Source organism: Acinetobacter sp. ANC 4173 (assembly GCF_004331255.1).
In the GTDB taxonomy this organism is placed as follows: Bacteria; Pseudomonadota; Gammaproteobacteria; order Pseudomonadales; family Moraxellaceae; genus Acinetobacter.
On record NZ_SJOF01000004.1, the window covers coordinates 115,343 to 285,032 of the forward strand.

At 40.4% G+C, this 169,690-nt stretch carries 154 protein-coding genes, 1 tRNA gene and 2 pseudogenes (1 of these 157 only partly in view); 83 read left to right on the forward strand and 74 right to left on the reverse strand.

What is annotated here, in order from left to right; translation table 11 throughout:
- Positions 1–196: the 3' end of a hydroxyisourate hydrolase gene (uraH, locus tag E0H94_RS06880; protein ID WP_131325721.1), read on the forward strand. It extends 203 nt beyond the left edge of the window; only the last 196 of its 399 coding nucleotides appear in the window; the start codon falls outside the window, past its left edge; its stop codon occupies positions 194–196.
- Positions 197–280: 84 nt separating this feature from the next.
- Here uraH and E0H94_RS06885 read toward each other — a convergent pair whose 3' ends face one another.
- On the reverse strand, positions 281–1,984 hold the full coding sequence (locus tag E0H94_RS06885; protein WP_131325722.1) for a M61 family metallopeptidase: 1,704 nt from the start codon (positions 1,982–1,984) through the stop codon (positions 281–283).
- Between the two features lie 178 nt (positions 1,985–2,162).
- Here E0H94_RS06885 and E0H94_RS06890 point away from each other — a divergent pair, with 178 nt between their 5' ends.
- From E0H94_RS06890 to E0H94_RS18895, 5 genes and pseudogenes are all read left to right on the forward strand, one after another.
- Entirely contained in the window at positions 2,163–3,473 is a 1,311-nt protein-coding gene (locus E0H94_RS06890) for a D-alanyl-D-alanine carboxypeptidase family protein (protein WP_131325723.1), read from the forward strand.
- A gap of 127 nt (positions 3,474–3,600) precedes the next feature.
- Positions 3,601–4,485 (forward strand): annotated as a pseudogene (locus E0H94_RS06895) (NAD(P)/FAD-dependent oxidoreductase).
- A gap of 135 nt (positions 4,486–4,620) precedes the next feature.
- On the forward strand, positions 4,621–5,103 hold the full coding sequence (slyD, locus tag E0H94_RS06900; protein WP_116761623.1) for a peptidylprolyl isomerase: 483 nt from the start codon (positions 4,621–4,623) through the stop codon (positions 5,101–5,103).
- 138 nt (positions 5,104–5,241) lie between these two features.
- Positions 5,242–6,657: a cryptochrome/photolyase family protein gene (locus tag E0H94_RS06905; RefSeq protein ID WP_131325724.1), complete on the forward strand. Its 1,416-nt coding sequence runs from the start codon at positions 5,242–5,244 to the stop codon at positions 6,655–6,657.
- 585 nt (positions 6,658–7,242) lie between these two features.
- Positions 7,243–7,368, forward strand: coding sequence for a hypothetical protein (locus tag E0H94_RS18895; protein WP_264757391.1), 126 nt, complete (start codon positions 7,243–7,245; stop codon positions 7,366–7,368).
- Between the two features lie 91 nt (positions 7,369–7,459).
- On the opposite strand, the gene yaaA is transcribed toward E0H94_RS18895, so the two are convergent.
- Positions 7,460–8,239 (reverse strand): peroxide stress protein YaaA, encoded by a 780-nt coding sequence (yaaA, locus tag E0H94_RS06910; protein WP_131325725.1) that lies wholly within the window; start codon positions 8,237–8,239, stop codon positions 7,460–7,462.
- A 125-nt stretch (positions 8,240–8,364) separates the two neighbouring features.
- Between yaaA and E0H94_RS06915 the strand changes: the two genes are divergently transcribed.
- Complete coding sequence (locus E0H94_RS06915) at positions 8,365–8,994, forward strand: alpha/beta hydrolase (RefSeq protein ID WP_131325726.1); 630 nt, start codon at positions 8,365–8,367, stop codon at positions 8,992–8,994.
- Between the two features lie 249 nt (positions 8,995–9,243).
- The gene (locus tag E0H94_RS06920) at positions 9,244–9,684 is read left to right on the forward strand and encodes a DUF2147 domain-containing protein (protein WP_131325727.1); all 441 of its coding nucleotides are present in this window, start codon (positions 9,244–9,246) and stop codon (positions 9,682–9,684) included.
- A 156-nt stretch (positions 9,685–9,840) separates the two neighbouring features.
- On the opposite strand, the pseudogene E0H94_RS06925 reads toward E0H94_RS06920, so the two are convergent.
- The 4 genes and pseudogenes from E0H94_RS06925 to pheA form a co-directional block, all read right to left on the reverse strand.
- Positions 9,841–10,116, reverse strand: a pseudogene (locus E0H94_RS06925) (GNAT family N-acetyltransferase); the annotation flags it as partial.
- A 243-nt stretch (positions 10,117–10,359) separates the two neighbouring features.
- Positions 10,360–10,734 carry a hypothetical protein gene (locus E0H94_RS06930; RefSeq protein WP_131325729.1) on the reverse strand — a complete coding sequence of 125 codons (375 nt, stop codon included), beginning with the start codon at positions 10,732–10,734 and terminating at the stop codon, positions 10,360–10,362.
- A gap of 116 nt (positions 10,735–10,850) precedes the next feature.
- On the reverse strand, positions 10,851–13,097 hold the full coding sequence (locus tag E0H94_RS06935) for a bifunctional prephenate dehydrogenase/3-phosphoshikimate 1-carboxyvinyltransferase (RefSeq protein WP_131325730.1): 2,247 nt from the start codon (positions 13,095–13,097) through the stop codon (positions 10,851–10,853).
- Positions 13,098–13,268: 171 nt separating this feature from the next.
- Entirely contained in the window at positions 13,269–14,378 is a 1,110-nt protein-coding gene (gene pheA, locus E0H94_RS06940) for a prephenate dehydratase (protein ID WP_131325731.1), read from the reverse strand.
- Between the two features lie 439 nt (positions 14,379–14,817).
- Between pheA and E0H94_RS06945 the strand changes: the two genes are divergently transcribed.
- A complete protein-coding gene (locus E0H94_RS06945; protein ID WP_131325732.1) occupies positions 14,818–15,336 on the forward strand; it encodes a type 1 glutamine amidotransferase domain-containing protein in 519 nt (172 codons plus the stop codon).
- Positions 15,337–15,367: 31 nt separating this feature from the next.
- On the opposite strand, the gene E0H94_RS06950 is transcribed toward E0H94_RS06945, so the two are convergent.
- Both E0H94_RS06950 and E0H94_RS06955 read right to left on the reverse strand, forming a co-directional pair.
- Positions 15,368–16,513 carry an acyl-CoA dehydrogenase family protein gene (locus tag E0H94_RS06950; protein WP_131325733.1) on the reverse strand — a complete coding sequence of 382 codons (1,146 nt, stop codon included), beginning with the start codon at positions 16,511–16,513 and terminating at the stop codon, positions 15,368–15,370.
- A gap of 152 nt (positions 16,514–16,665) precedes the next feature.
- The gene (locus E0H94_RS06955; RefSeq protein ID WP_131325734.1) at positions 16,666–18,012 is read right to left on the reverse strand and encodes a dicarboxylate/amino acid:cation symporter; all 1,347 of its coding nucleotides are present in this window, start codon (positions 18,010–18,012) and stop codon (positions 16,666–16,668) included.
- Between the two features lie 445 nt (positions 18,013–18,457).
- On the opposite strand from E0H94_RS06955, the gene E0H94_RS06960 reads away from it, so the two are divergent.
- Complete coding sequence (locus tag E0H94_RS06960) at positions 18,458–19,453, forward strand: glycosyl transferase family protein (protein WP_131325735.1); 996 nt, start codon at positions 18,458–18,460, stop codon at positions 19,451–19,453.
- Positions 19,454–19,554: 101 nt separating this feature from the next.
- Here the strand turns inward: E0H94_RS06960 and E0H94_RS06965 are convergent, their stop codons facing one another.
- The gene (locus tag E0H94_RS06965; protein ID WP_016167472.1) at positions 19,555–19,827 is read right to left on the reverse strand and encodes a YeaC family protein; all 273 of its coding nucleotides are present in this window, start codon (positions 19,825–19,827) and stop codon (positions 19,555–19,557) included.
- A gap of 2 nt (positions 19,828–19,829) precedes the next feature.
- Positions 19,830–20,735, reverse strand: a complete 906-nt coding sequence (locus tag E0H94_RS06970) for an NAD(+) kinase (RefSeq protein ID WP_131325736.1) — start codon at positions 20,733–20,735, stop codon at positions 19,830–19,832.
- A 189-nt stretch (positions 20,736–20,924) separates the two neighbouring features.
- Between E0H94_RS06970 and mrcB the strand changes: the two genes are divergently transcribed.
- Together mrcB and E0H94_RS06980 are read left to right on the forward strand one after the other, a co-directional pair.
- Entirely contained in the window at positions 20,925–23,324 is a 2,400-nt protein-coding gene (mrcB, locus tag E0H94_RS06975) for a penicillin-binding protein 1B (RefSeq protein ID WP_131325737.1), read from the forward strand.
- 16 nt (positions 23,325–23,340) lie between these two features.
- Complete coding sequence (locus E0H94_RS06980; protein ID WP_131325850.1) at positions 23,341–23,889, forward strand: tetratricopeptide repeat protein; 549 nt, start codon at positions 23,341–23,343, stop codon at positions 23,887–23,889.
- 43 nt (positions 23,890–23,932) lie between these two features.
- Here E0H94_RS06980 and E0H94_RS06985 read toward each other — a convergent pair whose 3' ends face one another.
- Positions 23,933–24,832 (reverse strand): thiamine phosphate synthase, encoded by a 900-nt coding sequence (locus tag E0H94_RS06985; RefSeq protein WP_131325738.1) that lies wholly within the window; start codon positions 24,830–24,832, stop codon positions 23,933–23,935.
- A 141-nt stretch (positions 24,833–24,973) separates the two neighbouring features.
- On the opposite strand from E0H94_RS06985, the gene hemP reads away from it, so the two are divergent.
- Positions 24,974–25,144 carry a hemin uptake protein HemP gene (gene hemP, locus E0H94_RS06990; protein WP_044739433.1) on the forward strand — a complete coding sequence of 57 codons (171 nt, stop codon included), beginning with the start codon at positions 24,974–24,976 and terminating at the stop codon, positions 25,142–25,144.
- 91 nt (positions 25,145–25,235) lie between these two features.
- Here hemP and E0H94_RS06995 read toward each other — a convergent pair whose 3' ends face one another.
- From E0H94_RS06995 to E0H94_RS07010, 4 genes are all read right to left on the reverse strand, one after another.
- On the reverse strand, positions 25,236–26,591 hold the full coding sequence (locus E0H94_RS06995; protein ID WP_131325739.1) for a sensor histidine kinase: 1,356 nt from the start codon (positions 26,589–26,591) through the stop codon (positions 25,236–25,238).
- A complete protein-coding gene (locus tag E0H94_RS07000; RefSeq protein ID WP_131325740.1) occupies positions 26,592–27,254 on the reverse strand; it encodes a response regulator transcription factor in 663 nt (220 codons plus the stop codon).
- Positions 27,255–27,355: 101 nt separating this feature from the next.
- Complete coding sequence (locus tag E0H94_RS07005; protein ID WP_131325741.1) at positions 27,356–27,721, reverse strand: NirD/YgiW/YdeI family stress tolerance protein; 366 nt, start codon at positions 27,719–27,721, stop codon at positions 27,356–27,358.
- A 173-nt stretch (positions 27,722–27,894) separates the two neighbouring features.
- Positions 27,895–29,652, reverse strand: a complete 1,758-nt coding sequence (locus E0H94_RS07010) for a GspE/PulE family protein (RefSeq protein WP_131325742.1) — start codon at positions 29,650–29,652, stop codon at positions 27,895–27,897.
- A gap of 252 nt (positions 29,653–29,904) precedes the next feature.
- Between E0H94_RS07010 and E0H94_RS07015 the strand changes: the two genes are divergently transcribed.
- Complete coding sequence (locus E0H94_RS07015) at positions 29,905–31,164, forward strand: MgtC/SapB family protein (protein ID WP_131325743.1); 1,260 nt, start codon at positions 29,905–29,907, stop codon at positions 31,162–31,164.
- 241 nt (positions 31,165–31,405) lie between these two features.
- Entirely contained in the window at positions 31,406–32,338 is a 933-nt protein-coding gene (locus tag E0H94_RS07020; protein WP_131325744.1) for a sensor domain-containing diguanylate cyclase, read from the forward strand.
- 5 nt (positions 32,339–32,343) lie between these two features.
- Here the strand turns inward: E0H94_RS07020 and tsaA are convergent, their stop codons facing one another.
- Positions 32,344–33,060: a tRNA (N6-threonylcarbamoyladenosine(37)-N6)-methyltransferase TrmO gene (gene tsaA / locus E0H94_RS07025; protein ID WP_131325745.1), complete on the reverse strand. Its 717-nt coding sequence runs from the start codon at positions 33,058–33,060 to the stop codon at positions 32,344–32,346.
- 105 nt (positions 33,061–33,165) lie between these two features.
- Here tsaA and E0H94_RS07030 point away from each other — a divergent pair, with 105 nt between their 5' ends.
- Complete coding sequence (locus tag E0H94_RS07030; protein ID WP_116761667.1) at positions 33,166–33,945, forward strand: ferredoxin--NADP reductase; 780 nt, start codon at positions 33,166–33,168, stop codon at positions 33,943–33,945.
- Positions 33,946–34,402: 457 nt separating this feature from the next.
- Here E0H94_RS07030 and E0H94_RS07035 read toward each other — a convergent pair whose 3' ends face one another.
- On the reverse strand, positions 34,403–34,969 hold the full coding sequence (locus E0H94_RS07035) for a TetR/AcrR family transcriptional regulator (protein WP_131325746.1): 567 nt from the start codon (positions 34,967–34,969) through the stop codon (positions 34,403–34,405).
- Between the two features lie 260 nt (positions 34,970–35,229).
- On the opposite strand from E0H94_RS07035, the gene E0H94_RS07040 reads away from it, so the two are divergent.
- Together E0H94_RS07040 and E0H94_RS07045 are read left to right on the forward strand one after the other, a co-directional pair.
- A complete protein-coding gene (locus E0H94_RS07040; RefSeq protein ID WP_131325747.1) occupies positions 35,230–36,069 on the forward strand; it encodes a hypothetical protein in 840 nt (279 codons plus the stop codon).
- A gap of 107 nt (positions 36,070–36,176) precedes the next feature.
- Positions 36,177–36,965 carry a DUF2071 domain-containing protein gene (locus E0H94_RS07045; RefSeq protein ID WP_131325748.1) on the forward strand — a complete coding sequence of 263 codons (789 nt, stop codon included), beginning with the start codon at positions 36,177–36,179 and terminating at the stop codon, positions 36,963–36,965.
- A 33-nt stretch (positions 36,966–36,998) separates the two neighbouring features.
- Here the strand turns inward: E0H94_RS07045 and E0H94_RS07050 are convergent, their stop codons facing one another.
- Entirely contained in the window at positions 36,999–37,637 is a 639-nt protein-coding gene (locus tag E0H94_RS07050; RefSeq protein ID WP_131325749.1) for a cation transporter, read from the reverse strand.
- A gap of 63 nt (positions 37,638–37,700) precedes the next feature.
- Between E0H94_RS07050 and E0H94_RS07055 the strand changes: the two genes are divergently transcribed.
- The 3 genes from E0H94_RS07055 (at position 37,701) to E0H94_RS07065 (ending at position 39,832) form a co-directional block, all read left to right on the forward strand.
- Entirely contained in the window at positions 37,701–38,105 is a 405-nt protein-coding gene (locus E0H94_RS07055; RefSeq protein ID WP_131325750.1) for a MerR family transcriptional regulator, read from the forward strand.
- Between the two features lie 80 nt (positions 38,106–38,185).
- Positions 38,186–39,580 (forward strand): tRNA 5-hydroxyuridine modification protein YegQ, encoded by a 1,395-nt coding sequence (gene yegQ, locus E0H94_RS07060; RefSeq protein ID WP_131325751.1) that lies wholly within the window; start codon positions 38,186–38,188, stop codon positions 39,578–39,580.
- 3 nt (positions 39,581–39,583) lie between these two features.
- Positions 39,584–39,832 (forward strand): YfhL family 4Fe-4S dicluster ferredoxin, encoded by a 249-nt coding sequence (locus E0H94_RS07065; RefSeq protein ID WP_131325752.1) that lies wholly within the window; start codon positions 39,584–39,586, stop codon positions 39,830–39,832.
- Between the two features lie 145 nt (positions 39,833–39,977).
- Here E0H94_RS07065 and ahpF read toward each other — a convergent pair whose 3' ends face one another.
- From ahpF to E0H94_RS07085, 4 genes are all read right to left on the reverse strand, one after another.
- Entirely contained in the window at positions 39,978–41,543 is a 1,566-nt protein-coding gene (ahpF, locus tag E0H94_RS07070; RefSeq protein ID WP_131325753.1) for an alkyl hydroperoxide reductase subunit F, read from the reverse strand.
- Between the two features lie 140 nt (positions 41,544–41,683).
- Positions 41,684–42,613 (reverse strand): hypothetical protein, encoded by a 930-nt coding sequence (locus tag E0H94_RS07075; RefSeq protein WP_131325754.1) that lies wholly within the window; start codon positions 42,611–42,613, stop codon positions 41,684–41,686.
- A 31-nt stretch (positions 42,614–42,644) separates the two neighbouring features.
- Positions 42,645–43,763: a toxic anion resistance protein gene (locus E0H94_RS07080; RefSeq protein WP_131325755.1), complete on the reverse strand. Its 1,119-nt coding sequence runs from the start codon at positions 43,761–43,763 to the stop codon at positions 42,645–42,647.
- Positions 43,764–43,776: 13 nt separating this feature from the next.
- Positions 43,777–44,571, reverse strand: a complete 795-nt coding sequence (locus E0H94_RS07085) for a tellurium resistance protein (protein ID WP_131325756.1) — start codon at positions 44,569–44,571, stop codon at positions 43,777–43,779.
- Positions 44,572–44,849: 278 nt separating this feature from the next.
- On the opposite strand from E0H94_RS07085, the gene E0H94_RS07090 reads away from it, so the two are divergent.
- Entirely contained in the window at positions 44,850–46,904 is a 2,055-nt protein-coding gene (locus E0H94_RS07090; protein WP_131325757.1) for a TonB-dependent receptor plug domain-containing protein, read from the forward strand.
- Positions 46,905–47,129: 225 nt separating this feature from the next.
- Here E0H94_RS07090 and E0H94_RS07095 read toward each other — a convergent pair whose 3' ends face one another.
- Both E0H94_RS07095 and hrpA read right to left on the reverse strand, forming a co-directional pair.
- The gene (locus tag E0H94_RS07095) at positions 47,130–48,245 is read right to left on the reverse strand and encodes a beta-ketoacyl-ACP synthase III (RefSeq protein WP_131325758.1); all 1,116 of its coding nucleotides are present in this window, start codon (positions 48,243–48,245) and stop codon (positions 47,130–47,132) included.
- 30 nt (positions 48,246–48,275) lie between these two features.
- The gene (gene hrpA / locus E0H94_RS07100; protein ID WP_131325851.1) at positions 48,276–52,202 is read right to left on the reverse strand and encodes an ATP-dependent RNA helicase HrpA; all 3,927 of its coding nucleotides are present in this window, start codon (positions 52,200–52,202) and stop codon (positions 48,276–48,278) included.
- 504 nt (positions 52,203–52,706) lie between these two features.
- Here hrpA and ahpC point away from each other — a divergent pair.
- Both ahpC and E0H94_RS07110 read left to right on the forward strand, forming a co-directional pair.
- Positions 52,707–53,270: an alkyl hydroperoxide reductase subunit C gene (ahpC, locus tag E0H94_RS07105; RefSeq protein WP_116761693.1), complete on the forward strand. Its 564-nt coding sequence runs from the start codon at positions 52,707–52,709 to the stop codon at positions 53,268–53,270.
- 198 nt (positions 53,271–53,468) lie between these two features.
- Positions 53,469–53,675 carry a KTSC domain-containing protein gene (locus E0H94_RS07110; protein ID WP_016167443.1) on the forward strand — a complete coding sequence of 69 codons (207 nt, stop codon included), beginning with the start codon at positions 53,469–53,471 and terminating at the stop codon, positions 53,673–53,675.
- 58 nt (positions 53,676–53,733) lie between these two features.
- On the opposite strand, the gene E0H94_RS07115 is transcribed toward E0H94_RS07110, so the two are convergent.
- The 4 genes from E0H94_RS07115 to E0H94_RS07130 form a co-directional block, all read right to left on the reverse strand.
- Entirely contained in the window at positions 53,734–54,336 is a 603-nt protein-coding gene (locus tag E0H94_RS07115; RefSeq protein ID WP_131325759.1) for an O-methyltransferase, read from the reverse strand.
- Between the two features lie 63 nt (positions 54,337–54,399).
- On the reverse strand, positions 54,400–54,621 hold the full coding sequence (locus E0H94_RS07120) for a DUF1653 domain-containing protein (RefSeq protein ID WP_131325760.1): 222 nt from the start codon (positions 54,619–54,621) through the stop codon (positions 54,400–54,402).
- A gap of 178 nt (positions 54,622–54,799) precedes the next feature.
- The gene (locus tag E0H94_RS07125; RefSeq protein ID WP_116761701.1) at positions 54,800–55,894 is read right to left on the reverse strand and encodes a fatty acid desaturase family protein; all 1,095 of its coding nucleotides are present in this window, start codon (positions 55,892–55,894) and stop codon (positions 54,800–54,802) included.
- Between the two features lie 14 nt (positions 55,895–55,908).
- Entirely contained in the window at positions 55,909–56,976 is a 1,068-nt protein-coding gene (locus E0H94_RS07130) for a ferredoxin reductase (protein WP_131325761.1), read from the reverse strand.
- Positions 56,977–57,114: 138 nt separating this feature from the next.
- Between E0H94_RS07130 and fabR the strand changes: the two genes are divergently transcribed.
- The gene (fabR, locus tag E0H94_RS07135) at positions 57,115–57,810 is read left to right on the forward strand and encodes an HTH-type transcriptional repressor FabR (protein ID WP_131325762.1); all 696 of its coding nucleotides are present in this window, start codon (positions 57,115–57,117) and stop codon (positions 57,808–57,810) included.
- A 75-nt stretch (positions 57,811–57,885) separates the two neighbouring features.
- Here fabR and rapA read toward each other — a convergent pair whose 3' ends face one another.
- The 8 genes from rapA to E0H94_RS07175 all read right to left on the reverse strand — a co-directional run bounded on the left by rapA (position 57,886) and on the right by E0H94_RS07175 (position 67,880).
- Complete coding sequence (rapA, locus tag E0H94_RS07140) at positions 57,886–60,723, reverse strand: RNA polymerase-associated protein RapA (protein ID WP_131325763.1); 2,838 nt, start codon at positions 60,721–60,723, stop codon at positions 57,886–57,888.
- Positions 60,724–60,867: 144 nt separating this feature from the next.
- Positions 60,868–61,509, reverse strand: coding sequence for an RluA family pseudouridine synthase (locus E0H94_RS07145; protein ID WP_116761709.1), 642 nt, complete (start codon positions 61,507–61,509; stop codon positions 60,868–60,870).
- Positions 61,510–62,091: 582 nt separating this feature from the next.
- A complete protein-coding gene (locus tag E0H94_RS07150) occupies positions 62,092–62,511 on the reverse strand; it encodes a GlcG/HbpS family heme-binding protein (RefSeq protein ID WP_131325764.1) in 420 nt (139 codons plus the stop codon).
- A 63-nt stretch (positions 62,512–62,574) separates the two neighbouring features.
- The gene (hemL, locus tag E0H94_RS07155; protein WP_131325765.1) at positions 62,575–63,876 is read right to left on the reverse strand and encodes a glutamate-1-semialdehyde 2,1-aminomutase; all 1,302 of its coding nucleotides are present in this window, start codon (positions 63,874–63,876) and stop codon (positions 62,575–62,577) included.
- A 41-nt stretch (positions 63,877–63,917) separates the two neighbouring features.
- Complete coding sequence (gene thiE, locus E0H94_RS07160) at positions 63,918–64,538, reverse strand: thiamine phosphate synthase (protein ID WP_131325766.1); 621 nt, start codon at positions 64,536–64,538, stop codon at positions 63,918–63,920.
- 136 nt (positions 64,539–64,674) lie between these two features.
- The gene (gene rnk / locus E0H94_RS07165; RefSeq protein ID WP_131325767.1) at positions 64,675–65,079 is read right to left on the reverse strand and encodes a nucleoside diphosphate kinase regulator; all 405 of its coding nucleotides are present in this window, start codon (positions 65,077–65,079) and stop codon (positions 64,675–64,677) included.
- 167 nt (positions 65,080–65,246) lie between these two features.
- Positions 65,247–66,500, reverse strand: a complete 1,254-nt coding sequence (gene glyA, locus E0H94_RS07170) for a serine hydroxymethyltransferase (RefSeq protein ID WP_131325768.1) — start codon at positions 66,498–66,500, stop codon at positions 65,247–65,249.
- Between the two features lie 156 nt (positions 66,501–66,656).
- Entirely contained in the window at positions 66,657–67,880 is a 1,224-nt protein-coding gene (locus E0H94_RS07175) for an alpha/beta hydrolase (RefSeq protein WP_131325769.1), read from the reverse strand.
- Between the two features lie 230 nt (positions 67,881–68,110).
- On the opposite strand from E0H94_RS07175, the gene E0H94_RS07180 reads away from it, so the two are divergent.
- The 3 genes from E0H94_RS07180 (at position 68,111) to E0H94_RS07190 (ending at position 70,114) form a co-directional block, all read left to right on the forward strand.
- Positions 68,111–68,809 carry a DUF3820 family protein gene (locus E0H94_RS07180; RefSeq protein WP_131325770.1) on the forward strand — a complete coding sequence of 233 codons (699 nt, stop codon included), beginning with the start codon at positions 68,111–68,113 and terminating at the stop codon, positions 68,807–68,809.
- 87 nt (positions 68,810–68,896) lie between these two features.
- On the forward strand, positions 68,897–69,556 hold the full coding sequence (locus tag E0H94_RS07185; protein ID WP_131325771.1) for a hypothetical protein: 660 nt from the start codon (positions 68,897–68,899) through the stop codon (positions 69,554–69,556).
- 213 nt (positions 69,557–69,769) lie between these two features.
- On the forward strand, positions 69,770–70,114 hold the full coding sequence (locus E0H94_RS07190; RefSeq protein WP_131325772.1) for a hypothetical protein: 345 nt from the start codon (positions 69,770–69,772) through the stop codon (positions 70,112–70,114).
- Positions 70,115–70,457: 343 nt separating this feature from the next.
- Here the strand turns inward: E0H94_RS07190 and E0H94_RS07195 are convergent.
- Positions 70,458–70,534, reverse strand: a tRNA-Arg gene (locus E0H94_RS07195).
- A 178-nt stretch (positions 70,535–70,712) separates the two neighbouring features.
- On the opposite strand from E0H94_RS07195, the gene E0H94_RS07200 reads away from it, so the two are divergent.
- From E0H94_RS07200 to E0H94_RS07240, 9 genes are all read left to right on the forward strand, one after another.
- Positions 70,713–71,648: an ABC transporter ATP-binding protein gene (locus E0H94_RS07200; protein ID WP_131325773.1), complete on the forward strand. Its 936-nt coding sequence runs from the start codon at positions 70,713–70,715 to the stop codon at positions 71,646–71,648.
- Positions 71,645–72,418 (forward strand): ABC transporter permease, encoded by a 774-nt coding sequence (locus tag E0H94_RS07205; protein ID WP_131263772.1) that lies wholly within the window; start codon positions 71,645–71,647, stop codon positions 72,416–72,418. Before E0H94_RS07200 ends, E0H94_RS07205 begins: the two co-directional genes overlap by 4 nt.
- Positions 72,418–73,233 carry an NADPH-dependent 7-cyano-7-deazaguanine reductase QueF gene (gene queF, locus E0H94_RS07210; protein WP_131325774.1) on the forward strand — a complete coding sequence of 272 codons (816 nt, stop codon included), beginning with the start codon at positions 72,418–72,420 and terminating at the stop codon, positions 73,231–73,233. The genes E0H94_RS07205 and queF overlap by 1 nt, the downstream gene beginning before the upstream one ends.
- A 27-nt stretch (positions 73,234–73,260) precedes the next feature.
- Positions 73,261–73,911, forward strand: coding sequence for a hypothetical protein (locus E0H94_RS07215; RefSeq protein WP_131325775.1), 651 nt, complete (start codon positions 73,261–73,263; stop codon positions 73,909–73,911).
- Between the two features lie 136 nt (positions 73,912–74,047).
- Positions 74,048–75,190 carry a rod shape-determining protein RodA gene (gene rodA, locus E0H94_RS07220; RefSeq protein WP_131325776.1) on the forward strand — a complete coding sequence of 381 codons (1,143 nt, stop codon included), beginning with the start codon at positions 74,048–74,050 and terminating at the stop codon, positions 75,188–75,190.
- A 19-nt stretch (positions 75,191–75,209) separates the two neighbouring features.
- The gene (mltB, locus tag E0H94_RS07225; protein ID WP_131325777.1) at positions 75,210–76,211 is read left to right on the forward strand and encodes a lytic murein transglycosylase B; all 1,002 of its coding nucleotides are present in this window, start codon (positions 75,210–75,212) and stop codon (positions 76,209–76,211) included.
- Between the two features lie 293 nt (positions 76,212–76,504).
- The gene (locus E0H94_RS07230) at positions 76,505–77,116 is read left to right on the forward strand and encodes a septal ring lytic transglycosylase RlpA family protein (protein WP_131263777.1); all 612 of its coding nucleotides are present in this window, start codon (positions 76,505–76,507) and stop codon (positions 77,114–77,116) included.
- Between the two features lie 126 nt (positions 77,117–77,242).
- Positions 77,243–79,021, forward strand: coding sequence for an amidohydrolase (locus E0H94_RS07235; RefSeq protein ID WP_171462054.1), 1,779 nt, complete (start codon positions 77,243–77,245; stop codon positions 79,019–79,021).
- A 180-nt stretch (positions 79,022–79,201) separates the two neighbouring features.
- Positions 79,202–79,699 (forward strand): DUF962 domain-containing protein, encoded by a 498-nt coding sequence (locus E0H94_RS07240; protein WP_131325778.1) that lies wholly within the window; start codon positions 79,202–79,204, stop codon positions 79,697–79,699.
- Between the two features lie 21 nt (positions 79,700–79,720).
- Here E0H94_RS07240 and E0H94_RS07245 read toward each other — a convergent pair whose 3' ends face one another.
- From E0H94_RS07245 to rpsB, 6 genes are all read right to left on the reverse strand, one after another.
- Positions 79,721–80,035, reverse strand: coding sequence for an AzlD domain-containing protein (locus tag E0H94_RS07245; protein WP_131325779.1), 315 nt, complete (start codon positions 80,033–80,035; stop codon positions 79,721–79,723).
- Complete coding sequence (locus E0H94_RS07250; protein ID WP_131325780.1) at positions 80,032–80,745, reverse strand: AzlC family ABC transporter permease; 714 nt, start codon at positions 80,743–80,745, stop codon at positions 80,032–80,034. The genes E0H94_RS07245 and E0H94_RS07250 overlap by 4 nt, the downstream gene beginning before the upstream one ends.
- Before the next feature lie 176 nt (positions 80,746–80,921).
- Positions 80,922–81,752, reverse strand: coding sequence for a helix-turn-helix transcriptional regulator (locus E0H94_RS07255; protein WP_131325781.1), 831 nt, complete (start codon positions 81,750–81,752; stop codon positions 80,922–80,924).
- A gap of 95 nt (positions 81,753–81,847) precedes the next feature.
- Positions 81,848–82,324 (reverse strand): DUF3465 domain-containing protein, encoded by a 477-nt coding sequence (locus E0H94_RS07260; RefSeq protein ID WP_131325853.1) that lies wholly within the window; start codon positions 82,322–82,324, stop codon positions 81,848–81,850.
- A 64-nt stretch (positions 82,325–82,388) separates the two neighbouring features.
- The gene (gene tsf / locus E0H94_RS07265; protein WP_131325782.1) at positions 82,389–83,264 is read right to left on the reverse strand and encodes a translation elongation factor Ts; all 876 of its coding nucleotides are present in this window, start codon (positions 83,262–83,264) and stop codon (positions 82,389–82,391) included.
- A gap of 144 nt (positions 83,265–83,408) precedes the next feature.
- Positions 83,409–84,161 carry a 30S ribosomal protein S2 gene (rpsB, locus tag E0H94_RS07270; RefSeq protein ID WP_116759304.1) on the reverse strand — a complete coding sequence of 251 codons (753 nt, stop codon included), beginning with the start codon at positions 84,159–84,161 and terminating at the stop codon, positions 83,409–83,411.
- 209 nt (positions 84,162–84,370) lie between these two features.
- On the opposite strand from rpsB, the gene map reads away from it, so the two are divergent.
- The 6 genes from map (at position 84,371) to E0H94_RS07295 (ending at position 91,160) form a co-directional block, all read left to right on the forward strand.
- Positions 84,371–85,216: a type I methionyl aminopeptidase gene (gene map, locus E0H94_RS07275; protein ID WP_131325783.1), complete on the forward strand. Its 846-nt coding sequence runs from the start codon at positions 84,371–84,373 to the stop codon at positions 85,214–85,216.
- 305 nt (positions 85,217–85,521) lie between these two features.
- Positions 85,522–86,592, forward strand: coding sequence for an OmpW/AlkL family protein (locus tag E0H94_RS07280; protein ID WP_131325784.1), 1,071 nt, complete (start codon positions 85,522–85,524; stop codon positions 86,590–86,592).
- 427 nt (positions 86,593–87,019) lie between these two features.
- A complete protein-coding gene (locus E0H94_RS07285; protein WP_131325785.1) occupies positions 87,020–88,366 on the forward strand; it encodes an MFS transporter in 1,347 nt (448 codons plus the stop codon).
- 385 nt (positions 88,367–88,751) lie between these two features.
- Positions 88,752–89,966 carry an MFS transporter gene (locus E0H94_RS07290; RefSeq protein WP_131325786.1) on the forward strand — a complete coding sequence of 405 codons (1,215 nt, stop codon included), beginning with the start codon at positions 88,752–88,754 and terminating at the stop codon, positions 89,964–89,966.
- Positions 89,959–90,096, forward strand: a complete 138-nt coding sequence (locus tag E0H94_RS18460) for a hypothetical protein (protein ID WP_016167390.1) — start codon at positions 89,959–89,961, stop codon at positions 90,094–90,096. The genes E0H94_RS07290 and E0H94_RS18460 overlap by 8 nt, the downstream gene beginning before the upstream one ends.
- A 107-nt stretch (positions 90,097–90,203) precedes the next feature.
- The gene (locus E0H94_RS07295; protein ID WP_131325787.1) at positions 90,204–91,160 is read left to right on the forward strand and encodes a TauD/TfdA dioxygenase family protein; all 957 of its coding nucleotides are present in this window, start codon (positions 90,204–90,206) and stop codon (positions 91,158–91,160) included.
- 75 nt (positions 91,161–91,235) lie between these two features.
- Here E0H94_RS07295 and sthA read toward each other — a convergent pair whose 3' ends face one another.
- A complete protein-coding gene (gene sthA / locus E0H94_RS07300) occupies positions 91,236–92,651 on the reverse strand; it encodes a Si-specific NAD(P)(+) transhydrogenase (protein WP_131325788.1) in 1,416 nt (471 codons plus the stop codon).
- A gap of 195 nt (positions 92,652–92,846) precedes the next feature.
- Between sthA and lipA the strand changes: the two genes are divergently transcribed.
- On the forward strand, positions 92,847–93,860 hold the full coding sequence (lipA, locus tag E0H94_RS07305; protein WP_116759311.1) for a lipoyl synthase: 1,014 nt from the start codon (positions 92,847–92,849) through the stop codon (positions 93,858–93,860).
- 83 nt (positions 93,861–93,943) lie between these two features.
- Here lipA and E0H94_RS07310 read toward each other — a convergent pair whose 3' ends face one another.
- Complete coding sequence (locus E0H94_RS07310; RefSeq protein WP_044739361.1) at positions 93,944–94,201, reverse strand: hypothetical protein; 258 nt, start codon at positions 94,199–94,201, stop codon at positions 93,944–93,946.
- A 361-nt stretch (positions 94,202–94,562) separates the two neighbouring features.
- Here E0H94_RS07310 and E0H94_RS07315 point away from each other — a divergent pair, with 361 nt between their 5' ends.
- The 7 genes from E0H94_RS07315 to E0H94_RS07345 all read left to right on the forward strand — a co-directional run bounded on the left by E0H94_RS07315 (position 94,563) and on the right by E0H94_RS07345 (position 101,005).
- Entirely contained in the window at positions 94,563–95,795 is a 1,233-nt protein-coding gene (locus E0H94_RS07315; RefSeq protein ID WP_131325789.1) for an acetamidase/formamidase family protein, read from the forward strand.
- Positions 95,796–96,245: 450 nt separating this feature from the next.
- A complete protein-coding gene (locus tag E0H94_RS07320) occupies positions 96,246–96,533 on the forward strand; it encodes a hypothetical protein (RefSeq protein ID WP_131325790.1) in 288 nt (95 codons plus the stop codon).
- 267 nt (positions 96,534–96,800) lie between these two features.
- The gene (locus E0H94_RS07325; protein WP_131325791.1) at positions 96,801–97,694 is read left to right on the forward strand and encodes a LysR family transcriptional regulator; all 894 of its coding nucleotides are present in this window, start codon (positions 96,801–96,803) and stop codon (positions 97,692–97,694) included.
- Between the two features lie 210 nt (positions 97,695–97,904).
- Positions 97,905–98,606, forward strand: a complete 702-nt coding sequence (locus tag E0H94_RS07330; RefSeq protein ID WP_131325792.1) for a CoA transferase subunit A — start codon at positions 97,905–97,907, stop codon at positions 98,604–98,606.
- Between the two features lie 2 nt (positions 98,607–98,608).
- Positions 98,609–99,265 (forward strand): CoA transferase subunit B, encoded by a 657-nt coding sequence (locus E0H94_RS07335; RefSeq protein ID WP_131325793.1) that lies wholly within the window; start codon positions 98,609–98,611, stop codon positions 99,263–99,265.
- A gap of 83 nt (positions 99,266–99,348) precedes the next feature.
- Positions 99,349–100,530, forward strand: a complete 1,182-nt coding sequence (locus E0H94_RS07340; RefSeq protein WP_131325794.1) for a thiolase family protein — start codon at positions 99,349–99,351, stop codon at positions 100,528–100,530.
- 85 nt (positions 100,531–100,615) lie between these two features.
- A complete protein-coding gene (locus E0H94_RS07345) occupies positions 100,616–101,005 on the forward strand; it encodes a carboxymuconolactone decarboxylase family protein (RefSeq protein WP_016167377.1) in 390 nt (129 codons plus the stop codon).
- A gap of 54 nt (positions 101,006–101,059) precedes the next feature.
- Here the strand turns inward: E0H94_RS07345 and E0H94_RS18900 are convergent, their stop codons facing one another.
- Positions 101,060–101,185, reverse strand: coding sequence for a KGW motif small protein (locus E0H94_RS18900; protein ID WP_264757548.1), 126 nt, complete (start codon positions 101,183–101,185; stop codon positions 101,060–101,062).
- A 197-nt stretch (positions 101,186–101,382) separates the two neighbouring features.
- Between E0H94_RS18900 and E0H94_RS07350 the strand changes: the two genes are divergently transcribed.
- The gene (locus E0H94_RS07350; protein WP_131325795.1) at positions 101,383–102,258 is read left to right on the forward strand and encodes an alpha/beta hydrolase; all 876 of its coding nucleotides are present in this window, start codon (positions 101,383–101,385) and stop codon (positions 102,256–102,258) included.
- A gap of 88 nt (positions 102,259–102,346) precedes the next feature.
- Here the strand turns inward: E0H94_RS07350 and purL are convergent, their stop codons facing one another.
- Positions 102,347–106,180 (reverse strand): phosphoribosylformylglycinamidine synthase, encoded by a 3,834-nt coding sequence (gene purL / locus E0H94_RS07355; protein WP_131325796.1) that lies wholly within the window; start codon positions 106,178–106,180, stop codon positions 102,347–102,349.
- 413 nt (positions 106,181–106,593) lie between these two features.
- On the opposite strand from purL, the gene E0H94_RS07360 reads away from it, so the two are divergent.
- From E0H94_RS07360 to E0H94_RS07375, 4 genes are all read left to right on the forward strand, one after another.
- Positions 106,594–107,931, forward strand: coding sequence for a deoxyguanosinetriphosphate triphosphohydrolase (locus E0H94_RS07360; protein WP_016167372.1), 1,338 nt, complete (start codon positions 106,594–106,596; stop codon positions 107,929–107,931).
- 112 nt (positions 107,932–108,043) lie between these two features.
- Positions 108,044–108,646 carry a Holliday junction branch migration protein RuvA gene (gene ruvA / locus E0H94_RS07365; RefSeq protein WP_131263802.1) on the forward strand — a complete coding sequence of 201 codons (603 nt, stop codon included), beginning with the start codon at positions 108,044–108,046 and terminating at the stop codon, positions 108,644–108,646.
- Between the two features lie 273 nt (positions 108,647–108,919).
- The gene (gene ruvB, locus E0H94_RS07370) at positions 108,920–109,927 is read left to right on the forward strand and encodes a Holliday junction branch migration DNA helicase RuvB (protein WP_131325797.1); all 1,008 of its coding nucleotides are present in this window, start codon (positions 108,920–108,922) and stop codon (positions 109,925–109,927) included.
- Between the two features lie 223 nt (positions 109,928–110,150).
- Positions 110,151–111,503 carry an amidohydrolase gene (locus E0H94_RS07375; RefSeq protein ID WP_131325798.1) on the forward strand — a complete coding sequence of 451 codons (1,353 nt, stop codon included), beginning with the start codon at positions 110,151–110,153 and terminating at the stop codon, positions 111,501–111,503.
- A 110-nt stretch (positions 111,504–111,613) separates the two neighbouring features.
- Here the strand turns inward: E0H94_RS07375 and E0H94_RS07380 are convergent, their stop codons facing one another.
- The 10 genes from E0H94_RS07380 to E0H94_RS07425 all read right to left on the reverse strand — a co-directional run bounded on the left by E0H94_RS07380 (position 111,614) and on the right by E0H94_RS07425 (position 121,763).
- Positions 111,614–112,186 carry a hypothetical protein gene (locus E0H94_RS07380; protein ID WP_131325799.1) on the reverse strand — a complete coding sequence of 191 codons (573 nt, stop codon included), beginning with the start codon at positions 112,184–112,186 and terminating at the stop codon, positions 111,614–111,616.
- 495 nt (positions 112,187–112,681) lie between these two features.
- Entirely contained in the window at positions 112,682–113,857 is a 1,176-nt protein-coding gene (locus E0H94_RS07385; RefSeq protein WP_131325800.1) for a cysteine desulfurase family protein, read from the reverse strand.
- 183 nt (positions 113,858–114,040) lie between these two features.
- The gene (locus tag E0H94_RS07390; protein WP_131325801.1) at positions 114,041–114,829 is read right to left on the reverse strand and encodes an amino acid ABC transporter ATP-binding protein; all 789 of its coding nucleotides are present in this window, start codon (positions 114,827–114,829) and stop codon (positions 114,041–114,043) included.
- Entirely contained in the window at positions 114,819–115,736 is a 918-nt protein-coding gene (locus E0H94_RS07395) for an amino acid ABC transporter permease (protein ID WP_131325802.1), read from the reverse strand. Before E0H94_RS07395 ends, E0H94_RS07390 begins: the two co-directional genes overlap by 11 nt.
- A complete protein-coding gene (locus E0H94_RS07400; protein WP_131325803.1) occupies positions 115,733–116,281 on the reverse strand; it encodes a GNAT family N-acetyltransferase in 549 nt (182 codons plus the stop codon). The genes E0H94_RS07395 and E0H94_RS07400 overlap by 4 nt, the downstream gene beginning before the upstream one ends.
- Positions 116,282–116,290: 9 nt before the next feature.
- Positions 116,291–117,259: an ABC transporter substrate-binding protein gene (locus E0H94_RS07405; RefSeq protein WP_205679292.1), complete on the reverse strand. Its 969-nt coding sequence runs from the start codon at positions 117,257–117,259 to the stop codon at positions 116,291–116,293.
- A gap of 1 nt (position 117,260) precedes the next feature.
- Positions 117,261–118,262 carry an ABC transporter substrate-binding protein gene (locus tag E0H94_RS07410; RefSeq protein ID WP_131325804.1) on the reverse strand — a complete coding sequence of 334 codons (1,002 nt, stop codon included), beginning with the start codon at positions 118,260–118,262 and terminating at the stop codon, positions 117,261–117,263.
- Entirely contained in the window at positions 118,249–119,592 is a 1,344-nt protein-coding gene (locus E0H94_RS07415) for an LLM class flavin-dependent oxidoreductase (RefSeq protein ID WP_131325805.1), read from the reverse strand. Before E0H94_RS07415 ends, E0H94_RS07410 begins: the two co-directional genes overlap by 14 nt.
- 1 nt (position 119,593) lies before the next feature.
- Positions 119,594–120,745 (reverse strand): amidohydrolase, encoded by a 1,152-nt coding sequence (locus E0H94_RS07420; RefSeq protein WP_131325806.1) that lies wholly within the window; start codon positions 120,743–120,745, stop codon positions 119,594–119,596.
- A gap of 13 nt (positions 120,746–120,758) precedes the next feature.
- The gene (locus E0H94_RS07425) at positions 120,759–121,763 is read right to left on the reverse strand and encodes an MsnO8 family LLM class oxidoreductase (protein ID WP_131325807.1); all 1,005 of its coding nucleotides are present in this window, start codon (positions 121,761–121,763) and stop codon (positions 120,759–120,761) included.
- A 318-nt stretch (positions 121,764–122,081) separates the two neighbouring features.
- Here E0H94_RS07425 and E0H94_RS07430 point away from each other — a divergent pair, with 318 nt between their 5' ends.
- The 11 genes from E0H94_RS07430 (at position 122,082) to pal (ending at position 133,248) form a co-directional block, all read left to right on the forward strand.
- Positions 122,082–124,619, forward strand: a complete 2,538-nt coding sequence (locus E0H94_RS07430; RefSeq protein WP_131325808.1) for a TonB-dependent receptor plug domain-containing protein — start codon at positions 122,082–122,084, stop codon at positions 124,617–124,619.
- A 137-nt stretch (positions 124,620–124,756) separates the two neighbouring features.
- Positions 124,757–125,377, forward strand: a complete 621-nt coding sequence (locus E0H94_RS07435; RefSeq protein ID WP_131325809.1) for a glutathione S-transferase family protein — start codon at positions 124,757–124,759, stop codon at positions 125,375–125,377.
- A gap of 451 nt (positions 125,378–125,828) precedes the next feature.
- A complete protein-coding gene (locus E0H94_RS07440; protein WP_131325810.1) occupies positions 125,829–126,662 on the forward strand; it encodes an energy transducer TonB in 834 nt (277 codons plus the stop codon).
- A 31-nt stretch (positions 126,663–126,693) separates the two neighbouring features.
- The gene (locus E0H94_RS07445) at positions 126,694–127,428 is read left to right on the forward strand and encodes a MotA/TolQ/ExbB proton channel family protein (protein ID WP_131325811.1); all 735 of its coding nucleotides are present in this window, start codon (positions 126,694–126,696) and stop codon (positions 127,426–127,428) included.
- Positions 127,429–127,833, forward strand: a complete 405-nt coding sequence (locus E0H94_RS07450) for an ExbD/TolR family protein (protein WP_131325812.1) — start codon at positions 127,429–127,431, stop codon at positions 127,831–127,833.
- Positions 127,834–128,265: 432 nt separating this feature from the next.
- Positions 128,266–128,673: a tol-pal system-associated acyl-CoA thioesterase gene (gene ybgC / locus E0H94_RS07455; protein ID WP_131325813.1), complete on the forward strand. Its 408-nt coding sequence runs from the start codon at positions 128,266–128,268 to the stop codon at positions 128,671–128,673.
- 23 nt (positions 128,674–128,696) lie between these two features.
- The gene (gene tolQ, locus E0H94_RS07460) at positions 128,697–129,395 is read left to right on the forward strand and encodes a protein TolQ (protein WP_131325814.1); all 699 of its coding nucleotides are present in this window, start codon (positions 128,697–128,699) and stop codon (positions 129,393–129,395) included.
- Positions 129,395–129,844: a protein TolR gene (gene tolR / locus E0H94_RS07465; RefSeq protein WP_131325815.1), complete on the forward strand. Its 450-nt coding sequence runs from the start codon at positions 129,395–129,397 to the stop codon at positions 129,842–129,844. Before tolQ ends, tolR begins: the two co-directional genes overlap by 1 nt.
- A 1-nt stretch (position 129,845) precedes the next feature.
- The gene (locus E0H94_RS07470; RefSeq protein ID WP_131325816.1) at positions 129,846–131,204 is read left to right on the forward strand and encodes a cell envelope integrity protein TolA; all 1,359 of its coding nucleotides are present in this window, start codon (positions 129,846–129,848) and stop codon (positions 131,202–131,204) included.
- A gap of 159 nt (positions 131,205–131,363) precedes the next feature.
- Positions 131,364–132,644 (forward strand): Tol-Pal system beta propeller repeat protein TolB, encoded by a 1,281-nt coding sequence (gene tolB, locus E0H94_RS07475; RefSeq protein WP_165495595.1) that lies wholly within the window; start codon positions 131,364–131,366, stop codon positions 132,642–132,644.
- A gap of 31 nt (positions 132,645–132,675) precedes the next feature.
- Entirely contained in the window at positions 132,676–133,248 is a 573-nt protein-coding gene (gene pal / locus E0H94_RS07480) for a peptidoglycan-associated lipoprotein Pal (RefSeq protein ID WP_131325818.1), read from the forward strand.
- 54 nt (positions 133,249–133,302) lie between these two features.
- Here the strand turns inward: pal and E0H94_RS07485 are convergent, their stop codons facing one another.
- On the reverse strand, positions 133,303–133,494 hold the full coding sequence (locus E0H94_RS07485; protein ID WP_131325819.1) for an NF038105 family protein: 192 nt from the start codon (positions 133,492–133,494) through the stop codon (positions 133,303–133,305).
- A 182-nt stretch (positions 133,495–133,676) separates the two neighbouring features.
- On the opposite strand from E0H94_RS07485, the gene E0H94_RS07490 reads away from it, so the two are divergent.
- The 5 genes from E0H94_RS07490 to E0H94_RS07510 all read left to right on the forward strand — a co-directional run bounded on the left by E0H94_RS07490 (position 133,677) and on the right by E0H94_RS07510 (position 136,964).
- Positions 133,677–134,651 (forward strand): class 1 fructose-bisphosphatase, encoded by a 975-nt coding sequence (locus E0H94_RS07490; protein WP_131325820.1) that lies wholly within the window; start codon positions 133,677–133,679, stop codon positions 134,649–134,651.
- A 53-nt stretch (positions 134,652–134,704) separates the two neighbouring features.
- Positions 134,705–135,481, forward strand: a complete 777-nt coding sequence (locus E0H94_RS07495) for a TrmH family RNA methyltransferase (protein WP_116759334.1) — start codon at positions 134,705–134,707, stop codon at positions 135,479–135,481.
- A gap of 157 nt (positions 135,482–135,638) precedes the next feature.
- Positions 135,639–136,253 carry an RNA polymerase sigma factor gene (locus E0H94_RS07500; RefSeq protein WP_131325855.1) on the forward strand — a complete coding sequence of 205 codons (615 nt, stop codon included), beginning with the start codon at positions 135,639–135,641 and terminating at the stop codon, positions 136,251–136,253.
- Positions 136,250–136,570 carry a hypothetical protein gene (locus tag E0H94_RS07505; protein WP_131263828.1) on the forward strand — a complete coding sequence of 107 codons (321 nt, stop codon included), beginning with the start codon at positions 136,250–136,252 and terminating at the stop codon, positions 136,568–136,570. The genes E0H94_RS07500 and E0H94_RS07505 overlap by 4 nt, the downstream gene beginning before the upstream one ends.
- Positions 136,560–136,964 (forward strand): DUF3106 domain-containing protein, encoded by a 405-nt coding sequence (locus tag E0H94_RS07510; protein WP_131325821.1) that lies wholly within the window; start codon positions 136,560–136,562, stop codon positions 136,962–136,964. Before E0H94_RS07505 ends, E0H94_RS07510 begins: the two co-directional genes overlap by 11 nt.
- Positions 136,965–137,098: 134 nt before the next feature.
- Here E0H94_RS07510 and E0H94_RS07515 read toward each other — a convergent pair whose 3' ends face one another.
- From E0H94_RS07515 to cxpE, 4 genes are all read right to left on the reverse strand, one after another.
- The gene (locus E0H94_RS07515; protein WP_131325822.1) at positions 137,099–139,510 is read right to left on the reverse strand and encodes a CSLREA domain-containing protein; all 2,412 of its coding nucleotides are present in this window, start codon (positions 139,508–139,510) and stop codon (positions 137,099–137,101) included.
- A 15-nt stretch (positions 139,511–139,525) separates the two neighbouring features.
- Complete coding sequence (rbtA, locus tag E0H94_RS07520) at positions 139,526–141,346, reverse strand: rhombotarget A (RefSeq protein WP_131325823.1); 1,821 nt, start codon at positions 141,344–141,346, stop codon at positions 139,526–139,528.
- A 358-nt stretch (positions 141,347–141,704) separates the two neighbouring features.
- Complete coding sequence (gene hda / locus E0H94_RS07525; protein WP_131325824.1) at positions 141,705–142,409, reverse strand: DnaA regulatory inactivator Hda; 705 nt, start codon at positions 142,407–142,409, stop codon at positions 141,705–141,707.
- Positions 142,410–142,433: 24 nt separating this feature from the next.
- Positions 142,434–143,642 (reverse strand): chloramphenicol efflux transporter CxpE, encoded by a 1,209-nt coding sequence (cxpE, locus tag E0H94_RS07530; protein WP_131325825.1) that lies wholly within the window; start codon positions 143,640–143,642, stop codon positions 142,434–142,436.
- Between the two features lie 134 nt (positions 143,643–143,776).
- Here cxpE and purM point away from each other — a divergent pair, with 134 nt between their 5' ends.
- Together purM and purN are read left to right on the forward strand one after the other, a co-directional pair.
- Positions 143,777–144,847, forward strand: coding sequence for a phosphoribosylformylglycinamidine cyclo-ligase (gene purM / locus E0H94_RS07535; RefSeq protein ID WP_131325826.1), 1,071 nt, complete (start codon positions 143,777–143,779; stop codon positions 144,845–144,847).
- Positions 144,844–145,476 carry a phosphoribosylglycinamide formyltransferase gene (gene purN / locus E0H94_RS07540; RefSeq protein ID WP_131325827.1) on the forward strand — a complete coding sequence of 211 codons (633 nt, stop codon included), beginning with the start codon at positions 144,844–144,846 and terminating at the stop codon, positions 145,474–145,476. Before purM ends, purN begins: the two co-directional genes overlap by 4 nt.
- Positions 145,477–145,533: 57 nt before the next feature.
- Here purN and E0H94_RS07545 read toward each other — a convergent pair whose 3' ends face one another.
- The gene (locus tag E0H94_RS07545) at positions 145,534–146,328 is read right to left on the reverse strand and encodes an alpha/beta fold hydrolase (protein ID WP_131325828.1); all 795 of its coding nucleotides are present in this window, start codon (positions 146,326–146,328) and stop codon (positions 145,534–145,536) included.
- Positions 146,325–147,350 (reverse strand): signal peptide peptidase SppA, encoded by a 1,026-nt coding sequence (sppA, locus tag E0H94_RS07550; protein WP_131325829.1) that lies wholly within the window; start codon positions 147,348–147,350, stop codon positions 146,325–146,327. The genes E0H94_RS07545 and sppA overlap by 4 nt, the downstream gene beginning before the upstream one ends.
- A 130-nt stretch (positions 147,351–147,480) precedes the next feature.
- Between sppA and E0H94_RS07555 the strand changes: the two genes are divergently transcribed.
- Positions 147,481–148,428: a lysophospholipid acyltransferase family protein gene (locus E0H94_RS07555; protein WP_131325830.1), complete on the forward strand. Its 948-nt coding sequence runs from the start codon at positions 147,481–147,483 to the stop codon at positions 148,426–148,428.
- Here the strand turns inward: E0H94_RS07555 and E0H94_RS07560 are convergent.
- The 3 genes from E0H94_RS07560 to E0H94_RS07570 all read right to left on the reverse strand — a co-directional run bounded on the left by E0H94_RS07560 (position 148,418) and on the right by E0H94_RS07570 (position 152,824).
- Positions 148,418–150,826 (reverse strand): DNA internalization-related competence protein ComEC/Rec2, encoded by a 2,409-nt coding sequence (locus E0H94_RS07560; RefSeq protein WP_131325831.1) that lies wholly within the window; start codon positions 150,824–150,826, stop codon positions 148,418–148,420. The genes E0H94_RS07555 and E0H94_RS07560 overlap by 11 nt on opposite strands.
- 83 nt (positions 150,827–150,909) lie before the next feature.
- Complete coding sequence (lolD, locus tag E0H94_RS07565) at positions 150,910–151,596, reverse strand: lipoprotein-releasing ABC transporter ATP-binding protein LolD (RefSeq protein ID WP_131325832.1); 687 nt, start codon at positions 151,594–151,596, stop codon at positions 150,910–150,912.
- Positions 151,589–152,824 carry a lipoprotein-releasing ABC transporter permease subunit gene (locus E0H94_RS07570; RefSeq protein ID WP_116759462.1) on the reverse strand — a complete coding sequence of 412 codons (1,236 nt, stop codon included), beginning with the start codon at positions 152,822–152,824 and terminating at the stop codon, positions 151,589–151,591. The genes lolD and E0H94_RS07570 overlap by 8 nt, the downstream gene beginning before the upstream one ends.
- Before the next feature lie 25 nt (positions 152,825–152,849).
- Here E0H94_RS07570 and E0H94_RS07575 point away from each other — a divergent pair, with 25 nt between their 5' ends.
- Complete coding sequence (locus E0H94_RS07575; protein WP_116759358.1) at positions 152,850–153,419, forward strand: PilZ domain-containing protein; 570 nt, start codon at positions 152,850–152,852, stop codon at positions 153,417–153,419.
- A gap of 9 nt (positions 153,420–153,428) precedes the next feature.
- Here E0H94_RS07575 and E0H94_RS07580 read toward each other — a convergent pair whose 3' ends face one another.
- Positions 153,429–154,340: a DMT family transporter gene (locus E0H94_RS07580; RefSeq protein WP_131325833.1), complete on the reverse strand. Its 912-nt coding sequence runs from the start codon at positions 154,338–154,340 to the stop codon at positions 153,429–153,431.
- A gap of 12 nt (positions 154,341–154,352) precedes the next feature.
- Positions 154,353–154,829, reverse strand: coding sequence for a YaiI/YqxD family protein (locus tag E0H94_RS07585; protein ID WP_171304933.1), 477 nt, complete (start codon positions 154,827–154,829; stop codon positions 154,353–154,355).
- Positions 154,830–155,113: 284 nt separating this feature from the next.
- Between E0H94_RS07585 and E0H94_RS07590 the strand changes: the two genes are divergently transcribed.
- Positions 155,114–156,043 (forward strand): hypothetical protein, encoded by a 930-nt coding sequence (locus tag E0H94_RS07590; protein WP_131325834.1) that lies wholly within the window; start codon positions 155,114–155,116, stop codon positions 156,041–156,043.
- Between the two features lie 421 nt (positions 156,044–156,464).
- Complete coding sequence (locus tag E0H94_RS18465; RefSeq protein WP_165492926.1) at positions 156,465–156,605, forward strand: hypothetical protein; 141 nt, start codon at positions 156,465–156,467, stop codon at positions 156,603–156,605.
- Between the two features lie 56 nt (positions 156,606–156,661).
- Here the strand turns inward: E0H94_RS18465 and serC are convergent, their stop codons facing one another.
- Positions 156,662–157,741 carry a 3-phosphoserine/phosphohydroxythreonine transaminase gene (serC, locus tag E0H94_RS07595; RefSeq protein ID WP_131325835.1) on the reverse strand — a complete coding sequence of 360 codons (1,080 nt, stop codon included), beginning with the start codon at positions 157,739–157,741 and terminating at the stop codon, positions 156,662–156,664.
- 120 nt (positions 157,742–157,861) lie between these two features.
- Positions 157,862–158,536 (reverse strand): hypothetical protein, encoded by a 675-nt coding sequence (locus tag E0H94_RS07600; RefSeq protein WP_131325836.1) that lies wholly within the window; start codon positions 158,534–158,536, stop codon positions 157,862–157,864.
- 210 nt (positions 158,537–158,746) lie between these two features.
- On the opposite strand from E0H94_RS07600, the gene E0H94_RS07605 reads away from it, so the two are divergent.
- The 5 genes from E0H94_RS07605 to gltP all read left to right on the forward strand — a co-directional run bounded on the left by E0H94_RS07605 (position 158,747) and on the right by gltP (position 165,172).
- Entirely contained in the window at positions 158,747–160,207 is a 1,461-nt protein-coding gene (locus E0H94_RS07605; RefSeq protein ID WP_227548565.1) for a TolC family protein, read from the forward strand.
- 18 nt (positions 160,208–160,225) lie between these two features.
- Positions 160,226–161,389 (forward strand): HlyD family secretion protein, encoded by a 1,164-nt coding sequence (locus E0H94_RS07610; RefSeq protein ID WP_131325838.1) that lies wholly within the window; start codon positions 160,226–160,228, stop codon positions 161,387–161,389.
- Positions 161,389–162,519 carry an ABC transporter permease gene (locus tag E0H94_RS07615; protein WP_131325839.1) on the forward strand — a complete coding sequence of 377 codons (1,131 nt, stop codon included), beginning with the start codon at positions 161,389–161,391 and terminating at the stop codon, positions 162,517–162,519. The genes E0H94_RS07610 and E0H94_RS07615 overlap by 1 nt, the downstream gene beginning before the upstream one ends.
- Positions 162,516–163,622, forward strand: a complete 1,107-nt coding sequence (locus E0H94_RS07620; protein WP_413773007.1) for an ABC transporter permease — start codon at positions 162,516–162,518, stop codon at positions 163,620–163,622. The genes E0H94_RS07615 and E0H94_RS07620 overlap by 4 nt, the downstream gene beginning before the upstream one ends.
- A gap of 254 nt (positions 163,623–163,876) precedes the next feature.
- Positions 163,877–165,172 carry a glutamate/aspartate:proton symporter GltP gene (gene gltP / locus E0H94_RS07625; protein ID WP_131325840.1) on the forward strand — a complete coding sequence of 432 codons (1,296 nt, stop codon included), beginning with the start codon at positions 163,877–163,879 and terminating at the stop codon, positions 165,170–165,172.
- 59 nt (positions 165,173–165,231) lie between these two features.
- Here gltP and E0H94_RS07630 read toward each other — a convergent pair whose 3' ends face one another.
- The 3 genes from E0H94_RS07630 to E0H94_RS07640 all read right to left on the reverse strand — a co-directional run.
- Positions 165,232–165,669: a DUF3887 domain-containing protein gene (locus E0H94_RS07630; RefSeq protein ID WP_227548564.1), complete on the reverse strand. Its 438-nt coding sequence runs from the start codon at positions 165,667–165,669 to the stop codon at positions 165,232–165,234.
- Positions 165,670–165,743: 74 nt separating this feature from the next.
- Positions 165,744–168,716, reverse strand: a complete 2,973-nt coding sequence (gyrA, locus tag E0H94_RS07635; RefSeq protein WP_131325841.1) for a DNA gyrase subunit A — start codon at positions 168,714–168,716, stop codon at positions 165,744–165,746.
- A gap of 495 nt (positions 168,717–169,211) precedes the next feature.
- A partial coding sequence (locus E0H94_RS07640; RefSeq protein ID WP_205679293.1) for an FAD-binding protein occupies positions 169,212–169,690 on the reverse strand: 479 nt, incomplete at its 5' end.

Consider the following 169,690-nt stretch of genomic DNA (forward strand, 5'->3'; position numbering starts at 1 on the left):
TTATCCCAAGGACATAGCTTTACAGAAAGGTATCTATAAAGTTACCTTCAAAACAGGTGACTGGTTCCGTCAAAAGAACCAACGCTCATTCTTTCCCGAGGTTCCCGTGGTATTTGTGATTGATGGCTCACTTGAGCATTACCACATTCCACTGCTGATTAGCCCTTATGGCTATTCAACCTATCGTGGCAACTGATGCTTCGAAATAGGTTTGCTGAATTCAATATAAAAAACGATGCAGTAAAGCATCGTTTTTATAACTCGATTTAAACCCGACAGCTTAAGCTTTTAGCCAAGTATCTACTTTTGCCTGATCTTCCACTTTAAATTCCACAGTGGTTAAGCCAATTTCGCCACCTTGAACTTCAAATTGCATCAACTCATCACGACGGAATGCAAAGATAGTGAACGTCTCTTTACGTTTCGCATATTGCGCTAAAAGCTTTTCACTGGCTTTTAAGCCATCAATTGCAAGAATAACATCATTGGCAGAAAGACCTGCTTTCGCAGCAGCACCATCACGGCGAGTTTGCTGAATCAATACACCCTCTGGCTTGTCTACAACTTTCATGCCAAATGGCAAAGACTTGTCATTTTTTAAACTGTAGCTTAAGCCAAACTCTGGGAATAATTGATCAAGCGGCAATTCATCGACGGTATTGATTAAATGGTTAATCTGTTCAATCCAATTGTCACCTGTCAGCTCATTACACAGTTCAACAATCGTACGCTCGTGTACCTGTACACCCTTTTGCGCATTTTCATATAGTTTGCGCATCAAGGCATCCAAGCTTGAACCACGTAAACGCAGACCTAAATCCAAACACAATGCGACTAAACAACCTTTGTTGTAATAGCTGGTACCTGCGTTATTCGAGTTTTCATCCTGACGATAGAATTTCACCCACGCATCAAAACTGGATTCCGCGACACTTTGCACGTTACGACCTGGGTTCTGTAAATAACGATCAATCTGGGTTTTTAATAACTTTAAGTAAGATTCTTGTGATACCACGCCACTGCGTAGCAAAATCAAATCATCATAATATGAAGTAAAGCCTTCAAACACCCAAAGTAAAGTGGTGTAGCTTTCTTTGTTCAGGTCATAATTAACCAAATTTTCAGGACGAATAAACTTGACCAACCACGAATGGAAATATTCATGGCTGCATAAGCCTAAAAAGCGCTGATAATCTTCCGAAGGTTCTACAGGCTCATCAACTTTCGGCAAATCACTGCGTGGTGTAATTAAACTGGTGCTGTTTGGATGTTCTAATCCACCATAGCTATTGCCCGTTGCCATAGTCATAAAGGTATAGTTGGCAAACGGCGCCGAACCAAACATTTTAATTTCAGTGGCACAGATTTTTTCGATGTCTTGCTGCATACGCTCGGCATTCATGGCATGTTGCCCTGAAACCACAAATTCATGCGCTATGCCTTCAGCATTGAAACTAAAACGAGTTTGTTCAGCCAATTCAAACGGCGCATCAATCAGTTCTGCATAGTTTTTGGCTTTTAAGGTATAACGACCTTTGACCAAGCTTTTAGATACCAAACCTGTTGCCAATTGGAAATGTTTTAATTCATCAGGCAAGAACAGTTCAACTTCAATTTCTTTTTCTTCCTGACCATCTAAACCTAAACAGGCGCATGCAGGATTGACATATAAACGGTTCTGATCGACATATGCACCACGTACGGACAAGTCATAGGCATACACATCATATTCAACTGTAATAAATTCGTGATCCGTGTTAAACAAGCGCCATTTATTCTTTTCAAATTTCTGAATGTTTAGAATGCGCCCCGATTCATCATACGCGCGCACAGATTCAATGTGTTTAGAAAACTCACGAATCAAGTAGCTACCAGGAATCCATGTTGGGAGAGAAAGGATTTGAGTTGGGTTTGCCAAAAAACGCAGTGTGACATGTACAAGATGCTGACGATAATCGTCAAATTCGATTTGATAATGCAACATAATAGGCAGTTCAAAATAAAATAATTAATCTTAGCAGCTAGCTTAGCATTTTTTTCTAAACCGATGCAGAACTGTGTTATTTGTCTGCAACTCAGACTAGCCATCAAGTTAAAAAAGGCATAGCATTCCCCTTGTTTTGTCAGTTTCTTGCTGATGGATTAGCTTGATAGGAATACCTTTGAAACGTTTCACTTACCTCCTCGCTTTATTTGCTTTGCTCTGCACTTCTTTTGCACATGCAACGCTCCTTAACTTAGTTCCCGAAAGTGTTCAAGCCGAATCATGGACGATTTTAGACACTCAATCTGGACAAGTGATTGCTGAGCATAATAGTCATGCGCAACGCGCACCTGCTTCATTAACCAAAATGATGGTCGGTTATATTACGCTGAAAGAAATTCAAGCAGGACATTTACGTAAAGATGAAGTACTCACCGCTACGCCTGTCGTGAAAACAGTCATGTGGGACGAATCACAAATGTACCTAAAGGAAGGCGAAAAAATTTCGGTAGATCAACTTCTGTCAGGTTTAGTTGTGATGTCGGCAAATGATGCAGCAGTGACACTTGCCGAGCGTATTTCAGGCAGTATCCCAAAGTTTGTTGAACGTATGAATCAGGAAGCAAAAGCACTCGGTATGAAAGACACGCACTTTCAAAACCCAGCAGGCATTACCATGCCAGAGCACTATTCCTCTGCAAATGATTTAGCGCAATTAGGACAAGCGATTAGTAAGCAAACGCCAGACTATTTTTATTATTCCAAGCAACAAAGCTTTAGCTATAACCAACGCTATCACCATGCGACCAATTTAGTCTTGAAAATGGATCCTACCGTTGATGGCTTAAAGACAGGCTACACCAAAGCCGCAGGTTATAATCTGGCCCTCACGGCAAATCGCCCAAGCATGAATCCTGATGCGCCAAATCGTCGCTTAGTCGTTGTAGTCATGGGCACCAAAAGTGCAGCAAAACGTGCGGAAGTTGCCTATGACCTGATGAATTTGGCATATACCTACACACGTAATGAAATTGCCATTAAAGACAAGCAACTGATTGCAGAACTCCCCGTGGTGAAATCCACACTGAAAATGTTCAAAGTCCAAACCCAAGCACCTGAACTGATTACAACGTCTTTGTACGACCAACCTTATGCAATTGATTTAAGCACTTACGATAAAATCAATCAGCGTATTATGCTCAATACAGGTGATGGCAGCTTACATTCTGTTAACCCTTTGGCAGAAACAAAAACACATTTAAATATTGAAATGAATGAACATGCTTTGACTGCTCCACTGGCAAAAGTCATGCAGTTGGCGACCGTGCATGTTTATCAGAACAATCAACTGATTCGTACGATTGCAATTGAAGATGATGTTCAAATTGAAGAAGCAAATATATTCGAGCGTTTTCTGCTCTGGATCAAACACATTCTTCCCTTTTTAGGTTCAGATGATTTTAAAGTGAAAATTTATCCACTCCATTAAAGTTAAATGCTTTAGTTTGGTTTGTGTAAGTTATTGTAATTTATAAAATAATCCCAACACGCCGAATAAAAGAAGATGGCATGTTAAGCCATCTTCTTTTTTTTAATAATAAAATAGATCGGTCAAAATGAACGAACTACATAACATTGTGATTGTGGGTGGTGGCATTGGAGGATTAGAACTCGCCACTTTATTGGGGGGGAACATTTCGGCAAACATGCAAAAGCTAAAATTACTTTGGTTGACCAAAACCTAACGCATATTTGGAAACTGTTATTACATGAAATTGCAGTTGGTGCACTGAATGCACACAGCGAAGAACTGAATTATTATGCTCATGTAACACAACATGATTACAAATTTGTCTTAGGTCGCTTTAGCCAATTAGATCATGTACATAAAAGTATTTTATTAGAGCATCCATTTTCTGGTACGAACGAAGATCAGCATCACTATTCCCTTAGCTATGACACCCTTATTTTTGCTATTGGTTCAACCTCGAATGACTTCAATACAGAAGGTGTAGGTGAGCATTGCCATTTTCTAGACAGTCGCGTACAAGCCGAACAATTGCAGCAATTGATGGAATTTGAAAAAGATCATTTAAATCGTTTAAAGGTCTACGCGACCCTACAAACAAAAACAGACCCGAATATTTTTGCCTTTGGCGATTGCGCACATTGCCAACCGATTGTCGATGAACCTGTACTTGGACCTCGCGCACAAGTGGCCAGTCAACAAGCACATTTCTTGGTCAGTGCAATGTCCCCACGAATTAAAAACAAAGCACAACCGATGTTTAAATTTGCAGATAAGGGCTCCCTAGTGTTATTAAGTCATCATAAAGCTGTAAGAGAATTACTTGGGCAAATGAATGTGCAAGCTTGGGTGGCGAAATCACTCTTTATATCGTATGCATCAAGCAAGCTTACATGGATAGACTCGCACCGCTTATTTTATGGCAAAAGATGCAATGAACAAAAAACTGGCACCTAATATTAAATTGCATTGAATTTTTTTAAACTGCCCTTATTAACTTTAAAATGTCGTAAAAAAGTACAAATTGCAGAATTTTTGATGAAATACAGTCAACAAATTCTGCTTTTCACTTTATGATGTACCCTTAAAAATTGAATGGATCAATAACATGACTGCTATTGCAAATAACCACGTGGTTTCTTTCCACTACACATTGACTAACGCAGAGGGTGAAACTCTCGACCAATCTCAAGGTGAACCACTTGCATATTTGCACGGTGCGGGCAACATTATCCCAGGTTTAGAAAAAGCGCTTGAAGGCAAAACAGTAGGCGAAAAATTCACTGTTAACGTTCCTGCTGCTGAAGGCTATGGCGAATACAACCCAGACCTAGTACAAGAAGTTCCAGCGCAAATGTTCCAAGGCGTTGACAACATTCAAGCAGGTATGCAATTCCAAGCTCAAACTGATGATGGCGTTCAAATCGTTACTGTTAAAGCAGTTGAAGGCGACAACGTAATCGTTGATGCAAACTTCCCACTTGCTGGTCAAGACTTAACTTTCGCAGTTGAAATCGTAGAAATCCGTGAAGCTTCTCAAGAAGAATTAGATCACGGTCACGTACACGGTGCGGGTGGTCATCACCACTAAGATCGACCGATCAAAAAAGGGCAAATTTAACTTTGCCCTTTTTTACACCTAGTGTTTTATTTTTATACATCTCATCCTACTGAATTCGACCAAATCGTTTTAGAATCAAGCTAAGTTGTTTATTCAAGTACTAAGCTCATGCAATTGATTTGGTTCCGACAAGATTTACGTATACAAGACCATGCTGCACTTTGGTATGCCATGCAAACCGACTCCTGTATTGCAGTGGTCATCTTGTCTCCCGAACAATCGGCGATTCACCATGATGCTCCTGTTAAAATAGGGTTTTATCTCCGTCAATTACAGGTGCTAAAACAACAACTCCAGCAACTCAATATCCCTCTCATCATTCATCAAGTTCCCCTATGGAAAGATATTCCTCAAGCTCTACTAAATTTAAGCACAGCACATGCAGTAGAAACGGTTCATGCCAATATTGAGTTGGGTGTGAATGAATTAAAGCGTGATAGCGAAGTTCAAAATCTACTCCAGCAACATGAGAAATCATTAGAACTTTATCAAGATCGTACGCTTTTCCCAATTGGTTCCATTCGGAATAAATCACAACATCCCTATCAAGTCTTTGGTGCATTTAAAAAATATTGTTATGAACAATTCAGTTTGAGTCTGCCGCAATGTTACCCGACACCTACGGCACAAGCTCCTGTCAACCTTGTGGTAGAGAGCAGGGTTCCTAAACTCGCTGAATTATGGAGCAATACACTTGATGATGATTTTGAAACTCAATGGCCTGTTGGTGAAGACTATGCCTTACAACGCTTAGATGATTTCATTAAAAATAAAGTTAACTGCTATCATAATGAAAGAGACTTTCCTAATTTACAGAGCACCAGTCAAATCTCGGCTTATTTAAACATTGGCATGCTTTCCATTCGCCAATGTATTCAAGCCCTATTCAGAGCGCAACAAGGGCATTTCCTCCCTGAAAATTTAGGACAGCAAACTTGGTTAGATGAACTGCTATGGCGTGAGTTTTATCAACATATCTTGTATGACTTTCCGCAAGTCTCTAAGCACTTACCGTTCAAAACAAACACACAATATATTCAATGGCGTGATGCACCTGAAGACTTAGCAGCATGGCAACAAGGACGGACTGGCATCCCGATTGTTGATGCAGGAATGCGACAATTGCTTGCCACGGGTTGGATGCACAATCGTGTCCGCATGATCACTGCAATGTTTTTATGTAAAAACTTACTGATTGACTGGCGTCTGGGTGAGCAATGGTTTATGCAACATTTAATTGATGGCGACTTAGCTGCAAATAATGGCGGTTGGCAATGGTGTGCTTCCACAGGTACAGATGCTGTGCCCTATTTTCGTATCTTTAACCCGATTAGCCAATCACAAAAATTTGACGCCAATGGTGACTATATTCGCAAATGGGTTCCTGAATTGGCCCATCTCGATGCCAAAAGTATTCATGAACCATTTGCCAAGAATGCAAACTTAAAACTGAACTACCCTCACCCAATTGTAGATTTAAAATCCAGTCGTCAGCGGGCAATTGAAGCCTTTAAAGGTATTTAATGCAATTGAACCTTTACCATACATAAAATTTCTTTTTCAGCACTTTCAATATGTTGCCCATCAAAGGCAAAAGAATATGAAAGTGCTCTAATAATAAACGATTAATACATGAATTTTCATGTTATACTTCATTCATTAATCTACCCAGCTACATTTCTTTTCGAATCTGGTCTTTCTATAACCAGATTCTTGCTGACTTAATTCCTAGATTAAACAACTTGATATCTCCTCGGACTAAAATGCTGTCCTGATCAAGTTTGCTTTACTTACATTGAGCAAATCTATCTATAAAGTATGATCTTGCCCAAAGATTCTGATTGGCGATATTCTGCTCCTCCAAAAAGTCAGATCTTCACATGAAGAATGCTGTTTTGTTGACTTGCGCTATGCTTGGGTCAGCTTTGATGAATTTGAGTGAGCTATAAGTCATTCATCAGATCTTATTTGACTGAATCATGAGTCTGATATGCACTTAACTGTGCATAGACAGCTTCGTCAATCGGTGTAACTGTATATAAAGCATCTAGCGAACTAGGCAATCCCGATGGTAGATGAAATCTATTTTTTTCATTAAATGAGGTGCTTATGCGTACGTTTCTAGTGGTCTTACTTACATCATATTACTTGGTTGGTTGCCAAGGGGCCGTAACACCTCCTCCACCGTCTACACAACCGCTTATTCAAGATACACCAAGTGGTTGGGTGGGTTAAATGAAAAAGCCCCTTTGTTTAAGGGGCTTATTTTTGAACAGTGATTTATAAAAAATCCATCAATAATCACTCAAGCGTAATCCTCAGATTTTCAAGCTACTTGTTCATCGCGCTTAAAGACCAGCTCACCTTGAATTGAACTGGCCGCATCAAAATAATAACCATCGGTATTAAATGATTTTAAATCTTCTACACGATTCAATCGATTTTCAATCATATAACGAGCCATTAAGCCACGTGCTTTCTTCGCATAAAAACTAATGACCTTGTATTTACCATTTTTCTGATCTAAGAATACTGGTTTAATAATTTCCGCTTGTACTTTGCTTTGTTTTACAGACTTATAATATTCATCCGAAGCCAAATTCACCAATACGTCGGAATTCGCCTGCGCTAAGTCAGCATTAACCAATTGTGTCATCTGATCCCCCCAAAACTCATATAAATTATGACCTCGTGCATTGGCTAATTTGGTGCCCATTTCTAATCGATACGGCATCATTAAGTCCAAGGGACGCAATAAACCATAAAGACCAGACAACATGCGTAAATGGGTTTGTGCGAATTCCAAGTCTTGCAAAGTTAAATCATAAGCATCTAAGCCCGTGTAGACATCGCCTTTAAAAGCAAAAATAGCCTGACGCGCATTGGAAAAATTAAACTCAGGTTGCCAGTCACGAAAGCGTGCTACGTTTAATTGTGCAATTTTTTCACTGACACTCATTAAACTGGCGATTTCTGAAGCAGACAGCTTACGACTTACGTCTATAAGTTGTTGTGAATGCTCTAGCAGTCTTGGTAAAGTGTGTTGGTCAGTTGGAAGTGCAGATTCATAATCTAAAGTCTTAGCAGGAGAAATTAAGGCGAGCATATACAATTTGATTAAAAAATAATTAAACAGACTATAACAGTAGACTAATTTTTTTTCCAATCTGTGTTTTTACTGATCATAATCGGTAAAATAACGGATTCTCCTGCTATTAATCCATTTATCTTATGTCCGAGCAAATTTTCGTTCCCGGTCCAGTGGGTCAAATTGAAGTTTTCGTTGATTACCCACAAGGCGAAGTGAAAGGATTCGCGGTAATTTGCCACCCTCATCCATTGCAAGGCGGCACACCACAACATAAAGTTCCAGCACTTTTGGCTCAAATTTTAGCTGAAAATGGCTGTGTGGTTTATCGTCCAAGCTTCCGTGGCTCAGGTCAGAGTGAAGGTGTTCATGATGAAGGGCATGGTGAAACTGACGATGTATTAAAAGTGATTCATCATGCGCGTTTACAGCATGCTGGCTTACCTTTTTATGCGGGCGGCTTTAGCTTTGGTGCACATGTCATGGCAAAATGCTACGATGCTTTACCAAGTGAACTCAGATCTATTCAAACTATTTTGTGTGGTTTGCCAACAGCGACTGTTGCAGGTGTTCGTCACTATCAAACGCCTGATCTTAAAGGTGATATTCTGTTTATTCACGGTGAAGCGGATGAAGTCACGTTACTTTCAGATATGATTGCGTGGGCAAAACCTCAGCGTCATTTGGTCACAGTTTTACCGGGTGCGAATCACTTCTTTACTGGGTACTTAAAACAGTTACGTATTGCGATTTCACGCTTCCTACTGGTTTAATCTGCAAATATCGGGAAAGAAATCATTCTCTGATGTCATGTGATTTCTTTCTTGAACACCCCACTTTGAATAAATAATTTTAATCTCATACCAATAAATCCTTGGCAACCACTTATATAAAAATATTTATTTCGGTGGATGTTTTGGCATTTTATGCACATCATTATTTAAATAATTAATTATACAATCAATGTCTTAGCTCACTATAGCTTTCCACTTTTAAATTTCAAAACTGCGGTCAACGACTCTATGAAAACATTTTTTGGGGCAATTTTACTTGCTTTAGCCACGACATCAAGTTTTGCACAGGACATTACAGGCACTTGGCATTATATCGATGATAAAACAGGTGAACCTAAAGGTTGGGTTAAAATTGAGAAACAAGCTAATGGCACTTATGCAGGAAAAGTCATCAAACTCACACCTAGAGTCGGTTATACCCCGAAAGAATTCTGCACAAATTGTCCACCACCGTTTACCAACAAACCTATTGTGGGTATGCAGGTCATCTCAGGTTTAAAAACTACAGATGCTATCAATTACAACAACGGTAAAATTCTAGATCCTGTTTCTGGAAAGATTTATAGCTTAAAGGGTAAGGTTAGTGCGAATAGTAAAAAACTCTTTTTACGTGGCTATTTTGGGGTTTCCGCTGTAGGCCGTAGTCAGACTTGGTTACGTGTGGAATAAACATCTGATTTTCTATTTTTATTGAATATCAAATCTTTAGTACTAAAGTGATATTCAATGTATCAATTAAAATGCTGAATTGTAAATAATTCAGCATTTTCTATAGTGTAGGATTAAGTAGCCCCTCTAAAACCAACAGAAATTTAATATCAATTTTTAGCTATATATTTTCTTGGTATTACTCACTTTACGATCTAAAGCTTCTGCAATTTTTTGATTTGCCCAGTTTTTTTCGGCTACAGAATAATAAAGCTGTCGTAACCCTAGCTCTTCAAACGCGAATTTAATCAGAGTTTCAACAGCATCTCTTCCAAATTTATGTCCATACCGTTGCTCTTTCACTCCTAGTCTAACAGTTGGTGCTTCATTCTTTAAACCATGTAGACCACATAAACCAATAAAAATCTGGAGCTCATTATCTTTTAATACAAAGACGAATTCCTCCTGATTTTACCTACCAATCGGCCATTTAGGCCACACCACTCTGAAACCGTTCTCAGACTATGACACAATCCATGTCTTAGCGAGCTAAACTGGGTGTGATTAAGATATAAGCTTCCAAGGCATCTTGGATTGAAAACAGCAAAATACTATCTCTTGCAACTTAATTGGGTAAGCCTTGTATATCTTGGGTTTAGCTGATCTATGATTGCGTTCGGGTTCTACTTTGCTCTCTCACCGCCATTCAAACTCACTAAAGGTAGTGTCTTGCTTCAAACTATTCTCAACCGCTTGTGCCAATTGATTCAATAAGCTTTGCTCAGCAATACGCTCCAACCAGTCCTGATCTTCGGTTGGATATGAAGTAATTTCACAGACTAAATGACCATCCTGATCTGAACTTTGACAGGTAATGGATAAAGGTAAAGCATGATTATCTACAGTTACAGCAACATGATCACCACTTTGCGGCAAGGTATGAAATCCATATTGATTCAGCTTACCTACCAATAAATCTGCCACATATTCTTGGGTTATATGGCATTGGTTATTTGCTTCCACGACATGTTGATGCTGCTCGCAATTGGCAGTGAATTGTAATTTTCGCATAGCTCTACCTAAAGGCATTTTTGTTTTATGGGTTTAGCATAAGCAATAAAAACAAAACAGCCAAGCATTTGCTTGGCTGTTCAATCATAAATAACTGACTTGTTGAGTCACAATGCTTATTCAGTCGCCTGAATGGCTAAACCTGCTTGATTGCTCAGTTCAGTAAATGTTGGGAAACTGGTTGCAACCGTTTCTGTACCCAGAATTTTAATCTCACCTGAACTACGTAAACCCGCCATACTAAAGCTCATAGCAATACGGTGGTCATGATGGGATTCAATTTCACCGCCTGCAAAGATTGCAGACCAATCTCCAGATTGACCTTTACCTTCAATGATGATGCCATCTTCTGTCGGGGTGCAGTCAATGCCCATGGTTTTCAGACCATCTGCCATCACTTGAATACGGTCAGATTCTTTCACACGTAATTCTGCTGCACCAGTCAATACAGTTTGCCCTTCGGCACAAGCTGCAGCAATAAACAATGCAGGAAATTCATCAATCGCTAGTGGTACTTGGTCTTCAGGCATATGAATGCCTTTTAAAGTACGACTACCACGAATACGAATATCTGCAATTGGTTCACCACCTGCAATACGTTCATTTTCAACAGTGAGGTCAGCACCCATTTGTTTCAAAATTTCAATTACACCCGTACGCGTTGGGTTAATGCCCACAGCTTCAAGCGTCACGTCTGAACCTTCAGTAATTGCAGCACCGACCATAAAGAAAGCAGCGGAAGAAATATCCGATGGTACCTGAATATCCGTACCGACTAACTTACCACCACCTTGCAGTGAAATATGATTACCTTCAGTTTTCACCTCATAACCAAAAGCACGTAACATACGCTCAGTATGATCCCGTGTTGGCTCTGGCTCAGTCACAGAAGTTTCACCTGCTGCCCATAAACCTGCCAATAGAATGCCTGATTTCACCTGAGCAGAAGCCATTGGTAAATCATAGTGAATGCCTTTTAAAGGTTGACTACCTGTTATCGAAACTGGCGGTGTGCCACGCTCACCTGTGGTTTGAATTTGAGCACCCATTTCACGTAAGGGTTTGGCAATACGCTCCATTGGACGTTTTGACAACGAAGCATCGCCCGTCATCACTGAATCAAATTTTTGCGCAGAAAGCATTCCCGACAAAAGACGCATAGATGTGCCTGAGTTACCCATATACAAGGCGCCCGCTGGTGCTTTTAGACCATGCATGCCAACGCCATGAATGGTCACTTCACCATTTTTAGGACCTTCAATACTCACGCCCATATCACGGAAGGCTTGTAACGTCGCTAAAGCATCTTCACCTTCAAGAAAACCTGTTACATGGGTTGTGCCTTCTGCAATCGCACCAAACATGATAGAGCGGTGAGACACAGACTTGTCTCCAGGCACGGTGAATTTACCTTGGAATGTTTTAGGGCCTGGCAAAATGGTAAATTGTTGTGTCACCTTATTTTTCTCCATCAGGGGTTTCTTGGCTAACATATGATTAAAATGTTGTCGCGCAGCTTGAGCATTACCGAGTAATCCCATTAAGGCTGGCGAATCTTCATCTTCAATCAGTTTTCTGAGTACAGCAAGTTGTTGTTCAAAACCATCTACAGCATTCAAAATGGCTTTTTTATTGGCAAAAAAGATGTCATGCCACATTTGTGGATCACTGGCAGCAATACGTGAGAAATCACGGAATCCACCCGCAGCATAACGGAATATATCCAAATTATCTGCTCGATTGGCCAACTGTTCGACCAAGTTAAATGCCATCAAATGCGGTAAATGACTGGTATGCGCCAACACTTCATCATGCTTTTCCACATCCATGCAAATGACTTCGGCTTTTGCCGCTTGCCAAAGGGTAATCAGTTTTTCAACCGCCCAAGGCGCACTGCTTGGAAGTGGTGTCAGAATGACTTTATGATGCGCAAATAAATCGACTTTACCTGCATGTACGCCCGTATGTTCCGCGCCCGCAATTGGATGTCCTGGCACAAAACCAGCAGGAAGGGTTTCGCCAAAGACAGCTTTGGCTGCATCGACAACATTTCCTTTGGTGCTTCCCACATCGGTAATGATACAATTTTCAGATAAATAAGGCTTAATTGTCGCTAAAGCTTTTTCAGTTGCTCGTACAGGCAAAGCAAGTACCACCAAATCAGCACCCTGAACAGCATCGACAGGATTACTAAAGCCATCGGTAATTAAGCCTAAAGCTTTTGCATCTTCCAAGGTCTTAGTTGAACGTGTTGATGCGACAATTTGTTTCGCCAATTTTTCAGCAACTATTACACGAGCCAGACTTGAACCAATCAGGCCAAGTCCAATAAATGCAACTTTTTCAAATAATGGCTGTGTCATCTTTTATGCTTTCGCCTCTAAACTCCACACTTTGGCAAGTGCATTTCAACGATATTGTCATGTCTAAGTTTGTTTCACTTAAAGATTTTTGCAAGCCGTCTCGACATTATTGATCTAATCAAAATTAAGCTTCAATCATGCGAGACGGCAAACCATCTTTTATAGCGAATGTTATAGCACAGCGATTGGATAGGAACCCAATACACGTACTTCTTTCACCAAAGGACGAATTTCTTCAATTGCCGCTTTCACATTTTCTTGTTCAATATGACCTTCAAGGTCAATGAAGAACACATAAGCCCATTTTTCTGGTAAAGCTGGGCGCGTTTCAATACTGGTCAAACTAATTTGGTGTTTTGCAAAAGGTGCTAAGATTTCAAGTAATGCACCCGCACGATCATGTGCCGAAATCAACAAAGAGGTTTTGTCATTGCCACTTTGTGGCACTTTTTCACGACCAATTACCAAGAAACGTGTGGTATTTTCTGGATTATCTTCAATATTACTGTGCAGAATTTCTAGCTCATAAATACTTGCAGCAACATCCGATGCAATTGCAGCCGAATGCCATTCATTACGAATACGGCGCGCCGCTTCTGCATTTGAATTGAGTGCAACACGTTCTACACCTGGGTAATGTGCATCCAACCATTTACGGCACTGTGCCAAGGTTTGTTGATGCGCATAAATCTGCTTAATACTGTCTTTACGGGTATTTTCAGAAACTAAGAATTGATGGTGAATACGCAGTTCCACTTCACCAATCACATTTAGGGTCGATGATTTAAAACAGTCTAAAGTATGGTTCACGACCCCTTCAGATGAGTTTTCGACTGGTACTAGACCATAGTGTGCACTGCCCGCTTCAACTTCGCGGAATACTTCATCAATCGTTGGTAAAGGGCGAACCACCGCATCCTGACCAAAATGTTTAAGTACTGCAGAATGTGTAAATGTTCCCACTGGCCCCAAGAAAGCAATACTTTGTGGAGCTTCTAATGCCAAGCATGCTGACATAATTTCACGGAATAAACGTGCCATTGTTACATCAGACAAAGGACCTTCGTTACGCTCCATCACATTACGTAGAACTTGTGCTTCACGTTCAGGACGGTAAAACATTGGATTCTCTTCAGAGGCAAACTTTGCTTTTGCTACTGCTTCGGCCAAGCGTGCGCGACGATTAATCAGTTGTTGAATCTGCTGATCGACAGAATCAATATCTTCGCGAATCTTGGTCAAGTCCAGAGAAGTCGTAGTGTTTTGATCGTCGTTGATCATTGTTATTTCGCCCTTCGAAAACGTGAATGCCGACAGTATATCAAGAGTTCAATTAAATGGTAGGCAATAAAATCTGGATTCATCCTGATTTCAACGCTATCGCCTGTAATATTTGCCAAAATCCAACTAAAGTTTTGAATTATAGATTAGATATAGCATCTGGCTTAGCCATCTTGGGAATAAGATGATCTAAATACATAGACTCATAGGATTGAAACTCTCCATGAAATGTCATCATCAAGACCACACAACCTTGAAAATTGATGAATCACGTTATCTTTATTATTTTTATTTAAAACATAGCACTAGAAAATTTCATTAAGAATATGACATGATCAAGGCATGTTACTTTAGGTCACAATTTAACCACAATTAAATATGACGTATTTCACAATTTGTCTGTTATTTTAAATTTAAAAATGCTATTCGGAGAATAAAAATGTCAAAAAGAATTGCAGTTTTAGTCACGCATGACTTTGAAGACATGGAATATGTCGAACCCGTCGAAGCCTTTCGTGCTGCGAGCCATAGTGTAATTAACATTGAAAACAAAGCTGGCAATATTGTTTACGGAAAAAAGCGCCGATATTCAGTCACTATTGATCAAGGCATTGATGATGTTACTGTGCATGAATTTGATGCTTTGCTTATTCCTGGTGGCTATTCACCAGATCACTTAAGAGCAGATGAACGCTATGTCGATTTTGTCCGTCGCTTTGCCAATGCACAAAAACCGATTATGAGTAGTTGTCATGGTCCACAATTATTGATTAATGCAGGCGTTGTAAAAGGTCGGCGTATGACCACCATGAAATCCGTTATTGTTGATTTACTTAATGCAGGTGCAGTGTTTTATGACGAAGCCGTGGTGAATGACAATAATTTGTATATTTCTTCGCGCTCTCCAGAAGATCTACCTGCCTTTATTCGCGAAAGTTTGACTGTACTCAAACTCTAAATCAAAAAAAGAGCCTTTCGGCTCTTTTATATTATGAGCGTCCAATCATGCCACGCGCGACAATTTCTTTCATAATTTCGTTGGTTCCACCATAAATCCGCTGAATTCGAGCATCGACAAAAAAACGAGAAATTGGATATTCCGTCATGTAACCATAGCCACCAAACAATTGTAGTAATTGATCTGCAACTTTCATTTGCATGTCTGTTGAAAAACTTTTAAGTGCTGCAGCCGTTTCTACATCAAATTTACCTTGCATATAAAGTTCTACATTTTGGTTATAAAAGGCTGCTGTCGCCAGTTCATCAATTTTTGCCTGTGCCAGTACAAAACGCGTGTTTTGAAATTGACCAATTTTTTGTCCAAAGGCCTGACGTTCTTGTACATATTGCGTGGTCACATCCAATGCCCCACGAATAGCTCCTAAAGCTGTCGCAGCAATCGCTGTTCTTTCACGCGGCAACTCTTGCATAAGATAGTTAAATCCATGCCCTGCTTGTCCCAATAACTGATCCCTAGGCACTTGCACATTATCAAAAAATAATTCTGAAGTATCCTGAGAATGTAAACCGATCTTGTCTAAATTGGTTCCTTTCTTAAATCCATCTAAATGGGTATCTAATAAAAGTAAAGACACCCCTTTAGCACGTGCTTGCGGATCTGTTTTCACTGCAAGAACCACGAGGTCAGCATGTTGTCCATTTGAAATAAAGGTTTTAGAACCATTCAGCACATAATGATTGTCTTGCAAAATTGCAGTGCTACGTATTGCCTGTAAATCTGAACCAGCCCCTGGCTCAGTCATCCCAATCGCACCCACGACTTCGCCTGTAACCATTTTCGGCAACCAATATTGTTTCTGTTGTTCTGTTCCAATATGTAAAATATAAGGCGCAGCAATTTCAGAATGACATGAAATCGCGGTAGAAAGTGCCCCATATCCTGCACGAGCAGATTCTTCCACCAACATCAAAGAATAATGGGTCGGCACGCCATAGCCACCATATTGTTCAGGCACATCTACACACAAAAAGCCATTTTCACCCAATTTATTCCATACTGTGCGCGGCATAATGCCTTCACGTTCCCATTGGTCATAATCTGGGGCAATATGCTCTTGCATAAAGCGCTTAAAATTATCTTTAAATAGTTCTAAATCTGCATCGTAGGCTAACATTATTCTTCCTGAGTTATTTTTAATCTTCATCAGACATGCTAGGCAATTTTATAGCATCTGTCATGTGCAGCTTTTGTCTTATTTATGGCTACTTTAGGTCAATACAAAAACAAAAAAGGAAGCCGAAGCTTCCTTTTTTTAATCAGAACACATTAAGCGTGAGCTTGATTACTGTCATCCATCATTTGCTTGTCTACCTCTTCAGGGTTAGCTAAAGCAAAATCTAGTTTTTCCTTGTCGAGCTGACCGACCCATTTTGCAACCACAATTGTTGCCAATGAGTTACCCACCAAATTAGTTAATGCACGTGCTTCAGACATGAAACGGTCAATACCTAAAATTAAGGCCAAGCCAGCAACAGGAATATGACCTACCGCAGACAAAGTTGCTGCCATCACAATAAAGCCTGAACCCGTTACACCCGCAGCACCTTTAGACGAAATCAACAACACCAATAACAAAGTAATCTGATGTGAAATATCTAATTGAGTATTGGTTGCTTGAGCAATAAAGACCGCAGCCATGGTTAAGTAAATTGAAGTACCATCCAAGTTAAATGAATAACCTGTTGGAATCACGAGACCTACTACAGATTTTTCACAACCCGCAATTTCAAGTTTCTTCAACATACGTGGCAAAACAGATTCTGAAGATGATGTTCCTAAAACAATCAATAATTCTTCGCGAATCATACGAATCATTTTCAAGATACTGAAACCACAAAAACGGCTGATGGAACCCAGTACAATAAAGATGAACAATAAACAGGTAATGTAGAAGCAGATAATTAACTGAGCCAATTGCGCTAAGCTGCCAATACCATATTTACCAATGGTAAATGCCATTGCACCAAAGGCACCAATAGGTGCAAGCTTCATAATCATATTTACAATATTGAAGAAGACATGCGAAATTTGGTCAATTAGCTTAAGAACTGGTTTACCAGAATCACCTAATTTATGTAGTGCGAATCCAAATAAAATAGCGAATAACAATACTTGAAGAATTTCACCTTCAGCAAAGGCACCCACCACAGTATGTGGGATGATATTCATTAAGAAATCGATAGTGCTTTGTGACTGACCTGATTCTACATATTTAGAAATACCCGACACATCTAAAGATGCAGGGTCAATGTTCATACCTACACCAGGTTTGGCAATATTGATGACCAACAAACCAATCAGTAAGGCAATCGTAGAAACGATTTCAAAATAAAGGAGAGCAATACCCCCTGTCTTACCCACTGATTTCATGCTTTCCATGCCAGCAATACCGCTAACAACTGTACAGAAAATCACTGGGGCGATGATCATTTTAATCAATCGGATAAATGCATCACCTAAAGGTTTAAGCTGTTCGCCTAAACCTGGGACATATTGTTCAGCACCATTTACAATCTGGGTTCCACTTGGGGAGAAATGACCAACCAGAATACCTGCAATGATGGCGACAATCACTTGAAAATACAGTGATTTATAGATAGGTTTTTTAGTCATAGCGTTACTTCTAAACATATTTCTAGAACTAGAAACATCCAATATTTGTCTATTCCTAAGAATACACAGCCCTTAAAAATTCCTTTTATAATCACTACAAAAGGCTATAGGTATTAAGTCAGTCTTAATACCTTCTCATTAAACTAAATAATAATATCCGCGATTCCATCGCAGTTAGACTATTGAAAATGAGTATTTTCAATATGATAGAATAAACAACTAATAAGAAAAACTTAACAGTTATCCTTATTCGCTGGAATTCTACCGAACTTTTGAACAGTAAATCTACATATATTTTCAAATTCGATTAAATTATGCTCGTTTTTTATTAGACATTGGTCGTATACCTAACCCGTCATTTTTCTTTCTTTTAGATCAAAATCTTTCTATTATCAATTTAAACTTTTCTCCCCCAAAACACGAAATTACACAGTGATCTGAGCGAATGACAACCAAAAGAAATTTATACAAAGATTTTGAGCATCCATTTGCCCAATTTGTCCGTATTGTCGGTAAAGGCAAGAATGGTGCACGATCATTAACTTATGATGAAGCCTATCAAGCATTCAAAATGATTTTGAACGATGAAGTACTGGATGTGCAATTGGGTGCTTTTTTGATGCTGTTGCGTGTTAAAGAAGAATCTGTAGACGAATTGGCTGGTTTTGTACAAGCAACTCGTGACTCGCTAAATTTTAAAGCCCTTGACGTAGATTTAGATTGGTCTTCGTATGCAGGAAAACGTAAACATTATCCTTGGTTCTTATTGGCAGCATTAACATTAGCCCATCACGGCTATAAAATTGTCATGCATGGTGCTGCGGGGCACACCTTAAACCGTGTTTATACCGAACAAGTGCTTGAATATTTAGATTTCCCCATTTGCCAAAATCAAGATGAGGTTGAGCAGCAACTACAACAACGTAATTTTGCCTATTTACCCTTAGAAGTTATTTCACCCATCCTGAGTGAACTGATTGCATTACGCAACGTTATGGGATTGCGCTCACCGATTCATACCTTAGCGCGACTAATTAATCCATTTAATGCGAAAGCCACTTTACAAGCCATCTTCCATCCTGCCTATCGTAGCTCTCATCAACAGGCTGCTTTTAAACTTGGTTATCAAAACAGTGCTGTTATTAAAGGTGAAGGTGGTGAATTCGAGCGTAACCCTGATGCCAAAACACTAATTTGTGGCATTAAAGATGGGGAATTGTATGAGCACGAGCTTCCTAAACTGACAGACAACCGAAGTCCCGTCGAAGAAGAACTCGATTTGGCTGTGTTTAAATCGGTATGGCAAGGTCAGCAACAGCATGAATATGGTGAAACTGCGGTCATAGAAACTATGGGCATTGCTTTGTATAGCATGGGAGTATGCGAAAGTTACCCTGATGCCATGTTGAAAGCAAAAGAGCTTTGGATCCATCGTTTTTAATTTTGCCATTCCAGTGTAATGACAAAAACAACAATATTAACAAAAAGGACTCTATTTAGAGTCCTTTTTTATATATCAGATTTTAGTAAAGCATTTTTGACTTAAACAAAACGAATGGGCTTAAATTCAGGTTCATTTTTGTGATGATCATCATCACACTCTTCACCTTCTTCTTTTGTGCCACGGTCAATATAACCGCTGCGCTCTGTTTCTGGTAAATGCTTCATTTCCCATGCATACACGGCTTGCATACAAATTTCACGTTGCTCTTTGGTTAATGCAACACCATTTGGCCATTTACCAATTTCAATCGCAGTCTTTAAACGACCAACAATATCTGGATCAAGTACAGCCAGCATTTGTTCAATATTCATTTTTAATCCTGTTGTTGCAATGAATCAAAATCACGATTCCAACCTAGTTTAGTACGACAAGCCATATAAAAGTCATACCCAGGCGGATGCAAGAGATTTAATTTAAATGGATGTTTGCGGATATGCAAACTATCTCCCACATTGAGTGAAACACTATGTTGCCCGTCGGCACTGACCATTGGCAATACACGATTTTCACGAATTAGTATTTTAATTTCACTATGTCCGCCTACAACAATGGGACGTGATGAGAGTGTATGCGGATGCATCGGGACTAAGGAAATCGCATCCATACTTGGATGCACAATAGGTCCACCACCCGATAATGCATAGGCGGTTGACCCCGTTGGTGTAGAAACAATCAGCCCATCACTGTGCTGACGGTACACATATTGCCCATCGATGTTTAATTCAAAGTCAATCATGTGTACAGATTTACCCGAATGCAGCACAACATCATTTAAGGCAATTGCATCATGAATCGTTTCACCTTTGGAGCGAACTTCCATTTCCAATAAAAAACGACGGTCTTGCTGAAACTCACCTTGTAAGACTTGATCGAGCTTATAGATAACTTCAGTCGGCTTAATATCGGTAAGAAAACCCAAACGTCCACGGTTTACACCCATAACAGGCGTATTATATTTCACCAAAGCACGCGCAGCATGTAACAAGGAACCATCACCCCCAACCACAATAACTAAATCTACAACCTCACCCAATAAGGCTCGACTGACCGTTTGTGTATTTTTATAAGGGACAAGCTCGGCGGTTTCTGCATCAAAAACAGGATGTAAACCCAAGCTCATAAGATGATCGTGAATGAGGCTTAAAGTTTCAACAACAGAAGATTTGTCTGGTCGACCAATTAATCCAATATTCCGAAAAGACTTGTGTGAAAGTTGCACCTATGTGATCGCTCCGTTAGGATTCTGGCTTATCATATCATTAAACCCGAATGAAATAAAAAACCATATAAATAGCCTGATTAGCCCATTCATTGGTATGGCTTTTCGCATCTGTGACAGATTTATTATTGCAAAATGGAAAAAAGCTTCGCATGATTAGCAAAATTTATCAGGATCTTATCACCTTTTATGAAGTTTGAACGTGGCATAGGATTATTCGCACTTATTTTCTCCATATTGGTCATTGGTATTTTTCTAGCATTTAGTTTTTACCTGATCCGTTTAGATAATATTGTGAGAGAAAAATTTGAAGGAAAGCGCTGGGATATTCCTGCGAAGGTTTTTGCTCGCCCGCTAGAAATTTACACCAACGCCCCTATTAGCCAAAAAGATTTCGATCAAGAATTGAAACTATTGGGCTATAAAAATGCGGATAGTTATGCCAAATCGGGCAATTATGTCAGCTCTGGGGATACCTTATTTGTTCATACCCGCGGCTTTGACTTCGGTGATAGCATTGAACCTGAACAAGTCTTAAAAGTCAGTTTTGCAAATGACCAGATTAGTGAGGTGAGTGCAACTAAACCATCTTCAACAGGGATTGCTCGTTTAGAACCACTTTTAATTGGTGGTATTTATCCTCAGCACAATGAAGATCGGGTTCTGATTAAATTATCCAATGTGCCAAAACCTTTAATTGAAGCCTTAATTGCGACTGAAGACCGTAACTTCTATAAGCATCATGGTATTTCTGTTCGAGGGACTGCACGTGCCTTGGTCAGTAATGTGACTGGAGGCAAACGCCAAGGTGGTTCAACGCTCACACAACAGTTGGTTAAAAACTTCTATTTGAGCCCAGAACGTACCTTAAAGCGTAAAGTCAATGAAGCCTTAATGGCACTCTTGGTTGAGCTACATTACAACAAAGACGAAATCCTTGAAGCTTATTTAAATGAAGTGAACTTGGGGCAAAACGGTAACTATTCTATTAATGGTTATGGTTTGGCGTCACAGTTCTACTTCGGTTTACCTCTACGTGAACTCAATATCTCGCAACAAGCCTATTTGGTTGGTTTAGTCCAAGGCCCCTCTTTATTCAATCCTTGGCGCAACCCAGAAGGCGCTAAAAAGCGTCGGGATATCGTGTTAAATAATATGTTGGTCATGGGTTATTTATCGCAAGAACAATATGAGCGTGAAATTGCACGCCCATTAAATGTTTTAGCAAAACCCACTTTAGGACCTGCACGCTTCCCAGATTTTCTAGATATTGTGCGTCGTCAATTACGGACTGAATATCAAGAGTCTGATTTAACCAACCAAGGTTTAAAAATCTTCACTACGCTCGACCCAATTGCCCAAACCAATATCCAGAACGCGTTTAAGGACTCTGTTGCACGTTTAAGCAATAATAATCCAAAGCGCTTAAAAGACTTACAAGGTGCGGTCTTAGTTTCTCATCCTGAAAATGGTGAACTGGTTGCTGCAGTGGGTTCAACCCAAGATTTTACTGGTTTTAACCGCGCACTCGATGCAAAACGCCAAGTCGGTTCATTACTCAAACCTGTGATTTATCTCAATGCAATCGAGTCTGGACGTTACAACTGGGCCAGTCCAATTGAAGACAGCTACATTAGCATTCCAAGTGAAGGTAAATCTTGGACACCGAAAAACTATAGTGGTGGTGAACATGGTGTAGTCCCAATGGTACAAGCCCTGTCCAATTCTTATAACTTATCTGCTGTTCGTCTTGGACAAGAATTTGGGGTTGCTAGCTTTACCAATCATTTGAAAAAATTTGGTGTGACTTCCAACATTCCAACCTACCCTTCGATTTTCTTAGGTGCGGTAGATATGTCTCCGATGGAAGTGATGAGCATCTATGGAAACTTTGCTACAGGCGGTTTCAAATACCCGATTAAATCAATCCGCTCAGTGGTCGATTCTAATGGTCGTGTTTTAGAGCGTTATAGTTTAACTGTGCAACAAACCATAGATCCTGCCGCTGCCTACATTGTGAATTACGGCCTACAACAGGTGATGAATTCAGGTACAGGTCGTTCTGCTTACAGCACCTTGCCAAGTTCATTAAAGCTTGCTGGCAAATCAGGCACCACCAATGACACCCGTGACTCATGGTTTGCAGGATATTCAGGCAACTATCTCAGTGTGGTTTGGCTAGGTTTAGATGACAATAAAGTCACTGGACTGACTGGTTCTTCAGGTGCTCTACCTGTTTGGACCAATGTCATGAGTCAATTACGTCAAAAACCAGTCAATTTACGTCAAACCGACGATGTGCAATGGCAATGGATCGATAGTGGCTCAGGCAACTTATCGGCTCAGGGCTGTGAAGGTGCATTGTATATACCGTTATTAAGGAGTGCTGTACCACGTCGTGCTACAGCATGCGGCTTTCCTCATTACCAAGTGGAACCAGTTTACACACCTGATACGGAAATGAACCAGAACCAACCAGCACAACCCGATAGTATGGACAACTATATCCGCGAGAGTGAAAGTGACATGCAAAATGACTTGGATCAAAATTCAGGTCGTGTCATTTCGAGCGGAACTTATGCCCACTAAGGAATTTTAATTGCATATGCTGAGATCCATTCTCCTTTCTGCTGCTGTTGTGGCTTTAGTAGGCTGCCAAAGCCTACCAAAGCCTGAAAATGCTAAACCTGCCGTTACCACCGAAAAGCCCAAAGCTGCACAACCCAAATCTTCTGGTGTGGTCATTACACCGTATGATCAACCCGAAATTAAACGGCAAAAAGTACAAGTCGTGGTCCCTGAACAAAAATCTCAGCAGAAATTTGAAGATGGACGTTCACTTCCAGCCTTTAAACAATTAATGCAACAAACACAGCAAGCTTATAAACAAGGGCGTTGGAATGATGCTGAAGCGGCTGCCTTACGTGCACAACGTCTAGCACCGCAGTCAGCGGAAACTTTCTTGTTTCTAGCTTTAGTTGCCAATCAGAAAAATCAGCCTGCCAACGCAGAAGCCTTAGCTCGTCGTGGTTTAAGCTATGCGCAAACCCAAGCCATGAAAAAGCAACTTTGGGGAGCCGTAGCCAAAGCGGGGCAAAAGCAAAATAACAGCAAAACCGTACAGCAAGCGCAACAGGCATTAAAATCAATTTAATGCCTGCTTGTTCTACATTTTATGAAGAAGTTACCAACGTTTTTTAAAGATATCGAATCCCTGCAATACCATAAGCATGATGTGACTGCGCGTGTTGTAACAGTTCAGCATGCATCCCCCCCAAAGCAAACACGGGAATATCCACTTGCTGAGCATATTCTTGAAACCGCTCCCAACCTAATGGTTCTACATCAGGATGGGTCGCTGTAGCCAAAACAGGACTTAAAATAATCGCATCACAGCCAATATTTTGGGCATGTTGCATGGCCACGACATCATGACAAGCTGCGATGAAACGAAAACCGACTGGTAGTTCTCCACGCTTAAATGCCATCAGTTGATGCTGTTTGAGATGAATTGCAGCCACTTTTCTTTGCATTGGCAGTGTCAATTGTTGCCATGCTTGCAGATTGACAATTAAATGACCTGCCTGCTGTTCAGACAATTGCTCTAAATCTTCCAAATCTGCTGCTGTATGTTCAACACGCCAATACAATAATTGCTGCGGTTTAAGTTGTTCCAAATCAGCCAAATGTTCAGAAATTTTAATTTGGTTTGGCCAGTATAATCGCTGCAAAATACTAAAATTGGCTTTCGGAAAATTCAGACTCAGTAATTCTGTACGGCTATACCATGTCCATGGCTGTTGAATTTCATTTAATAATGCTTCGGGCACAATGGCATGAAATAAATGCAAATTCACCACCACATCATCATATTCATGGCAAATCACATCAAATGCATGCCAGTCATTCAGTCCTACCCCAACTTCTTCAAAGACTTCACGGCGACAAGCGTCTAATGGCGTTTCATTCGCTTCGACTTTCCCTCCAGGAAATTCATGCTTATTCCCTTGATGCTGTTCAGCACTGCGCCATCCGACCAATATTTTATTTTGATGTAGTAATAAGGCAATTGCGACATGAATATTCGGCTTGGACATAACAAGTTCCATCACAGTAAAGTAGTCTCAGTGTAAGTAAATTTAGTTTTTTTATAAATTGCTAAAATTCCCGTTGACAGACCTATTCGATAATGATTATCATTTAAATCACTCAAGAATACACCACGGAGCAAACAAAAAATGAACGCACCTTTTAGCTTATTTACACGTCACACTGAATCTGCACATGCACTGCCAATGCTACATTCCAACAATCTTTTTGCCCTTGGACGTGAAATTCGCATCATGCATGCGGGTGAAGAATATCGTCTACGTTTAACTCGGAATAATCGTCTTATTCTCACGAAATAAAAACAAAATAAACTGATAATAATAAACGTGGGAACTAGCAGTATGTCAGCGCGTACTGCTTTTTTATTTACAGGCTAAATAGAACAATATCTCAAATTTCAGGTGTTTCAAATTTTCTAAAGTACAACTCTACTTTTAAACCCCCATAAGAAGATACCGAAAAATCTATGCTCGCATGATGCAATTGCACAATTTTTTTACAGATCGAAAGCCCTAGCCCCGAACCTGTCGTTTTACTGCCTAAAGCCCGATAAAAACGCTCACCCAAACGCGATAGCGTGTCACTGTCCAAGCCTTCACCTTCATTTTCAATACAGAGATACACCTGTTGTTGCTCGGCTGTTAGGTATATATAAACATGTCCATGGGGTTGGCTATAACGTATCGCATTATCTAGAAGATTACGTAAACAAACCGTCATTAACTCAGGATTTACCTCAATCCAAGCGGGATCCAAATTGGACACGAGTTGGATCTGTTTCTGCTGCCTAAAGATCTCTAAACTATTCCAGACTTCCATCACCAGTTGGCTTAGATTCAGCGATGATAGTGGTAAATCTGCGGTGTCAGTCGGATCTAAACGCGCGAGAAGCAAGAGGTTTTCTAACACTTGGGTACCACGGCTAACATCTTTCTGAATCTGTTGTAATTCTTGCGTAAATTGAGGCTGATCTTGATATTTTCGTTGGAGTACTTGTAAGCGCAACTGAATTGCAGAAAGCGGTGAACGTAATTCATGCGAAGCATCTGCGGTAAAGCGCTGCTCTGCTTGCAATGATTGATCTAAACGTTGTAATAACTGATTTAATTGCAGAATAATGGGCTGAAGCTCATCAATGATGGGGGCGTCCTGTGTAATTGGTGTTAAGTCCTGTGCACTTTTGTCCGCTATTTTTTTAGATAACATTTGCATGACTTTGAACTGACGTGCAATCGCGAAATGTGCAAACAACCATTGCAATAACCACAAGACCATTAACAAAACCGCATATACAGCAAAACTACTCAAGATTTTTTCAAAGCGAACTTGCATAGGTTGATAAATCACAACCTGCATCTGGGTATCCGGATCAAAGGATTGATAACTTCGCCACAGCGCATGTTGAAACCAAAGGTAATCAAAATGCTCATGCTGCATATTTGAAAAATGCGCCACGGATGCCAATTCAAATGAATCGGATTCAAGCACTACTTTTTGCTGATGAATCAACTGATATTGTAGATCAAATTCATCACTCAACTGCGTGATATGTGCTCCTTGATTTTGATTGGGTTGAACAAGAAGCAAAGCATCAGCAATTTCATCCATAATTTCGTCTTGCATGCTCATGCTTTGATACATTGAGATACTCACCAACAAAGCAAAAGCGACAGCACCTGCTGCGACTGAACTCAGGACAGAAGTCTTAACCAGTCTCTTTTGCAGCGAAATATGTTGGGACGTCATTTAACCATCCTGATTCATTCGATAGCCTAGCCCTCGAACTGTTTTAATCAAACTAGAGCCTATTTTCTTCCGTAATTGATAAATAAATACTTCGATGGCATTACTTTCAATTTCTTCACCCCATGCATACAGTGACTCTTCGAGTTGTTCTCGGGTCACAATATGTTCAGGTTTTTGCATTAATTTATATAAAATCTGAAATTCTTTCGCAGTGAGATGAATCACCTGCCCATTTTGCTGAACAACCTTGGCTTGTGGGTCAAGTTGTAAATTGGCAAAAGATAAATACTGACCTGTGGATGATTGCTGCAAACGCAATTGTGCACGGACTCGTGCTGATAATTCTTCCAAGCTAAACGGTTTGACCAAATAATCATTGGCCCCTAAATCTAGACCCTCAACACGGTCATGAATGCTGTCTCTTGCCGTAATAAAAATGACAGGAATACCTTGTTGCCGTGTTCTTATGGTTTTAAGAATGTCATCTCCCGTGGCTTGTGGTAAACCTCGATCCAATAAAACACAGTCATATTGATGCTGTTGTATGGCATGAATCGCGTAGTCTCCACGGTCAACCCAATCCACACTATAACCATCCATTTCTAACCAAGTTTTAATACTCTCGGCTTGGGAATAATCGTCTTCAGCTAATAATATACGCATCATATACTCATATTAGGTGCTTAGTCTCAGCATGCCTTGATCTGGTTTAGAATGCAAAAGCCACATGTTTTGCATGTGGCTTCAGCTCAATGGATGTCTGATTAAAAAGTTAAAGTATCGACATCAATTTCAACACGTTTTGTTGGCAGATAATCAATATCTACCTCACCCGTTAAGATCACAGGGTTTTTTGCTGATACAGGCTGACCACGCCATAACTCATCATCAATATCAACCGTAATACTGCCCGTCTGGTCTTGGAACTGATATTTCTCATCACCCAAAGCTTTGACAACATAGCCTTTGAGTTTTACGGGTGTATCATCTTTTAAAGTTAATGCCTGCTTGACGGTAATTTGTGTTGGCGCAATTGCCTGCTGATTCACTACTGCTGTATTGGCAAGCGCAAAACTACTCACTGTAGCCACCAAAGCTGCACCTACTGCTATTTTAGAAATTACGTTCATTACTTCACCCTCACATATTCATGTCTTGATTTGGTTGATGCAATTAAAACAAAATAACATGAGTTGAATCTTAAGATGACCTCAATGCCGCATATTCCAATAAAATGAGCAAAACTTAGACCAAACAGTCAAATATGCTGATTCATTTGATTCAAATGAATCAGCAACAAGTCCTAATTCAATGGCACGACTCTTAGCACTTCTTCTAAAGTGGTCATACCCGCAATCACTTTACGCGCACCCGCAATACGTAAAGGTTCAATGCCTTCTTTTTTTGCCTGTTGACGTAACTGATTTAAATTTGCATTTGCACCGATCAATTGCTTGGTGGTTAAACTAAGCGGCATAAATTCGTAAATACCGACACGACCTTTATATCCTGTATGACGACATGCTTCACAACCTACAGCGCTATAAACTTTTTCTGGTATTTCCATAATGTAATCAAACGTTAAATGTTCCCATTCATTTTGATTGATGTGGCTCTCTTTTTTACAATGTGGACAAAGTTGACGTACCAAGCGCTGGGCCAACACACCAAGAATTGTTGCCGCAGTCAAAAACGGTTGCACACCTAAATCATGTAAACGGGTCAAACTCGATGGCGCATCATTGGTATGTAGCGTTGAAAGCACCAAGTGACCTGTTAATGCCGCCTGAATTGCCATATTGGCTGTATCGTGGTCACGGATTTCCCCCACCATAATAATATCGGGGTCTTGACGCATGAGTGCACGCACGCCATCCGCAAAACCCAGCTCAATGGCAGTGTTCACCTGCATTTGGTTAAAACTCGGTTCCAGCATTTCAATCGGATCTTCAATGGTGCATACATTCACTTGATCCGTTGCCAATTTCTTCATGGAAGAATATAAAGTCGTGGTTTTACCCGAACCTGTGGGTCCTGTCACCAAAATAATGCCATGACTATGTGAGGTTAAACTTTGCCAATCGCTTAGCAAACCGCCTTCAAAACCTAATTGCTCAAAACTACGGACCAAAACTTCAGGATCAAAAATACGCATCACCAACTTTTCACCAAACGCTGTCGGTAAAGTAGATAAACGCAGTTCTGTTTCTTGTCCTTTAGGCGTACGGGTTTTTAAACGTCCATCTTGTGGTTTACGCTTTTCCGCAACATTCATGCGCCCCAAAATCTTAATTCGTGAAATCACAGCTGTCAGGGTATTGGCAGGCATGTTGTAAATGGTATGTAACACTCCATCAATACGAAATCGGACTTTACCCGTATCTTTACGCGGTTCCATATGAATATCACTGGCACTTTGTTCAAACGCAAACTGCAAAATCCAATCGACCAATTTCACAATATGCTGATCATTCGCATCAGGATTTTGCGTGTCGCCTAATTGTAATAAAGCTTCCACACCCTTATTTTCACGATCGTAAGTACTAGACTTCTGCGAGTTCGATACCGCACGACTCACTTGATAATATTCGACCAAATAACGCTGCAACTGATCTGGACTGAGCAGCACCCGTAGAATCTTTTTAGGCAATAAACTACGCTCTAGATTACCGACCCACTCCGTTTTATACGGTTGATCTGTTGCAATTAAAATTTCATCAGCTTTCACTTCCACTGCAAGAATTCTGTTACGCACAGCAAACTCTTGCGACATTACATTGGTTAGTGCCCCCACATCCGCTTTGAGAGGATCAATCACATATAAAGGAAGATTAGACTTATCTGCCAACCATTGCATTAAACGATTCAGGGATAAAGTCGCTTGAGGATGAAGCTGATCTCTTAAATTAAAATTTGCAATCCACTGCAACGGATGCCATCTAAGCTGCTCACGTTGACGGTGGGTCGTTTGTACTAATATTTTTTCACGCTCATCAATGCGACCATCTTTAAATAATTGCTCTAAACACCAAGTCGTATCAATTTCAAAATTAAAATTCATTATTCTAAGCCTCAATTTCTAGCGACACTATAACAGACTTTATTTCTGGGATGTTTATCGACTTAAATGGTTAAAACTACTGATTAATCTATGGATATCTCCAGATTGATTTTTTTGATCTCGGTAAGGTAGTTCATAGTTTCTGTGTGAATTATGGTATAAAGAATAAAATACCTTCAGTTAGGGGGAAAGCATAAGAAATTCATTATTCACATAAATATAGATCAACAATAACAAGGTTTTAAATTACTCATGTCCAACCTCCTCTTTAATCTGACCTTAGAACAGGCATCTTTTCAAGAACTGTTGACTATGATGGCAGTTGCTTTGGGTTGCGGCTTAGTGATTGGACTAGAACGAGAAAGAAGCAAACAACGTGAAAACCCAAACAGTTTTGCAGGTGTGCGTTCTTTTGCCATCTGTGCCTTAATGGGTGCCTTGTGTTTTGCCTTAGGCCCGATCATTGGTATTGTGGGTGCCATAATTATTGGGGCAATAACGGTATTTTCACTTCGCAACCAAGTGGATGACCCCGGTGTAACAACTGAATTAGCCTTTGTGATGACTTATTTTATCGGGGCACTTTGTATCTGGCATGCACCTTTCGCAGCAGGATTATCGGTCATACTCACCATCATTTTAATGCTAAAACACCCAATTCATGGCTTTGCTAGCCAATGGATAACAGAACGTGAATTTCGAGATGGTCTATTCTTACTGGCCCTGATTTTGGTTGCATTGCCGCTAACACCCAACACGCCACTTTGGGGTATGGTATTAAATCCTCACATTATTCTTAAACTATTGGCTTTAATTCTTGCTGTTCAAGCACTCGCACATATTGCAAAACGCTTACTCTCTGCCCAGAATGCACTCATTTTGTCTGCATTAGCCTCTGGTTTTGTATCAAGTACCGCTACGATTGCCAGCTTAGGTATGGAAGTGCGTGCAGGACGTGCTGAAGCTGTGCCCAATGCAGGCGCTGCATTACTATCTTGCGTAGCTACCCTTTTACAACTCCTCCTCATCGTCGCAGGGATTAATTTAAATTGGTTCAAGCTCATTATTCTGCCAGCATTCGTAGCCATGTGTATTCTGATACTGTGGGGACTCTGGCTCATGCGTAAAACTAAACCCTCTACTCCAACAGAACATCCTGATGGGCGCATGTTTAGCCTTAAAGAAGCTGCAATTATTGCAGCAACGCTCACAATTATTCAGGCTGTTGTTTATGGGTTAAGCTTACTCTTAGGTGATGCAGGCTTAATTATAGGGACGCTTTTAGCATCTTTATTTGAAATCCATGCCGCAATGGCTGCAATTGTTGTACAAGGAGATCCAGCCAATCACACTCTGGTCTATGCCCTCATTTTAGGAATGGTAGCCCATGCAGTCGCCAAATCTATCAATGCAAGCCTCACAGGAGGACGTAAATATGCCCTAGCCTTTGCACCTGCTCAAATTTTACATATGCTGGTTTTTATTTTGATTTTATGGTGGATGATTTCATAAATAATTCTATGTATATTATTGACTCTACTCCATTAAAAGCAGGATTTAGACTCACATTTGACAAAATCCTTTATTTTATAAAAATAGCAATAATTAAGATGGTATACATTAATTATTTTAAATGAGACTTAAATCGATTCATTTTTTCATTATGGTGTGATACAACCAATTATTAATTAAGAATCATTTAAAATAATACCTGAACTTATTTCCTTATTTTCTGTTGTCAAAGGTTCGTGTAATGAACGACATTGGTTTTAAAAGCTTTCATGATGCAGGACAAGCTGTTCTTAATTTTTTATATCAACGCTTTGGTTTTGGTCTTTGGATGATTACCCGTGTTGAAGGTGAAGACTGGATTGTCTTACAAACAGAAGATCATGCTTATAATGTCCATGCTGGGCAAGTATTTAATTGGGCCGATTCATTTTGTTCTCAGATGGTCTTGAACAATGGTCCTAAAATTGCCCCACTATCCGACGATATCCCAGCTTATCGCCAAGCGCCCATTGCACAGCAACTCAAAATTAAAGCCTATATCGGTCAACCGCTAATCAAAGAAGATGGCAGCCTGTTTGGAACTTTATGCGCGATTGATCCAGAACCAAAATCTGAAAGCCTTAAAGAAGAGCAAAATTTAATTGAGTTACTGGGAGATTTACTCAGTCAAATCTTACAAACTGAACTAAGAGAAATTGAGCAAACCCGTAAAAATGAACGTTTACAAGCCGAAGCACTGCGTGACCCACTCACAGGTCTATATAACCGTCGGGCTTGGGATCAGTTTATCCTTGCAGAGGAAGAGCGTTGCCAACTCTATGGGCATCATGCCACAGTATTTATGTTAGATTTAAATAATCTTAAATTCATGAATGATGCACACGGACATGCTGCTGGTGATGAACTCATTCGTCAAACAGCGGTCGTTTTAACTGAAAGTTGCCGTAATACCGATATCATTGCACGTCTGGGTGGAGATGAATTTGCAATATTAACCGTAGAAAATGACTTAGAATCTTCCCAAGCTCACCAAGAACGAATTATTCAAAATCTCCACACCCAACAAATTAGTGCAGCAATTGGCTTCGCACTACGCGACCCAAGTGATGGCATTCTTTCTGCTGGCTTACAAGCAGACAAAAATATGTACCAAGATAAACTCAAGCGCAACTAAATGGCTTAAATGGACTCTAAGCTAATCACCTCTAAGCGTTGCCCCCGAATGACAAAACTTACATCGAGCTGAGCAAATTTCATTTTATAAATTCGCTCACTATCTTCCTGATAAGCTGGTCTTGGGTCTAATGACAATACCTGATCTAACTCTTCAAATCGTGCTTGAGTTGTCAACCGTTGTGCCAACAAGCGCTGCTTTTCTAACAGAGCCAACTCGGACCAATGTACGTTCATTCGTGTTGGTTCTTGTTGCGCATAACCACTTTGCGCCTCAAATACCGCATCAGAATAATGAATATAGGGTTTAATATCTAGGATGGGGGTTCCATCTAATAAATCACTCCCTGTAAGATAAACTCTGACAGACTTCCCTTCTTTTTTTACGGCTTGTAACTGTACAACCGATAATCCTATCGGTGCAGGTCGATACATGCTGCGTGTCGCAAAAACCCCTATTTTCTTATTTCCCCCCAGACGTGGTGGACGAACTTGTGCACGAAACTGATCTTTTTTATGCTGATTTTTATTCTCATGAAACTGCCAGACTAACCATAGATGACTAAACTCTTCAATGCCTTCAAAGGCAGCCAGATCATTATAAGGCGCTTGCATCTCTATATAAGACTGTACTTGAACCAAATTGGGCTGTCGCGGAATTCCAAATTTTTCCTGATACGGTGAATGCATAATTCCAATAATGGGCAGCTGAATCTCAGACATAATCAATTTTTCTGATAAGTTCAATTAAATATATTCAGTTTATAGAGAATGATTTTAGATTAGAATAGCAAGCTGTTCTAATTTGATAATTTATTGAGACCTTTCATGGCTGCTTTTAACGTCGAAAAGATTACTCACGTACACCACTGGAATGACACGCTCTTCAGTTTTAAGACGACACGTGACACCGCATTACGTTTTAAAAATGGTCAATTTGTGATGATTGGTCTTGAAGTCAATGGTAAGCCACTTATGCGTGCTTACTCTATTGCAAGTGCAAATTATGAAGAAGAACTTGAGTTTTTCTCAATTAAAGTACCAGACGGTCCTTTAACTTCTATTTTACAACAAGTCAAAGTTGGTGATGAACTTTTAGTTTCTAAAAAACCAACGGGTACATTGGTTCTTGATGACTTAAACCCAGGTAAGAATTTATATCTTCTTTCTTCAGGTACAGGTCTTGCGCCATTCTTGTCGACTATTCGTGATCCTGAAACGTACGAACGCTTTGAAAAAGTCATTGTTGTACACGGTACACGCTTCATTTCTGAATTGGCTTACCAAGACTTGATTTTGAATGAGTTACCAAACAACGAATTTTTCGAAGAACTTGGTATTAAAGACAAGTTAGTGTACTACCCAACTGTAACCCGCGAAGAATATCCAAACCAAGGCCGTGTTACCACAGTCATTGAAACTGGCGAAATTTTTGAAAAGATTGGCTTACCACGTTTCAATCCAGAAACTGACCGTGCAATGCTTTGCGGTAGCCCAGCATTCCTTGATGATGTCGCTGCACTTTTAGATCAACACGGTCTTAAAGAATCACCACGTATGGGTGTTCTTGGCGATTATGTGATTGAACGCGCATTTGTTGAGAAGTAATCCTCTTTTTAAGTTAAAACCGAGGAAATCCCTCGGTTTTTTTTATTTTTCAATAAGTTAATTTTTACCAAAAATGTACGATTTTTAACCCAAAGCGCAAAATTTCGTCATAAACTCCAATAAATCGACTAAAAAGTGTTGTCGAAATCAACAAAAGCACCTATAATTCAAATCAAGAACAGACAGGTCTGTCTAGCTCTATGTGCGACTTTGTTAAGCTGATGTAATTTATAATCAATCCAGAGGGTACTTTATAATAATTATAATAAACGATATAAGAAAGGAGATTCTAAGCTCCTCTAAAACATTAATATTTTAGGTAGCTTCTGCTCGGGGCCGGCTAAAATATTAATATCAGGGAACTATCAGCGAGGCGTGAATACCATTATGGTATTCACGCTTTTTTATTTGGATGCCTACTCTAATTACTTCACTTCTCCAGCAAATGGAAGTCTATTTAGACGTCCATAAGCTCAAGCTGAATCAGCTTATAGACGCGTTTCCAATACTCATCAATTTTAACTGAGTTCTTGTCCATTTGAGCTTGTATGGTCATACCATCCAAAATACTTGCCAATAGGCTAGCAAGTTGAAAAGACTGATTGATCCCAAGTTTTTCTAGCGCAAAACGAATTCGTTCAGTCAACCACTCTTTGTATTCCATCGCAGGTTGCATGGTTGAAGGATAAACCTTGGAAACCTCCTCAACCGCTTTTTGAAACATACACCCATTAAAATCTTCCATCTGAAACCAAGCGTGGTACCAGTAAAAAATGGTTTTAATATGGTCTAAATATTCTTCAGCCGGACACTGAGCAATTGCTGCATCTAAAGATTCTTGTAAGTTCATATTTCTACGGTGTAAGCACTCTTCAATGAGTTTCGCTTTAGAAGGAAAATATTTATAGAATGTCATTTTAGCGACACCCGATTCACTAATAATTCGATCAATTCCAATCGAGTTATAGCTATAAGAATTGAAAAGATGAAGCGCAGTACTAATAATGTCGTCTTTTTTGGACATGCTATTTACCTACCAAACTTATCTTTAAGCAGAAGTGGGTCAAAATGGAATAAAAAAGGGGCATCTTTTCTAAAAAATGAAACTGATGAGCAATATTATATCATTATTTAAATGTGATGGCTGATTTCATACGTAAAGCTTCGTATGTGTCTATTCTATAATAATAAATCAATAAAAGTTAAGCGTGCCTTATAAATCCTTATAGCATATTTAACTTTTTTTTAATATGATTAAATCATTCAAAATCTGACATCTCGAACATGAGTACACTTGCTTTTACACAATCAGAACATGCCCGATTGGAAGCTTTAAATTTTATTCAGCATTCGGTGGAACCATCTCTGTGGCATCGGCATATCGAGCAAGTGAACACACTCAAACAGTACAGTCTTCAACATCCATTATTTCAACAAAAAATTCTAGAACGCTTACACAATCAAGCACTTTCACTAGAACAGCTCAAGTTAATTCATATCAATTATTTCGCCGCAATTGTCAAAGTCTTTACCGATGCATTAAGCATGCTCATCTACCAAGCATATCAACTAGAACAACACCCTAACATTCATAGGCAGCAACGTGTTCATGCGAAAGCCTATGCTCGTTACTTATTGTCATTGAACCTGATTGATGAGTTAGGTTTTAACACCTATCAATTACCACTTAGTTCTCCAAGTAAATCGCATTTGGTTTATTTCATGGAATTACTTCAAGCTTTAGAGGTTGATCCATTTAATGAACAAGACGTATGTAATGAAGCATACGAACTTGATCAGTTTATTCAATCACATTTAGACTCATACGAGCACTTGTTATTAATTTTAGCCTGTGCCGAATTACAAGTGATTAAATATAGCGAAGCATTACGGATCAATTTAGAGAAATATGATTCGCGCTTAACCGAAGGTTATTATGATTGCCACGGTATTGTTGATCATACCGATAGATTAGCCAATGATGACAATCATGAAGATGACATTTGGTCACTCTTCACCCAAAGTTACCAAGGCAGTCAAAGCAACGAATATCAAACTGTAGTACAGGAATATCTAGATCTTTGGGCAAAGTTCTGGAACAAAATGCATCTACTCAGTACATAATTTTATCATGTCATGTTCACATCGATATATATTTGGTCGATGGCTTTACGGCATGAGCAACTTTACTTAGAATAACCACAATTACAATAAACTTTCTAAAAAATTCAATGGCTTTTCCACAATTAAAATTTGAAGATTTTTTACATCCACGCCCGCAACCAACTGGCATTGATGTGCAATGTAAATTACAACATTTTGCAATCATTAGCTACGCCATTGATCCAGCACGGTTTAACGACATCATCCCGCCTCGATTTAAGCTCGATACCATCGAATATCAGGGTAAAAAGCAAGCACTCATGTCGGTTGTACCATTTATCGATGTAGATTTTAGTTCTGCTGTTTTTCCTTTTCCCAATTTTAGCATGGGGCAAACCAATTACCGTGTCTATGTCATCGATCAGCACACACAAGAACGCTGCGTTTGGTTTTTAGGAACCACCTTAGATTCATGGACACTGATTGTTCCTCGCCATTTATGGCAACTTCCTTGGCATTCGGCTGTGTTCAATTTTGATTGTCATCAGGATGAACATGGCAACTACAGTCACTATAAGATGCAAACCCAGTCGGCATGGGCAAATGCTGAATTACAACTCACACAATCCAAAGATGACCCTTGGAATTATGCGGGCTTCCCAAACTTAGAAAGTCATTTGGTTTATCTCACTCATCCCCTTGCAGGTTTTTATCATCGTCGTGATGGTCTATTGGGGACTTATCGCGTTTGGCACGATCGTCTACAGTTAAAACCAGCCCAATTACTTCATGCAAAATTTGACTTGCTTGATCGACTGAATTTGGTTTCGTTTGAAGATCAACTGAATCCGTATAGTGCTCTGATTGAACCGATCAATGAATTCACTATTTATCTGCCACCACAAGTCATTCAGTGAAATAAAAAGAGAGCATAGCGCTCTCTTTCCTCATTAACACTCTTCTAAGTTACTCACAGTTTTACTGCTATTACGCTCTGCTAATGCCTGTTTAATAACACGATAACCGCCTGTTAAACCAAGAATTGACATAATTAAAGCCACAATTAAATCGGGAATTAAGCTGCCTGTGCCGAACACCCCAATGGCAGCAATAATCACGGCAATATTGCCAATGGCATCATTACGGCTACACAACCAAACCGATTGCATATTGGCATCACCATCACGAAAAGCATATAAAATAAAAGCGGAAATCACGTTAGCAATTAAAGCTAAAATGCCAATCATCCCCATCGTAATCGCTTCGGGTGGAATACCTTGAACATAGCTATAAGCTGTTTTTGTGATGACGATTAGGCCAAAACTCGCCATCGTCAAACCTTTCAGCAACGCAACCGTGGCACGCCAATATAAACTTGCACCCAACACCGCCAGTGAAATGGCGTAATTGACTGCATCACCAAAAAAATCGAGTGAATCTGCCCAAAGTGCTGAAGAATGCGCATACGCCCCACCGATCAGTTCAACAAAAAACATCATCAGGTTAATAATCAGTGCAATCCATAAAGCTGTTCTAAATTTACTATTGGGTTTGACTGGTGCGGGTTCATGACTACAGCTACAAGCCATTTCCATACTCCTTGATCTATATTATGCTTATTTAAAACTATGGACTCGCTCTAAGGTCAAGCCATGCAGCATTATTTAATTCACCAACTCGCAAAAAAAACGCAATTACCTGTTGATACAGTACGCTTTTATGAAAAAAAGCAGCTGATTATTCCTAGCTACCGTGCCGAAAATAATTATAAATATTATGATGAAGCAACCTTAAAACGACTGCAATTTATCAAACAGTGCCGAGGCTTGGACATGTCACTTGCCGAAATTCAACAATTGATTGATCTGATTAAACAACCACAACAAGGTTGCCAAGTTGTCGATCAAATGATCGAACAGCATATTTTACAAGTGGAAAAAAACATTGCCGAATTGATCTCATTTCAAAGCCAGTTACAGGAACTACGTCAATCCTGTTCCAGTAATACCACCATTGATCACTGTCAAATTTTGAAAAATTTAGGTTTATCAGAATAAAACCGACCAATTTACTGGGTTGAATCCTTTTTTTATATCCATACAATAAAGACATATTATTTGTATGCCTTTATTTTGTCATGAGCATTCACCACGCTACCGAACTTCTCTCTCCTGCTGGATCTTTAAAAAACATGCGTTACGCATTTGCATATGGTGCCGATGCAGTCTATGCGGGACAACCGCGCTATAGCTTACGTGTTCGTAATAATGAGTTTGATCATGACAATCTCGCGATTGGGATTCAGGAAGCACATGCTTTAAACAAAAAATTCTATGTCGTGGTGAATATTCAACCGCACAACAGCAAGCTCAAAAACTTCATTCGTGATTTAGCACCTGTGATTGCCATGCAGCCTGATGCATTAATTATGTCGGATCCTGGCTTAATTATGATGGTACGCGAGCAATTTCCAGACATGCCTGTGCATCTTTCGGTACAAGCAAATGCCGTGAACTGGGCAACCGTGAAATTCTGGAAAGATATGGGGCTGACTCGTGTGATTTTGTCACGTGAATTGTCCCTAGAAGAAATTGAAGAAATTAAAAATCATGTTCCAGACATGGAAATTGAAGTGTTTGTACATGGCGCATTGTGCATGGCCTATTCTGGACGTTGCCTCCTTTCAGGCTATATGAATAAACGTGACGCCAACCAAGGCGCTTGTACCAATGCCTGCCGTTGGGATTACAAACTGCACCCAGCCCAAGAAGATGAAACAGGTGATGTGATTCCTGTACATCAAGTACAAGAAAACCAGTGTTGCAGTAGTGATGCAGATGAACAACATGCTATTGCACAAAATCAATGTGCAGAACCGGCACTGTTACAACGTAATGAAGAAGAGATGTTTGCCGCAGAAGAAGATGAACACGGCACATATTTCATGAACTCTAAAGACTTGCGCGCAGTACAACATGTTGAGCGTTTGACCCAAATGGGGATTCATTCCCTCAAAATTGAAGGTCGCACCAAATCTTATTTCTACTGCGCACGTACTGCACAAATTTATCGCAAAGCTATTGATGATGCTCTGGCAGGTAAACCCTTCGATCCTTCATTGATGTTACAACTAGAAGGCTTGGCAAACCGTGGTTATACCGAAGGTTTTTTACGTCGCCATGTGCATAGCGAATACCAAAATTATGAAACAGGCTCTTCACGTTTTGACCATCAACAGTTCTGTGGTGAAGTGTTAGAACGTCACGGGGACTACATTAAAATTGATGTGAAAAACCGCTTTGTGGTGGGTGACTCATTAGAACTCATGACCCCACAAGGCAATATTCAATTTGTATTGACCGAGATTTTGGATAAAAAAGGAAATTCTATTCCAGATGCCAAAGGCTCAGGTCACATTGTCGATATTCCAATCCCTGCCGATGTCGATATGCGATATGCCCTGCTGATTCGTAACCTGCCTGATTCTGAAATTGATATTTCAGCATCTTCGCTGGCCTATGTGGCAGGTTAAGTCATGGCTTTGAGAATTACGGATGCTTGTATCAATTGCGATATGTGCTTACCAGAATGTCCCAATGATGCGATTTTTGAGGGGCAAAAAGTTTATGAGATTGATGTAGCACGTTGTACTGAATGTGTGGGTTTTTATGAACATCAAACCTGTATGGCCGTCTGCCCGATCGATTGTATTGAAGTTCATCCTGAACATATTGAAAGCAAAGCAGCATTGGAGGAGAAATTTAAAGCGCTGAAGATTATTTAAAAATAAAACTATTTTGACCAAGTTATTGGGGAAAAATAATAAACAATAAAAAAAGGAACATCGGTGTTAGCGTCCTCAGTTCCTATAAAAAGTAAAAAGTTTGATAGCAAGCCAACATAACTCAGTGTATGTTGGCTCTTTTTTATTATTGACCAGAACGGATCATGTAATCAAAAGCAGATAGAGACGCTTTTGCACCTTCACCCGTTGCAATAATAATTTGCTTATACGGTACAGTGGTACAGTCACCCGCAGCAAATACCCCTTTCACATTGGTTTCATTGCGTTGGTTAATCACAATTTCACCACGTGGAGTGAGTTCAACTGCACTCTCTTTTAAGAAATCCGTGTTTGGTAATAAACCAATTTGTACGAAAATCCCAGATAACTCAACAATGTGCTCAACATCAGTTGTACGGTCTTTATATTTCAAGCCGGTTACTTGTGAACCGTCACCCACGACTTCCGTAGATAATGCATTCATGATTACCGTCGCATTTGGCAAGCTGTTTAACTTGTCTTGTAACACCTGATCGGCACGCAGTTTAGTATCAAACTCCACCAAAGTCACATGCTCAACAATACCAGCCAAGTCAATTGCTGCTTCTACACCAGAGTTACCACCACCAATCACGGCAACACGTTTACCTTTGAACAATGGACCATCACAGTGCGGGCAGTATGCAACACCACGAGTACGATATTCTGCTTCGCCGGGTACATTCATTTCTCTCCAACGCGCACCTGTTGAAAGAATCACTGTTTTCGATTCCAGTTTTGCCCCATTTTCAAGTTCAACAGCCACCAAACCATTCGCTGTTTGATCTGCACCAGTAATTTTATTCACACGTTGCAAATTCATGATGTCTACACCGTATTCACGAACGTGTGCTTCCATATCCTGTGCGAATTTCGGACCAACCGTTTTCTGTACAGTAGTAAAGTTTTCAATATCCATGGTATCCATGACCTGACCACCAAAGCGTTCAGCCACAATCCCTGTTTTAATGCCTTTACGTGCCGCATAAATTGCCGCTGTACCACCCGCAGGTCCACCACCGATTACCAACACATCAAAGACATCTTTGGCATTTAGTTTTGCCGCTTCTTTTTCAGCAGAGTTGGTGTCTAATTTGGCAATGATTTCTTCCAACGTCATACGACCTTGACCAATATGTAGTTCATCTTGGAACACCATTGGTACAGCCATGATTTTGCGTTGTTCAACTTCATCTTGGAAGAATGCACCATCAATCATGGTAGCCGTTGAACCTGGATTATAGATGGCAATCAGGTTCAAAGCTTGCACGACATCTGGACAGTTGTGGCAGCTTAAAGATACAAACACATCAAAGTTCGATTGAATATTTAAACCTTTAACCTGATTTAACACCTCTTCAGAAACTTTTGGTGCGTAACCTGATACTTGTAACAATGCAAGAATTAATGAAGTAAACTCATGTCCCATTGGCAAACCCGCGAAGTGTACACGGGGTTGCTCTCCTGCTTTGGCAATTGCAAAGCTTGGACGACGTGAATGTTCACCATCAAAGCGTGCGGTCACTTGGTCTGATAACACTGCAATTTCAGTCACCAACTCTTTAATTTTTTCAGATTTTTCTGAAGCATCTAAAGACGCGATAATTTCAATTGGGCTTTCAAGACGTTCTAAAAGTGTTTTTAATTGCGCAGAAGTATTTTGATCTAACATTGCTAACGGCTCCAGTGGAGAGATAATTAAGTTGATGAAGACATCATAGTAAAAAACATAAAATTGGTAAAACAGTTTGTATTTATAAATACAATCGAATTATTAGATTAATGCTTAAAATCTTACATAACATGAATTACTTACCTAATATTTTTTAAATTTTGCTCAATTCTACGTGTTCTTGCAGAAAAGTACCGTGATAATAAATAAAGAATGAAGCTTAAAATAACACTTACAATAAATGTTGAAATAATAATAACTTGTAAAATACTTCCCCACTTTTGAGCCTGTTCAATTTTTGGAGAAATAGATTTTGCTAAGGGCGTTATCGCCTTACCATAAAGTTGCTGCTGCATCGACCATAATTGTGAAGCACTAAAACCATATTGTATGAAATCAGGATCGCTTTGCTCGGCTTCAACCAAAGTCAACACATAAGGAATGGCCGCATTTTCATCGGCAGGCGCATGCAATAAAGCAATTTGTGCCAAAATATACGCTTTTACAGGTGCAGCAAACTGGGTTTGATTTAACTCTTGCGCCAATTCACTCTCATGTAAGCTGGTTTTATATTCAATTGCAGTTGCATAAGGATCATCTGCTTCATCTTTCCAATCATACTGAACATACGTCAGCACTGACCAAATACACACAAATGCGATTATCCAACCGACAAACTTCAGTACAAAAGATTGAAAGCGTATGGCAAAGAAGCGGATTTTTTTGAGAAAGTGAATCACAAAAAATGCGCCAATAAAAGCACTGGTCATTTTTAACAACAACCAGCCAAACCAAGACAATAGATTAAAAAAGTAGTCTGGTGCTTGCCCAAATTGTGTCAACTCAGCATCAGCCGAAACAGGAATATGCAGTTGTTTGACTTCAGGACTAATGCCAAACCAACTATACAGAATATCCTGTTGTAAAAAATAACTGATTAAGGCCACAAGTGCCAAACTAGATGTGAATAGACACCACCCCATCAGATAGGTTTGCCGACGCTTTAAAGTCTGCACACCTTGCTGAATATTGGCGGTATTGACTGCATACTCATCTTCTAATTTGGACAAGTGACCTCCTGTAAAATACTGCAATAAGAATTTAGCGTTGATTTGACTCTAATACCAACTGACTCAAATTACTTTGTAAATTACGTAAGCGCTGCGCTGCCTCTTCACGCTTCTGCATCCCTTCTTTTTGCACCTGAAGCACATCATTCACCGTTTGAATTAAGGTATTTTGGACATGTTCAAGGGTGTCGATATCAATGACAGATCGTTGATTAGCGCGCGCTGTATCGACGGAATTTTGATGGAGTAAATCGGCATTACGGCGCAATAAATCATTGGTCGCATCATCAATCGTGTTTGCCAGCTGCACACTATTTTTTTGCTCTTGCAAGGAAATGGCCAAACTAATTTGGTTTTTCCATGCGGGTAATGTAATGTTTTTGATGGCATAAAACTTATCCACCAACATTAAATTATTGGACTGGATAATCCGAATCATGGGTAAAGTCTGCATTGCAGATTGCTGCAACACCTGCAAATCACTGACTCGTTTCTCCAGATTATTCGATAAATGATTCAGATCGTAAATTTTCTGAGTAAGGGTTTGATCTTGTTCTTGCGTGGTGAGTTGAGCAATTTGCTGTTGCACTTCATGCTGCTTGATTTTACCCGCAGCCACATAAACGCCTAACTGTTTATATTCATCTTGGACTGAATTAAACATATGTTCGAGGGTTTTAACTCGATCTTTTAAACCCGATTGTGACGCTTCAATTTCTTTAACCAAAGCATCAATTTGCTCTTTGGTGGTATTAAAGTGCTGATCAAAACTCTGTTTAGCCCCTTTGAATTTACTCAAAATACTGCCCAAAAAGCCCGAACTTTTAGACTGATTCAGAATACTGCTGCTGTTTAATTGCTGTGCCACTTGTACAACTTGATTCAACTTTTGTCCCGTTGCATCTAAATCTTTGTTTTGCACCAAACCTAACAATTCATCCGTATAAGTAGACGTTTGAGTGGCAATATGTTTACCATATTCAGCAACACTCTGATGGCTCATCTCTTCCAATTCTTTGGTTGCAGTCATCACCTCAGCCAAATCTGAGGCTTGCAAGCCTAGCTCTTTTAAATTTAATTGCTGAAACTGTTGTTCCACCATCTCTGGAGTCGTGATTACAGTTAAATGATTTTGCTCAGAATTGGTCATAATTCACCTAATTTTATGAAGAGTTTCCCGAAGGTTTCTCTAATGATTTTCTTAAAGTTTTAATCAATTTTTCACGGCTATTATCTAGCTTTAATAGCTCGGAAGTCGAGTCTGTCTGTTGACTTTGTTTGACATGATATTGCCAAGCTGGAATTAACACTTGTTGCGCTTCGGTAAAACGGTCAAGTAAGCCTAAAGACAGTTGCTGAGAAAGTTGTATTTGCTGCATGGCAATATCATTACTGGCTTGTACGGTTTGCAAACTGTGAATTTTCTTCGACAACCGTTCAGAAAATTGATCTAAGGGATGCTGAGTACGCAACATCTTAGGATACTCTTGCACAAACTCTTGTGCGGCAACTACATAATTCGCCATTCTTAAACGCAAACCCAGTAATTGCTGAAATCTCGATTGTGACTTTTGTATTTCTAAGCGTAATTTTTGGCTTAAATGTTGGCAACGATCCAAAAGTACATCAAGGTTTTTATAATAGTCAATTTGTCCCGAACCATGTTCAATGTCTATGCCAAGCCATTTTTGCAATGCATTAAATCTGCGTTTTTTTAAATATTTGTTCGATTGCGTCAAGGCTTGAATAAGTTCTTCAATACTTTGTCGAAACTGCTGTGTCAGCAATGGATCGACGCCTTGTAACAAGACGGACTGAGCTTGAACAAGCTGCTCAGCGTAGCCAGCCAACAATGCCGCATTATTAAAAATGGGTACCAATTCATTCTGTTGAATAGCCAAAACGTCCTGTCGATTCACCTCTATTTCAAATAAAGGAACCAGTTCAGTAACTTGCATAGCAATTTAAATCATGACCAACACTTCTCTGTTGTATCATAGCCATTAAAATAAGCAACTCTGTGTTCTTATATTGTCTACTCAATCATGACCTTGTTTAACATCAAAATAAATCCTGCATCAACAACCATACGATAAAAGCTAAGTCATCAAAAAATAATAAAAAATTGGCTGTATTGTTTGGATTTATCCAAAATGAGATGAAATCTACACTTCCACAATCTTTCTACACAATTTTAGTTTAATCTTACGCAAAATTACATTTGGAAACATTGTTCATGGATGCTTTATCGTCTGCATGGAAACAGAGTGCCTTAACGGTTGCCCTACTCAGCTTATCTTCAATGAGCTGGGCGGCTGATTCAACCCCCAATGTTACTGAAGAACCTGTACAGACCCTAAAAACATTAAAGCTCCAAGCCAATGCACCTACAAATAAAAATAATGATATTAGTGCAATTGCAAAAACCATTGTCAGTCGGGAAGAAATGTTGCAATTTGGCGACCAATCCGTCAGTGATGCCTTAAGACGTGCAGCAGGTTTTCAAATGCCATCACCTTCTGGTCCGCGTGGTCCAGGCGGTGCATCAGGTATGCGTTTTCGCGGTGGTGGTGCACCTATTTTCATGATCAACGGCGAACCTGTACAAGGGGGTCCGCGCGGTGGAATGTCAATTATTGATACTCTTACACCAGACATGATTGAACGGATTGAAATCACCAAACAACCAAGCGTGACTCAAGCCTCAGTCGCTGCCTCTGCCGTCATTAATATTATCTTAAAAGAACCCCTACAGAGTTCACGTCTTGGTGGGACAGCTCGAGTTGGCTATGGCTTTGACAGTTCAGGCGTTTCAAAAGAAGAGCGTAAAAATATCACCTTACAAATGGATGGTCGTGATAGTCCTTGGTTATATAGCGTATCTGCCAATCAAAATTGGGATGACACCACCTCAATTACCCAAACTCAAACAGCAAACCAAACTCGTGTACAAAAAAATGTCGCTGAACGTAAAGCATCCATGATCAGTCCACGTGTGGAATATGAAATTGATGATGAAAAGAAAGTTGTGGCGGAACTGTTTTATCGCAATCATGAACGGGATGGTTCACGTTCCGATCAAGTTCAGCAAGACAAAAATGACAGTATGCGCCTAAATACACGCTTTGAACGTCAGGTGAATAAGAACTCGGACAAAGTCCGTCTGTCTTATGAAAAACAAAATGAAACTGAACTTACCCGCTCTCCGCTTTCTTCTCTCTATATAGATCAGCAGATTGAAGAACTGGGTTTGGCATATGATGGTGTCCGTCAATTTGATGAAAATCGTCAAATTAAGTTTGGCTTAGATACACGTTCAAGCAGCTTAGAAAGCAATACAGCTGAAACTTTAGATGAACAACGTTATGCCTTGTATAGCGAAGGCAGTTGGCGTTTTACCGATCAACAAACTTTGACTATTGGTTTACGTCAAGAATGGATACATCGTACTGGTTTAGTCGATTATGATGACCAAAACCTCAGCCCAGTCATTGCGCATCGTTATAATTTTAATGATTATTGGTCACTGCAAAGCAATATCAGTCAAGCATTTCGTAGTCCGAAAGCTGACGATTTATTACCCGCAGTATCTATTTCTACAGACAGTGATGCAGGCAGCTTAAATAACCCTGACCGTGGCGGTAATCCATTTTTACGCCCAGAAAAAATCACGGCATATGAATCTACTCTAGGCTTTAATACAGCTGCAGGTGGCATAAACATCACAGGATTCTACCGTCAAATTGATGATTATATTGAGTCGGTAATTCAACAAGAAAATGGACGTTACGTAAAACGTCCGCAAAACCAAGATCATGCAACAACCTATGGTGTTGAACTCTCTGGACGTTATGCATTAAAACAAAATGCTCAAGGGCATTCGTGGATGCTCAACAGTCAACTCTCAACCATTCGCGCCAAAGTCGAAGATGATATTACGCATCAAGATCGTTTAGTCAGTGATGTTGCACCCTATACCGCCAGTATGGGACTTTCTTATAACTATCAACCTTGGCAAATTTCGACCAGTGCCAATCTCAGCTATACCCCAGAGTTTACCCGTGCTTTAGAAAATCAGCCCTATGATCGAACCAGTAACGAACGAGTCAATCTGGACATCAGTGCAACTAAACGCTTTAAACAGGGTTGGGCGACCACTTTAAGCGCGCGTAATCTGTTAAGTACCGACTACAAAGAACGTCTGAATTATCAATCTGATGGCAGCCTCTATCAAGCACGAGTCAGTCAAGCCATTCCTAGCATATTATTCAGCGTAGAAAAGAAATTTTAAACTTTGATTTTGATATGAAACTTAAAACCATTAAGTGACTCAAGCGGCCTGATGGTTTTAATTTTTAATCTTATGTTATTCATTTAAAATAGAAATTACTGCTTTCTATTTTAATTCAACATAAAAAAACATCCCCTCATCATTCAAGCCCATAGCCCTGAATATGAGAGGATGTTTTCGAGTCTATAACGCCAAGCCCAAAATACAAGCTTAGATACTATAAGCTTAAGCGACGTGCTTTTGAACCAAAATTGATCCTACAGAGTAACCCGCACCGAACGAACACAGTACACCATATTCACCATCATTCACTTCGTGCGCAGAACGATGTAATGCAATAATGACACCCGCAGAAGAAGTATTGGCAAACTCATCGAGAATAATAGGAACTAAACTTGGATCCGCTTCAGCTGCTTCTTTACCCACAACTAATTTCAAAATCAGTTCATTCATGTTGACATTGGCTTGGTGTAACCAAAAACGCTTCACTTGGCTTGGCAAGATGTTGTTCTTTTCCAACTGAGCCGTAATCATTTTTGCCACTAACGGACAAACTTCTTTAAACACTTTACGACCATCTTGACGGAATTGCTTGTCATCACGTGAAGTGAGTTCAGAAGCATTTAAGAAGCCAAAGTTATTACGAATGTTGTTGGAAAATTGCGTAAATAAGTTGGTATCTAAAATTTCAAAGCCTGTTTTTGTCTCTGTGTTCTCAATGATTGAAGCCGTTGCAACATCACCAAAAATAAAGTGACAATCGCGTGAACGGTAGTCGGTATGACCTGAGGTTAACTCAACGTTTACTAACAACACACGGCGCGCACCCGACTTAATGGCATCATAGGCTTGTTTTAAACCAAAAGTTGCTGCAGAACATGCCACATTCATGTCATAAGCATAACCTTGAATACCCAATGCCGTCTGAATTTCAATCGCAACAGCCGGATAAGCACGTTGCAAGTTTGAACATGCCAAAATTACGACATCAATATCTTCCGCAGTCACACCTGCATTTTGCATAGCTTGCTTTGCGGCAATCACGCCCCACTCAGCCTGAATGGATAGCTCATCATCGCTACGCTCAGCTAAACGTGGGCGTAAACGGTTTGGATCTAAGACACCCGTTTTTTCAGCCACATAACGGCGCTTTACACCAGAGGCCTTTTCAATAAATTCAGCACTAGAACCACGACGTTCTTCTAACTCGCCTGCTGCAATTTGCTCAGCATGGTCAAGGTTATACTGTTCCACATAAGCATTTAGGCTTTCAACTAGCTCTTCATTGGTAATGACGTGTTCTGGGTGGAACAAGCCTGTACCTGTAATACGAATGCCCATGTAAAACTCCTACTCTAAATTCGTTCAATTTTAACCAATATCAAGACATTCCCATAGTTTTTGTAACCGTGTCGCAGAAATAGGCATCTTGGTTTTCATCGGTTGAGAAAACAACGAAATACGCAACTCTTCGATCATGAAATACAATTCTTTTAAACGAACGTCATTTTTATATTGAAATAATTTATCCATCCACGGATCAATTTGCCCAATGGCAGCAACATCTCGCTGTAGATTATTGGGCAAGCGGTCCAAACGCAATAGCAACGCGGCCAAATATCGTGGATACTCAGTCCACACATCTACAGATTTGCTATAGACAAAATTCGCCAACTGCATTAAGTCTAACTGATCTTCAATATCATCCATGCTACGGCCAAAAACGTCAGCATCCAGCATTAATAATTTCTGGCGAATACTTTGCCACTGAATAAAAATATCACTCATCATTTTTAACGCCTGTTGACCGTGCGTTAAAAAGTTTTGTTTAACCTTCAGCAGTAATTGCTGAAATTCAGTCTGATTAATGGGTAATTCTGTAATGGCTAATTGTAGCGTGGCGTAGACTAACATCTGTTCCAGTTTTGCCTTGTCGCCTAGTGGTGAATAGGCCAGCGCCATCGGCTTGGAAATTTGCTTTTTCAATTGACGAACCAAGTCCCCCAATTGTAAGTGCATCAGATGAATAATTCCCTCACGATGTTGCTTAATCGCTTCATTCTGATCATTAAAGGTCTGTATCACAATGCCGGAAGTATCTTTAGCATCTAAATTTGCAAAAACTTTAACAGGAACCAGTGCTTGATATTGTTTGACCACAACCCCTGTGACTTTATGCGAAGCTTCAAACACAAAATCTTCAGGGAAAGTTAGGAACTGTCCTTTGGCTTGCTTGACGGGACTATGGGTTTCAGTACGGCAACGTGCTTTTAATTCAGCTAAATTGCGCCCCTTCTCAATCACACGCCCTTTTTCATCAATCACTTTAATGAAAGGCAGCAAATATTGATCAATTTTTTCAAAAGAAAAATCTTTTTCAGCAATCTGCTCGCCACGGAGTTGAAAGGCCAAGAAGCTAAATAAATGCTCGCGTAAGTGTACCGCATCTATCCGCTGCATTAATTTTTTTGCAGTATCAGGAATCGGGACTAAATTACGACGCTTATCTTTCGGCAACGCTTTTAATAAGGCCTCAATTAAGTCTTGTCGCCAACCTGGAATTCCCCAAGACCAAATGTTTTCATCGACCTGTGCTAAAGCCTGCACAGGTATTTTAACCGTAGCCCCATCTTCATCATGGCTTGGGTCAAAACGATAACTCGCGGCTAAACGCAACTCACCATTATGCAAATAATCTGGGAACTGTTGTGTCGTTGGACGATCATTCAGCCATAGCGCATCGTCTTCTACATACAAGAAACGTGGCTGTGTTGGCTCAATGGTGGCACGCCAATCTTCAAAACTACGACGACTGGCAATTTCAACGGGGATTTTTGCCGCATAAAACTGGTAGATGGTTTCTTCATCTACCACTAAGTCACGTCGACGCAATTTGTCTTCGACCCGTTCTACTTCTTCCAGTTTTAATAAATTATGTTTTAAAAATGGTGGAAGTATGCCCAAATTACCTGTGGTTAAAGCATCTCTCAGGAAAATTTCATGCGCTGCAAGATGATCAACCTTTTCATAATTAATCATCCGTTTTGGCTCAATAATCAAACCAAACAATGAAATCTGCGCATAGGCATTTACAATACCGGCTTTCTTCGACCAATGCGGTTCAAAATAATGATATTTCAGCAAATCCCGAGCTGCCAAAAGAATCCATTCTGGTTCAATTTTAGCCAAGGTGCGCAAATAAACCTGTGAGGTTTCCACCATCTCAAACGCCATAATCCACGGCGTATTGCTCTTATGCAAAGTTGAAGCAGGAAATACGCGTGCCTTCTGTTGGCGGACGGCCATAAAGACATTACGTTCATCAGTTTTATTGGCAATAAACGATAAGAGACCCGTTAATAAAGCACGATGCAGGTTTTCATAACTGGCTTTTTTATCATTAAAGGAAAGATTCAGACCTTTCGCTAAATCCAGTAATTGCTCATGGGTTTTTTTCCACTCACGTAAACGTAACCAACTCAAAAAATGCTGATGAGCAAAAGTACGACGCTTGTTCTCACTCATTGACTCAACAGGATCATGAATCGCTTCCCACAACTTCAAATAAAACAGGAAGTCAGAGTCCGCTTCACGGAATAAAGCATGTTTTTGATCTGCCTGCATTTGCTTATCCGCAGGGCGCTCACGAGGATCTTGTACCGCCAAAGCGGCCACAATAATCAGCACTTCATTTAAAACGCCAAAATGCGCCCCACCCAAAATCATACGGGCTAAACGTGGGTCAATTGGCATTTTCGCCATCATCTGCCCGACTTTGGTCAATCCATTGCTTTGATTACCTTTTTTTCCACGCGCTGAGTCCTTGGTTTGCTCGACCTTGGTTTCACCCGATTGCACCGCACTCTTTTCAGTCATTGCACCCAGTTCAACCAAGAGCTTACGACCATCATTCACAAGCCTGTGATCTGGTGGTTCAATAAAATCGAAGGCTTCGAGCGAACCTAAATTCAGACTTTGCATTTGCAAAATAACAGAAGCCAAATTGGTGCGTTTAATTTCAGGTTCAGTAAATTCAGGACGGCTTAAAAAATCTTCTTCACTGTATAAACGAATACACACACCCGGTGCGATACGCCCACAACGCCCTTTACGCTGATTGGCTGCCGCCTGTGAAATCGCTTCAATCGGTAACCGCTGCACACGAGAACGGTAGTTATAACGTGAAATACGGGCAAAGCCGCTATCAATCACATAACGAATATTCGGGACAGTCAACGCGGTTTCGGCAACGTTAGTCGCAATAATGATGCGTCGCCCACCACCTGTAGCATTAAAAATCTTTTGTTGATCTGCCAAAGCTAAACGTGCATAAAGCGGTAAAATTTCGGTATGACGTGGACCATACTTTTGCAAAGTTTCTTGTAATTCTCTAATTTCTTGCTCGGTACTGGCAAAAATTAGAATATCGGCATGTTCAGGATGACCTTTTTCTTGTGCATCCTGAAAACATTCTTCTACTGCTTGAACCACGGCACGCGGTAGATTTTCTTCAAAATCATCAAATTCATCATCATCACTCCCACCAATACTCAACTCGGAAATTGGACGATAACGTACTTCGACAGGAAAACTTCGGCCTTCCACTTCAAAAATCGGCGCACCGTAAAAATATTGACTAAAACGCTGCACATCTAAAGTTGCAGAAGTCACAATGACTTTTAAATCAGGACGTTTTGGCAGTAACTGCTTCAAATACCCCATAATAAAATCAATATTCAACGAGCGCTCATGCGCTTCATCAATAATAATCGTATCGTACTTACTTAAATAACGGTCATTGGACAGTTCTGCCAGCAAAATACCATCGGTCATCAAACGTACAATCGAATCTTGCGAACCTTGTTCGTTAAAACGCACCTTAAAGCCGATCGATTCACCCAGCTTTTCACCGACTTCTTCTGCAATACGCTGCGAAACACTACGCGCAGCCAAACGACGTGGCTGGGTATGACCAATCATGCCAGTTAAACCACGCCCTGCCAGCATAGCAATTTGGGGTAACTGTGTGGTTTTTCCTGAACCAGTTTCCCCTGCCACAATAATGACTTGATGCTGTTGAATGGCAGCCATCAATTGTTCAGCAGACTGCGTAACAGGTAGGTCTTGATTCAGTTTAATTTGAGGCAGACGAGCAAAACGCGCACGTACTTTAAGATTAGACTGTTCAAACAGCTCTTGATATTGCTGTGGATCACCATCTTTGCTGCGGCGTAGTCGATTTAAACGATGACGGTCGCGGGCCATAACCCATTGATCGATATTTAAATGACTTTGCACAGATGAGTTATCCCAGTAAAAATTTGAATCGACCATTTTACGCCTTAAGCGGTCATAGAGAAAGCCTCTTCAACGCGATAGCGAATCTGGTCATGAAATTTGATTATATTTCACCCCCATTTCATGCCTTCATATCTAAGGTTAAAACCTGAATATAGAGGTGAACCACAAGTTTATTGCGAGATTGCAAACTTAAATTTGTCAGAAAAATAGGCAACCACATCTATATAAAATATCTTTTTTCAATTTTAGCCTTGAAATTCAAGCCAGATGACTGCATGTTGAATAACGATCTAAATACGACAATTTGATTGTGACGTATTGTCATTTTTTCATCATCAAATTCATTTGTAATAAACGATGATGCTATTGAGTGAAATGGTGTTTAAATTACTCATTCGGTTTTTCCGATGCTTGTGATGTAAAAATACTGTTTCAGCAATAATTAAAAATTCGATATTCTACTTCCAAATTCAAAAACTAACCTTAATCATGGAGACAATGATGAGCTTAATTAATACCGAAGTTAAACCATTTAAAGCACAAGCTTACTTGAACGGTCAGTTCATTGAAGTTACAGAAGCTGACCTTAAAGGCAAATGGTCTGTAGTATTCTTCTATCCAGCAGACTTCACTTTTGTATGCCCAACTGAGCTTGGTGACCTTGCTGACAACTACGCTGAATTCAAAAAATTAGGCGTTGAAATCTATGCAGTTTCTACTGACACGCATTTCACACACAAAGCTTGGCACGATTCTTCTGCTGAAATTAAGAAAATTGAATACCCAATGGTTGGCGACCCAACTTGGACGCTTGCTAAAAACTTCGAAGTATTAATCGAAGCTGCTGGTCTTGCTGACCGTGGTACTTTCGTTATTGATCCTGAAGGCAAAATCCAAATCGTTGAAATCAACGCTGGTGGTATTGGCCGTGATGCTCAAGAACTTCTTCGTAAAGTTAAAGCTGCTCAATACGTTCACGCTCACCCAGGTGAAGTGTGCCCTGCTAAATGGAAAGAAGGCGACGCAACTCTTGCTCCGTCTATCGATCTAGTAGGTAAAATCTAATTTTTTAAATTAGATTGAATCAAAAAAACCACGCCTTATGCGTGGTTTTTTGACAACTAAATTTCATGTAATTTTATTCAGAATATATTTGAAGTCCCTGTAATTTCTGCTATACATTGAACTAAGCCTTTTGTTTTATTTACTTTGAATTAAACAGAAAGGTCCATTGAGTTTATTCACAAATTCAAGGAGGTATGTATGGGAATAATGCTTGCCGTGACTTCTTGGAAATACAATGCGACTTCAAGATACTTAAAGATTTTTTATAATAATGGTTCTGGAGAACTCTACCACCCTGTGCCCCAATTTGTTTACGCCAACATGCTACGTTGTAGTGATAAAGCCGCTTTTGTACACAAATATCTAGAATACGACTTGCACTTCACACGCATTACCATCCAATAAATAACAATAAAAAAATCAGGGTAAACCCTGATTTTTCATATCAATGGTTTGAATGACCTTAAAGATCATAATCTTTAGCAGTAATCACCAATAAGCCTGCACCTAAAGATAAGATAGATAATAAATAGTTACCCTCTTCTTTCACCAATTGTGTGAAAGTCTTCACTTCTTCTGCATGTGAAATGACATTATCGACAATTAAAACTCCGCCCTGTTTAGACAATAACCGTTTTAAATCTGACCAATAGTCCACATAGGCATCACGTTCCGCATCAAGTAGAATCAAATCGTATTTTTCGGTACATTCAGCTAAATATTTTTTGGCATCTCCCACCCAAAACTGTATTGATGAGTCCAAGCCAAATTCTTGTGCAAACTGCTGTGCTTGCTGACTTCGTGCAGCATCAATTTCTAAAGTGGTGAGCTGTCCTTGCGTGACTTGTAAAGCATCTGCCAGCCACAAGGTGGAATAACCTGTCGATGTTCCAATTTCTAAGACTTTCTTGGATTTCTGAATTCGAATCTGCATCGCTAAAAATTGAGCAGAATCAGGTTCAATATTGCGATAACGCTGTAATCGATCTTTTTGAGTGAGATCATGCTTTTTAAACGAAACATATAAATCATTTATTCTTGCTTTAAATTGTTGACTCATACTCATCGAGACATTCCATTCTTAAATTGGCTATACGTTAAATTTCATTTTTTATTTCATGTGGTCTATTCATATAGCAGTTTTTTGTATCAAGTGAAAACGAGGACCCGTTTTCCCATCTTCTAAAGTCACTTGCTCAGTAAACATACTCAAAGGACGTACCCATAAAGAGTAATCGCCATATAAGCATTGATAAACCACCAATTTTTCTTCTGTTTCACTATGCGTTGCGACAGAAAACACCTGATACAACTGACCTTTATAATGTTGATAAATACCGCGTTCTAACATCGCTGGACTCTACAATAATCTGTGATGTCTCATGCTAAATCATTCAATCTGATTTGGAAATTGAATCTGTTGAAGTTATTGTATTTTGATCCTTATAAAGTCCAAACACGATCAGTAAAAGACTCCAGATTAGGTGCATAAAAAAACCACTTCCGAGGAAGTGGTTAAGGATGTGCAATTATTTCTTGAATGGGAAAGCATATTTCACGATACGTTTAATCACGCTGCCGTATTGCTTCACCAAACTGGCATTGTTGTAATTCAAACCATATTTCTCGCACACTGCTTGTACTTTTGGTGCCATTTTACGGTAACGACGCGCAGGTACATCTGGGTACAAGTGATGTTCGATTTGATGACTTAAATGCCCAGTCAAAATATGGAATGCTTCTGAACCCGTCAAGTTTGAAGACCCACGAATTTGACGCATATACCAGTGACCACGACTTTCATTTTGCAATACTGTTTTCGGGAACACTTCAACATCTTTGGTAAAGTGACCGCAGAAAATCACACTAAAAGTCCAGATATTACGAATCCCGTTTGCCACAAGGTTCCCTGTAAATACAGGCAATGCTGCTGGACCTGCAATCAATGGGAAGAATACATAATCCTTGAACAATTGCTTGCCAATTTTGCGTTGTAGCGGTTTCCACTCTTCTTTCAGTTCTTGTTTAGATTTGCGACCAAACCACACTTTACCAATTTCAAGATTCTGAATGGCCACGCCCCATTGGAACAACAAGCAAAATGGAATGCTATACAAAGGCTGTAATAAAAAGCCTGGTTTCCAACGTTGTTCTGGGAATAAACGCAGCAAACCGTAACCAATATCATCATCCATACCTTTAATATTGGTATAGGTATGATGTTTATAATTATGGGTTTGACGCCAGTTGTCAGCGGTTCCAACAATGTCCCACTCGTAGTTTTGACCACTAAATTTAGGATCATTCATCCAGTCATATTGACCGTGCATGACATTGTGCCCTAATTCCATATTTTCCATGATTTTGGCAAAGCCCAATAAGCCTGTGCCCAAAATCCATGCTGGTGGGAACCAACCTGCAAATAAGCAGGCACGGCCAGCAATTGAAGCATACTGTACCGTTGAATAAACACGGCGGATATATTTGGCATCTTTTTCGCCAATATCATCCAAGACTTCTTGTTTAATCGCGTCTAATTCACGCGCCAATTCATCTAACTCAAATTGAGTAAGTTCACGATTTTTTGGGTTCTTAAAATATTGTGCTTTTACTGGCATATTCATAATATTGAACTCTCTTATAAATCAATCACAAGATCTGTTTTGGCAGAACTTACACACAGTTTTAATGGATTACTTGGCTCGCTATTCTGTTGACCATTCAGCATGTCTTGGGTTGAGCCTTGTACTTTATTACATACGCATTTATGGCAAACACCCATACGGCAACCATAAGTCGGTTTCACGTTGGCATGTTCCAATCCCACCAAAATGGATTGTCCGCGTGGAATTGCAACCACTTTATTGGATTTGCTTAAAGTCACATTCACAAAGCCCGTATCATCATTTGCTACAGGTGTCATGCTAAAGGCTTCGCTTTGGAACAGTTGTGCTTGAGCAAACAATTGCTCTGCTTGCTGTACAAAACCTGAAGGACCACAGGCATACACGATTGACTGATCAATGTCTGTCAATGCATCCACCTGAGCCGCATTTAAGCGTGCATCTGCATTTTCTTCTTGGGTATAAAACACGTGAAAAGAAAATTGCGGATATTGCTTTGCCCACTGTTCAAAATATGATTTGAATGCGAAATCTGCATAATGTTTCACCCAATACATCACATGCACTTTACGCTCAGGTAATTGCTCTGACTGCATTAAAGCAGTCAATAAGCTGTACATTGGGGTAATGCCACTACCTGCGGCCAACAAAATCATCGGTTGATTTTGTTTAGGCAACAACATATCGCCATAAGGCTGACCAAATTCAAGAACATCACCAATTTGAGCTTGGTTGATCAACCAGTTACTGACTTTGCCTTGTTCTACTTTTTTAACCGTGAGCAATACATGCTGGGCATCAATCTGAGTCAAACTGTAGGTACGCTCATAACGCGCACCTTGAACATCTACCATGACAGGATGATGCTGACCCGCTTGACCCATTTTGAAATGACGGTTGACTTCAATCGTCAAACTTACCATCTCTTCAGTAGTATTGTCCTTTTGAACAATCTTACCTAGAGCTTGATCAACCGACCAAAGTGGATTGACCTTTTGCAACCAAAAATTCAAAGAGTGTTGATCTACAACACTTTCGACTAAAAAATTAAGGGGAGAATTTGATTTTTTTAGCATGAACATCTTTAAGACCACGCAATTGACTTTTAATTATTATACACATGTATATATATTTGTATATATATTCGTATTTTTTTATTCATTTCCCATCACAAGCAGTAAAGGCTATAATGTAAAAAAGCATTTAATCTATTGAAAAATATGAACCAGCCTTCGATCAAAACAAAACACGATACTACGACTCATGACCTTAGTTCGGCACATGAACCAGTTGTGGTACGTTCTGTCGGTCGTAAAGCTACCATTACGAAAGATGAATTATTCCAAGCAGCACTCAAACTGATTGGACCGCAAAAAAGCATTGCCTCTTTAAGTCTACGTGAAGTTGCACGTGAAGCAGGTATTGCACCTAATAGTTTTTATCGACATTTCAAAGATATAGATGAGCTTGCCATTGAACTGATAGACCGTTCAGGGAACGTATTACGTCAGATTCTGCACGAAGCACGTTTACAAGCGATCAAGCAAAGCAGCATTATTCGTAGTTCGGTTGAAGTGTTTATTGAGCAGTTGAATACCGATGAAGGCAATTTAAGTCTGCTATTACGTGAAGGTTATACAGGCTCTGCCTCGTATAAACTTGCAGTAGATCGACAGCTCAATTATTTCCAGCAAGAACTGAAAGATGACTTGATCCGCCTAGAACGTCTCAATCACAGCAAAATGGCACACCCTGACTTAGCAGCCAAAGCCATTACTCAACTGGTATTTAACATGGGAGCCAAAGTCATTGATTTACCGAATGAAGAGCGTAAAGCAATGGCAGAGCAAACCATGATTATGATTCGTATGATTTTGGAAGGTGCGCGTCATTTGGATGAATCACAAATTCATTAAATACACCAGCAGTTAAAATTCCCAATAAAAAAGCACCGTCAGGTGCTTTTTTATTGGCTAAATCGAAGTTAAACCTTATGGTTTAACCACAACCAATACTTGAATGGCGTCTGGAGTTACAGATAAACCATCCAATAAAGCAATGCCTTCTTTTTGCAATTTTTGCAAGCGTGTAATTTCATCTTCGCGAATACTTGGATTAAATTGCTTCAAGTAGCTTAAGCGGTCAATTTCATATTGCCATTTTCCACCATAAATTTCTTTGGCTTGCTGCTTCATTTCTGGCAAAGCAGTTTTGGCAATATTCAAGGCTTGTTGATAACGTTCTTCAATCACATCACGACGTGCTTTCACCACTTGACGGCAGCTGTTGCTGTCTAAATGATGTAAATACGGCTTAAGGATGCTTGGCTCGATCTTCATCGACAAATCTTGCCCAGTTTCACTGAGTAATACGCGAATCAATTGTTGTGGCAAGCTTGATGGCAAGTTCAATGCTTTCGGTGCAATTACATCGACCTTGAACCAAACTTCTAACAGAATTGAACCTTGTTTTAATGCATTTGACTTTAAAATCGCAACATTGGTACTACCAAAGGCCTGCGTATTGATCATTTCCATCACACTTTCAGTGAATGGATGCTCCAAAGTCAAATATTGTGCATCTTCACGGACTTGGGCTTGATCTCGATAGAACGTCGCAGTCATTCCGTCTTCGTCCAAGGTTAAGCCCTGAACTTGCATTTGATCTGTCGGTTTAATAATAACCGTACCATTGCTTTGCTCATCAAAATCAATGTTGGTTGAAGCCATAAAGCGCTTCATAAACATTGGCAAAGTGGTATTGTCATCATAATCTTCAAGTGCTTGCACAATTTCTTGTGCCACAATCGGACGGCATGAATTGTATTCAAGTAGGCGGTCACGCCCTGCTTGTAGTTCCGCTTCTAATGCTTCACGTTGTACACTGACTTCTTCAAGCAAATCTTCGAACTGTTGACCCATATCTGCAAGCAAACAGTCTTTTAAATGAACAATAAAGTTTTCTTGTAGCGTTTGTGCCGTCGGCGAAATATTACTAAAAATATTCAGCGCTTCGTTATACCAACGGAACATACGCTCTTGCGCAGTACCTTCTAGGTATGGCACATGGATTTGAATACGGTTTTCTTGACCAATACGGTCTAAACGACCAATACGCTGCTCTAATACGTCGGGGTTGGCAGGTAAGTCAAATAAAACCAAGTCCGATGCAAATTGGAAATTACGACCTTCTGAACCAATTTCAGAACAGAGTAAAATCTGTGCACCATAAGAATCTTCAGCAAAATAAGCTGCCGCTTGGTCACGCTCAAGCAAACTCATGCCTTCGTGGAACATGGCAGTACGAATGCCCGCATGTAAACGCAACGCATTTTCCAAAGCTTCGACTACAGGACCGCTACGCGCAATCAACAACACTTTTTTGTGTTTTAACTGGGTACGTAGCATTTCCATGAGCCAGCCCACACGTGGGTCGAATTCCATCCAAGCACCATCAAGCTGTGCTTCTTCAGGCCACATTTGCTCACGCAATTTGCCATCTTTAGACCAGTTTTCTGGTGCTGGAAGTGGTGCAGGTTGACAATCACGTCCCGGGAAACCTTGAATGGCTTCACGGGTATTACGGAATAAAATACGACCTGTACCATGACGGTCAAGTAATTCATGGATTGCACGGAAACGTTGTTCTGGTTCATCGCTAATACGGTGACCCAATAACTGTTCAATTGCCATTAAATGGCTATCTTCTAGAGGTAAATCAGACATCAGCACTTCTGCAATTTTTGCAGTATGTTGATACTTTTCTTCTTCATCCAAGAAGCGCTCTAATGAGCTAAAACGTTGCGGATCGAGCAAGCGTAAACGCGCAAAATGACTTTCAACACCCAGTTGCTCTGGCGTTGCCGTTAACAGTAAGACACCTGGAGTTTGTTCGGCTAGTTCTTCGACCAAATCATAACGATCATTGCCACCTTCTTCCTCATTCCACATTAAGTGATGAGCTTCGTCCACAACCAACAAATCGAAACCAGCTTCTAATGCTTGTTCACGTAAGTCATCATGGTCAATCATCAAGTCAACGCTGGCAATAATGCATTGCTCAGTCAAGAATGGATTGAGTTCAGGGTCGTGTTCTTTAATAGACGCGGTACGTGTTAAATCAAAAATAGAGAAGGCTAAATTGAAACGACGGCGCATTTCAATCATCCACTGATACTGTAATGAATCAGGAACTAAAATCAGAATCCGTTCAGAGCGGCCTGTTTTTAATTGTTGATGGATAATTAAACCCGCTTCAATGGTTTTCCCCAGACCTACTTCATCGGCCAGTAAAACACGCGGTGCAAAACGCTTACCCACTTCATGTGCAATATAAAGTTGATGTGGAATTAAACCTACACGTGCACCAACCAAACCACGTAATGGGCTGCTTTGCATATTGGCTTGCATCAGCATCGCTTCAATACGCAGGTCATACCATTCTTTATAGTCAATTTGGCTTGCCAATAATCGATCTAAAGGCTTAGATAATTGAATTTGAGCGCCAATACGGGTTTCATTCAGGGTTTTACGTTCTTGCGTACCATCTTCTAAGCTACGCACAACAGCATAACGTACTACACCATGATTATGCTCCAATGACTCAACCAGCCATTGCGTTCCTTCCTGATCATGCACTTCATCATTCGTATTAAATACGATACGAGATAAAGGGGCATTGTTTCGGGCATATACTCGCGTTTCGTCGCTTTTTGGGAATAAGATGCTAATCGATCGTTCATCAACGTCAATTAATACCCCTAAGCCAAGCTCTGTTTCTGTGTCAGATAACCAACGTTGACCAATAGCAAACTGCTGCAATTTTTCCACCTTTATCTCAAATGTAGACCAAGAAATAATTGCTCAAAAGAGAATATTATTTGAACAAAAATTCATGGCTTTAAGCAATATATTTTGACATAAAGCTCACTAAAAAAGTGGGCTTATTCGAATCTGAAACGTATTTTTTTCGTCTTAAAACGGTACTGGGCAGTAGAATTCAACTAACTGCTCTGTTTTAGGATGTAGAAAACTTAAACGCTCGGCATGTAGGCACAAGCGATCCAATAACAGTTGCTCTGGCGTGGCATACAACGTATCCCCTACAATAGGATGTCCCAAATATTGCATGTGTACACGAAGCTGATGCGAACGCCCTGTAATCGGTGTTAGTTCTACACGGGTCACAGGCTGACCTTGCATTTCAAAATGTTCGGTCGCCTTCCAATGAGTTAGGGCTGGTTTGTTATGACTTGGGTCAGCAATATGCAACGGAGGACGTGATGGATCATATACCACAGGTACATCTACAGTTCCCTCACCTTGCAAGTGTCCAGCCACCACAGCTTGATAAATTTTTGACGTTTGGCGTTCTTGAAACTGACGTGAAATTCGGTTTTGTCCGAATTTAGAAAGTGCAAAGACCAAAATACCCGAGGTATCTCGATCTAGACGATGAATCAACAAGGTTCTCGGCTCCTCTTGGAGCAACCGATTAATCACACAGTCTTGTAAGTCAGCCGTTTTTCCTGGGACTGTAAGAATCCCCGCGGGTTTATGGATTACCATAAAATCCTCATCACGGTGGATCAGATGTTCATTCAGAAATTGACTCAAGAGATATTCCAAGCTGACTGTGCAAACAAGCGGGCAATAATAAGAAGCTCCTTTATAAATTACAATGCAAAAATCGACAAAAGTCAGCGTTTTTTACGATTTTATCCAAAAAAGTTCGATTTCACTCACATTCAGAATTATGAGCCCTGCACTGAATCATTTTTCTGACAGTTATGCTTTGCTTCACAGCTTGATGATGAATATGGACATAATTGGCACGACATAATTTACCTAAACGCACCACCATCATAAAATCAACAACATAGGCTTTTAAATCCTGTGCCAAATCTCACGCAAAATTGCTCTCAATACACATCTACGTACTCATTCAATCAGTCGATTCTAAAGCTTTGATCTCCAATAGTTTTAAGCAAGTATATTCACTCTAACTCTCAAATGGGAACATCCTGTGCTTTAGCATTGTGAATTCAACGCTGTCTCTTTAATCGCTACTTTAATATTTACCTCACCAAGAATGCTTGACTAAAAAGAATCGATGACCAAAAAATTTGATGTAAAGTACAGCGTTCATTCCTCTTAAAAAAATTCAAGTCGAATCATTTAGGGGAATGCTGAGAAAGCTTAAAGCTGAACCTGTGCCAAAAATTGCTCAAAGGCATATTGAGCAATTTCTGCATCCTGAAATGCTTTAACACCTGAAATTCCTATCGCCCCAATGAGTTCCCCTTGATATAAAATGGGTTCTCCCCCTTCAAGCATTCCCGTAAGGCTCTCCACCGTTAAAAATCCGTCTTGTCCATTACGAATTAAATCTTCAAACAATTTGGTCGGACGTTTACTGATGGCCGAACATTGTGCTTTTTCATGGCACAATCGCGCAGTCATTGGAGATGCTCCATCCATACGCTTCATACTCAACAAACAGCCTGTTTCATCAACGACCGCGATACTCACCGCAAAACCATGTTGTAAGGCATACACATGGGCTGCATTTAAGATCAATTCAGCATCAGCCAACTCTAAACAATATTTGGTTTTCATCAATTTTCCTTACATAAAAAAGCCTGCAACATAGTCACAGGCTTTTTGAACGATCACTGCGTCTTATGCTTTCATTTCAGCAAAGGTTTCTTTTGCAGCCTGAATAGTAAATGCAATATCTTCATCGCTATGCGCACTTGAAATGAAGCCTGCTTCAAATGCCGATGGCGCCAAGTTCACACCACGGTCTAACATACCATGGAAAAATTTACGGAATGCAGCAATATCACATTTCAGCATTGAATCAAAACTAGTGATGTCTTCTTGATCGGTAAAGTAAAGACCAAACATAGCACCCGCTTGTTGAGTTTTGAAAGGAATACCGGCAGCATCAGCTTCTTGCTGTAATCCCGCCAAAAGCTTTTCTAACTGAGCTGTTAAGTTTTCATAGAAACCAGGTTGGCGTAAATGTTTGAACATTTCAATGCCTGCACGCATTGCGAGTGGATTACCCGACAATGTACCCGCTTGGTACACTTTACCTAAAGGGGCAATACATTGCATGACTTCGCGTTTACCGCCAAAAGCACCAACGGGTAAACCTGCACCAATAATTTTACCTAAAGTGGTTAAATCTGGTGTTACGCCATAATGCGCCTGTGCACCACCTAAACCAACACGGAAACCCGTCATTACTTCATCAATAATGAACACAGAACCATGTTCATCACAGACTTCACGAATGGCTTGTAAGAAACCTTCAACAGGTTTTACCAAGTTCATGTTGCCCGCTACAGGTTCTACAATTACACCCGCAATTTCAGCACCAAATTTAGCAAAACACTCTTTTAAGGTTGCAATGTCGTTATACGGTAAGGTTAAGGTATGTTTGGCAAAATCGGCAGGGACACCCGCAGAAGTTGCTTCTCCTTCACCTGTCGTTAATAAGCCTGAACCCGCTTTTACCAATAATGAGTCAGAATGACCATGGTAACAGCCTTCAAATTTTACAATTTTGTCACGGCCTGTATAACCACGTGCCAAACGAATCGCCGTCATGGTTGCTTCAGTACCTGAGTTGGTCATACGCACCATTTCAATCGATGGCATAATTTCACAAATCACATCAGCCAAAGTGGTTTCATGTACTGTTGGTGCACCAAAACTCAAACCATCCACCGCAGCTTCTTGAACTGCTTTAATAATGGCTGGATGTGCATGTCCAAGAATCATTGGCCCCCAAGAACCAACATAATCCACATAACGCTTACCATCCACATCAAACAAATAAGCCCCTTGCGCTTTTTCAATAAAGATGGGTGTCCCCCCCACACTATTAAATGCACGTACAGGCGAATTCACACCACCTGGAATATGTTTACTGGCTTGTTTAAATAGTTGTTCTTGCTTTGGAGATAAGCTCATGAATTTACTCAACCTAAATAGAAAATAATCGACTTACAACATTATGCAGTTTTAGCAAATAACTGTGCCCATGCATGCACACGGGATGGGATGTCAGCTACATTCAGCGCTAATATATCACTAATTACTGCGCAAAGGTCCGCACCTTTGGTGATCACAAGCCCTGAATTTTCAACGCTTAAACCACCAATTGCACAAATAGGCACTGCAAATTTCTGCCTCGCCTGAGCAATCACTTCAATCCCCACATTCCCTGCTTCTGGCTTGGTTGCAGTTGCATAGACGGCACCAAATGCCACATAAGTCGCACCTTCCGAAATCGCCTTTTCTGCTAAGGCTAAAGAATTTAAACAGGTACGGCCAATAATTACCCCTTGTGGCAAACGAGCAACTGCATCAGCAATTTCACCATCATCCTGCCCTAAATGCACACCCAATCCGTATTGTTGTGCAAGAGCCAAATCATCATTAATCACAAAAGGCACAGCATACTGCTCGCATACTGCTTTAATTTGCTCTACTTCTACTGGCTGATCCGCCTGACTTATTTTTTTACGGCGATATTGAAGAATTGCAATCTGTCCAGTTGCCAAAGCTGCGTGTAATTTTTCTAGCAATACATTTAACGGATCATCATTGGTAATGAGGTATAAACCACGCATAAAAACGCCTTTCCACAACAGTTTAAAGAATCAATCTAGAGATAAATTCTAAGATTTCATAAAAAAGCCATCATAGCATTATGATGACTTTTCGACAGATCAGATTTGACCTAATTCCATGCGTTAAGTGCCAAACTTATAAATAATCGCCTTCACGTTCAGGTTGATACAATACGCGTTCGATTCTAACCTTCATTAAATGTCCATCAGGTTGCGGCCATTCAATTTCCTGCCCCTCAGCGAGTCCCAGAATTGCTGCACCTACGGGAGCAAGCACATTCACCTGTCCTTTATCGCCACGAAAATCATGCGGATAAACCAAGGTAATTTCTGTAGCCGTCGTGTCTGGTGAAATGGTCACCAAAACACGTGCATTCATGGTCACGACATTGGCAGGAACATCTTGCGGAGCAACAACATTTGCACGCGCAAGCTCCTCTTCCAAATGTTCCATAGTCGGCGTTAATTTTGATTGGTGTTCTAACATGGTTTCTAAACGATTCAGGTCTTGTTCAGAAACAATAATGGTAGGTTTGTCCATAAAACCGTCCTTCTTTAAAAAGATCATGTTGAAGTAATGATTTGTTTGTTCTTTATTTTCACTTACTGATTTATTTATAACAGAAAATGAAGAATGATGATGATAAGCATTTTGTATAGATATAAAAAAAGCCCCCCTTGAGGGAGGCTTCTCAAGCAAACTGCTAATTATTTTGCATATACAGGGAATTTAGCACATACCGCTGCAACTTTCGCTTTTACTGTTGCAATTACAGTTTCGCTACCTTTTGAATCTAGAATGTCAGCAATCCAGCCCGCCAATTCGCGAACTTCTGCTTCACCAAAACCACGAGTCGTGACTGCTGGTGTACCAATACGAATACCAGAAGTAACAAACGGAGAACGTGGGTCGTTTGGTACTGAGTTTTTGTTCACAGTAATGTGAGCAGCACCTAACCAAGCATCCGCATCTTTACCAGTAATGTCTTGTTTAATTAAAGATAACAAGAACAAGTGGTTTTCTGTACCACCAGAAACAACATCATAACCACGAGCAATTAATACTTCAGCCATCGCTTGAGCATTTTTAACCACTTGTTGTTGATATTCTTTGTATTCAGGTGCCATCGCTTCTTTAAAGCAAATTGCTTTAGCTGCAATCGCATGAACTAATGGACCACCTTGGTTTCCTGGGAATACTGCTGATTGAAGTTTTTTCTCAATTTCTTCATTCGCTTTTGCCAAGATTAAACCAGAACGTGGACCACGAAGTGTTTTGTGAGTCGTCGTCGTCGTTACGTCAGCAATTTGCACTGGGCTTGGGTAAACGCCCGCAGCAACTAGACCAGCAACGTGTGCCATGTCTACAAATAGGTAAGCACCAACCTTGTCCGCGATGTCACGGAAACGTTGCCAATCAACGATTTGGCTATATGCAGAGAAACCAGCAACGATCATACGTGGCTTGTGTTCAACGGCTAAACGCTCAACTTCTTCATAATCGATCTCGCCAGTTTCTGGGTTTAGACCGTACTGAATTGCATTATATGTTTTACCAGAGAAGCTAACTTTAGCACCGTGAGTCAAGTGACCACCGTGAGCCAAGCTCATGCCTAAAACAGTATCACCTGGGTTAAGAAGCGCTAAGTAAACAGCAGAGTTTGCTTGTGAACCTGCGTGTGGTTGCACGTTTGCGTAATCTGCACCAAAAAGCTCTTTAGCACGGTCAATTGCTAATTGTTCAATTACGTCTACATATTCACAACCGCCATAGTAGCGTTTGCCTGGGTAGCCTTCTGCATATTTGTTAGTGAGTTTTGATCCTTGAGCTTCCATTACTGCTGGTGAGCAATAGTTTTCTGATGCGATTAACTCAATGTGAGCTTCCTGACGAGCGTCTTCGTTAGAAATTGCTTGAGCTAATTCTGGATCAAATTCAGCAATAGAGATATTGGCAAACATTAGCGAGGTCCTATGTATTTAGGGCTTTTAAGCCGTGCTAAGATTGGCGCGTATTGTAGCACGAAGTTTGCAAATATTGAGAATGAAGTTTGCTCAGTTTTACATAAAAAAGCTCATGTTGATAAAAAAACATAAGCTTCTTTTGTTCAACTCAACTTATTGAATTGGCATTAATGTTTGTACGTCTATCAAAATATTCGGAATATTTAGCACATAAGCCGTACCATGATCCCAAGTCGTATTGGTTCTATAGGTAATCGGAGAGTTTTTAGCAGCATCTCCATCTAATAAACTATCGGTTGCCAGTTTTGGAACTGTAGTATCGGCAGCACCTTGATAAATAATAATAGGCGTACTTATTTTAACCTGAAGGGGTTGTGAATCTATATCTAAGAACTTTTTCACTGGAGATAAGGTCATAAAACCACTTTGTGTTCGCGGGTAGTTACTAATGTCTCCAGCATGCGTTTGTGCATAAGCTTGCATACCTAAACCAAATTCCTGTCCTAAAGAGATATAACAATCCGTTTCAGCATTGTCGGCAATTTGGTCGGTTGGGGACTTAAACACTTGGCTGTATTGCAGGGTTGGATTTTGATTACGTAAGCCTGCGGTAATTAAAGCTGTAAATGTATCTAAGGAAGCCAACGTGGTAATTTTATCAGTTAAATCGGTTTGTTGAGCCGCAAGACTCTCGCCTGCCAACAAAATCAACTCAAGATTGGAAGCAGGTGCAACCGCCACGGTTCCTTTATAATCCAGTTGTGCTCTCGATTGATATTGCGCTGCACTCAAAGCAGCATGCCCACCTTGTGAATGCCCAACAGTCATCCAACGATTCGATACTTTATTACCCAAATAATTTCGTGCAGCGACAACTGCATCAGTAATTGAAAATGCTTCACTTTTTACATTTAAAAAAGGATGTAATTCATTATTTGCAGGCTCACCCAGACCTTCGTAATCTGGAGCAACGACTACATAGCCTGCTGTTAATAAACCATCAATCATCGATTTAATATAGCTATTTAATTGACTACGACTAGGCGCACAAATATCCGCAACTCCAGTTGTACCATGCGCCCAAACCACTATTGGCCAACCTTTAGCAGGCGGTGCTGTTTTTGGTGTAAAGACCAAAGCCGTGGCTTGTACTTCTTCATTATTAATGCCGAGCATTTTATAAGTCATGACCACACTTTCACCTGCTGTCGCAGACATGTCAGTTAGATTATAAAGTGTTGGTGTAGAAACAACAGGATTTGCAATGTTGTTTTTGGGAATGTTATCCCCCGAATTATAAGAGTCATGATCATCATTACACGCACTTAATAGCATAGCCGTACTGGTCAAAACGGCGATCAGTATTCTTCTCTGCATCGTTTATATCCTTATTCAGTTTTTATTGTTTTTTGCTTCATTCTTAGCAACGTTTTATTTTTACTCTTTTTTATCATCTTGTTCAATTTTATTTCAATTTGGACAACATAAATCTTAAACAGCTTTCAGCATTTATCTTCCACAATCAAAGCCCATCAACACATTAAATTTGTTTCATAAGTCCCGAAAATGTTAAATTGAGGCATTCTGCTGCACTTTAGGATTTTTATATGCATGCCATTATTTTGGATACAGAAACTCATACCTTAAATGGTCAACCCATCGAAATTGCATATGCACCTATTGAAGTCGAAAACGGCAAACTGACTTTGGATAAGTCCAAATTATTTGACCAACTCTATAGCGTCGATGAGCCGATCTCTTTTGCAGCTATGGCAGTACATCATATTTTAGAATCTGACCTAATAGACCGACCTCACTACAGTAGTTTTATCCTCCCAACCGATACACAATATATTATTGGTCATAATGTCGATTATGATATTCGCGCCATTGAAAAATGTGGTGTCGATACCAGTTCAATTAAAGCAATCTGCACATTAGCACTGGCGCGTCGCGTTTGGCCCGATGCTGAAGCACATAATATTTCAGCCTTAATTTACATGATCAGCAAAGGCAGTGAAAAAGCCCGAGAAATGATTAAAAAAGCACATCGTGCAGATATGGACATTATTCTGACTGCCAACATTTTAATGCACATTGTTCATCAACTAAATATTAACAGTATTGAAGAACTTTATGCCGCTTCTGAAGATGCGAGAATTCCACGAAGCATTAACTTTGGCAAACATCGCGGTACCAATATCACAGATTTGCCTGCGGACTATATCCAATGGTTACTGCGTCAAGATGAGCTTGATCCCTACCTACGCAAGGCATTAGAAAATACGAATTTGGTCACATTATAATTCTATGATTTGTAATTAAATTTTAACAATAGTGTAATTTTCACGCAGTATAGTCTGCTTAATTTATCTCATGGAATAAATTAAGACATGATTCACTATTCTAAAACACAATTAGGACATGACGCACTAAAACAACGTAGCTTGCCATTAAATGCAAGACAGCGTCGCTTGCTGGTTCTTATCGGAACTGAAGATTTTGACTCCATGAACGAAATCTTCAAACAGCGCCTTGCCCCGCCAGAACTGATTGAACAGTTAAGCGAAATGGGGCTAATTATGGCGTCAAGTATTCAGTCTTTGGCTGAAACAACCGATCCAATTCAAACTACATCGCTTCAAACACTGCATACAGCACAGCAAAATGTTTTTACCCATCGTCTGACAAAAGAACCTCAACAGCCTATTCAATTAGAAATTACGGAACCTAGACCACAAGCTGTACGACTCAGTGAAGAACAAATCGTTCAACCTAACTCACCTATAGAAGTTGAACCTAAATTTGAAGATTTAGTCGCTCTGGATTTTGATGATGTTAAATATTTAATGGCGCAACTGCTGCAAAAATACTGCGGACTCATGGCAAAACAACTGATTCTGCGCATTCAAGGATCAGAGGATATTCGTGCGCTCAAATTATGCCAGATGCAATGGATTACCCAGTTACAAGAAACTCGCATTCCGCCCAAAGAACTGAATCGAATTTTGCATCAAATAAATTTTTCACTGCAACGGCTTAATCCAGCGTGAAATTTTAAGACTTATTTTGTTTTAGACTATTCTAAATAGTATTTTACTGATGCATAAACGAATTGAAAAATCACCTGATAAATCAATTAACTGATACTAAACAACCAATTGATATGCCTAATGTTAGGATTATTTGCATGGCATTTCTCTACCAAAGTCATATAGTTTTAAATCTAATTTTCAATGAAATAGAGCTATTTAGGTTCTGAAATAATGCCACATATTTTAGTTTTTCATCCAGACGATCATCCTGCGCATCTTAAAAAAGTCGGCAATTGGGTCATTACCTTCCCACCTGATTCGCCTCTGGAATGTACTTCACAATTGATTATTCGTAGTGTCATTCCACCGCAAATGGACAAACAGTGGCAACTGCAAAGTTTAGAGATTCAGCAAACTGAAGTCATCCAGCATTGGGAAATCGTCTCGATATCTTATTTTGATGGAACAGATTTGAGAAAGTTGAATTCTGAACAATTCAATATCGATGCAGATAAAATGATGAATGCTCTGACCTTAGACTTGAAAAAATATGATGTGTACGTCGAGTTAAAATAAAAATTGAAGATTTATGATTGTTATACGTAATGTAATAAATGCTGTTATAAAATATAGAAGCCTATAACAGCAAGAACTCGCATTTCTGCGAGTTCTTTTATGTTGGATGGCTAGTGCTGATTTTTTATTTGAACTTAACGTTGCAAATTCAATTAGCTGTCAATGATCCGTCCAACTACTTCGTAGCTCTTAGTGTTGCTAGCTACTGTAGTTTTAATATAAGACGATGCAATTTTTTTGGCAAGTCACTGTGACATTTCAAAACAACTTATATGCAAAAAGTACATTGATTTTGGAAAAAATGAATTTTAAAAAATCCAAGTTAATGATTTTATTATGAATTTGGTGCGGCCAGCGGGAATCGAACCCACGACCCCAAGCTTCGGAAACTTGTACTCTATCCAACTGAGCTATGGCCGCGCGTGCACATCATAGCAAAAAAATAAAGAAGTGAAAGCAACTATATAGAAATCATGCATTTTTATGCTTAGAGTTTAATCAATGTTCTAAGCATGCAACGCAGTATTCCCTGTAATTTACTTGGTTTATTTATCAAGATCGCTCACAATAGCCACACTCTATATGCTGTGAGAACTTCATGACCGATGCATTACTGATCAGAGATTTGTCCAAAACTTATCGTAATGGCTTTCAAGCCCTTAAGGGAATTAATTTAACCGTACCAGAAGGTGAGTTTTATGCGCTTCTTGGACCGAACGGTGCTGGCAAATCGACGACCATCGGGATTATTAGTTCTTTAACCAAAAAGACCGCGGGCACTGTCGAAATTTTTGGTCATAATCTTGATACACATCCATCGCAGGCCAAGCAATGCTTAGGTGTTGTGCCACAAGAATTTAACTTTGGTCAGTTTGAAAAAACCTTCGATATTTTGGTGACTCAGGCAGGTTATTATGGTATCCCCCGTAAAATTGCAGAGCAACGTGCCGAACATTATTTAGAAAAATTAGGGCTTTGGGAAAAACGAAATACCCAAGGTCGTATGCTGTCAGGTGGTATGAAACGCCGCCTCATGATTGCACGCGCCATGATGCATGAACCAAAACTCCTTATTTTGGATGAACCTACTGCGGGTGTCGATATTGAGCTACGCCGCTCAATGTGGGATTTCCTAACTGAAATGAATGAAAATGGGACATCCATCATTTTAACGACACACTATTTAGAAGAAGCTGAAATGTTGTGTCGCCGCATTGCGATTATTGACCGTGGCGTGATTAAAGAAGATACCACCATGAAAGCCTTCCTTAATCAATTACACGAAGAATCCTTTATTTTTGACTTGGCTGAGCCAATTCAACCCCTACACCTTGATATTATTGGAGTTCGCTTCAATTTAATTGATCCAGTCACGCTTGAAGTCACCATGGACAAAGCTCATACCTTAAATCAATTATTTCAGCTACTTGAAGCACAAGGCATTCAAGTGAGTAGTATGCGCAATAAATCCAACCGCTTAGAAGAACTGTTTGTCAGACTTGTAGAGAAAAATTTGGAAGGAGCTACACCATGAACATGACTCAAATGCGTGTTGCTCTTTTCACATTGGTTCATAAAGAAGTTCGCCGCTTTATGCGAATTTGGCCACAAACATTATTGCCGCCAGCGATTACCATGAGTCTTTATTTTGTGATTTTTGGCAATTTGGTCGGCTCACGGATTGGTTCAATGGGCGGCTTTAGCTATATGCAGTTTATTGTACCCGGCTTAATTATGATGGCGGTGATTACCAATAGCTATGCCAACGTTTCCTCTAGTTTCTTTAGTGCCAAATTCCAAAAAAGTATTGAAGAACTGATTATGAGTCCAGTGCCTTTACATTTAGTCCTGTGGGGTTATGTGTTAGGCGGATTATCTCGCGGGGTCTTGGTGGGTATTATTGTCACCGCCATGAGCCTGTTTTTTACTGACTTATATATTACCAACTGGTTTGTAACTATATATACAGTGATTGTGACCTCATTATTATTTTCATTAGGTGGTTTTATTAATGCTGTTTACGCCAAATCTTTTGACGATATTTCAATCATTCCAACTTTTGTACTTACCCCTTTAACTTATTTAGGCGGTGTGTTTTATGCCATCAGTGCACTTAGCCCATTTTGGCAAAATCTTTCTTTAATTAATCCTATTGTATATATGGTCAATGCTTTCCGTTTCGGAATTCTAGGTCATAGTGATGTGAATGTTTCGATTTCACTCACCGTAGTGACTTTATGTTGTGCTGTCCTTTACGGTATAGCGTATTATTTACTTTCTCGTGGCTCAGGAATGCGTGAATAATGAGTGTAGAACATTCTTTACTTGGTAAAGACACCCAATATCCATCAACATATCAACCAGATATTCTTTTTCCCATTGCTCGTGCACAAGCACGTTCAAGCTATGCCCATATTGAAGGCATTCAACAAGGTAAAGACTGGTGGCACGTGTTTGAAATTTCTTGGCTCAATGCTCAAGGTATTCCTCAAGTTGCGATTGGTCGCTTAACGCTACCAGCATCTTCACCCAATTTAATTGAGTCCAAATCACTCAAGCTTTATTTTAATAGTCTTAACTTTACCCAATTCGATTCTGAAGCCACATTTATCGCCACTGTAGAAAAAGATTTATCTGCAGCTGCGGGTGCTACAGTAACAATTCAATTGTTCCAAGTGGATGATTTAGCTATTGATCAGCCCGAAGGCATCTGTATTGATGACTTAGTCCCTGAACGTCTGGAAAATCAACCTGATGCATCGTTACTCAGTTTAGATCGTGAAAATATGGATAATCAGGAAATCCAACTCTATTCACATTTACTGCGTAGTAACTGCCCTGTGACGGGTCAACCCGATTGGGGTACAGTTTTTATCCGTTATCAGGGTAAAAAGCCTTGTTATCGTTCACTTTTAGCCTATATTATCTCCTACCGCCAGCATAATGGCTTTCATGAGCAATGCGTAGAACAGATCTATGCCGATATCTGGCAAAATCTGCAACCCGAAAAGCTTATGGTTTATGCGGCTTATACCCGCCGAGGTGGTTTAGATATCAACCCTTGTCGTGTATCGGATTTAACATGGATGCCTCGCCCAATTCGCTTGGCGCGACAATAAAATGAATAATATTGAGGTTAAATAACAATGCCTTTTTTTGGTTTTGTCCCTTCTGAAACACTATTAAATAGTATTCAAACTGGTCAGCAGAAGAAAAATTCGAGTGAAGCACTCTACCCTTTACGTGACCAAACTGCTTTATTGATTAATGACGAAATTATTGACGCCATTTTAACGGAGTTAGTTCGTCGTTTTCCACCGAGTGATAAACGTGATACTGCGGAAAAATTAGCAGGTTACGTTAAATCTACTGTTGCGGTGCTACTGAAGCAACTTTTAAGTAAAGCTCCAAATGATGTGGTGAAACAATCGATTGAGTTTTCTGAAAAAAGCTTATTTAAAGATGCACAAGCTCAATATCGTGTTGGTGAAAGTTTAGATGCCAGCTTGGTGACTAATTTAAAGTCAAATTTTGCTGAAATTCGCTCAGGGGCTGACATTAACAAATCGGTGCTGGTCGAATTGTATAAACAGTTCGCAGAAGCGACTGTACGTCATTTCATGAATGATTTTAACAAAACCCTCGATTTGGGCATGATTAAGCGTAAAGCGGCGGATATCGGCTCTGCGGCGGTCATTAAAGCGGTGCATATTGCAATTGATAAAATCTTCCCACATTTAACCAAGCAAGAACTCATGATTATGGCAGAGTATCACGATACGCTGTTCCATCATTGATAGAAAATTAAACTATCGGAAACCTAGCTTTTGCTAGGTTTTTTTATTGCTAAATATTGATGTACAGCATCAATACACAGGTATATGGTAGCAAGCGCAAAATACTGCCTAAGACTTTATTCTATTAATATCTTCCATGACTACTCCTCCACAGTCCAAATTCTTACGCCATGCACCCCGTGATAGTTTAAGTACCACTTCACTACCGTCAAAGTGGCACAAATTACACCTCGATCCGTGGTTATGCCTCTATTTATTGCTCACTGCATTATTAGGTTTAACCGTGCTCTATAGTGCTTCCGAACAAGACTGGAGTCTAGTGTCGAAACAAGCCATCAGTTTTGCCATTGGTTTTCTCACCATGTTAGCTCTCGCACAAGTTCCACCCAAGGTGTATCAATCCTTTGCCCCCTATCTCTACATATTTGCATTCTTGTCGCTAATAGGAGTGAAACTATTTGGAGAGGTCCGTTTAGGGGCACAGCGCTGGATCGATATTCCTGGACTGGGCAGTGTGCAACCCAGTGAATTTATGAAAATTGCCATGCCCTTGATGATTGCATGGTTTTTAGCTCGGCGACCTTTACCCCCTAAAGTCAGTCAAATTGGCATTTATCTACTCTTTATTGGTCTTCCCTTTATTTTTATTGCTGAGCAACCTGACCTCGGCACCTCTTTATTGGTTTTATCCAGTGGTCTGTTTGTTTTATTCCTCAGTGGATTGTCATGGCGCTTGATTACTGTCGCAATTGGGCTAGCCGCACTCATCATTCCGATTGCTTGGCAATTTTTACTGCATGATTATCAACGACAACGCGTTCTAACACTCATTCATCCCGAAGAAGATGCACTGGGTACAGGGTGGAATATTATTCAATCAGAAACTGCCATAGGTTCTGGTGGAGTTTTAGGTAAAGGATACCTCTTAGGCACTCAATCTCATTTACATTTTTTACCTGAAGGTCATACCGATTTTATTATTGCTGCATTTTCTGAAGAATTTGGGCTGATTGGTATTATCATATTGATTATACTGTACTTTGCAATCATTAGCCGAACGTTCCAAATTGGATTAAACAGTTTTCATAACTTTGGACGTTTAGTGGCAAGCAGTTTTGCTTTGTCATTTTTTGTATATGTGTTTGTCAATGCAGGCATGGTCAGTGGTATTTTACCGGTAGTGGGTGTGCCTTTACCTTTTATGAGTTATGGCGGTACTGCAATTATTACTCTAATGGCCACTTTTGGCGTTGTGATGTCAATTCATACACATCGATAATTTTTGGGATTTAACCTATATGACGAATTTGTCTATTTATAAAAAACTGAAGCGTTTATCTTTACTTATTGGTGCTTTTTCAATTACCAGTTTTTGCCAAGCCAATGATTTTGCCAATAATCTCCAATACTCCAGATTCAAACAAAAAACCATGCAAAACTATGGTTTAACGGCTGAACAAGTCGATTGGGCAATGAATGGCTCACGTAATCTTCCCAACATTATCAATATTATGAACCGACCAGGTGAAAGTAAGCCATGGTATGACTATAAAACCAATTTCATGTCGGAAAGTACCATTCAACGTGGCGTTCGATTCAAAAATCAATATGCAGATACCTTAAACCGTGCGGAACAGCAATTTGGTGTTCCGCAATCGGTGATTTTGGGTATTTTAGGCGTAGAAACAGGTTTTGGTGCAAATAAAGGCAATTTCATCACTCGAGATGCCTTAGCGACGCTTGCATTTGGTTATGAGCGTCGTGCTGCCTATTTCCAAGATGAGCTGTCTGCACTGATTGCATGGACATATAAAGATGGCGTACCGACAAACTCTGTCGTAGGGTCTTATGCGGGTGCAATTGGCTATCCACAATTCATGCCTAGCAACATTCCTAAATATGGTGTGGACTATGATGGCAATGGGCATGTTGACCTAAGAAATTCAGCAGTCGATGCCATTGGTTCTATTGCAAACTATCTAGCGCAACATGGTTGGCAAAGAAATCAACCTATTGGTTTTGCTGCACGTTACACAGGTTCGACACCTGATGCCATTATTGCTCAAAATCTTGAACAACCTACACCTTATGGCGTATTAAAACCTCGGGGTATTTCACCCATCAATCCAGTGGTACAAATTGATGATTTAGATATGGTTAATGTCATTCTACTTCAAGAGAGTTATGGCTCAATTTACTATATTACTTACCCGAATTTTCAAGTCATTACCACTTATAATAAGAGCCGTATGTATGCCACTGCTGTGTGGCAATTAGGCACTGAAATTGCTAGCCGCTAAGGCTAGCTTTTTACAAAAAATACATAAGTCAATCTTTTTTTAAAGCAAAAAGCACATCAAATAAGCAAATTAAATAAAATGTTACAATATTGTATATTTTTTAACCTAAAAACAATTTAATTACCTACTTTTTGTAAACATTTCGGGATAAAGACTAGACACCTTCACCATGGCATGAATATTATCCATCTCGTCAAATGTAGTTGCACAAGTGAATAAATCGGCCCGTTTGCTTGTAATTCAAGGTTTTACTACTGAATTACTGCTCTGCAAACCCGCCTTTAGGAGATTTTATGCATTCTTCAATGAAATATATTCTTGCCATAACCACCACGTTCGCCCTGACCCAGTCACAGGCGGAATTGGTTCAATCCTCGTCGTTAAATAATGACAATGATAATTCACGTTTAGCAGCACGTGTTTTAAACAAAGATGCTCAGAGTTTTAACTCTCACTTTTCAAATCTAAATAGCCTTTCAATTACTGAGAGTTCTGGAGATAAAATTCGCCGCGAAACCATTGCTGCGAAAATTGAAATCCCAGCAAATGAGCCCTCAGTCATTGACAAGTTAAATGATGTTGCGTCAAACACTGTTCGTCAATTTAGCCAAACTGGTGTTGCTTCATGGTATGGTCGTCAGTTCCATGGTCGTAAAACCGCAAATGGTGAAACATTTGACATGAATGCATTAACAGCAGCTCATCGTAGCTTGCCACTGAACTGCTACATTCGTGTGACCAACAAAAATAACGGTAAAAGTGTGGTTGTGAAAGTCAATGACCGTGGTCCATTCCATGGCAACCGTGTAGTTGACCTTTCTTATGGTGCTGCAAAACAACTTGGTATCACCAATGCAGGAACAGCAAAAGTAAGCATTGAACGCGTTGCAGGTCCCAATTCTTAATTTCACCGATGCACAATACATTTGATAAAAAGCCACATCTAAGTGGCTTTTTTTATTTTCTAATTTAATTAATATGTTATTTTAAAAAAAAGACAAGAAATCGACGACCTGTCGGAGAACGATATAATGACAAAATCAATCCAATATTTAACAACTTCACATTTGAAAGTTTTTGCTCTAATGAGTACGGTTTTATTGTCTGCGTGTAGCTACTCCATCTCAAAACATATTCATCGCGGTGAAAAAATAGACCCTAGACAGAATTCCACCTTTATCCTGCATGGTGGCCCTATTCTAACCATGCAAGGCGATACCCCGACATATGTCGAAGCGATGCTGGTTGAAAATGGGATGATCAGATTTACTGGCTCTCTTGCTGATGCAAAACGACTCAATCAGCGTGCACAACGCTTTAACTTAAAAAACCATACTGTGATTCCCGGACTGATCGATGCACATAGCCATGCCAATAGTGTTGGCTTACAACAAAGCGTTGCCAATCTTTATGCCCCGCCAGATGGCAAAGTCACAGATATTCCCTCTCTGATTCAAGCAATGCAAACATGGAAAAATAATAATCCCGCTTTTATTCAACAAGCTTCGGGGTGGATTATTGGCAACGGATATGATGATGCCCAACTGACTGAACAACGCCACCCCACTGCCAAAGAGCTGGATGAAATCTCGGTAGAGCAACCCATCATTGTCTTACATCAATCTGGTCATTTGGCTACGGTAAATACAAAAGCACTCAAACTACTCAAAATTGACGCCCAAACACCAAATCCACCTGGTGGAGTCATCCGTCGTAAAGCAAATTCGAAAGAACCCAATGGCGTACTTGAGGAAAGTGTGGTTTTTAAAGCCATGATTCAAATTTTCCAGCATATGCCACCTGAAACCATGGAAAAAATGGCACTCACTGCGGTACAAACCTATACCCAAAATGGTTATACCACCATTCAGGAAGGCCGGGCCGATGCTGGCACTTCAGAAATGTGGCGCAATTTAGCCCAAAATGGAAAATTACCTATCGATTTGGTGGTCTACCCAGACATCAGCACAGAAAAAAACTATATGCTGCAATACGGAACCAATCGAGAATATAAACATCACTATAGAATTGGGGGCGTTAAAATTAGCCTAGATGGATCTCCACAAGGTAAAACTGCTTGGCTAACCAAACCCTATGTCATACCACCTGAAGGTCAAAAAAAATCTTACCGTGGCTATGCCGCTTTTCCACAACAAAGCACAGTACAAAATCTGATTGATTTAGCCTTTCAAAATAATTGGCAAATTTTAGCGCATGCTAATGGTGATGCCGCAATTGATCAATATTTAAATACTATTGAAAAAGCTACAGCTAAATTTCCAATCCAAGATCGACGCAATGTGATTATTCATGCGCAAACCATGCGGGAAGATCAACTGGATAAAGCCAAAGAACTAAAACTCATTCCTTCTTTCTTCTCACTACATACTTATTATTGGGGAGACTGGCATATTCAAGAGACTTTAGGTCTACAACGCGCTCAAAACATTTCCCCTACTGGCTCAGCCTTAAGAAAAGGGATTTTATTTACCGAACATCATGATGCACCCGTCATTCCTCCGAATAGCATGATGACCTTGGACACCACCGTAAACCGAGTAACGCGTAGCGGTAAAATTTTAGGTACCGATCAACGCGTAAGTCCCTATATTGCTCTCAAGAGCATGACCAGTTGGGCAACCTATCAATATTTTGAAGAAAACAGCAAAGGGACACTGGTTCCGGGGAAATTAGCTGATTTTGTGATTCTGGATCAGAACCCCATGACTGTACCTAGTAATCAAATTAAAAATATTAAAGTGCTTGCCACTTTCAAAGAAGGCAAAGAAGTTTTTCATGCAGAAAATTAAATCTGTGAATGCATACCTAAACGCAGTTCAAAATCATTGAGCTGCGTTAATGCATAACAAAACAAATGATAGAAATGAACCAAAATTTAATTTCAAATTTTGACCTCTTTTGTTTTCTATTTTATAGTCTCTCAGGAACAAGGATATAAAAAATACAATAAGCATTTGCAGGAGCAACACATGAAAACACTAAATGAATGGTTCGATGAATACAGTGAAAGCCACCAAAATAAAACCAATAAAATGATTCACTGGCTTTGCGTACCCACAATTTTATTTTCAATCATTGGCATTTTGGCGCATTTCAGTGCGCTACTTACCGCTCTCATTGTGACCCTGACTCTTATTTTTTACAGTCGCCTTGATCTTGTTTTAGCCGTAGCAATGGCAGCCCTAATTTTTGTAATGGCATGGCTGATTTTGATTTTACCTGTTGGTGTGGGTTTTTATATTGCATTGTTCATTTTTGCTTGGATTGGACAATTTTATGGACATAAAATTGAAGGAAAGAAACCATCTTTCTTCAAAGACCTCCAATTCCTCCTCATTGGCCCAATTTGGTGTATGGATGCATATCTAAATAAAACTGGTGCCCAAATTAAAAACCCATGCCAGAGCGCAAATGAACGCCATTTAGCGCATATGTACAATTTTCACAGTGGAATTCGGTCTCTCTGATGTTTTCCACTGTGAATTTAGTTAAAACACCCAAGCTTCTAATGCATAAAAAAACAGCAAACTCAAAGCCAAACTAACTAAAATTTTTCTTAAAAATAAGGATGCAAGAACGCAAAATATCGCGGCATAAAAATAACTATTCCCTTCGAATGATCTCCATTCTCCGTGATCAAAAAAAATAATCGGCATGCAAATTGCGCTTAATAAACATGGTGCTGAATATTTCAACATACGCTCAAAAAACATCGGAAACTGAATAGCAACTTTAGGTTCCAAAAATAGATAACGATTAAAAAAAACAATTGCAGCCAACAAAAAAATAAATGCCCAACTCATGTTTTTTGCTCCCCACGCTCCAGACATACCGCAACAAACATCCCCAACATGCCAGAGATTAAAATTGAGGCTTCGACATGCAAAGCGGTTAAACACAGTGAGCTTAGGATTGTGGTGATGACACCAATCAAACTCATCCAATTTTTAATAAAGGGAACAATAATCGCCACCAAAACAGCGACAATAGAAAAATCTAAATGCAAGCTCGACAAATTAGGAATGGTCGAAGCCAAATAAATTCCCAATAGGCTAAAGAGCACCCACGCGAGATAAAAACATAAGCCTGCACCCAATAAATAATATGGACGATGCAGTTGCTTGGTCATGGCGACTGCGAATAACTCATCCGTCAATAAAAATCCCAAAAGAATTCGGTAATAGCTCGCCAAAACCGAAATATCTTTGCGTAAGGTTAAGGCATAAATAAAATGCTGACTGGTTAAGAAAAATACTGTAATTGCGATTGTAAGTGCTGTTGCGTCGGCAGACCACATTCCCAAACTTACCAGTTGTGCCGCACCCGCAAACACAACCGCCGACATCGCCACTGCCTGTGGAATGCTAAGTCCTGCATCAATGGCAACTGAACCCGCCAAAATCCCCCATGGCAATACTGCAATCGATAAAGGAATAATATCTAAAGCACCTTGGATAAAATCTTGCGACTTGTGATAAGCCCTAACCCTTAATTGCTGTTGAGAAAGATCCATAACCACATCTACTGAATAAACACACCAATAAAATAGGTGTTTTGCAACAGGATGATCTTGTACAAAATTGCTGAATAACCATGAAATAATCAAGGCATGGAACGAAGCGAATAATCTTAATTAAATTCATAAATTTTAATCACTTAAATAACACATTAAAATTAGAGTCATTTCTTCTAACGTAGACTCATCACGTATTGCAAAGGGGTCACTCCTACCGATTTTTTGAAATGCCGATTAAAATGACTCTGATCTGAAAAACCACATAAATCCGCCACCAAAGCAATATTTTCACCGCGTTTTAAAAGCTGCTTCGCTTGATGTAAACGAAACTGAATGAGCCATGCGTGGGGTGGAAGGCCCGTATATTTTTTAAATTGTCGCAAAAAATGCCAAGGACTTAAACCTGCTGTTTCTGCCAGCTCATTCAGTGAGTAATCTTTTTCAGGTGCACTCGCCAATAAATCCTTAATCATCAATATGCGATTTTGCGCTTCAGGCAATGGCAACTCACCCAGCTTAGTGCGACTGTGATGTGACATTAAATAAGCCAGCGTAGATAGATATAAAGTCTGTTTAAATAATTGATTATCTTTATTTTCTAATAAATCGAACAGCAAGCTAAGTTGTTGTGCCAAGCCTTCATCCTGAATCACGGCGTGGGGAAACCACGGCATGGTTCCTGAAGGTTGAAAAAAATCCTGACTCACATCCCTTAACATTTCAGGTGTTGGATAAATCGCACGATAACGCCACCCTGTTTCTACTGCAGATGAACCTGTATGCACTTCATCAGCATTCACCAAAATGATATGTCCTTTAGGTGCAATATGCAGTGCACCTGTGCGATAAAAAGACTGCGCACCCTCTTCTATCACCCCGATGCAATAGCCTTCATGCACATGTTTAGAGAATTGCTTTTGTATATACGAAGCATTCAGTAACTCCAAGCCACCCAATTCTTGGACATGCTTAAATTTAACAAACTCATGCTTCACGTCACTCATACAATTAATTCTTCATTCATGCCAGTCAAACCTATTGCCCATGCAAAATAGCATGTCTATTTTTGCTGTATAGAACAAAATTGCTCTCTCATTCTTTATTGATAAATTCTTCCCTGATGTTTTAACCAACCATCAATGTGCTGCCGCTCTGGATCATGATGCGTCCAATGAATTATCCCACCCTTCGGGTTGTATTCATATTCACCATAAAACTCAACTGTATCGCCTTTTTGCAAATTTTCTATTCTGGGCGCCAAATCAATATTATGGGCGACCAATACTGTTAATCCGTTCTTTAATAACAATATAAATTTTTGGTGTCTGGAGCCTTCATGATCATCAGCAAGAATTGCTTTAACTACGCCACTCGCACGGACTTGCACATTATTGTGTTGTTGCTGAAATGCCTGTTGTATTTTCTGATGATCATCTACTGTTGATACTGTTTCCGATGAAATAACTGTTGAAGGTTCATCTTTAGGGAGCGCATGCTGTTCGCGGTTTATTCCTAGATATGCAGCAATAAGAACCAGAATAACAACACCTATTCTCAAATTTGTTTTATTCATCATTTTGTTATCCTTTTTATTTGATATAAAAAAAGCCCCAAAAGGGGCTTTTTTTTGCAAAATAAAATTATTTCGCAGCAGCTTGAGCAGCAGCAACTTCTTCAGCAAAAGAAAGTTCAGCTTTTTTCTCAATGCCTTCACCCACTTCGAAACGAACGAATTGAGCAACAGTTGTACCAGTCGCTTTTAATACGTCAGCAACTTTCTTATCGTTGTCGATTACGTACATTTGACGCTCAAGAACAACTTCGTTCAAGTATTTCTCAACCGAACCAGTAACCATTTTCTCAACGATGTTCGCTGGCTTGCCAGATTCAATCGCTTTCGCTTCAGCAATTTCTTTCTCTTTCGCGATAAGCTCAGCAGAAACACCTTCAGCAGTTACAGCAACTGGGTTGAATGCAGCAACGTGCATTGCAATACCTTTACCTGTGTCAGCTTGACCAGTATAAGCAACTACAACACCAATTTTTAAACCGTGTTTGTAAACTGCAAGGTTTTCACCTTCAACAATTTTAGCACGACGTACTTGGATGTTTTCACCGATTTTTTGAACAAGAGCAATACGCGCTTCTTCAACAGTCGTGCCATCTTCAAGTTTAAGTTCAGCAATTTTAGCAGCATCAGTTTCGCCAGCAGCAAGTGCAGCAGCAGCAACTTTAGCAGAGAAGCCAGCAAAGTTTTCGTCTTTAGCAACGAAGTCAGTTTGGCAGTTTACTTCTAAAAGAATAGCTTTGTTGCCTTCTTGAGCGATAGTGATCGCGCCGTCAGCAGCGATGTTACCCGCTTTTTTAGCAGCTTTAGCTTGACCAGATTTACGAAGGTTATCAATCGCTAATTCGATGTCACCGTTCGCTTCTGTTAATGCTTTTTTACATTCCATCATTGCTAAACCAGTACGGTCACGCAATTCTTTAACCATGCTTGCAGTAATAGCAGTCATGTGTATCTCCTAAAAATCGGTAGAAAATGAATTCTTTTTAGAACAGAAACGGCCCAGAGGGATGCTCATGGGCCGTCTGCATACATGACGCTTACTTTGCCACCATCACATGTCGCAAAAATGACAAGCTTGCGTCAAAACGCATTAAGCCTCAGGAGCTTCTTTAGCAGCTTCGTCGCCTTTTGCTTGTGCATTTGCTTGAGTTTGAGCGTACTCTTTACCAGCAAGGATCGCATCAGCCATAGCAGAAGCGTAAAGTGTTACTGCACGGATCGCATCGTCATTACCCGGGATAACGAAATCAACGTTGTCTGGGTTAGAGTTTGTATCAACGATACCGATTACAGGAATACCAAGGTTTTTAGCTTCTTTAATCGCGATTGATTCGTGGTCAACGTCGATTACGAATAATGCGTCAGGTAAACCACCCATGTTTTTAACGCCGCCTAAAGCACGTTCAAGTTTGTCCATCTCACGAGTACGTTCTAAAGCTTCACGTTTAGTAAGCTTAGCAAAAGTACCGTCTTGAGATTGAGTTTGAAGGTCTTTCAAACGGTTGATAGATTGGCGAAGTGTTTTCCAGTTCGTCAACATACCACCTAACCAACGGTGATCTACATATGGTTGACCAGCGCGTTGAGCTTGTTCACGGATGATGTTAGAAGCAGCACGTTTAGTACCAACGAACAATACTTTGTTCTTTTTGCTTGCAAGATTGTTAACAAAGTTCAAAGCATCGTTTAACGCAGGAACAGTGTGCTCAAGGTTAATGATGTGAATTTTGTTACGCGCACCAAAAATGTATTGACGCATTTTTGGGTTCCAGAAACGAGTTTGGTGACCAAAGTGCGCACCTGCTTGAAGAAGGTCGCGCATGCTTACGTTGTAATCTGCCATTTTCTTTACCTTAAAGTTTGGGTTAGGCCTCCATATATCCGCATTCTCCACCCTTAAAGGGCACCCAGAGTAATGTGTCGATATATGTGCGGATTTTTTACCTATTTCAATCAAACGACTCGTAAAGATATTCACGAAAAAGCATTTGATAAAATGGGCGGCTATTTATACCATAGTCACATATAAATTTCCAAAAGTTTTTAGAGATCATGAATACAACTTATCAAGCTCCCCGTCGATTAATTAAAACTGCCGATGAAATTGAAAAAATGCGTGTGGCGGGACGACTGGCGGCCGAAGTGTTGGATATGATCAAACCGCATATCAAACCAGGGGTAACGACTCTCGAATTAGACACGATTTGTCACGATTATATTGTGAACGTGCAAAATGCGATCCCTGCGTGTTTAGGTTATGGTGCGGCACCTGGTCGTCCAGCTTTTCAGCACACCATTTGTACTTCCGTGAACCATGTGGTGTGTCATGGTATTCCATCTGAAAGTAAAATCTTAAAGAAAGGCGATATCTTAAATATTGACGTCACTGTGATTAAAGATGGTTACCACGGTGATACCAATATGATGTACGTGGTTGGCGATGAAACGTCTATTCTTGCGGATCGCTTATGTAAAGTAGCACAAGAAGCCATGTACCGTGGTATTGCAACTGTAAAACCAGGTTCGACGATTGGTGATATTGGCTTAGCGATTCAAAAATATGTTGAATCAGAACGCTTTAGCGTCGTTCGTGAATACTGTGGTCACGGTATTGGTACGGTGTTCCATGATGAACCACAAGTATTACATTATGGTCAAGGCAACAGCGGTATGATTCTTGAAGAAGGCATGACCTTTACTATTGAACCAATGGTCAATGCAGGCGTATGGCAAACCAAATTACTGGGTGACAAATGGACAGTTGTGACCAAAGATCATAAATTGTCTGCGCAATATGAACATACCATTTTAGTCACTAAAGATGGGGTTGAAGTTTTGACTGCACGTCCTGAAGAAGATTTATCTCGTTTTCAGACTGAAAACGTGTCATTGGCTTAAAAACTAAGTCCGTTGTCAAAAAGGTCACCTTCGGGTGATCTTTTTTTATATCCAAAACAACTACCCCAAACTATTTTCTTTTTCATTAATAAATATTTAGGGAAGAATCAAACAAGTTGTGCCACGTGCTCCCACGCTTTTTAGAAATAACATGATTGATTGATAAGTAACAGAACCATAAAAAAATCACGGTAATTTTCACAATTTTTTAAAACTATGCCTGTTTTAAAACAACAGTTTTCTTTCACAACTCTATTGAATAATGCCCTGAATAAAAATGATGAAGAATGGACATGGAGTCCCCTATGCAAAAAACAGGATTGGCATTTTCAATTGCGATGACCCTTATCCCTACATTTAGCCATGCTAAATCCCCCTATTTCAGCTTACAAGATGGCGATGGCTTTAAACGCTTCTCCGTTTCTGTCGGTGCCCTGCACGTCATGCCACAAGGTCAAGCCCAACCGTTTCGAGTCAATACAGCAGTGAAGGAAGGTGAAACCGCGAAAGTCGGCAGTATTCAAGCACAAACCGTTTTAGACAATATTCGATCAGGTAGTGACGTTAATCCACTATTGAAAGCAGCTCTTGAAGGCTTGGCTGCGATTGATGCACCCGTCCCTTCAAGTCTCAGCGGTACTGCCGAAATACACGGCTTAAGCCAATGGGATAATGCAGGTACTGGACTTCAAGCAGATGATGTTACAACTTTAGGCATCATGAGTAATTATTTCTTTACGGACCATGTTTCCGTTGAGGTCAAAGCAGGGATTCCCCCTAAGGTCGATTTACAAGGTCAAGGAAAAATCTATGCTCCTTTTTCAGCGATTGCCAGTCCTTTAGGCAGTGTTTTAGGTCAAGTTGAACTTGAAAATGATATTTTGATTACCGATTTGTCTGCTCATGGCGTTGCTGCTTCGGCTCGGGCATGGACACCTGCATTTGAATTGCAATATCACTTTGGCAAAACTGGGGTGAATAAATTTCGTCCCTATGTTGGTTTAGGCGTGATGTATGCTTATTTTAATGAATTAGAAATGAACCCACGCATTGAACAAGATTTAATTGCCGCTGGTCATATGATTGCCAATATTAAAGAAGGTCAAGCTGGCGGATCTTTAGAAGGTAAAACCAGTTCTGCCAACCCTCAAGTGGATCTTGAAGCATCCGATGCCTTTGCACCTATTGCCACAGTTGGATTTACCTACGATTTTAATAGCAATTGGTTTGCTGTCGGCTCGGTCAGTTATGCGCAACTCAGTAATGACACCACCATTACCGTGACCGATGCCAAACTCGGTGAACTTATTCGCTCCAAAGCCGATATTGAGATCAATCCCATTCTCGCTTATGCAGGCATTGGTTATCGCTTTTAAAATGTGAAAACTCATTCTGATTTATCTTCATGGTATTCATTAAAATATTATGAATACCGTGGAATAGCGGCTGAGTTTTATGCATCCAACTTTTCATCTAAAGTGCATTGTTCTGATGCACTTTTATTGAATGCTTTAAAGAATGAATTATTTTTGATCAGATTTTATCCCTTTTTATCCAAAAGCATTTTCTCAGGATTTGATGACCTCTGAACTCATATTGAGCAACAGACTCACGTGTTTAATCAGAGTATCAGTTGAATCAATGCGAAATCCGCACTTTTGGCATATTGCTTGCTTTATCTCTATAAGATGAATCAACGTAGATTCACAATACATATAGACGGCCAACGATGTCCGTTCTGATCGGATTACAAGCAACTTAAAAAACTTGTAAACAAAATTACGCTCAGTTCAGGGGATGGTTATGTCTTCAGCAATAAATAGCGATGCAAAAAAAGCGACACAAATTAAACTTTTTAATTTTTCTACACCCGCCATGCGTGCGTTCCATATGACTTGGCTCGCATTCTTTGTCTGCTTTTTTGCATGGTTTGCCTGCGCACCACTCATGCCTGTAATTAAAGGCGAATTTAATTTAACCAAAGATCAAATTGCCAACATTAATATTGCAGCCGTTGCGATTACTATTTTAATTCGCCTGATTGTCGGTCCATTGTGTGATAAATATGGCCCCAGAAAGACCTATACGGCCCTTTTATTACTCGGCAGCATTCCTGTATTTGGCGTTGCAGCTGCCAATACCTACGAATCCTTTTTATTTTTCCGTCTACTGATTGGTGCCATTGGCGCGAGTTTTGTCATTACCCAATACCATACCAGTATTATGTTTGCACCGAATGTCGTGGGTACAGCAAACGCGGCGGCGGCAGGTTGGGGTAATGCAGGCGGCGGCGCAACACAAGCCCTCATGCCGCTTATTCTTGGTGCAATTGTAATGTTTGGTGTAGAACAAAGCATGGGGTGGCGCATTGCTCTGCTTGTACCAGGCATCATGATGGTGATTGTGGGCATCTTATACTGGAAGCTCACTCAAGACTGCCCTCAAGGTAACTTTAAAGAATTACGTACACAAGGCATTGAAGTCGGGAGTGGTAAAAAAGGCGGCACAGCGATTCTGCTACAAGCTGCACGAAATTATCGCGTTTGGATTCTATTTGTTTCTTATGCTGCATGTTTCGGTATTGAAATTTTCATTCACAATGTTGCTGCCATGTATTATGTGGATCACTTCAATATGGGGCTTAAAGAAGCAGGTTTAACTGCGGGTATTTTTGGTTTATTGGCACTTTTTGCCCGTGCTTTGGGCGGTATTATTTCGGATAAGGTTGCTGTTGCAAAAGGCCTAGATGGACGCACCAAAATCTTATTCATCCTAATTTTATGCGAAGGTTTATTCCTTATCCTATTCTCGCAAATGAATGTGGTTAGCCTTGCGATCATCAGCATGACCGTTTTTGCGCTCTTTACCCATATGGCATGTGGGGCAACTTATGCACTGGTGCCTTTTATTGATCGCGATGCTTTAGGAGGTGTTGCAGGCATCATCGGTGCAGGGGGTAATGTGGGTGCAGTCGCAGCAGGTTTCCTGCTTAAAGGGCTGCTTGATGTTCAAACTTGTCTTATGATTTTAGGTGGACTCGTTACGGTTGCAGCTTTCAGTGTGATTTTCATTCGCTTCTCTGTAGAACATCAAATCAAAGAAAAACAACTTTTTGATCAAGCTGTATTAGAACGAAAGAGTTTAGCGTAACACTTTAGTCCCTGAGTACAGATGATGATCTATCAATCATCTGTACTTGATCAAAATAATCTGCTGTGCCTTAAATAAAAAAATGAAATTGACTCGCAACCTAATCCCCCATAACTCAGTATTAAATATAAAATTAATTCTTGAATGTATAAATTCTGCTAAATAAATGACGCATTCGTACCATCCATATACTTAAAGATTGTGTTACTCCGCAGTGTCCTAAATATACAAACAATGACTATTTCAGTAGCTTTCACATATTCATCATGCTGCACTAATCCCCCAATCATTACGTCACTTTTCAAATGTTTTAATCAAATATCGAAATTAATCGATATATTGCGTACAATACAGCCAAACTTATATTTCAAAGACGAATGCGGCAATGACCCAAAGTCAATTTTCAAAACCCCTTATTTATATGCTGATTGGCAGCGCCATCATTTTGGCGCTTTCGCTAGGTGTTCGACATGCATTTGGACTCTATTTGGTTCCTATGAGCCATGAATTTGGTTGGGGGCATAACGTCTTTAGTTTAGCAATCGCATTACAAAACCTGATTTGGGGTGCTGTACAACCAATTACGGGAGCTTTTGCCGATAAATATGGCAGTAAAATTGTCGTCACGGTAGGAGGTATTCTCTACGCGATTGGCCTAGTGCTCATGTCTATCAGCTCTACAGGCTTTATGCTAAATGTCAGTGTCGGTCTGATTTTAGGTTTAGCTTTATCTGCAACGTCTTTTCCTGTGTTACTTTCTGCGGTTGGGCGCGCAGCCCCACCTGAAAAACGTAGTTTAGCTATGGGAATTGCCAGTGCAGCAGGCTCATTTGGGCAATTTATTATGCTGCCATCAACCTTATTGCTATTGCAAAATATTGGTTGGTCAGCCGCTTTAATTGTCAGTGCTATTTTAATCGCCTTTATTGTTCCACTTGCTTGGATGTTAAAAGCACCCATGTATGTTGCACCGAATAGCCAAACGTCAAGTACCGCACCTGCGCTCAGTTTTAAACAAATTTTGAGCATAGCGAAAGCCCATAAACCTTTCTGGTTTTTATCTTTAGGTTTTATGGTGTGTGGCTTCCAAGTGGTCTTTATTGGTATTCACCTGCCTGGTTATCTGATTGATCATGGTTTTGATGCGATCACGGGTACGGTATTTTTAGCCTTAGTCGGGTTATTCAATATTTTTGGCACATACGGTGCAGGCTGGTTAGGAGGTAAATTTTCCAAACCTAAACTGCTCATGGGCTTATATGCGCTGCGCGGCATCGCCATTATTGCTTTTTTAGCCTTACCGTTAAGTACATGGACAATTTATAGTTTTGGCATCATTATGGGTTTATTATGGTTATCTACCGTCCCATTAACCAACGGGATTGTCGCCAATATGTTCGGTATTCGCTATTTGTCTATGCTCAGCGGTATTGTATTTTTTACTCACCAAGTCGGTTCCTTTTTTGGTGGATGGCTCGGTGGCGTGAATCATGACATGACAGGTAATTATCAAGCGGTTTGGATGATTTCAATTGCACTCAGTATTTTAGGTGTACTGGTTCATTTCTTTGTTGATGAAAAGGCAGTGGTACATGAATAATTCATCTCTGTTTTGGCTTAAGACATCGATTAGCGCGGTCGTACTGGGACTGATTATTGCTGCCATTGCACTCTGGCTACAAACACCGCAACTCTTCGAGTACTTTAATCAAGCCTTCTGCCCACATTAATCGCTTCAAGATTGACTCTAGTTTTCATAAACTCAGCATTTATTCTTATTTCAAAAAGTGCTGAGTTTTTCTTAGTTTAAAACAACAAGAAATTTAGAGTAATAACAATGACCAGCCTTACACAACTTTCTCAAGCCATTCATGATGCACCGCAATGGCATTTACCCGAAGCATTTCAACATCCAAATGAAATTCAAATTACTCCATTGAAAGATCAAGCTTTAGGTGCGGTTGTAACAGGCTTAGATGCACGTAAAGCACAGTCAGGCGAAACCATTTTCCATCTTAAACAAGCTCTAGCCGAACATTTAATTTTGATTTTTAAACAACAAAGTTTGGATGATTTACAATATCTAGCCTTTGCCAGCTACTTTGGTTCCATTTTCCGTCCAAGCGCAGACAATCCAGTACTTGCCAGCCAATCGGACACTGGTGTCCCGCCTGATGTTGTACCTGTGTCAAATGCAGTAGGGCAAGGAGACTACACAGGTCATGGCGAGCTTAGTCCACATGCTGATCATCAATGGACACCACTTCCCTCTTTCGGTTCACTGCTTTATGCCATTGAACTTCCACAAAACGGTGGACAAACCACTTGGTTCAACACCATCAAAGCCTATGATGCCCTCTCAGATGAGATTAAAAAGAAAATCGACTCGTTACAGCTCATTACCTATAACCCCTTTGTTCGTGCACAAAGTAATACAGGGACAAGTGGTTATGCAGATTCACCCTACTACCGCTTTAAAGATCAACCGATTTTAGGACATGCCTATCCACATCCACTTGTACGTACTCACCCTGAAACGGGACGTAAAGCATTGTGGCTGAATACGCGTTCAGAAGTTGAATTGGTCAATGTGAATGATATTGCAGGGAGTGAACTCATCGCAGAGCTACGCGCACATATTCTAAAACCAGAGTTCCGCTACGAACATCAATGGGAAACGAGGGATATTGTATTTTGGGACAATCAAGTCACATTACATTCGAGAACACCCTTTCCCGCAGAACAACGTCGTCTATTAAAACGTATTAGCTTGGCAGGCGCTCGACCTTTCTAAACGATATTCATCATCCCACAGTGCATAAAAAAGCCCATCAATCAGAATGGGCTTTTTATTCACTTCACTGAATTTTTAAAACAACCGGTTCATACCATTCAAAGTCGCTACACGGTATGCTTCAGCCATTGTTGGGTAGTTAAATGTCGTTTCCACAAAATACTTGATGGTATTATTTGGACTGTTCATCACTGCTTGACCAATGTGAATAATTTCCGCAGCATTATTACCAAAGCAATGTACGCCCAAAATTTCCAAGGTATCGCGGTGGAACAAAATTTTCAATTCACCGACGGTATCGCCTGTAATTTGCGCACGGGCTAAATAACGGAAAGATGCCTGACCTACTTCATACGGAATTTTTTCTTCCGTTAATTGCTGTTCATTCTTACCAATCGAAGAAATTTCTGGAATGGTATAAATCCCCGTAGGAATATCAACCACTGGCTCAATGCCTTCTTCGCCACTCATGTTTGCCCCTGCACAACGACCTTGGTCATAGGCAGCAGAAGCTAGCGATGGCCAACCAATCACATCACCCGCAGCGTAAATATTGTCAACTTCAGTTTGGTATTGATCATTGACGGTAATTTGACCGCGACTGTTTGGTGTAATACCGACATTCTCAAGACCTAAACCATCGGTATTACCAGAACGACCGTTACACCATAAAATCGCATCGGCTTTAATTTTCTTACCACTGAGCAAATGCATCACAACGTGATCATCAAAAGTCTCAAGATGATCAATCTGTTCATTATGACGAATCAATACACCCTGCTCACGCAAGTGATAAGAGAGTGCATCCGAAATTTCGTCATCTAAATAGCTGAGTAATTTCATTTGGGTATTGATCAGATCAACTTTATGGTCTAAGCCAATGAAAATTGACGCATATTCGCAGCCAATTACACCTGCACCATAAATGATGATTTTCTGGATCGAGAAATCCAAATCCAAAATTTTATCTGAATCGAATACACGTGGATGATTAAAATCAAGCATGGCAGGACGATACGGACGGCTACCTGTCGCAATCACCAACTGCTTAAACATAATGGTTTCTTTAATCCCTTCAGGCGTAAAAACCAAAATTGTATTTTGATCTTGGATATAAGCACGGCCGTGGAAAATATCAATCCTATTACGATCGTAAAAACGCGAGTGCGTCTCAACCTGTTGTTGAATGACTTTATGCGCATTGCGTAGCACTTGTTTCATGGTAAATTGTTTCCAATCCCCCACTTTTTGGAACATTGGATCGCGTTGATAGCGAATAATGCTCGATACTGTTTGACGCAATGCCTTACTCGGAATTGTGCCAACGTGGGTACAGTTACCCCCCAATTGCTCTCGCATATCAATAATTGCAACGCGCTTGCCCGATTTAGCAAGTTTCATTGCCGCGCCTTCGCCAGCAGGACCCGAACCGAGAACGACCGCATCGTATTTCACGAAAGTTCCACTAACGACTTCTTTCTTACGTGCCATTCAACGCTCCTTTTCTATAAATCTGTGTCTATTTTCGCTCTATTATGACTGAAAATAGCTGACTTTGCTGTATTTCATAGTCATATATTGAATGATAACGACATTTAGAAAATGAATAGTGTTTTTGCCCTATCAATGTGCAATTCCGTTATAATATTTGCATATCTCTCCGTGTAAACAGTGGAAAAGTTGAATATGTCTGAAAGCCGTAAACCTGAACAGGGTGTCAAACTTCGTGGTGCAGAAAAAGTTTCACGTATTCCTGTCAAAGTTGTTCCTACGGTTGAAGTGCCTCGTAAGCCAGACTGGATTCGTGTCAAGATGACAGCGCCTGAGGAAGTTCAACGCATTAAAACAACTTTACGGGCGCAAAAATTACATACTGTATGTGAAGAAGCTGCCTGCCCAAATTTACCTGAATGTTTTGGTGGTGGTACGGCAACCTTTATGATTATGGGTGACATCTGTACTCGTCGTTGCCCATTCTGTGATGTTGCTCATGGCCGTCCAAATGCGCTTGACCCAGATGAACCACGTCATATGGCTGAAACCATTTCAAATTTAGGTTTAAAATATGCCGTGATTACCTCGGTAGACCGTGATGATCTCTTGGATGGTGGCGCACAGCACTTTGTCGATTGTATTAAAGAAGCGCGTAGCTTAAGCCCGAAAACCTTACTCGAAATTTTGGTGCCGGACTTCCGTGGTCGTATGGATATTGCCTTACGCATTATGACCGAATGCCCACCAGACGTGTTTAACCACAATATTGAAACTGTGCCACGTTTGTATAAAGCGATGCGTCCGGGTTCAGATTACCAACACTCTTTAACGCTGCTTAAAATGTTTAAAGAATACTGCCCAGATGTTCCAACCAAATGTGGTTTGATGGTCGGTATCGGTGAAACTGAAGAAGAAGTGATTGCTTTATTAGATGACTTACGTGCCCATGATGTGGACTATGTGACCATCGGTCAGTATTTACAGCCATCTAAAGAACATGCACCGATTGACCGTTTTGTCAGCCCAGAAGAATTCGAGCGTTACGCTGAACACGGTCGTAAACTTGGTTTTAGAAATATTTGGTCAGCACCTATGGTTCGTTCAAGTTACTTTGCAGACCGTCAATATTATGGTGAACCTGTACCCGCAGTGCGTCGTAAAGTTGACCCAGCAAAGAAAATTGCCGTGCAAACAATTGAAGCTTAATTAAGTCTTTGATTTTAAAAACCCTTTAAATACATTATTTAAAGGGTTTTTTATTGTCATGAACATCCATTAAAGCGATTACGCTATATCCAGTACACGTTAAAACTATAAAAGAACTCATTCACTTCGAAACGAACTTGATAACCCAACTGGGTCAATTCAGCCGAAAGCTCCCGAATTTCACTGAGCGGCAAATGCTTAGGTAAAACAGCAAAAACGGCGGTATTCCCCTGCTGAGCACTTTCTTCAATTAATTTTGCTAAGCGCTCTTTATAGAGATTGATATCTAATTTGGCGGTTGCCGTAAGAATTTTGGCATGTTCGGCTGTAATAAAGCTCATTCTTGTTCTCTTGGTATTGATAAATTATTTCTTTTGATCATAGCAAACAGAATAGAGATAAAGTTGAAAAATTGTACGGATTTTTATCTTTAAATTTCTAACATGATCTATTTTAAAAAACTGGGACAATTAAGTGATCTTATAACAATATCACCCATTCAAAGGGTGCTCTTAAAATAAGCATATTTTACCTATAAGTATAAAACCATCCAATAAATTGCATCATCATAAGTCAAATTAACTATTTAATTTTCACATAATTTATTAGAAATATTGAATTAATTGAGAAATCAAAACTGGCATAAGTATTGCTATATATCAACTACATAGATTGGAGATAGATTAAGTAAAGGTTAAACTTATGTTGAAAATTAAACTTATTTCATTGGCTGTATTAACGACATTGAGCTCAGCATTTACCTATGCCGATGATTTCAAAATTCTGAAACAAATATCTGAAAAACCAACTTTACTTAAAGATGGCACCTATAAAGGTAACTACTATGTGCCATCCACGTTAAATACCATTACTTGGGGCTATTTACCTAATCGGGACGCAAAACCTGTGTTAACGGTGAACTCTGGCAGTATTGTCACATTCGACACAGTGTCCCATGAAGGTTTACTTGAAGATCAAGGCCGTGATGCGGAAAAATATTTCCAATCTAAAGGGGTTAAGTCTGAATCTATTTTAGATGAAGCCAAAAAAATCACCCAATCCAAGCTTCAACATGACTTTCATAAAGATGGTCCACACGTTGTTACAGGACCAGTCGCCATTGCAGGTGCTGAGCCTGGGGATATTTTAAAAGTCGAAGTGATTAATGTCGAACCGCGTGTGCCTTATGGTGTGATTTCAAATCGACATGGGAAAGGAGCATTGGTCGGCGAATTTCCAAAAAAAACTAAATATGATGATGCAACCGCAGCGAACCCAGAACGTTTCGGCAATGTTTCAATTTTCACCCCGATTGAAAAGAATGCTCAAGGTGAATATGAAGGCGTGTTAAAGACCGCATCAGGTAAAGCCATTCGTTTTCCACTTTATCCTTTTATGGGCATTATGGGGGTAGCGGCAAACACTTCAGAACCTGTTCATTCTGTACCACCAGCTTTGTATGGTGGAAATATTGATATTAATGAGCTTGGTGCGGGTGCGACTGCCTATTATCCTGTTCAGGTGAAAGGTGCGCTTTTTTACACGGGTGATAGCCATTTCTCGCAAGGTGATGGTGAAGTTGCACTGACAGCATTGGAAGCATCTGCACGTGCGACCCTCAAATTTACGTTGTTAAAAGTAGGTAAAGATAAAATTCCGGGGCAAGAAATTAAACAACCTTTAGCAGAAAATGCCGAGTTCTGGATTACTCCTGGTTTAGATGCCGATCTAGATGAAGCGATGAAAAAATCTACTCGTGAAGCAATCCGTTTTTTACATCAAGAATATGGTATTGATGAGGCGATAGCTTATGCTTACTTAAGCGCTGCAACAGATTTCGAAGTTTCACAGGTGGTCGATCGTACCAAAGGAATTCATGCCAAAATTCGCAAAGCCGATTTCAAAGAGTTTACCTCAGAGAATCAAAGTAAATAATTCAGCATCAATATGAAAATGAAGGTGATTTTTTCAATCACCTTCTTCAAATCTGCAACATCAACATCATTCCCTTAAATGAAACAGATCTTGCCTGTTTCGGCTCACCATCGTTTACAACTCATCACCACATTTATACGTCAAATCATTGATTAAAAAATAAGCCGAACTATAAACTATCTATATCAGCTACAGGGCAAGCATAATGACAAGATTTAAACCGTGCACACACTTATTAAGATAAGGATACTTGGATAATTTAAGCCAATTCAAACGATTTGATCCCATTTGAACGAGAATCAATCGGTCTGTGTCGATAAGTTAAATCGCCCCTGAAACTTAAAGACCTTCAAATGCTAGACTCAGATATGATCCGAAGAATTCCAGCTCAAAATGTCATTTATCCCAGTCCTATAAGTTTGCGCATAAGAATCTTTACAGGAGGTTGATATGGATTTTCTGACAAATTTATTGGTCGCTAAGCCTCTTTCCATCTTCGGGATTGCCTGCATCTTTTTGATTGGCTATTTAATCATACGTAATTTTAGCCACCAACATAGCGCGAAATATTTAGGACTGACCGCAATTTTATGGCTGCTTTATGCGCTCTGGGAATTTTTAGTTCAGCTCAAATCACCAGACGCTAATATCCGTATTGATTTACTGATTATTTGGCCCGTTATTTTTATGCTCACTTTCGTTTCCACGCTCTTACTGTTTTTTAAAAGTGAAAAATAAGTGAACCCTCAGAAATACGTCTACCCTCCAAAAAGAACCAGCCGTTAAATTGACTGCATTGGATGAGTATCACTTGAGGCATCAGAATAAGCCAACAATTCAGATCATGGAATCATTGGCTTAAGCAGGATTGGGGTTAGAATAAAATAAAGTATAAATAAATCTAATCATCTGTAACTTCATTGTTTTTTTGCATTTCATGTGAAAAAGGCTCAAAATCAAACCAGACCTCATATTTCACTCAGCCCGTGTGGTACGCATCTAGTTATGACTTTAAAACAACTAAAAGCCTTCTTAGCCCTCGCCCGCAGTTTGAACTATGCCAATGCATCAAATGAACTTCATCTCAGTCAATCTGCATTAAGTCTCACCATTAAAACCTTAGAAGAAGAACTGGGTGGAAAATTATTTAAGCGCAACACACGCCGAGTAGAATTAACCTTTGAGGGAAAATCCCTAATTCCTTATGCCAGAAAACTATTGGCAAATTGGGAGGATATGGAAAAAGATGTCAAACAACGTTTTAAATTACAACGTGGGACACTCAATATTGCCTCTATGCCTTTTGTCACACACGCGATCATGCCAAACGTGATTCAAAACTTCTTGGGCTTACACCCGAATATTAATTTTTCCATTCATGACATTACCAATGAGAAAATTATTGAAAATGTGCTCGATGGTATTTTTGAACTCGGTATATGTTTCGAACCACAACAGATCGACACCTTAGAATTCCTGCCCTTGTTTAATGAGGATTTTCTTGCGTTATTACCCAAAGCACATCCTTTAGCGCATACAACTTCAATCACATGGAAAGATCTCTGCGCCAATCCTTTCGTGACCTTGCAACAACCTTCGATTGTGCGCCATCTGATTGAAGAAAATTGCAAAAAAAATAATATTCAATTGGACTTAAAACTGGAATGCCACCAGATCAGTTCCCTATCCAGTTTCGTGGCACTCGGGATTGGAGTCAGTGTCATTCCACGTCATTTTCAGCAATTTATCGATACTGAAAAAAATGTGTTAATTGAATTACAAGATCAGGATCTAATTAAACCTGTTGGAATTATTTATAAAAAGAATTTTGAAATTTCTAACATCACAGCACAATTTATTGAAACGCTTAAACAATACAATTACAAAAATCACATATAAATTAATAGATTACAATTATTTTCTCTTCCCGCCTCGCCCCGTTATCTGACTTAATTACAGAGTTCAGCCATTTCTTATGCTGAATTTTGTCTATTTTCCACCCCATTATTGAGTTTTTCTGATTAACTGTTTGAAAATTTCAACTTCATTATATGCCTGAGCAATGCTAATAATGAGTTCAATATAACTAAGGGATTTAGAGAAGTTGATATGGATAAGCTCTATTCAAATGCAACACTTGCTTTGCAAGATGTCGTGCAAAATGGACAAACAATTGCAGTTGGTGGTTTTGGCTTATGCGGTATTCCAGAAGCCTTGATTGAAGCACTCAAACAAACTGGGGTAAATGGCCTCACCTGTATTTCAAACAATGCAGGTGTCGATGATTTTGGTTTAGGCAGACTACTACAAACTAAACAAATTAAAAAAATGATTTCATCTTATGTCGGTGAAAATAAAGAATTTGAACGTCAATATTTGAATGGCGAACTCGAAGTTGAACTTACCCCACAGGGTACACTGGCTGAAAAATTACGCGCTGGCGGTGCAGGTATTCCTGCTTTCTTTACCCAAACAGGTGTCGGCACGCTGATTGCCGAAGGTAAAGAACACCGTGAGTTTGACGGCAAACCGTATATTCTCGAAAACTCATTAACAGCAGATGTGGCTTTAGTCAAAGCCTACAAAGCAGATAAAGCAGGTAATTTGATCTTCCGTAAAACCGCACGTAATTTTAATCCTGAATGTGCAATGGCAGGTAAATTTACCGTGGTTGAAGTAGAACATGTGGTTGAAATTGGTGAACTCGATCCCGATGACATCCATTTACCCGGTATCTATGTCAACCGAATTATTTTGAATGCCACCCCAGAAAAACGTATTGAACAACTCACCATTAAGCAGGAGGCTTAATCATGGCTTGGACACGTAATGAAATGGCTGCACGTGCTGCACTAGAACTCGAAGATGGATTTTATGTCAATCTTGGTATTGGTTTGCCGACGCTAGTCGCCAACTATATTCCAGAAAATATCAATGTCTGGTTACAGTCTGAAAATGGTTTATTGGGTATTGGAGAATTTCCTACGGAAGAAACAGTTGATGCCGACCTGATTAATGCAGGTAAGCAGACCGTCACTGCGCGTAAAGGCGCAGCATTTTTCTCAAGTTCAGAATCTTTTGCCATGATCCGTGGTGGTCATGTCAACATTGCGATTTTAGGTGCTATGGAAGTGTCTGAAACTGGTGATCTTGCCAACTGGATGATTCCGGGTAAGAAAGTCAAAGGCATGGGCGGTGCAATGGACTTGGTTGCAGGTGTACAAAAAGTCGTTGTGCTGATGGAACATTGTGCCAAAGATGGTAGTCCGAAGATTGTGGAACAATGTGCCCTACCACTGACGGGTCAAGGTGTGGTTAATCGTATCATCAGTGATTTGGGCGTAATGGATATCACGCCTGAAGGCGTGAAACTGATTGAGCTGGCGAAAGATGTCAGCTTAGAACAAATTCAAGCGGTCACTGGTGTACAATTGATTGCCGATAACATTCAAGAAACGGTAAGCGCATAAATCAGATTTATTCAAGCAGCTTCGGCTGCTTTAATTTTGATTCAACAAGAACGGAACACAGATATAAATACACGGAGATCAATATGAATAAAGACATCGTCATTGTTGCCGGTAGCCGTACCGCAATGGGAAGCTTTCAAGGTGCATTATCGAGTCTTTCAGCACCAGAACTTGGCGCAGCCGTTATTCAAGAGACTTTAAACCGCGCAAACGTCGCTGCTCAGGATATTGATGAAGTCATTATGGGTTGTGTTCTGCCTGCGGGTTTAAAACAAGCTCCTGCTCGCCAAGCCATGCGTCTTGCAGGTGTTCCTGATCATGTGGGTGCGACCACCATCAATAAAATTTGTGGTTCCGGCATGAAAGCCGTGATGCAGGCTGCGGATGCCATTTGTGCAGGCAATGCTGAAATTGTCATGGCAGGTGGCATGGAATCCATGAGTAATGCACCCTACCTCTTGCCAAAAGCACGTTCAGGTTACCGTATGGGTCATGGTGAAGTGAAAGATCATATGTTCCAAGAAGGTCTAGAAGATGCAGAAACTGGACTTTCAATGGGGGTTCTGGCACAAAAAATGGCCGATAAAAAAGGCTACACTCGCGAGCAACAAGACGAGTTTGCAATTCGCTCACTCACTCGTGCGCAAGCTGCTATTCAAAATGGTTTTTTACAAGCTGAAATAGCCCCGATTACTGTATCGAGCCGTAAAGGTGACATGGTTGTGGCACAGGATGAAAATCCGTTTCATGCCAATATTGATAAAATTCCAAACCTACGTCCTGCCTTTGCCAAAGATGGCACCATTACCGCTGCCAATTCAAGCTCTATTTCAGATGGTGCATCTGCCATGTTGGTTATGTCTGCAGAGCAAGCTAAGGTCCGTGGTTTAACACCTTTGGCACATATTCGTGCTACGGCAACCAACTCACAGCATCCTTCAGAATTTACCATTGCACCCGTCGCTGCGATTGAGAAAGTCCTGAAAAAAGCAGGCTGGTCTGTAGAAGACGTCGACTTATGGGAGATCAATGAAGCTTTTGCCATGGTAACGATGGCAGCTATTGATGCTTTCAATCTTGACCCAGAAAAAGTCAATGTTAACGGTGGCGCATGCGCATTGGGTCATCCATTGGGTTCTTCAGGTTCCCGCATTATTTTGACTCTTATCTATGCCTTAAAACGCTTGGGTAAAAGCAAAGGTGTAGCTACGTTATGTATTGGCGGTGGTGAAGCGACCGCAATTGCCGTTGAACTTATCGCTTAACTGTCAAGTTTCGGAAAAATCATACAGATCAAAGTGATAAGAGGTTAAACTTTTATCACTTTTTTAATGAAGAAGAGTGACACAAATGTCTCAGCAAGATTATGAAAATGGATTAAAAGTACGCACCGAAGTGATGGGGGAAAGTTTTGTCAAACGTGCCCAAGACAATACTGTCCCTTTTACTCAACCGTTACAAGATTGGATTAATGAGCATGCTTGGGGTTCGACTTGGCAACGTGAAGGTGTGTTACCTCGTAAATATCGTTCGCTGATTACCCTTGCCTTTTTAACTGCACTCAAAAGTCCCACTGAACTGAAAGGACATGTTCGTGGCGCACTCAACAATGGTGCGACAGTTGAAGAAATTCAGGAAGTGTTACTACATAGCTTGCCCTATTGTGGCGCGCCCGCGACACAAGAAGCCTTCCGTGCAGCATTAGAAGTCATTACCGAATATCAAAATAACAACTCATAATCTACCAACGATTTAGAGCCATATGTTATGGCTCTAAAAGTCTTATTTTAAACATTACAGGTTTTGTGTAATGGCATAACCAAGTATCAGGCTCAATTGCAGCCCCACCACAACAGCGAACCACTTCCAACCCTTTTGCTTTAGCACAATCTTATTCGGATAAGTTACTGTTTTTATCATTCTCTATCTCCAATACAGTTTTATTGCTAAAAAGAAAGATACATATATTTCGATTACTTATTAAGCAAATTTTACACCAACTTTTTAGATCCTGACTCGATTAAAATTATTCAATGGTTATTCTTATTCTGTTTTAAAGTCACACAACCACATCTACAGCAATGTTAAAATAAACCAGAAAAAAAATTGGAATAACAATGAAACGTATAGCTCCAGCCACTTTCTGTCTGTTCGTATTTCTAAATACACAAACAACCTATGCCAATTTCTTTCAAAATCTTGAAATTTTTCGACCCAAAAATACAATTCACAATATTTCTTATGGATCAGATACATTACAAAAATTAGATGTCTATCTCCCGAAGTCCACTCACTCAAACCTAAAAAATCAAAAACTTGTACCCATTTTATTGATTGTACATGGTGGGGCGTGGAGTATTGGTGATAAAGCTCATCAAGGTTTGATTCAACATAAAGCGACCTATTGGAATCAGCAAGGTTGGGTGGTCATTTCGGTGAATTATCGCTTAGTCCCTAAAGTCACAGTGCAGCAGCAAACTCAAGATATTGCCGATGCCTTGAATTTCGTACAGAAGAATGCCTCTAATTGGCAGGCAGATACTCGAAACATCGTGATTATGGGACATTCAGCAGGTGCACATTTAGTCACCTTACTATCTACTCACCCAGAATGGATTTCAAATTTTCCAAAGCCATGGAAAGCAACGATTGCCTTAGATAGTGCTGCCTATGACTTAGAAGCCATCATGTCGAATCAACATGCGCAATTTTATGATCGTGTTTTTGGATCTTCTAAAGAGAACTGGCGTTTAGTTTCACCCAAAGTTCAGTTAAAACATTCGCTGCCTGCTTTTCTGGCGGTCTGCTCTACCATTCGCCCTGATCAACCTTGTATACAAGCCCATTCATTTATTCAACAAGCCAAAGCTTTAAGCACGACCACAGCCTTCTTGCCTCTGCCCTTATCTCATGCCGAAATTAATCGGAACTTAGGGCAAAATAACGACTATACCCATCAAGTTGATCAATTTATGCAACAACAATTAAAATAAGTGGAATTAAGCCACCTAAATATAAAACTTCCGTTATTACATGTAATAAAAAAGCCACCCAAAGGTGGCTTTTTTAATGTGTTATAGATTAACCGATAAACTTACGTGCGTTACGGAACATACGTAACCATGCACCATCTTCAGTCCACTCTTCAGGTTTCCATGAATGCTGAATAGCACGGAAATTACGCTCTGGGTGCGGCATCATAATGGTTGCACGGCCATCTTTAGTGGTTACACCTGTAATCGCTTCTGGAGAACCGTTCGGGTTCAATGGATAGTGCTGAGTTGGGTTACCATGACTATCTACATAACGTAAAGTCACTTGGTTACCTGCATTTAAGGCAGCCAATTTTTCTGCACTTGCAACAACACGACCTTCACCATGTGCAACCGCAATCGGAAGAATCGAACCTTCCATACCTTCAAGCAATACAGAATGTGATTTTTCAATACGGACGTTCACTGCACGTGCTTCAAATACTTCAGAAGTATTGCGGTGGAAACGAGGCCAAGCATCGGCACCAGGAATTAGCGGCGCAAGTTGAGAAATCATTTGACAACCGTTACACACACCTAAAGTGAAGGTTTCTTGACGGTTAAAGAATTTCTCAAATTGATCACGTAAGCGTGGGTTAAACAGCACTGATTTTGCCCAGCCACCGCCAGCACCCATGACATCTCCGTAAGAGAAACCACCACAAGCCACTAAACCTTCGAAGTCATTTAAATCCACTCGACCCGCAAGTAAATCACTCATATGGACATCGACGGTATTAAAGCCAACTTTGTCAAATGCAGCCGCCATTTCAGTTTGGCCATTTACGCCTTGTTCACGTAAAATCACCATGCTTGGGCGACGTAAATTAATAAACGGCGCTTCAACTGGCTCATTCAAATCAAAAGTAGGCTGTGCAATGATGCCCTGATGCGCGTTATCTGCAATTAAGGCAAACTCTTGATCAGCTGTTTCAGAGTTATCACGTAAACGTTGAATTTGATGAGATACTTCAGCCCAAGCTTGCTGTAAATCAACACGTGGCAAAGTCAAACCATTGATCGTTAACTGATCTGTTGTATTAACTGAACCCACAACTGAGATGGCATCTTTTAAGCTTGATGCTGCAACTTCATCTGCAAGAGTCGCCCAGTCAGAAGTACTAATTTGAAGCACTGCACCAATTTCTTCAGCGAATAAGCCTGCTGTAGATTGATTTTCTAGTGCTACACCTAAACGTGAAGCAAACATCATTTCCGCAACAGTTGCCAATAAACCACCATCACCAATGTCATGGTAAGCTTGAATTAAGCCACGGTTATTCCAGTCTTGTACCAAATCAAAGAAAGCTTTGAAATCCGCAAAACTATCGACATCTGGCGTTACTGAACCAATTGCTTTATAGACTTGCGCAAGGATCGAACCACCTAAACGGAATTGGCCTTTAGACAAATCAATACGAACCAATACAGAATCAGTATTTTTCAATTCAGGCGTTAAGGTTTTACGCACATCATTCACTGGTGCAAATGCGGTAATCACACCACTCATCGGAGAAGTTACAGCCTTGTCCTGACCTTCGTCATTCCAAGTGGTACGCATCGAAAGTGAGTCTTTACCAACAGGAATTGCAATCCCTAAAGCAGGGCACATTTCCATACCAATGGCTTTTACACCTTCAAACAAGGCTTGGTCTTCACCTTTTTGCCCTGCTGCTGCCATCCAGTTCGCAGACAACTTAATGTCGCTAATCTGTTCAATATTGGCACACATGATGTTTGAAATTGATTCCGCCACAGCTAAACGTGCTGATGCCGCAGGGTTTAACAATGCTACAGGTGGACGTTCACCCATTGCCATCGCTTCGCCTGTGTAACCTTGTAAGCTAGTGGTTGTGACTGCTGCATCTGCAACAGGTACTTGCCAACGACCTACCAACTGATCACGCGCAACCATACCGGTAATTGAGCGGTCACCAATGGTGATCAGGAATGATTTAGATGCAACTGTTGGATTTTTTAACACACGGAAAATCGCGTCTTTTAAATCAACTTGAGATGCATCAAAGTTATCACCTTTACGTTCAATCGTTTCGTATGAACGACTCATACGTGGTGTACCGCCAAGCATCACTTGCATTGGCATATCCACCGCTTTGTTCTCGAACAATGGATCGTTTACAGTCAATTGACGAGCTTCGGTCGCTTCACCCAATACTGCAAATGGACAGCGTTCACGCGCACAAATTGATTCAAACAAGGCTAAAGATTCTGGTTTGATCGCGAGTACATAACGTTCTTGCGCTTCGTTTGACCAAATCTCCATTGGAGACATACCCGATTCAAGCGAAGGAATCTTACGAAGGTCTAGAATCGCACCGAGTTCGTGATCATTGACTAACTCAGGCATGGCATTAGAAATACCACCCGCACCCACGTCATGTACAGACACGATTGGGTTTTCATTTTCCATACGCCAGCAAGTATCAATCACTTCTTGGCAACGGCGTTCCATTTCTGGATTTTCACGTTGTACCGAAGCAAAATCTAGGCTTTCACCCATGGTACCGCTATCTACAGATGATGCAGCACCACCACCTAGACCGATCAGCATCGCTGGTCCGCCTAAAACGATGAGTAAATCACCCGGTTGAATCGCATCTTTTTCAACATGGTCAGGACGGATATTACCGTAACCACCTGCAATCATAATTGGCTTGTGGAAACCTTTCACTTCGCCATTCACGTTCTGTTCAAAAGTACGGAAATAACCATTTAACGCAGGACGACCAAATTCGTTGTTAAACGCAGCACCACCTAATGGGCCTTCAATCATGATTTGAAGTGGCGATGCCATACGTGAAGGTTTGCCGTAGTTTTCTTCCCAAGGTTGTTCAAAACCAGGAATATTTAAGTTCGATACTGTAAAGCCTGTTAAGCCTGCTTTTGGCTTACCACCACGCCCTGTTGCACCTTCATCACGAATTTCACCACCTGAACCCGTTGCAGCACCTGCAAATGGTGCAATTGCTGTTGGGTGGTTATGCGTTTCCACTTTCATAAGGATGTGAGCAGCTTGGCTCTTATACTTATACGTATAGTGACCAGTGTCTTCATCTTTTTTCGGGTAGAAACGTTGTGTGTCATAACCCACAATTACTGATGCGTTGTCTTTATAAGCAGACAAAACATCCGTTGGTGATTCTTTATAGGTATTTTTAATCATTTGGAACAATGACAATGGTTGTACTTCACCATCAATCGTCCATTCAGAACCGAAAATCTTATGACGACAGTGCTCTGAGTTTGCTTGAGCAAACATCATCAATTCGATGTCATGCGGATTACGACCCAGCTTGTTAAAAGCAGCCGTTAAATAATCAATTTCTTCATCAGACAACGCAAAACCAAATTCCGAATTGGCTTGTACCAGTGCCTGTTTACCTTGACCTAAAATATCAATTGAATTTAAAGGCTTTGGTGCAGTTTCTTGAAATAATGCCACAGCATCATCAATACTGCTGAATACGCTCTCTGTCATACGGTCATGTAAAGCCAGCTTTACTTCATTCGATACTTCAGAAATACCTTTTAAAGTAAACAAAACACCGCGTTCAAGGCGGTGTATCGGGGTATTACAGTTGGCAAAAATATCCGTCGCTTTAGAAGACCACGGCGAAATTGTACCTACGCGAGGTGTCACCAAAATTTGGACATCATCATTCGATGCTTGGCGGACTTGAAAAACTTCGCCATCATTTAATAATTGTAAGGCAGATTGCTGTTGTTGCTCGCTGAGCGCTTGGTCAAACAGATAGACCCATTGGCTTTCTATTGATTGAACAGAACTAATTGACGATAGACGTGATAATAGTTGAGTTTTCTTAAAAGAAGAATGTGCTGGTGCACCGGCCACGATAAACATGCTGATTTTGGCTCCACGGGCAAGTCTTTTGAACTTTACCGCAATGTGACTTTGAAGAGAGTCACATATTCTACTGTGAAAAGGTCAAATCAGCTAGATGGCTAACCCTGATTATGTAACCTAATCCTGCAAGAATTTCATTTACAACCGCTTTATTACGCTTTTTTAGATAAAATGACATAAAAATAAATAACTAGACCGACTACTTAAGCTGAAATCGTGTGAATTTTTTCATAAAAAAAATTTATTATGGCCAAAAAATAATCAAAATTCCTTTTTCAATCCGCTACCTTTTCATTTAAACCACAACTCCTAATTTTTTACATTTCAACCGACAATTCATGTCGCACTGCTCTAGTGCAACCGAATATTTTTTGGCATGATTCAGACAATCCTTCTCTGAAACATAATACATGGAACAAATGCGTTGGTTAGAACTGCTTTCCACAGTTCGCATTGGCAGTAAAAAACAAAGTACAGAACAAGCTCGAAGCCCTTTTCATAAAGATTATGACCGTATTATTTTTTCGCAAAGTTTTAGACAACTCAATCGTAAAACCCAAGTCCATCCACTGACTCAACATGATGGTATTCATACCCGCCTAACCCATTCCTTAGAAGTGTCCTGCATTGGTCGCTCATTGGGTATGCTGGCCGCTGAGAAAATAAAAGACGAACTTCCTGTCTGGATTTCTCCTGCCGATGTTGGTGCTATTATTCAAGCAGCGTGTTTGGCACATGATATTGGCAATCCGCCTTTTGGACATGCAGGTGAATATGCCATTCGAGAGTGGTTTGATGATGCCTCACATGGTAATTTTTTGGCAAAACTCACTCCAGAAGAAGAAGCCGATGTGCGTCAATTTGAAGGTAATGCACAAGGTTTGCGCCTACTGACCAAGATTGACTATCATCCCAATGATGGTGGTATGCGTTTAACTTACGCGACTTTAGGTGCATATCTAAAGTATCCGTGGTTATCCAAAACCATTGCCGAACAAGGCAATACCCCAGCCAGCATGCGTGCTAAATTTGGTTGTTATCAGTCTGAAAAAGAAATATTGGGGCAAATTGCAGAGCAACTTGGACTCATTCAATTGGCAAAAGATCGTTATTGCCGTCATCCACTGACCTATTTATTAGAAGCCGCAGACGATATTTGCTATGCCCTAATTGATTTAGAAGATGGCATTATTCTAAATATGCTCAGCTATGAAGAAGTTGAACCTATCTTTCTCGATTTAATTGCAGACTATGGCAAGCCCTCAGAACTCTCGATGGATACAACTTGGCAGCAAAAAATTGCCGCATTGCGCGGTCGAGTCATGAAACGTTTAGTTGATGAGGTGACTACCGCCTTTGCCAAACATCATTATGAAATCCTGACTGGACAACTGAAAGGCAGCCTATTGCAATATTGTGCTGAAGATATTGAATTGGGGATCAACCGTGCTAAAGAACTGGCGCGCGATAAAATCTTTGAACACCCACAAAAAGCGGGATTAGAAATCATTGCCCATCAAAGTTTACAGAATATTTTAGATGCCTTTATTCCCCTCACTACACCGCACAAAACCTTAAGCTTTAAAGAACAACGCCTATTTACCATTTTGCAGCGTTCAGGTGCGCGTTTTGGCAACAATCATTATGAAAATATTATGCAAGTACTGGATATTATTTCAAAGTTTTCCGATCATCAGGCTTATAATCTTTCGCAAGAACTGCAAGGTAACAAGTCTGGTTTGATGTAACCCAAAGCAAAAATAAAAATGCTTTTCACATGACTTCTAAATCAGTGATGTTATACAAAACATCATTTTTCCACTGGCAACCGTATACACCTCAAATAGTGAAGTTTAAAAAATGATTGGATGTTTAATTGGCGAAGTGTTTGCCCTCGAAGCCCCAACAGTACTGTTAAATGTCAACGGCGTTGGCTATGAGATTGACACACCTTTATCAACATTTTGTCAATTACAAAAGGGACAAAAAGTCACTTTATGGACACATTTGGCAGTACGTGAAGATGCACAATTACTGTACGGATTTTTACATCAACAAGAAAAAATCATTTTCCGTACCCTTTTAAAAGTCAACGGCGTTGGTCCGAAAATGGCTTTGGGTATTCTTTCAACGCTAAGCGTAGACATGCTGATTCATACGGTTGAACATGAAGATATAAATACCTTGATCAAAGTCCCTGGTGTCGGTAAAAAGACGGCCGAACGCCTGATGATTGAATTACGTGATCGCTTTAAAGCCATGTCATCAGGTTCAGTACCAAGCAACTCCACCACTGAACAAATCCAATTTACAGGGAATTCTGCGGTTGCCGAAGCCGAAGCGGCTTTACAATCGTTAGGTTACAAACCTTTAGAAGCCCAGAAATTGGTGAATGCGGCGAAAGGCGATTTTACTGAAGCAAGCGACATTATCCGTGCTGCACTCAAGTCGATGAATAAATAAGTACTCAATTCAAAGTCGTATTTGATACGCGCGAACGTCATTCGCAACTGTTCGAGGCAGGAAACATATGCACAATAAAGTTTCTGCGATATAGTTGATTCGCATCATCATTCAACGAGTTTTGCGAATGACAATGGTTTTGCTTACTTTTGCCAAAACAAAAGTAAGGCGAACCGCAGGTTATTCCCTAAGCAAAAATATTATTGAAAAGACACCACCATGCTTACTGCATGTTTCTTGTTTTAAAAAATGTATTAATTTGAAGTCAAACCTATGCAAGACCGTCTCATCGGTGGTTCCGAAAAACCCGAAGATCATATTGATCGCGCCATCCGTCCAACCTCACTTGATGACTATATTGGTCAACCTGTGGTACGCGAACAAATGGAAATCTTTATTGGTGCCGCACGCGGTCGTGCAGAAGCACTTGACCATACCTTAATTTTTGGTCCACCTGGGTTGGGTAAAACCACACTGGCCAATATTATTGCGCGCGAAATGGGCGGAAACTTGAAATCGACTTCAGGACCTGTATTAGAACGTGCAGGTGATTTAGCCGCTATGCTGACCAATCTTGAAGAAGGTGATGTACTGTTTATTGATGAAATTCATCGTCTCTCACCAGTCATTGAAGAAATTTTGTACCCTGCAATGGAAGACTACCAACTCGATATCATGATTGGTGAAGGTCCTGCTGCACGCTCAATTAAATTGGATTTACCACCATTTACTCTTGTTGCAGCCACCACTCGTGCAGGTTTGCTCACATCCCCACTACGTGATCGTTTTGGGATTGTGCAACGTTTAGAGTTTTATTCGGTGAAAGATTTAACGCATATTGTGACGCGTTCTGCCAACTTAATGGATGTACCAATTACCCAAGAAGGCTCCGCAGAAATTGCGCGTCGCGCTCGTGGCACACCACGTATTGCCAATCGACTATTACGCCGAGTTCGTGACTATGCCCAAGTGAAAGGTACCGGCGAAGTGACGCAGGACATGGCACAACGTGCATTGGATATGCTCAATGTCGATAAAGATGGTTTAGACACCCTAGACCGCCGTTATTTAAGCATGCTGCTTGAGCGTTTTGATGGTGGTCCTGCAGGTGTGGAAGCTTTGGCGGCTGCCATGGCTGAAGACTCAGGCACTTTAGAAGATGTGATTGAACCGTATTTAATTCAACAAGGTTATGCCATGCGGACTGCGCGTGGTCGTATTGCCACCAATATGGCGTACTTGCAATTTGGGATGACGCCACCAGAACCGAAAGAAAAATAAATAAGAAAAAGGGAGAGATATTCTCCCTTTTCTTTTAAATCAAACTCGAAAATAGCGGTTAATTGAGCCGAACAACTCGTCTATCTAATGATAATTCGAGCATTCACAATATAAGTTGATACCTTAAAAATCAAAAAATATACCTACATGGTTTTTGCCTTATCTTCAGCACAATGGCATGTTTTACAGCTCAATAATGAATTATCACAAGGCTGTGTATTGCATGAAACCATTCCGATTGTCCTGTTTTGTTACTTCGCTTCTACTCTGTAGTCCTTTAAGTTTTGCCGATTGGATTCATGCTGCTGTCGAAAAAAATGAAGCACAAACTATTCAACTACGTCATCACATTCATCAACATCCAGAACTGGGGAATATGGAGTTTGAAACATCTAAACTGGTGCAACAGCAGCTTAAATCTTATAGTATAGAGGTAAAAACGGGATTTGCGAAAACAGGCGTGATTGGCATATTAAAAGGCGCAAAACCGGGTCCAACGATGGCGTTACGGGCGGATATGGATGCCTTACCCATAGAAGAAAAAACCCAGCTGCCTTTTGCCAGTAAAACCAAAGCCGTTTATCAAGGCAAAGAAGTCCCTGTCATGCACGCTTGTGGGCATGATGCCCATACAGCCATGTTACTTAGCGCTGCTAAAGTATTAGCTGATAATCGCGATAAACTGGCTGGTACAGTCGTTTTTATTTTCCAACCTGCCGAAGAAGGTGGTGCTGACATAGACAATTTCACACAGGGTGCTGAAATTGGTTCACGTAAAATGATTACAGATGGCGCACTTAAAAACCCTAAACCCGAAGTAATTTTTGGCATGCATGTTATGGCTGGCATGCCAAGTAACAATCTCTTTTATAAAGAAGGTGTGATGCTCAATAGTGCGGATCACCTTCGCATTCAAGTCAATGGAAAACAAGTGCATGGTTCTATGCCTTGGGATGGTCGTGACCCGATTTATGCAGCTTCGCAAATGATTAACAATTTACAAAGTTTAATTAGCCGCAGATCCAATCTAACGCAAGGTATGGGCGTGATTAGTATTGGCAGTATTCAGGCAGGAACAACAGGCAATGTCATCCCTGAGCAAGTTAATATGATCGGCACCATCCGTTCAAACAATGAAGACATTCGCCAGAACCTGCTAAAAAATATCCCCATCATGTTAGAACACAATGCTTTAGCCAATGATGTACAGGCGAAGGTCGAAATTGCTGCTTATGCGCCTGTCACCTCAAACAATCCAATACTGACACAACTGATGCAACCCACACTTAAACAAGTTGCTGGTGAAAATAAATTACATGTCCTCAATAATAATGCGAGTGCCAGCGAAGACTTTTCCTATTATGGTCAACTCATGCCTTCGCTTTTTGTTTTTTTAGGTGCAACAGCTCCATCACAAAAAATGGATCAGGCTGCACCAAACCATAATCCATATTTTATGGTTGATGATGCCACCCTAAAAACAGGCGTAGAACTCCATGTTCGTTTTATTCAGGACTATCCGAAGTTCGCCAATCAAATACAAAACCAATGGAAGCAACAAAATGAAAAACTCTAATTAACATGATATGAAAAAAGGGGGTCTTTCAAGATCACCTTTTTAATTCATTACGCTGCCTAGATCATCAACCCCTTCCTTTTAAGCCCAGAGGGTCAATTTGCCAGACCCTAAAGCTCCCTCACCTCTTCCACCAACATCAACTCACATGCCCCATTCCCTGTATCTTCACGACTGAGTGAACTGCGCCACGTCCAACCATCTGCCGATTTCACTTCGACCAAATGTCCCTTTAAATAAATTAGGTCATCTTGATCAACATCCGCCAATTGTTTTGCAATGGATGCATTCGCAGGAATTAAATGTGTATTGGCACTTTGTGTTTCAATGTCTTGGCGTGGAATAGGTGGCTGATTTTCATAACGCCAGTAATACCAACGATTACTTTGGCGAATCGAAAGCTGTTTATACACCGCAGGATCAGCCATTTTCCCCCAACCGAGTGCAAAATCGACAGGGCTAAGCGCTGCTTCACGTCCTGAACGATAGTTTTCCCGTGATAAAACCCGAAATTGTCCTTCATAATCAGCCAAATTGGTCATGGTATAACCATTAAAGGTTTGAACGGTGTCACTGACGCGTTGATAATCTTGGGCATTTTCAATGCTAGGACTTGGCTTCCACCAATAAATTAGCCCTGCAATAATCACAATCAACCAAACAAAATAGGCTCTGCGGCTCATATCCCCCCCAAAAGATTAAATTGCCAACGCTCTTTTTATCTTATTTATTTCACTTTCCGCTAGTATACAAATTAAAATCTTGTGTGATTTAGATGGTTCTTACTTATGATGCAACATCAAGATATTAGATGAGCTATGACACCGCCCTATTTTACTGACGATGGGTTCTTCTTATTTTAGACAACCATGGGGTTGAAGCTTGAGATTGAGGCTAGACATCTCAGATGGTGATGATGAATAATTTTTAATAAAAATAATTCAAATATTTAAATACAAAATCAACCACTATTAAATTACGCCTTACATGTATAAAGATAAAGGACAACCGCTTTCAGGCTTATTCATCGAAACAGGATAACCGTGAATAAGCCTAGAAAAACCTCGAATACACATCCGTTATTTTAATCGAATTGCCCTACATCAAGTTCAAAACTTTTAAAGTCCATATTCATTGTGCCACTTTAAGCTGATGCTAAATTTATAGTGGCATAGAACTTATACAAAGGACAGCTGAAGTGTTTTCTCACTTGACTGCACAAGAGTTCTCAATTCATGCAATAACGCTTCAATATGCTCTTGCGTGGTATACGCACCAAAACTAAAACGTACCGCGTTTGACGCTAAATTTTCACTCAGTCCTAAAGCACTTAATACATGAGAAGGTGCTGCATGATGCGAATTACAAGCCGAGCCACTTGAAACTGCGGCAACCTGTTTAATCGCGGCAATAATAGAATTGGCTCGTTCGCCTAAAAAACTCACATTTAAATAATTTGCGACATGCTGTGTAGCATGGCCATTTAAGTTCACGGGTGTCAAAGCCTGTAAACCTTGCAATAGTTTATTTCTTAGATGTTGGATCCGCTTTTGTTCATCTCCTAAGGCTAATTTAGCCAGTCGGCACGCTTCTCCCATACCTACAATTTGATGTGTGGCTAAAGTTCCCGAACGTAAGCCTTGCTCATGCCCACCACCATGAATTTGGGTCTTGATGTGTTTTTGAATGTCTTGACGAACATAGAGCGCACCGATGCCTTTGGGTCCATATATTTTGTGGGCAGATAAACTGAGTAAATCAATCTGCATCGCCTGAACATCAATGACTTTTTTTCCCGCAGCTTGAGCCGCATCGACGTGAAATAAAATCTGATGTTGATGCGCTAAAAGACCAATGGCCTGAATATCGGTTAATGTGCCAATTTCGTTATTCACCATCATCAGTGAAATTAAAACCGTATTGGGTTGAATGGCTTGTTTGACCTGCTCTGGATGAATCACTCCTGTACCCAATTCAGGCTGTAAGTAAGTGACCTGAAAACCGAGACTTTCTAGCTCTGCACAGGTATCTAAAACGGCCTTATGCTCTATTTTGCTGGTAATAATGTGTTTATTTTTATGCTTATAGGCATCTAAAGTGCCTTTGATCGCGAGGTTATTCGATTCTGTCGCACCTGAAGTCCAAATAATTTCTTGTGGATTGGCATGGATTAAATTGGCAACATGCTGTCTAGACGTGGTGATATGTTTTGCAGCATCCCAACCATAATGATGCGATTGTGAGGCTGGGTTTCCGAAATCACCGTCTACGGACAAACATCGAATCATTGCTTGAGAAATTTCAGGAAGAATAGGTGTTGTTGCTGCATAATCTAAATAAATTAATCTGCTCATTTTAATCACTATTAAAAATAAATTTAAAATGATTATAAAGGATGAAATTTATTCTATTTATATGGATTTAATCATACCTTATCAACAAAATTAAACTTATAAAAAAATCGTTAGTTTTATCATTCACCAACGATTTTAATATATAAAACTAAAATAGATATCATTAAAAAATAAGACTCAAATTTATAAAACCCGAGATAAAAAGTTTTGAGTACGCTCTTCTTTAGGATGTCCCAGAACCTGTTGAACGGTTCCTTGTTCAACAATTCGCCCTTGATCCATAAACACCACATGGTCGGCAACTTCTCGTGCAAAAGCAATTTCATGCGTTACAATCACCATGGTTTTACCTAATTTCGCCAAGCTTTTGATTACATTCAAGACTTCACCTACCAGCTCCGGGTCTAAAGCGGAGGTAGGTTCATCAAATAAGATCACTTTGGGGTCTAAGGCTAAAGCTCTGGCAATAGCAACGCGCTGCTGCTGACCACCGGAAAGTTGTTTGGGCCATGCTTCAACCTTATCTCGAAGCCCCACTAAACCCAATAATTGATTGGCTTTTAAAATGGCTTGATCTTTGCTGAGTTTTTTATGAGCTAAAGGTGCTTCAATAATATTTTGTAAAACATTTAAATGCGGAAACAGATTAAAATTCTGAAATACATAACCCACCGATTTACGTTGTTTTAAAATATCTCGTTCTTTTAACTCATAGAGTTTATCGCCTTTTTTCCGATAGCCGATAAACTCATCATCAATTTGAATAAATCCTGCATCTACACGTTCTAAATGATTTATCGTTCGTAATAAAGTGGATTTACCTGACCCTGATGGACCAATAATCACCGTCACGGATCCCGCTGGAATATCCAGGCTAATATCCTGTAATGCCGCATGTCCCGCATAATTTTTAAATACATGGCTCACTTGAATATGACCATTTGTAGGCGATGCGGATTGATTAATGATCATAGCTGGCTCCTATACGCGGCTGAGTCGCTTGTGGCTGCGCTTTCTTGAAAAAAGCAAAACTATTAATGGCTGATTTCCGCTCGCCTTTCGCCAATACTTTTTCGATATACCATTGCACGATGGAAAAAACACTGGTGACGATTACATACCAAACGGCGGCAACCATCAACAACGGAATCACTTCTTGATTACGGTTATAGATCATTTGTACGGTGTAAAAGAGTTCAGGCATTGCCAAAACATACACAATCGATGTGCCTTTAGATAAACCGACACATTCGTTAATAATCGCGGGGATAATACTGCGAATCGATTGCGGTAAAATAATCCGTGTTGTACGGCGCCACCATGACAGACCCAATGCTGCCGCTGCTTCAAATTGACCATGATCGACAGACAAAATCCCACCACGGATGACTTCCGCGGTATAAGCGCTTTGTACAATCACCAAACCGACTAAAGCCGTTGAGAACTGATCCAGTGCATTGATGGTTTTAAACTGAGCAAAGACCGTGTCGGTAAAAGGCACACCGACATTGATATATTCATATAAATAAGAAAAGTTATAGAGAATAATCAACACCAACAGCAGTGGTAATGATCTGAACATCCAGATATACACCCATGCCAGTGAGCGAATTAACCATGAGGAAGACAGCCTCATCATGGCCACAACAGTGCCCAAAATTAAACTAAACACGATTGACCAAAAGGTCAGTTTCAGGGTCATCAACAAGCCCTGAAGAATCGCAGGGTCAAAGAACCACTGTCGAAAAACAGACCAGCCCCAGTTTTTGTTGGAAAAAATCGACTCAGCAACCACTGCAATAATTAATATCGAAAATGCCACACCAATGTAACGCAGTGGATGACGCGCTGGAACGATTTTATAGTGCTCTAAACTCATGCGACCTCCTTTTGCAGTAAGGTCTTTCTAAAAGGAAGCCCACCGTGTAAAGGTGCGCCAATATAGCGATCAAAATTAAAATCTGGGGTGAGTTCAAACTGCGGTTCATACCCTAGGCTCAAATACAATTTCACGGCTGGAATCTGTTTAAACCCTGTGGTGAGAAAGATTTTGCGATACCCCGCAGCAAGTGCACTTCGTTCAAGCTCTTTGACTATTTTTGCAGCCAGCCCTTGTTTACGTAAGTTTTGATGTGACCAAATCCGTTTCAGCTCTGCGGTTTCTGCGTCATAGCGTTTATAGGCACCCATTGCAATCACTTCATCATCACGTTTCAGCACCACAAACAAGCCATGCGGCGGTAAAAAATCTTCCGCGCCTTCATAGCGTTCCCGATGTGTGGCTTTTTTACGTTCATCAATGACTTGAGCATCTTGGCGTGCAAAAAAGTCACCATAAATTTCTTCATATTCTGCAAATAACTGATCAAGTAAAGGCTGTGCTTCAGGCACATCAACAGGCATTTGGATAAATTTTTCTTGCATAACGACCTCTTATTTATCCTGAATCAGTGGGTTAATCACTGATTGTGGAATTCCTTCATTTTGTAAATTCCAACGTGATAGCACTTGGCTATATTTGCCATTCGCAATGACACCGTTTATAGATGTTTGAATGGCATTCACCAGACCTGTGCCTTTTTTGACGGCAACTGCAACGGACCATGTCCCATCTAAGGTGCCCACTGCTTTAATATTGGCACCATTGGCTTGTTGCCATACCCCCATCACATTGGGAATCAGGTAAGCATCGACACGACCAGACTGCAATGCCAAATTTGCAGCTGCACCGTCTTCTAAATAAATGGGCTGTGCTGGATTCAGCCCTTTTTGCTGATTGTTTTTAATCCAGTTCAACAGCAGCCGTTCCTGATTGGTGCCAGAACCGACCACGATTTTGAGTCCCGCAATATCATCAGGCGTTTTAATCGCTTGGATTTTGCTGTCTTTGGTCACATAAAAAGCCAACATGTCTTGACGATAGGTCGCAAAGTCATATTTCTGCTTACGCAGTTCGGTGACCGCAATATTGCTGAGTACGGCATCGAATTTTCCCGATGCCAAACCGAGCGGCCAGTTCTCCCACGAACTTGGAATCACCTGAAGTTTGAGACCTAAACTGTCGGCAATCAGCTGTGCAATATCAATTTCACTGCCTATACGAGTCTGGTTATCTTCCGCCAAAACATGGAGGGGTGGAAAACTGTTGGTTCCCACAGTAACAGTAAAATAGCCCTTATTTACAAACTTAAAACCTTGCGGCAATTGAGCAATAGCCTCCGCATTTTTAGCACTACGAATAGCCACCATGTTATTTCTTAAAGTCTGTTGCTCTTTTGCCGAAAACTCAGTTTTCAAACGATGTTCTTGCGTATGAGTTGCTTTCTCATTGTTATAGCAACCCGTGATGCTTAGAGTCGCCAGTGTCAGACCAAAAACCACCGCTGTCTGGGCGTTGTACATTTTAGTCTCCCAACCCCAGCGGGTTGATTACAGAATGCTGAATCGCTTCTGCCTGTGCCCCCCAGCGCACTAAGACTTTTTGATACTCGCCTGTTTGAATTACCCCATTTAAAGCGGTCTGCACGGCATCGGCCAAGCCACCGCCTTTTTTCAGTGTGACCCCCAATTCGGCAGGTCGTGTTCCACCGCCGAGTGCTGTGCCTGCCAAACGGATTTTTGCACCATTTGCCGCTTGCCATGCGTAAGCGACATTAGGGCCAAATAAAGCATCAACCCGCCCAGACTGGAGTGCCAAACTTGCAGATGCGCCATCATCGTAATAAAGTGCTTGTCCCGGTGGCAGACCTTTCTTTTTGTTGTGCTCAATCCAGTCCAGCAGTACTTTTTCCTGATTGGTACCAGAACCGACAATCACTTTTAAACCAGAAATATCCTCGGGACCTTTGATGGCTTTGACTTTACTTTTCTCTGAGACATAAAAAGCCAATACATCTTGACGATAAGTCGCAAAGTCGAATTTCTCCTTACGTTCTTTGGTCACGGTGACATTGGCAATGGCTGCATCATATTTGCCACTAAGGACACCTAAAGGCCAGTCTTCCCATGAAGTGCGAACCAATTTCAGCTTTAAGCCCAAACTGTCTGCAATCAAACGGGCAATATCAATTTCTGTTCCAATATAAGTTTGGTTATCAGGACCTAACACACTTAGAGGCGGTGCGCCTGAAATTGTAGCAACGGTAAAATAACCTGCATTTACAAATTTAAAATCTTTCGGAACTTTTTGGCTGGCTTCCGCATTTTGAGCAACATGAATAGGCGTCATATTCTGTTTTAATTTGGCCAGCTCACGACTATAAAAATCGGTTTTATCGGTCGCTTTTGCAGACTCGGCTGTTGAGCTAGCCGTTTGCGTTGATGCTTGTTCTTTACTGCATCCAACCAGAGAAACACCAACCAACAGTGCCAAACCAATCGCCAAAGGTGTTTTATTCAACCGCATGAAGCTGTTCCTTTTCTGATGGTTCAAATTGATTGTCTGGTCGCTTTAAACCAAAACTAGCGCGTAAAGTGGTGCCTGGATATTCAGTACGATATAGCCCACGCTGTTGCAGCAATGGCACAACTTTTTCAATAAAGGTATCTAAAGTTTTAGGGGTTGCACCCGCAATAATGAAGCCATCTGCCGCCTCTTCTTTTACCCACAGTTCCAACTGATCTGCGACTTCTTCTACCGTTCCAGCAAAAGGTGGACGAGGAGTTGCCGCTTGCAGTGCAACCTGACGCAAAGTTAAATTCTCTGCTTTGGCTTTACGTTTAATTTCATCCGTGCCGCTTTTGAAGCTGTTTTCACCCAGTGTGCCCAGTTCTGGAAAAGGTGCATCGAGTTCATACTGAGAAAAATCATGATGTTCAAAGAAACGGCCTAAATAATTCAGCGCGTCGTCTATCGTCACCAATGCAGCAGTTTCAAGATATTGATGCTCTACGTCTTCAGCAGAATCTCCAATCAAAACCCCAATCCCTTGGAAAATCAGCAAATCATCTGCGTCACGACCATTCTTAATCACTTGTTGTTTCACATCTAAGTAAAACGCTTGTGCTTCTTCCAAAGAGGCTTGATGGGTAAAAATGGCATCGGCATGTTTTGCGGCTAATGCACGACCTGCGCCGGATGCTCCGGCTTGGAATAGAATCGGGCGGTCTTGTGGTGAACGCTCCACATTGAGGGGGCCTGCCACTTCAAAGTGTTTTCCTTTGTGATTTAACGTATGTAATTTACTGCGTTCAAAAAATTGCCCTGTTTCTTTATTGCGAACGAAAGCACCTTCACCCCACGAATCCCAAAGCCCTTTAGCCACTTGCAAATATTCATCTGCAATTTCATAACGTTGACTGTGCTCAGGATGCTGCTTGCGGGTATGATTTTTTGCAGTACCTTCAAGTGGTGTGGTCACCACATTCCATCCTGCACGTCCACCACTTAAATGATCCAGACTGGCAAACTGACGCGCAATCGTAAACGGTTCACTATATGAGGTCGATACTGTACCCACCAAACCAATATTTTTGGTCACACTGGCTAAGGCTGAAAGCAACGTAATCGGTTCAAAACGATTCAGAAAATGGGGAATCGATTTTTCATTGATATATAGACCATCCGCCACAAAGACAAAATCAAACTTTGCCTGTTCTGCTTGAAGTGCGACATTTTTGGCAAAGTCAAAATTGATGCTGGCATCAACTACTGCTTCAGGATGGCGCCATGCAGACATATTTCCGTTTGCACCGTGTAAGATAGTTCCAAGGCGAATTTGTTTGTTATTACTCATATTAGACCTCTGCGTTTTTATGAATAGACTCAAGTGCTTGTGTTGCTAAGGCAGCAAAGTACTGAGCAGCTGGATAAATTAAGGATTCATTGGGTTGATATTGCGGATGGTGCAGACCGAAGTGACTGGCACTGCCGATACTGACAAAGGCACCCGGGATCTGTTCTAAATAGGCGCCAAAGTCTTCACCGATCAAATAAAGTGGCGCATCTTGCACCTCATAACCTTGCGCATGTGCAACGCTTTGGCTCAGTTCAGTCCATGTTGCAGTGTTAATTAATGCAGCGGGGCCATTGTCCCAATCCACAGCAATCTCAACTGAATGAGCAAGTGCAATACCTTGTGCAATTTGTTTAAGTTTTTGTTCAACTGCTAAGCGAACCTCTGGAGAATGGGTTCGTACCGTACCCTCCAAGTGCGCTTCTTCTGGCAAGATGTTCCAACTGGTGCCTGCATGCACTTGGGTGATACTGACCACACAGGTGTCCAAATTATTAATGCTGCGACTGGCAATGGTTTGCACTGCACTAATCAACTGTGCCGCGACCACAATCGGGTCTTTGGTTTCATGCGGACGACCTGCATGACCGCCTTTGCCTTTAATCACAATCTTGAATCGATCGACGTTGGCATAAAATCCACCAGCACGTGTCGCAAAAGTGCCTAGAGGTAACTCAGGGACATTATGAAAACCGAAAATGGCGGATACATCTTCCAAGGCACCACTATTGATTACCTCATAAGCACCACTATAGGTTTCTTCAGCGGGCTGAAAAATAACGCGTACCGTACCTTTTAATTCAGACGCTTGCGCTTTGAGTAAAATCGCAGCGCCTAAAATGGTCGAGCTATGCAAATCATGTCCGCAGGCATGCATGACCCCATCGTGAGTCGAACGAAAGTCTTGCTCAATCTCTTCATGAATGGGTAACGCATCAATATCTGCACGAATAGCGACAATTGGATGACCACTGCCAATATCCGCAATCAGTCCTGTTTTTAAACCCCAAGTTGAAGTTTCAATGCCGTATTCAGACAGCCATTGTTTTAACTTATCGGTGGTTTGAAATTCTTGCCCTGATAATTCTGGATGACGGTGTAACGCATGTCTCCAACTCAGCAACTGCTGTTCAAGTAATGGTCTATTTGACATCAATTTCTCCAACTCAAGCTGCAAGCACAGCGTGCTGCGCCAGTAAAGTTAGAGATTTCAGACGCGTTGCATGATCCAACAGTGGTGATTCGACAATAAATTCATGAATTCCATATTGTTGATGCAAAGCGTGTAATTGCTGATGAATATCATCGGCAGTACCTTTAATAATGTTCAGCTGCTCTTTTTTAAGGCTTTTAATCGCAGATTGAGCTTGTCGCGAAAACTCTTGCCCACTTTGCTCATTCGGAATCTTTACCCTTTGACCATTCTCAAGTTCTAAGGTCCACACCGACAGTCCTGCTGCCAGTTCTTCCGCTTGATCACGGCTATCCGCCACAATAATTTGTGCTGCAACAATGGCCCGTTCCCCTGCCGAATGGTGTGAGTAGGTCTGCAACGCATCTTGAAGTAAGGTGGCATCGCCATTTAAATGCGCAGCAAATACGAAGTTCCAGCCTAAATCTGCTGCAAGTCGAGCGCTTTCAATGCTTGCCCCCAATAAGAACTTTTCTGCACTTTGCTGAGGTATGGGTGTTGCAGCAACCTGATCAGGCTGATTTCGATCTAATTTTGCATTCAAATAATGATCTAATGCCTGTAGCTGCGCTTTAAAGTTGCCCTTTTGCGTTTGGTCTAACCCAAGTTGTAATGCCTGCGTTGAAACAGGAAAACCACCAGGTGCTTTGCCTACGCCCAAGTCCACGCGGTCATGTGCCAAATTTGCCAAAACATTAAAATTTTCCGCAACTTTATAAGGGCTATAGTGCTGTAACATTACCCCGCCCGAGCCAATTCGAATGCTTTTAGTCTGTGCCAATAACCATGCAATCAAGATTTCAGGTGATGGACTTGATAATAGCGCTGTGGAATGGTGCTCAGCCACCCAATAACGATAGAACCCTAACGCTTCTGCTGTTTGAGCAATTTGCAAGGCATTTTTAAATGACTGTTCCGCGCTGATACCTTCGGCTCTTGGGCATTTATCCAATATGCTTAATTTATAACTCAGCCCCATTTTCTATTTTCCAAAAGATATAAAGTTGGGACCTATTAAACTAATTTTCGCTTTAAAAATTAAATATTAAATAAACTTAAAGTTATATAAAAAAGAGAAAAAACAGAGCCAATTAAAAAAACAATCGATTATAAAAAATAATGAATTAATTATTCAAATATTCAAAATAAAACTTCCAATTAAAAGTGATATTAAAATGACTATTTAATATTTAACAATAAAAAAACAATCGATATATTGACTTACCAGAGTCGGCACACTCACCTGCTTATTGATTTAAAAAAACCTCTCCGAATTACATCATCATTGGAAAATATAATGCTGCACACCAAGTTAATACAGCCTCAGCCTGAAAAGCCGGGTTTTAAAATATCACTCCTTCATCAATCCATTTTTTTTGCATTAACTTGCGGAATTACCGGCTCAATCTACGCTGAAGATATTCAGCAAAAAACCGTAACATCCGTTGAAAAAGAAGATGTTCAACAACTCGAAAGCGTGGTGGTCGTAGGCAACCGTGGTGGTATTCGTACCATCACTGAAAGCCCTGCACCCGTAGACGTGATTAGTGGTGAACAACTCCTCAAACAAGGCAATACCCTCGCGCTAAGAGACATTTTGGCCAAAGTAATTCCCTCTTTTAGTGTGGCTACTGTGCCTAGCCAGCCCGATGGTTACGGAGCTGTTGCCCGTTCTGCGGGTTTACGTGGTTTGGGTGGTGGGCATACGCTTGTTCTCGTGAATGGGAAACGTCGTCATGTCGGGGCTTTGGCCATTAATAAATACGGCTTTGGCGAGGGCTACCAAGCAGCGGACTTAGACCTGATCCCAATTGGTGCTATTGCACGAGTTGAAGTTTTACGTGATGGTGCAGCCGCTCAATACGGTTCTGATGCCATTGCAGGGGTCATCAATATTGTGCTCAAATCGGCAGATAATGGCGGCAATATTAGTGCCACCTATGGCGGGCGAGAACACTATGATGGAACGGGTCGAAACGGAGAAACCTTCCAACTGAATACCAACGTTGGTGCACCACTGGGTCAAGAAGGTTTTATCAATTTGGGTTTTGACCTAAAAAATCAGGATGCTACCACCCGTGCTGGCCCTGTTTCAGGCAATATTTATTCAAAAGTAAATGGTCAAGATGACCCACGCGAAGCCACGGTAGATCGTAATTTAAATAAATTGGGTTTGCCTTCGGTTGAACAACTTAATGTTTCTGCAAATGCTGAACTGCCTTTGAGTAAAGCCGCAACCTTATATAGTTACACCACCGCAGGCTGGCGCGATGCCTCGACTGGTGCCTCTTACCGTCGCCCGAACTCTAGATCGGGTATTGTTGAAATATTCCCGAATGGTACGACACCCGATGTCATTTTAAATGAAACAGATGTGCAAACTGTTTGGGGACTAAAAGGTGATGATGTACTCAGTTGGGCATGGGATGCGAGTAGTTCTTATGGCAAAAATACACAAGATCACTCTACGCGAAACAACCTCAATCCATCTCTTGGACCCTCTAGCCCGACTTCATTTGGGCTGCAAAGATATGAAGCATATCAATGGGTCAGCAATCTTGACCTGAAGAAAACCTTCGATATTGGTTTTGGTGCCAATCCACTGAGTGTTGCTTGGGGACTAGACTATCGTAAAGAAGGTTGGGCATCTAAAGCCACTGATCCTTTAGCCTATAAAAATGGCGGTTATATTATTCCTACAGGTGATAATGCAGGTTTACCTGCAACCGTTGGAACCTTTGGTGCCCGGGTGTTACTACCTGAAGATGAAGCCGATATTAGCCGGACTAACACGGCTGCCTATTTAGATTTAGGATTAGATGTAACCAAGAACTGGTTTGTGGGTTTAGCAGGTCGTTTCGAGCATTATGATGACAGTTCGGGCGATACCTTTAACGGTAAAATTAACAGCCGTTATGAGTTCAACCCACAACTGGCGGTACGCGGAACAGCCAGCACAGGCTTTATTGCCCCCTCTTTATATCAACAAGGTTTTGCCAGTACGGGCATTGTAAGTACGGTAAACAATGGCGTTCGCTCAGATGTCTACAGTAAATCGGTGCGTACCGATTCTGCATTAGGCAAAGCTTTAGGTGCAGAGGCCCTCGATCCTACCGAATCGACTAACTTCTCACTGGGTTTAACGTATAGCCCATTCAAGAACTTTAATCTTGCAGTCGATGCTTATCGTATTGAATTAAAAGACCGTATTGCGTCCACGGCAGGTCTTACAGGAACTGGCATCAATAACATCTTGGCAGCAAACGGTTTTTCTAACGTCAACTATGTCACCTACTATGCCAACTTATTTGATACAGAAACCAATGGGGTCGATGTTGTTGCGGACTATACCCAACAGCTGAATAAATATGGTCGTATCCGCTGGAGCTTGGGCTTCAACTGGAATGAAACCGATATTACAGCAATTGCAGATAATCCAAGCCAGTTAGACGGTATCAACATTGATCGTATCACCCGTCGCACCAAAGGCATGATCACCGATGCAGATCCGAAAACCAAATTCACGTTGGCTGCGAATTGGCAATACGCAAAACTGGATTTAAATACGCGCCTGTCCCGTTATGGCAGTTACATTGCACGCAGCGAAACAGCGGCGACAGACCAAACTTTTGATGCTAAATGGATTGTAGACCTAGATGCGACCTATAACCTTACAGACAGCCTGTCCTTTACTTTAGGCGCAGATAACGTGTTCAACACCTACCCTGAAAAATCCAACATTGTCGATGGCTTAGGTGAAAACTACTATGCTCAGCTTTCGCCTTTTGGACTGTATGGTGGTTATTACTATGGACGTGTCAATTACCGCTTCTAAAAACATTTAAACCTAAATACTTTGGTGAAATTTCAATATCGCCTATGTCATTTTGACTATTCAGAATGGCGATTGCTTAAATGCTAGATTTCACCAAAGTACTGCTTCACACACATCCAAAATTTTTGAGAAAATATATGAGCATTACCATTTGGGGTAGACCCAACTCTTTAAATGTCCACAAAGTACTTTGGCTAGCAGCCGAACTTGGACTTCAATTTGAACATATTCCTGCGGGACAACAGTATGGTGTGATTGATACTGCCGAGTTTTTAGCACTCAATCCCAATGGTCTAATTCCTGTCATTCAAGATAGTGACACGGTTTTGTGGGAATCAAATACCATTTTACGTTATCTGACTGAAGTGTATGGGAAAAATTCATTATGGATTGAAGATCCACGCTTACGCTTTAGCGCAGAAAAATGGATTGACTGGTACACCACCACCGTCCTGCCTGTGTTTGGGATCGTGTTCTTTAATTTGGTTCGTCAGCCTGAAGACAAAAGAGATTTGGCTGCGGTCAAAGTCGCAGCAGAAAAACTAGAAAAGATCTTGGATGTTGCCAATGCTGAGTTGGCTAAACAGCCCTATCTGTCTGGCTCTCATTTTGGCGTTGCGGATATTCCGTTGGCTTTAGCGCTCAATCACTGGTTCAATTTAGATGTTGAGCGCCAGCATGATCATACGCACTTAAAAGCATGGATCGAACGTATTAGAGCGCGTGAGCACTTTTTAAAAGTGGCCAATATTCTTTAGTTAAGCATTATTGCACCATTTTTAAAAATCTTAGCTTTAAATAGCATAAGGCTGTCCTGTATACGGACAGTCTTATTGCATATAAATAGATTTGTTTAGCAGAGATATTTAAATTAACCCCATAACAAAAATTAAATACAAACTTAACCATAAGCAGATATCTCAAATATAAAATAAATTATCTATAATTATTCTAAGACACGATCTTTAATTATTCTTTTATCACTTTTTATCAAAATACTAATCTAAAAAAGTTCTTTTTCTATTTTAGAAAAATCACTCATTATATTTTCAATCTCTCATTTAGCTAAATTATTTCACGCATCTGTGAATTAATTAAAAACTTAGAATTGAAAGAATATTTCCTTATTCAAATTAAACCAATTTAATTAATGAAATAAAAAATATTCTGCAATACAAATTAAATCTTATTGAATGGTGCATTACTGATATGAGTGAAGTCAGTCGAAGTCCTTATAAAAAGGCAATTTTGTTTGAACAACTTCAAAATGTTCAGTCCAATGTATTTCATGCTGTAGATCCTTTTGTTGCCCATTTGGCAAGTCCGATCGCAGCAGAAAAACCTGTTCAAACCCATAAGATCTTTTGGGCGATTGGTGCTGTTCTGGCATTACATTACGGCATTTTTTATCTTGCAGAGCATCTTCCAACGCCGCCCTTAGTCGTGAAAAAACCCGAACCTATCGCGATTGTAATTGAAAAACCCAAGGAAGAGCCGCCTAAGGTGATTGAACCCAAACTCAAACAGGAAATACAAAAACCGATCATTCCACCTGTTTCCGCAAAGCCTCAGCCCGTACAAAAACCTGTGGTTGAAAAGCCCGCGCAAAAACCTGTAGCGCAGAAGCAGATTGAGCAGCCTCGACCTACTGCCAAATCAGTTGCTCAACCTGAACAGCGGGCTGAAGCAACAGAAAACGTTACACCGACCCCAAAAGTTGCTGAAGCTGTGAGTAAACCCGCGCAAGAAAACCTGCCTGTGACAGCAGCCAAAGGTTATGCCGGTTACCTGAGTAATCCTGCCCCCGAATACCCAGAAGTGGCGTTAGACCGTGGTTGGGAAGGTGTTGTGATGTTACGTGTAAAAGTCTCACCCACAGGCAATCCTTTGGAAATCAACCTGAAAAATAGCAGCGGCAAAAAAGCACTGGATGATGCAGCTGTAAAAACTGTGAAACGCTGGAAATTTTCACCTGCACTACGTGGCAACACGCCAGTAGAAGGTTGGGTCGATGTTCCGATTCACTTCAAATTACCCAATTAAACTGTAAAATTTTATCTTAGGAAAACTCGATATGTCTGATATTAATACGATTATTCATGATGCAACCATTTGGCTATTGATCGGTTTTTCGATCGTAACCTGGGTTTTAATTGTGGTGAAAGCCGTACAAACCTCAAAAGCCACTAAACAAAGTAAGCTGTTTGTCGACAACTTTTGGTCAGCCCAGAACTTGGCAGAGGCAATTAACCAGTCGGAAGATGCGCAGGGACCAACAGCACGTATTGCCCAAACTGGTTTTAAAACCTTGACTGAAGCCAATGAAAAAACCCATCAAGATTTACAACAAACATGGAGTCGTCAAGATTTGTTAGAACGTCACTTACGCAAGCAAATTCTTGCTGAACGTCGTCAACTCGAAAAAGGCTCAGCCGTTCTCGCATCGATTGGCAATAATGCTCCATTTATTGGTTTGTTTGGTACGGTATTTGGGATTATCCATGCCTTACAAGCAATTGCTCAATCAGGCAGTGCCAGCATGGATGTAGTTGCTGGTCCAATTGGTCAGGCACTGGTTGCAACAGGAATTGGTATTGCTGTGGCTGTGCCTGCTGTGCTTGCCTACAACTTTTTTGTCCGTAAAGTGAAAGGGATTGGTGCAGATTTAGATGATTTTGCAACAGACTTTGTCAGTCTCACTCAAAAAGTAGGTTTCCAACTACCAACCAAAATTCAAACTGCGCATGTTGCAGCAAAACCAGTGGCGACACATCAGTTGTCATCTCAAGAAAAGGAGGCTTTGGCTTAAATGGCGATTTCAACTTCTCAAGATGATGATGTCGTCAGTGACATCAACATTACCCCGCTCGTCGATGTGATGTTAGTATTATTGATCGTGTTCATCGTCACGGCGCCTTTACTAACCAATAGCGTAAAGGTCAACTTACCGAAAGCTGCGCCGACACAATCTACAGATCAAAACAAAGCACTGGTGATTAGTGTAAAACCGGATGGCACAATCTTTCTAGATAAAGATCCAATCAATCTCGAAAATTTTGAGCAAGAAATTACACAGCGTAAAAATGCCAATAGCAAGTTGGCATTAAACTTAAATGCCGATGAAACCGTCCCTTATGGCACGGTGGCAAAACTTTTAGCCAGTATAGAACGCGTTGGTGTGGAGAAACTTTCTGTTATCACAACCCCCCAATGATGCACGTGTCCATTGTCTAAAAAGACCTATTTCTTTGAATAGGTCTTTTTTATATAAAAATAAAATGCATAGGATTAAATCTCGAGTTCACACTATATTCAGCAGCTGGATATTCCTATTCACTGTTTACACTTCATTCCTGCGCCACTTCTCGTTCTCACTTTTAAACAACAATCAAATCCCCCTTCAACGATACTTTACAGCATAGATCTGCCTCAAATATACAATCGCAAAATGCCAGAATTGAATGTTTTTTAGTGCTCTAGTTTTCAGATTGAAAACTTGTGCCATTGGACGGTCATTTCAAACTGCTAAACTTCATGACATTACTTAGCCCATGACTTTACCCCATATACCTGCAATCATTTCAAGCAGCTTTGGACAAGCATCGGCTTCGCAACACAACATTAAATCTAGACATGGAACACAATCATGGCGAATAAATTCGAATTTCAAATTCGTGTATATATTGAAGACACTGACGCAGGCGGTATTGTCTATCATGCCAACCATATTCGCTTTATGGAACGTACCCGTACAGAATGGTTACGTGCCTCTGGTGTAGACCATTACTGGCACCAAAAAGATTACAACTTTGTGGTGCACAAAATTAATGTTAAATACATGCGTCCAATTCTGATGGATGACCTCATTACTGTTACAGCAAGTGTAGTTTCGTGTAAAGCTACGTCTTTTGTATTGCAACAAAATATTTATCGTGGTGAAATCTTGTTGGCTTCTGGCGAAGTCGAATTAGCATGTATTAGTGCAGAAATGAAACCTCGTCGTTTGCCAGATGTCATTCACGATCTAATTCGTAAAGAGTTAGAACAAATCTAAGAAAACTCGGCTCCTGTGTAACTATGGCAAATCAATTAGACTCCACACTTCACGTTTCAGACCTCATTTTACAAGCAAGTCCTGTCGTACAACTGGTGATGCTTTTACTTTTATTTGCATCACTTTACAGTTGGTTTTTGATTGCCAAGTTACATCAGAGCTATAAAAAAGCCCAAGCAGATGATGAACATTTCCAAAAAATCTTCTGGTCGGGTGCCGAACTCAATACCCTTTATAACAATGCCCAACTCAACTCTAAACGTGTCGGGCTAGAAGACATTTTCTATCAAGGTTTAGGTGAATACCTCAAACTTAAAAAACGTCATGCCGAAACGCAACAAACCATCGAAGGCACTGAGCGTATTTTGCGTGTTGGCTTAAGTCGTGACCAAGGTGGCTTAGAACAAGGCTTAGGTGCTTTAGCCAGTATTGGTTCAGTCGCGCCTTATGTCGGTTTATTTGGAACAGTTTGGGGCATTATGAATGCCTTTATTGGTCTGGCAGATGTCGATCAAGTGACCTTGGCGACTGTTGCACCTGGTATTGCGGAAGCTTTGATTGCAACTGCTATTGGTTTATTTGCAGCGATTCCAGCCGTACTCGCATTTAACCATTTCACCGCAAAAGGTGAAGCAGTCTATTCAGATCGTGCATTATTCGCAGAAGAAATGGTGGCGCTATTACAACGTCAATCGGTAGGTTCTGTCCAGGAAAATGACTGATGGCGATTCAACGTTCAGGACGCTTTGAGCGTATAAAAAAGCCCTTAAAAAGTGACATGAATGTCGTACCCTACATTGACGTGATGTTGGTACTATTAGTGATCTTTATGGTTACAGCACCAATGATCACCAGTGGCATTAAAGTCGATTTACCGCAAGCCAATGGCGCTCCACTGCAATCAGAAGATGCCCCTTCCATTGTTTCTTTAAAAGCAGATGGAACATACTTCTTAGAGCAAAAAGGTCAAACCACTGGACCACTTGCACTGACAGAACTCACTCAACTATTAGTCGAGGCGCAAGCGCAAGCTCAACAAAATAATAAAAAACTCAATGTTGTGATCAATGGTCATCAAACTCGTCCATATGGAGAAGTGATGGCGTTAATGTCAAGCCTTCAAGATGCAGGCTTAACCCAAGTTGGCTTACTGACCGAACCTTTAAAGTAATATGAAGAATTTTCAAAAGCCTCCTTTCAAACAAAACGCAATTGCACTGGGTTTTACCTTCGGGGTACATGTACTTGCGGTTGTGGGCTTGCTTTATTTAGGGATGAGTAAGCCACCTAAACCTCCCGAGCAAATCAAAACCATTTTGATCAAACCGCAAGATTTACAACCTACGCCACGCGAAGAAACTGAATTTTCAGAAACTGCGCATGAAAACATTGCCCCTGAAATTACGCAAACTGCTGAACCGAGTGTAGAGCCTGCCCCTGTCATTCCTGTTGCGCCTCCAAAGGCCAACACTACCGAGCAACAGGCAGCACGTTTAGCTCAGGAAAAAGCCAAAGCAGAAACGAATGCTGCCGCTAAGGCACAGGCGGATGCTGCTGCGAAAGCCAAAGCGCAAGCAGATGCTGCTGCGAAAGCCAAAGCGCAAGCAGATGCTGCTGCGAAAGCCAAAGCGCAAGCAGATGCTGCTGCGAAAGCCAAAACTCAGGCGGATGCTGCTGCAAAAGCTAAGGCACAGGCGGATGCTGCTGCAAAAGCCAAAGCTCAGGCGGATGCTGCTGCAAAAGCTAAAGCGCAAGCAGATGCTGCTGCAAAAGCCAAAGCGCAAGCAGATGCTGCTGCAAAAGCCAAAGCTCAGGCGGATGCTGCTGCAAAAGCCAAAGCTCAGGCGGATGCTGCTGCGAAAGCTAAAGTGCAAGCAGATGCTGCTGCGAAAGCCAAAGCTCAGGCAGATGCTACTGCAAAAGCTAAAGCTCGGGCGGATGCCGCTGCAAAAGCTAAAGTGCAAGCAGATGCTGCTGCAAAAGCCAAAGCTCAGGCAGATGCTGCCGCGAAAGCCAAAACTCAGGCGGATGCTACTGCAAAAGCCAAAGCGCAAGCAGATGCTGCTGCAAAAGCCAAAGCGCAGGCAGATGCTACCGCGAAAGCCAAAGCTCAGGCAGACGCTGCTGCAAAAGCTAAAGCAAATGCTGCTGCCAAAGCACAAGCCGATGCGGATGCAAAAGAGCGCGCTGAAGCAGAAGCTAAAGCCTCTGCTGCTAAGAAAGCGGCGGAAGAAGCTGCCAATAAAAAAGCTGAAGCAAAACGTATTGCCTCTACGGCAAAACGAGACTTTGAAAACAAAGTGAAACGTGCGTGGAATCCACCTGCGAGCGCATCGGGTCAAAAAGCCAGTGCTCGAGTCACCTTAAGCGAAAGTGGTGCAGTTTTATCAGTCGTCGTCAATTCAAGCGACCCAGATATGAAAGCAAGTGTCGAAGCCGCAGTTCGTGCAGCAGCACCTTATCCAATGCCTTCAGACCCTGATGCACGGCGTGAAGCGCGCACATTTACCTCATCTTTCACTGCTCAATAATCACAATCGCCATGCCAAAAGTATGGCGATTAAGTATTTTCACAGTGTTATAACAGTTTAGCCATAATGTAATGCTTTAAATCATGCAAATTCATGCCATTATGTTAGGCAATCTCACACAACCCACAAAAATTGACGTTTTAGAGTATACAGCGAATGATGGAAAATACGCGTAAACATCTACTTGGTTTAGCAATCATGACAGCATTTCTACCTGTCATTGCACAAACTGCCCATGCTCAACTTCATTTAGAAATTGCAAAGGCACCAGAGCAAGCTCCCAAAATTGCGATTATTCCATTTAGTAATGATCAAACCATTTATTCTATTGTTGAAAATGACCTGAATCGTTCAGGAAAATTTAGCAGTGCATCACAAAACTTACCTGCAAGCGCGAGCATGAATAATCCTAATGCTGCTTGGCAGACCGCTGGCGTTCCTTATGTTGTCACAGGGGAAATTAAACAAAATGCTGCGGGAAGTTATGAAGTTCATTACCAACTTTATGATGTTGAAAAAAAACAATATCTGCTAAACGAATTATTGACCGTACCCACTTCACGTGTACGTCAAGCCGCACACATGATCAGCGATGCCATTTATCAAGCATTAACAGGCATTCAAGGAGATTTTAGCGGACGTATTGCCTATGTACTCCGTAATCCTGCAACACCTGAGCAGCGCTATACTTTACAGATTGCAGATACTGATGGTGAACAGCCTAAAACTATTCTCACCTCACGTGATCCAATCTTGTCTCCTGCGTGGACACCCGATGCCCAAAAAATTGCTTATGTATCATTTGAAAGCAAACGTCCAGCGATTTATGTGCAAGATTTAGCCACAGGTCAACGCGAAAAACTGGCAAGCTTCCGTGGCTTAAATGGCGCACCGAGCTTCTCTCCAGATGGCAAATCGATGCTATTTACTGCGTCTATGCATGGTAATCCAGAAATTTACCAAATGGATTTAAATACACGTCAGTTACAACGCATGACCAATGACGGTGCCATTGATACCGAAGCACGCTATGCTCCCGATGGCAAATCCTTTATTTTCACTTCAGACCGTGGTGGATCACCACAAATTTACCGTTACAGCTTCGCGGATGGCGGTAGCAAGCGCCTTACCTTCCGTGGCGCATTCAATGCTCGCGGTACTTTAAGTGCTGATGGTAAAAAAGTCGCTTTAGTACATCGCCCTAGTGGTAGCAGTTATAAAGTCGCAATTCAGGATATTAATTCAGGAATTACCAATATTTTGACCCCAACCAGTTTGGACGAATCCCCAAGCTTCTCGCCAAATGGTCAAATGGTGGTTTATGCCACTCGTGAAGATAACCGTGGCTTACTCTCTATTATGTCAGTCGATGGTCGTTTCCGTATGAATTTACCAAGTGAACAAGGTGAAGTTCGTGAACCTGCTTGGGCACCTAAATAATTTTTAAAAATCAATCTTTATGGAGATGAAGATGAACACGCTTAAATTGTTAGTTTTACCTGTTTTGGCTTCAGCCCTGATTATGACTGGATGTGCCAGCCGTAAACCTGCAGCCGAAATTCAAACCGGTCAAACACCAAGTTCCGCCGGTACAACAGTCAGCACTGAAGGATTAAGTGAAGATGCTGCGTTAAATGCACAAAATCTTGCCGGGGCATCTTCAAAAGGGGTTACGGCTGCAAACAAAGCATTTCTAGCGAAACGTGTGGTGCATTTTGACTACGACAGCAGTGATCTTTCAAATGACGACTATCAAACATTGCAAGCCCACGCACAATTCCTCGTGGCGAATGCAAACTCTAAAGTGGCATTAACAGGTCACACGGACGAACGCGGTACGCGTGAATACAATATGGCACTGGGTGAGCGTCGTGCCAAAGCTGTAGAAAGCTTCTTAATCACGAATGGTGTAAACCCGACTCAATTAGAAGCAGTCAGCTATGGTAAAGAAATGCCAATCAATGCGGGGCATGATGAAAATGCATGGAAAGAAAACCGCCGTGTAGAACTGAACTACGAAGCAGTACCACCTTTATTAAAATAAGAAGGTTTACAGACATAAAAAAAGCGCTTTAGAATTAAAGCGCTTTTTTATGTGTTAAGCAGGTTTGTGCTCATCTTCTTCATGCTCATGCTGCATGGATTCAATGAGGTCATGCTTATTGAAATTCTTATATTCAGGCTTGGCTTCATATTCTTTCCAAGCTTCTTTCACCTTTTCAGGACTAATATCATCTAAACTAATGCCTTCATTTTGCGTTGGCATGGCATCAAACTTTTGTGTAGTCATTCTGCTGCTCCTCAATTCTTCTTCATCCTTCCCATCAACATAGCATTATCCTTAAAAGTTGCAAGGGCAAAATCAAGCCAAATAATCGAGTTTAATTTTTCTTTTGTGACATTCTCATCTAAAATAGCGGTCTAAATTTTTTTTGCTCAATTTGATTGGTTTTCACTCGGAGTTTTCCTGCCATGGCATACCTCACCCTTTCCCAATTCTTAGAACAACAAACTGGGAATCTTACACCTGAACTTGCAAAAGTCATTGATACTATTGCAAATACGTGTAAAACCATTGACCAAGCTTTACAAAAAGGCGCGCTTGCTGGGGTATTGGGCAGTGCTGAAAATGAAAATGTACAAGGTGAAGAGCAGAAAAAACTGGATGTGATTTCAAATGACTATTTAATTGACGCATTAAAAATTCATCCACATGTGGGTGGTTTAGCATCGGAAGAATTAGATGACTTTACTCCTGCCCAAGAAAATGGTGAATATTTAGTGTTATTTGATCCACTCGATGGTTCAAGCAACATCGACATTAACATGTGCGTAGGTACAATTTTCTCAATTCTTTCAGCGAAAAATGCGGTGACTCAGTCAGCAGATTTCATGCAAGCAGGCACTCAACAAGTTGCTGCGGGTTATGTGCTTTATGGCCCATCAACCATGTTGGCATTAACAGTCGGTGCGGGTACAGTATTCTTTACCTTTGACCCAGAAACTCAACAATTTTTACTCACCTCTGAAAACATTCAAGTGGCAGCAGATACCAAAGAATATGCTATTAACTCATCAAACCAACGTCACTGGGAAAACCCAGTAAAACGTTATATTGAAGAACTCCTCGCAGGTAAAACAGGTCCACGTGAGAAAGACTTCAACATGCGTTGGGTTGCATGTATGGTGGGTGACATTCACCGTATTCTTTGCCGTAGCGGTATTTTCATGTATCCATACGACCTTAAAGATCCGAAAAAAGCAGGTCGCCTGCGTTTAATGTATGAAGCAAACCCGATGAGTATGCTGATTGAACAAGCTGGCGGTGCTTCTACAACGGGTCGCGTTCGTATTCTTGAGATTCAACCGACTGACCTACACCAACGTGTCCCTGTGATTATTGGTTCTAAAAACGAAGTCAATTTAGTGACTGGCTACCACAACTAATTTTTTTTAAATGCGCATAGCCATCTGACGTGTTATGCGCATGAGTCTCCTCCATGTCCATTATTTTCCTTGAATCAAAAGACAACCCAAAGATTAAGCATCTCCGTGGTTTAATAGAGCAAAGTAGCTACCGTAAAAAGCAAGGTCAAACCGTGCTTGAAGGGACACACTTAGGCTTAGCCTGGGTTGAAAAAAAGAAGAAACTCAATTCTATTTTCACCACTGAAAATGCACTTGAACACCCGGATATTTGCGATATTTTAGATGAATATGAAGGCGCTGTTTTTGTCATTGCTGAAAGCCTATATCGTGACTTAAGCACATTGGGGACCACTTTGCCATTCTTGGCAGTTGTAGACTTACCAAGTTCAAGCCAAAGTGTAGACTTTAGCTTGGATACCTTGATTTTGGAAAACATTCAAGATCCAGGCAATGTAGGCACACTACTCCGCTCTGCTGCTGCGGCTGGTATCAAACAAGTTATTTGTACCAAAGGTTCTGCAGCACTCTGGTCACCACGTGTATTACGTGCAGGCATGGGTGCACACTTTTCACTCAACACCTATGAAAACGTAGCCATCGAAGATGTACTCGACCGCTTTGAAATTCCAGTTTATGTGACCAGTTCGCACCAAGCTGAAAGTTTATATCAAAAAGATTTAACACAAGCTTGTGTCTGGATCTTAGGTAATGAAGGCCAAGGGGTTTCTGACTTTGCTTTAGCACATGCTCAAGCACTGAGCATTCCACAGCCAGGTGGTCAAGAATCACTCAATGTCGCTATTGCGGGTTCCATTTGCTTTTTTGAAATGGTACGCCAACGCATCTAATACACTTTTATTTTAAATTGTCTCGTCCAATTTCAAAAATAGATTACACTTGAAAAAATAATAACGGATATTGTCAACCAAACCATTATTTCCAACGTTATTAAGGATATGTATTGGAAATAATGGTGATAATCCAATGACAGGGTTTTCCATCTCTATGGATTTAGCGCCGAAACAGTCTCAGTCCGAAAATTTAAGTGCTTTAAAAAGTACGGCTGAACAACGTCTGAAGAATTTTATGCAAGACGTAACTGGACGCGCACTCGTAATGATGGAAAATGCAACGCAAGGACAACAAGGCATCGCAATGGATCTGGTCCAAGAAGCCTTTATTTCTTTGCATAAATCCTATTCAGAGAAGTCGACTGAAGAATGGTATCCCCTGTTTTACACCATTTTAAATAACAAACTGCAAGATTGGCGTCGTAAAGAAGCTCGTCGCGCTCAGCCTTTTTCATTGTTTAAAAAGGTGAGTCTAGATGAAGATGATCTTGAAATTCAGGATGTTATTGATGAAACAACTCCTAGCCCACTTGAGTTTCTGGATCAGGCAGTCACTATTGAAGAAATTCAAGCTGCGATTCGCCAACTGCCAGTTCGTCAACAGCAAGCGTTTATGCTGCGGGCTTGGGAAGGATTTGACACGCAAACGACTGCTCAAATTATGAATTGTAGTGAAGGTAGTGTAAAAACACATTATCATCGCGCGATTCAAGGTTTGCGATCTGCATTATCGCATTTGAATCCATATTCGGGAGGGTCATCTGAATGAAACAAGATGATTTCTTAAAACAAGTCACTTCCAAACTTGATGGTCTTGCTCAGCAACATAAGGCAAAACCTGTCGTGATGAATCATGTACTGGATCATATTCAGCAGCAAAAATCATCGCGCTTTGCCTATTTCAAAATGACTGGGTTTGCTTTAGCCGCAGCAATTGCAGGAATTGTGGTTTTACCCAATGCTGTCGATATGTCTGCAAAACCACAAAATCAAGTTGTTGTAACACCAAAACTCTCTCCGCAAATGGTTGAGGATTTGGAAATGTTAATGGTTTTAGGTGAGGACAAAGTTCCACATGGCAGCTAGACAGTTAGCTTTTGCTTTTTGTGCACTCGGCTTCTTGCAAACAAGTTTTGCAGGTTTTGAACGTTTTTGGATTTTTTCTAAAGATGCCAATACACAAGTAGCCGAAACATGGGAAACACTTTCCGAGCAAGAACAGCGTGCATTAATCAAACGCTATCAATCGCTTAAAGAAATTCCAGACGAACAAAGTAGCAGCTTACAACAGCGTATGGACTGGTTCACGCAATTACCTGAACAAGAGAAACAGAAAATGCGTGAAACTTGGCAGCAAATGAGCAGTCAAGAACGTAATGATTTGCGTGCACGTATGCAAAAAGCAACACCAGAAGAACGGATTAGCATACGTGAAGAGTATATGAACAAATACCTACATCACAGCACTGAACAGCAATAACAACAGCTTATACCGATAACAATTGCCATATAAAAAGCCAATCTATAATAAATAAGATTGACTTTTTATATTTCTATTTCGCCTTTAAACATTAACCTCATCGTTACTCAATGAAGTTAATGTTTCCGCTTTGCTTAATGCTGTTTTGTTTGGCTATGACTGCGATACAAACCTAAGCCCAACAAACCCAATAAACTCCACCACCCAATTGAACCACCACCACCTGACGTTACAGTATTCTTAGCCGTGTTATTTAAATAAATTTTTGCTCGATTTGAAGCCAAACCTTCGGCATCAAATACGCTATATTCCATAATCTGGTCGAATGGGCTGTAATTATTTTTTATCTGCACCACCAAATCGCTCGAATAACAAGTATCTCGCATTGCACTTCCAGGACAAGGCCCATTCGGAACTGACGGGTCGACCATCATAGCGCTGGGTAAACTATCCAAGCGAATTGCCAACTCCTGACCTGCTTCATTATGATAAAAGTCGGCTTTGTTCAGTCCAGAAATACTACCTTTGGGACCATCATCATCGAAATCATTTTCAAGTGGATGCAACGAAATTTTCTGGTTAGATCCATATTGCAAGCGATAAATATCCTCTTTTGCAATTGGGGAAATATTGGTAAAATTCGCGCTTAATAAGCCTGATGTTGTTTTAGTGACATCTGTTTTCGAGGTGATGCTGTAAGTACATAAAGCATTCTCCCCAATGGTAGAAATACTATCATCTAGGCGATAAAACATGATTCGTTTAAGTTCTGGTACCCATTCACATTTTAACTTCGGATCTTGATCACCAATAAATTGGAAGTTACTGCCTTCACCAGAATAATGCCCCACACCTAAAACTTGGGTATTAATCGTATAGTTCTCTGCATTCAATGCCTGAACCTGTGATTCATTATTCACCCATTGTTCATCAGGTAATGCGAGTGCAAACGGGTCAATATAAATCGCACGATACTGAGCATATTTTTCAGTATTGCTCTTCAAGTCTTTAAAAGCAGTCAACTCAGCTTGATATTGCGTCAAATATTTCGCATCCGTCGATTTATCATCTATACGTGCTTGATATAAATCAATCGCCCGCTGATAGTCATCGATCATTTGTGAATAGGACAAATTCTTTAAATTAATAATATCTGCCGCAGTTAAGCGCATCAGTTCAACCGAGCCAATATCACAGGTATTTTTCATACTCGGATTAAGAATCAGCGTTGCATCCGTAATACGACTAAATCCGCGTTGGTCAACATCACTGCACCCAATCGCATTCAGATTCACCAGATCATTCGCGGTCTGATTATCTCTTGGATAGTACAGCGGTAGATATTCTGTATTGGCATTTGGTCCTGTATGCGCAGTCAGTAATGTTGCCATCGAAATATTACTGACATCAATATTGGTATTGGTTCCTGAAACATTACTTTCATAAGCTATTTTCGGCAGATTGCATTGCCCTGTCACAGCAGCCAATTGAAGGGCGTTATTCATTGCCACCATATTGAGTTTGGCATCGGTCACATTCCCGTTATTCAATGCATAACGACATGACTGCCCCGAATTATAAGCCAACACATTAAACGAAATATTTTTACTGCCCAATTGGTCATAAAGCAACGTACTGGCTGCATTATTCTCAACAATCGTATTACTGAGTAGTATCAGCGTGCTATTTTCACTTAAATTTGCTTGTGCAGCATTAGATGAGACATTTTTAATAATTGCCCCTGTACTGCTATTCGCCTGATTTTTAGCAATGGTATTGGTTTGCAGTAAAGTCGATGCTTCACCACAAAGATCCAACATACTCTGATTATTTGCCGCGCCATTGGCTACAAGACTACTGTTTTGAATGGAAATGGTCGGCTTCGTGAACAATAAGTTGTTTTGGCAGGTCATCGCCAGAACGCTGCCCTGTCCTGCTTGGTTAGCTTGTATTAAACCATGATCAATAGTCAACGCGATGTTGCCATCAAGGTAAATTGCACCACCTTGTGCCGCACGTGAGTTGATAATGGCAACATTGGACAAATTAATATCCGCACCCGCATAAATAGCCCCGCCTAATCCGGTACTTACTGCATTTGCCAACGTTAAGTTTTTAAATGAAACCCCATATTTCGATAAAGAACTATTCAATATGCGCGTTTGATTTTCGCCACTGATGGTTGTTTTAATCGCTGTCGTAGCAGGATACGTATTGGTTAATACATGCTTTTTGGAATAATCAAGCGGCTCAGCACCATAAATCTCTATCACCGATAGCGGGACCAATTCACGCTTCAGTGTATACGTTCCCTCATTTAACTGAATCCGATCTTTTTGCCCTAGACGCGTATCACCTGCATTACATCCACCAAACGCTTTATTATCGGCTGCCGTTTTAATGGCTTCGCGTAAAGAACATTGATTTAAGTTGTCACCATCTTCATCATCAAACGTAGTGACATGAATAAATGTATCTTCTGCTGCCATCAATGACATCGCAGAAAGTACCATTAATGTCAGTAAACCTTTTTTATAATTTTTCACGGTCAATTCCCTTGCCTATTTCTTGTAACGACGTAATCCAATCAGTACCAATAAGCCAAATAAGCTGAATACCCCTGCACTGCCACCGGAAGTTTTCACTTTACTGCTTTCCATTTGTTCAGCTGGTGCCTGAGTGACTTGCACTTTGATCTCTAAATAAGGGTTTTGAGAATCGTTGAATCGTGTAGTTGTCGTGACTAAGCGAATCTTGAAAATATCAGCACCATGCCAGTTTCCATTCGGCTTATACTGAATGTTTCCTTCCTCATCTATGGTTAAAGTCCCTTTAGGCTGAGTAATTGTTGGAACGACCTGTAAGCATCCATCTTGCCAAGCACCACCCGCTGGATTCGCACCCAATAAGGCTTCACATTGATCTTTCGGTAAAAGCTCTCCATCACCCAATAAATCAGCAACCGACATTTTCGCAACTTCACCGTAATTGATATCATCCCCGATTAACGCGATTGTTGTTGGAAATACCAACTCAATAGCACCACGGTCACACAGGACATTATTTGAATCACGTACCTGCCCACGCTGATCACTTGATTCACATTCGACCCGTGCAGTGTCAGAACCTGTAGATTGTTTACCCTTATTAACGATTAAAGAATCACTCAAGTTTTGATAAGACACCAATAAACGTGGCTTAAAGTAACCTAGAAAATCACTCGTTCCCTGATTAAATGGACAGACTAAACTTTGTCGATCTAAATTTGCACTGCTACATTTTCCTTCAATTGTACTGCCTGCAACCAAAGCCGTTTGGGTCAAAATATCATTCGGATACTCGGCTAATCCTTGTCCACACATCGCAGAAACTAAATTATTCTGTAAAACACTCTGATCACCCGACTCAAATTTACAATCCTGCTGATTCGTAATCGGATACGGATTCCCCACCAAAATACTATTTGCCAGAAAAGCTTTACCCTCAGGAGCGACAAATTGGATACCTTGGGCATTCCCAATCATGGTCAGGTTATTTAAGCCAATACCATCACGTAAATTCAGCAAGTAACCTTTATTCTGTAGAAAAGTACTGTTCTTAATAAAATTGGCAACATTTAATATCGAGGTTGGTAACTGATTGGTATTGAATAATAACGATGAGTAAATACCTGCCGATGTGGTACTTGCTGTCTCATTATTTCGAATAACACTATTGAGAATTTTATAGGCGGGACGCTGGGTAAATAAAACGGCACCTTCATTCGCATAGTTTTTCTCAAACAAACTATTCTGAATGACAACTAAACTGTCTGTCGTATTCTCTATTGTTGAATTACCAACGTTATAAATTGCCCCGCCTTGGGCAGCATATCCCCCAGATAATGTGGCATAACTTAATTGTAAATATTCATTGTTGTAAATCAGTCCACCTTGTTGAGCACATTGAACCTGACCACACCCTTGTAGACTGATTTCATACAGCACGACACTCAGTAGCTTCTCTTGTGAACCATCATCAATACGTAGAATATTGTCTTTCGCCTGCATTTGTAGCACGGCATTATTTTTACCTAAAACAGGCGTCTCATTAAAATCAACGTCATAATTGGTTTTAATGGTTAATTCACGTTGAATGTTTAAGTGTGAATTGAGTTTATAAACTTTCTGCTTTTCTAATAAAATAACAGGACTTGTATCTTCCCCACCACAGCCCAAATATCCTTCTTTAGGCATATCTTGATTGATGTAGTGCACCGCCTCCCGCAATGAACATTCTTTATCATCGTTAACAACATCTTCAGTGGTGGTGACACTAATATTTGCACTATAAGTATGCCCCGCTAGACATAACATTCCCACACCAATGCTCTGCTTGAGCATACATCTCTCCTTAATTTTTAATTTTCTTGTTTTTCTAGATTGCATCGTCTAAACAATTTCAATGCAATCTGGTTGCAGTCCTTTGCTGTACAGCCTAAAAGATGCCAATACAAATAAAATTGACTAAACTGCCAAATTCTTTGGGCATTAAAGCAACACAGCACAATCGCACTGTATGTTTTCTGGGCTAAGATAAGATTTGAATGGAATTGGACACACTGAGACTTCATGCTGATTTGCAGCATTCTGTTCTCTTTAACTTACATTTCTATTATTTTTCTATGCTCGCAAATCCATGCGATGCGAATTTATGAGTACTTTGTCACAGCTTTTCACATTACTTCAGCGCTTTTATCTGTTATTGATATTCATCGATCAAAGCATAAATCTGTCTTAAAGTGGCATGGCTCAATTTAGTTTTTTCGCCTTTAAGCAATTGAATTAATTGTTCTAAAGTTTGCAAAAGTATCGAAGCCTGCTGTGGACCATGCAACAGAAGATAATCAATAATTTGCTGATCAATATGAATGCCACGTCGGGCGAGCACGGAACTGACTAAAATTTGTCGATCTGCATATAAACTGCCATTCGGAACTTTCACACTCACCGCTTGGGTCAATCGGGACTGCAAATCAGGCAATTCTAATTTCAATTCAATTGGTGCAAAACGAGAGGAAAAAACCAGTTGTCCACCAACTTCGTTATTATAATTGATCAGGTGAAATACTGCTTTTTGCCAGTGTGGTACACCACAGATCGCCTCAATATCATCAAGTGCTACTAAATCATAGCGTTCTAAAGAGGTAATCGCCTCTGTAGGTGCATCCAACAGTTCTAATAAAGAAACCTTTATTGCTGATTTACCCACATCCAAATAAGAATCACAAATGGCAGAAAGTAAATGGCTTTTGCCTGTTCCAGCACCACCATACACATAAAATCGATTCATTAAACCAGCATGTAGCTGACGAATTGCATCAATGACGTGACCCCAACCTGGACCAGAAAAATCACTGATTCGGGCATCGAGTTGGGGTTCAATATCTAATTGCAGTTGACGCATATTCGTGATTAAGCCTTATACGCTTTATGTTTTGGGTTCAATGTTACTCGATTTCTCAGCAGTATGCTGATCTTTCGAAGTTTGGTCTTTAATTTCAATATCAATGTCCATTTGCGAAGTTTCTATACTAATAGAATTTGTTTCAGCAAAGGAAGTCACAACTGCTTGCGTACCATACAACTGACTCTGCTCATACATTTCTCGTACATGTTTAAGCAGCACGACAATCACCGCAGCGACAGGCAATGCAATTAACATTCCTAGAAATCCTGCCAATTGGGCACCTGCCAATACCGCAAAAACCACAGCGACAGGGGACAAACCAATCTTATCCCCCAACAAGAAGGGTTGTAGAATGTAACCTTCTACGGCTTGACCAATCATAAACACCACAGCAACCAAAGCCAGCTGCATCCAATCAAGACCGAACTGGAAAAATGTTGCAATCACAGCTGCGATAATTCCAACACCAAAGCCTAGATAAGGAATAATACTGGCCAAACCTGCCACCATACCAATAATCAGTCCGACTTCTAATCCAATTAATTGCAAACCAACCGCATAAACTATGCCGAGCAATAACATAACCAAAAACTGGCCCTTCACAAATGCGCCCAGTACGCTGTGACATTCACTCACAATTTTTAAGGTAGATTCTTCGTAAGGACGCGGTATGAGGCGGCGCATACTGTCTAGCATACGCTCCCAATCTAACAAAAAGTAAAAAGCAATAATTGGAATAAGAACAACAGTCCCACCGACTTGAATAAAACTCAGTCCAGATTGGGCAATTTTCAGTGCCATGGCTTGTAGACTGTCCGCACTATAGTTGGTCTGAATATAATCCATGACTACCGTAGACAATTGATGTTTATCAATTTCCATTTGCACTAAATTAAAAGTACGCGACAACCAAGGTAAAAAGTTATCATTCAGCCAATGAATTCCTGCCGGAATACTACTTTTGGCATACATTAACTGCTGCCAAATCAAAGGCACCAAATAAGAAATTGCTAAAGTAAAAACAACACCAATTCCAATAAATACAAGACTAATAGACAACCAACGTGGTAATCCAATCTGATGAAATTTTTCCACCAACGGATTAAACAAATAAGCGACTAAAAAGGCGACAATAAATGGGAGTACAACTGGCTTTAATAAATACAATACCCATAAAATGAGTACGATACCCGCAAGAATAAAAATGCGCCGTAAGGTTCGATCGACCATATAGACCCGCCTTTTTCGATTTAATCGTTATAAAAAGTAAAATATTTAAGTAAAGATAGCATTTTAGAGCATAAATAACATAAGAGTTTCGTTTATTCAGGTTATAATCCCCGCGCAAATGCGGAGACTTCACTATGAGCAACTCAACTTCTACCCCAAACACTGGTTTAAGCTATAAAGATGCAGGTGTCGATATTGAAGCGGGCGACGCACTTGTCGATCGAATCAAATCTGTAGCTAAGCGTACAACTCGCCCTGAAGTGATGGGCGGATTAGGTGGCTTTGGCGCACTATGTAAAATTCCTAAAGGCTATGAAGAGCCTGTTCTTGTATCTGGCACAGATGGTGTGGGTACAAAATTACGTTTAGCTTTGAACTTAAACCGTCATGACACAATTGGTCAAGACTTAGTTGCAATGTGCGTAAACGACCTTTTAGTGTGCGGTGCAGAACCTTTATTCTTCCTCGACTACTATGCAACAGGTCACTTAAATGTTGATGTTGCTGCTGATGTCGTAACAGGTATTGGTAAAGGCTGTGAGCTTGCTGGCTGTGCATTGGTTGGTGGTGAAACTGCTGAAATGCCAGGTATGTATGAAGGCGAAGATTATGATCTTGCAGGTTTCTGTGTAGGTGTAGTTGAACAAAGCAAAATCATTGATGGCTCTAAAGTAAAAGCTGACGATATCTTAATTGGTGTTGCATCAAGCGGTGCTCATTCAAATGGTTACTCTCTGCTTCGCAAAATTTTAGACGTGAAAAACGTAGATCTTACTCAAATTGTAGATGGTCGCCCACTTGCTGATACAGCAATGGAACCAACTCGTATTTATGTAAAACCGATTCTGGAACTTTGCAAACAAGTTGATGTACATGCCATGGCCCACATCACTGGTGGCGGTTTACCAGGTAATTTACCTCGCGTACTGCCAAATGGTGCTCAAGCGATTATTAATGAATCTTCTTGGGAATGGCCAGAATTGTTCAAACTTCTTCAAAAAGAAGGTGGTGTTGAACAGTTCGAGATGTACCGTACATTTAACTGTGGCGTAGGTATGGTCATTGCTGTTGATGCAAACGATGCTGATAAAACAATTGCTCTTTTAACCGAACAAGGTGAAAAAGCATGGGTTATGGGTCACATCGTAGACAATGCAGAATCTGTTGAAGGTGCTGACGAGAAAGTCCGCGTAATCTTTGCATAATGAAAATTGCTGTCCTTGTTTCAGGAAGTGGCAGTAACTTACAAGCACTGATAGACGCCCGTCTATCAGGGCAAATTGTAGGAGTTATTTGCAACAAGCCTGAAGCGTACGCGCTAAAACGTGCTCAACAAGCAGGCATTCAGACTGCAGTCATTGAGCACAAGCAATATCCAACTCGAGAAACATTTGATGATGTAATGCATCAACAGTTATTAGATTGGAATGTTGATTTAGTAGTATTGGCAGGTTTCATGCGCATCCTAAGTGCTAAATTTGTCCATGCATGGGAAGGGAAAATGTTAAATATTCATCCCTCTCTCTTGCCGCATTACAAAGGTATGCATACGCACCAACGCGTATTAAATACTGGTGATGTCTATCATGGCTGTACAGTACACTATGTGACAGCTGAGTTAGATGCAGGTCCTTCACTCGCACAAGGCGTATTGAAAGTTGGTCATCAAGATCAGGTTGAGCAACTGGCGCAACGCGTGCATAAACTTGAGCACTTAATCTATCCTCAAGTAGTCGAGTGGATTTGTATAGGTGCACTGCAATATGACAATGCCAATACTGTTCTCTATCGAAATCAACCGTTAGATGGACCGATTCAATTTTGCAAACTATAAATAAAATCGTTCAAATAAAAAATGCATCCTCGGATGCATTTTTTTTTGGATTCTGCATTATTGTTGAATCAATCTTTTTATCAATTCTACTGTAGCTTCTGGATGCTCTAATGGAAACATGTGCCCACCCTCCACTACGCTATATGGAATACTCACTTTTTTCTTAGCAATTTGTGGAAAACCTCGTTTTAAGAACTCACTTTGATCTCCAACCACCAAATGCATCGGTACTTGCGGCTTAGACATTGGCAACCACCACCAAGACGGTGTGTTACGAAATATCGCAACTTCCGCTGCTTTTGGAATGGTCAAGGTAACTCCTCCCCGTTCCATATCTTCGGTTAAAGCATGATCTAGGTAAGCTTGAAAACACTCAGCATCAAATTTTTGATATAAGCTTTTCGGTCTGAGTATTTCACCTGCCTGTTCACGAGAATGCCAATGATCACGTCGACGACTACTTAATCCCGCAGGGGTAATTTGATCAACCCACTTTGGTTTGAATAGCTTCGCAGTATGAAACAGCAAAGATGCCTTACCCATAATCAGTGGTGGATCGAGCATAATCACTTGCTGAAATAATTCAGGACGCTTATAAGCTGCCATCATCGTTAACACTGAACCCAGTGAATGACCCAGCCCGATCACGCGTCGTCCATGTGCTTGCCGCACAATACTGTCAGTCAGTTGATCCACCAAGCGTGGCCAATGGTTGGTGATCGGATAACGTTGATCCGTCCCAATCAAAGGTACATACACAATATCGTAGTCATCTCGAAGTAGATTAAACAGCTTCTCATAGACTTTAGATGGTACGCCATTGGCGTGTGCAAAGTGGATTAATGGCTTCATTGTAGTTTTGTCGTTTGCTCAGCTTGAACCTGTTGAGAAAGTGAAGTCGCAAAACCTTGTCCGATTGAACTTCCCATACGCCCCAGAACAGAATCCAATGGATTATATTGAATGGTATAGTCCACTGTTTTATCGATTTTCAATTCACGTTTCAAGCTATTTAGACTACCTGTACGGTCAGCAATCCCAAGTTTTACTGCTTGCTCACCTGTCCAGAATAGTCCAGAGAAAATGGCAGGATCTTGCGATTTCAATTTAGTGCCGCGACCTTTTTTAACCGCCTCAATAAAGTGATCATGTACATTATCTAATACCGCTTGTACATGTGCTTTCTGTGTAGCATCAACAGGTTGCGTCATTGATAAAAGTGCTTTGTTCTCACCAGAAGTCATGGTGCGGTCTTCTACCCCTAATTTTTGCATGAGGCCATTCACGCCATAATTCGGCATGATTACTCCAATAGAGCCAACCAAACTCGATGGATTAACAATAATTTCATCTGCGGCTGAAGCAATATAATAAGCACCTGATGCACCCGTATCACCAATAATGGCATACAGTTTTTTATCTTTATGCTGTTGTTTTAAATATTGAATTTCTTGCCAAATTTCGTCTGACTGAACAGGAGAACCACCCGGTGAATTAATATTCAATACAACTGCTTGACTACTATTATTTTCAAATGCTTTTTTCAAAGATTTGATCGTATCTTGGCTATTCACACTTTGTTTATCGGCTGCAATTGTGCCAATAATATCAACCACCGCAATATGCGAACCTGTAGCCGAACTTACATCCGTTGGGGTGGTGCTACAGCTTTTCCCTAAAATTACCAAGACAAAGAGAATATAAGCAAAGGTCAGTAGCTTAAAGAAAATACTCCAACGACGTGCACGGCGTTGCTCTTCAACTGAAGCCAATACGGCTTTTTCAAGAATTTGCCATTCTTTTCCAGCATGCTTTTCTAAATTTTGTTGTGTCGTTTGACTTTCGTTTTGTGGTTTAGGTGGCCAATCGGACATTTAAGATGATCCAATAATGAATAAAATTACTCCCATTATATACATGCAAACGCAATAAACTATTTAAACCCTGTATTTTCGCCTATAATAATTACTGTTTTATATTTCTTATCCCCATAATTTTTAGGCAATGACTGATAAAACTTCAAAAACAATGACTGATCGTTTACTCCAATTTGTAAGTCGACAACCTATTCAAATTTCTCGAATGATTGCCCGTTCACTCGCGGGGTTAGTGAACCTATTAAAAATTTCTAAAACATCACAAACAATTCGTCTAAATCTTGAAATTGCCTTACCTGAACTCAGTGATAGCCAACGTGAGCAGATTACTCAACAAGCCATTCGCAATGAACTCATCTCTTATTTCGAGTTCTTTAGCATTTGGGGATCGGAAAGTCAGAAAAATATTTCGCGTATTCATTCAATTACAGGAGAGCAATATTTACATGATGCGCTTGCCGAACAAAAAGGGGCTGTATTAATTATTCCACATTTTGGGACATGGGAAGTCATGAATGCTTGGCTTGCACAATTCACCCAAATGACGATTTTATACAAACCTGTCAAAAACCCATCAGCGGATAATTTTGTGCGTAGTGCACGTAGCCGAGAAAAAGCGCATCTGGTTCCGACCGATGAAACTGGTGTGCGACAAATTTTTAAAGCATTAAAACAAGGGGGTACGACTGTTATCTTACCTGACCACACCCCCAATGTCGGTGGAGAACTTGTTCCATTGTTTGGCCTACCCTTAGAGTCTAGCAACTTAAGTGCGAAACTGATTCAAAAAACTAAAGCTAAAGCATTGTTACTTTATACAATTCGTAATGATGCACATGGTTTTGACATGTATATAGAGCGAATCTCTGATGAAATTTATCAGGGTACGGCAAATGATGGTACACGAATCATTCATCATGAAATTGAAAACCTGATTCAACGTTTTCCAGAACATTATCATTGGAGCTATAAGCGCTTTAAAGCAAATCCTGCACTACGCAATCTATATAATCTTCCTCATGAACAAGCCATGCAGCTGGTTACCGAAATTAGACAACAGCAGACTAGCGACTAAGCCAACGCTGCTGATCACGATAAAAATGCAATTGCACTGTTTGATCCTGAGTCTGAATAAATCGAATGCTGCCCTTATTGGCTGTGCTATAGAGTGGAATGTTGAGCTCCTTTAATCGCTGTTGGGTCAGCTGACTCGGATGCCCATAACGGTTATTAAATCCCGCTGATGCGATAGCAACTTTAGGTTGAAGTTGTTGTAGAAAACCATAAGCAGAACTGTTTTTACTGCCATGATGACCTAAAACCAGAACATCTACTTTTAGATCTGGATAGTCCTTTAGAATCTGATACTCTGCTTCCCACCCGGCATCGCCCATAAGTAAAAAATTGGCATAGGGTTGAGCATTTTGCACTTGAATATAGAGCACACAAGAAAGTTCATTTTGATTGTTAGGTACTTCAATTAATTGCTGTTGTTGTGGTGATAACACCTGAATCTTAACACCGTCTAATTGCCATATTTGCCCTGAATGACAATAGTGAAATTGAGATTCAGGCATTACTTGAACCTGCTCATTACTGTAAATCGTTTGAATAGGCAAACTAGAACGTAAAGAAAAATAGGCGCCGCTATGATCCTGATCTAAATGAGTCAATACAAGCTGATCTAAATCAGATATACCTTTACTATTCAAAAAAGGGCGAATTAACTGCTGTCCTACACTAAATTTTTGCTCATTATAATGACCACCCATATCAATCATCATATGCTGATCATGATTTTGTAAAAAAACAGCCTGCCCTTGCCCAACGTCTAGAACTTGTAATTCAAAGGGATGTTGTGATTCATCCAGTATAAAAATAGGTAAAAAACAGACAATACTCCAACTTTTAGGCACGACTCCCCGAGGTAGAAATAAAATAATCAACCCGAGAACCAGTCCAAACATCACTGTCCCATTCATGGCAATATTTTGTACCGTTGAACCGAATATCTGATCGCCAGTATTTAAGACCGATAGTAAAAAAGACACACCTAGATCATTCAATTTAAATAACAGAATTCCTAAAGGAGGAATAACCCACAAACACAAGGTTGCAATAATGCTCAATGGAACAACAAGGAGACTCAGCCACGGTAATGCCAGCAGATTGCTGAAAGGTGCAATCCAGACCACCTGCTGGAAAAAGATCAACATTAATGGCAAGAGCGCTAAAAAAATTTTCCATTGCGATTCAAATAATATACCTATATATAATTTAAGCTGTGCATAGCGCGTTAGCGTTAATTGCTTGGGCTGCTGTTGTAGGGTTTGATAAATTCTTAATAACACCAAACAGGCGCAATAAGACAACCAAAAGGCAGCGGACAGAATACTAAATGGATCTAAAAATAGGAGAATTGCAGCGCTAAGAAGCAGTACTTGCAAGGCTTGTAATTTGAATTTCGATAAAATCAAGACTGCAAGGATACAACTGGTTAACAGCGTTCGTAATGCAGGAATTTCAAACCCAACAAAAGCGCTATACAGCAATACCCCCATACAAAATGGAATGACCAATAAATAGGGTTTGGGATAACGCAAATACCAACTTGGTGCAAAACGAATAATTAACCGATGAATCACCCAACATAACAATGCGGCAAAGATCAAAACATGGGGGCCAGAAATTGCCAATAAATGACTCAGTCCCATACGTTTAAACAGCTCTTCAACTTCGGGACTCAACAAACTTTGGTCGCCCGTTAACAAAGCCAAAAGTAATCCTGAATGATGTAATGATTGCTTTTGCAATGTATTTCGCAGAGTTAATCTTTGCTGCTCAATCGCCAATAATATTTTTGCAACCATCTGCTGCTGCTGTCTTACATAGGAGATCAACCCCATAGCATAAAGCTGTCGCTCAGTTAGCTTTTCTGCACTTTGCACCTGAAATGCAGACATGATGTTCTGCTGTAAAAACCATTTTTCTTGATCAAATGCACCTGCAATCGCATAACTATGTGCGGGTAAAACTTTCCCATGCAATCGGTAATATTGCCCCAATTCGAGCGAAGTGTCCGATGATGGATGGATATAAGCTAACCATTTCACAGGTTGCTTTCGATCATTCAGTACAATAATCTGTTGTTGAATATGATTAGATTGAAGCTGATTCAATGATTTTACATGCACAACCACTTCGGCAGGTTTTGCAGTCAATTCACGTAAAGACAGACGCTGTGTTAACGCACTGTTTGCATATAAATAAGCCAAATTAAAACTAAACAAGCACAACAAACTTTGCTGTATGAATCGAATCAATTGCAGATTGAGTTGTGGAAACTTAAAAAGAAGACCTTGAACAATCAGCCAAACAGTCGCCAATAAAATACAAGTTTGACCAGTGAGCGCCCAAACTTTCCCCATTCCTGCAATACCCAGAATCCAAGCGATCAGTACGTAATACATCATTATTTTTCATATTGTTTTTCTAAGTGTCGCACATCATAAAGCCCACCGAGGTGGGCTTCAAGTACAACAGAATAATTTAAATTTTATTGAGGGTCGGCCCAAAGTCCATCTTGCATATGCAAAATAGAATCTGCCGTTTGTGCCAATTGTTCATCATGGGTCACAATTAACATTGCCATATTAAATTCTTGCCGTAAATCGCTGAGTAATTCAAAAATTTTAACCGCAGTTTTCCGATCTAAATTACCTGTAGGCTCATCCGCCATCATTAAAGCTGGTTTTGCCACCAATGCACGTGCAAGCGCGACACGTTGGCGTTCTCCACCAGACAATTCGCCCGGCTTATGCGTTAAACGATGCGATAGCCCAACACGGTTTAATAAATATTCTGCCTGCGCTTTGACGTCTTTATAATTCGTCCCTTCACGTAACATTAAAGGCATTGCAACATTCTCTAAAGCCGAAAATTCAGGCAATAAATGATGAAATTGATAAACAAAACCAAGATGTTGATTACGTAAATACCCTCGTTCAGCTTCTCCCATATGGTCAAAACGCTGACCATTGAGCCAGACTTGCCCTTCTGTTGGTCGATCCAATCCACCTAACACATGCAGCAAGGTACTTTTACCTGAACCACTTGACCCTACAATTGAAATAAACTCACCAGCATGGACTTTTAAAGATAGGCCTTTAATCACTTCAACCGTTGATTTACCATCCGTAAAATGTTTGACCACATTCTTGGCTTCTAATACCACGTTACTCATAACGTAAAGCCTCCGCAGGTTGAATTTTGGCAGCACGTAACGCTGGGTAAATCGTGGCTAAGAAACTTAAAATTAAAGAGAGACTGACAATAACCACCACATCTTGCCATCTTAAATAGGATGGTAAGTAGTTAATGAAATAGGCATCAAATAAATGTAAACCGAGTGTAGTATTCACCCAATCAATAAAACCACTGATTCCTGTCGCCAAAATAATACCCAAAACTGCACCAGCTACAGTACCAATGACCCCAATAACCGTACCCTGTACCATAAAAATCTTAGTAATGGTGGCAGGTGAAGCACCGAGAGTTCGTAAAATCGCAATATCCGCCTTTTTGTCAGTCACCACCATCACCAGTGAAGAAACAATATTAAATGCTGCAACCAATACAATCAGGAACAACAGTAGGCTGACCATTGCCTTTTCCATCTGAATAGCACTGAACAAATTACCATGTGTATACGTCCAGTCTGAAGCGTAATAGTTGCCTGGCAATTCGCGTACAATATCATTGCTTACTTGAGGGGCAGCAAAAATATCATCCAACTTTAAACGAATCCCTTGCGCTCCATCGGGTAAGCGAAGAAGCGTTGAAGCATCATTTAGTGCGATATAACCCATCATGGAGTCAACTTCTGCACCAATACTAAAAATACCAACAATTTTAAACCGCTTAAAGCGTGGCACCACACCTGCTGGTGAAGGCGTCGCTTCTGGCAAAACCAAAGTGACACTATCATTCAAACCTAAGCCCAACGCATCCGTTAACTGCTTGCCTAAAACGATACCAAACTCACCTTTTTTTAATTGATCGATATTACCTTCGACCATGTGGTCTTGAATAATCGAGACTTTTTTCTCGTATTTTGGCTCAATACCTGTCACCATAAGACCAGAAACCTGACCATGGGCAGTGATCATACCCTGCAACTGCGTAAAGGGTGCAACACCTTTAACATGCTCATGCTGTTCAACTTTTTTTGCAAGTTCGGGCCAATCTGTTAAAATTTGTGTTGATGAAACAGTGGCTTGAGGTATCATGCCTAGTACACGGTTTTTCAATTCTCGGTCAAACCCATTCATCACAGATAAAACTGTAATGAGGACAGCCACACCTAATGTGAGACCGATCATTGAAACCAGAGCAATAAAAGAAATAAAGTGGTTGCTACGCCGTGCGCGAGTATATCTTAGCCCGATGTACAGCGAGATTGGTTTAAACATACCATCTAGTCCGAGGTAATACATTATGGAAAATTTACAGCATCAAAGCGCTTCAGCGGAACGTCGCGTTATGTCACGTATCGATGCTGCCTTGAGAATTAATTATCAGATTATTTCTGATGATGTTGCTCTTAATGATCCTTACGATCCAAATTTTGTCTTGCCCCGCTATTTTCTACTACTCGCGGAATTAGATCAATTTGATCTGGCATTAAACTACGAATTAGAACAATTAACTGAAAAAGATCAACAAATTGCTCGAATATTATCCTTATTCAATCAAAAATTAAACCTGATTACAGGGTCTTTATACGATGCAATTGTACAGTCCATGTTACCTGTACCCGAACATGTCAATTTTTCAGAGAGCGGGTTTAGTTTTCATAGTGATCGTGAAATTCAGGAAGGTACTTATATCCATGTTACCTTAAGTCATCCTGAAAACTTCTTTCATATTGCTGCGACTGCGCAAGTGGTATATAGCCGTGATGAAGGGAAAGGGAAATACCGTACAGGTGCATATTTCATTACCCTACATCCGCAAGATCGGGTCAAACTGGCTGAATGTGTCAGCTTTGAACAATCTCCCGACTAGACTCATGGACTATCTGGAGCGCTTTAATTTAAGAGCGAGTTCTTTGCTCGCTTTTAAATCTCGATAAAAATAGATAAATAAACCCAACAATAAAATGCCCGCCCCCACAAAGACCATGAATGACAACATTTCCTGATTCAGTATTGCCCCAATCAACATCGCCAAAATTGGCGTCATGACGGTGGTTAATGAAATTGTGGTCGGTTGTAAGTTTTGTACCAATTTAAAATAACAAAACATTGCAATCAGGGATGCCATGATCACGGTATAGAACAATGCCAACACCGATTTCATTTGTGGCATATGGGTGGGTGCATACTGCCAAATGAAAGGAATCAAACAGGCTGCCACAACACTTGAAATCAGAATCGATCCTGTTGCTTGTGCAATTGGATTAATCGGTGCATTAACTTTTTTAACCCAGAACATCGATAAAGCATAAATAAACACGCTCATTAGCATCAATAGAATGCCAATCGGATGTACATGCTGCTGGCTGCCTGTAAAGCAAATAATCGCTAAACCTGATACTGAAATCGCCATGCCTATCCATTGCAGACGATGTAAATATTGCTGAAAAGCAAAACGACCTATCAACCCCGCCATAATGGGAGCTAGACCAAACATTAAGGCAATCATCCCTGAGGATAAATATTGGGTCGCCATATAGGTAAAAATTTGCGAACCAATAAAACTCGCTGCACCTGCCAGATAACTTTGCAAACTGATGCGATCAAATGGCAGACGAACTTTAAGAATATAAACCAGTCCCAAAGCCAACGGCAATGCAATAAAAAAGCGCAGTACCAAAGCCCACATTAAATGTAAATCAGAAACACTCCATACAATGGCTAAAGGCGTTGTTGCCCAAATAAATACCAATAATGCATAAGTAGACGCCAAATTGGCTTTGGATGGCATAGTCAATTCCACTTAAACGCTGGTTTTGCGTTTTTGCTTTTGAATAGTTTGATCAAGACTGCTCGAAAATTCGCGTTTATCACGTTCTGAAATTGGCGGTGGTCCACCAGTTTGTACGCCAGCCCCGCGCAAGGTGTCCATAAAATCACGTAAATGTAAACGTGCTTTAACATTAGCCGTCGTATAAATTTCACCACGAGGATGAATCGCAATTCCCCCGTTCTCAATCACCTGAGCCGCCAGAGGAATATCTTGTGTCACCACAATGTCATTGGCTTGCATACGCGACACAATTTCTTGATCAGCTGCATCTGCACCACTCATCACTTGTATGGAGTTAATACGTACAGAAGGCGTAATCCCCACATTTTGATTGGCGACAAAGGTCACTTCCAACTGATAGCGATCTGAAGCGCGTAAAATGACTTCACGTAAAATTTTTGGTAATGCATCAGCATCAACCCAAAGTTTAAAAGGCAGCACAGGCATCTACGATATTAAAAAATTCCACTCAGTGTAGCAAAAAGCCAAGCATTACTCTGCTGTTCATTTTAAATATACTTGAAAAGTATAATATTATTAAAAAAGCAAATGAAAACAACTCATTTATTTAAAATCAGGATGATCACAAATATACAACACGCTTTCCCGTCTCAATCCAGATTCATCACTTAGTTTATATTTTTATCCTTATTTTCATTCAGATAGACTTGAAATCTTCAAATCACCCTCGATTAATAGATTAAAGCCACTGAACATTCAAAATTGTGCTTATGAAAAATCAAAACAGACCAGAAATGATCAGCATCGAAGATCAAAACTTCGGTAGCCATGTAGAGCATTGGAATCTGCTGACAGAAAATCCAACCACTGAAGTTCCCAAATGGTTAGGTCTGGCACTTGATGCACCCATTATGCCGATGGGACTTTGCCGTGAAGAATGTGATATGGATGCATCTGTATGGCTCATTCAAGGTCCGAGCAAAGAAAAAGTACAACTATGCCAAGTCATTGCAGTGGAAAACAACAAACCTAAAGCGGTGAAGACTGCTTTTCCAAGTTTTGAAAGCCCCTACAAAGTCAAAGCCTCAATTGAGCGGATTATTACGTGTAAATCCAATACTCAAGCCGTACTGCGTTTAAATTTAGGCGACAACAGCATTGTCTATGCCTTTGATAGCCTCTATAGCGTAAATCATGATCAATACCAAAAAGATCAAACCTATTTGGTTCAATTAAATGCATGGGCCTATGAATTAGAAGCAGTTTCTGAGCATGAGCAACTGGTAGTAGATGATCCCGCTTCAATTAAACATCACCGTGCCTTGAACGATATTCTGGCTGCCAATGAAGGCATTGCACCTGCTAACCTACAAGAACAAATCGATGCTTGGGAACCTAAGTGTGAGGATGATAAAGCACCTGTCACAGTCGATTTCTCCAAAATGGTTGCTTATTTGTATGGCGAAAAAATGGGGCAAGAAGATGAGGCTTGGTTCCAAGGAAATATTGTTGGCAAAACCAGCCTAGAATTTATGGGGCAAGAATATACGCTCTACGATGTCACACTCATTCATGATGAAAATCAAGAAGCCACGCTGATTCGTATTGCGACCAAAGATGATCAATATAAACATTTTAATATTGGTCAATACATTCGTGGCAATATTTGGGTTCAAGTGAGTATTCACTCAAAAAATTAGTTTTTTCATTAACATAGCGTTAAAAGAACGGAATACAGATCATGATTGCTCAATGATGATCTGTATTCCGTTATTTCGTATTTATTCTCATCAAAAACATAGTCTCATATTTCTACTGATATTTTATCCACATTTTTTATTTTAAGATTCTTTTTTAAATTCAAATAAAGCAGGGTTATCCATAGTTTTAAATTTATTTACCCATTCATTCAAATATAATGAAAAAGATAAATAAAAACATATAGTTGTTATAATATTAATTAAATAAATGATTTATCTATTATGGATGATTTATTTAAATTAAAAATAGAACTGATTTGCGAATTAACGCCAATTAGTACTTTATTTAGTCAATTTTTTGTGCTTATAATATGAACAAGCAATAGGATTTAACGATAATATAGATCGGAACGAAATATCTATGAAAATCGTACAAGAAGAAAATTTACAGCGCGTTGAAACACAACTTGAACAACGCTACCCACTTGATATGATGTCATGCATTTTTTTTATTTTTGGCATGATGTCATCGGCTTATATTTTGCACCATTTTATTCTTTAATTTTACGCTTAAAATAAAAAACCCATCTTATTCAGATGGGTTTTTGCATATTGGGATTAACCATTACGTTTTGCGAAGTCATCCATAAAGTTCACCAATGCTTGTACCCCTTCTAAAGGAACAGCATTATAAATACTTGCACGCATGCCTCCGACTGAGCGGTGACCTGCCAAATTCAATAAGTGGTTTTCTTCAGCTTCTTTCAGGAATAACTTTTCTAGGTCAGGGTTGGCCAAAGTAAATGGTACATTCATGATTGAACGGTTAGCTTCTACAATTGGATTTGCATAGAAGTCACTCGCATCAATATAACCATAAAGTAATTGGGCTTTTTGTAGGTTCACTTGGTGCATGGCATCTACACCACCATTTTCAAGTAACCATTCAAACACTAAACCAGACAAATACCATGCATACGTTGATGGGGTGTTCACCATAGAATCGTTTTTAGCTTGCGCTGAGTATTTTAGCAAACTTGGGATTTCTGGTTTTGCCTGATCCAGTAAATCGTCACGAATAATAACCAGTGTTAAACCTGCTGGACCAATATTTTTTTGCGCACCTGCATAAATCAACCCGAATTTAGATACATCTAACGGTGCAGATAATATGCTTGATGAAAAATCAGAAACCAATGGTTTATCTGTTTCTGGAATGCCCGCAAATTGTAAACCGCCAATCGTTTCATTGTCTGCATAATGCACATAAGCAGCATCGGCTGATAAATTCCATTGACTTTGTGGCGTGATTGCAAGTTTGCCGTCAATTTTTGTTCCTGCTTCTACAACATGAATATCGCCATAACGCTGCGCTTCTTGCAATGCTTTTTCAGACCAAATACCTGTATGGATATAGTCAGCTTTATTATTTTTACCTAACAGGTTTAAAGGAATGGCAGAAAACTGTAATGATGCCCCACCCTGTAAAAACAAAACTTTGTAATTTTCAGGAATACTCATGAGCTTACGTAAGTCAGCTTCTGCTTTTTCTGCAACCTCAACATAGTCTTTGCTACGGTGGCTCATTTCCATAATGGACAATCCCTTGCCGTGCCAATCCAACATCTCTTGTTGAGCTTTTTCTAAAACGGCAGTAGGTAATGCAGCAGGACCAGCACAGAAATTGTACGCGCGCATGATTTTTCCTTTCAGAGGTGAAACACAATAAAATGATGGCATTTAATCATATCTGGCTCTGGCTTGCAGTAATTTATCCTGAAAATATTTCAATGCAATCGGGTATTTAAAGTCAAAACATCAATAAAGATCAGTTCTTTTTTTAGGTTGAATGGCTTTAATTAAAGATTCACCAGCCACTAAGTAGCTGACTATACGCACAATTAATGCTGGAATTACCATAATTGCATGAATCAAGATTGCTACCATTAAATAACAGCCAAACTCTACATAACGCCATACCTGAATTTTTTTCTTTTTAGGCCCAGCAAGATGTCCTGCTTTTAAATCCTTCAATAATGTTTCACTATGTACATCAATCCAATGACGTGTAGATTGAGCATACAAATTTTGGCTAAACACTCCACGCTGAAATGCCAACCACATTTGTTGTGGTTTTAAGAAAAAACCCGTCGAAAGTGCTATTAAATTCATGATGCCAAGTATGGGATGATTCAACATAGAACCCGTTCCCAACTCCCAAGCACTGACCTCTCCCTCACCAATTCTACCCACGCTGTAACCTGTTAAAATATGGTGTAAGTCATGATATTTGAGATATTTATGTCTTACTGCAATATTCGGAAGCGGTACCAGCAAGCAACCATTATAAACATGAACAGTACAAGGCTCTTGTTCAGCTTGGATCGGGGCAAAACCATTGTTTTGATAAAATAAATCTAACGCTTGATGAATACTCATCTGCTCTAATTGTATTGATGTCAGCACTTGTAAATTGGGAACATATTCAGTCATTCGTATTTTTTCTATGTAATTTTTTAAAAGTTTAAATTTATCGTATTATATATTTACAGAAAAATGAGTCTAGCCTGAGCAGCACTCAAAATGTAAACGCGCGCGTTTACACCAATAAAATAAAGATCTGTATAATTCATTACAACGACAATGCGAGTTTGATTAATGCCACAGCGTTTTCAATTAAAATTAAGAAAATTAACGCTTAGGATGAATCCCGTTTTTCCTGGTTTTATTTGCTTCTGCGCGAGTGCGTTATTTCTTCATCCAAGTTATGCAAAATCGATCAGCTATATAGAGGCTGAACAAAGCATCCTGACTCAATCCTATAGCACTCAAGCTGCTCAAGCCTTACAACAATCCGCACAACTGCAAGCCGAAGCAGTGAAAGGCCTCGGACTCCCGCGTATTGATTTAAATGTTCGTGCTTATGCCTTTCATAATGAAGTGGATGTGCCTCTCAATTCCTTAAAAAACAATTTAGATAATACCCTTACTCAGGGCGTGAATAATCAAATTGATCAATGGCAAAATAATAGTGGCATACCCAGCGGAATTACAGACACTCTAAAAGATGGTGTCGGCAACGTCATTGATCGTGGCGTTGGATTAATTCCCAATGAAGCGACTGTGAATTTGGATGATCAAGTTATACGCCCGACTGTTTCAGTATTTATGCCTTTATATACTGGTGGACTAACCACTAGCGCCAAACAAATGGCACAAATTCAGTCCGAACGCAGTGTCATCAATAATAAACAGCAACAAGACCTTCAGCGTTTCGAAATTATTCAGGCTTATTTTAACTCGCAACTACAAACACAATTATTAGCGGCAAGCCGCTTTAATGCTCAAGCGATGCAAACCCATTATCGAAATGCGCTGAAATTAGAACAACAAGGCTTTATTAGCAAAGGGCAACGCATGCAATTTGAAGTTGCTAAAAACAATGCTGAACGGTTAACACAAAATGCCCAAGCCAACCTACAAGCCAGCTTGTTTCAATTGAATAACCTCCTGCAAAGCAGTGAAATAACAGGATTAAGCACACCTCTTTTTGTCAATACAACCCAGAACCATTCTATTCATCAATTATTAACGAGTTATCCCGAACAATCCTCTCTGGTTCAAAAACTGCAAAAAGATACCGAACTTGCTGGGGTAAAAGTGAAAGCAGAATCGGCAGCCAAAAAGCCGACTGTATTTGCATTTGGTGAATACAGCTTAGATGAACATCAAAATTGGATTGTTGGTGTTGCGGCTCAGTACAATTTATTTTCGGGCATCGACAAACAAAAAAATATACAAGCTGCTGAATTACAAAGATATGCTTTACAGCTCACCACTGAACGTACCAAGCAAGAAATAGAAAATATGATTTATAAATCATATAGCGAGCTTGAAACTGCACAACAAAGCCATGTTCTACTGCAACAAAACATGTTAGCCGCACAAGAAAATTTACGCATTCAAACACTTTCTTTCAAAGAAGATATGGGTACAGCCACACAGGTCATTGATGCTCAAAATGCCATGACCGCTCTTAAATCTGAAATGGCACTGAATGCTTATAAATATGTCATGTCACTAGCCACTTTACTACAAAGCCATGGTTCGATTGCTGAGTTTCAAAGCTACGTAAATCAAAAAAATACGCAATTTATTCGTTAACTTTAATGGGGAAACCACATGCATCAAGATCAATCGACACCTGATCAAGAACCTAATGCGTCCTCATTGGAGGAAAAAAATACAGGGAAATCTGAAACTGATGTATCAGAGCAACTGACTGAAAGTAACACTGGGACAGAAAATTCAGTAGATGACGCAAATGATGTCTCTGAAAAAGCAACTGATCCGACCTCTAAAACCAAACTTCTAAAAAGCATGGGTATTATCCTAGCCATCTTACTGCTTGGATTAATTGCATTTGGTTTATGGAAAAGCTACCAACCCAAGATGGTTGAAATACAAGGCCGGGTTGAAGCGGAAACTCTGCATATCAGTACCAAAATACCAAGCCGAATTGAAGAACTCTATGTACATGATGGTCAAAAAGTTCAAAAAAATCAGCCACTCGTACGTTTATATAGCCCAGAAATTGATGCTAAAAAGCAGCAAACACTAGCAAGTTTGCAATCTGCACTGGCTCTGCAATCGACAGCTGATCGTGGTTCGCAACAAGAAAATATCGACACCCTGTTTGCCAACTGGCAAGCCATGAAAGCTCAACAAAACTTGGCTCAAACAACCTATCAACGTGGGGCGAAACTCTTTCAAGAAGGTGTTATTTCACGTCAGCGTCGTGATGAAATGCAGGCTGCTGCGCAATCTGCTGCTCAGTTGACTGAAGCTACCTACCAACAATATGCTCGAGCAAAACGTGGTAGTACAACCGAACAAAAATCCACAGCCGATGCACAGGTTGAAATTGCCAAAGCTGCTGTTGCAGAAGCCAATGCACTAGATGCCGAAACAAAATTATTTTCCCCTGTAAATGGTACGATTTCCAAAACCTACGGCAAAGTCTCTGAATTAGTCGCGATTGGCGTGCCAGTCATGAGTATTATTTTAGATGATGAGCTGTGGGTGAGTTTAAATGTCCGAGAAGATCAATATGCTCAGGTTTATCAAGCCAAAACTTTAGAAGGATTTATTCCCGCTTTAAATAAAACAGCACAATTTAAAATTGAGAATATTGATGCAGAGGGCGAGTTTGCGACCATCAAAACAACGCGACAAACTGGGGGCTACGACATACGTAGCTTTAAGCTCCATTTAACACCAAGTACGCCCATTCCTGATCTCAAAGTCGGCATGAGTGTACTATTTAAAGTCAAAGAGCAATCCTGATGTGGGCTGGTCTCTGGCGTGAACTCCGCTATTTAGCCACACATAAATGGGACTTGTGTTTAGTTACACTCGCTCCTCTATGTGTGATTGTGCTATTTAGCTGTATGTTTGCGCAGGGAAAGCCTGAACATTTACCGATTGCGATTATTGATCAAGACCAGAGTAATCTGAGTCGAAATATCGAAAAATATTTATCCAGCAATCCAAGCTTGGCTATTTATACAGTAACGCCCGACTCCAATGAAGCTGAACACCTACTGAATGAAACAAAAATTTGGGGCTACGTACTGATTCCAGAAGGTGCTGAACAACGACTGGTTCAAGCCAAGGATGCTGAAATTGCTCTTGCATTTAATCAAAGTTACTTCAGTGTTGGAAATACCATTTCTTCTGCCATGCTCAGCAGTACTGTGCAGGCCATGGCAAATTACATGGGACAAAATTATTTAGAAAATAATATTCCCTATTTAGACCTCCCTACCCCCAATGTGAAAATCTCGCCACTCTATAATCCGAGTCTCAGTTACGAATTTTATTTAGAACCTTTCGTCATTCCTGCTGTTCTGCATTTATTACTCTGTTGTTGTGTGGCCTTTTCTGTAGGTCAGGAATTTCAATTTAAGTCTGCAAAAAACTGGCTGAAATCTTCAACAATATGGACTGCGTTACTCAGTAAAGTTCTTGTTTATGTTTTTATTTTCAGTATTTGGACATGGTTGTGGATGTTCTGGCTTATAGAAATTCGAGGATGGTTTGTGGCTGGTCAACTCTGGCTGTTGCTTTTAGCCCAGTTTTTATTTTATTTCGCCTACGCTTTAATGAGTGCAACTGTAGTATTAGCGACCCACAATTTAGCCAAAACTTTTGGCTTTATTGCGGTATATGGCGGTTCATCCTTAAGTTTTGCAGGTGTGACACTCCCCTTAAATAATGCCCCTGCATTTACTAAATTTTGGGCCAATATTATTCCGTATACCCCTTATGCCAAGCTACAAACTGAACAATGGGTTGTTGGTAGTCCTATACAACTTTCATTCATTCCTTTAGCAATTCTAGTTTTTTATTGTCTCTTCTATTGGACAACTTCTTTCCTGTTATTAAAAAAACATCGTGTAGAGGTGCGGGAATGAAACAAAAATTGAAGTCATTTATTTTTTACTTTGTAAAAACATTCAAAGATATTGCAAAGAATAGCTCCATTCTCACGACGATGGTGCTTTCTATCTTCTTCTATAGTTTTTTCTATCCCACCGCTTATAAGGCACAACATGCTGAATCATTACCCATCATTATTGTGGATGAAGAACAAAGCACGTTAACTGCCAGTATCATTAATGCAGCAAGCAACAGTCCTAATATTCAGGTTCGTGCGGTAACAGGAAATTTTGCCGAAGCAGAGACGTGGGTTAAGCAACAACGTGCAGATGGCATTCTGCTATTACCAGATAATTTGTCTAATAGTATTCATCGCGGTGAAGTCGGAGGTGTTGGGTTATATTTAAGTGCTGCCTATTTTTTAAGAACCAAACAAATTGGTTTGGGATTGGCAACAGCCATTGAAAATACCCTAGCAGAACGTGCAGAAAAGTTTGGACAGATTTCACATTTTTCTCCCACCCTTTCAGTTCATCAAATTCCATTATTTAATACACTTTCAGGCTATGGCAGTTATATTTTTCCAGCGATTGCCCCGTTAATTATTCATCAAACCATTGTCTTGGGCTTGTGTATGCTGATCGCAGGTTATCGCAACTCAAATTGGCGGAGCAAAACAACTGAGTTTTGGGGAATCTTTGCCGCTGCGCTAAGTATTGGTTGTTTGGGCTGCTTTTATTTATTTGGCTTTACCTTCTGGCTTTATGACTACCCACGTGGCGGAAATTTTTGGGGCATGCTGATTGCTGTCCCAATTTTTATAAGCAGTGTGATTGGGCTGAGTCTTGTCTTGGCTTCTTATCTAGATCTTCCCGAACGTGCAGGTCATCTCATTGTTTTCACCTCCATTCCACTTTTTTTACTTTCGGGTACAGCATGGCCACATGCTGCTATGCCACTTTGGATGCAATACTTAGGCTCAGTTCTCCCATCCACTCAAGGTATTCAAATGTTTATTCAATTGAATCAGATGGGTGTACCTACGCAAATGGTTATACCTAAGCTGATTTATCTGAGCGTTTTTGCTGGTGTCTGTTTAAGCTGGGCATATTATCGTTTATGTAACACACGTAACTAGTCACTTATTCATCATTTTTATCGCATAAAAAAATTAATTATTAAAACACAATTGAATTACCAAATAAAACAGCCTAAATAACAATCAAACAACAATAATAAATTAAAAAAAGATCGCTCATTCTTCATAATAACTTCACAATAGCCACCTTCGATCTGCCAGCATTCTTCTTTTTTTCATGCCACCGCATCTTGATGCAGCATAAGAGTTCTTGCAGATATTTTTTTGCCCCTAATTTTTTTTCTGAGCTGAGTATGAAAAAAATTAAGATAAGCCTTGCATGGCAAATTGTAATTGCACTCATTTTAGGTGTACTTTTAGGCTCTTTTCTGCACTATTCTCCTGAATATCGTGATGCCTTTGTAACTAATTTATTGAGTCCACTGGGTTCAATATTTATTAGCCTCATCAAAATGATTGTAATCCCACTTGTGGTTTCAATGCTGATTCTCGGCATTGCAAATACAAGTCATGGTACCAATGTTGGTCGACTAGGTTTCAAAACTATTCTATATTTTGAAATCATTACAACCATTGCCATTATTGTTGGCTTGGTTGCGGCAAATGTATTCCAGCCAGGTGCTGGTATTGATATGTCGACGCTAACTCAAGTTGATATTTCTAAATATCAAGAAACCAGTCATGAAGTTAGCCAACATTCACATGGTTTAGTTCAAACCATCTTGTCTCTAATTCCACCGAACATCTTTGCTGCATTAACTAGCGGTCAAATGCTACCGATTATTTTCTTCTCGGTATTGTTTGGTATTGGTTTAGGTTCATTATCTAAAGAAACTAAACAACCGCTGATTCAGGTATTGCATGGTGTTTCTGAGACAATGTTCAAAGTTACACACATGATCATGAAGTTTGCACCTCTAGGTGTATTCGGCTTAATCGCTGCGACCGTTGCTAACTTTGGTTTTAGTTCGTTACTTCCATTGGTAAAACTTGCAGTATTGGTTTATGCAGCTATTTTCTTCTTCACTTTTATTGTATTAGGACTTGTTGCCAAAATTTGCGGATTCAGCATTTGGACCATTATCAAAATCTTAAAAGATGAATTGATTTTAGCTTACTCAACTGCCAGTTCAGAAACCGTTCTTCCACGTATTATGGAAAAAATGGAAGCGTATGGCGCGCCAAAAACAATTACTAGTTTTGTCATTCCAATTGGCTATTCGTTCAATTTGGATGGTTCAACACTGTATCAAAGTATTGCCGCAATTTTCATTGCTCAGCTCTATGGCATTGACTTAAGCTTGGGTCAGCAAGTCATTTTAGTACTTACTTTAATGATTACCTCTAAAGGCATTGCAGGTGTACCTGGTGTTTCTTTCGTGGTGCTATTGGCGACTTTAGGCAGTGTTGGGATTCCACTTGAAGGTCTGGCATTTATTGCCGGTATTGACCGTATTTTAGATATGGCACGTACTGCGTTGAATGTCGTTGGTAACGCATTAGCTGTTCTTGTGATCAGTAAATGGGAAGGCCAATTTGATACGGAAAAGCAAAAGAACTACAATGTACAACTGAATGATACTTTGTAATTACTAATGCAATTAAAAAGGACGCTAAGGCGTCCTTTTTTATTTAACATCGCTTTTGATTATTCAATTTTCTCGCCAAATACGGACACGCTAATGTCTCGAATTTTGCTACTGCCATTGGGTTTATCAAAACTCACGTCATACTGTACTAAGTTTTTATCATAGGCATATTCATAGGTCACAGTATATTTACTTGGCTGATTGCTTTCATTCAGCAATTTCTTTGACACGATTTTCTTGGTTTTATAATTTTCTTGAGGTAAACCGCGTGCAAATTTTTGCATGTTTTTCTGATCACCTTGATAACGTGCTTGCAGCTCAGGTTCAAAATGCGTCATCAATTGGTCAAAATTCTGCGCACGTAAATTATCATACGCCTCTTGAGCAGCCTGTACCTGCTGTGGACTAGGATCTGGAATATTGGCCTGCTGTCCCAGTTTGTCGCATCCACTGAACACCAATACCGATGCTAAAATCGCATACTTCATCTTCATCATTCTTTTCCCATTATTTATGCAACAAATCATATAGAAAAAGGACGCCTAAGCGTCCTTTTTGTTTAGATCATGACTTATTCTTCTTCAGATTCATTCAAATCTGATTCGTTTTCAGTTTCATCTACAATCATTTCATCATCAACCAACTTTTCATTAGCCACTGCTGATTCTACAGTCTCGATTTCATCTTCTTCTACAGCATCAATCGCTTCTACACCCACCAATGTTTCATCTTCACCTAAACGGATCAAACGAACACCTTGTGCATTACGGCCTGTTTGTGCAACTTCTGAAGCGCGAGTACGAACCAAAGTACCACCGTCTGAAATCAGCATCAGTTCTTTGGTTTCATCAATCGCAACAGCACCGACCAATTCGCCATTACGCTCTGAAGTCTTAATGGCGATCACACCTTTCCCACCACGTTTTTTGGTTGGGAAATCATCGACTGGTGTACGTTTACCATAACCATTAGCAGAAGCACAGAGCACTTCGCCTGTTTCAGGAACGACCACCAAAGACACGATACGGCTAATGAAGTTTGAATCTGCATCATCATCATCCGATTCAACTTCTTCTGACTCATCTGCTTGAGCCGAACCAATAGTGACACGCATACCACGTACACCTTTGGCAGAACGACCCATCGCGCGTACATCAGTTTCAGCAAAACGAATTGCTTTACCTTCATTTGAGAACAACATAATTTGCTGTTCGCCATCAGTAATTGCAACACCAATCAAGGTATCTTCTTCGTTCAGCTCAATTGCACGTAAACCATTTGAACGTACATTACTGAATTGTTCCAACTCTACACGTTTCACGGTGCCTGAAGCAGTTGCCATAAATACAAAGAAGTTTTTACGTAACTTTTCAGTCAATTCTGCAAATTCAGCAACAATTTCATCATCAAGATCTGTTGTAGAAAGCTCTACACCCAACTCTTTTAATTGTTTACGTAATGCATCTGATAATTCATCTGCATCTTCAGCCAATCCATCAAATGATGCTTTTAAGGCTTCATAATGTGCTTCGATAATGCTGTTTTCACGTAGTTTCACTACATTGGCACGAACAAAAGCTTTAAAGTCGGCTAAACGATCTTTAAATTTCTTTGGCGCATCAATCACAGGCAAAATTGCAGTAATCGTTTCATCTGCCTCTAACGGCAGTAAGTTCACCATTGGGCGACCTTTTGCACCGCGAGAAGCTTGTGGCACTTCAAACACTTTCAGACGATACACTTTACCGACGTTAGTAAAGCATAAAACAGTCGCATGGTTTGAGGTTACAATCAGATGCTGAATGTAATCATCTTCTTTCATCGATGTTGCAGATTTACCACGTCCACCACGACGTTGCGCAGCATAATCAGACAACGGTTGAGTTTTTGCATAACCTGTTTTGGAAACAGTTAATACGACTTGTTCTTCTGGAATTAAATCTTCACGAGAGAAGTCAATACGCGATTCTACAATTGCCGTACGACGAGCATCGCCATATTGCTGAAGAACCAAAGCCAACTCTTCTTTAATCACAGCCATCAACAAATTAAAATCGTTCAAAATTGCAGTGAGTTCAGCAATTTGTCCCAAAATTTCTGTGTATTCAGCATGAAGTTTGTCTTGCTCTAAACCTGTTAAACGGTGCAAGCGTAGCTCTAAAATCGCACCGACCTGGGTAGGAGACAAACGATACATATCGCCATCTAAACCAAATGGACGGTTTGGATCTTCACCTTCAATCACTTCAGGACGAACAGAAACCGAACCTGCTTTTTCTAGGAGTGCAACCACACCACCCGCTGACCATTCACCTGCTTGTAAACGCTCACGTGCTTCGGCTGGGTTAGCAGAAGTCTTAATCGTTTCGATGATGGCATCGATATTCGCCAAGGCAACTGTCAAGCCTTCTAAGATATGACCACGTTCACGCGCTTTGCGTAATTCGAACATAGTGCGGCGGGTCACGACTTCTTGACGATGACGAATAAATGCCGCAATGATATCTTTAAGATTCATTAATTTTGGCTGTCCGTTGTCCAGACACACCATGTTAATGCTGAAAGAGTTTTCGAGTTGCGTATTCAAGAATAAGTTGTTGACCACAACTTCAGCATTCTCACCACGTTTTAGATCAATGGCGATACGCATCCCGTCTTTATCAGATTCGTCGCGTAGTTCTGAAATACCTTCGAGTTTCTTCTCTTTTACCAACTCAGCAATACGCTCGATGGTTTTCGCTTTGTTGACTTGATATGGAATTTCAGTGAAGACAATCGTGGTACGACCTGTTTTTTGATCTTCCTCAAAGTGGTATTTACCACGGATATGCAAACGACCTTTACCTGTACGGTAAGCATCGACAATACCCGATTTACCATAAATAATGCCGCCAGTCGGAAAATCTGGACCCGAAATATGCTGCATTAAACCTTCGATACTGATATTTGGGTTTTCAGCATAAGCCAAACATGCATTCACGACTTCCGTCATGTTATGTGGCGCCATATTGGTCGCCATACCTACTGCAATACCAGTCGTACCGTTAATCAACAAATTCGGAATACGCGTTGGCATCACTTGTGGGATACGTTCTGAACCGTCGTAGTTGTCTTCCCAGTCTACGGTATCTTTTTCGAGATCCGCCAAAATTTCATGGGTAAGCTTTTGCATACGCACTTCGGTATAACGCATTGCTGCTGCACTATCACCATCGACAGAACCGAAGTTACCTTGACCATCTACAAGCATATAACGCAAACTAAAATCTTGCGCCATACGAACAATAGTTTCATAAACAGCAGAATCACCATGCGGGTGATATTTACCGATTACGTCACCGACAACACGGGCAGACTTTTTGTATGCTTTGTTGTAGTCATTACCCAATTCGTGCATTGCAAAAAGCACACGACGATGAACAGGTTTTAGACCATCTCGTACATCAGGTAAAGCGCGTGATACAATCACGCTCATTGCATAATCCAAATACGAGTGCTTGAGTTCATCCTCAATGGCAATCGGTCTAATTTCCGATACGCTCATGCATACTCCTTGTTATACAAGCAGGAATTCTGCCCGCATTTATATCTTAAATCTTGCAAAAATTTAACTCAGGAAATTGAGCTAAAAAACTAAAATACAGCCGTAAATTTTAGCATATTTTATCCCTTTTAGGTGCGTATTTAGCTGAGTTAATTTCGTTTGTTTTCCTTTGTTTATCGTTGTTTTTTTATACTATTTTTTGATCTGAATTAAGTTGAAAAATAAGCTATTTCACAATGCTGCTATTTAGATTGTATGTAATACTTTAAATTCTTGTTTTATTTATAGTATTGGTAAATTGATTTAATATTTTTAATATTTCTAATGACTTTCGCACTTTACAGCCTTTCTAAACTCTATTTTGCCTCACAGGTTATCTTCTATTCAGCCCTGATGAGATAAGTCCTAAGCGCAAAAAACGCCCAAGTTCATAACAACTTAAGCATGACTTAAATTGTTTGCACAAGAGCGTTTTTTCGAACAATCGTTCAGAAATTAGATTTTAGATACTAATTCAGGAACAACAGTATTCAAGTCACCCACCAACCAGTAGTCAGCAACTGCATTAATTGGCGCTTCTTCGTCTTTGTTGATCGCAACGATCACTTTAGAGTCTTTCATACCCGCCAAGTGCTGAATCGCACCAGAAATACCTACAGCGATGTAAAGGTCAGGTGCAACGATTTTACCTGTTTGACCGACTTGCATGTCGTTTGGAACGAAGCCAGCATCAACCGCAGCACGTGAAGCACCTTGTGCAGCACCAAGCTTGTCCGCTAATGGGTCAAGTACTTTATGGTAGTTCTCACCAGAACCTACACCACGACCACCAGAAACCACGATGCGTGCAGCTGTGAGTTCTGGACGTTCAGATTTCACGATCTCTTCAGATACAAACTTAGAGATCCCTGCATCTTTTGCTTCGCTTACAGCTTCAACCGCAGCAGAACCGCCTGTGTTAGCAACAGGATCAA

Coding starts and splice junctions, on each gene's coding strand:
- E0H94_RS06885 (WP_131325722.1), bottom strand. CDS start 1,984: ATGTTGCATTATCAAATCGAATTTGACGATTATCGTCAGCATCTTGTA.
- slyD (WP_116761623.1), top strand. CDS start 4,621: ATGACTGCTATTGCAAATAACCACGTGGTTTCTTTCCACTACACATTG.
- E0H94_RS06905 (WP_131325724.1), top strand. CDS start 5,242: ATGCAATTGATTTGGTTCCGACAAGATTTACGTATACAAGACCATGCT.
- E0H94_RS18895 (WP_264757391.1), top strand. CDS start 7,243: ATGCGTACGTTTCTAGTGGTCTTACTTACATCATATTACTTGGTTGGT.
- yaaA (WP_131325725.1), bottom strand. CDS start 8,239: ATGCTCGCCTTAATTTCTCCTGCTAAGACTTTAGATTATGAATCTGCA.
- E0H94_RS06915 (WP_131325726.1), top strand. CDS start 8,365: ATGTCCGAGCAAATTTTCGTTCCCGGTCCAGTGGGTCAAATTGAAGTT.
- E0H94_RS06920 (WP_131325727.1), top strand. CDS start 9,244: ATGAAAACATTTTTTGGGGCAATTTTACTTGCTTTAGCCACGACATCA.
- E0H94_RS06930 (WP_131325729.1), bottom strand. CDS start 10,734: ATGCGAAAATTACAATTCACTGCCAATTGCGAGCAGCATCAACATGTC.
- E0H94_RS06935 (WP_131325730.1), bottom strand. CDS start 13,097: ATGACACAGCCATTATTTGAAAAAGTTGCATTTATTGGACTTGGCCTG.
- pheA (WP_131325731.1), bottom strand. CDS start 14,378: ATGATCAACGACGATCAAAACACTACGACTTCTCTGGACTTGACCAAG.
- E0H94_RS06945 (WP_131325732.1), top strand. CDS start 14,818: ATGTCAAAAAGAATTGCAGTTTTAGTCACGCATGACTTTGAAGACATG.
- E0H94_RS06950 (WP_131325733.1), bottom strand. CDS start 16,513: ATGTTAGCCTACGATGCAGATTTAGAACTATTTAAAGATAATTTTAAG.
- E0H94_RS06955 (WP_131325734.1), bottom strand. CDS start 18,012: ATGACTAAAAAACCTATCTATAAATCACTGTATTTTCAAGTGATTGTC.
- E0H94_RS06960 (WP_131325735.1), top strand. CDS start 18,458: ATGACAACCAAAAGAAATTTATACAAAGATTTTGAGCATCCATTTGCC.
- E0H94_RS06965 (WP_016167472.1), bottom strand. CDS start 19,827: ATGAATATTGAACAAATGCTGGCTGTACTTGATCCAGATATTGTTGGT.
- mrcB (WP_131325737.1), top strand. CDS start 20,925: ATGAAGTTTGAACGTGGCATAGGATTATTCGCACTTATTTTCTCCATA.
- E0H94_RS06980 (WP_131325850.1), top strand. CDS start 23,341: ATGCTGAGATCCATTCTCCTTTCTGCTGCTGTTGTGGCTTTAGTAGGC.
- E0H94_RS06985 (WP_131325738.1), bottom strand. CDS start 24,832: ATGTCCAAGCCGAATATTCATGTCGCAATTGCCTTATTACTACATCAA.
- hemP (WP_044739433.1), top strand. CDS start 24,974: ATGAACGCACCTTTTAGCTTATTTACACGTCACACTGAATCTGCACAT.
- E0H94_RS06995 (WP_131325739.1), bottom strand. CDS start 26,591: ATGACGTCCCAACATATTTCGCTGCAAAAGAGACTGGTTAAGACTTCT.
- E0H94_RS07000 (WP_131325740.1), bottom strand. CDS start 27,254: ATGCGTATATTATTAGCTGAAGACGATTATTCCCAAGCCGAGAGTATT.
- E0H94_RS07005 (WP_131325741.1), bottom strand. CDS start 27,721: ATGAACGTAATTTCTAAAATAGCAGTAGGTGCAGCTTTGGTGGCTACA.
- E0H94_RS07010 (WP_131325742.1), bottom strand. CDS start 29,652: ATGAATTTTAATTTTGAAATTGATACGACTTGGTGTTTAGAGCAATTA.
- E0H94_RS07015 (WP_131325743.1), top strand. CDS start 29,905: ATGTCCAACCTCCTCTTTAATCTGACCTTAGAACAGGCATCTTTTCAA.
- E0H94_RS07020 (WP_131325744.1), top strand. CDS start 31,406: ATGAACGACATTGGTTTTAAAAGCTTTCATGATGCAGGACAAGCTGTT.
- tsaA (WP_131325745.1), bottom strand. CDS start 33,060: ATGTCTGAGATTCAGCTGCCCATTATTGGAATTATGCATTCACCGTAT.
- E0H94_RS07030 (WP_116761667.1), top strand. CDS start 33,166: ATGGCTGCTTTTAACGTCGAAAAGATTACTCACGTACACCACTGGAAT.
- E0H94_RS07035 (WP_131325746.1), bottom strand. CDS start 34,969: ATGTCCAAAAAAGACGACATTATTAGTACTGCGCTTCATCTTTTCAAT.
- E0H94_RS07040 (WP_131325747.1), top strand. CDS start 35,230: ATGAGTACACTTGCTTTTACACAATCAGAACATGCCCGATTGGAAGCT.
- E0H94_RS07045 (WP_131325748.1), top strand. CDS start 36,177: ATGGCTTTTCCACAATTAAAATTTGAAGATTTTTTACATCCACGCCCG.
- E0H94_RS07050 (WP_131325749.1), bottom strand. CDS start 37,637: ATGGCTTGTAGCTGTAGTCATGAACCCGCACCAGTCAAACCCAATAGT.
- E0H94_RS07055 (WP_131325750.1), top strand. CDS start 37,701: ATGCAGCATTATTTAATTCACCAACTCGCAAAAAAAACGCAATTACCT.
- yegQ (WP_131325751.1), top strand. CDS start 38,186: ATGAGCATTCACCACGCTACCGAACTTCTCTCTCCTGCTGGATCTTTA.
- E0H94_RS07065 (WP_131325752.1), top strand. CDS start 39,584: ATGGCTTTGAGAATTACGGATGCTTGTATCAATTGCGATATGTGCTTA.
- ahpF (WP_131325753.1), bottom strand. CDS start 41,543: ATGTTAGATCAAAATACTTCTGCGCAATTAAAAACACTTTTAGAACGT.
- E0H94_RS07080 (WP_131325755.1), bottom strand. CDS start 43,763: ATGACCAATTCTGAGCAAAATCATTTAACTGTAATCACGACTCCAGAG.
- E0H94_RS07085 (WP_131325756.1), bottom strand. CDS start 44,571: ATGCAAGTTACTGAACTGGTTCCTTTATTTGAAATAGAGGTGAATCGA.
- E0H94_RS07090 (WP_131325757.1), top strand. CDS start 44,850: ATGGATGCTTTATCGTCTGCATGGAAACAGAGTGCCTTAACGGTTGCC.
- E0H94_RS07095 (WP_131325758.1), bottom strand. CDS start 48,245: ATGGGCATTCGTATTACAGGTACAGGCTTGTTCCACCCAGAACACGTC.
- ahpC (WP_116761693.1), top strand. CDS start 52,707: ATGAGCTTAATTAATACCGAAGTTAAACCATTTAAAGCACAAGCTTAC.
- E0H94_RS07110 (WP_016167443.1), top strand. CDS start 53,469: ATGGGAATAATGCTTGCCGTGACTTCTTGGAAATACAATGCGACTTCA.
- E0H94_RS07115 (WP_131325759.1), bottom strand. CDS start 54,336: ATGAGTATGAGTCAACAATTTAAAGCAAGAATAAATGATTTATATGTT.
- E0H94_RS07120 (WP_131325760.1), bottom strand. CDS start 54,621: ATGTTAGAACGCGGTATTTATCAACATTATAAAGGTCAGTTGTATCAG.
- E0H94_RS07125 (WP_116761701.1), bottom strand. CDS start 55,894: ATGAATATGCCAGTAAAAGCACAATATTTTAAGAACCCAAAAAATCGT.
- E0H94_RS07130 (WP_131325761.1), bottom strand. CDS start 56,976: ATGTTCATGCTAAAAAAATCAAATTCTCCCCTTAATTTTTTAGTCGAA.
- fabR (WP_131325762.1), top strand. CDS start 57,115: ATGAACCAGCCTTCGATCAAAACAAAACACGATACTACGACTCATGAC.
- E0H94_RS07150 (WP_131325764.1), bottom strand. CDS start 62,511: ATGAAAACCAAATATTGTTTAGAGTTGGCTGATGCTGAATTGATCTTA.
- hemL (WP_131325765.1), bottom strand. CDS start 63,876: ATGAGCTTATCTCCAAAGCAAGAACAACTATTTAAACAAGCCAGTAAA.
- thiE (WP_131325766.1), bottom strand. CDS start 64,538: ATGCGTGGTTTATACCTCATTACCAATGATGATCCGTTAAATGTATTG.
- rnk (WP_131325767.1), bottom strand. CDS start 65,079: ATGGACAAACCTACCATTATTGTTTCTGAACAAGACCTGAATCGTTTA.
- glyA (WP_131325768.1), bottom strand. CDS start 66,500: ATGTTTGCCAATATCTCTATTGCTGAATTTGATCCAGAATTAGCTCAA.
- E0H94_RS07175 (WP_131325769.1), bottom strand. CDS start 67,880: ATGCAGAGAAGAATACTGATCGCCGTTTTGACCAGTACGGCTATGCTA.
- E0H94_RS07180 (WP_131325770.1), top strand. CDS start 68,111: ATGCATGCCATTATTTTGGATACAGAAACTCATACCTTAAATGGTCAA.
- E0H94_RS07185 (WP_131325771.1), top strand. CDS start 68,897: ATGATTCACTATTCTAAAACACAATTAGGACATGACGCACTAAAACAA.
- E0H94_RS07190 (WP_131325772.1), top strand. CDS start 69,770: ATGCCACATATTTTAGTTTTTCATCCAGACGATCATCCTGCGCATCTT.
- E0H94_RS07200 (WP_131325773.1), top strand. CDS start 70,713: ATGACCGATGCATTACTGATCAGAGATTTGTCCAAAACTTATCGTAAT.
- E0H94_RS07205 (WP_131263772.1), top strand. CDS start 71,645: ATGAACATGACTCAAATGCGTGTTGCTCTTTTCACATTGGTTCATAAA.
- queF (WP_131325774.1), top strand. CDS start 72,418: ATGAGTGTAGAACATTCTTTACTTGGTAAAGACACCCAATATCCATCA.
- E0H94_RS07215 (WP_131325775.1), top strand. CDS start 73,261: ATGCCTTTTTTTGGTTTTGTCCCTTCTGAAACACTATTAAATAGTATT.
- rodA (WP_131325776.1), top strand. CDS start 74,048: ATGACTACTCCTCCACAGTCCAAATTCTTACGCCATGCACCCCGTGAT.
- mltB (WP_131325777.1), top strand. CDS start 75,210: ATGACGAATTTGTCTATTTATAAAAAACTGAAGCGTTTATCTTTACTT.
- E0H94_RS07230 (WP_131263777.1), top strand. CDS start 76,505: ATGCATTCTTCAATGAAATATATTCTTGCCATAACCACCACGTTCGCC.
- E0H94_RS07235 (WP_171462054.1), top strand. CDS start 77,243: ATGACAAAATCAATCCAATATTTAACAACTTCACATTTGAAAGTTTTT.
- E0H94_RS07240 (WP_131325778.1), top strand. CDS start 79,202: ATGAAAACACTAAATGAATGGTTCGATGAATACAGTGAAAGCCACCAA.
- E0H94_RS07245 (WP_131325779.1), bottom strand. CDS start 80,035: ATGAGTTGGGCATTTATTTTTTTGTTGGCTGCAATTGTTTTTTTTAAT.
- E0H94_RS07250 (WP_131325780.1), bottom strand. CDS start 80,745: ATGGATCTTTCTCAACAGCAATTAAGGGTTAGGGCTTATCACAAGTCG.
- E0H94_RS07255 (WP_131325781.1), bottom strand. CDS start 81,752: ATGAGTGACGTGAAGCATGAGTTTGTTAAATTTAAGCATGTCCAAGAA.
- E0H94_RS07260 (WP_131325853.1), bottom strand. CDS start 82,324: ATGATGAATAAAACAAATTTGAGAATAGGTGTTGTTATTCTGGTTCTT.
- tsf (WP_131325782.1), bottom strand. CDS start 83,264: ATGACTGCTATTACTGCAAGCATGGTTAAAGAATTGCGTGACCGTACT.
- rpsB (WP_116759304.1), bottom strand. CDS start 84,161: ATGGCAGATTACAACGTAAGCATGCGCGACCTTCTTCAAGCAGGTGCG.
- map (WP_131325783.1), top strand. CDS start 84,371: ATGAATACAACTTATCAAGCTCCCCGTCGATTAATTAAAACTGCCGAT.
- E0H94_RS07280 (WP_131325784.1), top strand. CDS start 85,522: ATGCAAAAAACAGGATTGGCATTTTCAATTGCGATGACCCTTATCCCT.
- E0H94_RS07285 (WP_131325785.1), top strand. CDS start 87,020: ATGTCTTCAGCAATAAATAGCGATGCAAAAAAAGCGACACAAATTAAA.
- E0H94_RS07290 (WP_131325786.1), top strand. CDS start 88,752: ATGACCCAAAGTCAATTTTCAAAACCCCTTATTTATATGCTGATTGGC.
- E0H94_RS18460 (WP_016167390.1), top strand. CDS start 89,959: ATGAATAATTCATCTCTGTTTTGGCTTAAGACATCGATTAGCGCGGTC.
- E0H94_RS07295 (WP_131325787.1), top strand. CDS start 90,204: ATGACCAGCCTTACACAACTTTCTCAAGCCATTCATGATGCACCGCAA.
- sthA (WP_131325788.1), bottom strand. CDS start 92,651: ATGGCACGTAAGAAAGAAGTCGTTAGTGGAACTTTCGTGAAATACGAT.
- lipA (WP_116759311.1), top strand. CDS start 92,847: ATGTCTGAAAGCCGTAAACCTGAACAGGGTGTCAAACTTCGTGGTGCA.
- E0H94_RS07310 (WP_044739361.1), bottom strand. CDS start 94,201: ATGAGCTTTATTACAGCCGAACATGCCAAAATTCTTACGGCAACCGCC.
- E0H94_RS07315 (WP_131325789.1), top strand. CDS start 94,563: ATGTTGAAAATTAAACTTATTTCATTGGCTGTATTAACGACATTGAGC.
- E0H94_RS07320 (WP_131325790.1), top strand. CDS start 96,246: ATGGATTTTCTGACAAATTTATTGGTCGCTAAGCCTCTTTCCATCTTC.
- E0H94_RS07325 (WP_131325791.1), top strand. CDS start 96,801: ATGACTTTAAAACAACTAAAAGCCTTCTTAGCCCTCGCCCGCAGTTTG.
- E0H94_RS07330 (WP_131325792.1), top strand. CDS start 97,905: ATGGATAAGCTCTATTCAAATGCAACACTTGCTTTGCAAGATGTCGTG.
- E0H94_RS07335 (WP_131325793.1), top strand. CDS start 98,609: ATGGCTTGGACACGTAATGAAATGGCTGCACGTGCTGCACTAGAACTC.
- E0H94_RS07340 (WP_131325794.1), top strand. CDS start 99,349: ATGAATAAAGACATCGTCATTGTTGCCGGTAGCCGTACCGCAATGGGA.
- E0H94_RS07345 (WP_016167377.1), top strand. CDS start 100,616: ATGTCTCAGCAAGATTATGAAAATGGATTAAAAGTACGCACCGAAGTG.
- E0H94_RS18900 (WP_264757548.1), bottom strand. CDS start 101,185: ATGATAAAAACAGTAACTTATCCGAATAAGATTGTGCTAAAGCAAAAG.
- E0H94_RS07350 (WP_131325795.1), top strand. CDS start 101,383: ATGAAACGTATAGCTCCAGCCACTTTCTGTCTGTTCGTATTTCTAAAT.
- purL (WP_131325796.1), bottom strand. CDS start 106,180: ATGTTTATCGTGGCCGGTGCACCAGCACATTCTTCTTTTAAGAAAACT.
- E0H94_RS07360 (WP_016167372.1), top strand. CDS start 106,594: ATGGAACAAATGCGTTGGTTAGAACTGCTTTCCACAGTTCGCATTGGC.
- ruvA (WP_131263802.1), top strand. CDS start 108,044: ATGATTGGATGTTTAATTGGCGAAGTGTTTGCCCTCGAAGCCCCAACA.
- ruvB (WP_131325797.1), top strand. CDS start 108,920: ATGCAAGACCGTCTCATCGGTGGTTCCGAAAAACCCGAAGATCATATT.
- E0H94_RS07375 (WP_131325798.1), top strand. CDS start 110,151: ATGAAACCATTCCGATTGTCCTGTTTTGTTACTTCGCTTCTACTCTGT.
- E0H94_RS07380 (WP_131325799.1), bottom strand. CDS start 112,186: ATGAGCCGCAGAGCCTATTTTGTTTGGTTGATTGTGATTATTGCAGGG.
- E0H94_RS07385 (WP_131325800.1), bottom strand. CDS start 113,857: ATGAGCAGATTAATTTATTTAGATTATGCAGCAACAACACCTATTCTT.
- E0H94_RS07390 (WP_131325801.1), bottom strand. CDS start 114,829: ATGATCATTAATCAATCCGCATCGCCTACAAATGGTCATATTCAAGTG.
- E0H94_RS07395 (WP_131325802.1), bottom strand. CDS start 115,736: ATGAGTTTAGAGCACTATAAAATCGTTCCAGCGCGTCATCCACTGCGT.
- E0H94_RS07400 (WP_131325803.1), bottom strand. CDS start 116,281: ATGCAAGAAAAATTTATCCAAATGCCTGTTGATGTGCCTGAAGCACAG.
- E0H94_RS07405 (WP_205679292.1), bottom strand. CDS start 117,259: ATGTACAACGCCCAGACAGCGGTGGTTTTTGGTCTGACACTGGCGACT.
- E0H94_RS07410 (WP_131325804.1), bottom strand. CDS start 118,262: ATGCGGTTGAATAAAACACCTTTGGCGATTGGTTTGGCACTGTTGGTT.
- E0H94_RS07415 (WP_131325805.1), bottom strand. CDS start 119,592: ATGAGTAATAACAAACAAATTCGCCTTGGAACTATCTTACACGGTGCA.
- E0H94_RS07420 (WP_131325806.1), bottom strand. CDS start 120,745: ATGTCAAATAGACCATTACTTGAACAGCAGTTGCTGAGTTGGAGACAT.
- E0H94_RS07425 (WP_131325807.1), bottom strand. CDS start 121,763: ATGGGGCTGAGTTATAAATTAAGCATATTGGATAAATGCCCAAGAGCC.
- E0H94_RS07430 (WP_131325808.1), top strand. CDS start 122,082: ATGCTGCACACCAAGTTAATACAGCCTCAGCCTGAAAAGCCGGGTTTT.
- E0H94_RS07435 (WP_131325809.1), top strand. CDS start 124,757: ATGAGCATTACCATTTGGGGTAGACCCAACTCTTTAAATGTCCACAAA.
- E0H94_RS07440 (WP_131325810.1), top strand. CDS start 125,829: ATGAGTGAAGTCAGTCGAAGTCCTTATAAAAAGGCAATTTTGTTTGAA.
- E0H94_RS07445 (WP_131325811.1), top strand. CDS start 126,694: ATGTCTGATATTAATACGATTATTCATGATGCAACCATTTGGCTATTG.
- E0H94_RS07450 (WP_131325812.1), top strand. CDS start 127,429: ATGGCGATTTCAACTTCTCAAGATGATGATGTCGTCAGTGACATCAAC.
- ybgC (WP_131325813.1), top strand. CDS start 128,266: ATGGCGAATAAATTCGAATTTCAAATTCGTGTATATATTGAAGACACT.
- tolQ (WP_131325814.1), top strand. CDS start 128,697: ATGGCAAATCAATTAGACTCCACACTTCACGTTTCAGACCTCATTTTA.
- tolR (WP_131325815.1), top strand. CDS start 129,395: ATGGCGATTCAACGTTCAGGACGCTTTGAGCGTATAAAAAAGCCCTTA.
- E0H94_RS07470 (WP_131325816.1), top strand. CDS start 129,846: ATGAAGAATTTTCAAAAGCCTCCTTTCAAACAAAACGCAATTGCACTG.
- tolB (WP_165495595.1), top strand. CDS start 131,364: ATGGAAAATACGCGTAAACATCTACTTGGTTTAGCAATCATGACAGCA.
- pal (WP_131325818.1), top strand. CDS start 132,676: ATGAACACGCTTAAATTGTTAGTTTTACCTGTTTTGGCTTCAGCCCTG.
- E0H94_RS07485 (WP_131325819.1), bottom strand. CDS start 133,494: ATGACTACACAAAAGTTTGATGCCATGCCAACGCAAAATGAAGGCATT.
- E0H94_RS07490 (WP_131325820.1), top strand. CDS start 133,677: ATGGCATACCTCACCCTTTCCCAATTCTTAGAACAACAAACTGGGAAT.
- E0H94_RS07495 (WP_116759334.1), top strand. CDS start 134,705: ATGTCCATTATTTTCCTTGAATCAAAAGACAACCCAAAGATTAAGCAT.
- E0H94_RS07500 (WP_131325855.1), top strand. CDS start 135,639: ATGGATTTAGCGCCGAAACAGTCTCAGTCCGAAAATTTAAGTGCTTTA.
- E0H94_RS07505 (WP_131263828.1), top strand. CDS start 136,250: ATGAAACAAGATGATTTCTTAAAACAAGTCACTTCCAAACTTGATGGT.
- E0H94_RS07510 (WP_131325821.1), top strand. CDS start 136,560: ATGGCAGCTAGACAGTTAGCTTTTGCTTTTTGTGCACTCGGCTTCTTG.
- rbtA (WP_131325823.1), bottom strand. CDS start 141,346: ATGCTCAAGCAGAGCATTGGTGTGGGAATGTTATGTCTAGCGGGGCAT.
- hda (WP_131325824.1), bottom strand. CDS start 142,409: ATGCGTCAACTGCAATTAGATATTGAACCCCAACTCGATGCCCGAATC.
- cxpE (WP_131325825.1), bottom strand. CDS start 143,642: ATGGTCGATCGAACCTTACGGCGCATTTTTATTCTTGCGGGTATCGTA.
- purM (WP_131325826.1), top strand. CDS start 143,777: ATGAGCAACTCAACTTCTACCCCAAACACTGGTTTAAGCTATAAAGAT.
- E0H94_RS07545 (WP_131325828.1), bottom strand. CDS start 146,328: ATGAAGCCATTAATCCACTTTGCACACGCCAATGGCGTACCATCTAAA.
- sppA (WP_131325829.1), bottom strand. CDS start 147,350: ATGTCCGATTGGCCACCTAAACCACAAAACGAAAGTCAAACGACACAA.
- E0H94_RS07555 (WP_131325830.1), top strand. CDS start 147,481: ATGACTGATAAAACTTCAAAAACAATGACTGATCGTTTACTCCAATTT.
- E0H94_RS07560 (WP_131325831.1), bottom strand. CDS start 150,826: ATGATGTATTACGTACTGATCGCTTGGATTCTGGGTATTGCAGGAATG.
- lolD (WP_131325832.1), bottom strand. CDS start 151,596: ATGAGTAACGTGGTATTAGAAGCCAAGAATGTGGTCAAACATTTTACG.
- E0H94_RS07570 (WP_116759462.1), bottom strand. CDS start 152,824: ATGTTTAAACCAATCTCGCTGTACATCGGGCTAAGATATACTCGCGCA.
- E0H94_RS07575 (WP_116759358.1), top strand. CDS start 152,850: ATGGAAAATTTACAGCATCAAAGCGCTTCAGCGGAACGTCGCGTTATG.
- E0H94_RS07580 (WP_131325833.1), bottom strand. CDS start 154,340: ATGCCATCCAAAGCCAATTTGGCGTCTACTTATGCATTATTGGTATTT.
- E0H94_RS07585 (WP_171304933.1), bottom strand. CDS start 154,829: ATGCCTGTGCTGCCTTTTAAACTTTGGGTTGATGCTGATGCATTACCA.
- E0H94_RS07590 (WP_131325834.1), top strand. CDS start 155,114: ATGAAAAATCAAAACAGACCAGAAATGATCAGCATCGAAGATCAAAAC.
- E0H94_RS18465 (WP_165492926.1), top strand. CDS start 156,465: ATGAAAATCGTACAAGAAGAAAATTTACAGCGCGTTGAAACACAACTT.
- serC (WP_131325835.1), bottom strand. CDS start 157,741: ATGCGCGCGTACAATTTCTGTGCTGGTCCTGCTGCATTACCTACTGCC.
- E0H94_RS07600 (WP_131325836.1), bottom strand. CDS start 158,536: ATGACTGAATATGTTCCCAATTTACAAGTGCTGACATCAATACAATTA.
- E0H94_RS07605 (WP_227548565.1), top strand. CDS start 158,747: ATGAATCCCGTTTTTCCTGGTTTTATTTGCTTCTGCGCGAGTGCGTTA.
- E0H94_RS07610 (WP_131325838.1), top strand. CDS start 160,226: ATGCATCAAGATCAATCGACACCTGATCAAGAACCTAATGCGTCCTCA.
- E0H94_RS07615 (WP_131325839.1), top strand. CDS start 161,389: ATGTGGGCTGGTCTCTGGCGTGAACTCCGCTATTTAGCCACACATAAA.
- E0H94_RS07620 (WP_413773007.1), top strand. CDS start 162,516: ATGAAACAAAAATTGAAGTCATTTATTTTTTACTTTGTAAAAACATTC.
- gltP (WP_131325840.1), top strand. CDS start 163,877: ATGAAAAAAATTAAGATAAGCCTTGCATGGCAAATTGTAATTGCACTC.
- E0H94_RS07630 (WP_227548564.1), bottom strand. CDS start 165,669: ATGATGAAGATGAAGTATGCGATTTTAGCATCGGTATTGGTGTTCAGT.
- gyrA (WP_131325841.1), bottom strand. CDS start 168,716: ATGAGCGTATCGGAAATTAGACCGATTGCCATTGAGGATGAACTCAAG.